Annotated in this window: 195 protein-coding genes, 5 pseudogenes and 1 riboswitch (1 of these 201 cut by a window edge); of the genes and pseudogenes, 165 read left to right on the top strand and 35 right to left on the bottom strand. The window is 36.0% G+C overall.

Translation table 11 applies throughout. From position 1 onward, the window contains the following. From BN358_RS20780 to BN358_RS20760, 5 genes are all read left to right on the top strand, one after another. Positions 1-1002 carry the 3' portion of an amidohydrolase family protein gene (locus BN358_RS20780; protein ID WP_019230467.1) on the top strand. Its footprint begins 366 nt before the window's first position, so only the last 1002 of its 1368 coding nucleotides appear in the window; its start codon lies beyond the left edge, outside the window; its stop codon occupies positions 1000-1002. A gap of 192 nt (positions 1003-1194) precedes the next feature. Further along, the gene (locus tag BN358_RS20775; RefSeq protein WP_019230466.1) at positions 1195-2595 is read left to right on the top strand and encodes a YfcC family protein; all 1401 of its coding nucleotides are present in this window, start codon (positions 1195-1197) and stop codon (positions 2593-2595) included. Between the two features lie 173 nt (positions 2596-2768). Continuing rightward, positions 2769-3530 (top strand): MerR family transcriptional regulator, encoded by a 762-nt coding sequence (locus BN358_RS20770; protein WP_019230465.1) that lies wholly within the window; start codon positions 2769-2771, stop codon positions 3528-3530. 55 nt (positions 3531-3585) lie between these two features. After that, positions 3586-4314 carry an ABC transporter ATP-binding protein gene (locus tag BN358_RS20765; protein WP_019230464.1) on the top strand — a complete coding sequence of 243 codons (729 nt, stop codon included), beginning with the start codon at positions 3586-3588 and terminating at the stop codon, positions 4312-4314. Then, complete coding sequence (locus BN358_RS20760) at positions 4301-5044, top strand: ABC transporter permease (protein ID WP_019230463.1); 744 nt, start codon at positions 4301-4303, stop codon at positions 5042-5044. Before BN358_RS20765 ends, BN358_RS20760 begins: the two co-directional genes overlap by 14 nt. 103 nt (positions 5045-5147) lie before the next feature. On the opposite strand, the gene BN358_RS20755 is transcribed toward BN358_RS20760, so the two are convergent. Then, the gene (locus tag BN358_RS20755) at positions 5148-6314 is read right to left on the bottom strand and encodes a M20 family metallopeptidase (protein ID WP_019230462.1); all 1167 of its coding nucleotides are present in this window, start codon (positions 6312-6314) and stop codon (positions 5148-5150) included. A gap of 220 nt (positions 6315-6534) precedes the next feature. Here BN358_RS20755 and murB point away from each other — a divergent pair, with 220 nt between their 5' ends. The 16 genes and pseudogenes from murB to rbsK all read left to right on the top strand — a co-directional run bounded on the left by murB (position 6535) and on the right by rbsK (position 22888). Further along, positions 6535-7467, top strand: a complete 933-nt coding sequence (gene murB, locus BN358_RS20750) for a UDP-N-acetylmuramate dehydrogenase (protein ID WP_019230461.1) — start codon at positions 6535-6537, stop codon at positions 7465-7467. Between the two features lie 105 nt (positions 7468-7572). Beyond that, positions 7573-8310: a PHP domain-containing protein gene (locus BN358_RS20745; protein ID WP_019230460.1), complete on the top strand. Its 738-nt coding sequence runs from the start codon at positions 7573-7575 to the stop codon at positions 8308-8310. Positions 8311-8324: 14 nt separating this feature from the next. Continuing rightward, positions 8325-9179 carry an RNase adapter RapZ gene (gene rapZ, locus BN358_RS20740; RefSeq protein WP_019230459.1) on the top strand — a complete coding sequence of 285 codons (855 nt, stop codon included), beginning with the start codon at positions 8325-8327 and terminating at the stop codon, positions 9177-9179. A gap of 12 nt (positions 9180-9191) precedes the next feature. Beyond that, on the top strand, positions 9192-10160 hold the full coding sequence (yvcK, locus tag BN358_RS20735; protein WP_019230458.1) for a uridine diphosphate-N-acetylglucosamine-binding protein YvcK: 969 nt from the start codon (positions 9192-9194) through the stop codon (positions 10158-10160). 16 nt (positions 10161-10176) lie between these two features. After that, the gene (locus BN358_RS28435) at positions 10177-10923 is read left to right on the top strand and encodes a SpoIIE family protein phosphatase (protein ID WP_019230457.1); all 747 of its coding nucleotides are present in this window, start codon (positions 10177-10179) and stop codon (positions 10921-10923) included. Between the two features lie 43 nt (positions 10924-10966). Next, positions 10967-11266 (top strand): PP2C family protein-serine/threonine phosphatase, encoded by a 300-nt coding sequence (locus BN358_RS28430; protein ID WP_255346924.1) that lies wholly within the window; start codon positions 10967-10969, stop codon positions 11264-11266. Between the two features lie 122 nt (positions 11267-11388). Beyond that, positions 11389-12672 carry a glucose-6-phosphate isomerase gene (locus BN358_RS20725; RefSeq protein WP_019230456.1) on the top strand — a complete coding sequence of 428 codons (1284 nt, stop codon included), beginning with the start codon at positions 11389-11391 and terminating at the stop codon, positions 12670-12672. 57 nt (positions 12673-12729) lie between these two features. After that, positions 12730-13563: pseudogene (locus BN358_RS20720) on the top strand (S1 RNA-binding domain-containing protein); the annotation flags it as partial. Positions 13564-13932: 369 nt separating this feature from the next. Then, a complete protein-coding gene (gene deoD / locus BN358_RS20715; RefSeq protein ID WP_019230454.1) occupies positions 13933-14634 on the top strand; it encodes a purine-nucleoside phosphorylase in 702 nt (233 codons plus the stop codon). Between the two features lie 24 nt (positions 14635-14658). After that, positions 14659-16059, top strand: a complete 1401-nt coding sequence (locus tag BN358_RS20710) for an ADP-ribosylglycohydrolase family protein (RefSeq protein ID WP_019230453.1) — start codon at positions 14659-14661, stop codon at positions 16057-16059. Position 16060: 1 nt separating this feature from the next. Next, positions 16061-17206 carry a BMP family ABC transporter substrate-binding protein gene (locus BN358_RS20705; protein ID WP_019230452.1) on the top strand — a complete coding sequence of 382 codons (1146 nt, stop codon included), beginning with the start codon at positions 16061-16063 and terminating at the stop codon, positions 17204-17206. A 199-nt stretch (positions 17207-17405) separates the two neighbouring features. Beyond that, a complete protein-coding gene (locus tag BN358_RS20700) occupies positions 17406-18959 on the top strand; it encodes an ABC transporter ATP-binding protein (RefSeq protein WP_019230451.1) in 1554 nt (517 codons plus the stop codon). Beyond that, positions 18949-20019, top strand: coding sequence for an ABC transporter permease (locus BN358_RS20695; RefSeq protein ID WP_019230450.1), 1071 nt, complete (start codon positions 18949-18951; stop codon positions 20017-20019). Before BN358_RS20700 ends, BN358_RS20695 begins: the two co-directional genes overlap by 11 nt. A gap of 1 nt (position 20020) precedes the next feature. Next, a complete protein-coding gene (locus BN358_RS20690) occupies positions 20021-20941 on the top strand; it encodes an ABC transporter permease (protein ID WP_019230449.1) in 921 nt (306 codons plus the stop codon). Positions 20942-21039: 98 nt separating this feature from the next. Next, positions 21040-21984 (top strand): nucleoside hydrolase, encoded by a 945-nt coding sequence (locus tag BN358_RS20685; protein WP_019230448.1) that lies wholly within the window; start codon positions 21040-21042, stop codon positions 21982-21984. Between the two features lie 16 nt (positions 21985-22000). Then, the gene (gene rbsK, locus BN358_RS20680) at positions 22001-22888 is read left to right on the top strand and encodes a ribokinase (RefSeq protein ID WP_040584099.1); all 888 of its coding nucleotides are present in this window, start codon (positions 22001-22003) and stop codon (positions 22886-22888) included. Between the two features lie 41 nt (positions 22889-22929). On the opposite strand, the gene BN358_RS20675 is transcribed toward rbsK, so the two are convergent. Both BN358_RS20675 and BN358_RS20670 read right to left on the bottom strand, forming a co-directional pair. Next, positions 22930-23133 carry a cold-shock protein gene (locus tag BN358_RS20675; protein ID WP_019230446.1) on the bottom strand — a complete coding sequence of 68 codons (204 nt, stop codon included), beginning with the start codon at positions 23131-23133 and terminating at the stop codon, positions 22930-22932. A 143-nt stretch (positions 23134-23276) separates the two neighbouring features. Continuing rightward, complete coding sequence (locus BN358_RS20670; protein WP_019230445.1) at positions 23277-23477, bottom strand: cold-shock protein; 201 nt, start codon at positions 23475-23477, stop codon at positions 23277-23279. A 300-nt stretch (positions 23478-23777) separates the two neighbouring features. Here BN358_RS20670 and BN358_RS20665 point away from each other — a divergent pair, with 300 nt between their 5' ends. The 6 genes from BN358_RS20665 to BN358_RS20640 all read left to right on the top strand — a co-directional run bounded on the left by BN358_RS20665 (position 23778) and on the right by BN358_RS20640 (position 30122). After that, the gene (locus BN358_RS20665; protein WP_019230444.1) at positions 23778-24773 is read left to right on the top strand and encodes an LCP family protein; all 996 of its coding nucleotides are present in this window, start codon (positions 23778-23780) and stop codon (positions 24771-24773) included. Positions 24774-24802: 29 nt separating this feature from the next. After that, entirely contained in the window at positions 24803-25804 is a 1002-nt protein-coding gene (locus BN358_RS20660; protein WP_019230443.1) for an LCP family protein, read from the top strand. Positions 25805-25874: 70 nt separating this feature from the next. Continuing rightward, positions 25875-26840: an LD-carboxypeptidase gene (locus BN358_RS20655; protein ID WP_019230442.1), complete on the top strand. Its 966-nt coding sequence runs from the start codon at positions 25875-25877 to the stop codon at positions 26838-26840. A gap of 100 nt (positions 26841-26940) precedes the next feature. Continuing rightward, the gene (gene alr, locus BN358_RS20650; RefSeq protein WP_019230441.1) at positions 26941-28095 is read left to right on the top strand and encodes an alanine racemase; all 1155 of its coding nucleotides are present in this window, start codon (positions 26941-26943) and stop codon (positions 28093-28095) included. Positions 28096-28097: 2 nt separating this feature from the next. After that, positions 28098-29279: a M20 family metallopeptidase gene (locus BN358_RS20645; RefSeq protein WP_019230440.1), complete on the top strand. Its 1182-nt coding sequence runs from the start codon at positions 28098-28100 to the stop codon at positions 29277-29279. 48 nt (positions 29280-29327) lie between these two features. Further along, positions 29328-30122: a M55 family metallopeptidase gene (locus tag BN358_RS20640; protein ID WP_019230439.1), complete on the top strand. Its 795-nt coding sequence runs from the start codon at positions 29328-29330 to the stop codon at positions 30120-30122. A gap of 95 nt (positions 30123-30217) precedes the next feature. Here the strand turns inward: BN358_RS20640 and BN358_RS20635 are convergent, their stop codons facing one another. From BN358_RS20635 to BN358_RS20625, 3 genes are all read right to left on the bottom strand, one after another. Continuing rightward, positions 30218-30940, bottom strand: a complete 723-nt coding sequence (locus BN358_RS20635; protein WP_019230438.1) for a response regulator — start codon at positions 30938-30940, stop codon at positions 30218-30220. A gap of 12 nt (positions 30941-30952) precedes the next feature. Beyond that, a complete protein-coding gene (locus tag BN358_RS20630; protein WP_019230437.1) occupies positions 30953-32587 on the bottom strand; it encodes a sensor histidine kinase in 1635 nt (544 codons plus the stop codon). A gap of 98 nt (positions 32588-32685) precedes the next feature. Next, a complete protein-coding gene (locus BN358_RS20625) occupies positions 32686-34500 on the bottom strand; it encodes a flavocytochrome c (RefSeq protein WP_019230436.1) in 1815 nt (604 codons plus the stop codon). Positions 34501-34755: 255 nt separating this feature from the next. On the opposite strand from BN358_RS20625, the gene rlmD reads away from it, so the two are divergent. The 4 genes from rlmD (at position 34756) to BN358_RS20610 (ending at position 38436) form a co-directional block, all read left to right on the top strand. Next, positions 34756-36120, top strand: a complete 1365-nt coding sequence (gene rlmD, locus BN358_RS20620; protein WP_019230435.1) for a 23S rRNA (uracil(1939)-C(5))-methyltransferase RlmD — start codon at positions 34756-34758, stop codon at positions 36118-36120. 183 nt (positions 36121-36303) lie between these two features. After that, positions 36304-36861 (top strand): alpha/beta fold hydrolase, encoded by a 558-nt coding sequence (locus tag BN358_RS22635; protein ID WP_306461337.1) that lies wholly within the window; start codon positions 36304-36306, stop codon positions 36859-36861. After that, positions 36858-37316, top strand: a complete 459-nt coding sequence (locus tag BN358_RS22630; protein ID WP_051011050.1) for an alpha/beta fold hydrolase — start codon at positions 36858-36860, stop codon at positions 37314-37316. Before BN358_RS22635 ends, BN358_RS22630 begins: the two co-directional genes overlap by 4 nt. 538 nt (positions 37317-37854) lie before the next feature. Further along, on the top strand, positions 37855-38436 hold the full coding sequence (locus tag BN358_RS20610) for a DUF4489 domain-containing protein (protein WP_019230434.1): 582 nt from the start codon (positions 37855-37857) through the stop codon (positions 38434-38436). 286 nt (positions 38437-38722) lie between these two features. Here the strand turns inward: BN358_RS20610 and BN358_RS20605 are convergent, their stop codons facing one another. Continuing rightward, entirely contained in the window at positions 38723-39208 is a 486-nt protein-coding gene (locus tag BN358_RS20605; protein WP_232233407.1) for a transposase, read from the bottom strand. Positions 39209-39331: 123 nt separating this feature from the next. Here BN358_RS20605 and BN358_RS20600 point away from each other — a divergent pair, with 123 nt between their 5' ends. The 7 genes from BN358_RS20600 (at position 39332) to BN358_RS20575 (ending at position 45251) form a co-directional block, all read left to right on the top strand. After that, positions 39332-39556, top strand: coding sequence for a PF20097 family protein (locus BN358_RS20600; RefSeq protein WP_019230432.1), 225 nt, complete (start codon positions 39332-39334; stop codon positions 39554-39556). Between the two features lie 297 nt (positions 39557-39853). Next, a complete protein-coding gene (locus tag BN358_RS25790; RefSeq protein ID WP_157593573.1) occupies positions 39854-40078 on the top strand; it encodes a hypothetical protein in 225 nt (74 codons plus the stop codon). Positions 40079-40202: 124 nt separating this feature from the next. Then, positions 40203-41105, top strand: a complete 903-nt coding sequence (locus BN358_RS20595; protein ID WP_019230431.1) for a ketopantoate reductase family protein — start codon at positions 40203-40205, stop codon at positions 41103-41105. 345 nt (positions 41106-41450) lie between these two features. Then, on the top strand, positions 41451-42047 hold the full coding sequence (locus tag BN358_RS20590; protein ID WP_019230430.1) for a hypothetical protein: 597 nt from the start codon (positions 41451-41453) through the stop codon (positions 42045-42047). Between the two features lie 338 nt (positions 42048-42385). Next, positions 42386-43303, top strand: coding sequence for a homocysteine S-methyltransferase family protein (locus tag BN358_RS20585; RefSeq protein ID WP_019230429.1), 918 nt, complete (start codon positions 42386-42388; stop codon positions 43301-43303). Positions 43304-43366: 63 nt separating this feature from the next. After that, a complete protein-coding gene (mgtE, locus tag BN358_RS20580) occupies positions 43367-44710 on the top strand; it encodes a magnesium transporter (protein ID WP_019230428.1) in 1344 nt (447 codons plus the stop codon). Positions 44711-44840: 130 nt separating this feature from the next. Beyond that, positions 44841-45251: an iron chaperone gene (locus BN358_RS20575; RefSeq protein ID WP_019230427.1), complete on the top strand. Its 411-nt coding sequence runs from the start codon at positions 44841-44843 to the stop codon at positions 45249-45251. Positions 45252-45352: 101 nt separating this feature from the next. Here BN358_RS20575 and BN358_RS20570 read toward each other — a convergent pair whose 3' ends face one another. Next, positions 45353-46024 (bottom strand): bifunctional 2-polyprenyl-6-hydroxyphenol methylase/3-demethylubiquinol 3-O-methyltransferase UbiG, encoded by a 672-nt coding sequence (locus tag BN358_RS20570; RefSeq protein ID WP_019230426.1) that lies wholly within the window; start codon positions 46022-46024, stop codon positions 45353-45355. Positions 46025-46340: 316 nt separating this feature from the next. Here BN358_RS20570 and BN358_RS20565 point away from each other — a divergent pair, with 316 nt between their 5' ends. Then, complete coding sequence (locus BN358_RS20565) at positions 46341-46883, top strand: GNAT family N-acetyltransferase (protein WP_019230425.1); 543 nt, start codon at positions 46341-46343, stop codon at positions 46881-46883. Between the two features lie 18 nt (positions 46884-46901). Here BN358_RS20565 and BN358_RS20560 read toward each other — a convergent pair whose 3' ends face one another. Further along, complete coding sequence (locus BN358_RS20560) at positions 46902-47528, bottom strand: YitT family protein (protein WP_019230424.1); 627 nt, start codon at positions 47526-47528, stop codon at positions 46902-46904. Between the two features lie 95 nt (positions 47529-47623). On the opposite strand from BN358_RS20560, the gene BN358_RS20555 reads away from it, so the two are divergent. The 28 genes and pseudogenes from BN358_RS20555 to amrS all read left to right on the top strand — a co-directional run bounded on the left by BN358_RS20555 (position 47624) and on the right by amrS (position 81714). Then, positions 47624-48238, top strand: a complete 615-nt coding sequence (locus tag BN358_RS20555) for a cyclic nucleotide-binding domain-containing protein (protein WP_019230423.1) — start codon at positions 47624-47626, stop codon at positions 48236-48238. Between the two features lie 110 nt (positions 48239-48348). Then, the gene (locus BN358_RS20550; protein ID WP_019230422.1) at positions 48349-48990 is read left to right on the top strand and encodes a lactate utilization protein; all 642 of its coding nucleotides are present in this window, start codon (positions 48349-48351) and stop codon (positions 48988-48990) included. 56 nt (positions 48991-49046) lie between these two features. Next, positions 49047-49592: a CDP-alcohol phosphatidyltransferase family protein gene (locus tag BN358_RS20545; protein WP_019230421.1), complete on the top strand. Its 546-nt coding sequence runs from the start codon at positions 49047-49049 to the stop codon at positions 49590-49592. A gap of 48 nt (positions 49593-49640) precedes the next feature. Next, the gene (locus BN358_RS20540) at positions 49641-50063 is read left to right on the top strand and encodes a GNAT family N-acetyltransferase (RefSeq protein ID WP_019230420.1); all 423 of its coding nucleotides are present in this window, start codon (positions 49641-49643) and stop codon (positions 50061-50063) included. Positions 50064-50273: 210 nt separating this feature from the next. After that, on the top strand, positions 50274-50600 hold the full coding sequence (locus BN358_RS20535; RefSeq protein WP_019230419.1) for a PadR family transcriptional regulator: 327 nt from the start codon (positions 50274-50276) through the stop codon (positions 50598-50600). A 3-nt stretch (positions 50601-50603) separates the two neighbouring features. After that, on the top strand, positions 50604-51263 hold the full coding sequence (locus BN358_RS20530) for a DUF2812 domain-containing protein (protein ID WP_019230418.1): 660 nt from the start codon (positions 50604-50606) through the stop codon (positions 51261-51263). A 355-nt stretch (positions 51264-51618) separates the two neighbouring features. Beyond that, the gene (locus tag BN358_RS20525; protein WP_019230417.1) at positions 51619-53778 is read left to right on the top strand and encodes an S-layer homology domain-containing protein; all 2160 of its coding nucleotides are present in this window, start codon (positions 51619-51621) and stop codon (positions 53776-53778) included. A gap of 147 nt (positions 53779-53925) precedes the next feature. Continuing rightward, positions 53926-54834, top strand: a complete 909-nt coding sequence (locus tag BN358_RS20520; RefSeq protein WP_019230416.1) for a LysR family transcriptional regulator — start codon at positions 53926-53928, stop codon at positions 54832-54834. A gap of 389 nt (positions 54835-55223) precedes the next feature. Continuing rightward, complete coding sequence (locus BN358_RS20515; RefSeq protein WP_019230414.1) at positions 55224-56267, top strand: methionine ABC transporter ATP-binding protein; 1044 nt, start codon at positions 55224-55226, stop codon at positions 56265-56267. Then, a complete protein-coding gene (locus tag BN358_RS20510) occupies positions 56251-56931 on the top strand; it encodes a methionine ABC transporter permease (protein ID WP_019230413.1) in 681 nt (226 codons plus the stop codon). Before BN358_RS20515 ends, BN358_RS20510 begins: the two co-directional genes overlap by 17 nt. 15 nt (positions 56932-56946) lie before the next feature. Continuing rightward, positions 56947-57906: an L-lactate dehydrogenase gene (locus BN358_RS20505; protein ID WP_019230412.1), complete on the top strand. Its 960-nt coding sequence runs from the start codon at positions 56947-56949 to the stop codon at positions 57904-57906. Positions 57907-58228: 322 nt separating this feature from the next. Next, positions 58229-59059: a MetQ/NlpA family ABC transporter substrate-binding protein gene (locus tag BN358_RS20500; protein ID WP_019230411.1), complete on the top strand. Its 831-nt coding sequence runs from the start codon at positions 58229-58231 to the stop codon at positions 59057-59059. A gap of 17 nt (positions 59060-59076) precedes the next feature. Then, a complete protein-coding gene (locus BN358_RS20495) occupies positions 59077-60243 on the top strand; it encodes a pyridoxal phosphate-dependent aminotransferase (protein ID WP_019230410.1) in 1167 nt (388 codons plus the stop codon). A gap of 269 nt (positions 60244-60512) precedes the next feature. After that, a pseudogene (gene murI, locus BN358_RS20490) lies at positions 60513-61284 on the top strand (glutamate racemase). A gap of 133 nt (positions 61285-61417) precedes the next feature. After that, positions 61418-61714 (top strand): CC/Se motif family (seleno)protein, encoded by a 297-nt coding sequence (locus BN358_RS20485; RefSeq protein WP_019230409.1) that lies wholly within the window; start codon positions 61418-61420, stop codon positions 61712-61714. A 279-nt stretch (positions 61715-61993) separates the two neighbouring features. After that, positions 61994-62398, top strand: a complete 405-nt coding sequence (locus BN358_RS20480) for a response regulator (protein ID WP_019230408.1) — start codon at positions 61994-61996, stop codon at positions 62396-62398. A 422-nt stretch (positions 62399-62820) separates the two neighbouring features. Further along, on the top strand, positions 62821-67422 hold the full coding sequence (gene gltB / locus BN358_RS20475) for a glutamate synthase large subunit (RefSeq protein WP_019230407.1): 4602 nt from the start codon (positions 62821-62823) through the stop codon (positions 67420-67422). After that, entirely contained in the window at positions 67419-68918 is a 1500-nt protein-coding gene (locus tag BN358_RS20470; RefSeq protein WP_019230406.1) for a glutamate synthase subunit beta, read from the top strand. The genes gltB and BN358_RS20470 overlap by 4 nt, the downstream gene beginning before the upstream one ends. 149 nt (positions 68919-69067) lie before the next feature. Next, a complete protein-coding gene (locus BN358_RS20465; protein ID WP_019230405.1) occupies positions 69068-70276 on the top strand; it encodes an NAD(P)-dependent oxidoreductase in 1209 nt (402 codons plus the stop codon). 41 nt (positions 70277-70317) lie between these two features. Beyond that, positions 70318-72072 (top strand): adenine deaminase, encoded by a 1755-nt coding sequence (ade, locus tag BN358_RS20460; RefSeq protein WP_019230404.1) that lies wholly within the window; start codon positions 70318-70320, stop codon positions 72070-72072. A gap of 305 nt (positions 72073-72377) precedes the next feature. Continuing rightward, positions 72378-73394 carry a sensor histidine kinase KdpD gene (locus tag BN358_RS20455; RefSeq protein ID WP_019230403.1) on the top strand — a complete coding sequence of 339 codons (1017 nt, stop codon included), beginning with the start codon at positions 72378-72380 and terminating at the stop codon, positions 73392-73394. An 86-nt stretch (positions 73395-73480) separates the two neighbouring features. Further along, a complete protein-coding gene (locus BN358_RS20450) occupies positions 73481-74056 on the top strand; it encodes a xanthine phosphoribosyltransferase (protein WP_019230402.1) in 576 nt (191 codons plus the stop codon). Positions 74057-74063: 7 nt separating this feature from the next. Beyond that, on the top strand, positions 74064-74528 hold the full coding sequence (locus BN358_RS20445) for a methylated-DNA--[protein]-cysteine S-methyltransferase (protein WP_019230401.1): 465 nt from the start codon (positions 74064-74066) through the stop codon (positions 74526-74528). A 172-nt stretch (positions 74529-74700) separates the two neighbouring features. Continuing rightward, on the top strand, positions 74701-77196 hold the full coding sequence (locus tag BN358_RS20440) for an ABC transporter substrate binding protein (RefSeq protein ID WP_019230400.1): 2496 nt from the start codon (positions 74701-74703) through the stop codon (positions 77194-77196). Then, positions 77142-77927, top strand: coding sequence for a zinc dependent phospholipase C family protein (locus tag BN358_RS20435; protein WP_019230399.1), 786 nt, complete (start codon positions 77142-77144; stop codon positions 77925-77927). The genes BN358_RS20440 and BN358_RS20435 overlap by 55 nt, the downstream gene beginning before the upstream one ends. A gap of 215 nt (positions 77928-78142) precedes the next feature. Then, a complete protein-coding gene (locus BN358_RS20430; protein WP_019230398.1) occupies positions 78143-79399 on the top strand; it encodes an MFS transporter in 1257 nt (418 codons plus the stop codon). 105 nt (positions 79400-79504) lie between these two features. Further along, on the top strand, positions 79505-80890 hold the full coding sequence (gene amrA, locus BN358_RS20425) for an AmmeMemoRadiSam system protein A (RefSeq protein WP_019230397.1): 1386 nt from the start codon (positions 79505-79507) through the stop codon (positions 80888-80890). Then, entirely contained in the window at positions 80887-81714 is an 828-nt protein-coding gene (amrS, locus tag BN358_RS20420) for an AmmeMemoRadiSam system radical SAM enzyme (protein ID WP_019230396.1), read from the top strand. The genes amrA and amrS overlap by 4 nt, the downstream gene beginning before the upstream one ends. A 120-nt stretch (positions 81715-81834) precedes the next feature. On the opposite strand, the gene glnA is transcribed toward amrS, so the two are convergent. Then, on the bottom strand, positions 81835-83262 hold the full coding sequence (gene glnA, locus BN358_RS20415) for a type I glutamate--ammonia ligase (RefSeq protein WP_019230395.1): 1428 nt from the start codon (positions 83260-83262) through the stop codon (positions 81835-81837). Positions 83263-83459: 197 nt separating this feature from the next. On the opposite strand from glnA, the gene BN358_RS20410 reads away from it, so the two are divergent. Together BN358_RS20410 and BN358_RS20405 are read left to right on the top strand one after the other, a co-directional pair. Then, positions 83460-84269 (top strand): DUF368 domain-containing protein, encoded by an 810-nt coding sequence (locus BN358_RS20410; RefSeq protein WP_019230394.1) that lies wholly within the window; start codon positions 83460-83462, stop codon positions 84267-84269. A gap of 416 nt (positions 84270-84685) precedes the next feature. Next, positions 84686-86173, top strand: coding sequence for a carbon starvation protein A (locus tag BN358_RS20405; RefSeq protein ID WP_019230393.1), 1488 nt, complete (start codon positions 84686-84688; stop codon positions 86171-86173). A 160-nt stretch (positions 86174-86333) separates the two neighbouring features. On the opposite strand, the gene BN358_RS20400 is transcribed toward BN358_RS20405, so the two are convergent. Next, a complete protein-coding gene (locus BN358_RS20400; RefSeq protein WP_019230392.1) occupies positions 86334-87266 on the bottom strand; it encodes a TRC40/GET3/ArsA family transport-energizing ATPase in 933 nt (310 codons plus the stop codon). Between the two features lie 8 nt (positions 87267-87274). Further along, on the bottom strand, positions 87275-87568 hold the full coding sequence (locus BN358_RS20395) for a hypothetical protein (protein ID WP_019230391.1): 294 nt from the start codon (positions 87566-87568) through the stop codon (positions 87275-87277). A 404-nt stretch (positions 87569-87972) separates the two neighbouring features. Here BN358_RS20395 and BN358_RS20390 point away from each other — a divergent pair, with 404 nt between their 5' ends. From BN358_RS20390 to BN358_RS20345, 10 genes are all read left to right on the top strand, one after another. Then, entirely contained in the window at positions 87973-88476 is a 504-nt protein-coding gene (locus BN358_RS20390) for a hypothetical protein (protein ID WP_019230390.1), read from the top strand. Positions 88477-88533: 57 nt separating this feature from the next. Further along, on the top strand, positions 88534-90147 hold the full coding sequence (locus BN358_RS20385; protein ID WP_019230389.1) for a carbon starvation protein A: 1614 nt from the start codon (positions 88534-88536) through the stop codon (positions 90145-90147). Positions 90148-90589: 442 nt separating this feature from the next. Continuing rightward, entirely contained in the window at positions 90590-92077 is a 1488-nt protein-coding gene (locus BN358_RS20380) for a carbon starvation protein A (protein WP_019230388.1), read from the top strand. 308 nt (positions 92078-92385) lie between these two features. Beyond that, positions 92386-93918 (top strand): cardiolipin synthase, encoded by a 1533-nt coding sequence (gene cls, locus BN358_RS20375; protein ID WP_019230387.1) that lies wholly within the window; start codon positions 92386-92388, stop codon positions 93916-93918. Between the two features lie 24 nt (positions 93919-93942). Next, positions 93943-94512 (top strand): chromate transporter, encoded by a 570-nt coding sequence (locus tag BN358_RS20370; RefSeq protein ID WP_019230386.1) that lies wholly within the window; start codon positions 93943-93945, stop codon positions 94510-94512. Further along, positions 94509-95078 (top strand): chromate transporter, encoded by a 570-nt coding sequence (locus BN358_RS20365; protein WP_019230385.1) that lies wholly within the window; start codon positions 94509-94511, stop codon positions 95076-95078. The genes BN358_RS20370 and BN358_RS20365 overlap by 4 nt, the downstream gene beginning before the upstream one ends. A gap of 40 nt (positions 95079-95118) precedes the next feature. Next, complete coding sequence (locus BN358_RS20360) at positions 95119-98613, top strand: DNA polymerase III subunit alpha (RefSeq protein WP_019230384.1); 3495 nt, start codon at positions 95119-95121, stop codon at positions 98611-98613. Positions 98614-98770: 157 nt separating this feature from the next. Further along, the gene (gene pfkA, locus BN358_RS20355; RefSeq protein ID WP_019230383.1) at positions 98771-99730 is read left to right on the top strand and encodes a 6-phosphofructokinase; all 960 of its coding nucleotides are present in this window, start codon (positions 98771-98773) and stop codon (positions 99728-99730) included. Positions 99731-99775: 45 nt separating this feature from the next. Then, positions 99776-101542, top strand: coding sequence for a pyruvate kinase (gene pyk, locus BN358_RS20350; RefSeq protein ID WP_019230382.1), 1767 nt, complete (start codon positions 99776-99778; stop codon positions 101540-101542). Between the two features lie 62 nt (positions 101543-101604). Then, the gene (locus BN358_RS20345) at positions 101605-102723 is read left to right on the top strand and encodes an AI-2E family transporter (RefSeq protein ID WP_019230381.1); all 1119 of its coding nucleotides are present in this window, start codon (positions 101605-101607) and stop codon (positions 102721-102723) included. Here BN358_RS20345 and BN358_RS20340 read toward each other — a convergent pair. Then, positions 102709-103677 carry a hypothetical protein gene (locus BN358_RS20340; protein WP_019230380.1) on the bottom strand — a complete coding sequence of 323 codons (969 nt, stop codon included), beginning with the start codon at positions 103675-103677 and terminating at the stop codon, positions 102709-102711. The two genes, BN358_RS20345 and BN358_RS20340, sit on opposite strands and share 15 nt — an antisense overlap. A gap of 170 nt (positions 103678-103847) precedes the next feature. Between BN358_RS20340 and BN358_RS20335 the strand changes: the two genes are divergently transcribed. Further along, entirely contained in the window at positions 103848-104369 is a 522-nt protein-coding gene (locus tag BN358_RS20335; protein ID WP_019230379.1) for a peptidylprolyl isomerase, read from the top strand. A 56-nt stretch (positions 104370-104425) separates the two neighbouring features. Next, positions 104426-104786, top strand: a pseudogene (locus BN358_RS20330) (four helix bundle protein). A gap of 58 nt (positions 104787-104844) precedes the next feature. Here BN358_RS20330 and BN358_RS20325 read toward each other — a convergent pair. The 3 genes from BN358_RS20325 to BN358_RS20315 all read right to left on the bottom strand — a co-directional run bounded on the left by BN358_RS20325 (position 104845) and on the right by BN358_RS20315 (position 109785). Further along, the gene (locus BN358_RS20325; protein ID WP_019230378.1) at positions 104845-107883 is read right to left on the bottom strand and encodes an AAA family ATPase; all 3039 of its coding nucleotides are present in this window, start codon (positions 107881-107883) and stop codon (positions 104845-104847) included. Beyond that, positions 107880-109004, bottom strand: coding sequence for an exonuclease SbcCD subunit D (locus BN358_RS20320; protein ID WP_019230377.1), 1125 nt, complete (start codon positions 109002-109004; stop codon positions 107880-107882). The genes BN358_RS20325 and BN358_RS20320 overlap by 4 nt, the downstream gene beginning before the upstream one ends. Positions 109005-109149: 145 nt before the next feature. Beyond that, positions 109150-109785: a lactate utilization protein gene (locus BN358_RS20315; protein WP_019230376.1), complete on the bottom strand. Its 636-nt coding sequence runs from the start codon at positions 109783-109785 to the stop codon at positions 109150-109152. A 250-nt stretch (positions 109786-110035) separates the two neighbouring features. On the opposite strand from BN358_RS20315, the gene pepT reads away from it, so the two are divergent. Continuing rightward, positions 110036-111256 carry a peptidase T gene (pepT, locus tag BN358_RS20310; RefSeq protein WP_019230375.1) on the top strand — a complete coding sequence of 407 codons (1221 nt, stop codon included), beginning with the start codon at positions 110036-110038 and terminating at the stop codon, positions 111254-111256. 25 nt (positions 111257-111281) lie between these two features. On the opposite strand, the gene BN358_RS20305 is transcribed toward pepT, so the two are convergent. Further along, complete coding sequence (locus tag BN358_RS20305) at positions 111282-112910, bottom strand: S-layer homology domain-containing protein (RefSeq protein ID WP_019230374.1); 1629 nt, start codon at positions 112908-112910, stop codon at positions 111282-111284. A gap of 9 nt (positions 112911-112919) precedes the next feature. Beyond that, positions 112920-114800 carry a DNA methyltransferase gene (locus tag BN358_RS20300; RefSeq protein ID WP_019230373.1) on the bottom strand — a complete coding sequence of 627 codons (1881 nt, stop codon included), beginning with the start codon at positions 114798-114800 and terminating at the stop codon, positions 112920-112922. Between the two features lie 103 nt (positions 114801-114903). On the opposite strand from BN358_RS20300, the gene BN358_RS20295 reads away from it, so the two are divergent. The 4 genes and pseudogenes from BN358_RS20295 to hisS all read left to right on the top strand — a co-directional run bounded on the left by BN358_RS20295 (position 114904) and on the right by hisS (position 118162). Continuing rightward, complete coding sequence (locus tag BN358_RS20295; protein WP_019230372.1) at positions 114904-115131, top strand: DUF1659 domain-containing protein; 228 nt, start codon at positions 114904-114906, stop codon at positions 115129-115131. A gap of 43 nt (positions 115132-115174) precedes the next feature. Next, a complete protein-coding gene (locus tag BN358_RS20290; protein ID WP_019230371.1) occupies positions 115175-115387 on the top strand; it encodes a DUF2922 domain-containing protein in 213 nt (70 codons plus the stop codon). 85 nt (positions 115388-115472) lie between these two features. Continuing rightward, positions 115473-116826, top strand: a pseudogene (gene dsdA / locus BN358_RS20285) (D-serine ammonia-lyase). A 76-nt stretch (positions 116827-116902) separates the two neighbouring features. Further along, positions 116903-118162 (top strand): histidine--tRNA ligase, encoded by a 1260-nt coding sequence (hisS, locus tag BN358_RS20280; protein ID WP_019230370.1) that lies wholly within the window; start codon positions 116903-116905, stop codon positions 118160-118162. A gap of 143 nt (positions 118163-118305) precedes the next feature. On the opposite strand, the gene BN358_RS20275 is transcribed toward hisS, so the two are convergent. Then, entirely contained in the window at positions 118306-118764 is a 459-nt protein-coding gene (locus BN358_RS20275) for a nucleoside recognition domain-containing protein (protein WP_019230369.1), read from the bottom strand. 4 nt (positions 118765-118768) lie between these two features. Then, positions 118769-119191, bottom strand: a complete 423-nt coding sequence (locus tag BN358_RS20270; protein WP_019230368.1) for a nucleoside recognition domain-containing protein — start codon at positions 119189-119191, stop codon at positions 118769-118771. A gap of 242 nt (positions 119192-119433) precedes the next feature. Between BN358_RS20270 and BN358_RS20265 the strand changes: the two genes are divergently transcribed. The 6 genes from BN358_RS20265 (at position 119434) to murA (ending at position 126474) form a co-directional block, all read left to right on the top strand. Continuing rightward, on the top strand, positions 119434-120918 hold the full coding sequence (locus BN358_RS20265; RefSeq protein WP_019230367.1) for a glycoside hydrolase family 26 protein: 1485 nt from the start codon (positions 119434-119436) through the stop codon (positions 120916-120918). 104 nt (positions 120919-121022) lie between these two features. Beyond that, complete coding sequence (locus BN358_RS20260; RefSeq protein ID WP_019230366.1) at positions 121023-121385, top strand: DUF3221 domain-containing protein; 363 nt, start codon at positions 121023-121025, stop codon at positions 121383-121385. A 58-nt stretch (positions 121386-121443) separates the two neighbouring features. After that, positions 121444-121959, top strand: a complete 516-nt coding sequence (locus BN358_RS20255; RefSeq protein ID WP_019230365.1) for a transposase — start codon at positions 121444-121446, stop codon at positions 121957-121959. Between the two features lie 214 nt (positions 121960-122173). After that, entirely contained in the window at positions 122174-122866 is a 693-nt protein-coding gene (locus BN358_RS20250) for a response regulator transcription factor (protein WP_019230364.1), read from the top strand. Beyond that, on the top strand, positions 122838-124937 hold the full coding sequence (locus tag BN358_RS20245) for a sensor histidine kinase KdpD (protein WP_019230363.1): 2100 nt from the start codon (positions 122838-122840) through the stop codon (positions 124935-124937). Before BN358_RS20250 ends, BN358_RS20245 begins: the two co-directional genes overlap by 29 nt. Before the next feature lie 283 nt (positions 124938-125220). Continuing rightward, positions 125221-126474 carry a UDP-N-acetylglucosamine 1-carboxyvinyltransferase gene (murA, locus tag BN358_RS20240; protein ID WP_019230362.1) on the top strand — a complete coding sequence of 418 codons (1254 nt, stop codon included), beginning with the start codon at positions 125221-125223 and terminating at the stop codon, positions 126472-126474. 60 nt (positions 126475-126534) lie between these two features. Here the strand turns inward: murA and BN358_RS20235 are convergent, their stop codons facing one another. Continuing rightward, positions 126535-127146, bottom strand: coding sequence for a LysE/ArgO family amino acid transporter (locus BN358_RS20235; protein WP_019230361.1), 612 nt, complete (start codon positions 127144-127146; stop codon positions 126535-126537). Positions 127147-127291: 145 nt separating this feature from the next. On the opposite strand from BN358_RS20235, the gene BN358_RS20230 reads away from it, so the two are divergent. The 4 genes from BN358_RS20230 (at position 127292) to BN358_RS20215 (ending at position 130965) form a co-directional block, all read left to right on the top strand. Next, the gene (locus BN358_RS20230) at positions 127292-128017 is read left to right on the top strand and encodes a pseudouridine synthase (RefSeq protein ID WP_019230360.1); all 726 of its coding nucleotides are present in this window, start codon (positions 127292-127294) and stop codon (positions 128015-128017) included. Positions 128018-128215: 198 nt separating this feature from the next. Next, the gene (locus BN358_RS20225) at positions 128216-129010 is read left to right on the top strand and encodes a sugar phosphate isomerase/epimerase (protein ID WP_019230359.1); all 795 of its coding nucleotides are present in this window, start codon (positions 128216-128218) and stop codon (positions 129008-129010) included. 123 nt (positions 129011-129133) lie between these two features. After that, complete coding sequence (locus tag BN358_RS20220; RefSeq protein ID WP_019230358.1) at positions 129134-130303, top strand: iron-containing alcohol dehydrogenase; 1170 nt, start codon at positions 129134-129136, stop codon at positions 130301-130303. Positions 130304-130380: 77 nt separating this feature from the next. Next, entirely contained in the window at positions 130381-130965 is a 585-nt protein-coding gene (locus BN358_RS20215) for a GDSL-type esterase/lipase family protein (RefSeq protein WP_019230357.1), read from the top strand. Positions 130966-131163: 198 nt separating this feature from the next. Here the strand turns inward: BN358_RS20215 and BN358_RS20210 are convergent, their stop codons facing one another. The 3 genes from BN358_RS20210 to BN358_RS20200 all read right to left on the bottom strand — a co-directional run bounded on the left by BN358_RS20210 (position 131164) and on the right by BN358_RS20200 (position 134902). Beyond that, positions 131164-132441, bottom strand: a complete 1278-nt coding sequence (locus BN358_RS20210; RefSeq protein ID WP_019230356.1) for a homoserine dehydrogenase — start codon at positions 132439-132441, stop codon at positions 131164-131166. 341 nt (positions 132442-132782) lie between these two features. After that, positions 132783-133943, bottom strand: coding sequence for a YibE/F family protein (locus tag BN358_RS20205; protein ID WP_019230355.1), 1161 nt, complete (start codon positions 133941-133943; stop codon positions 132783-132785). A gap of 395 nt (positions 133944-134338) precedes the next feature. Continuing rightward, complete coding sequence (locus tag BN358_RS20200; RefSeq protein WP_019230354.1) at positions 134339-134902, bottom strand: pyridoxamine 5'-phosphate oxidase family protein; 564 nt, start codon at positions 134900-134902, stop codon at positions 134339-134341. Positions 134903-135267: 365 nt separating this feature from the next. Here BN358_RS20200 and BN358_RS20195 point away from each other — a divergent pair, with 365 nt between their 5' ends. Further along, positions 135268-136920 (top strand): EAL domain-containing protein, encoded by a 1653-nt coding sequence (locus BN358_RS20195; RefSeq protein ID WP_019230353.1) that lies wholly within the window; start codon positions 135268-135270, stop codon positions 136918-136920. A 232-nt stretch (positions 136921-137152) separates the two neighbouring features. On the opposite strand, the gene BN358_RS20190 is transcribed toward BN358_RS20195, so the two are convergent. Next, positions 137153-137431 carry a hypothetical protein gene (locus BN358_RS20190; RefSeq protein ID WP_019230352.1) on the bottom strand — a complete coding sequence of 93 codons (279 nt, stop codon included), beginning with the start codon at positions 137429-137431 and terminating at the stop codon, positions 137153-137155. Between the two features lie 182 nt (positions 137432-137613). Between BN358_RS20190 and BN358_RS20185 the strand changes: the two genes are divergently transcribed. The 30 genes and pseudogenes from BN358_RS20185 (at position 137614) to BN358_RS20040 (ending at position 169161) form a co-directional block, all read left to right on the top strand. After that, the gene (locus tag BN358_RS20185; protein ID WP_019230351.1) at positions 137614-138159 is read left to right on the top strand and encodes a pectate lyase-like adhesive domain-containing protein; all 546 of its coding nucleotides are present in this window, start codon (positions 137614-137616) and stop codon (positions 138157-138159) included. A gap of 3 nt (positions 138160-138162) precedes the next feature. After that, positions 138163-139140 (top strand): pectate lyase-like adhesive domain-containing protein, encoded by a 978-nt coding sequence (locus BN358_RS20180; RefSeq protein ID WP_306461336.1) that lies wholly within the window; start codon positions 138163-138165, stop codon positions 139138-139140. A gap of 415 nt (positions 139141-139555) precedes the next feature. Next, complete coding sequence (locus BN358_RS20175) at positions 139556-139855, top strand: hypothetical protein (protein ID WP_040584044.1); 300 nt, start codon at positions 139556-139558, stop codon at positions 139853-139855. Next, entirely contained in the window at positions 139852-141393 is a 1542-nt protein-coding gene (locus BN358_RS20170) for an O-antigen ligase (protein ID WP_040584042.1), read from the top strand. The genes BN358_RS20175 and BN358_RS20170 overlap by 4 nt, the downstream gene beginning before the upstream one ends. A 12-nt stretch (positions 141394-141405) precedes the next feature. Next, positions 141406-143298 carry a nucleoside-diphosphate sugar epimerase/dehydratase gene (locus BN358_RS20165; RefSeq protein ID WP_019230348.1) on the top strand — a complete coding sequence of 631 codons (1893 nt, stop codon included), beginning with the start codon at positions 141406-141408 and terminating at the stop codon, positions 143296-143298. Positions 143299-143440: 142 nt separating this feature from the next. Then, a pseudogene (locus tag BN358_RS20160) lies at positions 143441-144557 on the top strand (DegT/DnrJ/EryC1/StrS family aminotransferase). A gap of 10 nt (positions 144558-144567) precedes the next feature. Further along, positions 144568-145233, top strand: a complete 666-nt coding sequence (locus BN358_RS20155; RefSeq protein WP_019230347.1) for a sugar transferase — start codon at positions 144568-144570, stop codon at positions 145231-145233. Then, positions 145220-145714, top strand: a complete 495-nt coding sequence (locus tag BN358_RS20150; RefSeq protein WP_019230346.1) for a GNAT family N-acetyltransferase — start codon at positions 145220-145222, stop codon at positions 145712-145714. Before BN358_RS20155 ends, BN358_RS20150 begins: the two co-directional genes overlap by 14 nt. Beyond that, positions 145704-146654 carry a DegT/DnrJ/EryC1/StrS aminotransferase family protein gene (locus BN358_RS20145; RefSeq protein ID WP_019230345.1) on the top strand — a complete coding sequence of 317 codons (951 nt, stop codon included), beginning with the start codon at positions 145704-145706 and terminating at the stop codon, positions 146652-146654. Before BN358_RS20150 ends, BN358_RS20145 begins: the two co-directional genes overlap by 11 nt. A 32-nt stretch (positions 146655-146686) precedes the next feature. Beyond that, positions 146687-147724: a GNAT family N-acetyltransferase gene (locus BN358_RS20140; protein ID WP_019230344.1), complete on the top strand. Its 1038-nt coding sequence runs from the start codon at positions 146687-146689 to the stop codon at positions 147722-147724. A gap of 43 nt (positions 147725-147767) precedes the next feature. Further along, the gene (locus tag BN358_RS20135; RefSeq protein ID WP_019230343.1) at positions 147768-148991 is read left to right on the top strand and encodes a glycosyltransferase family 4 protein; all 1224 of its coding nucleotides are present in this window, start codon (positions 147768-147770) and stop codon (positions 148989-148991) included. Between the two features lie 4 nt (positions 148992-148995). After that, complete coding sequence (locus tag BN358_RS20130; RefSeq protein ID WP_019230342.1) at positions 148996-150015, top strand: polysaccharide biosynthesis protein; 1020 nt, start codon at positions 148996-148998, stop codon at positions 150013-150015. Continuing rightward, complete coding sequence (locus tag BN358_RS20125) at positions 150015-151124, top strand: capsular polysaccharide biosynthesis protein CapF (protein WP_019230341.1); 1110 nt, start codon at positions 150015-150017, stop codon at positions 151122-151124. The genes BN358_RS20130 and BN358_RS20125 overlap by 1 nt, the downstream gene beginning before the upstream one ends. A 3-nt stretch (positions 151125-151127) precedes the next feature. Further along, positions 151128-152252, top strand: coding sequence for a non-hydrolyzing UDP-N-acetylglucosamine 2-epimerase (gene wecB, locus BN358_RS20120; RefSeq protein WP_019230340.1), 1125 nt, complete (start codon positions 151128-151130; stop codon positions 152250-152252). 22 nt (positions 152253-152274) lie between these two features. After that, entirely contained in the window at positions 152275-153540 is a 1266-nt protein-coding gene (locus BN358_RS20115; RefSeq protein ID WP_019230339.1) for an O-antigen ligase family protein, read from the top strand. Positions 153541-153542: 2 nt separating this feature from the next. Continuing rightward, a complete protein-coding gene (locus BN358_RS20110; protein ID WP_019230338.1) occupies positions 153543-154673 on the top strand; it encodes a glycosyltransferase in 1131 nt (376 codons plus the stop codon). A 4-nt stretch (positions 154674-154677) separates the two neighbouring features. Continuing rightward, on the top strand, positions 154678-155622 hold the full coding sequence (locus BN358_RS20105) for a hypothetical protein (RefSeq protein WP_019230337.1): 945 nt from the start codon (positions 154678-154680) through the stop codon (positions 155620-155622). Between the two features lie 12 nt (positions 155623-155634). Next, on the top strand, positions 155635-156705 hold the full coding sequence (locus BN358_RS22625) for a polysaccharide pyruvyl transferase family protein (protein ID WP_019230336.1): 1071 nt from the start codon (positions 155635-155637) through the stop codon (positions 156703-156705). 14 nt (positions 156706-156719) lie between these two features. Continuing rightward, positions 156720-157679, top strand: coding sequence for a glycosyltransferase family 8 protein (locus BN358_RS20095; protein WP_019230335.1), 960 nt, complete (start codon positions 156720-156722; stop codon positions 157677-157679). A 24-nt stretch (positions 157680-157703) separates the two neighbouring features. Further along, entirely contained in the window at positions 157704-159149 is a 1446-nt protein-coding gene (locus tag BN358_RS20090; protein ID WP_019230334.1) for a flippase, read from the top strand. A 132-nt stretch (positions 159150-159281) separates the two neighbouring features. Next, entirely contained in the window at positions 159282-160448 is a 1167-nt protein-coding gene (locus tag BN358_RS20085) for a nucleotide sugar dehydrogenase (RefSeq protein ID WP_019230333.1), read from the top strand. Between the two features lie 211 nt (positions 160449-160659). Beyond that, positions 160660-161715 (top strand): Wzz/FepE/Etk N-terminal domain-containing protein, encoded by a 1056-nt coding sequence (locus tag BN358_RS20080; protein ID WP_019230332.1) that lies wholly within the window; start codon positions 160660-160662, stop codon positions 161713-161715. A gap of 88 nt (positions 161716-161803) precedes the next feature. Next, a complete protein-coding gene (locus BN358_RS20075; RefSeq protein WP_019230331.1) occupies positions 161804-163084 on the top strand; it encodes a hypothetical protein in 1281 nt (426 codons plus the stop codon). A 251-nt stretch (positions 163085-163335) separates the two neighbouring features. Continuing rightward, positions 163336-164838, top strand: a complete 1503-nt coding sequence (locus BN358_RS20070; RefSeq protein WP_019230330.1) for a WG repeat-containing protein — start codon at positions 163336-163338, stop codon at positions 164836-164838. A gap of 210 nt (positions 164839-165048) precedes the next feature. Further along, positions 165049-166017 carry a UDP-glucose 4-epimerase GalE gene (galE, locus tag BN358_RS20065; RefSeq protein WP_019230329.1) on the top strand — a complete coding sequence of 323 codons (969 nt, stop codon included), beginning with the start codon at positions 165049-165051 and terminating at the stop codon, positions 166015-166017. 372 nt (positions 166018-166389) lie between these two features. Beyond that, positions 166390-167289, top strand: coding sequence for a DMT family transporter (locus BN358_RS20060; RefSeq protein WP_019230328.1), 900 nt, complete (start codon positions 166390-166392; stop codon positions 167287-167289). 60 nt (positions 167290-167349) lie between these two features. Further along, complete coding sequence (locus BN358_RS20055) at positions 167350-167814, top strand: RidA family protein (RefSeq protein ID WP_019230327.1); 465 nt, start codon at positions 167350-167352, stop codon at positions 167812-167814. A gap of 2 nt (positions 167815-167816) precedes the next feature. Beyond that, a complete protein-coding gene (locus BN358_RS20050; protein WP_019230326.1) occupies positions 167817-168566 on the top strand; it encodes a creatininase family protein in 750 nt (249 codons plus the stop codon). Positions 168567-168644: 78 nt separating this feature from the next. Beyond that, positions 168645-168869, top strand: a complete 225-nt coding sequence (locus BN358_RS20045; protein ID WP_019230325.1) for a hypothetical protein — start codon at positions 168645-168647, stop codon at positions 168867-168869. Beyond that, positions 168850-169161: a YbjQ family protein gene (locus tag BN358_RS20040; protein ID WP_019230324.1), complete on the top strand. Its 312-nt coding sequence runs from the start codon at positions 168850-168852 to the stop codon at positions 169159-169161. The genes BN358_RS20045 and BN358_RS20040 overlap by 20 nt, the downstream gene beginning before the upstream one ends. A 634-nt stretch (positions 169162-169795) precedes the next feature. Here the strand turns inward: BN358_RS20040 and nhaC are convergent. Further along, on the bottom strand, positions 169796-171205 hold the full coding sequence (gene nhaC, locus BN358_RS20035; protein ID WP_019230323.1) for a Na+/H+ antiporter NhaC: 1410 nt from the start codon (positions 171203-171205) through the stop codon (positions 169796-169798). A 174-nt stretch (positions 171206-171379) separates the two neighbouring features. Here nhaC and BN358_RS20030 point away from each other — a divergent pair, with 174 nt between their 5' ends. From BN358_RS20030 to BN358_RS19990, 9 genes are all read left to right on the top strand, one after another. Next, the gene (locus BN358_RS20030) at positions 171380-171970 is read left to right on the top strand and encodes an L-2-amino-thiazoline-4-carboxylic acid hydrolase (RefSeq protein WP_019230322.1); all 591 of its coding nucleotides are present in this window, start codon (positions 171380-171382) and stop codon (positions 171968-171970) included. 166 nt (positions 171971-172136) lie between these two features. After that, positions 172137-172874, top strand: a complete 738-nt coding sequence (locus tag BN358_RS20025; protein ID WP_019230321.1) for a GntR family transcriptional regulator — start codon at positions 172137-172139, stop codon at positions 172872-172874. Positions 172875-172985: 111 nt separating this feature from the next. Beyond that, positions 172986-174083, top strand: a complete 1098-nt coding sequence (locus tag BN358_RS20020; protein WP_019230320.1) for an ABC transporter ATP-binding protein — start codon at positions 172986-172988, stop codon at positions 174081-174083. 10 nt (positions 174084-174093) lie between these two features. Further along, entirely contained in the window at positions 174094-174966 is an 873-nt protein-coding gene (locus BN358_RS20015) for an ABC transporter permease (protein ID WP_019230319.1), read from the top strand. Next, positions 174966-175793 carry an ABC transporter permease gene (locus BN358_RS20010; protein WP_019230318.1) on the top strand — a complete coding sequence of 276 codons (828 nt, stop codon included), beginning with the start codon at positions 174966-174968 and terminating at the stop codon, positions 175791-175793. Before BN358_RS20015 ends, BN358_RS20010 begins: the two co-directional genes overlap by 1 nt. Then, positions 175790-176854, top strand: coding sequence for a spermidine/putrescine ABC transporter substrate-binding protein (locus tag BN358_RS20005; protein WP_019230317.1), 1065 nt, complete (start codon positions 175790-175792; stop codon positions 176852-176854). Before BN358_RS20010 ends, BN358_RS20005 begins: the two co-directional genes overlap by 4 nt. A gap of 25 nt (positions 176855-176879) precedes the next feature. Continuing rightward, entirely contained in the window at positions 176880-177875 is a 996-nt protein-coding gene (locus BN358_RS20000) for an SIS domain-containing protein (RefSeq protein ID WP_019230316.1), read from the top strand. Between the two features lie 132 nt (positions 177876-178007). Continuing rightward, a complete protein-coding gene (frlD, locus tag BN358_RS19995; protein WP_019230315.1) occupies positions 178008-178805 on the top strand; it encodes a fructoselysine 6-kinase in 798 nt (265 codons plus the stop codon). A gap of 495 nt (positions 178806-179300) precedes the next feature. Beyond that, on the top strand, positions 179301-186992 hold the full coding sequence (locus BN358_RS19990; protein ID WP_019230314.1) for an S-layer homology domain-containing protein: 7692 nt from the start codon (positions 179301-179303) through the stop codon (positions 186990-186992). 82 nt (positions 186993-187074) lie between these two features. Here the strand turns inward: BN358_RS19990 and BN358_RS19985 are convergent, their stop codons facing one another. Continuing rightward, positions 187075-188085 (bottom strand): hypothetical protein, encoded by a 1011-nt coding sequence (locus BN358_RS19985; protein ID WP_019230313.1) that lies wholly within the window; start codon positions 188083-188085, stop codon positions 187075-187077. A gap of 275 nt (positions 188086-188360) precedes the next feature. On the opposite strand from BN358_RS19985, the gene BN358_RS19980 reads away from it, so the two are divergent. The 13 genes from BN358_RS19980 (at position 188361) to BN358_RS19920 (ending at position 204650) form a co-directional block, all read left to right on the top strand. Beyond that, positions 188361-190394, top strand: a complete 2034-nt coding sequence (locus BN358_RS19980; RefSeq protein ID WP_019230312.1) for a TRAP transporter permease — start codon at positions 188361-188363, stop codon at positions 190392-190394. Next, complete coding sequence (locus BN358_RS19975; protein WP_019230311.1) at positions 190391-191365, top strand: TAXI family TRAP transporter solute-binding subunit; 975 nt, start codon at positions 190391-190393, stop codon at positions 191363-191365. The genes BN358_RS19980 and BN358_RS19975 overlap by 4 nt, the downstream gene beginning before the upstream one ends. 26 nt (positions 191366-191391) lie before the next feature. After that, complete coding sequence (locus BN358_RS19970) at positions 191392-192552, top strand: DUF362 domain-containing protein (RefSeq protein ID WP_019230310.1); 1161 nt, start codon at positions 191392-191394, stop codon at positions 192550-192552. 278 nt (positions 192553-192830) lie between these two features. Next, positions 192831-193868 carry a tRNA 2-selenouridine(34) synthase MnmH gene (mnmH, locus tag BN358_RS19965; protein ID WP_019230309.1) on the top strand — a complete coding sequence of 346 codons (1038 nt, stop codon included), beginning with the start codon at positions 192831-192833 and terminating at the stop codon, positions 193866-193868. 219 nt (positions 193869-194087) lie between these two features. Next, positions 194088-196007 (top strand): flavocytochrome c, encoded by a 1920-nt coding sequence (locus BN358_RS19960; protein ID WP_040584053.1) that lies wholly within the window; start codon positions 194088-194090, stop codon positions 196005-196007. Positions 196008-196202: 195 nt separating this feature from the next. Beyond that, entirely contained in the window at positions 196203-196646 is a 444-nt protein-coding gene (locus BN358_RS19955; RefSeq protein WP_019230307.1) for an Hsp20 family protein, read from the top strand. A 145-nt stretch (positions 196647-196791) separates the two neighbouring features. Next, on the top strand, positions 196792-197157 hold the full coding sequence (locus BN358_RS19950) for a thioredoxin family protein (protein WP_019230306.1): 366 nt from the start codon (positions 196792-196794) through the stop codon (positions 197155-197157). 332 nt (positions 197158-197489) lie between these two features. Beyond that, a complete protein-coding gene (locus tag BN358_RS19945; RefSeq protein ID WP_019230305.1) occupies positions 197490-198884 on the top strand; it encodes an MATE family efflux transporter in 1395 nt (464 codons plus the stop codon). Between the two features lie 174 nt (positions 198885-199058). Further along, positions 199059-200594, top strand: a complete 1536-nt coding sequence (locus tag BN358_RS19940) for a sigma-54-dependent Fis family transcriptional regulator (RefSeq protein ID WP_019230304.1) — start codon at positions 199059-199061, stop codon at positions 200592-200594. Positions 200595-200900: 306 nt separating this feature from the next. After that, a complete protein-coding gene (locus tag BN358_RS19935) occupies positions 200901-201719 on the top strand; it encodes a 3-keto-5-aminohexanoate cleavage protein (RefSeq protein ID WP_019230303.1) in 819 nt (272 codons plus the stop codon). A gap of 60 nt (positions 201720-201779) precedes the next feature. Continuing rightward, entirely contained in the window at positions 201780-202724 is a 945-nt protein-coding gene (locus tag BN358_RS19930; protein ID WP_019230302.1) for a 3-hydroxyacyl-CoA dehydrogenase family protein, read from the top strand. 13 nt (positions 202725-202737) lie between these two features. Continuing rightward, positions 202738-204111: a short-chain fatty acid transporter gene (locus BN358_RS19925; RefSeq protein WP_019230301.1), complete on the top strand. Its 1374-nt coding sequence runs from the start codon at positions 202738-202740 to the stop codon at positions 204109-204111. 119 nt (positions 204112-204230) lie between these two features. Next, a complete protein-coding gene (locus BN358_RS19920; protein ID WP_019230300.1) occupies positions 204231-204650 on the top strand; it encodes a methylglyoxal synthase in 420 nt (139 codons plus the stop codon). Between the two features lie 234 nt (positions 204651-204884). Here BN358_RS19920 and BN358_RS19915 read toward each other — a convergent pair whose 3' ends face one another. Next, on the bottom strand, positions 204885-205337 hold the full coding sequence (locus tag BN358_RS19915) for a universal stress protein (RefSeq protein ID WP_019230299.1): 453 nt from the start codon (positions 205335-205337) through the stop codon (positions 204885-204887). Positions 205338-205597: 260 nt separating this feature from the next. On the opposite strand from BN358_RS19915, the gene BN358_RS19910 reads away from it, so the two are divergent. The 5 genes from BN358_RS19910 (at position 205598) to BN358_RS19890 (ending at position 211956) form a co-directional block, all read left to right on the top strand. Next, complete coding sequence (locus tag BN358_RS19910) at positions 205598-206791, top strand: ammonia-forming cytochrome c nitrite reductase subunit c552 (protein ID WP_019230298.1); 1194 nt, start codon at positions 205598-205600, stop codon at positions 206789-206791. 178 nt (positions 206792-206969) lie between these two features. Then, entirely contained in the window at positions 206970-208259 is a 1290-nt protein-coding gene (locus BN358_RS19905; RefSeq protein WP_019230297.1) for a cytochrome c biogenesis protein ResB, read from the top strand. A 57-nt stretch (positions 208260-208316) separates the two neighbouring features. After that, positions 208317-209075 carry a c-type cytochrome biogenesis protein CcsB gene (ccsB, locus tag BN358_RS19900; protein WP_051011049.1) on the top strand — a complete coding sequence of 253 codons (759 nt, stop codon included), beginning with the start codon at positions 208317-208319 and terminating at the stop codon, positions 209073-209075. An 825-nt stretch (positions 209076-209900) separates the two neighbouring features. Then, positions 209901-211160, top strand: a complete 1260-nt coding sequence (locus BN358_RS19895; RefSeq protein WP_019230295.1) for an MFS transporter — start codon at positions 209901-209903, stop codon at positions 211158-211160. A 49-nt stretch (positions 211161-211209) separates the two neighbouring features. Further along, positions 211210-211956, top strand: coding sequence for an acyl-[acyl-carrier-protein] thioesterase (locus BN358_RS19890; RefSeq protein ID WP_019230294.1), 747 nt, complete (start codon positions 211210-211212; stop codon positions 211954-211956). 143 nt (positions 211957-212099) lie between these two features. Here the strand turns inward: BN358_RS19890 and BN358_RS19885 are convergent, their stop codons facing one another. Next, on the bottom strand, positions 212100-212360 hold the full coding sequence (locus BN358_RS19885) for a hypothetical protein (protein WP_019230293.1): 261 nt from the start codon (positions 212358-212360) through the stop codon (positions 212100-212102). 9 nt (positions 212361-212369) lie between these two features. After that, the gene (locus BN358_RS19880) at positions 212370-212549 is read right to left on the bottom strand and encodes an SHOCT domain-containing protein (RefSeq protein ID WP_019230292.1); all 180 of its coding nucleotides are present in this window, start codon (positions 212547-212549) and stop codon (positions 212370-212372) included. Positions 212550-212713: 164 nt separating this feature from the next. Here BN358_RS19880 and BN358_RS19875 point away from each other — a divergent pair, with 164 nt between their 5' ends. Both BN358_RS19875 and BN358_RS19870 read left to right on the top strand, forming a co-directional pair. Beyond that, positions 212714-213682, top strand: coding sequence for a D-glycerate dehydrogenase (locus tag BN358_RS19875; protein ID WP_019230291.1), 969 nt, complete (start codon positions 212714-212716; stop codon positions 213680-213682). 69 nt (positions 213683-213751) lie between these two features. Continuing rightward, the gene (locus BN358_RS19870; RefSeq protein ID WP_157593572.1) at positions 213752-214444 is read left to right on the top strand and encodes a hypothetical protein; all 693 of its coding nucleotides are present in this window, start codon (positions 213752-213754) and stop codon (positions 214442-214444) included. A 95-nt stretch (positions 214445-214539) separates the two neighbouring features. Here the strand turns inward: BN358_RS19870 and BN358_RS19865 are convergent, their stop codons facing one another. After that, positions 214540-214746, bottom strand: a complete 207-nt coding sequence (locus BN358_RS19865; protein WP_019230289.1) for a hypothetical protein — start codon at positions 214744-214746, stop codon at positions 214540-214542. 182 nt (positions 214747-214928) lie between these two features. Here BN358_RS19865 and BN358_RS19860 point away from each other — a divergent pair, with 182 nt between their 5' ends. Then, positions 214929-215657: a zinc dependent phospholipase C family protein gene (locus tag BN358_RS19860; protein WP_019230288.1), complete on the top strand. Its 729-nt coding sequence runs from the start codon at positions 214929-214931 to the stop codon at positions 215655-215657. On the opposite strand, the gene BN358_RS19855 is transcribed toward BN358_RS19860, so the two are convergent. Beyond that, on the bottom strand, positions 215658-217148 hold the full coding sequence (locus tag BN358_RS19855; protein WP_019230287.1) for a CdaR family transcriptional regulator: 1491 nt from the start codon (positions 217146-217148) through the stop codon (positions 215658-215660). Positions 217149-217350: 202 nt separating this feature from the next. Between BN358_RS19855 and BN358_RS19850 the strand changes: the two genes are divergently transcribed. From BN358_RS19850 to BN358_RS19830, 5 genes are all read left to right on the top strand, one after another. Further along, positions 217351-218505, top strand: a complete 1155-nt coding sequence (locus tag BN358_RS19850; protein WP_019230286.1) for an iron-containing alcohol dehydrogenase — start codon at positions 217351-217353, stop codon at positions 218503-218505. A 13-nt stretch (positions 218506-218518) separates the two neighbouring features. After that, entirely contained in the window at positions 218519-220222 is a 1704-nt protein-coding gene (locus BN358_RS19845) for an aldehyde ferredoxin oxidoreductase C-terminal domain-containing protein (protein WP_019230285.1), read from the top strand. Beyond that, positions 220222-220422, top strand: coding sequence for a hypothetical protein (locus BN358_RS19840; RefSeq protein ID WP_019230284.1), 201 nt, complete (start codon positions 220222-220224; stop codon positions 220420-220422). Before BN358_RS19845 ends, BN358_RS19840 begins: the two co-directional genes overlap by 1 nt. A gap of 118 nt (positions 220423-220540) precedes the next feature. Next, a complete protein-coding gene (locus BN358_RS19835) occupies positions 220541-220951 on the top strand; it encodes a rhodanese-like domain-containing protein (RefSeq protein WP_019230283.1) in 411 nt (136 codons plus the stop codon). Between the two features lie 64 nt (positions 220952-221015). Beyond that, entirely contained in the window at positions 221016-221783 is a 768-nt protein-coding gene (locus BN358_RS19830) for a glucose 1-dehydrogenase (protein WP_019230282.1), read from the top strand. A gap of 138 nt (positions 221784-221921) precedes the next feature. On the opposite strand, the gene BN358_RS19825 is transcribed toward BN358_RS19830, so the two are convergent. Together BN358_RS19825 and BN358_RS19820 are read right to left on the bottom strand one after the other, a co-directional pair. After that, the gene (locus BN358_RS19825; protein ID WP_198018526.1) at positions 221922-224411 is read right to left on the bottom strand and encodes a DEAD/DEAH box helicase; all 2490 of its coding nucleotides are present in this window, start codon (positions 224409-224411) and stop codon (positions 221922-221924) included. Positions 224412-224421: 10 nt separating this feature from the next. After that, positions 224422-225216: an SWIM zinc finger domain-containing protein gene (locus tag BN358_RS19820; RefSeq protein WP_019230280.1), complete on the bottom strand. Its 795-nt coding sequence runs from the start codon at positions 225214-225216 to the stop codon at positions 224422-224424. Between the two features lie 266 nt (positions 225217-225482). On the opposite strand from BN358_RS19820, the gene BN358_RS19815 reads away from it, so the two are divergent. Beyond that, positions 225483-226589: an Ldh family oxidoreductase gene (locus BN358_RS19815; protein ID WP_019230279.1), complete on the top strand. Its 1107-nt coding sequence runs from the start codon at positions 225483-225485 to the stop codon at positions 226587-226589. 135 nt (positions 226590-226724) lie between these two features. Beyond that, positions 226725-226807, top strand: a riboswitch (cyclic di-GMP riboswitch). A 91-nt stretch (positions 226808-226898) separates the two neighbouring features. Next, positions 226899-228221, top strand: a complete 1323-nt coding sequence (locus BN358_RS19810) for a hypothetical protein (RefSeq protein ID WP_019230278.1) — start codon at positions 226899-226901, stop codon at positions 228219-228221. 214 nt (positions 228222-228435) lie between these two features. Here BN358_RS19810 and BN358_RS19805 read toward each other — a convergent pair whose 3' ends face one another. Beyond that, a complete protein-coding gene (locus BN358_RS19805) occupies positions 228436-228759 on the bottom strand; it encodes a hypothetical protein (protein ID WP_019230277.1) in 324 nt (107 codons plus the stop codon). A 226-nt stretch (positions 228760-228985) separates the two neighbouring features. Between BN358_RS19805 and BN358_RS19800 the strand changes: the two genes are divergently transcribed. Beyond that, a partial coding sequence (locus BN358_RS19800; RefSeq protein ID WP_019230276.1) for a flavocytochrome c occupies positions 228986-230686 on the top strand: 1701 nt, incomplete at its 3' end.

Raw genomic sequence — 230686 nt, 5'->3', positions numbered from 1 at the left:
AATTTTTTAAGAAGCCAGGTTGGAAGCACGGACATATACAAAAAATCATCAAAAGAGCAAATCGAAAAAATGCAGATTATGGTTAAAAGTGCTGTTGATTTCGGTGCAGTTGGAGTATCATACGGCCTTGAATACTGCCCTGGCATAGACACTGAAGAAGCAATCCTCATTACAAAGGAAATTCAGGGAAGGGACGACTTGCTTCTTGCTGCCCACTATAGAAAGGACGCAATTTATGCTCTGGATGCAATAAAAGAAATGGCTCAAATCGGAAAAGAAAGCCGCATACCATTTCAGATTTCCCACTTGTCAAGCTGCAGCGCATACGGCAACATGACTGAGGCTCTAAAACTCATTGATGATATTGCAAACAGCGGTATTGACCTGCAGGTTGATGCATATCCTTATGCTGCATTCAGCACTTATATAGGCTCAGCAGTATTTGACGACGGCTGCCTTGAAATATGGAATAAGGATTATGATTCAATAATGCTTACTGAAGAACCATTCAAAGGAATGTTCTGTGACAAGGAATTGTTTGAAAAAGCACGAAAAGAATATCCGAACATGCTTGCCGTTGCATACGTAATGAATGAAAATGAAATTGTACAGGCTCTCAATCACCCTCTTGTAATGATTGCAAGCGACGGAATTTACAGAAATCATTCAGGGCATCCAAGAGGTGCCGGAACATTCCCAAGAGTCATAGGGCACTATGTGAGAGATGAAAAGAAAATGGAATTTTATGATGCCATTTACAAGATGACATACATGCCTGCAAAGCGCTTGAAGTTTAAAAACAAGGGACTTATAAAGGAAGGCTATGATGCAGATATCACAATTTTTGACTACAGCACCATCTTGGACAAGGCTACATTTCAGGACCCTCAAGTAAGACCTGAAGGCATAGAATATGTAATTGTAAACGGAAAAATAGCAGTAGAAGAAGGCAGGACAATCAATAACACATCAGGTAAATTTTTTAAGAGAGGCGAAGCATAATTAGAATTATAACGCATAAAAATTAAAATGAAAATAAATGTGAAAAACCGCTTGCATCTATGAAAATTATGTGTTAATATGGTTTAAATTTTATGTCGAAAATTAATAAATAACCCAGTGATGATTATATTTATTAATTTGACATTAAATAATTTTAATTCTATATTATATTTTAATTAATAAGGAGGAGCTATGGAAGAAAAGAAAAAAAAGGGCAAGGTACCCCATACCTACGTAATATTGTTTGCAATGATAATTATAATCGCAATTTTGACTTATGTAATTCCAGCCGGACAGTATCAGAAAATTGAATCATCAACAGGAAGAATGATCGTTGATCCGGCATCTTATCAGCAAATTGAATCTGCTCCTGCAAAACTTTTTGATGTGCTTAAGGCATTTCCTAAAGGGCTTGCAGCTGCACAAAGTATTGTATTCTTCATATTTATAGTTGGAGGATCATTTAATGTTATTAATCAGACAGGTGCAATAGAGGCTGGAATCAGCAAAGTTGCACTTAGCCTCAAGGGTAAAGAGAAACTTCTCATACCGATTATTGTACTCATCTTTTCACTGGGTGGTGCTACAATAGGTATGGCAGAAGAAGCCATAGTATTTGTTCCAATAGGCATAGCATTGTCTAGAGCTCTTGGATATGATGCAATAGTAGGTATGTCAATTGTGGCATTGGGAGCTGCTGCAGGATTTACAGCAGGATTCATGAATCCTTTCACTGTAGGAGTTGCACAGAGCATTGCCGAGCTGCCTATGTTTTCAGGTATTGCATTGAGACTTGTTGTATGGGTTTGTACATTGGTACTTGTAATTGTTTATATTTCCAAATATGCAAACAAAGTTAAGGCAGATCCTACAAAGAGCCTTGTTTATGAGCTTGAGCTTGAAGAAAAAGATCATGCAATTGACTTAAACAATGTAAAACAAATGACATCAAGACACACAGGTGTACTATTGGTATTTTTAATAGGAATGGGTATTTTGATTTTCGGAGTGTTCAAGTTCGGATGGTATATAACAGAAATTGCTGCAATATTCCTTGCAATAGGTATTGTAGGCGGTTTAGTTGGCGGTATGAATCTTGATGATATTGCTAAGGATTTTATTACGGGAGCTAAAGATATGACAACCGGAGCATTGGTTGTTGGTCTTGCAAGAGGAATTCTTGTAATAATGGAAGGAAGTATGATAATTGATACAATAGTATTCGGCATGGCATCTGTTGTTTCTTCTCTTCCAAAGTCAGTAAGTGCTGTTGGAATGCTTTTGGTTCAGTCATTCCTGAACTTCTTTATTCCTTCAGGTTCAGGTCAGGCAGCAACTACTATGCCTATAATGGCGCCTCTTTCTGAAGTAATAGGACTCACAAGACAGACTGCTGTTCTTGCATATCAGTTTGGTGATGGAATTTCAAACTCAATAATTCCTACTTCAGGTGTATTGTTGGCAAACTTATCAGTTGCAAAGATTAAGTATGAAGTTTGGGTTAAATATGTAGCTCCGTTAATGGGTCTGTGGACTCTCATGGCAGCAGCATTCATGGTAATTTCGGTTCTTATTAATTACGGACCGTTTTAAAATAAAAATTTTTAAAACAAGCGTTGTTCAATGGACATACGCTTGTTTTTATTTTCCGGTAAATGTATTCTAATGCTTGAACTTTTTATTTCTTTTAGTTACAATTAAAACCATCCACTATAACACCAGACTTTCATATGGTGATATTGTAGTGAATAACGGTGGTGATATATATGAATACTTATAAAACATCAGAAGTTGCACATATAATCGGAATACATCCGAACACAGTGCGACTTTATGAAAAACTTGAACTTATTCCAAAACCAGAACGAATGGCAAATGGCTATCGTGTTTTTACAGATTTTCATGTGGAGCAGATTAAATTTGTCAGAACAGCATTAAAGGTTGAAGTTTTGCAAAATGGTCTTAGGAAACAAGCAATAGATATTATTAAAATCTCAGCTTCCGGGAATTTTAATAAGGCTATTCATATGACTGAAAGTTATTTGCTGCAAATAAGAAATGAACAAAGAAATGCCGAAGAAGCCATAGAAATTACGGAAAAACTGCTATCAGGCAGCAATGAAGCAACAGAAACTGCTGTATTGACCAGAAAAGAAACAGCTGATTATTTACATATTTCTATGGATGCTTTAAGAAATTGGGAAATGAATGGTCTTTTGACCATAAAACGAAGGCAGAATGGTTACCGCGTTTATGGGGATGAAGATATAAGAAGGCTTAAAATAATTCGTTCTTTGCGTTGTGCCAATTACTCCCTTTCGGCTATATTGCGAATGTTGAACACATTATCAAAAAATCCTTCAGCAGATATACGGCAAGCCATTGACACGCCAAAAGAAAACGAAGATATTATTTCCGTATGTGATAAGCTGATTACATCTTTACGTTTAGCTGAACAAAATGCAGAGGCAATGCTTACGCATCTTGAGAATATGAAAAAACAAATTATATTAAACCCTACACTTTAACACCAGACTTCCTGCTGGTGTTATTCTTTTATAAAGAATAACAGGAGGATATTGAATGGAAACAACCATTGAAGTAAAAAAACTATGTAAGTCCTACGACACCATTAAAGCAGTAGAGAATATAAATTTCTCAATTTGCCGCAAAGAAGTGTTTGGATTGTTGGGCGCAAACGGTGCCGGTAAAAGCACGACTATTGAGTGCATTTTAGGAACAAAAAAGCAAGATAGTGGAACGGTATCAATTTTGGGAATGAATCCGCAAAAAGAACGGAAAAAACTGTTTGAAAATGTTGGTGTTCAATTTCAGGAAGGGTACTATCAGGACAAAATCAAGGTATCTGAACTCTGTGAAGTTACAGCATCCCTTTACAAGGAACCTTCGGATTATGTGGCTCTGCTAAAACAATTCGGCCTTCAAGAAAAGTCAAAAAGCATGGTCAGTGACCTCTCGGGAGGTCAGAAGCAACGGCTGTTTATTGTGCTTGCTCTGATTCCAAACCCTGAAGTTGTTTTTTTAGACGAGCTTACCACAGGTTTGGATGTCAAGGCACGGCGGGATGTTTGGAAAAGCCTTTCTGAGCTAAAAGCAAAGGGGCTTACTGTTTTGTTGACTTCACACTTTATGGATGAGGTAGAAGCCCTTTGCGATAAAATTATGATATTAAAAAAGGGGAAAGCAGTCTTTTATGGTACAGTGAGAGAAGCAGTTGAGGCAAGTCCTTATGATAAATTTGAAGATGCGTATCTTTGGTATACAGAGGAGGAAGAAAATGAAAGCATTTAAAATATTGCTTAAAACTGAAAGCAGATTGTCACTTCGCGGCATGGATATGTTTATTTTTGCCATATGTATGCCGGTCATCGTTGTTGTTATTATAGGCGCAGTTTTCCGAAACAGATCTGCTTTTGACGGAGCTGGGTATACATTCTTGGAACAGTCCTTTGGTGCAGTATCAACAATTGCAATTTGTGCAGGAGGTGTAATGGGACTGCCGCTTGTAGTATCGGATTATCGAGATAAAAAAATATTAAAGAGGTTCAAGGTAACGCCAATCAGTCCGGCACTTATACTGGCAGTACAGGTATGTATTTACACAGTGTATTCTATTGCTTCACTTATTCTTGTTTATGTTACAGCATCTGTATTTTTCGGCTATGAATTAAGTGGGTCGTGGATAGAATTCCTAGGCGGCTACTTTCTTGTAATGCTTTCCATGTTCAGCATTGGGCTTTTGGTTGGAGGAATATCACCTAACACGAAAATAGCAAGCGTTATAGCAAGTCTGTTATACTTTCCCATGCTTATTTTCTCAGGAGCTACTCTTCCTTATGAGGTTATGCCCCTTGTGCTTCAAAATATAGCTGATATACTTCCGTTGACACAAGGAATTAAACTTCTGAAAGCTGCTTCTCTTGGATTACCAATGGACAGTGTTATTGTTCCTGTCATTGTGATGATTGTAATTGCAACAATATGCACAATCATTTCCCTTAGGTTTTTTAAGTGGGAATAACATAACTTGACAGACGATGCTTTATCCTAAAAAGCCTTCAATTGCAAAATACAATAGAAGGCTTTTTAAACTTTGTTACGGCCAATTTAGTTTGTCTATATACTTATTTTTCAACGTTGTCAAATTCAAACTTTATTTTTTCATACAAATCTTTATTTTCTATTACTTCAGCAGCAGTGAGCACCAAAGCAGCAATTGTGTTTTTCATCTGCTCTTTGGCATAATCTGTTAACGTGGCACTTGCCATTTCTCTGGTGTGAGCAACAATTGATTTATCATTTGTTATGTCAAAGTATGGATGTATTGCAGGGCACACCTGGCTTACCTGTCCGGCGTCAATACTGCCTGTGCTTTTCGAAGGTTCCTGCATTTTAATTCCTGCTACTTCATAAATTTTATTGTTGAATACATCAGACAATGATTGATTTGTGACCATGTTGTCGTAATTGAATTCGAATTTGGTCATTTTAAGTTCGCATCCTGTTGCAAGGGCAGCACCTCTTGCACAGTTTTTAACCTTTTCAAGAAGTTCCATATTGTATGTCTTTGATGTGGAACGAACATAAAACTGAGATTTTGAATAATCAGGAACAATATTAGCTGCCTTTCCGCCGTCAAGGATTACACCGTGAATTCTTGAATCACTTTTTACATGCTCTCTCAATGCATTGATGCTGTTAAATGTTTGTATTGCTGCATCAAGTGCGTTTACTCCTTTATCCGGAGCAGCTGCTGCATGAGCAGTCTTTCCGAAAAATTCAAACTGAATTGGTTCAAGAGCAAGAGAAGAACCGCTTTTAGTATATTCATTTCCCGGATGGGCCATCATTGCAATATCCACGTTGTCGAATTCATGATTTTCAACATAGGCAACCTTTGCTCCGCTTGTTTCTTCAGCAGGAGTTCCAAACACCACAACTGTTCCTCCGATTTCATCTATGATGTGTTTAAGAACAATGCCCGCTCCTGTGCTTACTGTTCCAAGAATGTTGTGTCCACAGCCATGTCCTATGCCAGGAAGGGCATCATATTCAGACATGTATGCAACTGTTATTCCATCCTTGTTGCTTTTGTATTCTGCTTTAAATCCTGTTTCAATGCCTGAAAAGTTTTCTTCAACTTTAAAGCCGTACTTGCGCAAAATATCGCAGTGGAGTCTGCATGAGTTGAATTCCTCATATCCCAATTCAGGATTGTTGTATATTTCCAGACTAAGTTCATCCAGCTCCGGAGCAAGTTTATTGATTATATCCATAACTTTGTTTTTCATTTTTAAACTCCCACAATTAAATTTTATTTAGTCAATTACTATTAGAACAATATTATATTTATTCACCATCAATATTATCATTATTAATAAACGTTGTCAATTTTAATTGTAAAAAACACAGGCTTTAAAAGCTTCTCTCAGAAGAATAATAAAAATATATCTTTTAAAAATATGAAAGAAATGTTAAAATGTAACTAGTAAGATTAGAAAGGGTGAAGTAATGGAATATCAGTCAAAAATTTATGAACTTTACAAGGATATGACTTCAAATATCAAAGGAAGAGTCCTTAAGGATGAGCCATTAAAAAATCACACTTATTTTAAAATAGGAGGCCCTGCAGGCATACTTGCAGAACCTGAAAATACAGAAGATTTAAAAACAGTTTTAAAGCTGATAAAAAAACATGATGTAGATTGTTTTATAATAGGAAATGGAACAAATTTGTTGGTTTCAGACGATGGTTACAATGGAGTAATTGTAAAAATAGGTGAAAATTTCGACTATTTTTCAAAGGTTGAAAACAAAGTGACAGTGGGTGCAGGAACTTTATTGTCAGTACTAGCTAAATATCTTGCAAGGGAAAGCCTTGCAGGCTTTGAATTTGCCAGCGGAATTCCGGGATATATTGGCGGAGCCGTATACATGAATGCAGGAGCTTACGGCGGTGAAATGAAAGATGTTGTGAAAAAAGTTCGCTGCATAGATCTTGATGGAAATATGCATGAATTCACAAATGAGGAAATGGAGTTTTCATACAGACACACAAAGCTAACGGATTCAGACCTCATAGTTCTTGAAGCAGAGCTTGAACTTACATACGGCAACAAAGATGAAATTATGGAAATTATCAGGGATTTAAATGAAAAGAGAATCACAAAACAGCCTCTTAACCTCCCTAGTGCCGGAAGCACTTTCAAAAGACCTGCAAACGGATATGCTTCAAAGCTTATTGAAGATGCCGGACTTAAAGGGCTGAGATACAAAGGTGCAATGGTATCCGACAAGCACAGCGGCTTTGTTGTGAACTACGATAATGCAACGTGTGAAGATGTTCTCGGACTCATGAGAATAGTTATTAGCACTGTCAATGATAAATTCGGCATAATTTTAGAACCTGAGATAAAAATAGTAGGAACTACATTAAATAATTAAGAATGAAGAATTAAGAATTAAATGAAAGAAAAAGTGCTGTGCACTTTTTCAACCATAATTTTTAATTCTTAACTATTAATTCTTAATTAATACAACGGAGGGTTTATGAAATTAAGAGCTGATTATCATATGCATTCAACATATTCAAGGCGCAATCACGGCAAATCTACAATTGAGGAAATTGCTGAGGAGGCTGTGAAAAAAGGTCTTGAAGAAATTGCCATAACAGATCACGGCCCTAAACACTACATGTTTGGAGTTCAGGAGCACAGGATGGCAGAAGCCAAATCAATAGTTGAAAAAATGCGTTTAAAATATCCGCAGCTTAAAATACTTTACGGAGTCGAGGCAAATGTGCTTGACTATGAAGGGCATACGGACATAAGCAGCGAGGTATTAAAACAATGCGACATTATTCTTTGCGGGTTTCATTTAGGAGCATTGTTCACTACGCCGAGCGATTTCTGGAATTTCATCGTAATGAACAAGTTGGGGAAAAACAACAAATCCTTAAGAGAAAAAATGATACAAAAAAATACGGAAGCATTCATCAAGGCCATGGACAAATATAAAATTGACATTTTAACCCATCCCGGTGACAAAATCCCGCTGGATATTGATAAAATTGCAGCCATGGCTGAAAAAAAAGGAGTAATTCTTGAAATAAACAACAGCCACGGACATTTGAACGCAGAAGAAATAAAAATTGCTTCAAAGTACAACGTTAAGTTTGCAATAAATTCAGATGCCCATGTTAAAGAAAGAGTGGGAAGCTTTGAGGAAGCACTGAATGAAGCAAAAAAAGCAAATCTCGATTTGAAAAGAATCATAAATCTGGTGTAGAAAAAGGTAATGATATGGAGTTTGTAATAATAACGGGAATGTCAGGCGCCGGAAAGAGCCAGGCAATTAAAATATTAGAAGACATAAACTATTACTGTATGGATAACTTGCCTCCGGCACTGCTTCCAAATTTTGCAGAGCTTTGTTCAAGTTCTTCAAAGGACGTAAACAAGGTTGCTGTGGTTGCAGACATAAGGGGAGGCATATTTTTCAAGGATCTGTTCAACAGCCTTGATGAATTGAAAAACAAGGGCATTAAGTACCACATATTGTTCCTGGATGCTTCAGACGAAGAGCTTGTGAAAAGATATAAGGAACAAAGACGTCCTCATCCATTAAGTTCAACAGGAACAATAGTGGATGGAATTCATGAAGAAAGACTTAGCCTTGAAGAGGTTAAAAAAAGATCAGATTACATCATTGACACAACCAGCATGAAAATGGGACGGCTTAAAGAAGAACTTTTAAGTATTTTCGTGCAGGGCAATATTTCATACAACATAAATATTACGGTTATGTCCTTTGGCTACAAGTATGGACTGCCGCAAGATTCGGATTTGGTTTTTGATGTGAGATTCCTGCCTAATCCGTTTTACATAGAGGAGCTTAAATCTTTTACGGGAAACGACAAGAATGTTCAGGATTATGTCATGGGATTTGATACTACATCAACATTTATCGAAAAATTAAAAGACATGCTCTTTTTTCTTTTGCCTCACTACATCAAGGAAGGGAAATCCAATCTTGTTATTTCCATAGGATGTACCGGTGGCAAGCACCGCTCTGTTACAATTTCAAATCACATTGCTTCAATACTCAGCAATGAAAACTACAGAGTGCTTTTAAATCACAGGGATGTTGAAAAATAAAGAGGGGTATTTATGAAGATAGTGGTATTCGGAGGCGGAACAGGCCTTTCCATATTGCTCAGAGGACTTAAAAAATATACTAAAGACATATCTGCAATTGTAACGGTGGCTGACAACGGAGGAGGCTCCGGAGTGCTCCGTGAAGACCTTGGAATGCTGCCGCCCGGTGACATGAGAAACTGTATCATAGCACTTTCCGATATAGAGCCCATAATGGTGAGCCTCATGCAGCACAGGTTCAACGATGGGTATTTAAAAGGACAGAGTTTTGGTAATCTTTTAATTGCAGCAATGTATGAAATTTTTGGAGATTACGAGCATGCTCTTAAAGAAATAGGAAGCATATTCAGACTTTCAGGAAAAGTTCTTCCCATGACGCTGCAGGATGCCCAGCTTAAGGCACACCTTGACAATGGAGAATGTATACTGGGAGAAAAGGATATACCTGATTATGTGAGCAAATCAAGCTGCAAAATTGACAGGGTTTCTCTTGTTCCTGAAATATGCACACCTTTGGAAGAAACTCTCAAGGACATAAAGGAAGCAGACATTGTGCTTCTTGGACCGGGAAGCCTTTATACAAGTGTCATACCAAACATTTTGGTCAGCAATATTACTGAAGCCATAATTGATTCAAAGGCTAAGGTTTTTTACATATGCAATCTCATGACTCAGCCCGGAGAAACAGACAATTACAACGTATATGACCATGTGAATGCAATAATCAAACACAGCAGCAGGTATCTTATTGACTACGTGATTGCAAATGATGAACTTATTTCAGATAATCAGATACAAAATTACAAGTTCAAGGGAGCAAAGCAGGTTCTTGTGGATGAAGACCAGATTAAAAAACTTGAAGAAATGAACATAAAGGTAATAAGCAGCGACTTTACGGAAATAAAGAAAAATTATATAAGGCATAACTCGGAAAAAATCGGACAATTGTTGTTTAATTTCGTTGCGGAAAAAAATAAATAATCAAGGATGTGATCCTATGGCAGAAAATAAAAAAATAAATGAAAATCAACTTGTTATAGTTGACGGTATGATAGACTGGGTCAGAGTAGTTGACAAAAACAACAGGGTCATGTATGCCAACAAGAAAATGAAGGAAGATTTAGGCGAGGAAATTGTAGGGAAAAGATGCTACGATGTTTTCTGCCAGAAGAACAAGTGTGATTACTGTATATCAAGCATTACAATGGAACACGGTTCAATAATGAAAAAGCAGTCGACTATTGGTGACAATACATACATGGTTATTTCTTCTCCGCTTATAGATGAAGATGGAGAAATAATGGGATCAGTAGAAGTTTTCAGAGACATAACCACAGAAATTAAGCTCACAAAAAAAATAAGCGAAAAAAATAAAAAAATGAGCGATGACATAAATTTTGCCAAAAACATGCAGATTCGAATGCTCCCGCCCAAGGGAATGTACAACGGAGTGAATATTGATTATTTGTACGAATCTTCAGAAGGTTTAAGCGGCGATTTTTTTGATGTGTTTAAAATAGACGATGACAATACGGGAATATACATATGCGATGTTGTTGGTCACGGTGTTTCTGCCTCTCTGCTCACTGTCTTTGTCAGGCAGTCATTAAGAACCATAGCCAAGGGACACACCCTTATAAACAGTATAATGAAGGAACTGCACAAAACATTTCTTTCATTGAATCTGGATTATGACAAATATTTTTCTGTGTTTTTCGGAATATACAATAAAAAAACAATGTGAATTTCAATATGTTAACGCAGGACACAATTCAGAACCCATTTTATTGGGGAAGGATGGAAGTGTTGCAAAACTCATGGCCAAGGGTTATCCAATTGCAAATATATTTGACAACGTGCAATATGATGTGAATACTATAAAATTTCATGTGGGAGACAGGATTTTCTTTTACACAGACGGTATTACTGAAGCAGCAAATGAAGATGGACTGCAGTATGGAGCTGAAAGAATAATAAACATAATAAAGAACGACAAAAATATTCTGGAAAACTTAAAATCATCTCTGGATGATTACTGCAAGGATCACAAGGACGACTACGCTGTATTGATGGCAGAAATTATATAAAACAATTAAAAATTAAGAATGAAGAGTGAAGAATTAAACGAATGAATTGCGCTAAGGCGCAATTCCAACTATCAATTCTTAATTCTTAACTCTTAATTATTCATTAAATAATGGGGGTTGGAATGGAAGATATTGTACTTGATTTAAATGGAAGCTTTATTGCTTTGGACGAGATGAATAGTATAAAGACGGAAATAATGAATGCCCAGGAAACACTGCTTGACAAAAAAGGCATAAGCAGCGAAATGACAGGCTGGATTGACTTCATGGATACAATGGACAAAAAAGAATATGAAGAGATTAAGAAATGCGGAAAGTTTATAAATGAAAACTGCGATGCTTTTATAATTCTTGGAATAGGAGGGTCTTATCTGGGAGCAAAGGCGGCTATTGAAGCTGTGAGAGGTGATTTTCACAATGAACTTAAAAGTCCTCAAGTTTATTATGCAGGACAAAACCTTAGCGGAGCATATTTAAAAAAGTTAATAGAAGTAATAAAAAATAAGGAAGTTTGCGTAATTGTAATTTCAAAATCAGGAACAACCCTTGAAACAGCCTTGTCGTTCAGAATAATAAGAAATCTCATGGAAGAAAAATACAAGGATGAAGCAAAAAACCGAATTTTTGCAGTGACAGACAAAAATAAGGGCGCATTGAAAACAATGGCTGATCTTAACGGATATAAAACATTTGTGATTCCAGACGACATAGGAGGAAGGTATTCAGTCATTACGCCGGTAGGGCTTCTTCCAATGGCTGCAGCAGGAATAAACACGGACGAATTTATAAGAGGCCTTAAATCCGGAAGAGATGAATACACAAAAAGAGATTTTCATGATAATATATGCTGCCTTTATGCAGCTGCAAGAAATATACTCAATAGAAGAGGAAAAGAAATTGAAATTCTTGTAAATTATGAACCATGCTGCATATCCATAGCAGAATGGTGGAAGCAGTTGTTTGGAGAAAGTGAAGGAAAAGAAGGAAAGGGAATATTTCCGGCAAGCCTTAATTTCACTACTGATCTGCACTCCATGGGACAGTTTGTTCAGGATGGCAGAAAAATAATTTTTGAAACAACGATTTTTGTTGAAAATGCAGGAGATGACATGGAAGTTCCCATTGACGGGGATGATTTTGACAAGTTAAACTACATAGCAGGCAAAAAATTAAGTTACATAAACCAAAAGGCATTTGAAGGAACATTCATGGCACACTCTGAAGGTGATGTTCCGGGAATTATAATAAGAATTCCTGCCATGAACGAGTTTTACCTGGGAAAGCTTTTTTACTTTTTCATGATGACCTGCGGTATAAGTGGGTATACTAACGGTATAGACCCGTTTACACAGCCCGGAGTTGAAGCATACAAGAAAAACATGTTCAGACTCCTTGGTCGTCAGTAACAGTAAATATGCTACATAACCAGCATGCAACACAAAAAACGAAAACAAGGAGAACATATGATAAAATTAGGAGAAATGCAAGAGCTAGTAATAGCTAAGAAAGTTGAATTCGGAGTATACCTGGTAAGCCCCGACGACGTTAGAGGAGAGGACAAAATTCTGCTGCCGCAAAAACAGGTGCCGGAAGATGCACAATCAGGAGACAAAATAGCCGTATTTGTGTACAGGGATTCAAGCGACAGAAAAATAGCAACTACAAAGAGACCAAAAATAGTGATGGGTGAAATTGCATATTTGAAGGTTGCAGAAATGTCAAGAATAGGAGCATTCATGAACTGGGGTCTTGAAAAGGACTTGTTCCTTCCTTTCAAGGAACAGGTTGGAGACATAAAGCTTAACGGTGAATACTTAGTAGGGCTTTATATTGACAAGTCAGACAGACTTTGTGCAACTATGAACCTGTTCAAGGTTTTGAGAACCGATTCTCCATACAAAGTAAACGACATGGTTAAAGGAACAGTGTTCAGCCTCAAGAGAGGACTTGGTGCAATGGTTGCTGTTGACGGAAAATATCTTGGACTCATTCATGAAGGTGAAATATTAAAACCCATGAGACCGGGGGATGAAGTAGAGTTAAGAGTGAGCAATGTTAAGGAAGACGGCAAACTTGATTTAAGCCTAAAGGATGCCCCAAGACTTCAAATTGATAAGGACGGCGAAAAGGTATTAAGCGTATTGATGAAAAACAAAGGCCAGTTAAAACTAAATGACGAAAGCAGTCCAGAAGCAATTTACGAAGCACTGAACATGAGCAAGGGTTCATTTAAAAAAGCAATAGGAAGGCTCATGAAAAAGGGGATAATAGATATCACCAGGGAAGGCATACGCCTTGCAGAAAAAAAATCCGGATATGAAAACAAAAATCAGGGGCCAAAGTCAGACTACAAAAATGTCGACAGAAATAATAAAAGAACCAGCAGGAGCAATGACAGCAGAAACTCCGGCTATAAAACAAGTGACAACAGAAACATGAACAAAGACGGAGAAAGAAAAAGTCACAGTAATTTCAAAAACAATGAAGTGAGACAATCATACAACGACAAAAATAAAGAAAGAAACAGCACAATAAACAAAAGAAAATAAGCTCAGTATTGACAAAAATACTTTAAAGAAGTACTATTTATAGTGCATATGCATAGGAAGCAAGCATATTTATAATTTATTCCAATGAAAAAATACATACGCAAAAGGAGAAATAATATGTCTACACCTCACAATAATGCTGTCCAAGGTCAAATAGCTGAAACAGTGCTTTTACCTGGGGACCCTTTAAGAGCAAAATTTATCGCTGAAAATTTTTTAAGCGATGTTGAACAGTTTAATGCAGTAAGAAACATGTTTGGATATACAGGAACCTACAACGGAAAGAAAGTGTCAGTAATGGGCACAGGAATGGGTTGCCCATCCATAGGTATTTATTCTTATGAATTGATACACATGTATGGTGTTAAAAATTTAATAAGAATCGGTTCATGCGGAGCATATGACCCTAATTTGGAGCTGTTTGACATAGTTATTGCAATTGGAGCAAGCACTGATTCAAATTACGCTTCTCAGTACAATTTGCCGGGAACATATTCAGCTACTGCATCATGGGATTTGCTTTCAAAAGCAAAACAAGTTGCTGATGAAAACAACATAAAGGCAACTGTAGGAAACATAGTTACTTCAGACATATTCTACCATGATGAACCTGAATCATGGAAAAGATGGGCTAAAATGGGTTGCATTGCAGCAGAAATGGAAACATATGCATTGTACTGCAACGCAAACAGAGCTGGAGTGAATGCACTTACCATACTTACAGTATCAGACTCAATAGCAAGAGAATCAGAAACTACAGCTGAACAAAGAGAAAAAGGATTCAAGGACATGATGAAAATTGCCTTGGAACTGGCATAACAAACGTATCAGAAAGGAAGTTGTATGAAGAAAGCTTGGGAATTAGCGTACGATATATATTCCAACGCAAAGCCTTCGGTATTAAGTTCTGAAGAGCAGGGCTGGGGCGCATTGAAGGAAGTTTCAAATTTCTATGACAATTTGTTGAGCCTTGACTGGTCAAGCAATGTTCCGGGTTCCGGAGCTCCAGAAAAAATCATGGTTGCATCCATACAAGCGTTGGAAAACAGAGGTTATAAAGTTGACAGAGCTTATGGGCTCCTGGAAGAAGGAATGAAAGCTCATGCTGATGGCGACAAAGTACGACTGCAGAAAATTTCAGCAGAAATAAAAAATGAATTCATGAATGCCAAGAAAGACGAAGCGTCTCCTTATTGGCAATATAAATTTTACAACACATTCGAAGAGTATGAAAAATCTGTAGAATTTAAAGGTGAAGTTGATGTTGACATAAATAGTGAAACGTTTAAAGACAGCATCAGGGCAGCATGGATGTCCCAGCTCATAGGGGCTGCCATGGGAACTATGGTTGAAGGATACACATCTGAAAACCTTTATAAAGCTTTCGGGGACGTAAAGGACTACATAAGAGAACCAAACACTTACAATGACGATATAACATTTGAATTAGCATTTCTTGATGCTTTCAAAGAAAAGGGATATGCTGTAACCAGCAAGGATATTGCCCTTTCTTGGATTGGGCTCATACCATGCGGATGGTCAGCTGAAGAAATTGCTTTAAGAAACATAAGAGCAGGATTTATGCCTCCGGAAAGCGCAAGCTTCAATAATCCATTCAATGAATGGATTGGTGCTCAAATGAGAGGAGCTATTTGCGGAATGGTTGCACCTGGAAATCCAAGGCTTGCTGCAAAACTTGCCTGGACAGACGGAGAAGTATCCCACATAAACAACGGAATACTTGGTGAAGTATTCAATGCAGTGATGACATCATTATCTTTTGTAATGAGTGATGTAAAGGAAATAGTGCATACTGCAATTTCATCCATACCGGAAGACAGCGAATATTATTCTGTTGTAAAATTTGCTTACGATAGCTGCCTGAAACACAGCGACTGGCATGATGCTCTTAAGGACTGCCAGGAAAAATATATAAAATATAACTGGATTCACGCTTATCCAAATGCGTGCTGTGAAATAATCGCGCTCATGTACGGCGACGGCGATTTCGACAAAACACTTAACATAGTAACAATGTGTGGAATCGATGCAGACTGCAATGCAGGCATGATTATGCCTGTTTTGGGAATTCAAAAGGGAATGCGTATCATTCCAAAACGACTAATCGTTCCGGCATTTGACAAACTTGTGACCTATATGCGCAGTTACGAAGAAATCATGCTTGATGATTTAGTCAATGATACTTTAAATTATATTACAAAAGCAAAAAGTAGGAGGAACTAAAATGAAAAAAGCACTATCTTTGTTACTTGTAGTCATGATGATTTTCTCTTTGGCCGCATGTGCAAAACAAGAAACACCTGCACCAGCACCTTCAGGTGAAACACCGGCTGCAGAAACACCAGCAAAGCCATACAAAGCTGCTTTGTTGTTAAACGGAACTTTAGGAGATAAATCATTCTTTGATTCAGCTAATGAAGGACTTCAGAAATTGAAGGATGAAGTAGGCGCAGACGTTTTTGATTTTAAAGTTGAACAAATGGGAGCAACTGCTGCTGATGAGCCAAAATGGACACCAACATTGCTTGACTACTGCGAAAGCGGAGAATATGATGTAATAATCATAGGAACATGGCAAATGATTGAAGGTTTGGCTGATGCAGCTGAACAATTCCCTGATCAGAAATTCATGTTCTTCGATGAAACATTTGATTTCACTTCAGGAGATTACAAAAACATTTATAACGTTCTTTACAAACAAAACGAAGTTTCTTTCTTGGTTGGAGCTGCTGCAGCTATGATGACAACTGATGAAAGCCTTCCAATGGTAAATCCTGCAGATAAAACAATCGGATTCCTCGGCGGAATGGAAAACCCAATAATCAACGACTTCCTTCTTGGTTATATTCAAGGAGCAAAGTATGTTGAGCCAGATGTAAAAGTTGCTATAGCATATGTAGGTAACTTCTACGATTCAGCTGTTGGTAAAGACCTTGCATTGGTTCAATACCAAAACGGCGCTGACGTAGGATACAACGTTGCCGGAGCAGCAGGATTAGGACAAATCGATGCAGCTGCTGATGCTAAAAAATATGCATTCGGCGTTGACTCAGACCAGGCTGCATTGTTGCCTGAAAAAGCAGAATTCATACCTACATCAGCTCTTAAAAATGTAGGAAACTCTCTGTACAGAGCAATTAAGCTTGACATGGAAGGAAAACTTACATACGGCGTTGCAGAATCTTTAGGTTTTGCTGAAGGCGGAGTTAACCTTGTAAAAGATGCTCACTATGAAGAAATGCTTTCTGAAGAAATCAGAACTAAAATCGATGAATTAGAAGCAAAAATCGTAAGCGGAGAAATAGTTGTTGATTCAGCTTTAGGAAAAACTACTGAAGAAATCGAAGCTATTAAAGCATCTGTAAAATAATTTATTTCCAGTTTAAATTAATCAGTAACAAGTAATACTGATTTAAATATTGGTAAATTAACAGTCAGGCTTAGCCTGACTGTTAATATAATTAGCTGACAAACAAATCCGGCGAGGGCCAGATTATTAATAATTAACAAATGCTGACTATAACTAGCTGTCAATTGTTAGTTATTAATTATATAAAACGGAGGTAACAATGAGCGAAAAAGTGCTGCAAATGAACAATATTATGAAAATATATCCAAATGGGGTAGTTGCAGTTGAAGACGTGACATTTGAATTGGAAAAGGGAGAAATCCATGCTTTGCTGGGAGAAAACGGAGCAGGCAAAAGCACACTTATGAAGGTCTTGTTCGGAATAGAAGCTCCGGAGCAAGGAAAAATAATTTTAAACGGCACTGAAACTACAATAAAGTCTCCTCAGGATGCTATAAAAAAAGGTATAGGAATGGTACATCAGCATTTTATGCTTGTTCCTTCGTTGACTGTTGCTGAAAATATTGTTCTTGGAACAGAACCTAAAAAAAGAGGAACGTTTATAGATATGGATAAAGCTGTTGAGCTTTCCCAGGAGATTGCCGAGAAATATAATTTTGAAGTGGATGTCAGAGAAAAGGTAGAGGAACTTCCTGTAGGAATCAAGCAAAAGGTGGAAATACTCAAGGCTCTTTACAGAGGAGCCGACATATTGATACTGGATGAGCCTACAGCTGTTCTTACTCCGCAGGAAACTGACGAGCTGTTTGTTCAGCTTAAAAAACTTAGAGAAGCAGGTCACACAATTATTTTTATTTCTCATAAACTTGATGAAATCAAGGAAATATGCGATAGGGCCACAATCATGCGAAACGGCAAGAGCAAGGGAACTTATTTTGTAAAAGACATTTCAACTAAAGAGATGTCAAGGCTCATGGTTGGAAGAGATGTTGTGCTCACATTTGACAAGAAGCCTCTGGACCTTAAAGAAACCGTGTTGAGAGTAAGAAATCTGTGTGTTTCCGGTTCAACGGGAGTAAAAAGAGTGAACAACTTATCATTTGACCTTAAGGCCGGTGAAATTTTCGGAATTGCCGGGGTAGAAGGAAATGGTCAAGGACATCTGGTTGAAGTGCTTACAGGTCTTTCTAAAAAATACATGGGAGAGATTTCTGTTTTTGGAATGGAAGCTAAAAAACATTCTATAAAAGAAATAAGAGAACTTGGCATGGCTCATATTCCCGAAGACCGTATGACACTGGGATGCGCAAAAAACATGAACATAATGGATAACATGTTTTCAAATCAATATGACAGCCCTGAATATTCAGGTAAGGTTATGCTAAAGGGCAAAAAAATCGAAAAAAGAGTCAATGAACTTATAAAGGAATATCTTGTGAAGTGCAAATCTTACAAGCAAAATGTGGGAATGCTTTCAGGAGGAAACATTCAAAAGGTTGTTGTTGCAAGAGAATTTTCTACAAATCCTAAAATTATTATAGCAAACCAACCTACACGCGGTATTGACGTTGGAGCTGCAGCATTTATAAGACAAAGAATAATTGAATTCCGTGAAGCAGGCAGTGCAATAATACTTATTTCTGCAGACCTTAATGAAATTTTGGAACTAAGCGACAGACTTGCTGTTATATATAAAGGACAATTTGCAGGCGTGTTCAATGACGTTAAAAATGTTACAGAAGGCGAACTGGGCGAATACATGCTTGGTATTAAAAAAGACGACAAATTGGAGGGAATAATATATGAACAGTAACACAAAGTTTAATGTGCTCAGGACTGTACTGTCAGTAGGTATTGCACTTTTAATATCATTCGGCATAATATTCTTGACCAGCAAGGAACCGGTCAATGCCATAGTACAGCTTTTAACAGGGCCGCTGCAGAGTCAGAGACGTTTCGGCAATGTTATTGAGGCCATGATCCCGCTCATATTCACAGGTGTAGGCGTGAGCATCATGTTTGCAGCAAATGAAATAAACCTGGCCGGTGAAGGCGCTTTTCATTTAGGAGGACTCGTTGCAACTTATGTTGCCCTCAATACAACTCTTCCTTCAGGAATAAGTCCCCTTGTATGTATTTTGGCGGCAGGATTTTTCGGAGCAATGGTTACTACAGTACCGGCGGTTTTAAAAATAAAGACTGAATCAGACGTCCTGGTATCATCTCTCATGATGAACTATTTGATATTATATTTTGCAAACTATGTGCTGAGCAATTTCTTAAGGGATCCAAATGCAGGAGCAGTTGTTTCATTTGCTGTTCCCCAAGCAACACAGCTAAACACAATATTCACTGGCACAAGAATTCACATAGGACTGTTTATTGCTCTTGCAGTGGCAGTGTTCGGATACATCTTCATGTTCAAGACAAGAATAGGTTATGAGCTTCGCCTCACCGGTGAAAACAGATCATTTGCCAGATACTCAGGTATCAATGTTATCAAAATAACACTGATTTCACAGCTTCTTGGCGGATTCATATTCGGTATAGGTGGCGGAGTTGAACTTCTTGGAATGTACAACCGCTTCACATGGACTTCACTGCTTGGTTATGGATGGGATGCCATCATCATAACAACGCTGGCTAAAAAGAATCCTCTTTATGTGCCATTTGCAGCGTTCTTCCTGGCTTACTTAAGAACAGGAGCTTCAATTATGGCCCGTTCAACAGACGTTGTTACAGAAATAGTTACAATTACTCAGGGAATAATTATTCTACTGGTTGTTGCTGAGCAATTCCTGAGCAAGTACAAACATAAAATGATAGCAAAAGAAGCTAAGGCTACATTAACTAACGAAACGGAGGGTGAATAACATGATATTTGAAGCTATTATATCTCCTGAATTTTTAAATGCAACCCTCAGAGCAACAACGCCAATATTGTTTGCAGCACTGGCATCGGCCGTGGCTTCAAAATCAGGCATTACCAACATGGCTCTTGAAGGAATTATGCTGTTTTCGGCACTTTTCGGTGTAATATTCAGTGCAGCATTTCAAAGCGCATGGATGGGACTTTTGGTTACAATGATTATAGGTGGTTTCATAGGATTTTTTCTGGCATTTTTCGTATTGAGGCTTAAGACTGATGAAATACTTGCAGCAATTGCCATAAACCTTATAGCAAACGGAGCTACAATACTAATTCTCTTGGCAGTGTCAGGAGACAGAGGAGTATCATCTTCAATACAAAGTTTGCAGATTCCAAGAATTCCCATACCTGTAATAGAAAACATTCCGTTTTTGGGAAGGGTTATTTCAAACCAGAACATTTTGACATATGTTTCTCTCATAATGGTTGTAGTGGTTCACATGTTCCTGTATAAAACTCCATTGGGATTAAGAATAAGGGCCGTTGGAGAAAATAAAGACGCTGCAGAATCTGTTGGTATAAGCTCAAAGAAAGTTAAGTACATTTCACTTATTATAAGCGGAGTTCTTGCTTCCATAGGAGGTTTCTTCCTTTCAGGCGGATACCTTACATATTTCACAACAGGAATGAGTGCCGGCAGAGGTTTTATAGCTCTTGCTGCTGCTTCAATGGGTGGAAACACTCCAATAGGAGCATTCCTTGTATCAATTTTATTCGGAGCTGCACAGGCTTTTGCAAACATACTGCAGCTTGGGTCATGGCCTTATGAACTCATACAAATGCTTCCATATTTCGCAACATTGTTGGGACTTGGAATTTACAGCTATATAAGAATGAAGAAAAGACAAAGACTCACAGGAAAGTAAATTCAATTAAGAATGAAGAGTTAAGAATTAAGAATTGTGGGAGATTTGTGCTTAGGCACAAATCTTTCAATTTAATTTTATGTACAATCGGAGGAATAATGAAAAAGAGAAACATTATAATAGACTGCGATCCGGGAATCGATGATGTGGTAGCTCTTTGCTTTGCAGCAGCAAACAATGACAAATTTAATATCCTTGGAATAACAACCGTGGCAGGAAATCAGACTATAGATAAGGTTACAGACAATGCACTTGGACTCATGTCATTTTTAAACAGCGACATAAAGGTTGCTAGGGGAGCAAAAGGACCGCTTATAAGAGAAAAGAGGCCGGCTATTAACGTCCATGGAGAAAACGGAGTTGGAGATTACCAGTTCCCCAAAACTAAAGAACTTTATTCCAACAATGCAGTAACATTTTTAAGAGATACAATAATGGCTTCAGAAGAAAAGGTGACTTTAGTTCCTGTTGGACCGCTTACAAACATAGCTCTTCTTATAAAGACTTTTCCGGAAGTTATGGACAAAATAGAAATGCTTTCAATAATGGGAGGAGCCGTTTGGGGCGGAAATACATCAGGTACTGCAGAATTCAATGTGTGGGCTGACCCTGAGGCTGCAAGAATTGTCTTTGATTCTAAACTTCCAATTGTCATGAGCGGCCTTGATGTTACTCACAGCTGCGGACTTTTCAGGGAAGATGTCAACAACTTGTTGAAAAGTGAAGGCAAAGTTACTCGCATGTGTGGAGAAATTCTAAATTTTTACTTTAAAGGCGACCATGTGAAGAAAGGAACATTCACTCCCATACATGATGCATGTGCCCTTATGTGCCTCATTTATCCTGAGCTTTACAAATCAAGACATATGCCTGTTCAAGTTGACTGCTCAGAGGGCCTGAACAGAGGAAATACAGCTTGTGATGTAAGAGAATGGATTGATTACGACGAAACATATCCTAAGGTTTTGCTGGATGTTGATCTGGAAAAATGCAGGGAGATTTTGCTGGAAAGTTTATATAATCTTGATAAAATTGTTAAATAACAAGGGAGGAATAGTAATGGGAAAAACAGTAGTTGTGGGCAGCATAAATGTGGACCTGGTATTCACTTCTGAAATAAGGCCTAAGGCAGGAGAAACTGTAATGGGCAGCACATTTTCAACCATACCTGGAGGCAAGGGTGCTAATCAGGCTGTTGCAGCTAGCAAGCTTGGGGCTTCAAGTTGCATGGTGGGCTGCATTGGAAACGATCAAAACGGTGAATTTTCAATTAATAATTTAAACCTCATGAATGTTGACACTTCCTGCATCGAAAAAACTGACAATGCCCCTACAGGAGTTGCAAACATTGTTGTTGCTGAACATGACAACAGCATAATAGTAATTGCAGGAGCTAATTATGAAATTACAAAAGAGGACATAGACAACTGCAAGGATGTTATTCTTTCTGCAGACATAGTACTTCTGCAGCTTGAAATTCCTCTGGATGTTGTTGAATATACTGCAGATATGTGCAGGAAAAACAATGTGAGAGTTTTATTAAACCCTGCTCCGGCAGTTGAGCTTCCAAAAACACTCATAGAAAATGCAACATATATAACTCCAAATGAGCATGAACTCAACATTATTTTAGGAAAACAAAACAATGTTGATGAAACCATAAAAATGTATCCCAATAAAATTATTGTTACAATGGGTTCAAAGGGAGTTAAATATTTTGACGGAAGTGAAATGAAGATTGTTCCTTCATACAATGTTGAAGTTGTAGACACCACAGGAGCTGGAGACACATTCTGCGGAGGGCTGGCTGCAGCATTGGTAAGAGGAGACAAACTTGAAGATGCTATTAAGTTTGCTAACAAGGCAGCAGCAATTTCCATAACAAAGCTTGGTGCACAAAGCGGCATGCCCACATTGGAAGAATTCAATAATTTTAAATTTAAGTAAAATAAAAAGCGCATACTAGTATGCGCTTTGACTTTTGACAATTATTTTATAACTGTTACGTTTGCAGCCTGTGGACCTCTTTGACCATCCACAACTTCAAATTGAACATCTTGGCCTTCTTCTAAAGTTTTAAATCCGTTAGAAGCAATAGCTGAAAAATGAACAAATACATCATTTCCATCTTCACAAGAAATAAATCCGAATCCCTTTGCTGAATCAAACCATTTAACTTTACCTGTTTTCATTAAATCCTCCGTGTTTTTAAATTAAATTTAATTATTAATGAAAAAGAACTACATTGTAGTTCTTATCATGTTTCATTGAAATACCAATATTAATATAAGTAATTGCTATATCTATATTAATTATTATTTCTAAAAAACAAATACTACGCTACAGTAACGTTGCTAGCTTGTGGACCTTTTTGTCCATCAACGATATCAAAGTTTACCTTTTGTCCTTCTTCTAATGTTTTGAATCCATCAGATACGATTGCAGAGAAATGTACGAATACATCTTTGCCGTCATCGCAAGAAATAAATCCAAAACCTTTCTTAGAATCAAACCATTTAACTGTGCCTGTTTTCATTAAAAAAATCCTCCGATATTAAAAAAGATACATGTATTATAACAATTTTTTTTGTAAATTGCAATACATATTTATGAAAAAAATCCGAAAAAATTCGACTGTGCAAAAGAACTAGAATTTAAACTATAGTAAAAATTATTACATGTCATGAAAATGTTTTTATATAACGAATAGAAAGTGCATATTACGCATATTTATTTATATAATTTTTGCAGAATACCAATTGAAATAAATGTAAAGCTTTGATATAATTATTTGGTATAATAAATCACAGATACCGTAAAAATATAAGGTGAACTCATGATAAGACATTTCTTAAAGATTTTTTTTGCTTCACTTGTTTTAATTGCAATAATTTTAAGTGTAACAGCTTTAGGATATATAATTATAATCGACAAGGACATGGTTATAGGTTCAATTAAGGGTGCAGAAACTGACAAAAATGAACAAGAAGTCATGTTTTATGAGTCAAGCACATTTAATTATGAAAGCGAAATAGGAAGGGCTGCAAGAAACAGCAAAAGATTCAATGTTCTTCTTGTAGGGCTTGAAAATTCAAGATCAGACACCATAATGCTTGCCAGTTATGATACAGAGAACAAGACTGCTGATTTGATTTCAATTCCAAGGGATACATACTGCCCGAGAAATGCAGATGACAGTCCTGATTTGAAAAAGATAAATGCAGTATACGGTCAGGAAGGAATAGAAGGACTTACATCAACCGTACAGGATTTATTGGGAGTACCACTGGAAAAGTATATTATAATTGATTATGAGGCTTTGGTTGCCTGTGTGGACCTATTAGGAGGCGTAGAAGTGAATGTGCCGTTTCATATGCAATATTCCGACCCATATGATGATCCGCCGTTACACATAGACATACCTGAAGGAACACAGATTTTAAACGGAGAACAAGCTTTAAAATATGTAAGGTTCAGAAAAGGATACAGCAATCAGGATTTAGGAAGAATTCAGGCTCAACAGGAATTTTTGAAATCCGCTTTAAAAAAAGCGCTAGGACTAAAACTCCCTTCTTTAATAAAGGAAGCTTATTCATATATTGAAACAAATGTAACAGTTACGGATTTAATGAGCCTTTCTGGTGATGTAATAGGATTTTCAGCAGACAAAATAAGCATGAATACATTGCCTGGAATGGAGACACCTTTAGAAGGATTGTCATTTTACATTCCGGATGAAGATGGTATAACAAGTATGGTTAAAGATATGTACAAATCTAAAAAAATTACAGATAATGGCACAACGGGGGACACAGAAACAAAGACAAATTAATATGCAATCAACTGAAAGGTGGATAATAAATGAAACAATTTATAAAGATATTTTTCTTATGGCTGGTTATATTTACAGCTGTAATTTCAACCGGAATTTATACTTACGCTAAATTTGCTTATCCCGATAGTCAAGTAGAAAATCTTCCCGGTGAAGAAAATCAAACTGCTGACGAGGATGAAAACACTGAATTTGATACACCGTTGGAAAAAGCAATACATGAAAGCAATCGCATAAACGTGTTGGTTGTTGGGCTTGAGGGAACAAGATCAGACACTATAATGCTTGCAAGCTTTGACAGAAAAACTAAGGAAGCTGATATTATTTCTATTCCCAGAGATACATATTATTTCAGAGAAGGATACTCAAAATATGCTGACACGCAAAAAATAAATGCAGTATATGGCATGGAAGAAGAAGGCATAAAAGCACTTGTAAAAGCAATTGAAGAACTTACCGGGCTTCCCATAGACAATTATGCCACAGTTGACTATGACGGAGTAAGGGCTGCCGTAGACGCCATAGGAGGCGTGGAAGTGAACGTACCGTTTCACATGAGATATACAGATCCTTACGCTAAACCTCCGCTTGACATCAACATAAAGCCGGGAAAACAAATAATATATGGAGACAATGCCATAGAATTTTTGAGGTTTAGAAAATCAAACTATGAAGGATATTATGGTTACGCTAACGGTGATTTGGGAAGAATTGAAGCTCAACAGAATTTTGTGAAATCAGCTGTTAAAAAAGCCATGAGCTTGAAAATCATAAACGTGATAAATGCCGTTTATCCGTATGTTGAAACAGACTTGACACTTACAAATCTTCTTGCTCTTGGAAAAGATGCAATAGGTTTCTCTACAGAAAATCTGGAAGCCACTACATTGCCAGGCACAGACAAAATGGCAGGCGGACTATCATTTTACTTTCCTAACGGCGAAGAAATGACAAGGCTTGTATATGACCTGTACGATGTAAATTTATCTGCATATGCCGACAAAGAAAATATAGCAGATGCTAATCAATGAAAAATTTAAGGTTCCTCGCCATAAACAGAGCGGAGAATCTTTTTATTGTTTTATTAAGGGGGAATAAAAATTGATAAAACCGATACATCTTAAAATAGGCGACAAGGTTGCTGTTGTTGCTCCTTCTTCTGCAACTGATTTGAAATCAGTTCAAAATGGAGAATTAAAAGTAAGGGCGCTTGGTCTGGAGCCTGTAATGTTTCCAACATGCTATACAAATTATGGACATCTTTCGGCACCTGATGAAGAACGGGCAAGAGACATAAACAATGCTTTCAGGAATGATGACATAAAAGGAATAATATGCTTAAGAGGCGGCTATGGAACTCCCAGAATTTTAGACATGCTTGATTATGACATGATATCAGAAAATCCTAAGGTTTTCGTGGGCTTTTCTGATATTACTGCTCTTCATGTTGCATTCAATCAAATATGCGGACTGACAACGTTCCACGGACCCATGGCAACATCAAACTATGCAAAAATACATGGCGAAAGAGTTGATTTTGAATCTTATACATATGAAAGTCTTGTAAAAAACCTGTTTTCTGATGCACCTATGGGAATACATAAAAATCCCAATGAAGAGCAATTAAAAAGTTATTGCAGAGGCTTGGGGGAGGGAATTCTCATTGGAGGAAACCTTACACTTCTTACTGCCTGCATGGGAACAAAGTATGAGGTGGATACAAGGGACAAAATATTGTTCATTGAAGAAGTAAGCGAACCAATTTACAAGATAGACCGAATGCTTACAACACTTGCTTTGGCAGGGAAGTTCAACCATTGCAGAGGAGTAATTCTCGGCACATTCACCGGGTGTGAAAGGGAGAAAAAAGCTTATGAGGGAGGATTTGACCTTCCATTGGAAAAAGTGATTGAAAACACAATTGTTCCATTCGGCAAGCCTGTCATTTACAACTTCAAAGCAGGACACAGCTTCCCGCAGCCAACATTGCCACTGGGAACATGGGTTAAAATAGACGCTGATTCTAAACAGGTTATATTTACTGAAAGCGGAGTTAAATGCAATTAAGAGTTAAGAATTAAGAGTGAAGATTTATTAGTCAAATATTATGCTGTCATCCTGACGCATGAAAGTATAATTTATCAGAAAAATTATTACAGGGGGAAATATGGAACCATTGTTAAGGGACACTTATGTTGAAATCAACCTGGATAACATTGCCTACAACATGAGAAAAATCAAGGAAATTGTAGGAAGCAATATTTCAATTGCTGCTGTTGTAAAGGCTGACGGATACGGCCACGGCGCATCTGATATTGCAGAGACGATTATGGAAAACGGCGGCGATTTTCTTGCAGTAGCCACACTCACAGAAGCGCTGCAGCTAAGAAAAAGATTTAAGGATTACAAAATATTCATCATGGGATATACTCCAGACGAATATCTTGAATATGTTGTAATAAACAACATTGTACAGACCATTTTTTCAATGAGGCAGGCAAAAATTCTCAGTGAGCTTGGAATGAAGCACAATAAAAATGCTCATGTACAAATAAAGTATGACACAGGATTTAACCGCCTTGGATACAAGGACTGCCAGGAAAGCATCAAAGAAATTGACAAAATATTTGATTTGAAGAATTTAGAAGTTGATGGAATTTTTTCACACTTTGCCCTGGCCGGAAAAAAAGAAGACGAAGAACAATATGAAAAGTTCATGAATGCTGTAGAGAAACTTGAAGCAAGTGGAAGGAAATTTAAATATAAGCACATTTGCGACAGCATTTCAGGCATTGATTATCCTCAGTACAGGCTTAACATGATAAGACCTGGAGCAATTGTTTACGGGCTTAAATCATACAAAGATGATTCGGTAAAACTTAAGCAGGTCATGACATTCAAGACAAGAATTTACCACATCAAGACACTGGAAAAAGGAGAAGGCTTAAGCTACGACTATTTGTGGAAAGCTGAAAGAAAATCTTTGGTTGGAACTCTTCCCTTTGGTTATGCAGACGGCTACCCCAGAAACCTCCGTGACAAGGGCTATGTTACAATTAACGGCAAAAAGGCACCAATAATAGGTGTAATATGCATGGACCAGTGCATGGTTGACCTGACGGACATACCGGAAGCAAAAGTTGGAGATGAAGCTGTAATATACGGAGATGGAACTTCTAACACAATGGATATCAATGAAGCATCAAGACTGGCCGGAACAAACAAAAATGAAATAGTGTGCCGCATTACAAGAAGGACACCAAGGGTATACATCAAGGACAATAAATTTTATAAGATTGTCAACTATTTGTTGCAGGAGTGATTATGGACATTCAAAACAGAATAAGTGAAATATATGAAGAAATTGTTGCTATAAGAAGAGATTTTCATAAAAATCCAGAATTGAGCCAGCACGAATTCAGGACACAGAAAAAAATTGAAGAATATTTGAACCTTTGGGGAATCGAAAACTTCAGATGTGCTGAAACAGGAGTGGTAGGGATAATAAGAGGACGTCGTGCCGGAACAACAGTTGGGCTTCGAGGGGACATTGACGCACTTCCCATCAATGAAAGAAGCAACACATCATACTGCTCCATAAATCCTGGAGCAATGCATGCCTGCGGACACGATGCGCACACATCCATACTTCTTGGAGTTGGAAAAATCATGAAGGAAATAGCAGATAATGATGAAAGCTTCTGCGGAAATGTGAAGCTGTTCTTCCAGCCGGCCGAAGAAACAATAGGCGGCGGCAAACGCATGGTTGAGGAAGGCTGCATGAATAATCCTGATGTGGACTATATGCTGGGACTTCATGTTATGCCGTACATAGATGCAGGAAAGGTAGAACTTAAGTATGGAAAACTCAATGCATCCACAGATACAATCAAAATAAAGATAAACGGAAAATCAGCCCATGGCGCTTACCCGGACAAGGGAACAGATGCCATAGTTATTGCAGGAAACATAATTACTTCGCTTCAGACAATTGTGAGCAGAAATATTTCACCGCTTAATTCCGTTGTAATATCCCTTGGAAAAATTTCCGGGGGAGTAAAAGACAATGTTATAAGTGATGAAGTTGAAATGTCAGGAACATTGAGAGCTCTTGATGATGACACAAGAAACTTTGTCAAAAAAAGAATAGAGGACATGGTTACAAACACAGCTGCTGCCTACGGGGGAACAGCATACGTCAATTTTTCCGAAGGTTACCAGGCACTCATAAACAATGATGAAGTTGTTGACGTAATTAAAGAAAATGCAGAAAAGGTTCTTGGAAAAGAAAACATCGTGTTCAAGGAATTCCCAAGCCTTGGGGCAGAAGACTTCTCTTATTTTTCAGATGTTGCTAAGGGTGCATTTTTCCACCTGGGCTGCGGCGACAGCAAAAACGGCATTGATTCTCCCATTCACACTGAGTGTTTCGACATTGACGAGAAATGCCTTAAAATAGGAATACAACTTCAAGTAGAAAACATACTGACTTTATTGAACAAGTAAATATCATCCTGAAAAAAGGATGAAAAAGATATAATGATGGAGGGAAAGATGAAAGTATTTATAAGTGTTGATATTGAAGGAATTACAGGAGTTACAGACTGGAGCGAAACTGAGCTTGGCAACCATGATTACAAGCAGTTTGCAGAGCAAATGACAAAAGAAACTGTTGCTGCATGTGAAGGTGCAATTGCCATGGGAGCTCAGGAAATTTTCATAAAAGATGCTCATGATTCTGCAAGAAACATAGATATCACCAAGCTTCCAAGATGTGCAAAATTAAGCCGCGGCTGGACCAGCAGCCCGGATTCAATGGTTGCAGGACTTGATGAAACATTTGATGCGGCTATTTTCATAGGATACCATTCCGCTGCAGGAACAGACGGAAGCCCCTTGGCTCACACCATGAATTTAGGAAACAACTACATGATGGTTAATGGAGAAAAAGCTTCAGAATTCACAATTAATTCATACCTGGCTGCCAACTATGGAGTGCCGGTGGTATTTTTAAGCGGAGACAAAGCGTTATGCGACACAGCAAAGAAGTTTAACAAGGGAATTGAAACCGTTGCTGTTAAAGAAGGCTCGGCAGGAGCAACTGTAAGCATAAATCCTGACTATGCATGTGACCTAATAAAAGAAGGTGTTAAAAACGGCCTTAAACATATAAATGAATGCAAAATTGCCATACCTGAAAAGTTTGAAGTTGAAATAAACTACAAGGAACACAAAAATGCAAGAAGAGCTTCATTTTTTCCCGGGGTTACCCAGACAGGATCACACACCGTAAAATACACAGCAAACAATGTGAATGATTTTTCAGTAACAAGGATGTTCATATTATAAGAGTTCTAAACCAAGTAAATAGTTAATTGACAAGACTCCTGTTAATAGTATAATTGTACTAAAAAATACTATTACAGGAGTCTTTATGTACCTGCTTATTTTGATGAATTGCTATAATTTTTAGGTGACATGCCTGTGATATTTTTAAACACTCTGCTGAAATAGTGTTGATTGCTGTATCCGACTGCTTCAGCTACTTCGTACATTTTTATTCCGGCACATTCGCTGATGATAATCTTTTTAGCATGTTCTATTCTTAGTTCTGTTAACAAATCCGAAAAATTCTTTCCGCTTTCTTTTTTTATTATCTTGCTGATATGCCCTTCACTTAAGCCGGATTGTTCTGACAAAATAGTAAGATTGTATTCACTGTTCTTATAATTTTCATTTAATAATGTCATAATTTTTTGAAAAATCAGAGATTTGCCGGTTTCATTTTTTTTGTTACTATTGAACAGTTCAGCAGCCTCTGCTATTACATTGTTAAATTCATCTGAGTTTACAGGCTTTAACAAATATCGATAAACTCCAAATTTTATTGCTTCCTGAGCATATTCGAATTTATTATACCCGCTTATTATAACTATAATAGTATTGGGAGAAATAATGTGAATTCGCTCCAATAGCTTTAACCCGCTGAGAAAGGGCATATTTATATCTAACAACGCAACGTCTATTTGATTTTTTTGAAACAATGATAATGCCTCTGCTCCGTTTCCTGCTTCATAAATATTATCAAAATTAACCTGTGTGCGATTTATCCTTTTAATAAAGTTTTTACGGATTATTTCTTCATCGTCTGCAACTAAAATATTCATAAACTCACCACCCTATAAATCAGTAGCTATAATCGGATGTTTTATCACTGATGTAAATTCTGTACACTGCTTATTATGTGTAAGATTTATACCATACTTTTCCCCAAAATTCATTTTAAGTCTTGTGTTAACGTTAAACAAACCGTATCCGTCTGTATTGTCTGGAATAAAGCTATTATTAAGTTTTAAATTAACCATGTTGAAACGTTCTAAGTTCACACTGTCACATGTGTTGGTTACATATATAGCAATCATACCATCAATACATTTCATATCCACTGAAATAAAGCCTTTAGATGACATTTGTTTTATTCCGTGATATATGGCATTTTCAACTATTGGCTGAAGAGTAAATTTCATGAATGGGATGTTGGTATCAATGTTGTGGCAATTTATCTTATAATCAAACATATTTCCGTATCTTAAAACCTGAATATTAATATAGCTTTTAAGGTGCTGAACTTCTTCACCCAGCGTAATTATACATCTGTCGTCACTTAAACCGATTCTAAACAATGTGGCTAAATTCGATATAGCATTTTCAACTTGTTCATCATCATTATCATAAGCCATTGCCTGAATTGTTTCAAGAGTATTATATAGGAAATGGGGTTTGATTTGAGAAAACAAAGCCTTGTTATCTGCCTCATTTTTAAGCCTTTCCTGAATTCTTATTTCTTTCATAAGCTTGGCAATGTCATCAGTCATTTGATTGTAGCTTTTGCCTAGACTGTTAAATTCGCTTATATTTTCATCAGGAATTATATGTTCAAAAACACCATTTTCTACATCAGCCATAGCGTTTTTTAACTTTGTCACAGGGATACTTATTATTTTTGCATATTTATTGACAGCAAAAGCTGATACCAAAAGCAAAATTGTGCAACAGAACAATATAAGCATAATTGTAAAAATGATTTTACTGTCAATAAAGCTTGTTGGTATTTCCATGATAAGATGCCATTCAGAGTTGCTGGTTATGTCTGACTTGATAAGTTTAATATTGTTTTCATCTTCTTTTGGTTTGCCTATTACAATTTCATTATCATTGTTGATGATATATGAATTGAAATCAACATTTCCACCCGCACGGCTTACTATATCTTTGATGTAATCTTCTGTCAGTGCAGCGCTGATATAACCTATTTTCTCTTTATTTTCATTGTAAACACTTGCAATAATAAGCACAATGTTTTTACCATCCGACATAGAAACAATATTTTTACTCACTATAGTATCAAGATTGCTTTCGTTTATTTTCTTATAGTATTCTCTGCTTTGCACATTAAAGTGAGAGCCATCTGTTACAAACTTTTCACCGTTAAGTGTAATAAAGCCCAAACTGTCGTAGTCTGCCTGAGAATTGTTTTTATACTCATTCAGTTTTTCAATTATTTCAGTTTTTCTTATATCGCTAAATTCTGTGTTTTTTAAGCTTGAGGCAAGCTGCTGCATTGATTCTATATTATAATTAAGCCATAAATCAATTTCACGAACTTTCGAGTTAAGCGAATTTTCAGTAAGATATTTAATATCCGGTTGAATTTTCATTTTAATTGTATATATTGACACAACTGATATAATAGACAGAATTAATGTAATCATAAGTACAACCGGTAATACTATTTTTTTGTAAAGTGATGTCATTTATTTTTGCCTCCTATATGAACAAAGCCCATATAAACAAGTATACAGGCTTTGTTATTTTATATCAATATCTATTTAATTGAATAAAAATGTGTATTCTATTTTGTTAAGTTTTGTGCTGCAATTCTGCCCATTACAACTATATCTGTAATTGCATTTCCACCAAGACGGTTTGTTCCGTGTATACCTCCTGTAACTTCACCAGCAGCATACAAATTTGGAATAATATTGCCTTCTGTTGAAATTACCTGTCCTTGCACGTTGATTTTAATGCCACCCATTGTGTGGTGTGTAGAAGGTGCTACTTTCTGGATATAAAACGGACCCTGAGAAATTGTTCTGAGTGTGCCTCCGCGTTTTAAGGCATCATCACTGCCGTCTGCAATATCATTATTGTATTCGTTTATTGAGTTTACAAAAGAATCTTTATCTATATTGAAAAATTCTGCAAGTTCTTCAAGGGTTTCAGCTTTATGAAGCAAGTCGGAATTTACAAATTCTTTGTATTCTTTTTCGTGAACTTTAGTCATATTACCAACCGTTTCAATTTCCTGACCCCATACAAGGTATGCAAATTTTTCCTCCTGTGAAGTTATCGCATTTGATATAATGTCACGTCTGCCCATTTCGTCAATAAATCTTTTGCCATCTCCATTGATGAGAATTGCACCATCAAATCTTGAGTTTGCAACGTAGGATATGATACCTGTCTGTGTGTTGCATGTAGGATATACCTGGATATATTCCATATCCACAAGCTGTGCACCAATGTCTTCGGCCATAATAATGCCATCACCTGTGCTTGCTGGTACACAAGTTGTTTTATAGTCTTCGTTGTAAGCGGGGTTATATTTAACACGCATTTCAATATTTGCGCCAAATCCACCTGTTGCAATTATAACTCCTTTATTTGAGTTGAATTTAATTTTGTTGCCATCATTTTCGGCATATACACCTACTACTGCGCTGTTTTCGTCAACAATAAGTTGAGTAGCTGTTGTGTTTGTATATAAATCAACCCCAAGCTCTTTGCTCTTTGTTTCAAGTTTTTTAATCATTTCTGTGCCTTTGTTGCCTACTGGAATAACAGCTCTTGGAACAGAATGACCGCCAAACTGTTGAATTCTGTCTTGCATAAATTCAACATGGATGTCGTTAACAAGCCAGTTATATGCATCAAGAGCATTGTTTGCAACAACACCTACCAATTCCTTATCATTGATATTGTCGCCACCCTTTAAAGTGTCTTCAATAAACTTTTCTACTGAGTCTTCAATTCCGTTTGCTATTTGAACATCACTGCCTGGAATATTAATACCACCACCGGATACCAAAGTATTACCGCCTGTCTGAGATGTTTTTTCTAGTACAACTACACTTGCGCCATTTTGTGCTGCTTCAACTGCTGCTGAAAGACCTGCACCGCCTGCACCAATAACAATTACATCATATGAATATTCACTTTTGTCAAGCTTTGTAACTGCGCTGATTTTTTCTCCGCTGTTAAGGAATTCTTCACTTGCTCCTGCTTTTGTCAAGGCTTCTTTAACACCATTAATGATTGCGTTTGAGCTAAAGGTTGCGCCTGCAATTACGTCTGCGTTAACACTGTTGTTTTCTAACATAAGCGCTGAGAGCTTTTCCATTGCAGAATCGCCAAGACCCGGTGTTTCCGAATGAGAAATAACAGTAATATTGCTGATTTTCCCTTCATTCACGGATACTTCTAAATTTACAGGACCGTTATGTCCTTGTTGAGAGGCTGTGTATGTGCCATTTTTAAGGCCTGCTGTTTCTACTGCGTCACTTTTACTGCCTGCAGTTTCAGATGTGCCATTTTGTCCGCAAGCAACAAGATTGAACATCATGAATGTTGCAAGAATAACTGATAGTATTTTGTTTTTTGTTTTCATTTATACTTCCTCCTGTTTTATAAGTTGTAATTGGTATATTTTTAACAACTTGGTTTGATTATATATTATACGGGTGAAAATTTATTTGCAATAAACTGACATTTTTTATAATAATCAGGTATTATTAAAAATTGTGAGTACAAAAGGATTAACTCAATACAATCTGTTAACATACCCTCTTAACAGATATATTTCGTTGACAAGGCCCCTGTAAATAGTATAATTGTACTAACAAATACTATTATAGGAGTTTTTATGTTTGAAAACGGTCAGATAAAAGAAGTTGAAATAATAGATATAAATCATACAGGGCAAGGCGTTGCCAAGGTTGATAATTTTGTTGTGTTTGTTGACAATGCAGTTACAGGGGACATTGTTGAGATAGAAATAGCAGAAAAAAAGAAAAATTATGCAGTTGGAAAATTAAAAAAAATCATTAAAGAATCAGAACAAAGAATAAGTCCGACTTGCAGCTATTACTACAACTGTGGAGGATGCCAGCTCATGCATCTGAATTATAATGCAAATCTTTTTTACAAGAAAAACAGAGTAATAAATGAATTAAGAAGGGCTTCTGTAAACATGGAAAATGTAAAAGTTTATGAAACCATGGGAATGGAAGAACCTTTCAGATACAGAAACAAGACTGCATTTTCCGTTGCAGAAAAAAACAAGGAAATAATCATAGGACCATATGAGCAGGGAACATACAACACAGTGAATATATCAGGCTGTATGCTTCAGACCACCGAAGCTGACAGAGCAGTGGAGCTTTTCAAAAATCTTATGATAAAGCACAATATAAAAGCCTATGACAAAAGAACAGGAAATGGAACAATTAAAAATGTAGTTGTAAGAAGCAACAGGAAAAATGAGCTCATGTTTATAATAGTCACTTCTTCTGAAAGTTTCCCGGCTAAGCAAACACTTGTTGAGGAACTTACAACCGCTATAAAAGAAATAAAGACTGTTGTTCAAAATATAAATTCCAAAAACACAAACCTTGTCATGGGACATAAAAACATAACATTGTACGGTGAAGGAACAGTAACAGACACCATAGGAAATCTTACATTCACAATTTCTCCGGAAACATTTTTTCAAATAAATCCGCAGCAAACCGAGAAACTTTATGAAAAGGCAATCCAGTATGCAGATTTAAAAAAAGATCAGGTGTGCTTTGACATATACTGCGGCATAGGAACAATATCTCTTATGGCTGCAAAAAAGGCCAAAAAAGTTTACGGTGTTGAAATAGTAGAACAGTCAATAATAAATGCAAAAGAAAACGCCTCATTAAACAACATTAAAAACGCAGAGTTTTTTGCAGGAAAGGCAGAAGTTGTTCTGCCTAAGCTCTACAAAAAAAACATAAAAGCTGATGTTGTAATTGTTGACCCCCCAAGAAAGGGATGCGAAAAGGAAGTAATAGACACAATAATAAGCATGAGGTCTGAAAAGGTTGTGTATGTTTCATGCAATCCTTCAACCCTTGCAAGAGACATAAAGATGCTTGAAGAAGGCGGCTATAGATTGTTAGAAGTTCAGCCCGTAGACCAGTTCCCATGGACACATCACGTTGAAGTCGTAACACTACTTGTGAAGGAGTGTTACGACTGAAGAAGTAGATGTAGTCTCATGTCAGGAATGTCCAAGAACACGAGCAAGGCGAAGTGTGATTGGTAACATTCTACGACTGAGAGTATAATTCTGATGACGTATTGTGGTTCAGAGGTGGAATAATTGATTAGTAGATAGTTTATATAATGCATATAAGTGATAATATAAGAATTATAAGGGGGAATCAAAATAATTAAAAGTATATTTAAGGGAACTACTCCCAATGTTTTAGAACAAGGTAATGAAAGTATTTCTATTTTAGAAGAAGTAATTATTGGTGGAATAAATCAGTATATTTGTATACGGGGAAAGAATATTAATAATCCTATTTTACTGTTTTTACATGGAGGACCAGGTGATGCGATGTTACCAGTAATGACAGGCATAAATAAAGATTTAGAAGATGATTTTATTGTAGTTAATTGGGAACAAAGAGGAGCGGGAAAATCATACTATCCTTTTAAAGAATCAGATGAAATCGGTATTGATACTTTTATATCAGATACTTATGAGTTAACAAAGTTACTATTAAAAAGATTTGATAAAGAGAAAATATATATTATGGGAAATTCTTGGGGAAGTGTCATAGCAATACAGACTGTACAACAATCCCCGAAACTTTACTATGCTTATATTGGAATTGGTCAGGTAGTTAATATGAAAGAGAATGAACAGATTTCATATGATTATACTTTAGAGCAAGCAGTTTTAAGAAATGATAAAAATGCAGAAAAAAATTGAAAGATATGGGGACAGACTATTATAATAGACCTGACTGGTTTAAATGTTTATTGTTACAACGTAAATACTTAGTTAAATATGGAGGCGCAATTTATGGGGAGAGTAGTTACCGTTGTTTAGAAAAGCATTTTCTTTCTTCACCGGAATATTCCTTAATTGATATTATAAATAGAATTCGTGGAAGTAAACAATCTTTAAAATTGCTTTGGCTAAAACTTTTAGAAGTTAATTTATTTGAAACAGCAACACAATTTGAGATCCCCATTTATTTTATAGAAGGAAGATATGACTACAATGCTCCTTCTTTAATTGCAAGTAAATATTATGAAAGTATTAAAGCGCCAACAAAAGAACTCATATGGTTTGAGAATTCAGCACATTTTCCACAATGGGAAGAACCAAAAAAGTTTCATAGTGTACTAAAAGAAAAAATAATTAAAGAAACGTATGCTTAATATAAGTCGTTTCGGTAGAGTAAATTTCAGTGGATGCAAAAGATATAATTAGAGATCCATATGTCCCAGAATTTTTAGGTTTAGAACAGACACCAAACTTATATGAAAAAGATATAGAGCAGGGTTTGATTAATCATATGCAATCGTAAGAATAATGATAAGTTTAATTAAATTTGTAAAAGTCGACAGTAAAAACCTGAAAAGATTGTGTTCACAAATTGTTTTTCAGAAATATACCCTTCCACCAAGGGGGTACTAGCTATATATGACATCATTATTGTCACCTCAACCCACGTTGAGACAGTAGTGTTGATAGAGAGAAAATAGGTTGAAATCAAGGGGGTTCATAGATTTAAATGAAAATAGAAGTGTGTTTTTATTCCCTCGGATGATGAATTGCTTCCTTAAGTACATTTTGTTAAATATTATCTTAGCTATAAATGTTATTTTTTACTATTTTTTTAGAACTTAATTGGATAAGCTTCATATTATAAAGCGAGAAGATAGTTTTCTCATAAATAAATATAGGAGTGATATTATGGAAGATAGAAAAGAAGGCATTAATATTCGTGTTAATGGCCGAGATAAATATAGATATGAAGATTCATATATGAATTCAAAGTGTCATAAGCCTAAATCTATAATTTTAGAATGTGGATTGAAACCGCAGGATGCAATATTTGAAATAGATGATGGCGAAGTTGAAGATGATCAAACTTTTGTTTTGGATCGTGTAATTGTTGATGCTACTTGCTTAGTTAAGCCTATTGTAAAAATTGAATTTTCAAGTATTGTTTTCTTTGAAGCTGAAGCTGAAGATGGAGATGAACATGAAGTTAAAGTTGATTTGCTATTTAAGTTGGTAAGAACTTGCAATGGGGAAAAAGAGTTTATTCAAAACTGGAGATATTTAAAAGGGTATGAAATAGAGAATAATATTGAAGAGTTAGAAGTAGAAATCAGCGAGCCTTTTACGGTGACATTCTGTGACAAGCCATGCTCAAGTTGCTGTGAATACAAAATGATAGTGGAAGGCAAAGATTTTGAAGGAGACTTTGAGGCATTGAGAGTAGTTAAGCCTGATTTAAGCGCTCTTGCCCAAGGTCAGTGTGATGATTAATTATCAAATAAAATCTTATTTTTCCAAGTTGACTCAATAACTAATTAAATTGAAATAGTACTGGGTGCTCACCAAAAGATGGAACATTGCAGCCTTTCACTGCAATGTTCCACTTTTTAGATAAATATAATTAGAAATGTAAACTAAGTATTTCAAAAAGTCCAGCTAAGAATTGTCAATAACAAATTTTAAAAATATTAGATATTTCAGCTGAACTAAAATAGTGTAATATTAATAAGCCTTTTGAAAAGTTGTCAAAAAGCAGAAATTTGAATATGGAATTACATTATACAGCGACGTCGCATTTCGCTTCCAGGTAATTAATTTGATGTTCTTCTGGAGTGATGATTTTAAACTCCTTTTCATCACGCAAAATGGCAAATACGATATTGCATACTTTATGCATGACGGCTCCTAGAGTCACCATTTTAGGCTTGCTTTTGCATTTTAGAAGATAATAATCACGAAGTACGGGATTATTGGCAGAGCCATCTTTGTTCTTGCTAATACTGATTAAGGTCATGGTATGAATTACCATCCTTGCAATTCGTGAGCCTCGTTTTGACATACTGACTTTAGTACCATTAAATTTACCGGATTGTTTAACTTCAGGATCCAGACCAAAGTAAGCAAAAAGCTGTTTTGGTGAACGGAATGCAGAAAAATCTCCAATTTCGCCCATAAGGCTTACTGCAGAAAGAAATCCTGCACCTTTAAAGGATTCAATGAGATGTATTTGTTTCACAAACTCGGTATCTTCGTTGGTATTCACAAGTTCATGCATATCAGTAAGTATGGTTAAAACCTCTCCTTCTTTCGTTACTAAATAATATATAGAAATGTTTTAACTGCATAGTCAATTGGCTATGACATTATTATACTAGGGGGGATATATATGAGGTGTCCGTATTGTAATAATGAAATAGAGCAAGGTTTATTACAAGGAATGCGGAGAGTAGCTTGGATAAAAAGACAGCATAAAGTTTCCTTGCTTCCAAAACAAGGAGAAGTTTTGCTAGAAAACAATACATTTAGCGACTTTCTACTTCAAGCACACATTTGTAAAAGCTGCAAAAAGATAGTGGTTGATTATTCGGATAAAGAAATTCAAGAAGGATAATTTGCCTTTTTATTATACTTGTGCGATAATAAGAAAAAGAGAAACAAATCTGGAGTTTATCTGTTATCAGTGATTGCTTCGCCTTTCCGCCTGCATGGCAATGCGTCCTGTAATATGTGCAGCAAAGACAGACCGATAAAAAATAAATAAAGCTCTTGTGCGCTTTACTTGCTGATCGCAAAAACAAATGACATGATCCGCATCACCTTGGACGGCATTCTGAAATAAGTCGGGAAACACAGCAAGAAAAAAGCGAAAGCATTCGCCGCTGCTTTTGCAATTTTACATGGGTTTCCATTGGCAAACCGTCTTGCGCATTTTGTGCTTTTTGCTGCATTTGACGGGATCTACACCGAGCGCAACACCAATGCCAGCGCCTATCTTGGAGTATCCTATCGCCACTTGACTCAAATGCTTGGCGAATTTACACAATACGGCTATTTAAAAAGAACGCAAGGTGGCTATTGCATCACAAATGAACAGGCGCTGAATCTGCTCGCCGATGAATTGAATGTGGAATAAACGGATTCATCATCAACGCCAAAATCAGAAAGTCGGTGAATCAAATTCGACAGGGATATCAAGTCAATACCACCAACTTAGCTGAGGAAGTTCAATAGGAGACTATTATATTCGTTAGCTATATGTGGAGGTGTTTAAAATTTCAAGTAAAATTTTAATAGTAGGGTCAGGAGTCATTGGGAGTATTTATTCATTAAAATTTTCTAATGCTGGATTCAATGTAACTATTCTTACAAGAGGAAGCAGATTGGAGCAGCTAGAAAAGAATGGCTTGCTTTATGAAGATAATGGTAATATTTCAAAGGCAAATGTAACCGTCATCTCAAAACTTAGTGATGATGATTTATATGATTTCATTTTTGTTACCGTACGTTTTGAACAAATAATTCAAGCTCTAAATGATATAAAATTAAATCAAAGCAAAACAATTATTACAATGGTAAATAGTCCAAAAGGGTATGATGAGTGGGAAAGAATTGTAGGCAAAGGCAGGCTGATTGCCGCCTTTCCAGGTGCAGGAGGACGTATAGAAAATGGGGTGCTTCACTATCGATTAACACCATACATCATACAGCCTACAACTTTTGGAGAGTTAAATGGAATTAGCACACACCGAGTGCATAAACTTGCCCAAATATTTAAAACGTCAAAAGTCCCTTATAATATTTGTAGAGACATGGATGCATGGCAGAAAAGCCATCTTGCAATGGTTATCCCAATGGCAAATGCAATCTACAATGATGGTGGCACTGCATATACGACGTCGAAAAACAAATTGGCAATAGAAAAAATGTGTTTGGATATAAAAGACTACTATCGTTCCTTGAAAAAGATAAAGATACCAATTACTCCTATTAAGCTAAATGCGTTTTTATTGTGTCCCATATGGCTATTAAAAATAATAATGAAAGCTCTTTATAGTAGCAAGTTTGCAGAAACTCTGATTAGTAATCATGCCAATAATGCAAAACAGGAAATGCTGCTATTGGATTTAGAATTTCAGAAAGTAGTAGATAAAAAAGTGTAAGTTGCGGATCATTGGATTTTCGCATAAAGACATTTGATTACCGCATATGATGGGAATTACATGAAGGTTTGTATACCTGATAATTAATAGTGCCAATGTACTTAAATGATACAGCTGAAATGCAATAAGTAATCGTCTACATAGAAGAAACTTAATAAAATTAGTACGGAAGAGTATTTTTCAGAAATATACCCTTCCGCCAAGGGGGTACCAGATACTTATGGCATCATTATTGTACTCTCAGGGCATGTTGAGACGGTTGTATTGATGTCTCGAATAGCTGGCACTGATTAGAAAAGTACAATTCGAAAAGGAAATAAAGTTTTAAGTTGTTGGAGGTAATTTGTGAAAAAGGAAAGGATACTTGCAATATTTTTATTGGCTGTGTTATGTTTAACATCCTGTAGCCAAAATAATACAACATCTGAATCAGTTCAACAGCGAGAACCAGAAAAAGAAACCGAGATGCCCGAAGAAATTGCTTCTGATACTGAAAAGCAAGAGGAAGATACAACTGAGAATCTGGCAATAAAATGGGATGAAATTACTGAGGATGGTGTTAATGAAGATCTTTTATACGAAAATATGGACAAAAATACCTTAGAATATGTTGCTAAAGAATTGCAGACTCTCGTTGAAGAAGAAGCTGAGGCCGAAAAAGAAAATCCGGACATAGTATTAACAGAAGGCTGGGTGCGAGTATTTGAATCTGAACATTACGCAAATGTATTAAAACTTGGCAATAAAGCAATGAAGCCGTTATATTGGATTATTTATAAAAGTACCAATGCAGGTCAGTATGAATATATCTGTGCATATGCATTATATGAAATATCGGGATATGATTTTACTGATGAAAATGGATGTCTTACATGGTCTGATTCCAAAGAATTTCTCAACGTATTTAATGAGCAGATTATACTGAAAGAGTATAACAAATAACAGTAGACTTAATAGAATATGAAAAGCAAAATTGAGTGATTTGCTTATAAAAAATAGTATATTATATTATTCATCTCATATCAAAATGAATCATACAATTTAAATAGACAGAATTAAATAATACCATCCAATGTCATTGGATGGTATTTTATATTTCTCTGCAGTAAAGCAGGTAAAGTTGATTAATGAAAAATATGGATTGAAAACACAAAATGTGTGGAATATAATAAAGATAGTCATGCTAATTTTATGTCTTGACTAGGCGGCAAGGCAAATGAAATTGCTCAAACTATTTAGAGTGAAGGTACACAAGGATAAACAAATTAAAGGAGAAAATAATGAGTTTTATTGATTGTGTGAATAATAGAAACAGTATTTTGATGGAAGGTGCACTAGGGGAAAGATTAAAAAGAGAATATAGACTGGTTTTTGATGAAGATGTGATCATGGCTGGTTTGGTATATTCAGATAACGGAAGAAGAGCTCTAAAGGAACTTTGGAGTGAATACGCCAAAATTGCAGGAATCTATCATTTGCCATTTTTAGCAACTACACCAACAAGAAGGACTAATCAAGAGAGAGTCGAAAGGTCTAAGTTTGATTCCACCCTTATTAATGAAAATGTAAAATTTTTGCGTGAAGTACAAGAATTGCAGGATGTCGAAATGTATATGGGAGGTCTTGTAGGCTGTAAGGGGGATGCTTTTACCGGAGAAGATTCATTGGATTTAGAATCATCTAAGGATTTTCATGAGTGGGAGGTCAGACTTTTCGCTGAGGCAGGAGTTGATTTCTTATATGCAGCACTATTTCCAAATGTTGAAGAAACCGCTGGCATGGCATTGGCAATAGAAAAATACAAGATACCTTACATAATCAGTTTTACAATAAAAAAGGATGGTTGCCTCATTGATGGAACCAGGATTTCTGATGCGATAAAGTATATTGATTCATTAACAGCGAACAGACCTGTATGCTATATGACAAACTGTGTTCATCCCAGAATAGTATATGAAGCTTTATTGCAACCATTTAATAACAATGAAATGGTTCATAATAGATTTAAAGGTATTCAGGTCAATACTTCGGCGCTATCATATGCTGAATTAGATAATTCCAAGGACTTAAGAGTGGCCGAGCCCACTGAAATTGCAGTAGATACGGTGAAACTTCGGGAAATCAGTCCATTTCAGATTTTTGGCGGCTGTTGCGGAACAGATAGCAGGCATATGAGTGAGATCGCAAAGAGAATATAATAAAATTGAAAATGATATTCAATGTTAAATGTTTAAGTGGATTTACGAAAGAGGTTTTTAAATATGTTGGAGGAAAGACAAGAAGAATTAATAAATAGTGTATTAGAAGATGATAAAGAAAAAATACATGAAATAATTGATAATATGTATCCAATAGATATAGCTATTATCATAGAAGAATTTGATGATGATAGTTTAATTAAATTTAATGAACATATTGATAATGAACTAATGGCTGAGATTATAGAACAGGCTAGTGAAGAATTACAGGTTAGAATTATAAAGCTGTTTGAATTCGAGTCTATAGTACATTTATTTTCTTATATGTCCAATGATGATATAGCTGATATTTTGGGTAATCTCCCTATTAAAATGAGAAAAGATTTATTGAAGATGATGAAGACGGGAGACACCAGGCAATTGCAAGAGCTGCTAGGCTATGATGAAGATAGTGCTGGTGGTATTATGACAACAGAATATATTGCCTTAAGAGGAGACTTATTAATTGGAGAATCCTTAAAAAAGATTAAAGAAATTGGGCCTAAAACAGAAGTAATTGAAACCATATTTGTGTTGAATAATAACATGGAACTAATAGGTACAGCGGATTTAAGGGATATATTAGTTGCACCTGAAGATGAAAAACTGATAAACATTATGAATGATAACATAATCACTGTCTATCCAGAAGAGGACCAGGAGAAAGTATCATTGCTTGTTTCAAAATACGATTTAAAGGCTATTCCAGTAATAAATCATAAAAATTCTCTGCTTGGCATTATAACTGTAGATGATATTATTGATGTTATAGTGGAAGAGCAAACAGAAGATATATTAATGATGGGGGGCGTAAGCAAGGAAGAGAGAGTAGATAGTTCTCTTGGAACTTCTATTAAAAGGAGGCTGCCCTGGTTATTTATAAATCTTGGAACTGCATTCTTAGCTGCATTTACTGTAGGTTTATTTGAAGATGTTATTGCACAAGTTGTTGCTTTGGCTGCTGCCATGCCTATTGTAGCAGGAATGGGAGGAAATGCAGGAACCCAAACATTATCAGTGGTTATAAGAAGTATTGCTCTTGGAGAAGTTAGTTTAAAACAGAATTGGAAACTGGTGTTTAAAGAAGTTGGGCTTGGTATAATTAATGGAGCAGCTACAGGTGTTGTTACGGGAATAATACTTTATATGAAATATAACAATCCTTATCTTGGACTCATTATCTTCGCTGCAATGATTGGAAATTTAGTAATAGCAGGTTTCTTTGGATTTATAATCCCTTTGTTATTGAAGGTGTTTGGTGTGGATCCTGCTTTAGCTTCAGCAATATTTTTAACAACAGCAACTGATGTTTTTGGATTTTTCTTATTTTTGGGGTTAGCGAAAATGTTTTTGCCATTTTTATTGTAAAGATTAATAGCTATGGAGCCACAATTTCAAACTACACAAAACAACATTTAAAATATATGAAGAAATGGACATGGAGAACCGTCACTATTGTCCAGTTATTTTATACAATAAAAAAGGAGCGTAAAAAACAATGTGGAAATGCCCGAAATGCGGACGATCATTCAAGAATCATAATCAAGACCACTTCTGCGGAGAGTCGCCTAAAACAATTGACGAATATATTGCTGCACAGACTGAAAGTGTTCAGCCACTGTTGAATCAAGTGCGAGATACAATCCGTGATGTACTGCCTGATGCAGAGGAACGTATATCATGGAGAATGCCAACATTTTGGCAAAAACATAATATCATTCATTTTGCTGCATTTAAAATGCACTTGGGGCTGTACCCAGGTGATAAGGCAATGGAACATTTTGCAGACAGATTAACAGAGTACAAGACAAGCAAGGGTGCATTGCAGCTGCCTTACAACAATCCTCTTCCGTTGGAGCTAATTGCAGAGATTGCCAAATGGTGTTATGAAACAGGAAATCACCACTAACCTTAGGTAAACTTAGGGGACGGTTCTCACCGGTCACTTATTACAATGTGACTGTGGTCATGTAGAACCGTCGCCTGTGACTTTACCACTTACATTACAATTTAATTAGGTTTATGGACGATTAGAAACATGCTAGAATCATCCACCTCTTGTACTTCATAGGGGTATCCCAACTCTTCGCCAATTTTTTCAAAATCCTCTGATGAGTGGAACGTAGCTTTAAAACCACCATTGCAGACAATCACACCGTCTTTGGTTTTCGTGTAGTCAATTTCACCTAAAAGCCCTTTGGAGGCCTGTTCCTCAAACCATTTCAGACGAGTATTCCAAAATTTAGTGCTGTAACTGCTGAAATAAGCTGTTCCACCTGGTGCTACATTATCAAGAATTTTGTGAATGACAGCGGAATCAGCACGCATGGCAGACAATCCGTTTTGCAGGCACAAAATAACATCAAAGGGCTCAGAAAAATGTATCTGTTGAACATCCATCTCAACTATGATGGCGTTGGGGCAGTCCTTGAGATAATCCTTGCTTAACTCAACGCTTTCAGACGAGATATCTATCCCTACAATAGATCTGCAGCAGGGAGATAATTCCTTAATAATTCGGCCGTATCCGGCTCCAAGCTCCAGAACACTTTGTGTGATTGATAGATTTTTCTTGACAAAATCTATCTCTGCTTTTAAATATTGCCTGACACGTGGAATTTGAGTTTCATACACCTGAAAAAGCATTTGGGAATTTAATTTTTCTGCATAGTAATTGTCCATAATTCGTATCCTTTCTCCTCATAATAAATTAGAAGCAGATTATTCTTTGTAAAATAAACTGTATGTCAAAGATAAACTTGGTATGCTATTTTAATTGTCTATATCAATATAATTATATAAATATTTTACAAATATTACAATATTTGTTTAGACATGGTGGACAGAAAAGGTTTTGCGCATTGAGAGACTGTGCATGCTATATTTTTATGTATGATTTACTGGAAATTTGTTATATAATTGAGAGTGTTTCCCAATGACTATCTAACCAAAGGAGACGAACCGTCCCCTTTGACTATTTAAATTTAACGAGGTAAATATGGCTGTAAATGTTAAAAAGGTGCGAAGGTACAATAGTGATTATAAAATGATTAAAGAATTGTACTCTCACGCCTTTCCTGATATAGAGAGATTACCCCTTGTGTTGCTGAGATTAATGGCTTTAAAACCTAATATCGAATTTTATTCAGTTTATGATGATGAAGATTTTTGTGGCCTCTTGTACATTGTGAATTATAAAGCCATGTCACTGGTTTATTATTTTGCAGTCAGAAGCGACATAAGATCTATGGGCTATGGAACTAAAGTATTGGAATGGCTTAAGACTGAAAAGAACTCCATTTCAATAATCATGGAAACTGTCCATGAAGAATGTGATAATGCAGGGCAGCGTCAACAAAGAAAAAAATTCTATCTGAAAAATGGATTTAAAGATACCGGCTATTATATGAAGGATTACAGCGGAACATTTGATATTTTGAGCACAGAGTCAGTCATTAATCCAAAAGAGTTCAAGAAGCTCATTAAACAATTTACTTTTTGGATGAGTGACCTAAAAGTTGGGAAATTTTTATCCGCTTAAAAGTCGGGCATACCATTGTTATAAACGGTTTTTGAGGAAATCATATGTCAATCCCATCAAACGGGAAAGTAAGAGAAAACTAATAACTGTTCCTTCTCTTATAAACAAGGTATTCCCGGACATAAATGTGATAATTAATGTGCTGAACAGAAATAATATATCAAATCCCATACGAACGGACATTAAATTCTTTTTTAGTCTTTTGCATAATACTACGCATAGACTCTCCAGTGGAAACTTTATGATTTCAATAGCCATAATTGCGCCTAAACTAACAGAAGCCAGACACAATCCCAACAGGAAAGCTAATGCCTTTAATAAATATGATTCAATAACAAAGCCATGAAATACATAATAAACAAAAAAGTTAATTATATAGCCATTGGCCATAGTTGCTAATATCTGAATAACATCTCTGGAGTCAAAGCTGGTTTTCCGAATGAGAAAATAAGTTACAAAAAACAGAATATTTAAAATATTAAGCATTGTTCCTACTTCAAGATGAAATAATTCTGCCATAGTCAATGCAAAGGCATTTAACATGCTTTGACCAATTCCTGCTTTTATCTGGAGAGAAATGCCCAAACCAAGCAATAAAAATGCTAATATGGAGTATACAGTGTATTTCATATATTTTGTTTTCATAATTTTACCTCTTCATATATTATTTTTAATTTATGATTATGTTATAATAAAACAAGACTATTTAATATGAGAAATATCACATATGGGGTGAAAAAATGAATCAATTTATAAATCAAATACCACCAGCAATAATTGAGAAGGGGTCTAGAAAGATATTTGTTAAACATAGCAATATTTTTAATATAAACAGCAATATAACAAGGTGCTATCTGATTCAATCCGGTATGGTGAAAATTTATATTGACCATGAAAATGGGCGCCGATCAATCCTTGATTTTGTTGGACATAATGATTGGCTGGGAGAACTTTCATTGTTTTGTGAAGAAGCGGATATTAAAGAAAACAAAGTGCTTCATGAGGTTCAATGCTTGGAATTTGATATAGCTGAATTACGACAACTGTGCAAAGAGAATGCAGAAGTTTCATTTTATTTTGCTTCATATATTTCCAGTAAGCTATTGGCCAGAAGTTACCGCATGAGCGAATATCTGAATTATTCTCTGGAAAAAAGACTGGCCTCATTCATAATTAAGCATCAAAATAACGGTACATATAACATTCCTCACACAGATGTTTCTGAGTACATGAATGTCAGTTACCGACACGTCTTACATGTAATAAAACATTTCTGTGAATTAGGTATACTGACAAAAGGAAAAGCATATGTAATTTCAGATTTTGATAAGTTAACTCAAATACAAAACAAGTGAATGCTCCCATGAAATTATGTCTTTCTGCCTTTTGAGCGTTATTTCTTTTGTAGAACAGTTAAAGAATTAAAGCATATTATCATATTAAATTAAAAATTGATGAGGTACATATGGAAAAGAACATTTCTTGGTTTATTCATAAACAAGTTGAAAAATTAATAAACAATTTAGAAAAACACAATATGAAAGGAATCTTTGTAAGGGATGAAGAAGAATTAATCAAGGTATTAACAGATTTAATTCTAGAAGGTTCTGTTGTTGGAGTAGGTGATAGTGTTACTCTTCAGGAAACAGGTGTTTTGGATTTTCTGCGTTTAGGAAATTATAATTTTCTGGATAAGTACAGAGAAGGAATAACAAGCGAAGAGAAGAAGCAAATCTATATCCAAAACTTCTCTGCTGATACTTTTATGTGCAGCACGAATGCCATTACAGAGGATGGAGTTCTTTACAATATAGATGGCAACGGAAGCAGAGTAGCTCCAATGTTATATGGACCTAAACAAGTAATAATTGTTGCAGGAATTAATAAGTTGGTTCGTAATATTGAGGAGGCTGAAAATAGAGTCAGAAATTATGTTGCTCCTATAGATGCAAGAAGATTAGGCAAAGATACTCCATGTACTAAACTTGGGTATTGTATGGATTGTAAAAGTCCAAATAGAATTTGCAATGATTTTGTAACCATAACCGGGCAATTTATCAAAGACAGAATAAAAGTAATCATTGTGGATAAATCACTTGGATATTGAAAATAGAGGAATATTTATGACTCATGAGCTGTGTATGAAATATTAATAATAAAGGGATGATATGTATTAAATATTTAGCTAATGGAATAACAATAAGCAGAATTATATCTTCAGCTTTTATGCTTTTTACAGTACCATTGTCGCTTGAATTTTACTTTCTATATACTTTTAGCGGTATTACAGACATGGTTGATGGAACAATTGCCAGAAAAATGCATACAGAAAGTAAAACTGGAGCTGTTCTGGACAGCGTTGCAGACTTAACTTTTCTATTGGTTGCATTTATTAAATTATTTCCAACCTTAAGTCATGCATTTCCACCGTGGATTATAAGTGCTGTCATTTTAATAGCAGTTGTAAGGCTTAGCGCATATGCAGTTGGTGCATTGAAGTTTCATAAATTCATTGCATTGCACACAATTGCTAATAAAATTACCGGATTTGTTCTTTTCTGTGTTCCATTTATTTTTTTAAGGATTGATATTAATATCGTAAGTATAATCCTATGTATTATAGCAGGTATATCAGCTGTTGAAGAATTGCTCATCAATATTAAGATGGTGCAGTATAACCCTGATGTCAGAAGTATTTTTGAAATATAAACAAGAGCGGGTCTTAAGTAAAAACTATTAAATTTCAAGGAGAATACCATGAATTTAAAAATTATAAATAGTACAGAAAATATTAATTGGGAAATGGTAAGTTTTATTTTGGCAAAAGCAGGATTAAGCAGCTCAGAACCTGAAATTTGCAAAAGGGCTTTCCAAGGAAGTCAAGTAACTGTATTTGCATTTGATGATGAAAATATGATTGGAATAGCTAGGGCAATATCAGATGGCGTGAAGCAAGCTGCAATATATGATGTTGCCATACTTCCGGAGTACCAGGGAAAAGGAATCGGGAAGATTATGATGGAAAGCATTATGAATAAATTGCCCGGATGTAATTTTATATTGTATGCTAATGTTGGGAAAGAAGCTTTTTACGAAAAATTAGGTTTCAGACGTCTTAAGACAGGGATGGCCAAATTCGTTAAGAAAGAAATAATGGCAAGCAGAGGATTTACAGAATAATATTTAGGATAAAAGTGTAATGCAATGTTATAAATATAACGAACCATCAGAAAATTAAACGATCTATTAGTTTCGAATATTAAATAAAAGGTCAAAATTGGTCTTTTATTTTTTTGCTACTTGACACGTACTACGTTACGCGATATAATAAATTATACTACGTGTTACGTAATAAAATGATTTGATAAAGGGAACTCAAGGAGGAATATATTGAAGGATAAAATACAAGAAACTCCGCTTACGGAAACAGCACTGCTTATATTGTTAGCCATGTACAAACCAAATCATGGTTATGGAGTAATGCAATTTGTAGAAGAGAAAACAAAAGGCAGAGTTGTTTTTGGACCTGGAACTTTATATGGAGCAATCAACAATCTTGAAAAGAAAAAGTGGATTACTCTTCATGCTGTCATTGAAGGGGAAAGAAAAAAAGAGTATGTTATTACTGATTTAGGAAAAGAACAGGTAAAGTCAGAGCTTTTGAGAATGCAAGAAGTTTATATGATAGGTATGGAAATAACAAAACTGGGGGAATGATGTATGATTAAAAAGTTTAGGATTTTTTTAAATCCAATCGAAGGACAGGAAAAATGGCTGAATGAAAAAGCAGCAGAAGGGCTTAGATTATTAAAGGTTGGAAGATTTTTTTATGAATTTGAACAATGCAAAAACAATCAATACCAATATGCTGTCGATTATATAGGAAATAATTCAAACGCTCAGAGAAAGAAATATGAAAGTTTTCTGGAAGAAGTAGGAATAAATTATTTTGAAAAGCCACTGAATATTGGACAGTTTTCCTTTGGCAAAGTGAAGTATCGCCCATATGCAAACAAGGGAGGAAAGCTGGCTACCTCATGGGGAATGATAAACAGAGAACTTCTCATTTTAGAAAAAGAATGTAACGGAAAGCCCTTTAACATTTATAGCAATGCCGAAGATAAAATTCAGGCACTAAAGGAAAGAAGAAAGCCTCACATTTATCTGTTCATATTGTTTCTTCTCATGGGAGGATACTTCACCTTTGCTAAAAGATATATGCTTGATGCTGCTTACATGAACAGTCAGAGCAATAGTTTTTCAAATAGTGCTGTATTATCAATATTGCTTGGAGTTATGGGAATAATCACTATAGTAAGAATGGTTCAGTTATCTCTATCCATAAAAACACTAAAAGAAATAGGAAATATACAAGAGTAGAATTTGTTGCAGAAAAATGCGCTGGTCAAATTTTTTTGCTTTGGTCATCAGGGACAGTTCTTACTGGCTTATTATCACATAGTTAAAATGCATTTAATGTACCCCTCATATTATTTGAGGGGAATTTTTATTTGGCATAAAAATGATAATTTAGAAGTTGAAATAACGGTAAAAAGTTGTATACTTAAAGTAGTTGTAATCATATGCAAGTTTTAATGCTTGGGTTAACGATTTCCGAAAGAGGGCGATATGATAAATTATTGGGATTAGAAATTAGAAATCAGGGGGAGTTATTTAACTATGTTTTATTTTATTGTATTAAAAGCTTTAAAAACCTTAGAAAAGGAGTTTTATTATGACCAGAAAAATAAATGTAAAAAGTACTGTTAATAAATTATATTTAAAAAAGATAGTGGCAATTGTTCTTTCAATTCTTATGTCTGTCACAGCGCTGCCCTTTAATTCTACATTGGCATTTGCCGCTGATAGTACAAATGGTGCAGGAGAGAAAAGTATTGTTATTGATTACTCAAATATTATTACTTATGCTCAGACAGTAACCGGATCATCAATTACGTACAATGGTACGGAAGATACAAAAGTTGCATTTTATTCCTCAGACTTTGTTTCCGAATGTCAAAAAACTGTGGCAGGAACATTTAAGTCCATAAAAATTCCATCACTTCCTAATTCTTCATATGGCAAGCTTTACATTGGATATGTATCTTCATCAAGTTATAGCTCAACAGTAACTGCCGGTACAGAATATGATGCAACTAACATTGGAAAAATGTCTTTTGTACCATATTCAGGATTTTACGGGACAGTTGACATTCCATTCTACGGATATAATACAAATGGAGATATTTTTGAAGGAACAATCAAGATTGTTATTGCAGAGAGAAAAGTAGATGCTGACACCATAAAATATACAACCTATGAAGAAATGCCGGCGGATTTTAAAGCAGATGATTTTGATGATGAGTGCGTTGATACAACAGGAGATAATATAAATTATGTAAAATTTACATTACCGTCTTCAAGCAGCGGCAGACTATATGTTGGATACGTATCTTCTAATTCATATGGTTCTAAAGTTGCTGAAGGAACGAAGTATTATGAAAATGATCTTGATAATATTACATTTGTTCCATATCAGGACTATCACGGCAAAGTGATTATTTCATACATAGGATACAGCGATGATGGAGAATCATATACCGGAGAAGTTGAAATAACTGTCAATCAATATGATTGGGATGCGGATCCCATACTTTATAGTACAGGTTCCTTTACGCCCTTAAGTTTCGACTCTGACGATTTCGCAGACGCCTGTGATGATGCCAACAATGAAGGCCTTGACTACGTAAAGTTTACTCTTCCTTCATCAACATATGGAATATTGTATTATGACTATACATCATCAACAAAATATGATTCAAAAGTTTCAGCCAGTACCAAGTATTATGAAAATGATCTGGATGATGTAGTCTTTGTGCCGAAATCTAATTATAAAGGAACATTTATCATTAGTTATACAGGATATGATGATGACGGAGACTCTTTTACCGGAGTAGTTAAAATAACAGTTAAAGAAGAAAGTACTGTTGCTGATACAATCAATGTTTCAACAAAAGAAGACACAGTCCTTTATTTTGATGATGATGATTTTAACGATGTATGCGAAGATGCTACCAATGAAGAACTTGATTACATAAAATTTACATTGCCTTCTTCAAGCTACGGAAGACTTTACTATAACTATTCATCACCAAGCAGTTACGGCTCTCTTGTTTCAGAAGGTACAAAATATTATTATGATGATTCACCATCATTATCAAAGGTAGCATTTGTACCTTACAAAGACTATAACGGTACAGTAACTGTAAAATATACAGGATGGAACACAGATGGAGTTAACTTTACCGGAACAGTCAAAATAACAGTCACAGCCGTTGCAGATTCAGCTGCTTCATCTTACTTCAATGATGTTACATCGAGCTACAGCTGGGCATCAGCTTCAATTGATTATTTGTTTGAGAAAGGTGTAGTAACCGGTACAGGAGGCAACAATTACAGCCCTGCTCAAAACATGATACGCGGAGATTTTATGCTGATGCTTTACAGAGCGTTAGATTTAAGTGCTTCTTCAAAAAGCAATTTTTCCGATGTACCGGCTGGCAGCTATTATTATACTGCCATAGCTACAGCCAAAGCTCTTGGCATTGCCAAGGGTTATGATGATCTTTTCATGCCTAATGCACCAATTACAAGAGAAGATGCCATGGTTCTTGTTGCAAGGGCGTTGAAAGCTGATGGAAAGACATTAACTACAGGAAGTATCAGTGATTTGAACAATTTTAAGGATAAAGGTTCTGTATCTGATTATGCAGTTTCTTCAGTAGCAACTCTGGTTAAGGCAGGCATCGTTACAGGCAGCAACTCATATCTTAATCCTAAATCATATGTAACCCGCGCAGAAATGGCAGTTATACTTTATCGTGTATTGAAGTAAGAAATTATTGCAGCAATACATGCAAAAATAGTTGAAAATATTTTAATATTAATATAAAATAAAAAGTTATATAACATATGTTTCCTCAAGCTAATAGTTTGAGGAATTTTTTTAAAATTATCTATAGCATAAATGATAGGAGGAATTATGACGTTACAACAACTAAGATATGCCATTGCAATAGCAGACTGCAATTCTATGAATAAGGCAGCTCAATCATTATTTATATCGCAGCCAAGTCTATCAGCTTCTATCAGAGACTTAGAAAATGAAATTGGTATTACTATATATAAAAGAACTAACAGGGGAATAACAATTACACCGGAAGGTGATGAGTTTCTGGGGTATGCCAGACAGGTAGCAGAACAGTATGAACTTATTAATCAAAGATATGTTGATAAAAAAAGCGTAAAAAAGAAATTCAGTGTATCAACACAGCATTATTCATTTGCAGTAAAAGCATTCGTGGAAATGGTAAAGCAATTCGGTATGGATGAATACGAATTTGCAGTTCATGAAACCAAGACCTATGAAGTTATTGAAAATGTAAAGAACTTTAAAAGCGAATTAGGTATTTTGTACTTGAATGATTTCAATAGGAAGGTAATAACAAAAATATTGAAAGAAAACAATCTGGTGTTTAAAGAATTATTTCAGTGCAAGACCTATGTTTATTTATGGAAGGGGAATCCTTTAGCCGAAAAGGATTTGATTACCATGGAGGACTTAGAAGAGTATCCTTGCCTTTCCTTTGACCAGGGAATGAACAATTCATTTTATTTTGCAGAAGAAGTGCTCAGTGCGAACGTGTATAAAAAGATTATAAAGGCAAATGACAGAGCTACACTGCTAAATCTTATGGTGGGATTGAATGCATATACATTGTGTTCCGGAATTATATGCGAGGAACTGAATGGAAATGATTATAAGGCCATACCATTGGATTCAGATGAAGTCATGAGTATTGGCTATATTGCCAGGAAAAATACAACCATGAGCCAGTTAGGACACAAATATGTGGATGAGCTGATTAAATTTAAAGAAAATGTGCTATAGTTTTTACCTATAACGAGTTGTCGGTTTTATGTATTAACACTAATTCTGCAGATTATGTATAATACAAAACATGGACGACGTAGTTACAAAAAAATAAAACAGAAAATAAGGAGAGCAAAATGCATACTGAAAAATCAATGTTGAAAGTAAATATGTTTATGATTAGCTATACCATGCGAATGCAGATGCATATGAAAATGGATGTATTTAGTGCGCCTTATGTTACCTGATTATAATTTTCTTTTAGAAAATATAGATAAAGCAGGTACTTACGGTACCTGCTTTTTGTATGCCCTACTGAATGAATTCCAAATTTGTAAGAGCGATAGTGAGCAAACAAATTTGTGAACGAGACTGCGAATTAAAATACCGGAAATGGAGGAAAAATATTGATTATATTTGAAAATGTCAGCAAGAGTTTTGAATCATATGGAAAAACAGTTGAAGCAGTAAAAAATGTTAACCTGCAAATGGAAGAAGGAAAAATACATGGAATTATTGGATTTTCAGGAGCAGGAAAATCAACATTGGTTAGGATGATTAATCTTCTTGAAAGACCAACAGAAGGTAAAGTTATTTTAGGAGATACGGAAATCACCTTACTCTCAGAGAAAAGTCTCAGAGAGGAACGAAAAAAAATTGGCATGATTTTTCAACAGTTTAATTTATTTTCATCCCGAAATGTTTATGAAAATGTTGCTTATCCGTTAAAACACAGCAAGATGAAAAAGAAAGAAATTCAGGATAAGGTAAATTATTTGCTGGAATTAGTTGATCTTCAAGATAAATCTCTTGCTTATCCATCACAGTTAAGCGGAGGTCAGAAACAGAGGGTGGCAATTGCAAGGGCCTTAGCCTACGATCCTAAAATTTTATTAAGCGATGAATCTACAAGCGCACTAGATCCCCAGACCACAAAATCAATTTTAAAGCTATTAAAGCAATTGAATGAAAAACTGGGGATTACCATAGTAGTTATTACACATGAAATGCAGGTAGTAAAAGAAATATGTGACAATGTAGTTGTAATGGAAAACGGTGAAGTGGTGGAGCAAGGAGATGTCTTTAATGTATTTGCTAATCCCGTAAAGCAAATTACAAAAGATTTTGTGGACAGCACATCAAATTTATCAAAGATACACGAATTAATCAAAGATAAGGTGTCTATTACAAAACTCAAGGAAGGTGAATGCATATTAAAGTTTACTTATCTGGAACGAAATGCTTCAGAAGCATTGGTGTCACAAATCTCCAGAAAGTTTAACCTGGATGTGAACATTATCTTTGGAAATATTGAACTGATCGGAGAGCATCCCATCGGCGGTCTCGTATCAATTGTCAGTGGCGAGGCGAAAAATATTACAGAAGCAATTGAATATCTGCGAAATAAGAATGTAGGGGTGGAGGTGATTTTAGATGCAAGGGTTTCTTAGCAGTCTTTTTCCAAATGTATTGTCGAAACTGCCGGATTTTTATGAAAGCATTTATGATACTTTAATTATGGTTGGATGGTCCGGTTCTATTTCATTTATTCTTGGGTTAGTTTTAGGAATTGTTCTGACTGTTACAAAAAAGGGAGGAATTCTTCAAAACCAAGCATTTTTTCAGATACTTGATAAAATAATTAATTTTTTTAGATCAATACCATTTATCATCTTGCTGGCAAGTCTGATTCCATTGACAAGATTAATTTCAGGAACTGCAATTGGCGTGGATGGAGCAATAGTTCCTCTGGTATTCGGTACGGTTCCATTCTTTTCAAGACAAATAGAATCTGCTTTGGCCGAATTGGACTCAGGATTGATTGAAGCAGCACAGTCCATGGGTTCCGGACCTTTAGAAATTATATTCAGGGTTTATCTAAAGGAATGTATTCCTGGTATTGCAAGAGGAACAACAATTACAGCCATAAGTCTCATTGGACTTACTGCTATGGCAGGTGCCGTTGGTGCAGGTGGCCTGGGGGATTTTGCAATACGTTTTGGATATCAGAGAAATCAGATTGACGTCACATATGCTTCGGTTATTGTGCTGGTTGGAATGGTAAGTATCATTCAAATTATAGGAAATACCATAGTAAAGAAAAATAGTCACTAATAAGGAGAGATCAAAATGGTATTAAAACCAAGAAAAGTAGTAATTATAGGAGCAGGGCACGTGGGTTCCCATGCAGGCTATGCACTGGCTTCTCAGGGGCTTGCAGAACAAATTGTATACATTGATGTTGAAGAGGATAAAGCAAAAGCACAGGCACTTGATATTTTTGATTCAACAGTCTATTTGCCCCACCATGTAAATGTAAAAGCAGGAAATTATTCAGATGCAGCGGACGCAGACTTAATGGTTATTGCAGCAGGGCCTCTGCCTGATATCAGCAAATTCCAGACAAGAATGGATACTCTTGCTGAAACAGTAGCAATCATGAAAAATGTTGTGGAAAACATAAAAAATTCCGGTTTTAAAGGCATTATTATAAGTATTTCAAATCCTGCGGATGTAGTAGCACATTATATACAAAATCAATTAAATTATCCGCCATCAAGACTGATTTCCACCAGCACAACTCTGGATTCTGCAAGGCTTCGAAGGGCTTTGTCTGAAGCAACAGGCATAGATCAGAAATCAATTTATGCCTACGCACTTGGTGAGCACGGTGAAAGTCAAATGGTTCCATGGTCGGTTGTAACTATTGCCGGTAAGCCAATTTTAGAGTTAATAAAAGAAAAACCTGAGAAGTATGGCACGCTTGACTTAAAGGCAATTGCTGCAGAAGGAAAAGCAGGCGGATGGCATGTTCTTAAGGGTAAAGGATCTACTGAGTTTGGAATAGGGGCATCCATTGCAGAAGTAACAAGAGCAATTTTTGCTGATGAGAAAAGAGTTCTTCCTGTATCTGTTCTTTTAAATGGTGAGTATGGACAGCATGACGTGTATGCTTCTGTACCCGCTGTGCTTGGAATTAACGGAGTGGAAGAGATAATTGAACTTCATATGACAACTGAAGAAAAAGAAGAATTTGATAAATCATGTAAAACAATGAAAGAAAATTACGAAATAGCATTAACATTATAACAGCTTTAATATATGCAATGTTAAATTGCTCAATATGATGAAAAAGTATATGTCTAGATGTTGTCATTCTGAGGGGCAGCCGAAGAATCTCATGTTTCCACAAAGATGAGATCCCGCAGTTTCGCATACAAATTTATTTATTCGCTAATGCTCGTATAAATTTGGTGCTCATTGCGAATGACCTACCGCTATTTTTCAGAAAGACACCTGAAAAATAGGGTTAGGGCATCTTTCACTACCGTTCAGGGTGACAGTATCAGGGTTTGTTAATATTCTGAAGGATTCAAATAATTTAAAACATTACAAATAAAGGAGAACAACAATGAATAAGAAAATATTATCAATTTTATTAGCATTAACAATTACTGCAACATTTACTGCATGCGGGAAATCAAATGCAGATGTGAAAGAGGATACATCAACAACTACTGTAAAAGTAGGAGTTGTAGGAGAATCAAATGAAATGTGGACACCGGTCATTGAAGAGATGGCAAAAGAAGGAATTAATGTTGAGTTGATCAGCTTTACAGACTATGCTACACCAAACAGGGCTTTATCAGATGGTGAGACGGATCTGAATGCATTTCAGCATTATGCATATTTAAATAAAGAAATTGAAAATAATGGATATGAAATTACAGCCATAGGTGATACTTTTATTTCAGCCATGAACATTTATTCTGACAAAGTGTCCAGTGTAAGCGAAATTGCTGAAGGAGCAAAAATAGCTGTTCCAAATGATGCAACAAACGAAGGACGTGCACTTAAAATATTAGAGGCAGCAAAGCTCATTGAAATAGATGCAAACGCTGGTGACAGCCCTGAACTAGGGGACATCACTCAAAATCCATTGAATATTGAATTTGTAGAAGTTGATGCAGCAAATGTATACGCACTTCTTCCAGATGTTACAGCAGCAGTGATAAATTGCAACTATGCCTTGGATAACGGTTTAAATCCCGGAGAAGATTCTATATTCCAGGATAATGTAAGCTATTATTCAGGAAACAGTTATGTGAACCTGATTGCAGCAAGAACAGAAGATGCCAATAATGAAACATATTTAAAAATAGTAGAAGCTTACCAGTCAGATGCAGTAAAAGCGATTTATGCAGACACATTTAAAGGTGCATACATCCCGGCTTGGAAATAACATTAAGGAGAACAGAAGTGAAAGAATTAAGTAAACGTACCTCAGTTTTCACTGATTCAGTCATACGCAGGATGACCAGAATTTCAAATGAATATAATGCAGTGAATTTATCACAGGGCTACCCGGATTTCGAACCACCTGTAGAAATTACAAACAGACTTGCTCAAGTGGCAGCTGAAGGACCTCATCAGTATGCAACCACATGGGGTGCTCAAAATTTTCGTGAAGCTCTTGCAAGAAAACAAGAACATTTTTCAGGAATGAAAGTAGATCCCAACAAAGAAATTGTAGTTACTTGCGGAAGTACAGAAGCCATGATGGCGGCCATGATGGCTGTGACCAATCCTGGAGATAAAGTAATAATCTTCTCTCCATTTTATGAAAATTATGGGGCAGATACAATTCTTTCAGGTGCAGAACCAATCTATGTGCCGTTAAATCCGCCAAACTTTAATTTTGATGCTGATTTGTTGGAGGAGGCGTTTAAGCAGAACGCCAAGGCACTAATTTTATGCAACCCTTCAAATCCTTGCGGAAAGGTGTTTACAAGGGATGAACTTAAGGTAATTGCAGATTTGGCAATTAAATATGATACTTATGTGATTTCCGACGAGGTGTATGAACATATAATTTATGCACCACATAAACATACCTATATTGCTTCTCTTCCGGGAATGAGGGAAAGAACAATTTCATGCAGTTCCTTGTCTAAGACGTATTCCATAACCGGATGGCGTCTGGGATATGTAATAGCTGATGAAAGAATCATCGACAGAGTAAAAAAAGTGCATGACTTTTTAACTGTTGGTGCTGCAGCACCTCTTATGGAAGCAGCAGTTGTCGGCTTGAATTTTAAAGATGATTATTACCTTGAACTGCAAAGACACTACACTCATATGAAAAATTTATTTATAAATGGATTAAATCAAATAGGGCTTAAATATACAGATCCTCAGGGAGCTTATTATGTATTGGTGGATATAAGTGAATTCCATTATAACAGTGATTTAGAGTTTTGTGAGTGGCTGGCAAGGGAAGTTGGAGTGGGAGCAGTTCCGGGATCAAGTTTCTTTCAGGAAAATGTGAATCAGTATATTAGATTTCATTATGCAAAAAAGGATGAAACATTGAACATGGCACTTGAGAAATTATCTCACATATATTCAAAGGCAAGAGTGTTGTAATACTATTAATTTAATGAAGCTCATTTAGAAAATGGCTGACAAAGCAAAACTTTGTTGGCCGTTTTTATTTTTGTCAATGATAACTATAATGAATATAATATTATAAACTATTGATTTTGACAAAATGTTGAAGAAGTGGTATATTTGGTACCGAAAAATATAATTTAAACATATGCATTTCATGGTTTTATGATATAATTTAAAAGAAATTAATTTCTAAGTTAATAAATAAAAAATATCGCAATATATGTAAGACAACAGGAGGAAAAATGAAAATAGGTGTTTTTGATTCAGGAATAGGAGGAATTACCGTACTGCATGATGCAGTGAAAATGCTTCCTAATGAAGATTATATATATTATGCTGACACCATGAATGTTCCTTACGGAACAAAGCCAAAAGAAGAAGTGAAAAAATACATTTTTTATGCCATAGATTTTATAGTAAGTCAGGGAGTGAAGGCAATAGTAGTTGCTTGCAACACTGCAACAAGTGTCGCAATAGAAGAATTAAGAAACAGATACAGCATTCCCATAATAGGAATGGAACCTGCCGTGAAGCCTGCAGTTGAAAAAAATAAAAAATGCAGACAAGAGAATCTTGGTTACTGCAACAGAACTGACACTTAAGCAGGATAAGCTTCAAAATCTTATTGCAAAGCTTGACAATGAACACATAGTTGATCTTTTGTCACTGCAGGAACTGGTGCGCTTTGCAGAGAAATTTGATTTTTCTGAAGAAACAGTCCTTCCTTACCTTAAGGAGCGATTTTCAAATTTTGATTTGAGCAATTATGGAACTGTTGTATTGGGCTGCACTCATTTTACGTTCTTCAAGGACATGATCAAGAAACTTCTTCCTGAGGATGTGGATATAATTGATGGAAACATGGGAACCGTGAACAACTTAAGAAGAATTCTTGAGGAAATGAATTTGCTAGATGGCGGAAACGGTAACATTGATTTCTACAATTCAGGCGTAAGAGTTGAAGAACAGGAAAAACTAAGACAGTACAAAGATTTGCTGAAACAGCTTGACTAGCATTGTTTATTACAGCCGCACACGGCTGTTTTTTAAACTGTACTTGCAATGCCCAGTGTAAAAAGTTATTCCATATGGCCGCTTTCGTGATATAATATATCATATAGAGTATGAAGTGGCAAAGGAGAACGACATGATTGTAATAACAGAAAAAGCAATAAATTTCCTGAATAAAAAAGGCAGGCATGAAGTAATAATCGAATATCCGGAGTATAGAGCCAGCTGTGAGTGTGCGTTTGTTCAGGTTCCTGAAATTTTCGCGAAAAAACCGAAGACTGAAGAAAACTACTGCAAGTCAGTTGTTGACGATATTGAGGTTTTTATTTCAAAACAGGTTACTCTCCCTGCAGAAAATGATGTAACAATTGATCTTGATTCATTTCTGGGTATAAAAAGCCTGACAGTATCCGGATTTAAATCTGAAGACTAAACAAAACAAAAGCTCCGGCATTGCCGGAGTTTTAATGTTATCAGGAACTAAGGAAGAACTTACTTTGATGACAATTTTTTTATTTATGTTCCAGAAATCGACAAATTACTCAAACTAAAACTGATAAAATAAAATGAATTATGTTTTAGTAAATGTATAAACAAATCCAGGTGATCAATTAATATCAGATTAGAGAAGCGAATTTGAAATAGTGATAAGATATATTTGAAATAGTAATAAATCAACTTGGACTAAAAAAATACATCAAAGGAGATAATTATGGATAATGAATATAAAAATAAAAGTCTTAAAGTGCTTATCATTGATGATAACAAGGATTTAACAGAAATAATGTGCGACCTGATTGGTTTTTTAGGACATAAAACCATTTGCTCACAGGACGGAAAAGTTGGTATTGCAATGGCTAAGGAACACCATCCGGATGTTATCATATGCGATATAGGTCTTCCGGTTATGGATGGATATGAGGTGGCACAGCAAATGAGAAAAGACGATGAAATAAAGGAAACATTTTTAATAGCTTTATCAGGATATGCAGGACCCGAAGACAGGAAAAGATCCAGAGAAGCGGGATTTGACAGACATCTGGCAAAACCTGCCGACATATCAGCAATAGAAAGGGTCATTGCAGAAGCAGCTATGAGAATTAAACAAACAATATAAGCTTATAACAAAACAAGGAATATTTCATTATGAATATCCTTGTTTTTTATTTTGCTGTAAATTAGAAATTATATTTATATTAATAGTGATAAATCTTTTGTTTTTAAAGATAAAAAGTTATAATTAATGAAATTAACAAATTTGCACAAAAAACACTATTTAGAAAATTTATAAGATAACAATAAAAAATCAGTATAATGAAAAATGATTTCACGCCAATAATGTTACAAATAATTAATAAAATACAAATTTATTTCTTTAATGTTGAAAAATAATTTAAAATATTATCAATAAAAATAGAATTGATAAAAAATATCAAAAATATATTACATAATTTTAAAATAATGCTTGTATGATTATAAAAAATCTAATATAATAGTAAAAAATTTATATTAAAGATTAAAATGACAGGGGAGAGCATTATGAAGAATTATGGAGTACCTAATAAACAAGGTCTTTATGACCCGGCATTTGAACACGATGCATGCGGAATGGGTTTTGTTGTTAATATAAATGGCGAAAAATCTTACGACATCGTAGATGATGCTTTAACAGTTCTTGAAAATATGAGTCACAGAGGAGCAAGCGGTTCTGATGAATCAGGAGACGGCGCAGGTATAACTGTGCAGATACCCCATGATTTTTTCAAACGTGAATGCGAGGTCTTGGACCTTGAGCTTCCTGAAGAAGGAAGTTATGGTGTAGGCATGATATTTGCCCACAAGTATGACAAATTCAGAAATATACAAATGAAAACATTTACGGATATTGCTGAAGAAGAAGGTCAGCATGTCTTAGGATGGAGGGATGTTCCCGTAGATGGAACTATTATAGGTGAGAAGGCTAAAGCTTCTATGCCTAGAATTATTCAGGTGTTTATCAAGAAAAATAATTCTATTGCAGATTCCATGGCTTTTGAAAGAAAGCTATATGTAATAAGAAAAAGAGCAGAAAAGACAATTGGTCCCATGAGTGAGCAAAACGGAGGAATATTTTATTTTGCAAGCCTTTCATCAAAGACTATTGTATACAAGGGAATGCTTACATCTGAACAGCTCAGGAATTTCTATCTTGACTTGTCAGACCTGGAGTTTAAGTCTTGTCTTGCAATGATACATTCAAGATTCAGCACAAACACATTTCCAAGCTGGGAAAGAGCACATCCTAACAGATATCTTGTTCACAACGGTGAAATAAACACAATCAGAGGAAATGTCAACTGGATGAATGCAAGGCAAAAAAGAATGACATCTCCTTATTTTGAAAACATTCACAAGGTTTTCCCTATTATAGATGAAACAGGAAGCGACTCCTCCATGTTTGACAACTGTCTGGAGTTTTTATATCTCACAGGAAGATCACTGCAGGAATCAATCATGATGATGATACCGGAGCCATGGGAAAAGAACAAGACCATGTCCAAGGAAAAGAGAGAATTTTACAAGTTCAACAACTTCCTCATGGAAGCCTGGGACGGTCCTGCAGCCATGGCTTTCACAGATGGCGACATAATAGGTGGTATTCTTGACAGAAACGGACTCAGGCCTTCAAGATATTATGTAACAAAGGATGACAGGGTTATACTTGCATCTGAAGTTGGAGTTATTGACATGGATAATGACAACGTAAAATCAAAGGGAAGACTTGAACCTGGAAAAATGCTTTTGATTGACACAAGGGCAAAGAGAATTATAACAGACGATGAGCTGAAAAAATATGTTTCTACTCTTCATCCATATGCTGAATGGAACAAGAAACATATTATAAATCTCAGCGACCTGCCGGTTGCATTGGAAAAGGATGTAAAGATGAAAGACCTGCTGCAGCAGAAAGCTTTTGGATATACATATGAAGATATAGCTAAAGGCATACAACCTACAGCCATAGAAGGCGAAGAACCTGTTGGTTCCATGGGTATTGATTCACCGCTGGCAGTTCTGTCAGAAAAGCCTCAGATGCTTTACTTGTACTTCAAGCAGCTTTTTGCTCAGGTTACAAATCCTCCTATAGATGCCATAAGGGAGGAAATCATCACATCAACAAGCGTAAGCCTGGGTGACAGCGGAAACCTCATAAATCCTGACGGAGACAATTCTGCAAGCTTGTTTTTGGAAAACCCCATACTTACAAATGAACAGCTTAATACCATAAAGCACCTGAACAACGATCACCTGAGAGTTGCTACGGTTTCCATACTTTACAAGGTGTCTGAAGGACCTGCTGCCATGGAAAAAGCACTGGAACGCATTTTTGCAGAAGCAGATACGGCTATTACAAGAGGAGCAAATATAATTCTGCTGTCAGACAGAGGAGTTAACAAGGACTTTGCTGCAGTTCCGGCACTCTTAGCTTCATCCGGCCTTCATCAGTACCTTACAAGAATGGAAAAAAGAACAAATATTGGCATAGTTCTTGAATCCGGAGAACCTAGAGAAGTTCATCATTTCTGCACTCTCATAGGCTACGGTGTAACTGCCATAAATCCTTACCTTGCTTTTGAAACAATAAAGGATTTAGCTGACAGCAAGTCCCTTAACGGAATTACATTTGAAGAAGGTAAGAAAAATTATATCAAGGCAATGGTTAAGGGTATACTCAAGGTTATTTCAAAAATGGGTATTTCAACAATCAGAAGCTACCACGGAGCGCAGATATTTGAAGCAGTTGGAATCAAGAAGGAAGTTGTGGACAAGTACTTCACAAAGACACCTTCAAGAATAGAAGGATTAGGCCTTGAAGATATAGCTCTTGAAAATCAAATGAGACATGAAAGTGCATATGATGAAAACTCTCCATACACGGACACTCTTGAAGTCGGAGGATATTTCCAGTGCCTGGACGACGGAGAAGTTCACATGTACAATCCTGAAACCATATACATGCTTCAGAAAGCCTGCAGGGAAGGCAATTACAATCTTTACAAGAAATATTCGGAAAAAATAAATGAAGAAAAAGTATATACATTGAGAAACCTTCTTGATTTCAATTACAACCACAAGGAAGCAATACCGGTAGAGGAAGTAGAATCTGTTGAATCCATAGTAAAGAAATTCAAAACAGGTGCAATGTCCTACGGCTCACTGAGCAAGGAAGCCCATGAAACACTGGCCATAGCAATGAACAGGCTGGGAGGAAAGAGCAACACCGGTGAAGGCGGTGAGGATCCTGAAAGATTTAAAATACTTGAAAACGGCGATTCCAAAAACAGTGCTGTAAAACAGGTTGCATCAGGACGTTTTGGAGTAACAAGCAACTATCTTGTAAATGCAAGAGAAATTCAAATTAAAATGGCTCAGGGAGCAAAACCCGGAGAAGGAGGCCAGCTTCCGGGACTCAAGGTTTATCCGGAAATAGCAAAGGTAAGACATTCAACACCGGGAGTTACGCTTATTTCACCTCCTCCTCACCACGATATTTATTCAATTGAAGATATTGGTGAACTCATTCATGACCTTAAAAATGCAAACCGTTATGCAAGAATAAATGTAAAGCTGGTATCTGAATCAGGAGTAGGAACAGTTGCAGCCGGTCTTGCAAAGGGTAAGGCTGATGTAATCCTCATAAGCGGTTATGACGGAGGAACAGGTGCTGCACCAAGAACTAGCATCAGAAATACAGGACTTCCATGGGAGTTAGGTCTTGCTGAAGCTCACCAGACACTTGTTCTTAACAATTTAAGAGACAGGGTTGCTCTTGAAACAGACGGAAAGCTTTTATCAGGAAGAGACATAGCAATTGCAGCAATGCTCGGAGCTGAAGAATTTGGTTTTGCCACAACTCCACTTGTAGTACTGGGCTGCGTTATGATGAGAGTGTGCAACTTAAACACATGTCCAATAGGAATTGCAACTCAGGATGAAAATTTAAGGAAAAACTTCGCCGGAAAACCGGAACACATAGAAAACTTCATGAGGTTCATGGCAAGAGAACTGAGAGAAATAATGGCTCAGCTTGGTTTCAGAACATTGAAGGAAATGGTTGGAAGGACCGATAAGCTTAAACAAAGAGAAAACATAACAAACTGGAAAGCCAAAAAAATAGATATGACACAAATATTGTACCAGCCTTTCTCGGGGGCTGATGTGGGTAGGTACAACATTCAACCGCAAAATCATATGCTTGATAAATCTATGGATATGAAAAAGCTTTTGAAAATGGTTAAACCTGCTCTTGAAAACCAGAAGCCTATCCGGGCCAAACTCAAAATAAGCAACACAGACAGGGTTGTTGGAACAATTATAGGAAGCGAAATATCAAAGCAATACAAAGAAGCAGGACTTGCAGACGATACTATACATTTGTCATTTGTTGGAACTGCAGGACAAAGTTTCGGAGCGTTTATTCCAAAAGGAATGACGCTGGAGCTTGAGGGAGATTCAAACGACTATATAGGCAAGGGACTTTCAGGAGGAAAAATAATAGTATATCCTCCAAAGAATTCAGATTTCGTACCTGAAAATAATATTATCATAGGAAATGCTGCATTCTATGGAGCAACTTCAGGGGAGGCTTACATCTGTGGAAAAGCAGGAGAAAGATTCCTCATAAGAAACAGCGGAATGAAGGCTGTTATTGAAGGTGTGGGAGACCATGGCTGCGAATACATGACAGGCGGAAAAGTAATCATACTTGGAAAGACAGGCAGGAATTTTGCAGCAGGTATGTCCGGAGGAACGGTATATGTCCTTGATTTTGAAGAAGATTGCCTCAACAGTTCAATAAGCAATGTTGAAACAATAACAAGCCAGAAGGAAATGGACGAAATAAAAGAGATGATACAAAAGCACGTTGACTACACAGGCAGCACTCAGGGCAAAAGGATTATTCATGACTGGGAAAGTTATTCTCACAGATTCACAAAAATAATTCCTGCTGAATACAAGCATATGATGGAAAGCATAGAAAAAGCATACAGCCTTGGACTTACCGGACATGAAGCTTTAAGCTATGCATACAGAGAAAGGTACTCAACTGCCGAAAATAAAGAAATAAAAAGTAAAACTGTTGAAAACATTGCTAAATGATGGAGGCATACTATGGGAAAAGCACGGGTTTTTTAGAATATAAAAGAGTTGAACATAAAAAGCGAAATCCAAAAGAAAGAATAAAGGACTGGAATGAAATAAAGCTTCCTATGGAAGCAGAAGAACTTCAGCTGCAGGGAGCCAGATGCATGAACTGCGGAACTCCATTCTGCCAGGGAGGCATCATATTAAACGGAATGGTGGCAGGATGCCCCATGCACAACTTGATACCTGAATGGAATGACCTTGTTTACAAGGGACAGTGGGAGCTCGCCTACAAAAGGCTTGTAAGGACAAATCCATTTCCGGAATTCACAGGGAGGGTTTGCCCCTCACCCTGTGAGGGTTCCTGCACCGAAGGCCACATTGCAGATCCTGTTGCAATTCATGACATTGAATTTGAAATAATTGAAAAGGCATACAAGGAAGGCTGGGTAAAACCAAGAAAGACAAAGGAAACGGGAAAGAAGGTTGTTGTTGTTGGCTCAGGGCCGTCGGGTCTGTCAGCAGCATATTATTTAAATGCCGTGGGCCACGATGTAACCGTGTATGAAAGAGAAGACAAGCCTGGCGGACTTTTGATGTACGGAATCCCAAACATGAAGCTTGATAAGAAAGTTGTAGAAAGACGAATAGAGCTCATGAAAAAATCAGGCATAAAGTTTGTTTTCAATGTTGAAGTTGGAACAGACATTACAACAAATGAACTTTTAGACAGAAATGATGCAGTTGTTTTGTGCGGCGGAGCCAAGAAGGCAAGAGGTCTTGAAGTTGAAGGAAAAGATTTAAAGGGCGTTTGCGGGGCCATTGAGTTTCTTACTAACAGCACAAAGAATGTTTTGAAGATCAACAAAGAACACAACGAAGTTTTAAGTGCCAAAGGAAAAAATGTCATTGTAGTGGGAGGAGGCGACACAGGAACAGACTGTGTAGGCTCATCAATCAGGCAAGGCTGCAGCAGCGTGTTCCAGTTTGAAATAATGCCTGAACCACCAAAGGAAAGGGATGACAATACAAATCCATGGCCGGAATGGCCTAAAAAGCTTAAGGTTGATTACGGTCAGGAAGAAGCCATAAGCCTTTACAAAAAAGATCCGAGAAGCTACAACATTTCTACGAAAAAAATCGTAGGAAATGAAAAGGGCGAAGTAAAGGAAATCCATACAGTGGAAGTAATCTGGACAAAGGATGAGACAGGAAGAGTTATTCCAAAGGAAATTCCAGGCTCAGAAAAAGTGTGGAAGGCAGACATTGTGATAATAGCCATGGGCTTTTTAGGACCGGAAGACACTGTAATAGATGAGCTTAAGCTTGAAAGAGACAACAGGAGCAATGTTAAGGCTGAATACGGAATTTTTAAGACAAATGTGGAAAAACTGTTTGCAGCAGGTGATATGAGAAGAGGACAAAGCCTTGTTGTATGGGCTATTCAGGAAGGAAAACTTGCTGCAAGAGAAGTTGATAAATATTTAATGGGAAAAAGCTTAATAAAGTAGTAGAGGTATTTGCTAGTATGAGTAGGAAAACAATGGGGGAATCATCTCCCCATTGTTTTGTTTTTAACCATGTTTTTGTTTGACTTCAACGAAAACATGGTATATAGTAAACAAAATTATTTCATTACAGATTAATGACGGAGGAATTTATGATAAACAATATTTGGGAAGAAAACAAGAGATGCCTGCAGTGCAAAAATCCTGCTTGCAAAAAAGGATGCCCTGTTTCAACTCCTATGAATGAAGTCATAGGTCTTTTAAAAGAAAACAAAATAAAGGAAGCAGGCAAGCTTTTGTTTGAAAACAATCCTTTGTCTGTTATAACAGGACTCATATGTCCCCACGAGGAATTTTGCATGGGACACTGTGTTTTGAATTTTAAGGGAAGCCCAATTCAAACAGGCTCGATTGAACATTATACATCGGATTATTATTTGAATTCAGTGGATTTTAAACCGGAAATAAACCCTGAAAAAAAGGTTGGCATAATAGGTTCAGGGCCTGCAGGCCTTACCATGGCTATTCTTCTTGCCAGAAAGGGATATGACATAACAATATTTGAATCCCACGAGCAAATTGGAGGTGTGTTAAGATACGGCATACCTGAATTCCGCCTTCCAAAATCAATTTTGGACAAATATCATGACATACTCATAAAAATGGGAGTAAAAATAAGGCCCAACACTTTGGTGGGAACCGTAATAACCCTTGATGACATGTTCAGGGACGGCTACAAGGCAGTGTTTGTTTCAACAGGCACATGGAAGCCTAGAAAACTCAATATTCCCGGAGAAAGCCTGGGTCATGTGTACTATGCCATTGATTACCTTAGAAGCCCAAGCACCCACTATCTTGGAAAAAAAGTGTGTGTAATCGGCGGGGGCAATGTTGCCCTGGACTGCGCAAGAACAGCCATAAGAAAAGGCGCCAAGGAAGTAACTGTTTATTACAGAAAAGGGGAAGCTGACATGCCTTCAAGCAAGGTTGAAATTAATTATGCAAGACTTGACGGCGTTAACTTTGAATTTTACCGCTCTCCTTTGGAGATCAATGATAAATCCATCAAGTTTCAAAATACTGACAACAATGATGAGGAAATAAGCTATGATGCAGATTCTGTTATTATTTCCATAAGCCAGGGACCAAGGTCTTTGATTGCTGATTCAACCAGGGGTCTTAAGCTAGACAGACTGGGACTGGTTGTAATAGATGAAACGGGAAGAACTACTAAGGAAGGTGTCTTTGCCTCCGGAGATGTGGTTACAGGAGCAAAGACTGTTGTGGAGGCAGTTGCATCAACTAAAGTAGCTGCAAAATGTCTCGATGAGTATGTAACACAAAAGTACAATTTGAAATAATATAAGAAAAATGCCGTTTGAGTAAAGCATAGGAGGTGTCTATGGAAAAAATCATAAGAGCTGCCAGAGGCCTTGAAAAAGCAGATCTGGTTCTTAAAAACGGAGAAATAGTTAATTTGTTTACTATGAAATTGGAAAAGGCTGACATTGCCATATGTGAAGGGAAAATTTGCGGAATCGGAACGTACGAAGGTTTTGAAGAAGTGGATATTAGCGGAAAAATTGTAGCTCCCGGATTCATGGACGGCCACATTCACGTAGAAAGCTCCCTTATGCTGCCGGCAGAATTTTCAAAGGCTGTTACAGTTCATGGCACTACAGCAGTCATGACTGACCCTCATGAAATTGCAAATGTGTGCGGAACTTCAGGCATTGATTTCATGATGGAAGAATCTCTAGGACTTCCTCTTGATGTATATTTTCTAATTCCATCATGCGTTCCGTCTTCTCCTTTTGACGAAGGGGGAGCTGTTCTTGAAGCTTCTGATTTAAGTTCATATTATTCAAATGAAAATGTGCTTGGACTTGCTGAACTTATGAATTACCCCGGAACAATTTCAGCTGACGAAAAAATAATTGCTAAAATTAATGATGCATATGGTAAAACAATAGACGGTCATGCTCCCGGACTTAGCGGTAAAAATCTTTGTGCATACATTGCAGCAGGAGTCATGTCTGATCATGAATGCACAAGTATGGATGAAGCCTTGGAACGCATCAAGCTAGGTATGACAGTGATGATCAGGGAAGGTACAGCTGCTAAAAATTTAAGCTCTCTCATTAAGCTGTTTGAAAAACCTTACTGCGATTGCTGCATTCTGGCAACAGACGACAAACATCCTGAAAGTCTCATAAACGAAGGTCACATTGATCACATAATAAGAAAAGCTGTAAAGCTTGGAGCAGATCCAATAATTGCTGTTAAAATGGCCACATACAATACTGCTAAGTATTTCGGACTAAAAAGAAAGGGAGCAGTTGCACCGGGATATGATGCCGATTTGGTTGTTTTGTCCGATTTAAGCAATGTTATTGTAGATATGGTGTATAAAAACGGAAATTTGATTGCTGAAAAAGGAAAAGAAGTTATAAGTGCAAATGATAAATACAACCGGCATTTTAAGGACGATAAAATAGCTTTAGATAAAAAATATCAAAAATATTATAAAATTTTTAATTCATTCAACATGAGGATGTTAAAAAAAGAGGATTTTTTTATAAAGGAACCAGACAATATTCATAAAATCAGGACAATTTCCTTAGTACCTGGTGAAATAGCAACAAAAATAGAAATGATGGAATATGATTGGGAAAATAATGGCATTTCAGTTGAAAATGATGTGCTGAAACTGGCGGTAATTGAAAGACATAAAAATACCGGGCACATTGGTCTTGGATATATACACGGTTACGGACTTAAAAGAGGAGCCATAGCATCTTCTGTATCTCATGATGCACACAATTTGATTGTAGTAGGTACCAATGAACAGGATATGTGTGCTGCAGCAAATATGGTCAGAAATATGCAGGGAGGCTTTGCTGTTGTAGACGGAAACTTTTCAGAAATTCTTTCGCTGCCTGCTGCCGGTATCATGAGCAGATTAAGTGCTGCAGAACTTTCAGAACACATGACTAAAATAAGGCGTGATGCTTTGAGATTTGGATCAGCAGAAGGAATAGATCCTTTCATGACTTTAGCTTTTGTCAGTCTGCCAGTAATACCTGAAGTAAGGCTTACAAGTTTAGGACTGGTTCATGTTGACAGCCAGTCGCTGATTTCGCCTTTTGAACAGTAAAATATAAATATCAATAGTAGGGGAGGACTGCTGTCCTCCCGAAAATAACAAAATTGCTGAATTAATAACACGGGCTGGCAGCAAAGCCACTACAGTATAAATAATCTGGTTTTGTCAATAGTCAGAATGGAGATGTCCATTCTTATTTTTTTATTCGTAGAAATATTTCGACAACATACAACCTATTTCAGTGAAAGTGACACAAGTTTTAGATAATTGATGAATATTTTTAAGTTTTTTGTTTTAACACTTCAATAAATGGTATATAAGAAACAATCAAAAGATTAATTGAAGGGGGATGCAATATGGGGAATAATAAAAAAGGTGTTATCATACCATTTACAGGAAAATCAAACAACGAATCTATGAAAATTAACACCAGTATGACCGTAGCTTCGGGACAAGGATCATTCGAAGAAAGTGCCGCCCGCGATAAATTAAATGTTGAACGTGATTTGTACAATGAAGAAAAAATCATGTACAGTGGATTTTCAGCTAAAGGATTTGATGACAGCAAAAATATATTTTTAAATATTTACAGTGAGCTTAAAGTCCCTATGGACATTATATATGGGGCTTCACAGCTGGTTGAACAGCATCTGAAAAACAATTATGAAAATTCTTACGATGATAAAACAACAAAAAGTATGAATTCCATAAAGCAAAACTTTTTCAGACTCACAAAAATGATTAATAATTTATTGGATTTATCAGTAATATCGGCAGAACAGTACGATTTGAACTGCTGCAACGCAAATATTGTTGCCATAACTGAAAATGTTGTTGTAAATGTAGTAAAAGCTGTTGAAGCAATCAGGGACAAACAGCTTGAAATATTATTTGATACTGACTCAGAAGAAAAAATGATATTGTTTGATCCTGAAAAAATGGAAAGAGTTATTCTGAACATTCTTTCAAATGCCGTGAGGAGCTCAACTACCGGAGGGAAAATTTTTGTGGACTTGAGGACTTTTGAATCAAGAGTTGAAATATCAGTTGATTATGAAGAGTTGAAAACTGACAGCATTAACCATAAAAACGTAATGGATATTCCGGGAAAGAGAAACCAGCAGTTTGGAGACTATGATAAAGAAGAATCAATAGAACTGATTTTGTCCAGATGTATAACTAAATTACACGGAGGAAATCTATCGGTTGAACATTCACAAGGAGACAGAATCAAATTTGTGCTTTCTCTGCCCTGCAAGAAAAATGACTCTATTTACTACCTTTACAGCAAGGAATGTCCTATTGCTGCTGACAACCTTCTTACAATGATAAATATTGAATTTTCTGATTTGATTAATACAGGATGGAATTAATATGTTAGTACTATAGAATTTACACGTTGATTTTTGTCGCTTTATAGTATATTATATATAAAAATATAATATGGATAGGAATTGACATGGATAAGCTAAAGCAAATGATAATTGAAAGAGGAGAGATCAGGGAAGGAAATATTTTAAAGGTTGACAGTTTTCTAAACCATCAGCTTGATGCTGATTTTCTATACGAAATGGGAGAAGAGCTCCACAGACTTTTTAAGGATCAGGGGATTACAAAAATTCTTACCATCGAAGTGAGCGGCATAGCAATTGCCATTATGGCTGCGCTAGTTTTTAAAGTACCAGTTGTTTTTGCAAAAAAAACTGAAAGCTTGAATCTTGATAAGGATGTCTATGTTGGACAGGTGCATTCATACACTAAAAACAAAGATTACAAAATAATGATAAGCAAAAAATATTTAAATGAAAATGACAAACTTCTTATAATAGATGATTTCCTGGCTGAAGGTAGTGCCATGAGAGGTCTGTTAGATATGGCAGGTCAATGTAATGCTGAAGTTAAGGGAATTGGTATCGCCATAGAAAAAGGCTTTCAGAAAGGCGGAGAAATTTTAAGGAGTGAAGGCTATAATTTAAAAAGTCTTGCAATTATAGATGACATGAAGGATGGCAAAATAACTTTCAGGGATGAGTAGGTGAAACATGAAAAATGTATTTGTTTTCCAAACTAAAATAGGTCTTGTGGCCATTGAAGACAACGGAACGGAAATAACTGATGTAAATGTAATCTCAGAAAACCAGAGTATTGAAGTGAATGAAACAAATCTTTTGAAAAATGCAGCGCTTCAGTTGAACGAATATTTTGAAGGAAAAAGAAATTCCTTTGATTTGCCGCTGAACCCCAAGGGAACAGAATTCCAGAAGAAAGTATGGGCAGCGCTTTGCGACATTCCTTACGGAGAGACAAGGTCTTACAAGCAAATTGCTGAATATATTGGAAACCCAAAGGCATGCAGGGCTGTGGGCATGGCAAACAATAAAAATCCAATCATGATCTTCATACCATGTCATAGGGTGGTTGGTTCCGACGGAAGCTTAACGGGATATGCCGGTGGACTGGACATGAAGGAAAAACTTCTGTCGCTGGAAAAAGGAAAAGCTATTTAAAAAACAAATAATTGCGAATGATGTAAAACCCGGAAAAATTCCGGGTTTTCTGTTTTGAGTGACACTCCCGTGTCACTCAAAGTTTAACTAAATAATTATTGCTTTAATTTTAATATGTTGATAATATATAGTAAATTATAAAAATGCATAATTAAACTTTAGTGAGGTTCCGGTGAAAAATAATATTATGTTAAGAGGCATGTGGGGGAAAGTTCTTATATTAATAATTATGTTTTTTTCTCTAAATATTAGTGATGCTCTTGCAGAAAATGAAGTCAGGAATGTATTGTTTATAAGTTCTTACAATGAAAATTTTATTACGGTGCCCTATCAGATAGAAGGCATTAAATCAGTCCTGCTTAAAAATAATGTCCAGCTTGATGTTGAGTACATGGACAGTAAACGCTTCTACGACGAAGAGAGCAGGAGGATTTTTCATGACTTGCTAAAATACAAAATGAGTAAGCTTGCTGCTTACGATGCAATTATTGTAGGAGATGACAATGCTTTACAGTTTGCTATGGATTTTCAGGAGGATTTGTTCAATGGAATTCCTGTAGTATTCCTGGGCATCAATGATTTTAAAAGAGCTGGACTTGCCAATAAAAATAAATATATGACAGGAATCATCGAAGAGACATCATTGAAGGAAAATATTGAAATTGCATATAAATTCAACTCTAAAGCAACAAGGGTGGTTGCAATAGTGGACAATACATTAACAGGAATCGGAGATATGGAACAGTTTTATTCCATAAAAGACGAGTTTAAAGAATTGTCATTTGAGCACATAAATACTTCTGAATATACATTCGAGGAACTGGAAAATGTGCTGGAGAATGTTGGAGATGACACAATTTTATTGTATTTAAGCATGTTTGAGGACAAAACAGGTAAGAATATAACAATTGATGAGGCTGTTGAAATTTTAAAAGAACATACAAAAGTTCCGGTTTACCGTGCTTCAATAGGAGGAGTCGGTAATGGATTATTGGGCGGCAAGATGGTTTCTTATTTTGATTCCGGCGAAATAGCAGCTCAGATGGTTATGAAAATATTAAACGGGTCTTCTGTAGAATCAGTTGAAATGGTCACTGACAGCCCGAACAGGTACATTTTTGATTACAATATAATAAAAAAGTACAGCATAGATGAAAAATTAATACCCGAAGAATCGGTGCTTATTAACAATAAAGTTGATATTTTTGAACAATACAGGGAGTATATAATCATTACATTGCTTATTATTGTTTTTCTGGTTGTTTTGTTGATGGTTTTGGCATATGATGCAATAAAACAAAGAAAAATTGAAAAGGAACTTATGGAAAGCCATGAGAAACTTGACAAAATTGCTCACTATGATTTCTTGACAAACCTTCCAAACAGGATTAAATTTAAGGAGTGCCTGAAAGAAGAAATTGATAAAGGCATTTCCGGGGCTGTAATCATGATTGGGTTGGATAATTTTAAAAAAATAAACAATACCCTGGGACATGAATACGGAAATATGATTTTGAAGAAAATAACGGACAGGTTGTCAAAGATAGCCGATGAAAAACATTTTGTTGCCCGTCACGGAGGCGATGAGTTTTTAATACTCGTGCGAAGTGAAAGCAAGCAAGAACTGTTCAGATGCATCAACTTGTTAAAAAATTTGTTTCATGAAGGCTTTGTAGTTGATAACAGGGAAAACCATATGAAGGCAAGCATAGGAGTTGCGTTGTTTCCGGATGATGGTACAGAAGCAGAAAAAATAATTGCAAATGCAGATACTGCAATGTACAAGGCTAAGCGGTCAGGAAAAAGCAACTGTTTGTTTTATACAATTCAGATGAAAGAAGAACTGTTAGCAAGAAACAACATAGAAACTGTATTGAGAGAAGCCTTGAAAAATGATGGCTTTAAACTTGTGTATCAGCCATACATGAGCTCCCAGACAGGGGAAGCAGCAGGCTATGAAGCACTTATAAGGCTCAAGAACCATAACATTCCGCCCAGTGTTTTCATACCCGTGGCTGAAGAGTGTGGTTTAATTATCAACATAGGAAGATATGTTACTTATGAAGCAGTGAGCCAGCTTAGAAAATGGAAGCAGCAGGGCTATGAGCTAAAACCCATTTCCTTGAATTTTTCATGCAAGCAGCTTAAGGACACTCAATATGTGGAATGCCTGAAAAAGATACTTAAGGACAATGAAATTCAGCCTGAATATATAGAAATAGAAATAACAGAAAGCATTTTGCTTGAAAAAGCTGAAAGTACCATGGATTTTTTATACAATTTAAAAAATATGGGAATAAAAATAGCGCTGGATGATTTCGGCACAGGCTTTTCATCTTTGAATTATCTAACGTACATACCAATGAACAAGGTAAAGCTAGATAAATCCCTGATAGACAAGTTCTTTGAACTGAATAATCTAAGTGCAGTGGAAAATATTATTTCTCTTGCTCACAGTCTTAATTTTCAGATAACAGCAGAAGGTATAGAAGAACTCAAGCAGTATGAAAGCCTCAGAAACATAGATTGTGATTATTTCCAGGGATATTATTTCAGCAAACCATTGGAAGTAATTGAAATAGAAAAATATATTTTAATAAGCAGGAGTGAAAAATGCCTACTACGTATGCTCATTATAAATTTGGCATGGAAGTGCTTAAAAAATTGAACGATAACATAAGAGAAATTATTAATGATAACATAGAGCTTTACAGCATAGGACTCCATGGACCTGACATATTGTTTTATTTTAAACCGCTGAAGTCCAATGACATAAGTGCCATGGGACATGCAATTCACAAAGAACAGGCTAAAGTTTTTTTTGAAAAGGCCAGGAATACAATAAATTTGAGCAACTATTATGACGCTTCTCTTTCATATACAGCAGGTTTCATATGCCACTTTATGCTCGATAGCCAGTGCCATCCGTATATCAGGCAAAATGAAAATAAGTTTTCACACAGTGAAATAGAGGTTGAACTTGACAGGTCGCTTATGATTGAAAGTAATTTAGAATCTTTATCCTTCAAGCCCACTTCACATATTAACCCCAGCTGTCAAAACTCCATGGTTATTTCTTCATTTTTTACGGGTGTTACAGCAGAAAATATTGAAAAAGCATTGAAATCCATGAAGTTTTATTTAAATCTTCTTGTTGCACCGGGAAAATTAAAGCGGTCTTTGATTTCAGGAGCACTGAAGGCTACAGGAAATTACGACAGCATGATAGACTTGATGATGAAGTATGAACGAGATGATAACATTAAAGAAATCAATGAAAGACTGCTGTACTTGCTCAGTGAAGCAATAGAACCAACAGCAAGATTGATTGAAGAATATTGTTTCAACATAAAAAACAGCGATGATATTAATCAGCGCTTTAACAGAAACTTTGATTAAAAAACAAGACCCTCGGGGGTCTTGTTTTTTTAGGGGACATAAATTGTAAAAGATTAACAATCTAGATCAATACAATGTTACAAAAAAGTTGTGAAGATTTTATGAAGATTGTAAATTTTGTTGTGGATACTATGGATAACTTTTATATTTCTTGTAATTATGGCGGAATTAATATAAAATTATATATAATTAAATACCGATTTTAAGAGGTGGTTATGATAAAATCTAGAAGCAATTTATCAAGTATTGAAAAGTATTGGATTTTGTACGACGTTGGAAATTCCGCTTTCATAATGCTTGTATCAACAATTATACCCATTTATTTTAAAAATATTGCTGCATCTAATGGTGTATCCCAGGCAAACTCAACAGCGTACTGGGGATATGCGATTTCAATTTCTACATTGATTGTGGCAATTTTAGCGCCTACTCTTGGTACTCTGGCTGATACAAAGGGATACAAGAAACCATTGTTCACATTGTTCCTAATGATGGGAGTGCTAGGGTGTGCCGCCCTTTCCATCCCCATGATGTGGATTATATTTCTTGTTGTTTTCATAATTGCCAAAGTCGGTGTGTCTGCAAGTTTAGTTTTTTATGATGCCATGCTTTCTGACGTTACAACCGATGAAAGAATGGATATGCTGTCCTCTCTTGGTTATGCCTGGGGTTATATTGGTTCATGTATTCCGTTTGTAATAAGCCTAGTACTCATATTGTCAGCCGAAAAGTTCAATATAACTTCAGCAGAAGCAACGGGAATTGCTTTTCTAATTAACGCAGCGTGGTGGTTTTTAGTGACAGTTCCTCTTCTTAAAAACTACAAGCAAGTTCATTATGTAGAAGTTGAAAAACACGCACTTGCTAATGCATTCGAAAGACTTGGAAATACATTTAAGGATATAAAGCATCAAAAAGAAATTTTCACGTTTCTTCTGGCATTCTTTTTCTATATTGATGGAGTGTATACCATAATTGAAATGGCAACATCATACGGAAAGGATGTTGGTATAAGCGACAACAATCTTTTGCTTGCACTTCTCTTAACACAGGTGGTTGCTTTTCCCTTTGCTATATTGTTCGGTAAACTTTCAAAGAAGTACAAGACAAAAGATTTAATAGGATTTTGCATTGGAGGATATTTTTTCATAGCTTTGTTTGCTCTGCAGCTGGACAAGGCCTGGGAATTCTGGTTCCTTGCTGTATGTGTGGCTATGTTTCAAGGAGCAATTCAAGCACTGTCACGTTCATATTATGCAAAAATAATTCCAAAGGAAAAATCCAGCGAATATTTCGGATTTTTTGACATTTTCGGAAAAGGAGCATCATTTACAGGTACAATGCTCATGGGAATTACAACACAAATAAGCGGCAGCTCTAAAACAGGAGTTGCGTTTATAAGCCTCATGTTTGTTGTGGGATATCTCATATTTAAAAAAGCAGTAACAATGCAGAAAATTGAAAGTGTTTAGAGAAAAACATGAAGAGCGGATCGTCCGCTCTTTTTTTGGTCTTAGTTGTTTAAAACACAGAAAATAGGTATAATAATATAAAAAACTCTAACAAGGAGTGATAAAATGCCAATAAAAGAAGCATTCATTTTGCCGCATCCGCCTCTTATAATACCTGCAATCGGTGGAGGACAGGAAATTAAAATCAAAAAGACAGTTGATGCTTATGAAAAAATTGCCCACAGAATTGCAGAAATAAAACCTGATACTATTGTATTGACAACTCCACATTCCATCATGTATTCAGACTACATCCATATTTCACCGGGAAGAGGAGCAAGCGGCAGTTTCAAGGAATTTGGTCATGGACAGATTAATATGCATGTTGAATATGATACTGGTTTTGTGCAGCAATTATCCCTGTTGGCTGAAAAAAACAATATTCCGGCAGGAACACTGGGAGAAAAAAACAAAAATCTCGATCATGGGGCAATGGTTCCATTGTATTTTGTAAATAAATATTTCAATGATTACAAGCTTGTGCGTATTTCCATATCAGGACTTACATACATTGACCACTACCGATTCGGAAAATTAATAAGCAAGGTTTCAGATGAAATCAGTAAGAATGTCGTGTTCATAGCAAGCGGAGACCTTTCTCACATGCTTAAGGATGAAGGGCCTTATGGATATAGGGAAGAAGGTCCCGTATTTGACCGTGAAGTTACAAAGGCCATGAAAAACAGTGATTTTTTAAAATTTATGAAATTTGATGAAGAGTTCTGTGAATCTGCTGCAGAATGTGGGCTAAGATCATTTATAACCATGGCAGGTTCACTTGACGGCAAAGATTTAAAATCCGAGCTTTTGTCATATGAAGGACCTTTTGGCGTTGGATATGCTGTTGCAGCTTATGAGGTAATAGGCAATGACAGTAACAGACATTTTGATGAAGTTTATAAAAAAGAAGAGCAGTCAAAAATTGAAAACCTCAAAAAAGAAGAAGACAGCTATGTTAATCTTGCAAGGAAGACACTTGAAAGCTATGTTTCTAATCACAAAAAAATTAAAAAAACAAATGACCTGGATACCGAACTTTTAAAAAATAAAGCTGGAGTATTTGTTTCGTTGAAACTTGACGGACAATTGAGAGGCTGTATCGGAACAATTGCTCCCACAACAAATTGTATTGCCGATGAAATCATTCAAAATGCCATAAGTGCCGGCACAGAAGATCCAAGGTTTTATGCTGTAAGCGAAGAAGAACTTCCGCGGATTATTTACAGCGTGGATGTTCTTGGAGAACCTGAATCAATCCAGTCAATGGAAGAACTTGACCCTGAGCGTTACGGAGTTATTGTAACAAAAGGAACGAGAAGAGGGCTTCTCCTGCCTAATCTTGAAGGGATAAATACACCTTTGGAGCAGGTTGGTATTGCACTTAAAAAAGCAGGAATATCAGAACATGAAAGTTATTCCATGGAACGGTTTGAGGTGGTGAGGCACAAATGAAAATCACGTGCAGAATATGTCCACACCTCTGCAGTCTTGATGAACATCAAGTAGGGCTCTGCAAAGCCAGAAGCAACCAGGAAGAAAAAATTATACCCATAAATTACGGACAGCTCACTAGCATTGCACTGGACCCCATAGAAAAAAAGCCTCTGATGCGCTTTTATCCCAGAAGTAAAATATTGTCTGTTGGAAGCTTTGGCTGTAACCTTAAGTGTCAGTTTTGCCAGAATCATGAAATTTCCATGGCCTCAAAAGAAAAAGCAAATGCACGCTATGTGCCTCCGGAAGATCTGGTCATGGCTGCAGTAGATTTGGTTTCCAGGAAAAACATAGGAATAGCATACACATACAACGAACCACTTGTGGGATATGAATATGTGAGAGACTGTGCTAAGCTTGCAAGAGAAAAGGGCCTTAAAAATGTAGTTGTAACAAATGGATGTTTTCTAAAGGAACCCATGAGTGAAATTATGCCACTAATTGATGCTTTCAACATAGATTTAAAAGGCTTCACAAGTGAATTTTACAAAAAAATAGGCGGAGACCTTGAAACTGTGAAAGACTTTATAACCTTTGCAGCAGAATCAAGTCATGTAGAAGTTACAACTCTCATCATACCAGATGAAAATGACAAGGAAGAAGAAATTGAAAACTTGTCAAAATTCATTGCTGGTATAGATGTAAACATGCCTCTTCACATTTCAAGATTTTTTCCTTGCTATAAAATGCAGGACAAAAATTCGACAGAAGTAGAAAAAGTTTATAAGCTTGCTGACATTGCCAGAAAAAAACTAAACTACGTCTACGAAGGAAACTGCTGACAAACACCTTGACTCCGGGGACGTACCCTGAAATCAACTTATTTAAAAAAATGCTCTGTTAAGAATAAACTTAATAGAGCATTTTTAATAAATGACTGAAAGGTGCGTCCCCGGATTTTGTTATAAGTCGTAGTACATTCCGAATTCTGCAGGGTTTGGAACTAATGAAACAGCTTTTGCTTCGTTTCTTTTTTGTTCAACCCAGATTTCAAGAAGCCGTTTTGGAAAAACATTTCCTGCAAGCAAAAATTCATAATCATTCTCCAAGGCTGTAATAGCTTCATTCAAACTTGAAGGAAGAGATTTGATTTTTTGTTTTTCCTCTTCAGGGAGGTTGTACAAATTTACGTCATATGGTCCGTATCCGCTTTCAACAGGATCTATTTTATTTAATATGCCGTCAATTCCTGCCATAAGCATTGCAGAATATGCCAGATAAGGATTTGCTGTACCATCTCCGGCTCTGTATTCAAAACGTTTCTTTTCAGGCTTCACTGCATATCCGGGAATTCTTATGACTGCGCTTCTGTTGGAACTTGCAAAGCATATGTTCACAGGTGCTTCATATCCAGGAACCAGTCTTTTGTAGCTGTTTGTTGAAGGATTAGCCAAGGCGCTTATTGAAGGAGCGTGTTTTAAAATTCCCCCTATAAAGTACATGGCAGTGCTGCTTAAATCAGAGTAGTTTCCCTTTTCGTAAAAAACAGGTTGGTTGTTCTTAAACAAATGCATATGTACGTGAAGACCGTTGCCTGCTTCGCCGTACAAGGGTTTAGGCATGAAGGTGGCGGATTTGCCGGCTTTATATGCTGCATTTCTTACAATATATTTTACAAGCATTGTCTTGTCTGCCATTTCTCTCAAATTTCCAAATTCAACTTCAATTTCAACCTGTCCCGGTCCTGCAACTTCATGGTGATGATACTTTACCTTTACTCCCCGTTCTTCAAGAAGCATGCAAATTTCACTTCTTAAATTGTAAAGATCGTCAAAAGGAATGTCAATGTGATATCCTCCTTTGTGAGGAACATTGAATCCTAAGTTATCATCATCCTTGCCGCTGTTCCAGTCTGCCAGTTTGGCATCAATTCTGAAACCTGTTTTATGAGGGGTTGTTTCATAACTAACGTGGTCGAAAACAAAAAATTCAAATTCAGGACCAATACGTATTTCATCAGCAATACCTGTTGAGCGCAGATAATCTTCAGCTGATTTTGCAATTACTCGCGGATCCTGGTCAAAAGTCGTGTGTGGATTGCCAATGACATATACATCTCCTATCATATTGATGGTAGGCACAGAGCAAAAGGGGTCAGTGAAAGCAGATGTTAAATCAGGAATAAAAACCATGTCGCTTTTTTCAAGTGGAGCAAAGCCATAGTTAGAAGCGTCAAAGCCTATTCCGCTTGCAAGTGTTTCTTCCGTAAACCTTTCTGCAGGTATGGTGAGATGACGCCAGCGTCCGGATAAATCAATCATTTTGAAATCAATCATCTCCACACCGTGTTCCTGGATGTAATGTCTAAGTTCTTCACAATTTTTAAACATATTTACCTCCGTTAAAATTAGCAACTTATGCATCATTGTTATAATTATACCAATAAGTCCCGAGGAAGTCAAAGAATTATGAAAATGTTTTCTACGTTGGAATCTGTTTTGTTTTGACCATTAAATCATTTTAGGTTGATATAAGTGGGAATCTTTTGTATAATCAAATGGTGGCAATATTAATCGAGGTGTTGAGAATGAATTTTATTATTGGTTTTTTAAAAGGTCTGGCAATGGGCGCAGGCGCCATAGCTCCTGGTGTAAGTGGCGGAGCCCTGGCCGTAATTTTTGGATTGTATGACAAGCTTGCAAATTTCATTGCTCATTTGAACAAAAATTTCAAGGAAAATTTGCTGTTCTTTTTGCCTGTTGGAATAGGCGGGGTTGCAGGCATATTGGTTTTTAGCAGAGTAATTGAATATCTGTTCAATTTTTATGAAATAGAAGTGAGGTATGCTTTTGTAGGACTCATGCTTGGTACATTGCCCTCTGTGGTGAAGCAAGCCAACAGAAGGGGTTTTAAAAATAAATATCTTGTTCTTTTCCTTATATCCTTGTTCCTCACAATTTTACTTACTTATCTTGAAAACAATGCAGTTAATATTATAAGAAATGTGCAGACAACGCCTTTATATTTGATTATTTACGGAGCAATAATAGGATTTGGTACTATTATTCCAGGAATCAGCGCATCAATAATCCTTATGTACATAGGAGCATATGAAGCAGTTATAGGAGCAATTTCAAATATAAACATATTCATGCTTTTCTACCTGGGTATAGGATTCGGCCTGAGCATTTTATTGTTTGCAAAACTGATTTCAATGTTATTTCAAAAAGCATACGGCTATACATATTACACAATATTAGGACTTGTTATAGGATCTATTTTTTCTATTTTCCCGGGATTTAATTTAACTCTTGATTATGCTTTAAATTTTTTTATTTTGATTACTTGCTTTTATCTTACATATTCTTTAAGCAGGTATATGGGAACAGACAGATAAATGTCTGGAAAAAATTAATTGATTTACAAATTTATGATTATAATTACAAATAAAATTTATAATTATAAAATACAATTAAAATGCAACACTAAAACAGCTGGTACATGGGCGCTGAACGCTTTCAAACAGCTGTTTTTATTTTTAAACACTAAATTAAACGTTTAAGTACAAGGTTTTCCTGGAAAAAAATAGTATTGACAGACTTTAATCAGAATAGTATAATACGTTTTGTCAGCTGAATACTGTACAGTAAATAGAAACAAATTAAAATTATTGTTTGTGAAAAGATTATGAAATTGCAAATGATTTTAATAAATCAAATGCATAAAGGTTGCATTTTTAACAATAAATTTTATGCTGAAAAATACATAATCCTTACGAGGATTATATTCTAATAATACTAAAAGGAGAAACATATGACGACATTTATAATCGGATTGGCAATTTTGCTTGTCGGAGGATTAGTTTACGGTAAATATTGTGAAAAGGTCTTCGGACCGGATGACAGAAAAACACCAGCTGTTGCGAAGGCTGACGGCGTTGACTTTGTTGCCATGAAATCTTGGAAAAACAGTTTGGTAAACTTGCTGAACATTGCAGGCACAGGCCCTATACTTGGACCAATACAGGGAATTTTATTTGGACCGATTGCATTTCTTACTATTCCAATAGGATGTGTTTTAGCAGGATCAATGCATGACTACTTTGTAGGAATGATATCCATGAGAGAAGGCGGAGCACAGCTTCCTAAAATGATTGATAAATATCTCGGAAAGAAAATTCGAGGAGTATACAACGTATTTATTTGGATATTGATGATACTGGTTGGAGTTGTATTTGTTTACACACCGGGAGATTTGATAGTTAAAGAACTTATCGGACAAGAATCGGTTGCTACAAATCCTACCATGTGGATGGTTTACGGCGGAATATTCCTTTATTACCTGGTAGCGACATTATTCCCTATAGATGCAATAATCGGAAGAGTATATCCGTTGTTTGGAGCAATACTAATAATTTCAGCAGTTGGTGTTCTCTTTGGAATACTTGCTGACGGAGGAGCAAACTTAACAAACTTATCTTTCACAGGAACTATGTTTTCACAGCACCCAGGCAAATTTCCTTTCGTACCGGTATTCTTCATAACAGTTGCATGCGGTATAATGTCAGGTTTCCATGGAACACAGACAACTTTGATTTCACGTACAATCAAGACTGAAAAAGAAGGAAAAATGACATTCTTCAACATGATGCTTGCTGAAGGCTTCATAGCAATGGTATGGGCTGCAGGAGCAATGGTATTGTTCAACAGAGGAACAGAAGTATCAACTAACGCAACTTTGATGATAGGTGTTATTTCAAGAGAATTCCTGGGATCAATCGGAGCATTGTTTGCAATACTGGGTGTTATAGTTCTTCCTATAACATCAGGTGATACAGCATTCAGAGGTTTGAGACTTATGATTGCTGAACAGTTTAACATTGACCAGTCAAAAAAAGGAAAAAGAATAGCTGTAACGCTGGCAATATTTGTTCCTGCAATAATAATATTGGTTTACGCAAAAATGAATCCATCAGGATTTAACATTCTCTGGAGGTATTTCGCGTGGACAAACCAGACAGTTGCAATATTTGCATTGGCCCTGGTTACAATATACCTGAAACTTAACAAAAAGAACTACTGGATTTCATTAATACCAGGAATGTTCTACACATTCATAATAACAAGCTATATTCTTCATGCGCCAATTGGTTTTGGTCTTGAATCAAGATTAGGAATGAATCCTGAAAGCTACGCTATTTCGTATGTGGTGGCAGGAGTGCTTTCATTGCTTTACGGATGGTACACTCTGAAGCTTTCGGAAAAAAGAAAAGATATCATAGCAAGCACTGTATTAGATTAAGAATAAAAGGGACTGTTGCATTAAGCATATTCATGTCATCCTGAGCGATAGCGAAGGATCTCATCTTTTGGAATTATGAGATTCTTCGGGCTAAAGACTCAAAATGAAACAATGATAATTACTGATGCAACAGTCCTTTTATAGTGTATAGTGGCGACTATTAAAAATCTTTGAACTTTGCAGCAATTTCTCTTATGTTGTCTGATTTCATATCTTCTACAAGCATAGGAAGTTTAAATATTTTTTTATCTTTGAATTTTTCCGTAATTATTTCCAGGTATTTTAACTCCTGCTCTTTTTTACTCTTCCAGAAATTATCCTGTATGCTGTCCGGCAGTATTTTGTTTACTATTATTCCATCAACTGAAATATTGTATTTTTCTAATATATTTATTGCTTTAACGGTTTCGTCTATAGGAAGCTTTTCTGCGTTTATTACGAAAATAAATGACAAAAGTTTTTCATCCATCATTATTTTCTTTGCAAGATTGATTTTATCAAGTCTTCTTTTTAATATTTTAATGACTTCATCCTTTTCTGCTTCTGACTTGTCAGCATAACCGTTGTGGTTTGCCATGGACATCAATGAAACCGACTTTTGCCTTTTGCTGATTAATGTTTCAAGCCAAGCGCCCAATAGTTCCGGAAGTGTCAAAAGTCTCACAGTATGTCCTGTTGGAGCAGTGTCAAATATTATTCGGTCGTACTCCCTTACCTGTTCTGTAATAATATCTATCATTTTATCAAATAAGGCAGCTTCTTCTGTTCCCGGAGAAACAGCAGCAGCATCAATCTGTTTGTTGATTTCCTTTACAATTACAGTGCTGACAATATTCTTTAGACTTTTTCTAACACTGTCCATGTAAAGTTTGCTTTCTTTTTCGCCGTTTATCTCTATGGCATCAAGATTAGGCATAATGTTTGTAATTGTATCTCCAATATTTTTTTCAAAAATGTCCGAAGTGGAGTGGGCTGGGTCTGTTGATACCAGCAATGTTTTTAGTCCTGCCTGTGCCGAATAAACTGCGTAGGAAGCACTGCAGGTTGTTTTACCCACACCGCCTTTTCCTCCGAAAAATATAATTTTGTTCATAATCCCTCCTATGCATCAAAACCGTAGTCTGACCACTTTTCTTCCCACACATAAAGCCTGTTTATCATCCTCTGCTGCCAGCCGTCAAGGTCTTCTGCAATGAGAGGGAGGAGTTCCAGAGAGTAATATGTTGTGGGTATAGGAATTCCCAAAATGTCTCCAAAGCACAAAAGGATGAACTCATCCATTTCGTTGTGTGCTTCCTTAAAAAGCATTGATCTGGATTTCCTGTTGAAGTCTGTTGCAGCTCCAAAAAATAACCTTACGTTTTCCAATATGTCTTTCAATTTATCCTTGTCCAATAAATCAACCTCCTAAGAAACGATTTCCTGACGGTTCTCTTATTTTTAATTTATTTTATTTTAATTGCATAATAAAGTCAATGATTTTTCTTGCCTGAATTTCATGAACAGAACAAAGCGAAAAAAACAGCAAAATTTGTCGAAGGTAATCTATTTTTATAAATTTTATGTTTGCGTTCTCAAGACATATAAAAAAATATATGTGTTCTAAAGTAACAAATTACACACAAGTGTATTAACAAAAGATGTAAAAATACCGGCAAGATTATCTTTAAGTAGACTTAATTATTGAAAACGTTTTAAATTTTTAATTGACTAATGTCATCAACGGTGATAAAATGCAATTGTGAGGATATTAATGCATAAGAATTGCAATGATATTACTAAATGAAAAAGAGGCTGAAATGGATTTTGCTCAATATATTGAAATGGTAGAAAATAAACTGAGAAGCAGTTTTGATGTTTCAAAAAATCATATTATTAATGATGTACAGTATGATTTATACGCTGAATTTCGCTTAAGAAACGAAAAATACGTTGCAGTAAAAAATGCTGTTATATATGCCTTTGAAAACAACGAATATTGTTTAATTAAACACTTAGAAAATCTCAATAAAACTGATTATATAAACTTGACAGAATCAATGATTCAATCTGTGGAATCAATTGTTAAACCCTCCAATGAACACATGTCCAGCATCATAACAGCAGTAATAGTTGCTGATAATATTCCTTATGATGATTTAGAATTTATTATAGAAGCAGTAAGAAGGTTTAAGTTTGGAAAAAGTTTTGCATTTGGATTCAAGGGATGGGCTGACATACGTTTAATGTTGGTCTCACTTGATGAAGGTCTAATAGCAACAAATAAAAAGGGAAAGGAGGTTAGTAAGGTTTATAGCTTTTAGTTCCAAATGTTAGATGTTTTGCAATCGTTTCTATTTTATTTTATAGGAGGTTTATTTATGAATGCATTATGGTTAGTTCTTTTAAGTATTATTTGTTTTGTTGTTGCTTACATTACTTATGGTGCCTGGCTTGCAAAGCAATGGGGCATCGATCCTTCCAGAAAGACTCCTGCAAATGAAATTAATGATGGTATAGATTATGTACCGTCTAAACCGGCTGTACTGATGGGTCACCACTTTGCATCAATAGCTGGAGCAGGTCCTATTAACGGACCTATTCAGGCGGCAATTTTTGGATGGGTTCCTGTATTGCTGTGGATTATTATCGGAAGTATATTTGTAGGTGGAGTACATGACTTTGGCGCATTGTTTGCATCTGTACGTCATAAAGGAAAATCAATCGGAGAAGTAATAAAAGTAAATATGGGAAGAAAAGGCATGATGCTGTTTTCAATATTTGCCTGGTTAACATTATTGCTTGTTGTTGCAGCATTCACTAATATCGTAGCAGCTACTTTTGCTGCGGTTCCAGCAGCAGCTTCATCTTCACTGATGTTCATTTTATTGGCTGTGGCATTTGGCTGGGCAGTGTACAGAAAAGGGTTATCATTGAAGGTAGGAACAATTATCGGCGTTATCCTACTGTTCACATGCGTTTGGCTGGGATATATATTCCCACTTGCTTTAAGCGTAAATACATGGATTGTAATAATGATGGTTTATATATTTGTAGCTTCTACAGCTCCTGTATGGATTTTGCTGCAGCCTAGAGATTACTTGAATTCATTCCTATTGTATGCAATGATAGCCGGAGCAGTAATAGGTTTAGTAGTTTTCAGACCTGAAGTTCAACTTCCGGCTATAACAGGTTTTAATGTAGGTGGACAATATCTATTCCCTATGCTGTTTGTAATAGTTGCCTGCGGTGCTATATCTGGTTTCCACTCACTGGTTGGTTCAGGAACTACATCCAAGCAGATTGATAATGAAAAAGATGCCAGAATAATCGGTTATGGTGCAATGCTTATTGAAGGTGTATTGGCAGTAATAGCATTAATAACAGCAGCATATGTATCACAGGGAGATTTGACAGAGTTGTTAAAAGGTGGGCCTGTAAATGTATTCTCCAATGGAATCGGAACATTTATGGCTACATTTGGAGTTCCGTTTGCTGTAGGTAAGGCATTTGTTGCTTTGGCAGTATCTGCGTTTGCATTGACAAGCCTTGACACAGCAACAAGACTTGGAAGATTCATATTCCAGGAATTCTTTGATAATCCTGAGAAAGAAAAACAGTCAATTTTTACTAATATGTACGTATCTACAGCTATAACTGTTTTGATAGGCGGTTATCTGGCTACAGGTGGATATAAATCTATTTGGCCTATATTCGGTTCAGCAAATCAGCTGTTGGCAGCATTAGCTTTATTGGCAATAGCAGTATGGCTGAAAAACACTGGAAAGAACTATCACATGCTAGTAATACCAATGGTTTTCATGCTTGTTGTAACATTGAGTGCATTGTTGTTGCTCATTAGATCTAATTTCCTTGCAGGAAATTACCTGCTGGTAATATTCCCTGTATTGCTTTTCGTTCTTGCAGTTATTCTGGCTAAGGAAGGTTATGGAATTATCTACAAGAAGGATGGAATTGAAAAGGCTACTAAGTGAAATTAATCCCATTGAAAATCCTGCGTAAAGCGCAGGATTTTTTATTTTAAGTATTAAAAAATTGAATAATATTAAATAAGAAAAAAACTTAATATATATATCGTTTGCTTCAATAATTTTCAAAGTGCATGAAACTTGTCGAAAATTGTAACGAAATAGCAAAACATGCTTTCTTAATTATTACTTTTAGAATAATATTCTGAACAATTATGTCCTCAAAAAATTATTGACTATATTTATCAATGGTGTTACAATTCAATATGTTTGAAAAGTTAAAGCTTAAAAAGAAGTAAAACGTTTCATAAGAACTTAATTTTATATTTTAGTTTATTTTATGATCGTTACCATTAAATACTATAATGAAAAGTTTATATTTCTTTTAGCTTTACAGGAAGTATAATTCCAGAAAACATAATTTTATTATTTAGGGAGGACAATTAATATGGCAACGTTTTTAATCGGAATTATTATTTTGGTTGTTGGCGGTTTTGTTTACGGTAAATACTGTGAAAATGTTTTTGGACCTGATGACAGAGAAACACCAGCAATAGCAAAAGCAGACGGAGTAGACTTCGTCGTAATGAAAAAATGGAAAAATGCACTAATTGAATTACTCAACATCGCAGGTACTGGACCTATATTCGGTGCAATACAAGGTATTCTATTTGGACCTATAGCATTTATTACAATCCCAGTTGGTTGTGTACTTGCAGGATCTATGCATGACTACTTCTCAGGTATGATCTCTATGCGTAACGGTGGAGCTCAAATGCCTAAACTTATTAAAAAGTATTTAGGAAACAATGTTATAAAAGCTTACAACTTCTTCTTATGGATATTGATGTTCCTGGTAGGTGTTGTGTTCGTTTATACACCTGGAGACTTAATTGTAACTCAAGTTTTGGGACAAGAAGCAGCAGTTGCTAACCCAACAGTATGGATTGTATACGGATGTATATTCCTTTACTATCTGATAGCTACATTGTTCCCAATTGATGCGATAATCGGAAGAATTTACCCAATATTCGGCGGATTCCTGATTCTTTCAGCAGTAGGTATTTTTGTAGGAGTTCTTATGGATGGTGGAGCTAACCTTACTAACTTATCATTCTCTTCAAACCCATTTGCACAGCATGCAACAGGACTTCCATTTATACCAACATTCTTCATTACAGTAGCATGCGGTATAATGTCAGGATTCCATGCAACTCAGGCTACTTTGATTTCAAGAACAGTTAAATCAGAAAAAGAAGGTAAAGCTACATTCTTTAACATGATGATTGTTGAAGGATTCATAGCTATGTGCTGGGCAGCTGGTGCTATGGTTATATTCGGTAGAGGAACAGAATTAACTACAGCTCCTACATTGATGGTTGGTCTTGTATCAAGAGGCTTCTTGGGACCAATAGGCGGTATGATTGCAGTTATAGGAGTTATTGTACTTCCAATAACTTCAGGAGATACAGCATTCAGATCATTGAGACTTATGGTTTCTGAACAGTTCAACATTAACCAGAAAGTAGCAAGAAACAGAATAATAACTACAGCATGCTTGTTCGTTCCTGCAGTAGTTGTTCTATTCTATGCAAAATCATCACCTACTGGATTTAATATTCTGTGGAGATACTTCTCATTCACTAACCAGTTCGTAGCTACATTTGCTTTGGCAACAATTGCAGTATATCTGTACATCAACGGCAAAAACTTCCTGGTTGCTTTAATTCCTGGAATGTTCTACTTCTTCGTAACATTGAGCTTCATTTTCCATGCTCCTATCGGTTTGAAACTTGACGAAAGACTTGGACTGGATCCAAAAAGCTATACAGCTTCATTCATTCTTGCAGCAGTATGCTGTTTAGCATATGCATGGTTTGTTAAGAAACATGGCGAAAAAGAAAAAGATCATATTTTACAGGATGTAATTTCTTAAATTTAATCAACAGAAGGATCACCAAATGCGGTGGTCCTTTTTTTTATATACTAGGAAAGTTCTCTTTCCTAGTATATAAAACAGGGATTGCAAAGGGCGGGACGCCCTTGCCGTCAAGGGGGGTGCGGAGTCTAAAACGCGTATGCGTTTTTACGCAGAAGGGGGACATAGGTCCCCCTAGCGGAGTTGCGGAGCAACTTTTATGCCCTAACCCTGTTTACAAAACATATAATTTTTGATACAATTTACTTGAATTTGCTGAGTTATTCTAATGAAATATGGTAAAATACATTTTAAAGGGTGTCATTATGAACAGAGTAATACGATTGTTGTTTAACAGGGTTACGTTGGTAACATTGGCAATTTTGTTTCAGTTGCTCACATTTGCATTAATTATATGGAAGTTCAGCAGTTACTTCGTTTTATTCGATGCTGTTTTTATGATAGTCAGTGTACTTGTTGTTATTTATATATTAAACAGAAGAAGCGACCCGGCTTACAAAATTGCCTGGATTATACCAATCATGCTTTTCCCCATATTTGGAGGAATATTTTATCTCATGGTTGGTGGTAGAGGTTTGTCTTTGCGCAAGAAAAACAACATGCAGGGTATAACAAACCAGCTGAGAAGTTCTCTGAGACAGGATTCAGAAACACTTGAACTTTTGAAAAAAGAAAGCATAAGCGCCTACAATCAGGCAAAATATATAGACAATTACTCGCTGTGTCCTGTTTACAATGATACTGAAACGGAGTTTTATCCATCAGGAGAATTGTTTTACGAACATCTTCTTGAAGAATTAAAGAAGGCTGAAAAATACATTTTTCTTGAATTCTTCATAATAGAAGAAGGAATAATGTGGAATTCGATTTTGGACATACTTGCAGAAAAAGCAAAAAAGGGTGTTGATGTGAGAGTTATTTACGATGATGTGGGTTGTGTTTTCACTCTTCCTTCAGACTATGACAAAAAACTCCAATCAATGGGAATTAAATGCTGTGTATTCAATCCTTTCCTTCCGGTTCTAACATTCAGCCTCAACAACAGGGACCACAGAAAGATTGCTGTCATAGACGGAAAATCAGCCTTTACGGGAGGAGCGAACCTTGCAGATGAATATATCAATGAACGTGAGAAGTACGGACATTGGAGAGACTGTGCCATCAAATTAAAGGGCGAAGCAGTCATGAGCCTGACAGCCATGTTTTTGTCCATGTGGAATTTCCTTGCTAAAACAACAGAAGATTTCAGCAGGTTTAAACCTGAAATTCTTCCTACGGACTCACAGTGCCAAGGCTTTGTTCAGCCTTTTGACGACAGCCCCCTTGATGATGAAAATGTAAGCGAAGCAGTGTACATGAATTTAATAAATCAGGCAAAAAAGTATGTATATATAGAAACTCCGTATCTTATAGCAGACAATAAAATGATGGTGGCTCTTTCAATGGCTGCAAAAAGGGGAGTTGACGTTAGAATTCTTACGCCTCACATACCGGACAAGTGGTATGCCTTTGCAGTCACTCAGTCCAATTACGAAGAACTCATTGAAGCAGGAGTTTCAATCTATGAATACACACCGGGGTTCAACCACGGAAAAACTTTTGTGGTTGATGATGAATATGCAGTGGTCGGGACAATAAATCTTGATTATAGAAGTCTTTACCTTCATTTTGAATGCGGTGTTTGGATGTACGGCACAAAGTGTATAGAGCAGGTGAAACAAAGCACATTGAATGCTTATGATCTTAGCAAGAAAGTAACAATTGAAGAACTTAAAAAGATTTCAAAAATCAGAAGGATTGGAAGAACTGTTCTTAAAATTCTTTCACCTCTGATGTAAAAAATACATAAGGAATGGACAGATATGAAAAAAGACATGAAATTTTATTGGAAGCTATTTTCTTCCACTTTTTCATTAAGCGCGTTCACAATAGGCGGAGGATACGTCATTGTGCCGTTGATGAGGAAGAAGTTTGTTGAAGAGTTGAATTGGATCGAAGAAGAGGAAATGCTAAACCTGGTTGCAATTTCTCAGTCTGCTCCGGGGCCAATTGCAGTCAATACATCCATAATGGTTGGCTACAGGCTCGCAGGGGTTCTTGGTTCATTTGTATCAATACTTGGAACAGTGCTGCCGCCTTTAATAACAATAACGGTTGTTGCTCAGTTTTATGCGGCATTTAAGGAAAACAAAATAGTTAATGCATTGCTTTTGGGTATGAGAGCCGGTGTTGCAGCCGTAATTATAGATGTTATAATAAAGATGGCAAAGGATATTGTAAAGAGCAAGAATAAGGTGTCAATAATGATTATGACAGTAACATTTCTAGCTGCTGTTGTATTTGACATAAATGCTGCACTAATAATAATCTTAAGCGGAGCTTTTGGTGCATTTTATTATCAGATGCTTAAGAAGGGCGGTGATCAGCAATGATATATTTACAAATATTCTGGAGCTTTTTTCAAATAGGATTGTTCAGCATTGGTGGAGGATATGCAGCACTGCCGCTTATTGAACATCAGGTGCTCGAAATTCACAAATGGCTAACGTTAGGAGAATTTGCAGACCTTCTTACAATTTCTCAGATGACCCCCGGACCCATAGCTCTTAATGCATCAACATTTGTTGGTACAAAGGTTGCAGGATTATTAGGAGCAGTCATTGCCACTGTTGGATGTGTTACACCATCCTGCATAATAGTAATTACACTTGCTTATTTTTATTTTAAATATAAAAACTTATCCACCATTCAAGGAATTTTAAAGGGATTAAGACCTGCAGTTGTATCTTTGATTGCTTCTGCCGGTTTGTCCATACTTCTTCTTGCAGTATTTAAAACTGAAGGAGTTACATTAACAACAATGAAACTAAGTGATATTAATTTTATTTCAATTGCCATGGTTGCGGCGGGAGTTGTTGTTCTTCGAAAGTTCAAGATGGATCCCATTAAAGTCATGATTGCAGCAGGAATAGTGGGTATATTCATTTACGGTATATAACTGTCATTGTCTTTCTATAAAGCAATGCGAAGGAGAGTATATGTCAGAAAACAAATTTACACATTTGCACGTCCATACTGAGTTCAGCCTGTTGGACGGCGCATGCAGAATTGAAGAACTTGTTAAGAGAGCAGCAGAGCTTGGCATGGATTCCCTGGCCATTACAGATCACGGATCCATGTACGGTGTTGTGGAGTTTTTCAAACAAGCAAAAAAAGCAGGCATAAAGCCCATACTTGGTTTTGAATCATATGTATCACCCAGAAAGATGACTGACAAGGATCCCCAAAAGGATAAAAATCAGTACCATCTTGTTTTGCTCGCTGAAAATTATACGGGTTATAAAAACATCATAAAGCTTTGTTCTGAAGGCTTTGTGGACGGATACTATTACAAGCCGAGAATCGACCATGAAACTTTAAGGCGTCACAGCCAGGGCGTTATTGCCCTAAGCGCATGTTTGGCGGGAGAAGTTCAGACAAAATTGCTTGAAAATAATTACGAAGATGCTGTGAAGGCAGCTCTTTTGTATAAAGATATATTTGGAGAAAATAATTTTTATCTTGAAATGCAGGACCACGGCATGCAGGAGCAGCAGGCTGTAAACAAGAACCTTCTAAAAATAGCCAATGAAACAGGAATAAAACTTGTTGCCACAAATGACGTGCACTATATAAACAAAGAAGATTCATACTTTCACGATGTTCTTCTCTGCATTCAAATGCAGAAATCAGTAATGGATGAAGACCGCATGAAATTTCCGTCAGATGAATTTTATCTTAAATCATACGAAGAAATGGCACAGATTTTTCCTGAGGATATTTTAAAAAATACTCACGATATAGCCAGAAGATGCAATGTGGAACTTGATTTTGACACGGTACACCTGCCGGAGTTCAATATTCCCGAAGGTTATGAGAAGTCAGAATATTTCAGAGAAATATGTCAGAAAGGCCTGCAGGAAAGATACAAAATTGTGACAGATGACATTCAGAAGCGTCTTGATTATGAAATAGGGATTATAGAACAGATGGGATACGTTGATTACTTTCTCATAGTGTGGGATTTCATCAAGTATGCCAAGGACAACAAAATAATGGTAGGACCAGGCAGAGGCTCTGCAGCAGGAAGTCTGGTTGCCTATTCCATGAAAATAACAAACATCGACCCTCTTAAATACAGCCTTATATTTGAAAGATTCTTGAATCCTGACAGAATAAGTATGCCGGATATAGACGTTGACTTTTGCTATGAAAGACGAGAAGAAGTTATAGAATATGTTAAAAACAAGTATGGCAGCAGCAGGGTGGCCCAGATAATTACATTCGGAACAATGGCCGCAAGAGGAGCAATCAGAGACGTTGGAAGGGCCCTGAACCTATCTTACGGAGAGGTTGACTTCATAGCCAAGAAGATACCAATGGAACTTGGAATGACCATTTCTAAGGCTCTGGAGGTAAACAAGGAATTAAAGGACCTGTACGATGGGGAGACAAAGGTTAATAAGCTCCTGAATGTTGCTCTTAAGGTGGAAGGATTACCAAGGCATGCTTCAACTCATGCAGCAGGAGTTCTCATATCAAGAGAAGATGTTACAGAATATGTTCCTCTGTCAAGAAACAAGGATATAATAACAACTCAGTTTAACATGATAGAACTTGAGGAACTGGGTTTACTTAAGATGGATTTTTTAGGACTCAGGACACTTACTGTCATAAGAGATGCCATAGATTTAATAGAATCAAATCATCACCTGAAGATTGATTTTGCTAACTGCAGCTATGATGACAAAAATGTTTACAAGTTGTTTTCAAATGCGGATACCCTGGGGATATTCCAGTTTGAAAGTTCAGGCATGAGGGCTTTTTTAAGCGAGCTTAAGCCCACGGAATTTGAAAATATAGCAGCTGCGAACGCCTTGTACAGGCCGGGACCTATGGGACAGATTCCCGTATATATAAAAAACAAGATTAATCCGGACAGTGTAAAGTATCTTCACCCAAAACTTGAGCCAATACTTAACGTAACATATGGTTGCATGGTTTACCAGGAACAGGTTATGCAGATAGTAAGGGACATCGGCGGATTTACTATGGGGCGCTCAGATCTTTTGCGAAGAGCCATGGGTAAGAAAAAAATGAGCGTCATGCTTGAAGAACGCCAAAACTTCATATATGGCAAGAAAGCCGAAAACAATGAGCCTGCAATATTAGGAGCAGTAAACAACGGTGTGGATGAAAAATCTGCCAACGACATTTACGACCTTATGGTTGAATTTGCAAAGTATGCTTTCCCAAAAGCCCATTCGGTTGCATATGCAGCTCTTGCATATGAAACAGCATGGCTGAAGTACTATTATCCTGTGGAATTCATGGCAGCTTTAATTTCAAGCATCATGGGAAGTTCAGGCACTGTTTCACTGTACATCAGGGAATGCAAGAGGTTAGGAATAGAAATACTGCCGCCGGATGTCAATGAAAGCCTTGATAAATTTACTGTGAAAAATGGAAAAATCCGTTTCGGACTGGCTGCTGTAAAAAATGTTGGAACAAATGTAATAGCCGATATTGTAAAGGCTAGAGAAACTAAGGGCAAGTTTACAAGCTTTGCTGATTTCTGCACTAAGGTTGACCAGAATGTACTCAATAAAAGGCAGATAGAATCTCTCATAAAGTGCGGCGCGTTTGATTTTCTCGGAGTTTACAGATCACAGCTCATGGCCGTATATGAAAAAACAATTGATTCAATTGTAAATCAGAAAAAAAGAAACATTGAAGGTCAGTTTTCAATGTTTGACGACAATTCATCCTCTGAAATAGACATGTCATTAAATGATGAAATGCCAAATCTTCCGGAATACAATGAAAAAATGCTCTTAGCCATGGAAAAGGAAATGGTTGGAGTTTATTTAAGCGGTCATCCTCTTTCTGAATATGAGGATGAGCTTGACAAAAAAGCTACCACAAACTCCAGCGAAATTGCTGATATAAAGGATCAAGAGGAAGAAAATAAAATCTTAAGAGATGGAAGCCGTGTTGTAATGGGCGGAATAATAATTAAAAAACAAAATAAAATAACAAAGAACAACAATATGATGGCTTTTGTAACACTGGAGGATTTGTACGGAACTTTTGAAGGAATTGTATTTCCAAAGGTTTATGAAAACTGCAAGGATGTTTTGTACGAAGACAGCATAGTCCTCATTGAAGGAACAATAAATGCAGCAGAGGATGATGCACCAAAACTAATATGCAACAAAATTTCTGAGCTTAAAAAAAGTACAACAAATGTTTCTAAACATAAGGAAAATAAATTATACATCAAAGTTAAAGATAAGAATCACTATATGAAAATAAAAAATGAATTATTTACAAATATTAGTAAATACAACGGCAATGATTGTGTTATAATCTACAGTGAACTGGAAAAGGCAAATATGGTTCTCCCAAAAAATTGCTGGATAGATGCAAACAACAAGAATTTAATAAATGATCTGAAGGCATTGCTGGGAGAAACTAACATAGTTCTAAAATAGTAGGGGAGGATCTCGTGTCCTCCCGCGCAGGCGGGCACAAGACCCGCCCCTACAATTGGTAAAAAATAGAAATAACTTTGTCATCAAACTAAATTATATTTAAGAAATAATTCTTAATTCTTAACTCTTAATTCTTAATTACAAACAGGAGGCTTTTATGAAAAAAATCGGAGTACTTACCAGCGGAGGAGATGCGCCTGGAATGAATGCTGCCATAAGGGCAGTAGTAAGATACGGAATTTTCAATAACATAAATGTTGTAGGTATTAAAAACGGATTCAGAGGCCTGGTTGAAGGTGATTCTATGGAGATGAGCCTTTCATCGGTTGCTGACATTATTCATAGAGGAGGAACGGTTCTTGGAAGTGCCAGAAGCAAAGATTTTCAAGAAAAAGAGGGCTTTGAGAGGGCTCTTAAAAATGTGAAATATTTAGGCCTTGACGGAATTGTGACAATAGGAGGAGACGGAACGTTCAAGGGTGCCATGGAGCTTGCAAAGGCTGGAGTACCAACAATTGGGATACCTGGTACAATAGATAATGACCTGGCATATACTCAGTATACTCTTGGTTTTTTCACGGCTCTAACTACTGTGCTTGAATCAGTTGAAAAAATCAGAGACACTTCCTCATCTCACGGGAGAACAAATGTAATTCAGGTTATGGGCAGAAACTGCGGAGACATAGCTTTGTATGCAGGTTTGGCCGGCGGAGCAGAAATGGTTATAATTCCTGAAGTTGATTATAATATTGATGAAGTGTGCGATAAAATTATGCAGGGCAGGGCAAGAGGAAAGAAGCATAGCATAATAATACTGGCAGAAGGTGCCGGAGATGCAAAGGACATAAGTGAATTAATAGAAAAAAAGACAGGTGTGGGTACAAGATATTCTGTTCTCGGATACACTCAAAGAGGAGGCACACCTTCAGCATTTGACAGGCTCATGGGAAGCCAGATGGGTGCCATGGCTGTGGAGCTTCTTACAAGTTCTGTTTCTAACAGGGTGCTTGGAATAAAAGGAAATGAAATATTCCATATGGATATTGAAGAAGCTCTTTCAATGGAAAAGAAATTTGATGATAAGTCATACGAGCTGACAAAAATACTTTCCATATAATATCGGAATGATTTAACAACAATTAGAATAAAAAGGAGTGATAATATGCAGAAATTAAGAAAAACAAAAATTGTATGTACCATAGGACCATCATCCCAGGATGAAAAGTCCTTTAAAGAACTTGTTTTAAATGGATTGAATGTGGCAAGACTCAATTTTTCTCACGGAACCCATGAAGAACACAAGGCAAAAATAGATGTAATAAAAAAAGTGCGTGAAGATCTTGGAACCTGTACTGCAATAATGCTGGACACAAAGGGACCTGAAATAAGAACAAGAGATTTTGAAAACGGCGTTGCTGAACTTGTAAAGGATCAGGAATTCATCCTTACCACAAGGGATACTTTGGGAAATAAAAATATTGCAAGCGTTACATACGATAAGTTTGCCCAGGATGTAAAACCAGGCGATACAGTGCTTATAGATGACGGGCTCATAAGCCTTGAAGTTGTTGAGTCATTAAACGATACTGACTTAAAATGCATTGTAAAAAACGGAGGAACCGTAAAAAACAAAAAAGGAATTAATGTTCCAAACGTTCAGATAAATTTGCCTGCTCTTACTGAAAGAGACATAGACGACATACAGTTTGGTATCGAAAATGGAATTGATTACATAGCAGCATCATTTATTAGAAAGGCAGATGATGTAATAGCCATAAGAAGAATTCTGGAAGACAACTTTGCAGACCACATAATGATTATCTCTAAAATTGAAAACAGGCAGGGTGTGGAGAACATTGATGAAATAATAGAAGTATCAGACGGTATAATGGTAGCAAGGGGAGATTTGGGAGTTGAAATACCTGCAGAGGAGGTTCCTCTGGTTCAGAAAACTCTAATCAAAAAGTGCAACGATGCAGGTAAACCGGTTATTACTGCAACACAAATGCTGGATTCTATGATGCGTAACCCTCGTCCTACAAGAGCTGAGGTTTCAGACGTGGCAACAGCAATATTTGAAGGTTCAGATGCCATAATGCTGTCAGGAGAAACAGCATCAGGAAGCTATCCTACAGAAGCTGTGAAGACAATGTCAAGAATAGCAACAATGATAGAAAACTCGCTGGATTATGATGAAATATTGAAAAATAAAAACATAGCGTTCCAAAACAGCATAACTGATTCCATAAGCTATGCAACATGCAAGACATGTCTGGATCTAAAGGCTTCTGCAATAATTTCAGCAACATCATCAGGTTACACAGCAGCAGCAGTATCCAGGTACAGACCAAAGGCTCCAATTATAGCAGCCACTCAATCTGAGCAGGTAATGAGAAGGATGTCTCTTTACTGGGGAGTATACCCTATTAAAATCGAAAAGCTTAATTCCACTGATGAAATAGTTGAAAAGTCTGTGGATAGAGCACTGGAAATGGGCTACATTGAAAACGGAGACCTGACAATCATAACAGCAGGTGTACCTGTTGGAGTTTCAGGAAGCACAAACCTTTTAAAAGTTCATATAGTAAGCGAAATTCTATACAAGAGAGTGGGAGTTGGAAAAGAAACTATTATTGCAAAGGCAAGAGTAGCTAAGAATGCTTTAGAACTAAGAGATAAGTTTGAAGACGGAGATATTATCGTCATGACTGCAACTGATAAAGATGTGATTGAATATATGTCAAGAGCTTCGGCAATAATAGTTGAAGAAGGCGGCCTTACATCACATGCATTCATTGCAGGACTGAATCTTGGAATTGAAGTAATAGTAGGAGCAGAAGACTGTACAAAAGTTATAAAAGATGGAGAACTTCTTACTGTCAACGGAAGACAGGGCGTTGTTTACAGAGGCCAAGCCAAAATAATGTAAAAGGAGATAGTACCATCGAAAAATATAAAAGCATAGTAAAATTATCACTGCCCATAATGTTTATGGCTCTGATAATTTTGCTGATTGTTTTTAATCCAGGCGCTTTCAGCTGGATTATAGATTCATTCAAACCAATTATTTATGCCCTTATAATTGCGTATCTTCTTGATTCAGTTGTAGAATTTTTCATGAAGAAGCTCAAGGTAAGAAGGGCACAGGGAATTTTTCTTGCCTGCATAATTTTAATAGGTCTTATAAGTACTCTTGTATACAAGGTTGTACCCCAGATAGTTGAAAATATTAACAACATAGTAAATTTTATAATGGATGGAAATGTGGATGTTGTTCAGATAGTTACAGATTTGAAAGACAGAATCAATCACCCATATGTTGTATACGTTACGGATTATATCCTTGAAGCAAGCGAATCAGTGAAGGAACTCATGAATGATTTGCTTCTCAGAGTATCAAACATGCTTATGAGGCTGGTAACCAACATAGGTTCAAGTGCATTTACTGTTGTAACAAGCTTCATCATAAATATATACATGCTTTCTGAAAAAGAAGACATTCTTGCAAGAGGAAGAAGATTCATATATGCTTATTTTAATCAGCACAAAGCAAGAAAGACTCTTGAAGCTTTCAGCCGTGGAAATAAAATTTTTAAAAGCTTTTTAAACGGCAAATTGCTTGATTCAGCAATTGTTGGAGTTATATGCGTAGTAGTGTTTTACATATTCAAAGTGCCATATGCTCCGCTCATGGGAACGATTATAGGGGTATTCAACATCATTCCTTATTTTGGCCCCATAATAGGATCGGTTCCTGTTGTAATTGTTTCATTTTTCGTGGATCCCCCAAAGGCTGTCTATGCTCTTATTATAATAATAGTTATACAGCAGCTTGACGCAAACATTCTTGATCCTAAAATAGTTGGAAACAATGTGGGTGTAAGCCCTTTCTGGATAATCACATCAGTTACTTTGGGAGGAAATTTGTTCGGCATTCCTGGAATGATTTTGGGAGTTCCTGTTGTGGTTTTAATTAAGACCATCATAGAGGAAGCAGTGGACATGAGACTTATAGAAAAAGGAATATGTGACATAGAAAAAGAAAAAATGAGAGATAATAAAAATAAAAACCTGCCAAAGCAGGTTTTTTATTTGTTAATCATCAAGTGAAGTTGATCTTGGCCTGCAGCCACCGCCTGCTCCGCCTACAGAGTTCTCGTCGATTTGACGTGGGAACAATCTTGGGAATGTCGGGCAAATAGAAGCCTGCTCTGGTGATAATTGTACAAATCCTGTTGAAAGTACACATAACTGAACAGGAACAACTATTTTCTTTTCGCAGGAAACGCAAAGAGAGATAATCAAGTTGATTGACAATTCACCAGTTCTTGGGTCAAGAGTAAAGTCTCTTTGAATGCTGTTAGTTGCAAGTCTTACTATGCATGACAAGTTGCAGAATTCAGTAAATCTTGGCAGGAATGCTGTGTCTTGCACTGAAGGTACGCAAATTTCAAAGAAGTTAGTCAATACTAAAGGATTACATTTTGGTGCTATTTCAACAACTGCTGTGAGTGTTATTATGCTTTCATTGTCTGAATTGCAAGGTGAAACAACTAAATCAATTTCTACTTCAACACAGCCTGTTATTTCAATGTTCTGAGTTCCGAATACTGGAGTTCCCAGTTCTTCTTCATCACAGAATTGAGTGTCAGCGAATACTAATTTTTCGCTTAATGTTCCGTCTGGTCCTATTACTTTATAGTCGCAGCCATCTTCTTTCTTAACAAACTGTCCGCCTGATAATTGAGTGTTTGGATTGATTTTCAAATTGCAGTCGTCATTGATGTTGTCAGGATTGAAGAATTTTCTGCATCTGATATCAGCAATTCTGATTATATTTGTTCCGCATCCTAGGTTTGGTTCGAAAACTGTATCCGGAGCTGTTTTTAATCCTTGCAGATTAAAAAGCACTGCATCGTAAACTTTTTGTACATATATTGGTTCAGTTACCACATTTCTCAATGTACCATCCCAATCACAACCTGATTGACCTGTACAGCATCTATCTGCAATACCGCCAATGCCTGCAACGGAATTATTGTTATTATTGTTTGAGCATTTCATGCTTATATTACCTCCTCATATTTTACTGTTGCTTTACTTCAATATATTCTAAATGGCTACAGTTGTTACAACCATCCAAACTTAAAAATATTTCTGACGGATTGTTTTTTATTGAATTTTTTTTGATGTTAGTGTAAAGTATAATAAATAATATCAATAATGGAGGAAATATGAAATTACCAATAGTTACATTTGAATTTGAAAACGGCGATGTGATAAAAGCTGAATTATACCCTGAAATAGCTCCAATCACTGTTAACAATTTTATTTCACTGATCAACAAAAATTTTTATGACGGAAAAATATTTCACAGGGTTATAGAAGGATTCATGATTCAAGGAGGATGCCCTAACGGAAACGGAATGGGAGGACCTGGATATACCATAAAGGGTGAATTTACAGGCAACGGATTTAAAAATGACCTTAAGCATGATGCAGGAGTGCTTTCAATGGCAAGATCCATGAGCCCTAATTCAGCAGGCTCACAATTTTTCGTAATGCATAAAAAGTCTCCTCATCTTGACGGTCAATATGCTGCATTTGGAAAAGTGATTGAAGGAATGGATGTAGTAAACAAAATTGCAGCAACAAAGACTGACCGCATGGACAGACCTGTTCAGGAAGTTAAGCTTAAACAAGTGACAGTTGACACATTCGGAGAAATATATCCAGAACCTGAGAAATTCAATTAAGAATTAAGAGTTAAGAATTATAAGTTAATAACTGGAAGGTGAGAGGATGATAAGTTTTGTCAAATAATATAATACTTGATAAAAGTTTTAAATTTGACATAAGAATTGTCGCACTCTACAAACATTTATGTTTAAATAAAAAAGAATACATAATGTCTAAACAGTTGTTAAAAAGCGGTACCAGTATTGGCGCCAACGTATATGAAGCTGAAAACTCCCAATCAAAAAAGGATTTTTGGGCAAAAGTATATAGCATTTAAAGAATCAGCAGAAACAGAATATTGGATTAAATTGCTTCATGAGACTGATTATTTAAATGATGATGAATATGAAAGCATTTTTAATGATTGTACTGAAATTAAAAGAATTCTTAGTTCAATAATTAAAACCACTAAAGAAAATTACAATATCAATTAAAAAGAAAGACGTGTCATTTTGACACGTCTTTCAACATTCAATTCTTAATTCTTAACTCTTAATTATTAATTAGCAGTGTGGAGCCGTTTCTGTCTTTTTGAACTGTGATTGAAGATTCTATTGTTTCCTTTAGAAGCTGCACATGGGATATGATTCCAACAAGTCTCTTAGATCCCTTTACAGATCCCAATATGTTCATGGCATCTGCTATTGATGAGGAATCCAGGCTTCCAAACCCTTCATCAATAAACATGGTGTCTATTTTTATTCCGCCTGATTGTGCTTGTACAATTGAAGACAGTCCCAGAGACAAAGCAAGAGAAACAAGGAACTTCTCTCCTCCTGACAAACCAGCAACACCTCTTTTTTCTCCGGAGTAACCGTCAAAAACTTCCAGCTCAAGCCCTGCTTTTCTTGTTCGTCCGCTTCCTTCAAGAGTTCTGCAAAGCTGGTATCGACCGCCGTGGACATTTTTCAAAAGTCGGTTTGCTTCAACAGTAACGCTGGTGAGCATAACTCCCAGGACGTAACGCCTGAGGCTTATGCCTTTGTCGCCGCGAAGAGTAGTTCCAAAGCTGTAGTAGGAATCATATTTGCGTATGAGTTCCTGCAGTAGTTTTTGCTCTTCACAAACACGCTTGATTAAAGTTTCAAGTCTGTTTTTTCGTTCATTCAGAAGAGCAGATTGTTTTTCAAGCTGTGTAATTTTGGTCTCCAGTTCACTGACAATATTTTTCATATTTTCTATTTGAGGCTTTGATTTATTTGCTGTAAGTTTCTCAAGCCTTTCAAGATTTTTGGCAACTGATTTTTTTTCGATGATGTAATCCTGGATTTTTTTGTCCCATTCATCCAATGTATCTTGATCAGTAAGGAAGGATTTAAATTCCTGTGTGTCAGCAAAGCCGTTTTGTTTCAGCAAATCCAGATATTCTTCCTTTGCTGTGTTGTAATCCTTTGTTCTTATTTCGAAATCTTCCTTAAGAAACAAGAGAGATGCATTTGATGAACTCAATTTTTTGTCGGCAAGAAGGCTTTTGTCTGTCAGTGCTGAAAGCTCATCAGTATATCTTGTTATTTCATTTTTTAAATTGTTTATTTTGTTCATCAGGACATTTTCATCATCTATGCCGTCAATTTTTCTTATGCTTAAGGAATTGTAATTAGCATATGTTTCTTCCTTTAACTTGCTTTGAGAAGACAACTGATTAGCAAGCTCAGAAATTTTGGTTTCAAGTTTAGCAATTTCTGATGATATGGAGGCAATTGCATCTAACAAATCATTTAATTTTCCTGCTTCTGTTTCTGCAGTTTTTAACTCTGACAATGTGTCTTCCTTTATAAAACCATCCAGGCTTTTACCTATTTCTGCAATTTCATTTTCAAGACTTTGGTATTTTTCTAATTTTGAAGATTTATTAGCTTCCTGACGAGCAATAATGTTGTTTAGTTCAGCTGTTTCCTCGCTTAATTTATCCAATGAAGTTCGCATGTTTTTAATAAGTGCAGAATCTACATCTTCAGTTGATTTTGATGGCTTTTGAGGATGATGGATGCTTCCACAAACAGGGCAGGGTTTGCCGTCTTCAAGTTTTTCACTTATGATGTATGCTGTTTGTTCAATGTACCTGCTGTATGTCTCATCATATATTTTCATTTTAGCAGCAACGGTTTTTTTGTTCTTTTCCAGGTCCTTATTAAGCATATTTATTGAATTTTCTGCTTTCTTTAATTCAAGCCCTGTAATGTTAAGCTCCAGTGTCTTTTTATCAAGAAGTATGAATTTTTCTGCCCTTTCCCTGAGTTCCGGAAGCTTCATGGTGTAATTATTGAAAATAAAATCCTTTTTGTCGGAATATTTCTTCAGCTTGTCCTTTGTAAGAGCAAGTTTTTCCTGATTCAAAGTATCTTCAGCTTTAAGCAGGTCATACTTCTTGCTTTCATTTTCAGATGATATTCTGGCACTGGAAATCTGTCTGTATACCTGTATGAGTCCTTCGGCAATGATTTTATTTTCCTTTAGCTTCTCAATTTCGCTTTCTCTTTTCTTAAGCTCATCGAGTGAGTTTTGTAAATTTTCCTTTGCAAGTATGCATTCAGCGTTGGTTTTCTTTTCTGTCTCCAACCTTTGTCTTACTTCATTGAACTGGCCATACAGATTCATTGCATTTGAGTACTTTTGCTCAATGCTTTGGGATTTCCTTCCTTTATCAAGTTTTGCTGACAGAATGCTGATTTTGTTTTCCTGTTCCTTGATAGTTTTAAGTTCATTTTCAGTCCTTGTTTTTTCCTCAAATAAATTGAAAAGGTCTATGTTTATTTCAAGCTTTGTTTTTTCTGCAGCAAGGAGTTGTGCAGCTTCTTTTTTCTCGCCGGAAGTAAGTTCTATGTTTTTATTTAGTTCAGATATATGATTGTCCAAATCTTCAATTGTTCCGGCATTTTCAGACTTCAGAATCATATTGATATTTTCTCTTTTCACAGTTAAATCACGGCTAATGTTTCTGGCTTCATTGCAGATCCATTCTGCTGCTTCCTGCCATTTTTCTGCATTGAACAATGTAACAAGTATTTCTTCTTTTTCTTCAGACTTTGCAACAAGGAGCTTTTCAAACTTACCTTGAGGAAGCATTATGACCTGTATAAACTGTTCATGATTAAGGCCTATTATCTCACATGATTTTTGTTCAATATCTCTTATTTTAGGATTTTCAAAAAAAGGAACAAATACTCCGCTTTTGTCAAGAAACATAGCATTTTGTGTTAAGGTATATTCCTTTGTGCCGTTTCGTTTAGTCCTTATATTTATACTTCTTGTAAATTTGTATGTTTTCTCATTAACTTTGAAAATGAATTCAACTTCTGTGGGGATTTTCTCCTTACAAAGCTGGCAGCGCATTGCTGTAATGTCTCCACGTTGTCCGCCGCTTGATTTTCCGTAAAGGGCATAAGTCATTGCATCAAGTATGGTTGTTTTCCCTGAACCGGTTATGCCGTGAATGAGAAAAACGCCTGAATTTTCAAATTTGTCGAAATCTATCTCCTGTTTTTTAACATATGGGCCGAAGGCCTGAAATGACAATTTTAAAGGTATCATTGCAAAACCTCCTGGCTGTTTACTGACTCCATGGCTTTCTGGAACAATTTCAATTGTTCTTCTGTCACTTCACATCCTGTTGTTTCTTTGTAGAATTTCTCCAGTATGTTGTTGGGAGAAAGGGTGTAAAGTTCTTCAACAGTGAGCTGATTTTCTTCTGTTTCATTCATTTTTCCTGTGATGTTCAATAGATTTGCATAGTATGTTCTGAAAAGCTCAACTGCTTCCATGCCTGCGTACATGTCAGTGATTTCAATTTTGATAAAATCGTCTCTTTTCATATCATGGTTAGCAAATTCAAGAACTTCATCAAAAGTTCCCCTTATGATTCTTGTTTCTCTGAGAGGTACTATTTCAAGCTCTTCATATTTTATGCCATCTTCAATTTCAAGCATTGTAATAGTCTTTAAATGACTTGCTTCACTGAATGAATACTTGATGGGGGAGCCGCTGTATCTTATGTTATAGCCCCTGTCCTGGGCCTTGTGAAGGTGTCCCATTGCAACATAATCAAATCCGTCAAATATTCCGGAAGGAACAACAGACGATCCTCCTACCATGGCTGTTCTGTCACTTTCTGATAACACAGAGCCGCTTACAAAGCAGTGGCACATGAGGATGTTGCTGTTACCTTTCTTGAAGTTTTGTTTTATATTTTTAAGCACTACTTCCATGGCATCTGCATAGCTTGATATTTTTTCTTCAGGATACAATGCTTTTACTTCATCAACATTGAAGTAGGGAATGGGATAAATGCTTGAGTTTCCAATTTCAACAGCATTAATTTCAGCTGTAAGTTTCCCATATATATAAAGCCCTGCTTTTTTTAATAATTCGTTGCATGAAGCAAGGCGTGCTGCTCCGTCGTGGTTTCCGGCTGCAATTACTACCGGTACTCCTATTTCATTGCACAGTCTCGTTACAGCATAATTGTACAATGTTATAGCTTCAGCACTGGAAACAGAGTGGTCAAAAACATCGCCTGCAATTATAACCGCATCTACTTTTTGATCTTTTGCAACATTAATGAGGTAGTCGATGAAGTATCTTTGTTCATCAATTAATGAGACATTGTGAAGACTTATTCCAAGATGCCAGTCAGATGTATGGATTATTTTCATTTTTTCTCCTTTATAACAATTGCAGTATATTTTGCCATGAATTTTAAATTCAGTATGTAGGGGAGGACTACTGTCCTCCCGTGTTATATTAAATCAAAAACACAATCAGGCACTAACCCACCCCAACGCATCGATAAATTGAAAATTAGAATCCTAAATTTTCTCCAACCAAAATAACCTTTATTTTGTTGTTTGGTCTGCAGTACCTAGTAACAAGAATTTGTCCGCAAAGTGTGTCAGGCATTGTGCATTCTGAACATTTTCCTGTAATGCGGCACGGTGTGTTTGAATTTGTTCTGAAGGTGTTTGGAATAGTTGCTTCAGTTCTTGCTCTTTTCATTGCTGTATCTATGTCTGTTGCAACTTTGTTCATTCCTGCAATGACAATCACGCTGTCAGGACCGTAGCAGAAAGCAGCCAGTCTGTTTCCGTTTCCATCAATGTTTAAGAGTTCTCCGTTCATTGTAATGGCATTTGTGCTTGTTAAAAACACATCTGCAGTGAGGGCCTGTTTCATGAGTCGCACTCTTTCTTCAGGGGATTTTGCCTTGTCCCTGTCTATTACTGCAATTTGCTTTTCTTCAAGCAGCTTTTTGATTCCAAGTTCATCAACAGTGTATGAACCTCCCCATGAAACCACATCATCTTGATTTATCATTGACATTGCTTTTTCTATAGCTTCTTCCCTTGTGTCAACATAATAACCTTCCATGCCTCTTTTTTGAAGATTTTTTATAATTGTGTCACTTTTTACTTTATATGATTCTTTTAGAAAATCCATATTGTTCCTCCTTAGATATAGTCATTTTATTATATAATAAAATGACTGCAACTTCAATTGTAAATTTAGTTTGGCATTGACGAATTAACTAAGACCGTCATGAAATAATGATATAACTATAGTCAGATATGAATTACAGATATATGCAAAATTAGAATATTTACCAATCAATAATTGCTAAGGAACTTTGGGGGTGCTATAATAATTAGAGCAACTGAAATTTTCATAGAAGGAATGGAAGGGATATAAAATGAAAGTACACGAAAGATTTTTAAATTATGTAAAATTTGACACTCAATCAGTTCCGGACGTTGAAATAATTCCAAGCAGCGAGAAACAAAAAAATCTTGGACAGTACCTGGTGGAGGAAATGAAATCTCTGGGAATAAAAGATGCGTTCATGGATGAACACTGCTATGTTTACGGCACGCTTGAAAAAAACACAGACAAAAACACACCTGTTATTGGATTTATCGCACATATGGACACATCTCCTGACATGCCCGGCAATGACATTAAGGCACGCATTATAGAAAATTATGATGGCAGTGACATTGTTCTAAATGTAGAAAAAGACATAACAATGAAGACTGAAATGTTTGGACATTTATTAAATTATGTGGGAAATGACCTTATAGTTACAGACGGCACAACGCTTCTGGGAGCAGACAACAAGGCAGGAATTGCTGAAATATTGTCCATGGCAGAATATTTTGTGAATAATCCTGATGTTGAGCACGGAACTATAAAAGTTGCCTTTACACCTGACGAGGAAGTTGGAAGCGGGGCAGACATGTTCGATGTAAAAGGATTCGGAGCAGATTTTGCATACACAGTTGACGGTGGAGAGCTTGGGGAAATTGAATACGAAAATTTCAATGCAGCCAGCGCTAAGGTAACAATTAACGGAGTAAACATCCATCCCGGATCTGCAAAAAACAAAATGAAAAATTCAATATTGATAGGAATGGAATTTCAAAATATGCTTCCTGTCCATGAAAGACCGGACAGCACAGAAAATTACGAAGGCTTCAGCCATTTAAACGACATGAGCGGGGATGTGGAAAAAACACATCTTAACTACATAATCAGGGATCACAGCAATGAAAAATTTGAAGTTAAAAAAGATAGATTTTTAAAGACTGCTGATTTTTTAAACAGCAAGTACGGCGAAGGAACAGTTATTGTGGAGCTTAAGGATTCATACTACAACATGAAGGAAAAAATTCTACCCCACATGCACATAATAGAAACTGCAAAACAGGCGCTCTTAAACATTGGAATAGAGCCTGAAATAGTGCCCATAAGAGGAGGCACAGACGGTGCAAGACTTTCATACATGGGACTTCCGTGTCCTAACCTTTGCACAGGAGGCCACAATTACCACGGAAGATACGAATACATACCTGTTCAGTCAATGGAAAAGGTAGTTGAAATGCTAAAGGAAATAGTGAGATTATACACAAAATAAAAGGGCGGTTATCCGCCCTTTTTTGTTATTCTTTTACTTTTTTTAATATTCCTGTGTATGTGTCGTCCGTTGTAGATTTAGTTGTTTTGTAAAGGTCAAATGTCTTGATTATTTCATAATCATTTATTCCTTCTACAAAAGCTCGTTCTTTTTCACCTATGAAGTTCAGCACATACAGCCTGTTCAGCGAATATTTGCTGAAAATGCTCTGATAATCAGCAAGATTTGCTGTTGAAGGCTTGACGTTTTTTTCAATAAGCAACAGGTTTACCAGTTCAACAATTTTTGAATTGTAAGTGACAGGTGCAACCGGATTCAATGAATATCTGTAATATGTTGTGTCTTTGTAAAGTGAAAAACTGTACTTTCCAAAGCTGTAGTTCCTGAAGTCTAATGACGCTGCCCCTGCTGTAAGTCCCCAGTTAATGTCCAAAAGAGAAGGAATGTCATTTGCTTTTTTCAAGTCGTCATAAACCAGGGTTTGAAGCATTGCTTTGTTGTTGTTTTTAATGTAGTAAGCATATCTGTAAAATAAAATATTAGCTTTGGCATTATTGTTGGTGGTAATGCTGTCCCATTTTTCCAATGCCCCCATGTACAAGGATTCTTTTACGTCGTACTTGCTTACTGCTGCAAAAACCTGCATAAGCTCCGAGTCCTTGAAATCATTCCTTGCAATGATGTTCATTAAAATTTCATTGGCAAACTGGGTTTTTTCGGATTCATTGTAGCTTCCGAAAGTAATCATGTAAAAATTAGTTCCTGTCACATTGTAGTAACCGGTTGAACGAAGTGTTGCCATAGTTTCCACCGCATTCAAATCATAAAGGTGTGAATCTTCCGGAAAAATGTATCCGCCAAATGATACATATTCCAATGTGTCCTTAGCTTTAATGAATTTTTTGTCATTTGTGTCTGTAGTATTTAAGTTATAAGTGCCAAAATAAGAATACATGTCTTCGCCTTTAATAGGCATAAATTCCAGTTTGGTCAGGTACTTGCTTGAATCGCTAGTTTTGATGTCCAGATAGACTCTTTTTATAAGAGCAGCTGCTTCTGCCCTTGTAATGTTTGTGCTTCCGCGGAATGTATTGTCTTCATATCCAACAACTATTCCTGCATTGTTGAGCCTTTTGATTTCATTGTAAAATCTGTTGCTCTTAGATACATCTTTAAATGCAAGTGTATTGTCATAAATAGATTCCTTACAAAAAGCTGCAATCAGCGCTGCCGATTCTTCTCTTGTTATTGCTTTGTCTGGATTAAAATTAGTACCTGGAAAAATATCTTTGAAAGAAAAACTTCCGTTTCCCTTCAGGTGTTCATACATTGATATTACAAATGTATGAGACCAGTGTTTGCTGGACATATCGCTGTAGTTCATGTCGCTGGTGTAAACTTCGTTCATTTGATTTTGCCTGTAAGCTGTTCTCGCCAGTATAGTAATAAATTCGGCCCGGGTTATGTTGTTTTCCGGCTTAAAGGTAAAGTCTCCGTAGCCTTTAAAAACTTTTAAGGTGTTGGAAGCAAAATCAATTTCGCTTTCCGCCCAGTGTTTATATGTATCATAATACACTGTCTTGGCAAAGGCGGGTTGAACTGAGAATACAGTAAAAATAATAAGTAATAATAATAGCTTGTTTAATCTTCTCAATATACGTCATCACCTTTTTTGTACATATTTGTTTATAATATTATTTACCTCCTCTTCGCTTATATTAAACACCTTTTTTAGGAATATTTCAATACTAATTTTTCCTAAATCAGATATATTTTGTTGAATGTTTTCCTGAGGAAGATAAATTTTTACGTTATTCAATTTGTTTGGATAATATTCATAAATTGCATTTCCGACCTTTTTTGCCTGACATTTGAAATAAAATTCAAAAATGCTTGAATTAAGGTAAGAAACAAGGTAATCAGGATTAAGCACCTCTTGGAATCCATTTGCAAAATAAACATCTGCACTGCAAAAAAATGCATTTTTATCATAATAGAAATAATTACCTTTGGCTTTGTACGGGAAAATAATCTTTGGATTCTCAAAGTCAGATTCTATTCTTTCCCACTGGAGGTCAAACCATCTTCTGTAACCCCTTTGACATTCCCGTCTGTTTTCAAGTTTTTCCCTGTAAGAAGATAAATATTTTATTGCATTTGGACAATGTTCTTCATCTTTTATATTGTTGGAATATATCAGGTACAGATTATTATATTTTAATACAGAATCCCTTATGTTGCTGTTTTTAATCCATTTTTTAAGTAAATAACTCTCAATGTTGTATTTTTCGATTGTTTCTTCATCAACTATAAAAGCTTTGTCTAAACCTGTTATAATTCCCTGTTTTATAGTGCATACATCCTTGATGTATGTGTTGGATATTTCTTCAATTCTTTCAAATAGATTTATTTCTTCATCCCTTAAAATAATCCAGCCTGAGCTTTTCAGCTTGTCCTGATTAAAATTAAATATATCATGGGCATTTTTATCGCCATTATATTTGACGTATGAAATGTCTTTTTTGTTCCCGGTATTATTTGACAAAATGATTACTGCAGGACTTATCATGGCGTCCTTAAAAACCGTGTTTCCGCTGTAATCAGCCAGTGAAAGTATTTGAAAATTTTGTTTTAAAAATTTTCTCAGCTTGTCTGCATACATTGCTTCCATAAAGTACCTGGAAGTGATGAAAGTCATTATTCCGTCTTCCATTAGAATATCAGCGCTTTTTTTGAAGAAGCAATATGAAATGTCGGATTTGTCATAAAACACATCGGGGTATTTCTCATAAAGAGCTTTTTTGTACGCTGCAGTTGAGTTTTTATGACCAACATACGGTGGATTTCCAGCTATTATGTCAAACTTACCTATATCAAATGAATCTGTGAGATAATCAATATTAAAAATTTTAAATTCCACATCATCTAGACCGCTTGCAAAGAGCATACCTGTCTTAGCTAGGAATATGGCAAAATCATCAATATCTATTCCATAGATCATATTTTCCAGAATATATCTGTCATCAACACCGTCAATATTCAGTGATTTTATTTGTTTGAACATTTCAGTGAGAAAATATCCGCCTCCGCAGGAAGGATCAAGAAATCTGCTGTGCTTGTCAATTTTTATAAAACTCAAAGACTTTTCCAGCATTTGTACTATTATTTCAAAAGGTGTGTAAACCTGTCCCAGTGATTTTTTTTCCTTTGAAGTAAGCAGTTCCTCATAAAGATTACCCGGGGTGAAGTCATTTGCTTCAAGGAATCTCCGAATTGATTTTAAAAGATTGTACAGATTTTGTTCTGCTTTTTTATTATTCAAGTCCAGGAATTTATAGTCTGTAAATATTTTCGCCTCATGTCTTGAAAAAAATAGGGTTGACTTGTAATCTTCATAATCGCAGTCTAAAATTTCAAATCCCTCTTGCTTGCAATTGTAAATTATTTTTGACATAAAAAAAATTACATATTTAACACCGCATATATAATCACAATCCATGTCTTTAATTATCTGAGCTATTTCCCGCAGGAATGACTTGTCCATAAGTACCTCTTGATTTAACATCTTTAGCTTATATTATCATGTTGTCAGGATTTAATCAACAAAATTGCCTCTGATATGCTATATAGTGTCAGGAGGTGATAGGATGGCAGTAATAGCTAATCAAGCAGACTCAAAACTAAAACTTGTGTTTAACGCAGGACTTGACGAGGAAAATAAAGACATCATTAAAAACAAGACATTTGCCAATGTTAAGCCGGCAGTGACAAACGATAATCTTTACAATCTTGCAGTTTCAATGTCAGATCTTCAGTCGTACACGCTTTCAAAGATAGTGAGATATGAAGAATATCAGCTTTCAAATGAAATTTAAGGATAAATAAGGAAAAACAGCAAATAATGAAAGGGGTGATAGGATGGCAAAAAGATTAGTGATGACTTTTGTTACTGCTCAGGGAACAAATACGTCCCTGTCTCTTGATGAACCTAAGGAAGGTTTGACAGAAGCAGAAGTAAGGACAGTTATGCAATCAATCATAACACAAAATGTGTTCAACACAACAAAAGGCGACCTGGCAGAAATAAAATCAGCCGAAATTATAACTACAACTGAAGAAATTTTAATATAACAATTTACTGAAATATGCTATAATTAACCAATAGTGCCATAGAAAAATGTCTGCCTGGCGAATCGCGATTCGCCGGGTGGATAAAATGCAGGAGGATTCCATGTTAAGCAAAAATGAACTCATAAAAAACAATGAAGTATTAAAACAGGTTTCAGAACTTAAGGAAGTTTTGTGGCTTAATCCAAATCTAGCGCCATACCAGGAAGCATCAAAAATAATCAAAATGGATTTGTCAGCAATAGATGATGCCGAAAGACGCCTGGAGAAATTTGCACCCCTCATAGAAATACTTTTCCCGGAAACAAAATCATCCCATGGCATTATTGAGTCGCCGTTAAAAGAAATTCCAAATATGAAGGAACAGCTTAATTCGTTTTATTCATCAGAAATATCGGGAAATCTGCTTTTGAAAATGGACAGCCATCTTGCTATTGCTGGCAGTGTAAAGGCAAGGGGAGGAATTTATGAAGTACTTAAATATGCTGAAACTCTTGCTCTGGAAAACAACATGATTTCTGAAAACGATAATTATGCTATTCTTGCAGAAAAAAAGTACAGAGACTTTTTCAACCAGTACAAAATTCAGGTAGGCTCTACGGGAAACTTAGGATTGAGCATTGGCATAACTTCAGCAGCCCTTGGATTTAAGGTTGCTGTACATATGTCAGCTGACGCAAAACAGTGGAAAAAGGATTTGCTGAGGTCAAAGGGAGCAGAGGTTGTGGAATATGACAGCGACTTTTCAAAAGCAGTTGAAGAAGGGCGAAGACAGTCGGACCAGGATCCCATGAGCTACTTTGTTGATGATGAAAATTCAATGAATTTGTTCTTAGGATACAGCGTTGCAGCAAGAAGACTAAAAAAACAGCTGGATGAAATCAATGTAAAAGTAGATGATGAACATCCACTGTTTGTGTACCTGCCATGCGGAGTAGGAGGAGCACCGGGAGGAATAACATACGGACTTAAGTCAGTGTATGGGGACAATGTTCACTGTTTTTTTGTGGAACCCACACATTCACCATGTATGCTGACTGGAATGGCCACTGGGCTTCACAATGACGTATGTGTACAGGACATAGGTATTGATGGAAAAACCCATGCAGACGGCCTGGCAGTTGGAAGACCTTCAAAGCTGGTTGGAAAGATGATGGATTATGTTCTTGGAGGTATTTTTACCATCGATGATTACAAGCTGTATGACAACATGAGGCTTCTGCACGATTCAGAAAAAATTGACATTGAACCATCTGCCTGTGCAGCATTTGAAGGAGCTGTAAAATTGGAAAAATCGGACGAAGGCAAGGAGTACAATAAAAAAACACAGACTGGAAAACAAAATGAAAAATTCTTCTCACATTGCATGGGCAACAGGAGGAAGTCTTGTTCCAGAAGAAATAAACAAACAGTTTTTAGAGACTCATCTTTTAAAATCTTAATTATAAAAAAACATTGTAAATACCAGATATATTTGATAACATAGAAAATAATTGTTAACGGAAAACGGAGGTTTATATGAAAGTAAATTTAAACCCTGCTAAAGGCATGAGAGACATTACGCCGCAGGAAAAAGAAATAAGAGATTACGTAGAAGGCGTAATAGTAAATACATACAAGCAAAGCGGATTTGAGCTTATTGAAACACCTGTTGTTGAAAACATAGAAAATCTAATAGGCAGCAAGGGCGGAGAAAATTTAAAATTAATATTCAAGATTTTAAAAAGAGGTGAAAAGCTGGACTTTGCAAAAGAAGGACTAACAGAAGAAGATTTGGCTGATTTAGGTTTAAGATATGACCTAACAGTTCCATTAAGCCGTTTTTACTGCAATAACAGAGCAAATCTTCCTTCAGTATTCAAGGCTATGCAGGTTGGAAATGTGTTCAGGGCTGAAAGGGCACAAAAGGGAAGATACAGAAGCTTCAAGCAGTGTGACATAGACATCATAGGTGACGGAACAAAATCAGCTGAACTGGAGCTTATTGCTACAACAGCAAAGGCACTGAATGCCCTCAATGTTACGGACTTTGTTGTAAGATTCAATGACAGGAGAGTGTTGAAGGCAGTCATATTAAAATGCGGATTTACTGAAGAAGAATTTGACGGAGTATGTATAGTAGTTGACAAACTAGACAAGGTTGGTTTATCGGGAGTTGAAAAAGAACTGAATGAGAAAAAAGACTACTCTTTGGGCGCTTCTGCTAATTTAATCAAAGCTCTTGAAAGCATCAATGAAAAAGGAACTAGTTGCCTTGTGGAATACGGAGTTTCTGAAGAAGTTGTAAAAGACGTTGAGGATATATTAAACCAGTCTAGAGAATTTGCAGATGGGAAATATGATGTCGAATTTGACTTTACTCTCATAAGGGGAATGGGATATTACACAGGTTCCATATTTGAAATTGCCTACAAAAATCTCGGGTACTCCATTGCCGGAGGAGGAAGATACGATGAAATGGTAGGAAATTTCATAGGAGAAAAGATACCTGCCATTGGATTCTCAATAGGATTTGAAAGACTTGTAAACCAGCTGATGGATGAAAAGTTCAAGGTTCCAAACCTTGAAAAACTTGTTCTTCTTTATGAAACAGGGGACAAATACATAGATGTTCTTAAAAAAGCAGATGATTTGAGAGCTCAGGGTTATACTGTTGCAGTTTATGAAAAGGCAAAGAAACTTGGAAAACAGCTTAATCAGTTCACAGAATACGGATATAACAAGTTTGCCGTTTACAGCGGCGAAGAAACAGAAGTAAAAGATTTGTCTTCAAACTAAAAAATAATAATTAAAAAAGGGGCGTGCATTGAGCATAATGTCATCCTGAGCGTCAGCGAAGGATCTCATCCTTCAAATGATGAGATTCTTCGGGCTAAAGCCCTCAGAATGACACGATATAATCACCAATGCAATAGCCTCTTTTATTGCTTATTTGTATTGTCTGAGGTTGTTTCTTTTTTTATTATCCTTGAAAAAATAAAAGTTATCATAGTTGCAGACAGGAACCTGGCTATTAAAAGAGCAACAGGATTTGCTCCAGCTGCTGCAAATATTATTGAATCTTCAAATATGGCGTGGCATAGAGATAAAAACATGCATATGAGGAATATGCTTCTTTTGTCAATGTCATAATCCTTTGTGCTTTGAATTATAGCTCCTGCTCCAATGGTGAGTCCGAAAATTATTCCAAACAGCATGGAAATTCCTGATTGTTCGCTTAAGGTGAAGAAATTTGAAACAGGTTTGAACGCATTTGAAATTTTGTCAATGAGTTTTGTATCCTTGAAAATTTCTATTACAATCATTATAGGAATGAGAATTCTTGCTATGCTCCATAAAAAAGCGATCAAGCTTGAGAGTAAATTTAAAATTATAGCCATAATATCACCCGAATATAAAATTATATAAAAAACCCATAACAAATGAAAACAAAAGCCTCAATGTTATGCTTGCCATTGTGCTTACTCCAAGTTTTCTAATTACGGCCCCTTCTGTTATGAGGCTGTGCGCAATTGAAACCATTATTGCCAGAGTTGTTATCTGTACTCCTGTGAGCTTAATAACTGCCATTGCTCCAAGTGCAGCATATCCTCCGGAAAAATATCCGAGAATCAACACAAGGGATGCTTCGCCCGGAAGTCCGAAAACAGACATGATTGGAGTGCAGAAACCAGCAATGATGTTTAAAATTCCGGAAATAGACAACAGCTGTACGCCGATGTACACAGGGACAAGAATTTTGGAAAGTTCAAAAAAAGTCGTGATGCCTTTATAAAGGCCTCTTTTAAAAGTGTCTGTGGTAACCATATATCCTCCTTGAATCATAAACAAAATTATAGCATAACAAGCTTTTGCAAACAACATAATTTATAAATACTTACATAAGCTTAAATCATTTGAAACAAATGCAATTGACACTGACCTCTCTGTTTGATAAAATTGAACTGTTACAGGTAATTTATATGGAACGGTTGAAAAATGCCGGATGATAAAATAATGAATAGAGGTACATATGAGACAGAAAAAATTAACTTGCATTAATAATACTAATGATTTTTACACTTTCAATTAACACAGCATACGCAGATGAGCAAGACGCGAGCACAAATTTAACCACATATTCTTCAGCTTACAACAAATATTCAAATCATCCCTACGGATATGAAATGACACTTCTTAACAGCCTTAAACTAAACGAAGACATAGCAACTGTGAAGAGCAGGTTTGAATCTGAAGGATTGGTTGTAGAAGTTTTGTATGACAATTTTACAAATACTCTTAATTCAAGCAGCATTTATTTGAATTATGGAAACAGGGGCATATTAGGAAATCCTGATTTTAAAATAACTGGTGAATACAACCACAATTTTAATGGTGAGTGGGGACACATTGTTCTCTATGAAAGAAAAAAACTTTCTAATGTTGAAAATGACCGAAACTTCTATGCCAATATTACTTTTGCCAGGAGTTCAAAAGAAGTTATAACAGTATTTATGAAGTCATCCCAGCCTTTATACATTGATTACATAATGCCTGATTTCAAACTTACCAAAAAATCTGGCACCATGAAGGAAGACAAGGTTTTTGAGCCTGTTGAAAAGAATTTTGATGAACAGACAAAGAAATTTTATGATGAATATTTATTGAACAATGAAAAGGTTGATTTTGGCATATTTGAGCCAACATTTCCTCTTTATTCATACAGGCTTGCACAAATAGAGCAAAGTCTGGACTACAACTTCCCTGTTGTCCTTTTGTATAACTCTTTTTCACTTCCTTACAAAAAAGATTATATGAACAAGGCGAAGGAACTTGGTAAGGTCGTGGAATATACCCTTTACACAACTGACATCATCAATGGCAAAGAAGAAGACATAACGCTGGAAATTCTTGATGGCAAATATGATGATTACTTGATACATCTTGCCCAAAGCTTCAATGAATATGATTTTCCTGTTCTTTTCAGATTGAACAATGAAATGAACGGAGAATGGGTATTGTATTCATCTCACAAAGTTGGAAAGGACACAGATTTGTTCATTGCCAGCTGGAGATACATATATGATTTGTTTAAGGAACAGGGAGTTGACAATTTAATTTTTGTATGGAATCCAAACGAGAAGTCATTTCCGGATTTTTCATACAATGATTATCTATGCTATTACCCGGGAAATGAATACGTTGATGTTGTAGGGCTTACAGCATACAACACAGGAAATTACTACAGGGGTGAAATATGGAGAAGTTTTTCACAGGCCTATGATCATTTTTATTATGATTATGCAAAAAGGTTCAAGCATCCTATGATGATTACAGAATTCAGCTGTGCTTCAGCTGGAGGAAACAAAAGCCTGTGGCATCAGGACATGTTCAATACAATAAACAGATATGACAGGATAAAAATTGCAGTATTGTGGAACGGTCAGGATTACGACAACTCAAAACCAGAAAAAACAGTCTCAAGAAACTACAGAATTGATCTTGAACAAGAAGTAATAAATACAATCAGAAGCGGACTTCAGAATTACAAATAACACCAATTTTAAATTTCAGTGCAGGCCATGTGCCTGCCTTTTTTAAGGAATGAACTTTTTATAAAAATATACGTCTAAAAAACTAAACAATAAAGGAGGCTTTTATGAGCAAAAAATCAATCTTATGGATAATAGTGTTAATTTTAGGTGCAGCAGTTGTGCTTGCAATAATAAACGGAGTTATAAAAAATGATACAGGCATTGATTACGGCGACAAAGTAAAAACATTCAATGCAGTTGTGCTTGAAAACAAGAAAACAACACTTCTGGTTGAACCTTTAGAAGATGAAGATGAGCTTAAATCAAGCGATAAAATTACAGTATCTGTGGTAAAAGACGGTGCAGTGTTTGAAGATTTGTCCTTTTTTAAAGAGGGAAGTACTGTAAAAATCACGTACGACGGAACAATCATGGAGAGCTACCCTGCACAAATAAAAGCAATGAAGGTAGAAGCCGCAAACAAGTAAAAATATCAACACGTAGGGCCGGACTACTGTCCGCCCGCACAAACCTAGGAGGTATAAAATGAGTGAAAAGCCTATACGCAAAAAAATAAGGCTGACTGACTATAATTACTCTCGTAATGGGTTTTACTTCATAACTATATGTTCAAGCGAACATAAACCAATATTAGGACATATAGAAGAAGGAAAGATGATTTTAAACGAATATGCTGAAAAAGTTGATTCACTTTTAATGGAAATGGCTGATAAAAAACAAAATATTATTTTGGACAAGTATGTATTCATGCCAAATCATATTCACATGATTCTTGTTATTGAAAATCAATGCAATGATGTGGTTGACGAATCAGGGATAATTGAATTCATACAGGAATTTAAGTCAAAGACAGCAAACATTTATATTAAAGGCGTCAAAGAAGGATTGTATGAGCCGTTTAACGAAAGGCTGTGGCAAAGGTCCTATTACGACAATGTAATTAGAAATAAGGATACATATGATTTGATTTGGAGCTACATAGACAACAATCCATTGAAATGGACAATGGATAAATACTACTATGACAACAGCGATTCATAAAATTCTGCGGGAGGATAGTAATCCTCTCCTACATATGGGGAAAATAAAATTCTAAACATACATAACATTTGGATACTCAACACGTAGGGGCGGACTACTGTCAGCCCGGATTTAGCATGGAATAACCATTGTCCATGACGCCTTGTATTTTATTGTTGTAGTTTTTTAAAATAACATGCTATAATAGTGGTAATTATCATAGGAGGACTTTGAAATGAACATTTTGGTTTGCGATGATGATATAGAAATAGTAGAAGCAATTGAAGTATATTTAAAAAACGAGGGATACAACATTTTAAAATGCTACTCAGGACTGGAAGCAATTGATACTGTTGAAAAAAATGATGTGCATCTTGTTATAATGGACATAATGATGCCCGGAATGGACGGTATCAAAGCAACAACAAAAATTAGGGAAATAAAAAATATTCCTGTCATAATGGTTACTGCAAAATCAGAAGAAAGCGACATTGTGCTTGGTCTCAACATGGGAGCTGACGATTATATAACAAAGCCCTTTAATCCTTTAGAACTTACTGCAAGAGTCAAGTCTCAGCTAAGACGTTACACGACTCTTGGGGGAGCAACCGAAAAAGATAAAAAGGATTATTACAAGACAGGAAATTTGTTGATAGATGATGAAAGAAAAGAAGTAACTGTTGATGGAGAGCAAGTTAAGCTTACTCCTGTTGAATATAAAATACTTTTGTTCCTGACAAAAAACAAAGGACGAGTGTTTTCAATTGATGATATTTATGAAAGTGTGTGGAATGAGCCTTCATTCAATCCGGAAAACACTGTGGCTGTTCATATCAGAAGAATAAGAGAAAAAGTGGAGATAGATCCTAAAAATCCAAGATACCTGAAGGTGGTGTGGGGTGTTGGTTACAAAGTGGAAGACATATAAACGAAAAAAAATTACAAAAATTGCAGCCTTTATATTATTGATTATATGTCTTTTAATAGGGGTTTCTTCTGCACTTGACATAACCCTCAACGTACAGGATTATGAAAGCATTACGGTAAAAAGCTACATGAAAAGCAACACTCTGAGCAACGAGCTACGTTATGCAGCAAACCGTCTTGAGCATCTCATAAGGGTTTACAAAAGCGAAAAATACATCCGTGATGGAAAGACTGTAAAATATATTGATATAGAAGACAGCTGGCAGCTGACAAATTTATACAACAACTATCTTGCAGAAAAGGGATACGAAGACAATGCTGATTCAGAGGAGCTTTTCTGGAGTGAAAAAGATAAGGAAATACAAGATATAAAAGAATCAATTAAAAAGTCAGACCTTGTGAACTACCAGAACATAATAGAAGACCTGAACAATCCTGAAGGACTGATTTACTATGCAACTGACGGTTATTATGAGTGTACAAATACAGGAAATGACAGCAGGAACCATTACTCACTTCAAAATGCCTATGTACTCATAGATGGCAGAGGAATGAAGGTTGAACCTAACAACGGATACAGCAGCTACTCATCCTCACTTGTGGATACGTATGAATCAATTGAGGATGGAACAAACAGCATGGTAATATATGCAGCAATAACAGATGAAGGGCTTAGCCTCAGAGTTGATAAATGGCTTGAAGACAGACACACATTGATAGTGAACATTATTATAATTTCAATGTGTCTCATAGTTCTCATCACATGTCTTGCATATCTTTTGGCTGAAACAGGGAAAGTCACTGATGATGAAGCAATCCATATGGCAAAATTTGATAGGTTATTTCCGGATTTAAGCCTTCTTGTAATAGCTGGAATCATAGCAATTATTAATCTGGAATTTTATAATGTTTTTAATATTAGGTACACAAGTGAAAAATTAATGAAACTTGCCATGCTTTCTTCATCAGCATCACTGTTTTCGTTATTTTTAATATTCTTTTTATCCATTGCAAGACATTACAAAAACAGAACATTGGTAAAAAAATCTCTTGCTTATGTGATTATAACCAGGTTATCAGCAGCGGCAGTAAAAATTGCAGCAGGCGGACCTCTGATGTTCAAGTCCATTGCAGCACTCATATCCCTCATGGCTGTATCGGTGTATTTTTCGGACAATCCGGTACTGCTCATTATTATGGGATTTGTAGCTGTTTATTATGTATCCAGAAAAGTCAGGACATTTGAAGCAATACTTAAGGGATTGAGGACAGCAAAACAAGGAGATTATGAATTTAAAATACAGGTTGACGGAAGCGGAGAATTTAAACAACTTTCAGAGGATATAAACACAATAACAAGTGGGTTTAACATAGCAGTTCAAAATGAAGTTAAAAGCGAAAGGCTGAAGAGCGAGCTCATTACAAATGTGTCCCATGACATAAAAACACCTCTTACTTCAATAATTTCATATGTTGATTTGCTTAAAAGAGAAGGGCTTCAGTCTCCTAATGCTCCTAAGTATCTGGATGTTCTCGACAGAAAATCAAGCAGGCTTAAAACATTGACGGAAGACTTGTTTGAAGCTGCAAAGGCTACAAGCGGAAGCATTGAAGCTCATTTTGAAAGAGTGAATGTGAATGCTCTTGTTTCACAGATATTAGGTGAGCTTGATGAAAAAATAATGGACTCAAAATTGACATTCAAAGTTACATCGACTGATGAAAGACTGTTTGCAAAGGCTGACGGAAGATTACTCAGCAGGGTAATGGAAAACCTGCTTTCTAATATTTTCAAATATGCACTGAAGGAATCAAGGGTATATATTGATTTGAGCCAGACGGAAAAAGAAGTGTTCATATGCTTTAAGAATGTTTCTGCATTTGAGCTCAACATTCCTGCTGATGAGCTCATGCTCAGGTTTAAAAGAGGTGATGAGTCAAGAAGCTCTGAAGGAAGCGGACTTGGTCTTGCAATTGCAAAGAGCCTCATGGAAATACAAAACGGAATTCTTGACATAAGCATTGACGGAGATTTGTTCAAGGCTGAAATAAGGCTTGAAAAATTCTATTAAATATTTTATATTTCATGAATAAAAAAATCTATTGAGCTAATAATAGAATTATAAAAAAGAAGAAGCGTCTTAATTTTAAATATAACGTCCCCCTTTATTTTAATCATACGCTTTTTCTTTTTTATTTTTTGGAAATTTTTCAGAAATAAATTTACTTTAAGTCAAATTTGTAATTGAAATGTTATATAAAAAGTGTTATTATATTCGAGTCTTTATAAAAACTTAAAAAAATAAACGAAAAACGATGATTTACATAACATATATTTGTTATTTGAGGAGAAACATGGAAAAAATTACAGTAAAGAAAAGCCTTGGACTTAAAGGAAACATCAGAGTCGACGGATCAAAGAATTCTATCCTTCCAATTCTGGCAGCAACACTTTTGTCAGATGAAGAATGTATTATACATGATATACCAAATCTTCAGGATGTGCGCGTAATGTGCAAGCTGCTTGAAGCTTTGGGAGCAAAAATTGAAAAAATCGGAAAAGGGTCATTGAAAATTAAGGCTGAAGCAATAGCAACTTGTGAAGCTCCATATGAGCTCATTAGCAAAATGAGAGCATCGTTTTTAGTAATGGGACCGCTTCTCACAAGATGTAAAAGCGCAAAGGTTTATATGCCGGGAGGCTGTGCAATCGGTTCAAGACCAATAGATTTGCACTTAAAGGGATTTAAATTCCTCGGTGCAGACATAAAATCAGAAAACGGATATGTGAACGCTGTTTCTGAAAAACTGATTGGAACGGATATATATCTTGATTTTCCAAGCGTAGGGGCAACTGAAAACATAATAATGGCCGCAGCTCTTGCTGATGGGGAGACTGTTCTTGAAAATGCAGCTGAAGAACCTGAAATTGTAGATCTTGCAAATTTCATAAACAGTATGGGCGGCAATATTATCGGAGCAGGAACAAAGACAATAAGAATCAAGGGAGTGAAGAAACTCCACAAAACAGAACATACAGTAATACCTGACAGAATAGAAGCAGGAACATACATGGTCGCTGCAGCAGCTACAGGAGGGGATGTTACAATAGAAAATGTTGTTTCAAGCCACTTGCAGCCGGTCATAGCAAAGCTCAGAGAAGCAGGAGCAAAAGTTGAGGAAATTGACGATAAAATAAGAGTGACATCTGACGGAATAGTAAAACCTGTGGACATAAAAACTCTTCCATATCCGGGATTTCCAACGGATATGCAGGCTCAGTTCATGTCGCTGTTGTCCATAGCCGAAGGAACAAGCATTATTCATGAAACCATATTTGAAAACAGATTCATGCATGCCAATGAACTGGCCCGCATGGGAGTGAATGTTAAAATAGAAGGAAGCAGCGCAGTACTGAAGGGAAACAGCAAATTAAGCGGTGCCAAAGTAAAGGCAACTGATTTAAGAGCAGGTGCAGCACTTATAATAGCAGGACTTATAGCAGATGGAGAAACTGAAATAACAGAGGTTTACCATATTAAAAGAGGATATGCCAACATAATAGAAAAGCTTCAGGAAATTGGAGCAAACATAGCTTACGAAAAATAAATAAATAGTGGCGGGTATAATGATGATTATGTACCCGCCACTTTAATTTTGCAAAAACTATTATAATGTTTCGAAAAACTTAATTCCAAGTTTTATGCCGTAATAAATGATGACTATTCCGCAAGCAATGTTAATTATCTTAAGGGATTTTTCATTGAAGGCTTTCTTGAACACGCTTACTATTGTTCCAAGAGACATAAACCATACAAAGGATGCCAGTGAAGAACCTATTATGAAAAACTTGGACATTTCAGCTGAAAGTGAAGCCCTGAATCCACCGAACAACAAAGTTCCGTCAATTATAGCCTGAGGGTTTGCCCATGTAACAAGAAAACATGAAAGAGCAACCTGAAGCATAGTCTTCTTTGTATCAATGGAATTGTTGAGCTTAGGCGTAGAGCGTATGAGCCCGATTCCAATCCATATGACAGCAAGTGAACCAGCACCCAGGAAAATCAGCTTCACAACAGGTGCCGACTCTATAAGAGCACCCATTCCGAAAAAACAAGCCAATGCCAGTGAAATATCAAAGAAAATTGTTATCAGTGCCACCATGTAAAGCCGCATCTTTGACTGAGTCATGGCTGTGTTGATAACATACATATTTTGCATACCAATAGGAGCAACATATGCAAATCCAACCGTAAATCCTTTCAAAATTGTTTGAATCATAAATTAACCTCTCTTAAATTATTTTGCCTAATTGAATCATAGCAAGTAAACAAGCCTTTGTCAATCCACCCGAATTTGTGGATTTTGCATTGACACATATTCATCACATGTTATAATTAATCAAAGAAAATAAGAAGAGGTACTCATGAAACTTCGAATAGACAAGATGCTTTCCAACATAGGAGTTGGATCAAGAAAAGAAATAAAACAATTTGCTAAGAATGGCCTCATAAAAATAAATGATGTGGTTGTTAAGGACAGTTCCAAAATAATAGACACTGATATTGATGTGGTAAAATACAATGGTGAAACAATGAAATATGTCCAGCACATATATCTTATAATGAACAAACCTCAGGGAGTTGTTTCAGCCACAGAAGACAATTACGACAAGACGGTAATAGATTTGCTGTATGATGAGGACAGTTTTTACGAGCCGTTTCCTGTTGGCAGGTTAGATAAGGATACGGAAGGTCTTCTTTTAATAACTAATGATGGGCAGCTTGCTCATGATTTATTGTCACCGAAAAAGCACGTGGATAAAACATATTATGTGGAAGCAGCTGAAGAAGTAACTGAAGAAGATGTTAAAACATTTGAAAAGGGAATTCTTCTAACTGAAGAAAATTACACGACGCTTCCTGCAAAGCTTGAAATAATTGAATCTGGTTACCCTTCCAAATGCTATGTTACAATAAGAGAAGGTAAGTTTCACCAGGTCAAGAGAATGTTCATTGCCATAAACAATGAAGTAACTTATTTGAAAAGGGTGTCCATGGGGCCAATAAAGCTTGATGAAAAATTAAAGCTTGGAGAATACCGCCACCTGACGGAAGAAGAATTGGAAATTCTTAAGAATCATACAAAGTAAACATGGAGTAGTCTCCATGCAAATGGACGTCACTGAAAAGTCTTTCCTGTCATTTTGAGGCGTAGCTGAAGAATCTCATATTTTCAACAAAATGAGATCCCGCAGTTTCTCTCAGGATGATAGCTTCTTAGGAGGCAGTGTACTACTGCAGATTTTATAATAATAAAAGAAATACTATATTTATTTTAGGAGCATAACATGAAACTGGGAATGCCTGCATTGGTTGAATACACATCCATAAATGAACTGGTTGAATTGTGTCTTAAGCTTAAGCTTGACTTTATTGAGCTAAACATGAATCTTCCGTACAATTTTATAGAAAATATTAATCCATCAAAGTTAAAAAAAATAACACAGGACAAGGGTATTGAATTTACTATGCACATGCCTGATGATGCTGACATAGGAACATTTTACGAAAGTGTTAGAGAAGGCTATGTGAAGCTTTTTTCAGACACCATTGACTGGGCTGAACGAGCAGGAATCAAACTTTTAAACATGCACATAATTGAAGGAGCAAAAATGACTCTCCCTGACAGGAAGGTCTACATATATGACCAATACTCTGAAGAGTTCACAAACAATTTCATTAAATCAATCAAGACTCTTTCACAAAAGGCTGAAGAAAAAAATGTGATTTTATCAATAGAAAACAGCAGTAACTTCGGTAAATTGTTCATACAAAAAACATTGGATGAATCAATCACTCACCCGAACATAAAACTTACATGGGACACAGGGCACGATGCTGTAAGCTCATTTACTGACAGGAAGTATTTGATGGAAAATGAAAAAAGTATTGCCCACATGCATATACATGATTGTTTACATAAAAAGGACCACCAGGTCCTCTTTGAAGGAGAACTTGACATTATGGAACTCATGAATTTTGCAGAACAAAAAGACATAATGGCTCTGGTAGAAGTGAAGACTGCAGAAGCACTGGAAAAATCAATTTTTGCATTAAGAGAAAAAATGAAACAAAATTATTGAACTACAACAGCGGGCGGGCACAAGACCTACGCTAAGGAATAAATATTAAGATCTGATTATGTTTATAGTTGAATTAATAAACAAAAAGATATATTATTATATAAAAATCTTGGAGGGAATAATATGAACAATTTTACATCACCATTTAGCTTCACATTACCTACAAAAATTGTGTACGGACCGGGATGTCTAAATGCATTAAGCGACGAAATGAAAACCTTCGGAGGAAAAAGACCCATCATAGTGACCGACAAGGGTGTTAGAAATGCAGGTATTTTAGATAAAGTTACATCAATTTTGGACAAGGATGACATAAAATACATAGTTTATGACGGAGTGGAAGCAAATCCAAAGGACGTCAATGCAGAAGAAGGAGCAAGAATTGCAAGAGAATTTAGTTCTGATTCCATTATAGCGGTTGGTGGAGGAAGCCCTATTGACTGTGCAAAATCCGTCGGTGTTCTTCTTGCACACAATGCTGACAAAATAAAGAAGTACGAAGGCAAGACTGCTGCTACAGAGCCTCTTCCTCTTTTAATAACAATTCCAACAACATCCGGTACAGGAAGTGAGCTTACATTTTCTTCTGTAATCACTGATACTGCAAACAATTACAAAATGACTGTAAAAAGCCAGTACACTGCAGCCAAGGTTGCCATATGCGATCCTGAACTCACTTTGTCACTTCCTTCTCATATAACAGCTTCAACAGGCATGGATGCACTTACACATGCCATAGAAGCATACACTGCAACATGTGCGGAACCCATAAGCGATGCTGTGGCATTATATGCTGTGGAACTGATTTACAACAATCTTCTGACTGCAGTCAATGAAGGCAGCAATTTAGAAGCAAGAAGCGCCATGCTTTTAGGCAGCATGCTTGCAGGCATAGCTTTCAGTCATTCTGACGTGGCTTCTGTTCACTGTGTGGCTGAATCATTGGGAGGAGTATATGATTTGCCTCACGGCGTATGCAATGCAATATTCCTGCCATACGTTATGGATTACAACATGAGCTTTTGTTTGGAACGATATGCAAGAATTGCCAAAGCAATGGGCATTGAGTACAGCACAGTTGAAGATGGAGCAAAAAAGGCAGTAAACGCAGTAAAAAAACTTGCTGTTGATGTTAAGCTTCCTTTGTTTTCAAGCCTCAGTGTTAATCAAAGTGACTTTGAAATGCTTGCTGAAATGTCAGTAAAAAATATTTCAACTGAAAGCAATCCACGCCCAATGAGCAAGGAAGATTATATGGCGGTCATAGAAAATGCATTTGCAGGAAACTTATAATAAGGCCTTTACACCGCTTAAATGATGTGATATTGTTTAAAAACAAGAAAATTTTGTCAGCGGTGAAAGGGATAGATATGAAAATAGTTTGTTTGGGCGACAGCCTTACATATGGATTTGGAGTAAGAAGATCAAAAATATGGACCAAAATTGCTCAGGATAAGCTGAATATTGAAATAGTCAATGAAGGAATAAACGGAGACACAAGCGGAGGAATGCTCAGCCGTTATCATGAATCTGTTTATATGAAAAGGCCTGAAGCAGTCCTTATTATGGGTGGTGTGAATGATTTTATTGCAGGCGCTGATTTGGGCGTAGTAAAGGCAAACATCATGTCCATGGCTCATCAGTCCATTGCAAAATACATAGACCCCATAATTGGAATTCCAACAAAGATAGATTTAAAGAATGTAAGACAGGACTGGAGCGAATTCACGGATTTTGAAATGGTAGCAAAAGAACTTTACGAATACCGCCAGTGGATATTTAAGTTCTGTAAAACATTCAACATCAAGTATATTGACTTTTATGAGGAATTTGAAAAAGCTACAGAATTGAAACCGGGAGATTACTACACAGACGGACTTCATTTCAATGAGCAGGGAAATGAAATATTGGCAGAAATTTTCTGCAGCGCAATAAACAGTTTTAAAAAGAAATAATGGTGTAATATAAATTGTACGGACGGATATTGTAGACGTTACTGAAAAAGTCTATTCCTGTCATCCTGAGCGATAGCGAAGGATCTCATCTTTGTTGAAAACATGAGATTCTTCGAGCAAGCTCTCAGAATGACAGTGAATAAATGTATAGTTTTCCAGTGACCTCATCGTGTATCCGCCCGTTGTTTTTAATTCAAATTATTTGAAATTTTCAACCACTATGATGCTTGCAATCTGAGTAACATTATTGTAGTCTTTTATTTCCTCAAGGGCTGCGTTGATATTTTTTCTGTCTACTTCATGAGTTATGAATACCAGTGGTGCAGTTTCATCTCCGTTTTTTTGTCTTTGAACTACGGATGCCAGACTTATGTCATTTTTTCCGAATATGCTTGCAATGTTTGCAAGAACTCCCGGCTTGTCTATTACCTCAAAACGGATGTAGTATTGCTTGTGGGCTTTGTTGGCGATTAAATATTTATTTTCTTTCTTCAAATCATCTTTAGCCTTTCCGCCTGTTTTCACAATGTGCATAACATCTCCCAGAACAGCGCTTCCTGTTGGCAGCGAGCCTGCTCCCTTGCCGTAAAGCATAAGTCCTCCAACAGCATTTCCCTTCAGGAATACTGCATTGTACTCGTTTTTTACAGTTGAAAGAGGATGGCTTGCCGGAACAAAGGCGGGATGAACTCTCAGCTCTATTTCATCACCTTTCCTTGAGGCAGAAGCCAGAAGTTTTATGTTGTAGCCAAGTTCCTTAGCATAACTTATGTCTTCTTTTGATATTTTTGTTATTCCTTCCTTTGGAATATCTCTTACGTTTATTCTTTGTCCAAATGCAATTGTAGACAAGATGGAAAGCTTGTATGCAGCGTCATCACCTTCAACGTCCGAAGAAGGGTCTGCCTCTGCAAACCCAAGAGCTTGTGCATCTTTTACTGCTTGTTCGTATTCAAGGTTGTTTTCAGCCATCTGTGTGAGTATGTAGTTTGTGGTTCCGTTGATGATGCCTGTTATGTCGGTAATTTCATTTGCACAAAGATTGTCTGTCATTGTGTTTATAATTGGGATACCCCCTGCAACACTTGCTTCATACATGAGCGATACTCCATTTTTATAAGCAAGCTCTTCAAGCTCTTCACCATGTGTTGCAATAAGCGCCTTGTTGGCAGTTACAACATGTTTCTTATTGTTAAGTGCTGCCTTTATGTACTCGTAAGCAGGACTGATTCCGCCAATGAGCTCCACAATGATTTGAGTATCCTTGTGGTTTATTACATCATCCGCATCTGTTGTGTAAACTTCCTGCGACAAATTAACGTCGCGTTTTTTGTCAAGGCTTTTTACCAGTACTTTGTTTATAACTAATTCTTTATTTAAACTTCCGGTTATTTTAGAATTGTTAATACCAATTATATTAATAAGTCCTGATGCTACCGTGCCCATTCCTAAAATTCCTAATCCTACTTTTTCCATAGTTACCTCCGCAAATTGTTCTCGATATGTGTACACGTGTTCTTTAAATAAATACCTGACTAATATAACACAACTTTTTAATAAGTTCAATAGATTATTTCAATATTTTTCCGAACAAAAAAATACCGGAAATTCCGGTATTAAAACTTTTGCATTTTGGTGAACTAGAATTCCCAGGTTGTAGGGGAGGACCTCGTGTCCTCCCGCTATATAAATTCATTGAAATAATAACAGCGGGCGTATACAAGATACGCCCCTACAGATTGATAATATAACATTTAGCGGTGAATTCAGATTCCCGGTTTAATGATGAATTTATATTTGTGAACCTGAAATCACGATCATTTCTTTAAATTATACACATATGCTGCAAATACAGACGTTATTGGTATTGCAAACAAAATTCCCATGCTGCCTATGATGGCCTGTATTATTTCAAACACAATCATTTCCAGGTTGAACAGCAAAAGTGTGTCGTTGTAGTTTGCAACAAGCAGGAGCACTACAGCCAGAGAACTTCCTATATACGCCAGAATCAATGTATTTGTCATTGTTCCTATGGCATCCTGCCCAATGTTTAGTCCAGACTTAAGCATTGTTTTGAAACTTTTTTCAACCATGTTTTCTGAAAGCTCATTTAATGCAGAAGCAATTGACATGGAAACGTCCATTACTGCTCCAAGGGAACCGATAACTATGCTGCTCCACAACACCGCAATGAGGTCAATTGGCTTTTCTGTTTCAAGCATAAGTAAAAACATGGTGTCGTCGTCTGTTATTCCGGTGAGATTTAAAATCTTGCTTATGAAGTATGCAAGGATCCCTGCAATCATAAGTCCACCAAGGTTTCCAACAATGGCGCACAATGTTTTTTTGTCTGCTCCATTTATTAGCAACAAGCTCATGAAAATTATGAAAATGCTCACAATTATTGATGACAAATAAATGTTGTTACCTTTAAGAATTGATGGAACAAACACCATGAATATTGATAAACATGTGAGCACCAGTGAAATTATGGTGTTAAGTCCTTTTTTGCGCCCAAACAAAATTATTAGAAGGAAGAAGCTTATTAAAAGCATCAAGAGAACACCGCTTCTGTCATATTCAACAAATGTCCATTCTTTGCCATCGCCGTCCCTTGCAATAAGGGAAGACATGAGAATCTTGTCCCCTTGTTCTACCACCTTGGCATCAACAGCTACCATGTCGTCCATGTACTGTCTTGCATTTGTAACGGTTCCTTTTTGGTCACCGTTTGTTATTTTTGCAGTAAAACTTATTGTTTTGCTTGAAAATGTTTCATAGCCGCTGTCAATGGTTTCTTCTGAAACATCATCAACAGAAATAATTTCAGCCTTGTAGGATTTATCGTATTGCTGACTGGCAAAGCTAACTTTGTTCATGTTGTAGCCAGCTAGTATAAATGCTACTGAAAGCAGTATTGTCAAAATGTACACCAATTTGTTCTTATTTGGATTGTTAAAATTTTTCAGTTCCATAACATACCTCTTCAAATTTAATCTCATTAAGTATATCACAATACAGAGATTATTCAAATTAAAATCCAAAAATATAGATAGCACCCAATTTTCTTTTCAATTCGAAAATCGGGTGCTATCTATTTGGGTTTTCTAATTCGAATCCTGTTGGAATCACCTCATTCGTCACCATCAAGATCAAATTAACTTATCTTACATCTGTTTTCATTTTCTGATACTATGACTGCAAATTGAGCTTTCATTATAGCTCTTATTCTTCAACTTTATGCAGCGATCTGTTGGAATTACTTTTCAGATTATTGTAAGTAAGTACAATTTGTTGTATCAATAATATACCCAGCTGAAAATACTTTAAACACTGTTTTAATAAATTATATGCACAATAATAAAAGGGGTTACTGTTGTTCCATTCGGCCCCATTTCATTTCAGTTCCGCTTTTATCATATTTTTTTCTTTTTCCTGTAACATGTTCAATATCAATTCTCAAAAGATATGTAACATTGTAACTCACATCAATTGCCGCATCAAAGTACTCCATGTCACCGGGAGTGTATTTTTCACTTATGAGCCTAAGTCCCATAATTTTCTCATTTTTATCTTCAACTATGCTCACATTTCCAAACACAACTGCAGATTCAAACTCAGTGGTGAATCTTGTCTCCAGAGTTTTCTTGATTTCCTGATTTGAATCTGTGTTTTCATTAAGTTCAACAGGAACATGCACGTCTCCTACAAATGACATACATACTTTTGGATTTCTTTTTATATTTTCAATTTTAGTTCCAAGTTTTGCAGAATGAAAGTAAATTTTATCATCTCTTCTTACAGGAGAAACAGGAATACAGTATGGACTTCCGTCTTCATTTATTGTGGCCAAAGTTCCAAACTGTGATTTATCAATTACAGCGTATGCAAAGTCCTTGTCCATTTCACGGTCTTTTCTTCTCATTGGATTCATTAAATACACCTCTTTTCATATTTAATCCACTTTTGCTTTTTTGTTCTCAAAAATTCTCAGAATCATCTTAAGTGGTGATTATATTGTATTATTAAAATATAAACTTTGCAATAAAAATCAGAAAAGATTAATGGTAAACAGTATGCCACAATTACGCTTTATGTTTGTATAATTAAATTTTCGTTTTATTATTATACTCTTGCTAAAAATGCTGTAATAATATAAAATATTTGTATTGCTGTTTGAAAACATAAGTAGTCTATGTAAATACAGTTCATTCAACAATGATTTATTTAATTTTTTCACCCTGTTTTTTCCATGGCATACCCGAATAATATAAAACGCGATAAAATATAGGAGAAATTATGAATAAAAAACTGCAAACGTTGGTTGCTGACTTGGGCAAGGACACATACAATTATCCGCTGAGCATTGTTTTTATTATATTTTCCATTTTCTTAACAACTTTGATTGCATACATGACAGGAGGCAGCAATTCGTCCCTTCACCTTTTATATATACCGCTATTTTTTTCTGTCTTGGTTTTCGGAATCAAGGGAGGAATCATCACAGCTGTTGTTGCAGGTCTGGCAGTAGGGCCTTATTTGCCGATTAATTCTGCAAACAATATTATGCAGTCGCCTGCCATGTGGTTGTTCAGGATTGGTATATTCATTGTCATAGTTGTATTTGTGGGATCACTCATTGAACTGATTAAAAAAACAGAAGAACTCGAAAAAAGAAAAGCTTATGAGGACTTGAGGACCGGATATTACAACTTCAACAAGTTTAAACTTGATTTATGTACTATGGCATCAAGCGGAAAATATCAGCAAATATCGGTAATCATGTTTGAATTTCAGAATATTGATATGATCAAGCGTTACGTTGACATAGAAACAAGTCAGAAATCTTTTGTTGAATTGTTGAAGAAAACTGAAAAGTATTTTGAAGACGGTACAATTTATGCAGCAACAAGCAAAAAAATAACTGTCATACTTCCTGAATGGGATGCATGGGAAGCAGCAAAGTCAGCCAAGGATTTCATTGCCACAACGAAAAGCCCTGTATACATAGATAGCTTTCCCATATCAATAGTGGTGAAGGGAGCTGTAATAAATTATCCCAAACATGAAACCGATGGTGACAGGCTGATTGTAAAGCTTGACAAGGCTATTGAGCAATGTTTGAGGTGCCATAGCGAAGTTGTCATTTATGATGATATTATAGAAATAGAACAGGAAAAGTATTACAGCGGACTTGTTTCATTGTACCACTCTCTTCAAAATGACATGTTCACATTATCATATCAGCCGAAAATAGATGTGAAAAACAATTCAGTTATTGGAGTTGAAGCGCTTTTGAGGTGGAAAGACAAGGATAAGAAAAGCATGTCAATTTCAGAACTAATAAGAAGGGCTGAGGATGCAGGTTTTATAAATCAAATAACAAGATGGGTTATAAAAAACACAGCCATGCAGATGAAAAGATGGGATGAAAAGGGCATTATCATGCCTGTATCAATAAATCTTTCCGCAAAGGAATTATCCGATGATACATTTGTTGAGTATGTAAGGGAATGTTTAGATGAATACTGTGTAAATCCTAATAATCTGGAATTTGAACTTACTGAAAGAATAATCATACTTGATGAAAAAAACGCCCTTGAACAATTTAGAAAACTGAAAAAAATGGGAATCAAGATGTCACTTGATGATTACGGATCTGGTTTCAACTCGGCTAAATACCTTATGGAATACGGCGAAATATTTGATTATTTAAAGATAGAAAAAAAACTCATAGACAAAATTTCAAATGAGAAAAACTTTGCAATAATAAAATGCATGATAAATGCAACTCACTTGTTTGGCATGAAGATTGTAGCCGAAGGAGTGGAATCTCTCTCTCAGGTTGAGTTATTAAAATCTGCAGACTGCGACTATATACAGGGATTTTACTACAGCAAGCCCTTATTTGCAGAAGACCTTGAAAAATTCCTGAAAAAACATAATCTGTAGGAGAGGACCTCGTGTCCTCCCGCATTAATATTTAAACAAAAACGAAACAATTGCTCACCAAACTGTATGCTCGGACCTTGTGTCCTTTCACATTCATATTTCAACAAACGGTATATTTTGCTCGCCAAGACGTAGGGGCGGACCTTGTGTCCGCCCGAAAGTCAAACTCCAATATTTTATATAATTCCAACCAAAAAGAGACACCCAAAGGTGTCTCAAAACATACATTTAATTAATCTAATGCTTCTCTTAACAATGCAAGCAAGCATTCATAAACACATTCGCATCTATTTCTGGTTCCGCCGCCAGGGTTTACTGATCCAGGTCTATCGTGGCAAGGATGCCAGCAGTCATGGTGGTCTTCTACAGCTTCAGCTAACAATTCAAACAAGCATTCATAAACACATTCGCAATCGCATCTTCTTAGTCCAGTTTCGCCGCCTACATTACCATTGTTGCATTTTCTTCTGCCAGTATTACCAGCTACGTTACCATTATTTGGTCTACCCATTGATAAAAACACCTTTATATATAAATTTTGAGCCAAGCTCATTCATATCATATTCTCTCATACGAAATGTGTGACAAAAAATGTCGAAATAAATCACAAAATGGTTAAAACATTCTGAAATTCGAGCGTATTAAGGCGTTTAAATATTATTTAAAGTAATATAATGTTAATGGAAATAAAAAATGTTATTTATTAATAATATCAGTTTGACTTCAGCAGATGTTGCTAATTTGGCTGACTTTAAAGCAGCAGTTTCGAACACTACAATAAATACAATCAATCTGACAGGCGACATAACTACAGCAGAAGAGTTGGTGGTTAGCCGTGCTGTTACAATAAACGGCAATGGACATGCAATAACATTTACAGGTAATGATGAAGATTGGCAAGGAAATTATGTGCTTCAGATTTATAACACCACTGGAGTAGCAATCAGTAATATTAAACTGAGCGGAGCTGACGGAGGATTGCTGGTTAATGCTTCAGCAGTTACACTGACAGGAACAATAAATGTATCAGACAACGAATTTGGAGGAATTGAAGTTAGCAAGGGTACTGCAGAAGGGTTGCCAGATCCATCACTTACAGCTACAGGAGTTTCATTTACCAATACATCAGAAAAATACGGACAGCCTACAATATGGGAAGATAAAATAACCAGAACCGTAACAGTTGCTGAAGGAATTTTTACTTTAAACTATACTTTTAAATCAGATCAAGTACAATAATACCTGGTACCAGATCACGCTGTTGACCCAAATGCCAACATAGCAGAGGTATCTACATTGGCTGATTTAAGGGCAGCACTTGCAAACACTGCTAAGACTATTATAAACATCAATGCAAACATAGGGGAAATAGATGCAAGAATAGTGGCTGACAGACCAATTACAATCAACGGCAACAATTATACATTAAGTTTCACAGATGCTATCAATGATTCAGTATATGGAACAAGACATGGTATTCTGGTAAGTGCAAACAACGTAACAATCAACAATTTGAAAGTTCAAATGACACCAAAAGCTATATGGCAAGGAACATATGGTATCCAGGCTATAAGTTCAATAGGTGTTGTTCTCAGTAATATCACTGTAACCGGAGCTGACGGAGGCATACTGGTTAACGGAGCTGAAGTTAAATTAATAAGAACAACAACATTAAGCGGAAATGAATTTGGTGGAATTGAAGTGTCAAAAGGAAGTGGTATAACAGCAACGCCAAAATTGACTGTAACAGGAACACTGGTAAATGCTGATGAAGCAATTGCACTTCCAACAATCTGGGAAGATGGAGTATCAGGCAATGTTACTTCAACCGGAACTGACTTGACTCAAATAGGAATCTATGGACAGCAACAATATTATTTGAGAGCAGAAAATGCAATTCCTGTAACATTAGAAGGATTAAGCGGTTCAATAAATGCGACAGTAGATCAAGTACAAAGTGTTTCAATAAAAGCTTCTTTAAAAGCCGGAGTAGATTCGGTTGAAAATACAGCTCTGGTTATTGAAGTTAGCAAGACTGATATTGTAGCAGAAAATGTTGTTATTACAAGTTCAGTTAATGCAACAGTAACACCAGATGACACAGTAACCGGCAAACTGGTATTCAACATGGGAGAAATATCATTTGATGACGCAACAAACTTAAATATAACATTTAATACTGCAGGTACATACAGTTTCAATGTTTATTTAGAACAATAAGATTAACCCCCTAGTTTATGAACATGAAAGCACCTCACATACTTGGAGGCCACTGAAAAACTATGAATTATTCACTGTCATTCTGAGAGCTTGCTCGGAGGAAATTATATTTTCAACAAAGATGAGATCCTTCATTATCGTCCAGTATGACATAAATATACTTTTTCTGTGACGTCCATACTTGTGGGGTGTTTTCTATAAATAAGATTATTTGAAAATAATCGCTTACATTACTATATGTGTTGAAATATTTATAAATATTAATAAGAATGTTTGCATTAGTGTTAAAGGCATCAAGAATAAATCAATATATTGAAAAAGGCATATTTTTGTTTGCTTTTGAAGCATACCGTGTTATAATATATAAGCATAAAATAATTGCGACAAATTATTACATTAATATGGGGGATCAAAATTGAAAGTCAAAAGAGAACAAGCAAAACAAGAACCTATTAAAATAGATTACGAAAACAAAAGATTATCAACTATTTATTTCATGCCACTTTTGTTGATTGCAGGCTTTGTACCTCTTATAGTATACGCTAAGTACATTGATTTGACAGGAACAACACAGTCTCTTTATTGGACAGGCCAGCAGCAGTACCTGGATTTTTTCAGCTACTGGAAATCCCGCTGGGTAGTTGCACTTACATTAATAGGACTTATTTTTTACATAATATTATATAAACAAAAAAATTACCTTTCAAGAATTTGAAACAATACTACATACCACTTGGAATATATGCATTATTTGTAATCATATCAACTATATTTGCCATAGATACACAAACAGCACTGTGGGGATTTGTGGACATGTATCAAGGCATGTTTGTACTGTTAAGCTACGTCATAATCACATTCCTGACAATCAACTTTGTAAACAGTGAAAGGGATGTGAATTTATTTGTTAATGCATTTTTGTTCCTGATGATTGTGGAAGGAATAATAGGAGTAGGTCAATATTTCGGATTTGACTTCTTCCAATCAACAATAGGCAAGAGTCTGATTGTGCCGGGAAAGATTCAGGTTGATGGACTTTCGTTTACATTTGGACCAAAGACCATTTACGGAACTCTGTTCAACACAAACTTTGTCGGAAGCTTTGCAACACTGATGTTGCCTATGGCGGTTGCAATACTTTTAGGAACAAATAACAGTAAGCAAAGAATAACAGCAGCAATTGCAGTTGTAATAATGCTGTTTGTATGGATAGGTTGTAACTCGAGGGCAGGATATCTGGGAGTTGCTGTATCAGCCGTGTTTGGGCTGTTGCTTTTCAGGAAGGCTTTAATGAAGTACTGGATGGCGTCGGCAGGAATGGTTATAATTTTTGCTTTGGTTTTAGTTGGACTTAACAACTATACCGAAGGCGGGATTTCAAAAAGAATAAAAACGTTCAATGTGAAAGAGCAAATTAACACGATTAAAGCTAAATCTAACGACGAAAAAACATTTAGATTTGAAGATATAATATTGGGACAAAATTCATTTGCGATACAAACAAATTATGAAACATTGAACTTCAAAATTGATGGAAATAAATTGTATTTTATGGATGAAAATAACAATGAATTGGAAATAACAACAAAAGGAAAAGAAATAACTATCAATGATAAAAAATATGCTGGATATAAGATTACAATTGCAGATAAATATCCCGGTGTCACTGTAACTAGGGTGGGCAGAAACTTCAGCTTTTATTTTACTGACACCGGTGTTAAACTGATTAGTTCAGGAGGTAGGTTAACTGCACCTATGATAGCTGATACTTTTGAACCGCTTAATGGACTGGAAAAACTTGCATCAAGCAGAGGATACATTTGGGGTAGAACAATTCCTTTGCTTAAAAATTATGTTATTTTTGGCTCGGGTCCAGACAATTACCCAATCGCATTTCCTCAGGATGACATACTGGCTAAATCAAATGCACTTTCTGATTCAACCACAGTAGTTGACAAACCACACAATATGTATTTGCAGATTGCGACAAATTCGGGGATTGTTACTCTGATATCATTAATTGCAATAGTGGGAATATATATTATAAACAGCCTGAAATTATATTTCAAAACAAATTATGATTCTATTGAAAAATATTTGGGATCTTCATGCTTGATTTGCGTAATTGGATATCTGGCAGCAGGTATGTTTAATGACAATGTAGTAAGTGTTGCACCAATATTTTGGATAATTCTAGGACTGGGAATAAGTATAAATCTAAGGGTGAGAAATAAAATTTTGGAAGAAAAGTAATTGGGGGCAAAGATGTCCGATATGTATAACAAAATTTTTAAGTTATTAAATAAATACAGAAAATATATATTGATGCTTATAGACACATTTATTGCGGTTGTATCATTTTTATCACCGCACATTATCAGCGGTATACATCCGACTAAAATAGAATGGTTTCTAAACACTTGGTATATATATACTATAATTTACATTGGAACATTTATTTTAATGGGTGTATACAAGAATATATGGAGATATGCAGGAATCCAGGATATATATAAATGCATGCAGTCTTCTGTAATTGCAAACCTAATTTTTTTGATATTGACAAAAGCAATGAATATTTTTGTAAGATACTATGTATATATTGTAGCATTTTTTGTAACTAGCTTCTGTACCATGGCCATCAGGGTGGTATACAGGGCTGTGTTGATTGTAGGAGATAAAAGCTCAAAAAAATTAAGTCATTATACGAATATTATGATAGTTGGGGCAGGACAGGCTACAGTTGCTATGTTAAATGAAATAAACAGGAATAATCCTAACAACTATCTGGTAAGGTGCATCGTGGATGATGATAAAACGAAAATAGGCAGAAGCATAAATTCTGTACCAGTGGTATCATCAACAGAAAAAATACTATTTATGGTGAATAAATATGATATAGAAGAAATAATAATTTCCATACCATCCCTAGACAAAGAAAACAAAAGACGCATACTTGACATTTGTGCAGACACAAAATGCAAACTCAAAATATTGCCCGAAGTATACAGCTTATTGACCAATGCCAATAATCTTTTGGAGAATATAAGAGACGTCCAGGTAGAAGATTTGCTTGGAAGAGAACCAATCACACTTGATTGTACATTAACCAAAGAGTACATCCAAGGAAAAACAGTATTGGTAACAGGTGGAGGAGGTTCTATAGGTTCAGAGCTTTGTAGGCAAGTATCATCATATAACCCGAACAAACTAATCATTTTTGATATATATGAAAACAACGCCTACAGTATTCAGCAGGAGTTAATCAGATTATATAGCAATAAACTAGATTTAGAAGTTGAAATAGCTTCCATAAGAGACAAAAATAAAGTTGATAAAATATTTGCTTCACAAAACATTGATATAGTGTTTCATGCTGCAGCACACAAGCATGTGCCTCTCATGGAAAAAAACCCGGAGGAAGCTATCAAGAACAATGTTATAGGAACTTACAACCTAGTACAAGCAGCTCATGAAAATAAAGTTGAAAAGTTTGTTCTTATTTCAACTGACAAAGCAGTTAATCCCACAAATGTAATGGGAGCTACTAAAAGAATTGCAGAGATGATTATTCAGTCGTATAATAAGCGCAGCGAAACAGATTTCGTAGCAGTGCGTTTTGGAAATGTACTAGGCAGTAACGGATCAGTAATACCGTTGTTTAAAGAACAGATAAAAGAAGGCGGCCCGGTAACTGTCACACATGAAGACATAACACGTTACTTCATGACTATACCGGAGGCAGTTCAGTTAGTCCTCAGAGCTTCATCTATGGCCGAAGGCGGAGAAATCTTTGTTCTCGACATGGGAGAGCCTGTCAAAATAAAGGACTTGGCATACAATTTAATTAAACTATCCGGTTTAGAACCGGAAATAGATATAAAAATAGAATACACAGGATTGAGGCCAGGTGAAAAGCTTTACGAAGAGTTGCTGATAAGTAATGACAAAAATCAAATAGAAACAAATATGGATAAAATATTTATAGAAAGGCCCAGCGAATTTGATGAAAATGAATTGTTTGAATTAATAAAAGAATTGGAACAGGCAGCTAATGATATGGATATTGAAAGAATTATATTTTTAATAGAACGATTAGTCTCAACATATAAAAGGACATTAAATAGTTCATATACAAAAAGTATAGAATATGCATGAGTTTTAAGTAATATATATGCTTATAATATTATATGTAATTTAAATTCAGATTAGCTTGGAAAATATAAATATGAAGATGCTCATTATAGAATACATAAACTTATGCAAGGAAGGATGAATAATTATGACAGAAAATAAAGCTATCAAGGACAAGATTTGGCTTGCTTCACCGCACATGAGCGATGAAGGATACGAAATGAAATATATTCAAGAAGCTTTTGATTCAAACTGGGTTGCTCCTCTTGGACCAAACGTGAATGAATTCGAAAAAGAATTGGCTTCAAAAGTCGGAGCAAAACATGCTGCGGCTTTAACCTCTGGCACAGGAGCCATTCATCTAGCTCTTAAAGCTGCTGGTGTTGGCGAAGGGGATATCGTGTTCTGTCCTACCCTTACTTTTTCCGCTACAGCCAATCCGATTATCTATCAGAACGCTACTCCGGTTTTTATTTGACAGTGATTATGAAACATGGAATATGAATCCAAAAGCATTAGAGGCAGCATTCGAAAAGTACGGTGATAAGGTGAAGGCTGTTTTAGTTGTGCATTTATATGGATTGTCAGCAGATATGGATAAGATCATGGAGATTTGTAGTAGGTACAATGTGACAGTCATTGAAGATGCTGCAGAGTCTTTAGGTGCTTATTATAAAGGAAAACACACTGGTACTTTCGGTGAGTTTGGAGCCTTTTCATTTAATGGAAACAAGATTATCACGACTTCTGGTGGCGGCATGCTTGTTTCTAATGATGAAGAGAAGATCAAGAAGGTCCGCTTCTGGTCAACTCAGTCGAGAGATGCAGCAAGGCACTACCAACATAGCGAATTAGGGTTTAATTACCGTATGAGCAATGTTGTTGCTGGAATTGGTAGAGGACAATTAAAAGTACTAGACCAGAGAGTTGCTAAGAAGAAATACATCTTTGAGTTTTATAAGAAGGAGTTAGGCCAGCTAGAAAGTGTGAACTTCATGCCTATCAACGACTGGAATGAGCCGAACTACTGGCTGAGTGTGATGACATTAAAGGGTTCAGTTAGACCGTTAGATGTTATGGAAGTATTAGAGAAAGAAAACATTGAGTCAAGACCCGTGTGGAAGCCAATGCACATGCAACCATTCTTCACTGAATATGATTATGTAGGTGACGATGTTAGTGAGAAGCTGTTTGAGAATGGTGTATGCTTGCCATCTGATACGAAGATGACTGATGAGGATCTTGAGTTAATTTGTGAGATAATAAAATCATTATGGAAATAGAGTGGTTGAAATGAATGTGACTGAAGCAAAATCTCATAAAGGCATATACATAAGATTTTTCAAAAGACCAATGGACTTCATTTTGTCTTTGATGGCAATTATCGTTTTAAGTCCGGTACTAATAATTGTAGCTATTCTTGTTAGGTTTAAGCTGGGTAGTCCGGTGCTGTTTAAGCAGAAAAGACCAGGGCTTAATGAGAAGATATTCACCATGTATAAGTTTAGAACAATGACAGACGAAAAAGACGAGAATGGTGAGCTGCTACCAGACTCAGTTAGGCTTACTAAGTTTGGTAGGACGTTAAGGTCTACAAGTCTAGATGAACTTCCTGAGCTATTCAACATCTTAAAGGGTGATATGAGTATTGTTGGGCCGAGGCCTTTATTGATAAGATACTTGCCATATTATTTTGATCATGAGAGGCTAAGAAGTAGTGTTAGACCTGGAATAACTGGATTAGCTCAAGTTAATGGTAGAAATACTCTAACATGGGACGAAAGATTTGCTACTGATGTTGAATACATAAAGAAATTGACATTTCTAAATGATGTAAATATTATTGTTAGAACTGTTTTAGTCGTTTTTCAGAAGAAGGATATTCTTGTTGGAGATGAACATGTTCTCTTAGATTTAAATGTTGAAAGAAGTGGGGTCGTGCCAAATGGGGAGAAGTAAGGAAGATATTATTATTAAGTCTGTAAGCGAAATTGGTCTAAATGAAAATTCTAAAGAGATTATTGAGCTGTTAAACGAGAATTACTTAATCAATTTTCCTAATCATCATGACCTTTCGAATTATGCAATTTCTAACTTTAAGGATATGAAAAAGTTTATAAATAATGGTTCTGCACTTGTTGTTGGAGCTTACTCAGGAGGAAAAACTATAGGCTTTTTATGGGCCTATAGAAGATTAATTTTGGGAGAAGAAAGACTTCATATTAGTCATATTGTTGTAGATGCTGCGTTTAGAGGCTATGGAATTGGTACCAGAATGATCGATTTTATAGAACAATATGCATTAAAGAAAGATATTAAAGTCATTGAACTTATGACTACTAGCAAGAATGAAAGAACTATTGAATTTTATAACAAGCATGGATTTAGTGTAACTAGAGTGCAATTTGAAAAGAATTTGGGTGACAAAGATGATAATTAATAAAACAGCAAGCAAAAAAGAGAATTATAGACTTTGTGATTATTATTATGATAGTGCGCGTGAAGGAATGTATGATTTACTTTTAAATATGACAAATGATGGTTTGATAAAAACAGTCTTTGTACCTGGTTATGTAGGATGGTCTCCTAAAGAAGGTAGTGGAATATTTGATCCAATTAATAAAATTGAAAATGTATCTGTTGTATATTATCGAATGGACAATAACTTGAATATTGATCTTAATAGTCTTTATGAGAAATTAGATAGCCTAAATAATGATAAATTTGCATTATTGGTTGTGAACTATTTTGGCTTTGTTGATCCTAATATTGAAGAAATATATTCAAGAATTAAAGAGAAAAATGGATGGATTATTGAAGATAATGCTCATAGTTTTTTCACTAGTTTGTATTCGAATTATTCGTGTGCAGATGCCACGTTCTTCTCTTTACATAAGATGTTTCCATTTAATAAAGGAGGAAGCATGAAAGTGATTAATGATAGTTTGAAGAAATATACGTTTGAAGGAAAAAATGTTAATAAAATAGTTGATAATCCATGGTTGTATGATATTTCGAAGATTGCATTTATAAGAAAAAGTAACTACGATAAAATTGATAAACTAGTTAGATTGGATAAATATAGTTCTTTTTTTGAACCCTTAAAAGATAAGTTAGATGACGGAATAATTCCGCAGACATATCCGATAAAAATACAAGTTGGCAATAGAGATAAAATATATGAATTAATGAATCAATCTGGATATGGCGTTGTAAGTTTGTACCATACATTAATCGAACCACTTAGAAATTCAGAGCATAGTGATGCTTTGAGATTATCTAAACAGATTTTAAATCTTCCAGTTCATCAGGATGTCAATTCAAATGACTACGAGAACATGGTAGAACAACTTGCAAAGTATTGTTTAGAAACAGTGTAATCGTGCAATATGAAAGGAGAAATTGATATTATATGATTTCTACAATCACAATTGAGGAACCAGATAAATGGGATGCTATTGTAAAAAGTTTTGAAAATTATGATGTGAACTATTTGAGCCAATATTCAAGGGCATTTGCGGAAAATGGAGAAGGTAATCCGTTTTTAATCTACTATGAAAATGATACAACAAAAGCCATGAATGTTGTCATGAAAAGAGATATCGAGGAAAGTGAGCATTTTAAGGATAAAATACAACCAGAAAAATGGTTTGATTTATCTACACCATATGGTTATGGTGGCTTTTGGATAGAAGGTGAAGATTTCAAAACATTAGATGAGGAATATGAGCAATATTGCAAAAATAATGGTTTTGTTTCTGAGTTTGTAAGATTTCATTTGTTTGGCGAATATAGATCCATCTTTAATGGAACTGTTGAAAGTTATACGAATAATGTTGTTCGATCGCTTGATTTAGATATTGATGATATGCTTATGGATTTTGAGCATAAAGTTCGTAAAAATCTAAAAAAGGCAAATAAAGCTGGCTTGAAAATAGAGATTGATGAATCTGGTGAAAGAATTGAAGAATTTTTGGATATCTATTACGGAACAATGGATAGAAACGATGCAAAATCAAATTTTTTCTTTCCAGAGTCATTCTTTAAGACAATCAATGAAATGATAAACAATTTTGTATATGTACATGTTATTCATGAGGAAAAAATCATTTCCACTGAATTAGTCTTATTTGGTAGCGAGAATTGCTATTCGTTTCTAGGAGGAACAAAAAGTGATTATTTCTATTTAAGACCTAATGATTTCTTAAAGTTTGAAATTATTAAATGGGCAAAAAATAAGGGCTTAAAAAAATTTATTCTTGGCGGTGGATATGGTGAAGATGATGGAATATTTAGATACAAAAAAAGTTTTTCGCCAAATGGAATTCACAAATTTTATATAGGTAAGAGGATTTTTGATAAAGAGAAGTATAGAGAGTTAATCAAGATTCGAAATAGCAATCAGAATTTTGATAAAGATACCAATTATTTTCCGCAATATCGAGTATAGGTAATTATGGTAGAAGCTTAATAAGATAAAAGGTGGTTTAATTATGAATATTGTATTTCTTTCTATAGGGGGGCTCAATGATTTAAGTGAGAACACAGTTTATACTGATTTACTGAGGCGATTTAGAGATGAAGGTCATTCGGTGCATGTGGTCTGTCAAAGAGAAAAGCGTTTAGGATTAGATACAGAAATAAATATTGAACATGGAATTAATGTTTTGAGAGTTAAGACAGGTAACATCACCAAGACAAACCTATTTGAGAAGGGTATTTCGACAATATTAATTGGTTGGCAATTTAAAAACGCAATTAATAAATACTTTGGAGATATCAAGTTTGAATTAGTACTTTATTCAACTCCACCAATAACGATAGCTAATACTGTATCTTTTATTAAGAAGCGTGATAATGCAACATCATATTTAATGTTAAAGGATATTTTTCCACAAAATGCCATCGATATTGGGATCTTAAATAATACTGGATGGAAATCTTTGATATATAAATACTTTAGAAAAAAAGAAAAACAGCTATATTTAATGAGTGATTATATAGGCTGTATGTCAGAAGCAAATATAGAATTCGTTCTTAAGCACAATCCTTATATAGATAAGGATAATGTTGAAATTTGTCCCAATACAATCAATCCGTTAGTAAAGAAACATGTAGATAAAAATCTAACAAGAGCACGTTTTAATTTGCCTAAAGATAAAATTATCTTTGTTTATGGTGGAAATTTCGGAAAACCACAGAATGTAGATTATATTATCGAAGTACTAAAAGCAAATGAATTAAATAATTTGATTCATTTTGTGATGGTAGGTTCAGGTACGGATTTCTATAAAATAAAAGAGTATAAAAAGCAAACATCAGATGATTATATTACAGTATTAAACAGTTTAAATAAAGTTGAATATGATGATTTATTAGATGCTTGCGATGTAGGGTTAATATTTCTTGATTATAGATTTACAATACCAAATTTTCCATCAAGATTGTTAGATTACATGAATCATGAGATTCCAGTGCTAGCTGCAACAGATACAAATACTGATGTTGGTGAAGTGATAACAGGCGGTAAATTTGGTTGGTGGTGTGAGAGTAAAGGAACCAAAATTTATAAAGAGATAAGTGAAATGATAATAAGAGAAAAAGATTCCCTTAAAAAAATAGGGATGAATGGAAAACAATATTTAGAACAAAATTATCGAACTGAAAAAGCTTATAACACAATACTGAGTCACTTCAACAAAGAAGAAAAGAGGTAGTTAAATGTTTAAAGACAAGACCTTATTAATTACAGGTGGAACAGGATCTTTTGGAAATGCGGTTATGAAAAGATTCCTTGATACAGATATCAAAGAAATCCGTATTTTTTCTCGTGATGAGAAGAAACAAGATGATATGAGAAAGCTTTATAAGAACGATAAATTGAAGTTTTACATAGGAGATGTTAGGGATATTTCTAGTGTTAAGAACGCAATGCATGGAGTAGATTATATCTTTCACGCGGCTGCTCTTAAGCAGGTACCTTCTTGCGAATTTTTCCCACTTGAAGCAGTTAAGACCAATGTGATTGGCACAGATAACGTTCTTACTGGTTCAATTGAAATGGGAGTGAAGAAAGTTATCTGCCTATCTACTGATAAAGCTGCATATCCGATTAATGCTATGGGAATCTCCAAAGCTATGATGGAAAAAGTTTTTGTAGCAAAAGCAAAGACTGTTAATCCTGAAAGAACACTTATCTGTGGTACAAGATATGGCAATGTGATGGCTTCTAGAGGTTCAGTAATTCCGTTGTTTATTGATCAGATTAAGAGCGGACAACCTCTCACTGTAACAGACCCAAATATGACAAGATTTCTAATGAGTCTTGAAGAAGCTGTAGAACTTGTTGTATTTGCATTCCAGAACGCTGAAGCTGGGGACATCATGGTTCAGAAGTCACCAGCATCAACTGTCGGAGACTTAGCACAGGCAGTAAAAGAGCTATTTAATGCAAACAATGAAATTAGAGTAATCGGGACTCGTCACGGAGAGAAGTTGTATGAAACGCTTCTCACAAAAGAAGAGCATGTTGTAGCTAAAGATATGGGTGGTTTTTATAGAGTGCCATCAGACAAGAGAGATCTAAACTATGATAAGTACTTTGTTGAAGGAGACCAAAAGCTCTCATCCGAAGATGAGTATAACTCACATAATACCGACAGGCTTAATGTTGAGCAGATTAAAGTGAAGCTACTACAGCTTGATTATGTAAGAGAACAATTGGAAAGTTGGGATAGATAATGAAGATTTTAGTCACTGGGGCAAAAGGTTTTATAGGAAAGAATTTAATAGCGGAATTGAGAAATAGAAAGTATGATGATATTTTTGAGTACGACAGATATACAAACCCTACTTTACTTGATGATTACTGCAAAGTAGCTGACTTTGTATTTCATCTTGCAGGGGTAAATCGTCCAAAAGAACAATCTGAGTTTATGAAGGGTAACTTTGGTTTCACCTCGGATCTATTAAATTCTCTTAAGAAGCATAATAATACCTGCCCGGTGATGATTTCATCGTCTATTCAAGCAGAGTTAAATAATCCTTATGGTGAAAGTAAGAAAGCAGGGGAAGATATTCTGTTTGATTATGGTGAAGAAACCGGAGCTAAAGTTCTGATTTATAGATTCCCTAACATCTTTGGTAAATGGTGCAGACCGAATTATAACAGTGCAGTTGCTACATTTTGTCATAACATTGCTCATGACCTTCCTATTCAAGTGAATGATCCAAGCGTAGTGATGAACCTTGTTTATATAGATGATGTTGTAGATGAATTGATTAATGCGTTAGAAAGAAAAGAAAATATAGTAGATTTATTCTGTGAAGTTCCTGTGGTATATACTATAACACTTGGTGAGATAGCAGACTTGATTTGTTCTTTCAAGAAAAGCAGAGAAGATAGGTTAGTACCTAATATGTCAGATGCTTTTACTAAAAAACTATATAGCACATATTTGAGCTATTTACCTGAAGATAAATTTAGCTATGAACTTAAAATGAATGTAGATCAGAGAGGGTCTTTTACTGAGTTCATAAAAACGCCTGATCGTGGTCAGGTTTCTATAAATATATCAAAACCCGGAATTACGAAAGGAAATCACTGGCATCACACAAAAAATGAGAAGTTCTTAGTAGTCAGAGGCCAAGGTGTCATTCGGTTTAGAAAAATAGATTCAGATGAAGTGTTAGAGTATTTCGTAAGTGGTGAAAAGATGGAAGTTGTAGATATACCTACTGGCTATACACATAACATAGAAAATCTGGGCGAAACAGATATGGTAACAATAATGTGGGCGAATGAGCCATTTGACCTTAAAAAACCTGATACTTATTATTTGGAGGTATAACTGATGAAGAAATTAAAAGTCATGACAGTCGTTGGCACTAGACCAGAAATAATCAGACTGTCAGCTGTTATTAATAAATTAGATGAGTCTGAAGCAATTGACCATATTCTTGTTCATACAGGACAGAACTATGACTATGAGTTAAATGAAGTTTTCTTCAATGATTTTAACTTAAAGAAACCAGATTATTTTTTGAATGCTGCAATGGGAACTGCTGTTGAGACAATTGGTAACATTCTAGTTAAGATTGATCCAATCCTTGAAGAAGTAAAGCCTGATGCATTTCTAGTACTTGGAGATACAAATAGCTGTTTATGTGCGATTGCAGCAAAGAGAAGACATATTCCAATTTTCCATATGGAAGCTGGAAATAGATGTTTTGACCAGAGAGTTCCTGAAGAAACAAATAGAAAGATTGTAGATCATACAGCAGATATTAATCTAACCTATAGTGATATTGCTAGAGAGTATCTTTTAAGAGAAGGACTTCCAGCAGATAGAGTAATTAAAACAGGCAGCCCAATGTTCGAAGTTCTTAATTCAAGAAAAGAAGATATTGATAAATCAGATGTAATTGAAAGGTTAGGACTTGAAGTTGAGAAGTATTTTGTTGTATCCGCTCATAGGGAAGAAAATATTAGTTCTGAACAGAACTTTATGGATTTAGTAGATAGCTTAAACTCGATAGCTGAAAAATATCAAATTCCAGTGATTGTAAGCACACACCCAAGAACTAGAAAAATGATTGAAGCAAAGGGTATTACCTTTACTCCTTTGGTTAAGACAATGAAGCCACTTGGTTTTAACGACTATGTGAAACTTCAGAAGTATTCAAAGGCTGTTTTAAGTGATAGCGGAACAATCAGTGAAGAGTCATCGATTCTAGGATTTAAAGCGATAAATATAAGGCAAGCTCATGAAAGACCTGAAGCCATGGAAGAGGCAGCAGTGATGATGGTAGGGTTAAAAAAAGAAAGAATACTTCAGGGGTTAGAAATATTAGAGACTCAAGAGAAAGATACGATGAGATTAGTAGCAGATTATAGCATGCCAAATGTGTCAGATAAAGTGTTGAGGATAATATTATCATATACAGATTATGTGAATAGAGTTGTTTGGGGTGAATAGAACATTAACTATGGAGATACCTATGATTAAGAAAAGTACTGAAAGTTGTAATTTGTTTAGAAAGGTTTTTCAATTAAATTCATTATTAGCTCTGATAAATTTTTTCTTGACTCCTAATCCATACTCAGCATTTCATTCAGGGAGAGCTGGAGCGGGTTATAGTATAGTAAGTTTTAACTTTTTTGTAAGTCCTGCTTATCTAATATTTTCTTCAGTAGCTTTAGTCTGGTTGATTTATTCAAGAAGAATCTATATTAATGCAAAGATAATTGTATTATTATCAACTTTATTGTTATCAGGGTTGGCTTCCAATGTGATATTTCAAAGACCTATAACTTATGCATATGATTTTATGATGATACTGCTAACATATATATTAAGTGTACATGAGAGATATATTGATAATGACAATATCAATTGGATTAAAATTGGACGAAATATTACTATTTTGTTGATCTTTGGAATAGCGATAGCGTTGGTATTTCCTAATAGATATGGATACTTGCCCTTTGAATTTTCAAGAACTAGCAGAGGAGAAATCACGTTGTGGAAATATATGGCACTCCAGACTATATTTCCTTCTTTAGCACTCATAATTTATGAAAAATATAATAATAAAAAATATTTAATCATATCAGTTGTTATGTCTATAATAATTTTATCGACAGCTTCAAGAATTCCTTTGGTAGTTTCTTTACTGCCATTTTTATATTATTTAGTAATTAGAAAAAAGAGGTTTTCAAGAATTGCATTCATTTCGCTTATCATAATTAGTATGATAATTTTTTGGAGAGACGTTTTAGAATTTTTTACTTTTGGGAATGAGTTAGGTGGTGTGGAAAATATTGACGCCATCCTAAATGGTAGATTCCCTCTTTGGTCATATTACTTTGAGAAATTTAAAGATAACATGATATGGGGTAATGGAGTCTTTTTATTGGAGAGGTACCATGATTATTACGGTAATGCATTTTCGGAAGTTGGTTATCTTAAATGGTTTGCTGAATATGGCTTAATATTTGGAATCGTCATGACAACCTTTATAATTAGAGCTAGCATTACGGCATTAATAAATATTAATAATAATAAAAACCATAAATATTGGGATACATTTTTATCGCTTATATTTTTATCTATGCTCCCAGTTGTTATACAATCTCATAGTAGAATACTAAATATTACAGACTTTATTTTTTGGTTTTCGATGTTTTATTTAAACTCTATTACAAGAGAATTAATTTCAACAAAGAAAATCAACTATTCGTTAAATAAAAGAGGGGAAGTATAAAAATGAAGAAATTGTTTATTTTCATACCCGTTTATCTTCCCGGGGTAAAAGGTGGTGGCCCAATTAGAAGTATAGAAGGTTTAGCATATCACCTAAAAAATTATTTTGATATTTATATTTTTACATCAGATAAAGATCTCGGAGACAAAGAACCATATGAAGGAATAGATTTAGATAAATGGATTACCTTTGATGGTTACAATATATATTATAGCAGTGGCCATAACTCTTTATCAAAACTAGTAAAAAATATCAACAATATTAATCCGGATTTTGTTTATATTAACGGATTTTTTAATTATGAGTATTCTATAAAGATCATGATTTTAAGAAAACTTGGACTAATCAAAACGGATTTTGTATTAGCACCAAGAGGTGAGTTTTCAAAAGGTGCTTTATATTTAAAAAGAATAAAGAAGAGTATGTATATTAATTTAGCTAAAGTTATAGGTTTGTATAACAGTATAAAGTGGCAAGCTTCATCTGAACATGAATCAGAGGATATAAGGTCACAGTTCCCAAATGCTACAATAAAAGTGGCACTGAACTTATCAAAGATAAATAAAAATACTCTTGAACATAAGTTAAAAGAAAACAATATTTTGAAACTTGTATTTTTGTCTAGAATATCGCCAAAAAAGAATTTAAAATTCGCGCTGGAAACCCTCGTTCAAATGAAAACTCCAATCGAATTTGATATTTTTGGGCCTATAGAAAATGAAGATTATTGGAGTGGTTGTAAAGCGATTATTAATAGAATGCCTTCTAACATCACAATCCGATATAAAGGGATCATAAATAATGAAAATGTTTTGAAGGTGTTGTCGAATTACGATTTCTTTTTCTTTCCTACCCTTGGAGAAAACTATGGTCATGTTATTAAAGAAAGTCTTAGTGCAGGAACTCCAGTGATAATAAGTGATCAAACACCATGGAAAGATTTAGTTCATAAAAATATAGGATATGACATTAGTGGATTTGATATTGAGACATATTCAAGAATTTTATATAAAGCAGCAAACATAAGCACTGAAGAACATAAAAAAATGATAGATCAATCAAAAATTTATGCAGAATATATGATGAACGATAAAGCGAATTTGAAAAATAATATAGATCTCTTTGATAGGTGATTAAATGTTAGAGAAGAAGTATAGTAAGATGATAAAAGTTAATAATTTTATTGATGATATAAGAATTTCACGACTACCAAAAGTTAAAGGAGTGGTTCATAGAATTTTTTCTATGATAGCAAATATGGAGTATGTCAAATTTTTAAGTAACAATCAATTAGATACCAGCTACTATAATAGGGAGAAAGAACTTAATATAGACAAAAAAATAATTGTGTCATTAACAACATTTCCTAAGAGGATTGATACAGTTTGGATTACTCTTGAAAGTTTATTAAGACAATCCATTAAACCTGATAAAATGATTTTATGGTTGGCAAAATCTGAATTTGCAGATGGACTAAACTCATTACCAGCGAGCTTAATGAATCTTATTGATAGAGGTTTAGAAATAAGATTTTGTGAAAATTTAAAACCACATAAAAAATACTACTATTCAATGAAGGAATTTCCGGATGATATAGTAATTACAGTGGATGATGATGTATTATATCCTCCGGATTTAATAAAAGATCTAATTTTACTACATTTAAAATTTCCCAAATGTATATGCTGCACAAGAGGTCATTTAATAACGATTGACAACCAAAATAATATTCAATTATATAGTAAGTGGATCAAAAATCCCTCTGTTGAAGAGATTCCATCAAAATTTATATGTCCAACTGGTGTTGGAGGGGTATTATATCCACCTAAATCATTGCATCCTGAAGTATTTAATAAGGATAATATTATTAGATTATCTTTAAATGCTGATGATTTATGGCTAAAAGTAATGTCCTTAATGAAGGGAACAGAAATTGTAAAATCACACAAATATGACTACGAATTTTTTTCAATCTCTAAAACACATTATAGTGCATTGAGTAAAACTAATGTTGTCCAAAATCATAATGACGTTCAACTGAATGCGATATTGGAAGAATATAATATTAAACTTTACGATTGAAAGGGGTTACATATGAAAGTTATTACATTAACAACTCATAGTGCACATAACCATGGTGCAATTTTACAAGCGTATGCACTTCAAAAGTTCTTGAAGTTGAATAGTTGTGAAGCAAAAATTCTAGACTATCGACCAGAGTATTTGATAAAACCCATAATTAATTTTGATAAAAACTCTAATTTTACCAAACAACTAATCATCAATATTATTGCTTTTAGAAGTAGATTATCAAGAAAACAAAAATTTGAGAGTTTCACTAATAAATATCTTGATCTAGAACAAGCAGAGTATGACATCAATGGTGAGTTAGTTGAAATAGACGCAGACGCCTATATTGTAGGTAGCGACCAAATATGGAATCAAGATATAACTAGAGGTATTGACGCAAATTTTTTTCTTCGATTTGTAAAAAAAAGCAAAAAAATCTCATATGCTGCAAGTTTCGGTAAAGACTCAATTTCTGAAGAATTCAAATGTATATCTGATTTTTTAGAGTCATTTGATCATTTGAGTGTTAGAGAAGAATCAGGGAAAAAGATACTAAATGAATTAGGTTATCATAATGTACATGTAACTTTAGATCCTGTATTTTTACTAGATATAAATGAGTATAATGGCATTTTAGCTGCTCCAAAATTTGAGAATTATATACTAATATACACATTAGAGAATAACGAGGAAGTAAATACATTAGCAAAAAAAATTGCTAAAGATAAAAGAATGAATATAGTCTCTATTGGAAGCTATCGGAATCAATATAATAGTGACATTCATATTCGAGATACCGGCCCAGAAGAGTTTTTGGGTCTTATTAGAAATTCTAGTTATGTTATTACTAACTCGTTTCATGCAATTGCATTCTCTATTATTTTTAATAAACAATTTTCTTATGTTCGACTTAGAAACAACAGGGGTACTAGGATTGAGAACTTGTTAAGACTTATTAGCTTAGAAGGAAAAATAGAACTTGATAGATTTTCAGAAGTAAATCAAATAGTAGATTATGACATGGTAAATCATAAAATAGATATATGTAAGCGAGAAGCTCAAGAGTATTTAATGGGAAGTATATTTAATAAGTAAATTGGGGGATGAAAATGGACTTTGTATTAGCGAGTGATAATAATTATTCTCAGCATTTAGCTGTGGCAATCTATTCAGTTTTTAAGCTTCATACTGAAATAGAGAAGGTAACGATTCATGTATTATCTAATCAAATAAGCGAATCAAATCTGCTTCTATTGGATACGATTTGTAAGAAGTTCAAAAATGGTGAACTTAGAATCTATGAAATGAATAATATACAGGATTTAATAGGTATAAATGTAAACACTGATCATTTAAGCATTGCAGCATATGCAAGATTATTCATACCCAAACTAATACCAAATGAAGTGAAAAAAGCACTATATCTAGATGTTGATGTATTAGTGAATAGAAGTTTGTATGATCTATTTACATTAGATTTAGGGGATAATTATATTGGTGCTGTAAGATCGATTTTTGATATAAATGAAAAGAGTTCTGATAAAGAAACAAATTTTTATATTAATTCAGGTGTGATAGTATTTGATTTGGATAAATGTAGAAAAGATAAGGTGTTTGAGAAATTTATTTCTTGCATAAATGGAAATGAAGGAAAACTTAAATTTCATGATCAAACTGTAATTAATGAGACACTGAATGGTTCAATAAAGGAGTTAGAACTTAAATACAATGTAATGACGCCAGTGATTATGTTAGATTATAATAAATTTTTAAAATTTTACAAAATTAAACAATACTATAATGAAAAGCAATACCAGGAAGCTAAAAATAATCCTGCAATTATTCATTTAACAAAATGGATAGTAGGTAGACCATGGGAAAAGGGATCTATACATCCATATAAAAGCCTCTATTTAGATTATCTAGGTAAAATTGAGACGAAAAACAAACAATTAATTGATGGAGTATCTAGACGACACTATGAAAATCAATTTTTTATAGCAAAAAATTTCCCGCCAATTGTATTAAAGATATGGAATAGACTCGTAATGCTTTTTTATAATAATTAAATATTTTGACAGGAATGATAATAAATGAGAAAAAATATATTTCTTATGGCGGCTTACCAAATAATTGCATTAGTATTACCATTGATAACACTTCCGTATGTTTCAAGAGTGTTAGGGCCAGAAGGGGTTGGGATATACGCTTATAGTAACTCGATAGTCAATTATTTTATGGTTTTTTCATTATTAGGAATACAACTTTATGGAAAAAGAGAAATAGCAAAAGTAAATAATAACAAAATAGAGAGAAGTAGAGTCTTTATAGAAATATATTGTATACAATTCGTTATGTCTACTATTATGAGTATTATTTATTTGATCTTTGTTTTTTTAACTCATTTTGAACTAAGAAGTATTTTTATCTTGCAGTTTGCTATGATGTTATCGGTTTTTTTGGATATAAGTTGGCTATATTTTGGATTAGAGAAATTTAAAATTACTGTTTTAAGAAATTTAGGCGTTAAATTGATATCAATTATTCTTATTTTTTCAATAGTTAAAACACATGATGATTTAGGTTGGTATGTTCTAATAATGTCAGCTTCTACATTTATCAGTCAAGGTTTTCTATGGCTAAATCTGAAGAAATATATTAGTTTTGTAAAAGTAGACTATAAATCTATAATAATAAGGTTTTTACCAATCACTAGTCTATTTATACCTGTTTTAGCAATTCAACTTTTCACAGTAATTGACAAAACAATGTTGGGCAGCTTGTCAAGTTTGGCAGAAGTTGGATTCTATGAGAATGCTAATAGGATTACAAGAGTACCAATTTCTGTTATTACGTCTGCAGGAGTTGTTATGCTTCCAAGAATGACACATCTTTACGAGACAGGGGATTATAAGTCTGCTTCAAAGTACATTGAGAAATCGGTTCTTTTAACTATGTTTATTGCAATAGCGTGTACTTCTGGGCTTATTGCAATATCTGATAAAATAGTACCCTTAGTTTTAGGAAGAGAGTTTCTTGCTTCTTCAAGTATTATTAAGATTCTTTCACCGATTTTAATTTTTATAGCATGGGGGAATGTTTTTAGAACTCAATATATATTACCAAGAGGATTGGACAGACTTTATACTAAGTCTGTTGTATTTGCCGCAATATTAAATGTATTTCTAAATCTGATTCTAATACCTCTCTATCAAGGTGTCGGGGCTGCAATTGCTTCTTTGTTTTCGGAAGGACTAATTTGTATTTATCAATCTATAATAATAGGAAAAGATTTTATGATGTCACGTTATTTTAGAGAGAGCTTAAAATATATTATAAGCGGTTTATTAATGATGTTTATAGTCACAAATCTCTCGGATATATTCCAAAATCAAATACCTAATATTATTTATCAGGTATTAGTAGGAGTTATAAGCTATTTTACTATTGCACTCTTTTTAGAACGTATTAGTGGTAAACCTCTTGTTTATAATGAACTTAAAACGCTTGCTACTAAGATAAGAAATAAATTCATTTAATAGTTAAATATATTTGATCCAAAATATATACAACACATAATATTTAATAAGTAGTATTAAATAAACTCATGACCATTAATTCAAATATTGAAAGAGGACATTAAATATGAATAAAGAAGAAGGTGATTATTTTTGAAAATAACTATCGCTGGAATAGGTTATGTTGGCCTGTCCAATGCCATACTTTTAGCACAACATAATGAGGTTATCGCTTTAGATATCATTAAAGAAAAAGTCGATATGATTAACAATAAAAAATCTCCAATTATAGATCCTGAGATTGAAGAGTATCTAGCTATGAAAGAGCTCAACTTGAGGGCAACAACGGATAGTTACGAAGCATATAAAGAAGCTGACTATGTCATCATTTCTACTCCTACAAACTACGATCCAGAAAAGAACTACTTCAATACTAGAACGGTTGAGGCGGTCATTGCGAATGTACTTTCGATAAATCCTGATGTTGTAATGGTTATTAAATCTACAGTACCAGTTGGATATACAGAAAAGGTAAGAGAAATGTTAGACACTGAGAATATTATCTTCTCGCCAGAGTTCTTACGAGAAGGAAAAGCACTTTATGATAACCTCTATCCATCAAGAATTGTGGTAGGAGAGCAATCTGAAAGAGCAAAAGTGTTTGCTGAACTTTTAGCTCAAGGAGCTATCAAGAAAGATATTCCAATTCTTTATACTGGTGCAACAGAAGCTGAAGCAATAAAATTATTCGCCAATACTTATCTTGCACTTCGTGTAGCGTACTTCAACGAACTTGATTCATATGCAGAAGTAAGAGGACTTAACACTAAGCAGATTATAGAAGGTGTTGGTCTAGATCCACGGATAGGGAGCCATTATAATAATCCTTCATTTGGTTACGGTGGATACTGTTTACCTAAAGATACAAAGCAGCTTTTAGCTAATTATGCAGATGTACCTCAGAACATTATGTCTGCCATAGTAGATGCAAACAGAACAAGAAAAGACCATATCTCTGATATGATTTTAAAGAGAAGTCCTAAAATTGTTGGAATCTATAGACTTACCATGAAGGTGGACTCTGACAACTTCAGACAATCTGCAATCCAGGGAGTCATGAAGCGTATTAAGGCTAAAGGTATCGAGGTTATTGTATATGAACCAGCACTTCATGAAGAAGAGTTCTACAATTCAAGAGTGATTAAAGACTTTGATGAATTTAAGAAAATCTCAGATATTATCGTAGCTAATAGACTATCAAATGAAATCAAAGATGTGGTAGATAAGGTCTACACAAGAGATTTATTTAGTAGAGATTAATCGCACCACTGTACCCAGCAACAGAACATTAACAACAAAATAACCAAGACGGGCATTTAAGTTTGGAATTATCATTGGTGAGGTTTGAATAAGTGGAGAAGAATTTACTTGTAAATTTATATTGATATAAACTAAAATTAAACATTGAAACTGTGATTACTCACTGTTATAATTAGTAGATGGTTTTAAATACATAATCGGAGAGTTAATAATGAACGAAAATCAAAATAACATACAATATTACGAAGACGAAATAGACTTAAAAGAACTTGTTATGGCCTTGTGGAAAAGGAAAAAGATGATAATAAGTCTTACTTTGGTTGTTGCAATATTTGCAGGATTGTTTAGCAAGTTTGTACTTTCACCTGTTTATGACACAAAACTAAACATAGTCATAAGCATGCCTGAAGCCTATACTACAAGGTATGGTGAATATAAACTTCCTATTACAACCAATGATCAGTACATAAAATTGATTACAAGTAATTATGTGTTGCTCAATACCATAAGGGATATGAAATATAATACAGATGAATTATCTATAGAGAAACTTAAAGAAAGAATAGCAATAGGAAGTACTGACACAAAGACAAATGTTGTACAAAACAGTTTTGAAGTGACTGTTTCTGCTGATAATCCTGAAGAGTCTTTAAAACTTGCACAAACATTATATGACAATTATGTTGAGTTTATGGATGTTATGACTAAGGAAAGGGCCATAAGCTATTTTATTAATGATTTTAGTATGGATATTAAGTCTCAGGAAAATCAACTGGATAGTGTTAAGGAAATATTAAAGAAAAATGAAGAATTGTTAGCTGCAACTCCTCAAATAATTGCTAAGGGTAATGCTAACCTGGAAATCCAGACACAGTTGACAACAAACAGTGATTATGTTGTTCCTGTTGATACGGTTAATCCAAACTATATTAAGATTGAAAATGATATAATTGGAAATAAGCAGACAATCAATAATATCGAAAATTCAATAAGGTTAAATAACAGGTATTTGGAAGAGTTAAACAATGAGAAAGATGCTTTAAATAAATATTTTGAAAACGGACAAGCAGAAAAGTTTGAATCCAGTGTAATAGGTGTTGTAGAAACCAGTGTGTATCTTCCTTCACCTCCTGTAGCACCAACTCAAAAAACAAGCCCAAGCAATGCTTTAAATACAATTATCGGAGCTGTTATAGGTGGAATGTTTGGAGTTATGGTTGCTTTGTTTAAGGAATATTGGTTTAAGGAAGAAGAAGCTAAGCACTAAGAAGTTTTAGAAAATATAAACAAAAAATAAACATGATTAATTCATGTTTATTTTAATATATACAGAATGCCAATGTTAGGAGCATAGTATGAAAAGGTTCATTGGAGAAATTCAAAAGCGTTTGATGATATTTGGACTTAGCAACAACTATATTTATAGTATATTGGGAGTAGTGGTCGGTATATTCTCAATGTATATAAACATTATTCCTGAAAACCTGCATGGTAATGCAAATACAATAGAAATATTAGTTATTGCATTCTCTATATTTTCGATTGCATATAAGTTTTATGTAGAAACACAGGAATTGGATGAACGAAATAATGAATTTTTTGAAATTGAAGTTAATAATTACAAGTCTAATGTACGTGATAAAATCATATTGCCATATGTTTACAGGGAGAATGGGTATAGCATTCAAGAGTTTAATAATGAAAGATTTGTAATGAGTGATGAAGTCAACAACTTAATTTATTCGGGCAAGTTTTCGTTGAATCTTGATTATTCAGGCAAGTTTATTTTATCAAAAGAAGTTAAAAGTATAGCTCCTTATGCACTAAATAAAGCATTTAAAGCAAAAAGTACAATATACAACAGCCAATTAATAGGATTAGCTGATGAAATATACCTTAACCATGATAATAAGATTAGGGTACAAAAGACAGATTACTTTCAAGGATTATGCACAAATGAAATGGTTTATACCAAGCTTAAAAGCGTTATAAACATTTATGATTCATTTGTTTTCAAAGGTGAAGATTTATTGTTAGATGAAAACGGAGAATTAATACAATTATGCGAAAGTCTGTGTTCAAACTATTTGGGCGGATCAACATTGGCAGTAACCAATGATAATTACATAATAATTAACAGTCAGTCAGCTAAGTCTGATGCAAACAGAGGCAGGCTGGCACCTTCCGGCTCTGGCTCAACAGACTTCAGGGATTTAAAAAAATTAATTAGAAAAAAGAAGGAATCAGATCAAACATTTCAGGAACTGGTGAAGATTACAATGGAAAGAGAACTCAGAGAAGAATGTGGGCTCCTTTTTAAAAATGTAAAAATGAAGTCAAAGGTGATTGGTTTTGCAAGACTTCTGGAAAGAGGCGGCAAACCGGATTTTTTTGGAATTACTTACATTAATATTAGACATGATAAAATCAAAAAATCGTTGAAGGAATATTTGGAGATTGGTGATTATAGAATAGTGACAATTCCCTTTAACAGCTATAGAGAAATACCTGATATATTGTTTGATTTAATCGATCAAGATAAAAATAAGATTTCGATACAAATACATATTATTGCTGTAATACTAAAATATTTTTATGATAATGGTTATGATTTGTTTAGTGATTTAGAATTTTAGTCAAAGTTTGTACGAGCCAACAGATGAACAAATTTGCAGATTACGAAGTGATAATGATTCAAGAGTAAATTCTGCTATTCAAAGTATTATTAAAATAGAAAACTTATTAGTCCAGGATGGAAAAACTTATATGGCAACATAATAACAAAAGATGTAAGTGCAAGCTTGCAGGACAAACGTTATCATCAAGCACTCTAGCTAAATGCTGAGTGCATAAATAAAAAATACAATGCAAAAAAGGGGGATTAACCATGAGTAAAAAAGATAGCAAACATGTAGTTCTATTGTTATTTGTTATTATCATTTTATTTTTAAATTGTTGTGAGGGGGAAAGTTTAGACAGTGCAAAGGATGACGTATATGTAGATGATTTACTCATTTCAAGGAATGACGGAAAGGTTATGCTTCTAAGCATAAATGATGAAGTGCTTAACGAATTTGACAATATAACTCCTATTTTAGCTAACGGATTGATACCTGTTAAAATAAAAGGATCTTGGGGTTATGCTAACAAACAAGGAGAAGTTGTTATAAATCCGGAGTATACAGATGTATCACCATTTTCAGGAAAAACAGCAGCGGTTAATGTAAAAGGAAAAATTGGTTTTATTGATCTAAAAGGCAATCTCATTGTAGAGCCGCAATATCAAGGAGTAGCAGGTTATAGTGAAGGTTTATGGACTGTAGGTAAAAATGGATTAGTGGGATTTGTTGATGAAAGCGGAAACGAGGTTATAAAGTGTCAATTCACAATATCAAATGATGCATTACCGCAAACATACAAATTTACAGAGGGTTTAGCTGCTGTGTATATTGATGATGGATATGCTTTAATAGATAAAAAAGGAAATATTGTTTCTGAAGATATTGTGGATTCTTTTGTTGCAGGAAGAAAACTATCTAATGATGGCATGATTAAATTTATTAAAGACGGCAAGTATGGGTTTATTAATGTAAGTGATGGTAAAACAGCCGTAAATGCATTGTATGATTATGCTGAGGATTTTTCAAACGGTCTAAGCTGTGTTGCATCAGAAGGCAAATGGGGATGTATCAATAAGGAAGGCAATTATGTAATTGAACCTGCCTTTGATTACATTGGCGGATTCTCAGAAGGAATGGCCTGTGTAATGATTGATGAAAAATATGGATTTATTGATGAAAGCGGAAAAATTATTATTGAGCCTATATACGAAGATGTTGATGATGGTTTTTCTGATGGATTAGCTTGTGTTAAGTCAGATGGTAAATATGGAGTAATTGATAAAGAAGGGAAATTTGTTATACAGCCAATATATGAAAGTGAAATAACATTTTCAGATGGAATGGGAATATTTTATGAAAATGATAAGGTCGGATTTATTGATGCACAAGGAAATATTATAATAAAACCTGAACTTGATCCAAACTATGTCAGAACTTTTTCTAACGGGTATGCTTATGTTAAATTAGAAGATGTTTGGCGCAGAATAAATAAAAAAGGTGAAATTGTAACAACATATGGTGATGAAAGTGTGGACATGGAGGTAAATAAAAGCTATTCTTCATTTATGACAACAATGAAAGATTTATTTGATGATGATTTGGATTTAGTATTTGGTTATGACGGATATGCAATTTTTTATGATTCTGACACCGGGTATAACGGTGGAATTATAAACAGGGATGGTGAAATCATAATAGAACCTAAATACAGTGTACTCGAACGAATAATTGACAATGAGGCATTGGATAAAATGTTAAAATTAGAATAATACATAGGTGACGGTTCTCGGTTGGCAATTATAAATAGTGCCTATTCCCTTTAACAGCTATAGAGAAATGCCTGATATATTGTTTGACTTAATCAATCAAGATACTTGTTAACCGTAAATTTAATATCATAGATTTGTTTGTGAAAATAATTTCATCGGAAGGTTCTTTAATGAACAAATGACTATTAGATAAATAATAGGGGGAAATATATGATGCTTATTACAGGTGGGGCGGGATACATAGGTTCGCATACAGTAAAATATTTTCTAGACCAAAATGAAGAAGTAATAGTTGTAGATAATTTACAAAGCGGTCATGAAAAGTCAGTTCAGGTTAAAAAATTTTATAAAATAGATATTAGAGATAAGGAAGCAGTAGATAAGGTCTTCAAAACTAATGATGTTGAAGCTGTAATACATTTTGCTGCAAGTTCGTTGGTGGGAGAAAGTATGGAGAAGCCATATGAATACTATCATAACAATGTATTCGGGATGATGTGCCTCCTTGATGTGATGAAAAAGAACAATGTAAATAAGATTGTATTTTCATCTTCAGCTGCTACTTATGGGGAATCTAAGCAAATACCTATTTTAGAGCATTATGAAACAAATCCTACAAATACTTATGGGGAAACCAAGCTTACCATGGAAAAAATGATGAAGTGGTTTGATAATGCTTATGGAATTAGATATGTATCATTGAGATATTTCAATGCAGCGGGAGCACATGAAAGTGGAATTATAGGAGAAGATCATAATCCAGAAACACACTTAATTCCGCTGGTTTTGCAGGTTCCACTGGGCAAACGTGATAAGATTTTTATTTATGGAGATGATTATCCCACAACAGATGGTACATGCATAAGAGATTACATTCATGTTATGGATTTAGCATCAGCTCACTTCCTTGCACTCGAGTACTTAAGAAAAGGAAACAAAAGCGATGTATTTAATCTTGGTAATGGTAATGGCTATTCTGTAAAAGAAGTTATTGATATGTCAAGAAAAGTTTCAGGACATCTAATTCCTGCCGAGATAAAGGAAAGAAGAGCCGGAGATCCGGCTATATTAATAGCCTCATACGATAAGGCTAAGAAAGTCTTGGGTTGGCGACCTAAATATGATTCCTTGGAAAAAATCATTATAGATGCATGGAATTGGCATAAAAATAATAATTAAATCTAAAATGTATTGTTTGAATAAATTCCACACTTTTATTTAATTGAAACAGGATATTGATGAATACATGAATTTTTATTAATTGAAATAGCTAGAAATGAAAAAGGCAAACTTAAGACGTGTCAATGCAAACGTAATCGGCACAATTCTCAACAAGGTGCCTGTTGCAAAGCACCACAAGTATTATTATAGCTATTATTAGCATTCGGGGGAGAATTAAATGATTGATATGCACAGCCATATTTTGTGGAAATAAAGAAACTATGAACTATGAGAACCGTTCCAATTTATTATATAAATGTTGTATACAGTTTATTATGGTGATATAATTTAGCATTAGAAAATAAGCCATAATGGCTAACGGAGGGCATGATGATTCAATCTCATTTAGGAGAAATTTATTCACTTTTTACAGCAATATTTTGGACTATAACTGCTATATGCTTTGAAATAGCTGGCAAGAAAATTGGTTCTTTGTCTGTAAATTACATAAGATTAATTATGGGGTTTATATTAATAAGTTTGTTCACAACATTTTCAAGAGGAATGATGCTGCCGGTGGATGCAACATTAAAGTCATGGCTGTATCTTAGTATTTCAGGACTCATTGGGTTTGTAATAGGAGACTTGTTTTTGTTTCAGGCTTATTTAGAAATTGGAGCAAGGACATCTATGCTTATTATGGCACTTGCACCTCCAATCACAGCATTGCTGGGGTTTGTAACAATGAGAGAATTGATATCTGTGTCCGATTTTGTCGGTATGTTTGTAACAATTTTTGGCATTGCGGTTGTTGTATTGGTTAAAAATCCGGAAGGCAATAATTTTAAATTTTCTCGTTCTATTAAGGGAATAGTCTACGCTTTAATCGGCGCGTTCGGTCAAGCGTTTGGATTAATATTCAGCAAAATAGGTATGGGAGATTATGACCCTTTTGCTGCAACACAAATTAGGATTATAGCCGGTATAGTAGGCTTTACTGTTGTAATTTTATTTATGAAGAAGTGGGACAAGTTAAAGGAAGATGTTAAGAATATGGATGCAACAAAGTATTTGTTCTGTGGTTCGTTGTTTGGTCCTTTCTTAGGGGTATCATTCAGTCTTCTGGCTATTCAATATACCACAACCGGAGTTTCTTCCACCATTACTTCAATAATACCGGTTCTTATTATTCCTCTGTCTATATTTGTATTAAAAGAAAAAGTATCTCCTAAAGAGATATTAGGTGCTGTCATATCTGTTATAGGGGTTACAATATTGTTTGTAATTTAAAAGGTTTCTAGTACTTGTACAAGGATTAACTTAATATATTATAAATGAAAGGGTGATTTTATGGCAATTATTGAACAAAATCTTTATGAACTTGGAATTGAGCTTCCGCCATTAAACAAACCGGTGGCTAATTATGTGGGAGTTCGAAAAACCGGAAATTTGCTTTATCTTTCTGGTACCGGACCTGTTGTAGAAGGAAAAATTCTGTATCATGGAAAGCTTGGTAAGGAACTTAACAAGGAAGATGGTTATTTGGCTGCAAGAATTTCTGCCATAAATATGCTTAGCATATTAAAAAATGAGCTGGGTGACTTGGACAAGGTTGAGAAGATAATAAGTCTGCAGGGTTTTGTGGCATGCAGTGACGAATTTTATGACCAGCCCTATGTAATCAATGGTGCATCTGATTTATTTGTTGAAGTGTTTGGTGAGGCTGGCAAACATACACGAGCAGCACTGGGAACTAATGTTCTTCCTTTTAATACTCCGGTTGAAATTTTAATGGTTGTTCAAATAAAGGAGTAGTTATGATAAAAAGAGATTATCAGTTAAAATACATGTCCTGGCCCCAGATTAAAAATAAAATTGACAGCGGATGTGATACTGTAATAATTGTTTTAGCATCCACGGAACAGCATGGTCTGCATTTGGCGGAATGCACTGATGAAATAATAGGTCTAGGATTTGCATGCGGTCTGGCTGAAAGACTAAAAAATGCCTTGGTAGCACCACCGATAATACCGGGATTATCAGAACATCATCTGGCTTTGCCTGGAAGCCTTTCATTGAAGAAAGATGTTTTCAGAGGAATAGCTAGAGATTATGTTGATTGTTACATAAGACATGGTTTTAAAAAGTTCATTTTTATATCCTCTCATGGAGGAAATATGCAGGAAACAAAGACAATTGTTGAAGAATTGCAAGCTGCACATCCTGATAAGCTTTTAAGAAATACACTTTCGTTAGAGTTTCTGATGAAGCTTTTTTCGTCATTTGAAAAGCAATACAATATGCCTGTTGGAAGCTGCGGCGGCCATGCATGTGCATTCGAGACTTCAGTGATGCTTTATCTGGAGCCGGAGCTGGTAAACATGGAAGAAGCCAAGGCAGGTTTTGTAGGAACACCCGACAAAGAATTTTTGGATAATATGTTTAAGTATGGAATAGTAGGAGTATCAGAAATTGGTGTCATTGGTGATCCAACTGTGGCAAATGCAGAACTGGGAGAAAAGTTTTTCAATGCAGTATTGGATGAGATGGAAAAGTGCTTAATATAATTAATAACTTCTTATGGATTCAATTGAACGCGTATTGTTTCTTTTCAAAAATGGGGTATAATAAGATGAGGTGATAAAATGCACACAAAAAAGATGATTGCACCCATTGTGATAACCATAGTTGTTGTATTGTACTTTATTGGATTTGTATTTTTATTTGCATTTGATGACAGCATGCCTTTGCTAATTAAAATATTGGGTCTTGCTATCCCTTTGCTGTTAGCGGGTGCTTGTGTATACGTTCTTGTTGAGCGAATTAAAGAAATAAGGAGTGGTGAGGAAGATGATATTAGTAAATACTGATTACATTACAGGAAAAGAGTTTGAAATGCTGGGCCTTGTTAAAGGAAGTACCATCCAGTCAAAAAACATCGGCCGTGATATTACCCAAGGTTTAAAGACTCTGATTGGGGGCGAACTAGTTGCATATAATGAAATGATGAATGATGCAAGAGCTATTGCAACAAAGCGTATGGTTGCTGAAGCAGAAGAGCTGCATGCAGACGCCGTTATCAATATCAGATATGCTTCTTCAGCAGTTATGCAGGGTGCAGCCGAAGTAATAGTTTATGGCACGGCGGTTAAATTTAAGTGAGAAACTTAAAATGATTTGGAACGCATATGCTGAATACGTTGGTTAAATTCACACTAAAACCAGGGGTAGAAATTTATGTGCGCGCAGCATCCGGATGCTCATTATAATGCAACTGATGATGGTGTGCATGCGAGATAGAAGTTTTTGGAATAAATGAAATAAAAAACAAGTAAATTGGACTAGACGTAGGGGACTGTTCTTCCCGACCAACTAAGAAAAGCTGGTCAGAAAGAACAGTCCCCACTGGCAGAAACGGAAACCAAGGAGCTTCAAGAGAATTTTATGCCCTACAGAATATGTGGGCCAACCTAAAACAATTTATGTGGACATAACTTTTGGCTATGCTTTGCACGCCTCGGACTATACTATGGTATTTAGGCTGGATGATTACTTATCGCTATCCAAACACCAGGCAGGAAAATTCTGTGTTGAAGTGATAGAATTTACAACTGGAAGTCAATCTTTATGAAAAAAATCTAATAATTGATTTTAAATCATATTATCAGATTTTTTTATACCTTATTATAATGCACTTACGTATCAGTAGCTGTTGGAATGGCATGGCATTTTTGAATTGACCTAAATATGTATAAATTCAGAAGATAGGTTAAATTTTATCGATAATTTCTTATTACTAATTATTTTTTGAAATAAATAAACCTGTATAACCAAATGTTATAGCAAATATTACACTCATATAACACATAATAGCCCACGGTAAATATTCTAATGTTGATACGCCCAAGGTTGTTGCCATATATGTTCCGGCTATAGACCATGGAACTAATGGAACAACGCAAGTACCGGAGTCTTCTAATGTTCTGGATAAATTTTTAGGATGCAATCCTTTTTCTTTATATAATTCTCTAAACATCTCACCAGGGATTAATATAGCCAAATAAGAACTACCAGTTACGATGGCCATTAAAATACATGATAACGATGTAGATAGTATTAAGTCACCTGTTGATTTTACATATTTCATAATATTCTCAAGAATGACTTCCATAGAACCAGATTTACTAACAATACCAGCAAAAGCGAAAGTTGTTAGTATTAATAGAACAGTTCCCATCATACCTACCATACCGCCACGATTTAATAAAGTAGTAATTTCTTTAATGACATTTGCACTATCGAATCCAGTAGAATTAACCATAGAAACATTAAAACCATTTAAAATAGCTGTAAATACATTCTTTACTGAAAAGTTCTGTATTAGAATACCCAATAATGCAGCTACTGTAGAAGATAAAAGCATTATTGGAATTGTAGGTTTCTTCTTGTACGCACCATATAAAATTATTACAGGTGGTAACAGTAATAGTATATTCCAATTAAACATGATATCTAAAGTTGTGAGCATAATTAGGACCTTTTCAGGACTAGATATTGATGAATTTGAAGTATTAAGTCCGATTATTAAATATACTATAAGACCTAAAATTGTCCCTGCACCAGTTGTGTATAACATATGCTTTATATGTTCATATAGTTCACTACCGGCAGCCACAGGAGCAAGGATTGTTGTATCCGAAAATGGAGATAATTTATCACCGAAGACAGAGCCGGCTACAACTGCACCGGCAACAGGAGCTAGAGGTACATTAAGCGCAATAGCAATCCCCATTACAGCTACTCCAGCTGTACCGGCAGATCCAAATGAAGTTCCCGTAAAAGTAGATATAAGCGCTGTTACTAGAAAAGCCGTAGCTAATAAATATTTAGGATTAATAACTTGAATACCATAATAAATCATCATTGGAATAGTTCCGGAAACCATCCAAGAACCAATGAGTGCTCCAACACATATCATAACAAAAATTGAAGTTAAGGAACTATTAACTTTTTCACTAATACCATCCATCATGTCATTCCAAGTCAGTCCTAACCTCTTGCCAACCATAGCTGCGATAAAAGCTGCAATAAGTAGCAGTACTTGTATTGGTAACTTCATTTTACCATAACCAATTCCAAGAATAAGGAGCATTGAAAAAATAGGTATGATTGCTTCTTTAAAAGTAGGTTTTCTTTTTATATTCACACAAAACCCTCCCAATTTATATTTTAATTATATATATGAAAGTTTATTACAAAAAATGATTTAGTAATAATAATTAAAACACTAAATAAGATGGTATTAGTGGTATATATTATATAAATTAGCGGTAAGCATTATAATATATGCAATAAATAAATTACAAAGCGAGGTATAAATATGAAAGAAGAAAATAATGAAGTTAAATATTTTGTTGATAGTTTAAAACTAGAAGAAGATGTAAAACTAGAAGAATTTCATGAAGCTGTAAAAAGTGCCTACATGGATAGAACAACTCAAATTTTTTTTATTTGGAAAAAATTAAAAGAATTATATCCGGATATTGATGCAAATAAAGTTATAAGAGAAGGTTCTTGGGACTTCGGTTTATTTCAAGGAAATCAAATTGCAAAAAAATATGGTGCTGAAAATATAGGGCCAAAGGAAGCTATTATAGGTCAAACATCAAAAGGTGGCTGGCTAGTATTTCAACAAGAAATTACGGAATTTACTGACGACAAAGCAATTAAAGTCTTTCATAATTGTCCCCATGTTGAAGCACTGGAAAGATTAGGAGTTTCCAAAGAATTACAAAAAGAGTTTTGCAGAGATATGTTAGGTCATTGTGACTATGCGATTTGTTATCCTTTTCCAAATGTTGAAATAAGTTTTCCAACCACAGTTGCAGATGGTGAAGGTAATGGATGTGCTATGACAATAACGAGAATTAAAAATAAGGAAGAGCAAGGGTGCAGAAGATCATCTTTTTAGATGGGCTAATAACGTCCCGATTGACATGCATCGACCAAATAAAAGGCGGTTTTTCAACATTTTTGATGGCTGCCTTTAAAAATTTCCTTGCAAGTGTTATACTGTTGTGCTACTATTAATATAGTGGTATATACAAGTATACCACGCTATGAAAGGATAAAACCATATGAAAAACAATTCATATATTCCTCCGGTATATATTCAAATCAAGGATATTCTCATTGAAAAAATAAATTCCGGAGAGCTTAAGAGCGGTTGTCAGCTTCCATCTGAAAGAGATATAAGTAATACATACAACATAAGCAGAATGACTGCAAGGAATGCTTTAACTCAGCTTGTGGATTTGGGGTACGCTTACAGAGTAAAAGGCAAGGGTACTTTTGTGAGGCTTCCAAATTTTGAAAGAGACTTTGTTAAGCTCAGTGGTTTTTCGCAAATGCTTAGGTCCAAGGGTATCAAGCCAAGCAATAAGGTAGTGAAATCCGGCATAATTGAAGCAGATAAAAAAGTTGCTTCGCTGCTTGAAACTACAATCGGCACAAAGGTTTATGAAATAGTGCGTATAAGGTATGGAGACGATATACCTCTTGCCATGGAATATTCTTATTTGCCAGTGAGTCTTTTTGATAACCTACTTCAGTATGACTTTGAAAACAATTCCTTGTACAAGGTTATTGAAGAAGTGTACAACCATAAATTTAAATATTCCAAGCAGTGGATAAAAATAACTACTTTATATAAAAATGAAGCCAGAATGTTGGATGTTATTGAACATACACCTGCATTCTTGTTAGAATCGATTTCTTACGATATGGATGAAAGAGTAGTAGAAGCCACAAGGTCATTGAACATAGGAGACAGGACCACGTTTTACACAGAATTGTGGCCTAATGTTACAGTTTAAGTATAAATGCGGGATTTTTCAGTCTCCTTTACGGCAAGTGAGCTGCAGATAAATAAAAAGTACAAGTTTTAAAACAATAAAAAAGTTTAACGTTAAATTAAGAGGTGAAATATGTCTGATTCTGTTGTAACTTCAGTATTGCCTGATTCTATTGTGTCATTAATAGATGTTGAAAAAAGTTTCGGAAAAAACAAGGTTGTAAAAAACATGAATATTGAAATACAAGAAGGAGAATTCCTTACTCTTCTTGGACCTTCAGGATGTGGGAAAACCACAACACTTCGAATGATTGCTGGTTTTGAAGAAGCTTCTTGTGGAACTATCAAGGTTCAGGGAGTAAGTGTTGAAGATAAGGAACCTTTTGAAAGAGATGTAAATACAGTCTTTCAGAACTATGCACTTTTTCCGCACATGACGGTATTTGATAACATAGCTTATGGACTTAAAATCAGAAAAAGACCAAAAGATGAAATCACAAAAAGAGTTAATGAAATGCTGGATCTTGTCCAGCTAAAGGGATATGAAAACAGGAAGCCTGATGCGCTTTCGGGAGGTCAGAAACAAAGAGTTGCAATTGCAAGGGCTCTTATAAATAATCCTAAGGTATTACTCCTTGATGAACCCCTTGGAGCTCTTGACCTTAAGCTTAGAAAGCAGATGCAGGTGGAACTGAAAAGACTGCAGAAGAAACTTGGAATAACATTTGTATATGTAACTCATGACCAGGAAGAAGCTCTCACAATGAGTGACAGAATAGCAGTTATGAATGAAGGTATTATAGAACAGCTTGCTACACCCATAGAAATTTACAACAGGCCAATCACTAAATTTGTGGCAGGTTTCATTGGTGAATCCAATATTTTTGATGGAGAGGTAACAGGCTTAGTGGATGGAATACTAGATGTTAAAACTTCAGCCGGTACCATGAAAGTTAAAGGAGAAGGATTTCATGTGGGTGAAAGCCTCCATGTGTCCATTAGACCAGAGTATGTAAAGGTAAGTCCAGATCCTGTGGATGGTTTTAATCTAAATGGTACTATTAAAGATTTCACATACATGGGAACTGTTGTAAAAACATCTGTTGATTTGAAAGATAACACTGAAATAAAGTATTCCCGATTTGAGAAAGATGAAGATTTCCAAGAAGGAGATTCTATAAATATATACTGGAATCCGGAAAGAGCTGTTGCCATTAAGGCTTCGAAGTAGCGGAGGGCATATGAATAACAAAAATATTTTAAAGCGAAAAATGACTCTGCCTGCCTTAGCCATGGCAGGACCGGTTTCACTATGGATGATTTTATTTGTAACACTGCCTATGCTGTATATTATCTACATAAGCTTTATGTCAAGGGGAGTGTTTGGTGATGTTGTTTATGAATTTTCATTGGAAAGTTATGAGACATTGCTGGATGCCACATATTTTAAGGTAATAGTAAAATCCATAAAGGCGGCATTAATTACTACTGGGCTTTGTCTTCTCATAGGATATCCATTTGCATATTATATTGCAAAAAAACCAAAAGAAGTGGCTTCAAGGCTCATAATGCTCATAATGATTCCATTTTGGACAAACTCTCTCATGAGGCTCAACAGCTGGCTTTTATTGTTTCAGACAAGCGGACCTGTAAATAAGGTTCTTCTTAGCACAGGTTTCATAGATACACCAATGAGCTTTGTATATACTGATGGTCTTGTATTGGTTGGTATGATAACGACCATGCTTCCATTTGCTGTGCTTCCCATGTACAGCTCAATTGAAAAATTAAGCAATTCGCTTTTGGAAGCATCGGCGGATCTTGGTGCTTCAAGGCGTACCACATTTTTTAATATAACGCTACCGCTTACATTTCCGGGAATATTCTCATCAATAATACTGGTATTCATACCTTCTCTGGGAATATATACCGTAACTGACATGCTTGGGGGAGGAAAAGTATTATATATAGGAAATATTATAAAAAACCAGTTTGGGGCAATAAGAAACTGGCCTCTTGGAGCTGCTCTTTCAGTACTACTGATTGTTATAACAGGACTGCTCATTTTTATCTATACCAGATTTGCAAATATTGAAGACATGGAGGTGGTATAATGAGTATTTCAAAAAAACAAAAGAGAAAAAAATTTGAAGATACAATAGGAGCAATTTATTCAATTGCAATATATACCATACTTTATATTCCGGTAGTTGTGATGATGATATTTTCATTTAACAACCAGAGATACAACTATTACTGGAATGGCTTCACAACCCAGTGGTATTCAAAATTATTCACTAACTCTGCTGTAATCGGAAGTCTTTGGTATTCAATAGTAATTGCAGTATTGGCAACCGTAATTTCTGTTGCCATAGGCACAATTGGAGCATTGGGATTAAAAAAATATGAATTCAGAGGAAAGAAATTCATAAACAATATGCTGTACATACCTATAATAGTTCCTGAAATTGTTATGGCTGTTGCACTTCTTATTATATTTATGAAAATAGGACTTGCTCTAGGAATGGGAACCATATTAATAGGTCACTGCACATTCTGTATTCCTTATGCGGTAGTTACTATCAAAGGCCGTATAAGCGGTGATGGTTACAGCCTGGAGGAAGCATCCATGGATCTTGGAGCCAACAGAATTCAGACATTTTTAAATGTTACTCTTCCCAGCATTATGCCGGGAGTAATGAGTGCAGCTTTTCTGTCATTTACTCTTTCAATAGATGATGTTGTCATGAGTAATATGCTTGCAGGAGCAAAAAATTCAACATTGCCGGTTTTGATTCTCTCAATGAACAAGTCAGGGGTTACTCCTGATGTTAATGCACTCACCACAATCATGATTCTAGTCATTGTATTAGCAATGATTTTGAATAATTTAATTAAATATGCGTTGAAAAAACGCAACAAGGCGGAGGCAACAATATGAAAAAAATTATTTCCATTCTATTGACCATGGTTTTAATCATGGGGCTTTTTACAGGCTGTGGAGGAACTAAGACGGGTTCAACTGTAGAAAGCGGCAAGGCAGCTCCAAGCACAGAGCTGAATATTTATATGTGGCAGCAATACATATCAGACGATTTAATAGCAAAATTTGAAAAAGAAAACAATGCAAAAGTAAATTTGTCCTACATGAGTGACAATGCAGATGCTATTACAAAGCTAACGGCAGGCGGAGGACAAGAGTATGACCTTATAATGACATGTGATGCTTATATGGAATCACTTGTAGAAGGCGGATATGTTGAGAAGATAAACTTTGAAAACATACCTAATGCTTCAAACATCAATGAAGCATACTGGACTGCAAAAGAATACTGCGTACCATATCTTATGAACTATATTTATGTAGTTTATAACAAGGATACAAGCCCTGTTGAAATCAAAAGCTACAATGACCTTATAAACCCAGCATTGAAGGGACAAATAGCTACAATAGACGGAGCCAGAAACCTGTTTCCTATAGCACTTGTTGCCCTTGGATATGATCCTAACTCAACAGATGAAAAAGAAATAGCAGAAGCATATGAATGGCTTGTAAAATATAATGAAAATGTTGTAGCATACGGAAATGCTGAACAAAACCTAACAAACGGAACTGCATCTGTGGCATTTACGTATGATGGAAATGCTTCATGGGCTATGTCAGAGCTTGGAGATAAAAATAATCTTGTAATAGCTGATTTTGAAAAAGATCCGGTACAGCTTGGTTTTGACCTTTATGTAGTGCCAAAGGGAGCTAAGCATGTGGACCTTGCAGAAAAATTCTTAAACTACATCACAGATCCTAAAGTTATGGCTGCAAACCTGATAGAATATCCATATTCATGTCCAAATGATGCTGCAGTTGAAGCAGCTTCAGATGCGTACAAAAATGACCCTGCAAGAGATTTTGACTATAAACAAAATGTATTTTTCCAGGAAGATGTTGGGGAAGCAATTACAATATACAATGACTATTATCAAAAATTAAAAGTTGGGGAATAAATTAAAAGCTTAGGAGAACAAAGTAATGTTAAAATTTGACGAACAAAAACAGCTGGACAGCGTAAATGGTGCATTGGCTATTAGAGGTGAAATAGAATCTATTGTGGATGGAATATGTCAAAAAGGATATAAAAACATCTGTTGGCTTGGTATAGGCGGTACATATGCATCCTGCCTGCAGGCTGAAGTGCATATGAAGGAACAATCAGCAATAAACTTCTTTGTTGAAAACGCAGCAGAATACATAAAAACCGGAAACAAAAAGGTAGGAGAAGGCACAGTAGTAGTTATATCTTCTGTTACAGGAAGCACATCAGAAATGGTTGACGGAGTAAAAAAGGCTCAGGATGCCGGTGCCAAAGTAATTGGCTTTGTTGATTATCCAGATACTAAACTTGCCAAAATGGTAGATTATCTTATTTCATATCCTAAAAATGAGCAGCTCAAATTTTTCATGGTAGCTGACAGATTCATGTACAATGCAGGAGAATTTGATGAGTACCATGAGCTTTATGCTGAGCTTGATGGACATCTTGCCCGCGGTCTTGTAGAAGTTGAAAAAGCAGCCGATGAACTTGGCGAGAGCATAGCAAGAAAGCATATGAATGACAGCATACATTATTTTGTTGGAGCAGGAAATCAGTATGGAGCAACATACTCCTATGCAATGTGCTTCTGGGAAGAGCAGCACTGGATTAGAACAAAATCCATTCACAGTGCAGAATTTTTCCATGGAATGTTTGAAATCATTGACAGAGACACTGCTGTCACAGTATTCATAGGAGAAGATTCCCAAAGAGCACTCAGTGAAAGGGTTGCAAAATTTTTACCCAGAGTATGTGCGAACTATAATATAATTGATACAAAGAATTATGAAATGAAGGGGATAAGTGAAAAATTCAGAGGACATCTTTCTCATCTATTAATGAGAGCAATAACCACAAGAATAGATGTTCATATAGAAAAACTTAACTGTCATCCTATGGAAATAAGAAGGTACTACAGACAGCTTGATTATTAATAGCTGATTCTGCTAAATTAAAGATGCAGGCTGTTTCTAAATTTTGAAGCAGTCTGTTTTTTACAATGAACCTCTCTTTATGCAAGAAGAGCAATAGAAGATTTAAAAAAATTACAGAGAGTTGAGGAAATTATGGATAAAGAAATAAAAATAGCTGCAGTTGGGGACAACTGCATGGACGTTTATGACAGCACAGGCGAGGCTTTTCCCGGCGGAAATCCTGTTAATGTTGCTGTTTATGTGAAAAGGATGGGTGGAAACTCATCATACACAGGTGTTGTAGGAACTGATGAAAATGGCAAAATTATGATTGAAGCCATAAAAGCAAAAGGTGTAGACACATCACATATTAGAATATTAAATGGCAAGACTGCAGTAACACATGTTGAACTAAAAGATGGCGACAGAATATTAGGGGAGTATGAAGAAGGTGTTATGGCAGATTTCAAGCTAAGAGAAGAAGATATAGAATTTTTGTGCAGCCATGATCTTGTTGTAACCGGAATATGGGGAATGATTGAGTCAGAGCTTCATAAAATCAAGGGAAGAGGTGTACCTGTAGCCTTTGATTTTGCAGATAAAATCGACCATGAAATTACACACAAGGCTTTACCATTTGTTGATTACGCATTTTTTTCCTGTGACAGCAAGAGTAACGAAGAGTTGCATGAATTTATGAAGTTTGTTAAATCTAAAGGTCCCCGTGTTGTAGTTGTTACAAGAGGAGAAAGAGGCAGCATTGCTTATGATGGCAATGAATTCACTGAGTTTGGAATAGTAAAATGTGAAGTAGTAGACAGCATGGGAGCTGGGGACAGTTACATAGCGGGATTTCTTTTAGGTCTCCTGGAAGGAAAAACAATTTTAGAGTGCATGAAAAAAGGTGCCCAAAGCAGTGCTGAAACCATAGGCTACTACGGCGCTTGGTAGTGAAGGACAAGGGATGACAAGGACGGGGTTGTTGTCATCTCAAAGACTGCACTTCTACAGGATATGGTCGAAGGATTTCTCATTTCCTGTTATCGTATTATTGGCTGAAAATATACAACAATATTTTTTGAGATGGATTGACTTGGCATTCATTTCGTATTAAAATAGAAAGAAAATATTGCCATTTAATTCCATTATTTTGAGTTGAATTGTATGGAGCTTTCGACAGATAGTCAGACATTGGAAAATAAATTCCGTGTCTTTTTTTATACCTGAAATCATAACATTCATAGCAGTCACAATAATTACATACTTTAATAATGCAGATCATTGTTGAAAACCTTCGTAAGGTACATGCTTCATGCTTCTTTACTGTAAGAAAACGTTAACAAAATAATATGCACTTACAGGCAGATTTCATGCACAAGTTTAAGAGTTAATTTTCATATAGCATTATATTTTTAGTCAAATATATTTTCAAGAAGGAGGAGAATTATGACAAAAAATGCTAAAAGACGGATCAGCCTGATGCTGTGTGCATTAATGATTATAACGCTGATACCCATATCCTCTGTACCCGCAGCAGCGGAGGAAGTAACAGGTACTGCAGAAATGAACGCACTTAATGCATTGGGAATTGATACGGAGGAAGCACCGGAGGGCTTTGACCCTACCAGCACATCAAATCCCTATGGCAGGGACCATGTAACTGTCAACATGGTCAGCGAGGTTCTTTTAACCGGCTCAACAAAGGAAACGTTGGCAGCCACAACAACATCATCAACAATAACTGGTATTCCTAACAATGAAGATGATGATGCCACAATAACAACAACCACAGAAAGCACAATGACAACTTATTACATTAACTCTACATTGTACGGTGACGGTTATAAGACAAAGGGTGGAAATGTTGCAGGCATATTTGCAACCAACAAAAAAGAACTGATAAAAACCTCTATGGGTACTGAAGATGTGCAGAACATTACTATAGAAACAACGCATACAAGTCCTTCTGCAATAACAACCACAACATCATCTTCAATTACAGTATTGGAGCCGGTGGATCTTTCAGTTGTTGCAGCTTCATCTACAGCAAGAGGAAACTTCAATGGAAACGAAGATGGACAAGAGGCTCAGGTTGCTATGGTAAGTACAAACAAGCTTGCTCCTGACGGTGGACTGTATCTGTCATTTGGAGAGTACAGCGACAGTTTGGATTCAACATATGGATACTTCGGAGCACCAAAGGTAATACTCAGTCCTTCCCAGTACATAGGAAATGGAGGAGGAGACGGCCCTAAACCTATAAGTGAAGATTTTGCAAACAACCCATACTTAATGCAAAATTATCTGAAAGTGTCTGCAGGGGATTACGACAATGACGGAACAGATGAAGTTGCTGTTTTTGTACCGTCCAAAGGAAATTCTCGCATAGAAATCTACAAGCTTAAAACAAAGAGCCTAAGCTCCGACAGTCTTGAGTATTTCGGAAATCCTTTAAATTGGGAAGCTATTTGGACATATTCTCTCAGTGAGGTAGATTATGTGTCAAACATGGTATCCTTAACATCAGAAGACTTCAATGAGGATGGTGTTGATGACCTTGCAATAGCATGGGGATATTATTACGGTCCTAATGCCAAGAAAGGCGGAACTGCAGCTGTTCTTTTCGGTTCTGAAAGTTCAATGCTTCAGCATAGTACTACATTCCCGCTGAGATACGGAGATACTGATATAGTTCGTGCAGCCTTTACATATGGTGATGTAATAGGTGACGGCAGTGGCCAGTTGATTCTTGGAGGGCAGCTTAATTCTGACATAGAAATAAATAATCTGAACTCCAGATTTATTGCAGTCTATAATTGGGATGGCACATCTTTCAAGCAGACTATGGCCAACAACTACGATCTTTATGAAAAATCTACTTCAGGAGGTACAACCACATATAAATATGCTAATCTTGGTATAAGCGGCAGCTACAAGTTTTTGTCAAAGCCTTATTGTGTATCTAATATGGCAGTTATATCAAGAGGGCTGAGTGAACCGGCAATGTTGTATTTTGACAGCCTTCAGTTTACTTACGGTGATGACGGCCTTTCGCTTACAGGGGTTCTTGATCGAAAAACAGGTGCTTCAACGGATTTTGCTGAATATGGCGCTCAGTCAGGAGACATGATTGGTTTAGGATATGACACATTGTTCAACATGCAGTGTGAACTTCCTCAGATTAAGGCTATAGAACCTTCGAATTTTTTAGACTGGATACGCTACATATTATATGGAACTGTACACACTGTAGATGTGCCAGCCGCAACTTATTTCAATGCTATTGACTACAACAAAAGTTCAACTTTTACAAGCCGTCTAAATGTTGATCACTCCACATCACTGTGTCTTCCAAACACAGATTTAGACACATCAGTTCTTAAATATACAGGTGTCCACTATTTCAGGTATACAGATCCAAAGGTTTTGGCAGTTCTTGCTTCACCGCCATACTTCAAAGATCTTTTGGGAAGGGATGACTTATCAGGAAGCTATGGAGAGTCAGAAACATCTTATTCCAGCAGTGAAGGTGGATCAGATGGTGTCATAGGCCATGCTTCAATAAATGCCGGAGTATATGCCAGCATGGAACAGGATATTTCAGTATTTGGAGTTAAAATTGGATCGGTTGAGGCTGAGCTCGCTTTTCATGCTGAATTTACATGGGAAACAAAATATGCAACTGAGCTTAACCAGACTATTGAGTTCCAGACAACACCGGGAGAAGACACAGTAGCACTTTATTCCATACCAATGGAAATATATGAATATGAAGCAACTATGCTTGACAGTGAAACAGGCGAATTTGTAACTCAGGTAATGTCCGTCAATGTACCTCACATAGCAGCAGTTACTGTTATGCCAGTGGAAAAATACAATATGATTGCAGAGAACTTTAATATATTACAACCTGTTGACAAAACCATACTCAGCCATACACTTGGAGAACCTTCCAGTTATCCATCCAGCGCTGATGGCTACAATGATGCTGTAGTATATGACGGAGACTGGTCAGCTGTGGGATACACTTCTACCGAAGGTGGAACCAGTATTAAACAGGAAATTGAAATGACCTCTGAATGGGAAAACAGTTTTGAATTGTCAGTGGGCATGGATTACAAATCCGGTGCAGGACTGGGCGGTGTAGTAACCGGCTTCACCGTTGGCGGTGAAATAGGAGCAGGCTATGTCATGGTTTCTACAGAAGGAAGCACTTTCTCAGGATCATTGCAGAGCATGCCTTCGGAAGCCGAAGAATTTGGATACTACCATGTATGGAAGGTGTTCTACTACAAATATTCCAACGGAGAAGTGGAGTTTCCTGTAGTGTCATACCTTGTAACAGATGTTTCTGCCCCTTCACCTTTGCCAGAAGATTTCGAGCAGGATATTGAAAAAACAACTGATACACAAATAGCCTTAAGATGGAGCTACGATAAGGTTGTTTCAGGATTCCAGATTTACCGTTACTATGAATTCCCTGAAGGTTCGGGAAGCTATGAGCTCCCATTCGTAAGCATGAAGGACGGAGAGTATGACAGCAACACAGGCAAATGGTACTTTGAATTCATTGATTCGGGGCTGTCACCTTATTCAGATTACAGTTATCAGATACAGACTGTTCGTTCCTACGTTCCTGTTAGAAGCATCAAGAGCGAAGTGGAGACATTCAGAACAAAATCAGATGTGGGATATCCAGAGCTTTCTCTTTACAGCACAACCGATCCTGGATTCAATACTGCAGAAAATGAACGATCACTTAATATTTTCCCGGATTCTACAAATACAGTATACACCATAGTTGCCAACAGAGCTGATTATCCTGAGGGAGTCAACTATCAGTGGCAGAAGGTTGTAAACGGCAAATGGACAGATATTCTGGGCAAAAATTCAAGCTACATAACATTCTCAGGCTCAGGGGAATCAGATGAAGGTACCTACAGATGCAGAACCAATGTGATTTACTATGATTCTTCGAGAGGTGATAGATACTATATTTCCTCATATACAGAAAGCTTTAATGCTTTGTACAGCAAGAGAGAGCCCATAGTTTCCGATGTTGGAGGATTTACAGCAGGTGTGGATGCATCAAATATTCCTGTAATATCACTGACACTGGAATCAGCAAATATGAACCACCGTGCAGCTCCTACCGGAAATGTTGTATTTAATATTAACGGAGCAAATTATGCAAAGAGCTACACTGTCGAGCTTAAAACTAGTGAAACCAGATATTCTACAGCTGTTCTTGACGGAAGTATTAAAAATTCAGCAGGTTTATCCGTAGCAACAGCTCTTCCTGAAGGTGTATATGAAGTAACGGCCGATTACAGCGGAAGCAGGGTTTTTAAAACTCTTTCAGTAAAAGATGAAAAGGCAATACCAATGCTTGCAGGACAAGAAGGATACAGATTAGGTCTGACTAAGTCAGGTAAGGCAGAAACAACATTTATGTATGGTGATATAATTAATGGAGAATTGATACATTATACTAGAGTTGACGGAGCTACAAAGGGTAATGTGGTCTCTGATGGTATAAGCTTTAAAATAATGAAAAATGGAGAGAACGGAACATGGACAGATTTATGTGGTAACACAACAGGTTTATTTGACTCTCCGGCTGTAGGAAGCTACAGGATGCTTGCAATAGAAATTTTAAGCGGTGATATTCTGGCAACAAGAGAATTTACCGTAATGCAAAAACCAGTTGCAATTAAACTTTTTGGTGAAAAAACATCTGCTACAGGAGAAGTGGAACAGCATTTACCGGTACTTTCACTGGCTGAAGGTTCTTCACTTGCCTTTAGTGAAACATTGGCTGACTTGGGTTTGTACATTAGGTATACCAACACAGCAGGCAATGAAGTTACCATGGGCAATACAAGCTACAGCGTTACTTCAATTATTAACGGCAAAACAGTAACTCAGACTATTGCAATGAAAACTCCGCCTGGAAGCTACAAAGCAACGGGAGCTCCGGTTTCAAACCAGACAGATTTAGAAAAATCAACCTGTGCTAATTACAATATAACATTTGTGACTGACACATACATAATTACAGGCACAAAATATGAAGTTAAGCTTACTTCAATACCGGTGGAAGGACGAACAGCAGGAACACTAGAAATAATTTCTCCGCAGGTAGTATCATCAACTTATGGAGCAGGTACATCGCTGACAATTCTCGCAAGACCTTACAGCGGGTATGCAGTAAAACAATGGACAGCAAGAGTAATTTCAGAAGCAGGAAATACAGTGAAAACTCAAACAGGTGGCAATACATTCTCATATACAATGAAGGATGAGCCAATTGAAATTATAGTTGAGTATATGATTCCGGATAACACCCTCACAGTAAATGCGAGCCCTCCTGAAGGCGGAACAGTTACATGGAATGACAAATACTTTACAAATGGTGCAAAGGTATCAAAGAATGCCAACATAATATTTACAGCTGTGCCTACTGCAAATCTCTATCACTTTGTAAAATGGCAGAAGGTTTACGGCGGACTTACAACAGACATATTCGATCAAACTTACAGTTTTACCATGGGAGACTACCCTACAATGTTGTATGCCATCTTTGAACGAGACAGCTATAAATTGACATTGGGAGATAATCTGACAGCATATTACATGTATGACCATGACGAAAAAAGTAATACCCCGATGGAAAAGAAATATGTCAATAGCGGTGCTTTAGTGGTTGGAGATACACAGGTGACTGTTGAGCCAAAGGTTGGGTACCAGGTTAAGTCAAATGCCACATGGAAAAAAGATTATGTTGATACATTATCTACAGGCAGCAGCTATTCATTTATTATGCTGAAGGATACAAGAATTGATGTGGAAACAGAAAATCTGTCCTACAATGTTGGGTTCAAACTCACAGAACCTGCATTTGCAAATAATAAGGTATCAATAACAGTTAATGGAGCGAAAACACTTCCGGATAAACTGACTGGCATCGAGGGAGGCTCAAAACTTGTATTTTCAGCAGAGCCGGCCTACAAGTACATCTTCAAGGAATGGAGAGTTACTCTTTGGCCATCAACGCCGGAAGAAAAAACTACTGTTTATATTAACCCTGTGTTGAACATTGATGCATTGGGAGCAAATGTAAATGTTGAAGCTGTTTTCATTGACAATACAAAATATGTGATAAATGCAGAAGTTAATTCTGGCGGTACACACGGAAAACTATGCTACGTCCTTAACAACGGTTCTGAAAAGGATGTTTTGAACAATACAGTTGAAGTATATAAAGGTGATAGTTTGAAAATTATTGCTAAACCGGATGATACTTACATGGTTGATAAGTGGTATATAGACGGAGTTGTCTTGAACACACCTGAAAAAGAATACCTGATTGAAAACATAGACAAAGTTCATGAAATTAAGGTTGATTTTAAGTCCAAAGCATATTACAAGGTTGATTACGGGGTTAATGATCCTGCCATGGGACAGATAATCACTGCAACTTCAGACGGAATCAGCTTTGTTTCAGGAAATTCAGATTTGGGAGGAGGAAGTAAATTAATGTTCACAGCCAAGCCAGCTGACGGGTACAAAGTTGAAAGCTGGACTGTGAACAACAAAATTATTCAAAACAAATACGGTGGAAATCTTATTGAAAATGTACTGAGCTTTGCTCTGGGTGAAAATTCTTCCATAGTTGTAAATTTTGTTCCTATCACATATCATACAGTCACAAAGATAAGCCCTAATGCAGTAATAACAGAAAATTATAACTTCAAGACACCAGAGGGAAATCCATGGGATAAGGCAACGGGAACATTTATAGTTAATCCCGACAGCGGTTATCGCATAACTGGATTAAATGCAGCTGGCAGCACTGTGTCAGAGTTGATTCAGCCAGGGGATAAAAACGGAAGCTGGAACATGGTGATTGGTTCAATTACAAGTGATACAACAATCACAGCAGAAACAAAGAAAATTTATCAAATTACAGCTTTTGCAAACTACGGCACTATAAATTGCGTAAACAATGCAGTAGAGGGCGAAGTAATCACATTATCAGCAGCTCCGTCCAGCGGTTATAATTTCTCTGAATGGTCTGTTAGCTACATGTCAGGCACTGAGACAAAGAAAATTGATGTAACTGCCAATAAGTTTGTGATGGTTGCTGCAGACGTATCTGTATCAGCGGTCTTCGAAAAATCTTCTGACGGCTTCATGGGAGGTGGCGGAGGAGGTGCAGTGCTTCTGCCAAATGAAATACTCATTGAAGATTTACAGTTTGCAGGAGGAAAAGTGCTGGTGACTCTCACAGATGAAAAAAATATTATCTCTGAAGAAACAAACATAAAATTAATTGAGCTTAACAAAACACTCAGCATAGTAATTGAAGGTAATGGATTCAGGATAATAATTCCTAAAGGAGCTTTAACAGACGGCGATGATGTTAATGATATAGTGCCTGATGAAATGGCTATATCCGGATATGGATGGGTTGTTTCATATATTGACAGATTCGGCAGCAAAAAAGTTGTGCCATGGTCCATATTCAGCAACGGATTGTTTGCTTTCATAGCACCGGCAGGAGGCAAGTATGAGGTGATAAATAATATTCAGAGCTTTGGTGACATTTCAGGGCACTGGGGAGAAGAACAAATCAACTTCATTACATCTCATAATCTGTTCATGGGTACTGGAGAAAATAATTTCTCGCCGGATATGAAAATGAACCGTGCGATGCTTGTTACAGTACTTCACAGACTGGACGGACTGCAAAATAAAAGAGATGTAGTTTTCACTGATATCTCAGAAGAACAATGGTATTCAGATGCAGTTTCATGGGCAGCTTCCAATAATATAGTCAGCGGATACAGCGAAGGCATATTCGGTCCCCATGACAGCATAACTAGAGAACAACTGGCAACAATACTTTACAGATACGCGATATACTTAGGATTAGATACAAGCAGCAAAGGAAGCATAACAGATTTCAATGATCAAGATAAAATTTCCGGGTATGCTCTAGATCCTATGTCCTGGGCTGTGGAAAAGGGTTTGATTACAGGATTGCCAGGCAAACTTCTAAATCCTGGAGGAAATGCAACACGTGCAGAAGTTTCGGCAATACTCATGAGATTCATCGACATGGTATTGAAATAAGCAACTAAAAAAGGGCTGTCTCAAAGTGAGGCAGCCCCTTGTCACTTGCTAAATGTGGTATATGCTAGACATACCAAAAGTATTATGCCGCAGTAACCCTCACAGGATACAAATATTTTACCAGGTTGGAGAATCCGAACTGGCTTGCCAGAAGTGCAGCAACAGTTGTTACTGCAACAACAATTCTGCCATTGACAGGATTTTTTTGAATATCAGTGATGCGGGCTACAAATCCATATAGGGCACCAACTGAGGTTGTATAAACTTCTGCTGTAAGAACCAATGCGTATATTATTTGAGCAAAATATGAAATCTTGCCTGCCACATAAATCATGGGAACTTCGAGCCCTGCGATTTCACTGGCACTTCCTGACAAAGCAAAATAAATCATTACAGATCCCATACCAAGCCCTAAGCCGCCTAATATTGAGCCGTTTCGGATGGCTTTTTTATTTTGAGCTGATGCTCCAAGAGGGCCTAACACTGCAACTGAAAGAATAGTATTATAGGAAACGTACAACACGGCAGCCAAAAACCAATTGTTCATTAATCCGTATTCTCCTGTATTTATTGCTGCATGAGCAATGTCAGGAGAAGTGTTCATTATTGAAAAAACACTGGTGCCTATAACAGCTGCCAATAAAAACGGAACAACAAAACTTATAGAGTTTATAACACCGTTTATTCCTGTCAATACTGTTAATGCTGTAAGAACTGCCATTAATATATTGCCCATGACTCCTGGTAAATTTAGCTGCTGGGTAAATAATGCACCGGTTCCTGCTATCATTGCAGAAAATGATCCGAACAAGAATATGGTTATTATGTAATCAATTACTTTTCCAATTTGGTTCCCGCTTAAATATAAAATTATCTCAACATGAGAACGGGCGTTGAGCTTTTTACCTAAGTCCATAATAATATAACCATATACTATAAACATTACTGTTGAAATAAATAGTCCAACCAATCCCATTGCGCCGAATTTTGAAAAAAATTGAAGCAGTTCCTGACCGGTAGCAAATCCTGCTCCAACAACAGTCCCTATATATGTAGCTGCAACTTTTAAAGTTGATACACCTTTTTTATTCATCTCATCACATCCTAAACTTCATATAGTTAATTGTATAGTTAATTTAATGTTTTATTACTTAATCAGTAGGAGACGCATGAAACATACCTTGTCTTCAATAAAGCAACATAAGGTATAATATATGCATTTTATAAATACAAAATAGCAAAAGGTAAATTATACCATTTATATAAGTGCTTGATTTCACTGACTTTTATGTTATAATGTCATAAATGCCAATTAGCGGTTATAATTATTAAAATACAAATGCATGAATAAAACACGGAGGTGGTTACTTGAAAAAGGATGAAAACAAAAAAACGGAAGACAACTGCATAGATTCTCTTGATGAATTAGTTCATGAGGAAAAAGAACAACTGGATATGGAAGCGAAGCAGCTGGTGGAGAAAGTAGATACCGAAAGCAGAGTAAGGGACTATCATGGACCATGGAAAAATATTATCACTGTACTTTCAGTACTGTGGGTTGTATTCCAGCTATATTACACAACCATTGGTACCATTGAGGCCATAACCTTTAGGGCAATCCATGCAGCCATTTTGCTGGTGTTTTGCTTTTTACTTTACCCATCAGCCATGAAAGAAAATAGAAAGAGAAGCAAACCATCCATATTTGATTTTATATTGATAGGTCTTACATTTTTTGTGTTTACATATTTTGTTCTAAATTACAACAGAATAGCTTTGACCGGTGGATTTGTATCTGATTTTGAAAATATTATTGGTTTAATTGCAATCATTTTGGTTTTTTTTGCAGCAAAAAGAGCAACAGGAGGACTTGTTTGGCTTTCGGCAATATTTCTGGCATATAACTTTATTGGAAGAATGGTACCTGGAACCTTAGGGCACGGAGGATTTTCATTGCCCAGAATCATAGGACATATGTTTTGGGGCAGTCAGGGTATATTCGGCAGCGGAATAGGAGTTTCAGCAACATACATATTTGTATTTATTGTTTTTGGAGCATTCTTAAACTTAAGCGGGTTCAGCCGTCTGGCAAACAATATTTCACTTGCCATGGTTGGAAGATCTGCAGGAGGACCTGCAAAAGTATCTGTGGTAGTTTCCGGCCTAATGGGGATGATAAATGGCTCGGCTGTTGCCAATGTTGCAACCACTGGAATAATAACAATACCTATGATGAAGGATACAGGCTATAAGGCTGAGTTTGCGGGAGCAGTCGAAGCTGCAGCTTCAACAGGAGGACAGTTCCTTCCTCCTGTTATGGGAGCAGTTGCTTTCCTTATGGCTGAGTTCACAGGAGAATCATACTCAGTTGTTGCCATGGCAGCAGCTGTACCGGCTGTGCTGTACTACTTTGGAATGCTTATGGCAGTTCATTTTGAAGCAAAGAAACTTGGGCTTAAGGGCATAGACAAGGAAAATATCCCTAATGCACTAAAGGTTCTGAAAAATGACGGACACCTCATTGCACCGCTGGTATCGCTTCTAGCGTTTATGGGTATGGGATATACACCTTTATTCGCCTGTGTTGTATCAATATTTGTTACAGTAGGGGCAAGCTACTTGAGAAAGCATACCAGAATGGGCCTCAAGACTATAATTAAGGCTTGCGAAGACGGTGTCAGAGGGGTTATAAGCGTAGGTGTAAGCTGTGTTATCATAGGACTCATTGTAGGTACTGTATCACTTACGGGACTTGGACTTAAATTTGGTTATATAATGCTCAGGGTTGTAGGACCGGGGGAACTTCTGAAGGCAGGGGTTATGGTTGCAATCATGAGTATAATACTAGGTATGGGTGTTCCGGGCATAGCTGCTTATGTAATAGTTACAGCTGTTGCTGTACCTGTCATGATTCAGGTTGGTTCACTGCCTATTCCGGCACATTTATTTTGTCTTATGTATGCATCTTTGTCAAATATAACACCTCCTGTGGCTATGTCTGTTTATGTGGCTTCAGGTATTGCAAAATCAGATTTTACCAAAACAGGAATTTTAGCTTGTATGGTGGGACTGTCCGGATTCCTTCTGCCTTTCTTTTTCTTGCTCAACCCCATTCTTCTATTGGGGGTAGCACCTGAAGGTACAGGAACATTCCAGATTGCAATTGCCATAATAGGAGCAGCAGTTGGGATAATATTCCTGTCTGCAGGAACTCAGGGCTGGTACTTAAGAAAAAGCGGTTATATTGAAAGAATTATTTTTATAGCAGTAGGGCTCTTGATGATTCATCCAGGCAGCGGTACAGATATTGTTGGTGCTGCCATGGTTGTTCTGATTACTCTTTATCAGCTATATACGAATAAAAATGACAAAAAAATTATATTTCAAGGAGAAGAGAAATGAAAAAATCAGTTGCATTAATTTTAACACTGGCTATGGTTCTTAGCCTTCTTGTGGGCTGCAGCAGCTCATCAGGTAAAGAAGAAAATGTCTACCTTAAATTTCCTACGGCGTCTACATCCGGGGCAATTTATCCCATAGGTGCAGCAATTGCTAACCTGTGGAGTGAAAAAATAGAAGGTTTAACTGTTTCAGCGGAAGCATCAAACGGCGGTGTACAGAATCTTGGACTTGTGGCAACAGGTGAAGCTCAGATAGGTGTTGCTGTAACCAGCATACTCAGCGATCAAAAAAACGGAAAAGGTGTATTTGAAGGCAAACAATACGAAGGAATGAGAATTCTTACAGCCCTTTATTCAAACTACAATCAGGTTGTTGTATCTGGAGATTCAGGTATTGAAACATTAAAAGATATTAAAGGAAAGGTTTTTGCACCAGGCGCACCTGGAAGTACACCAGAAGTTGAGACTAAAATCCATCTTTCAGCAGCAGGAGTTAATTATCCTGATGATTTTAATGCTCAGTTTGTAAGTTTTACTGAAGCTATTGACCTTATAAGAAACAAGCAGCTTGACGGCGCTTGGATTCAATCCGGTATCCCCACATCTGCAGTAACTGAAATTTGTGCGACTGCAGGAGGTAAACTCATATCACTGGATGAAGATGTTATAGAAAAGCTCACAAACGAATATCCATGGTACAACAGAGATATCATACCTGCTGGAACTTATGAGGGACAGACTGAGGATGTTGTGACAACAAGCATAGTTATTACAATATTTGTGGATGAGAGCGTGCCTGAAGATAAAGTATATGAAATGACAAAGGTGTTGTGGGAAAATATAGAATCCTTGAAAGGCACGCATAATGCAATCAAGAATATTAAGATTGAGGATGCTGTTAAAAACCTGGCTGACATTCCGTTACACGATGGAGCGGCAAGATATTACAAAGAAGCAGGCGTTTTAAAATAAATTTTATTCAGCAAGGGTGTGATGACATGAAGCAGCTGGTTTCTATAAAACACGGCTATGAACCGGCACAGATGGCATATGATGCCATTAAGAGAGTATTTGTTGACGATGCTAAGGGTAAAAAAATTCTTCTCAAGCCTAATGCAGGAAGAAAGGGGAAGGCCAATACAGCACTGTGCACATCTCCTGAAGTTATCAGGGGAGTTATACGCTTCTTTAAGGATCAGGATGCAGGTGAAATACTTGTTGGAGACGGTGCGCTCTGGGGTGTAGATGTCCATGAGGCTATGGAGATGGCTGGAATCACCAATGTTTGTATTGAGGAGAATGTTGACTTTGTAAACCTGGATGATTATCCTCCTGTTACCAAGGAAATTGAGAACGGGATAATGGTTGACAAACTGCGCTTCAGCTCATTGCCATTTCAAATGGATTATGTTGTATCAATACCCGTAATCAAAACTCATATGTATACCGGTGCGACCCTGGGAATCAAAAACATGAAAGGCTGCCTTTATCGTATGGAAAAAACAATTCTGCACAGGATTGATAAGCCCAATCCACAGCCAGAGAAGGGAAAGTGTCTTGATATAGGAATTGGTGACATGTCAACAGTGCTTCTTCCGGATTACGTGGTATTGGATGGTACTACTTGCATGGAGGGCTTTGGACCGGCAGTAGGAAACACAATAAATCTGGATCTGGTTGTCGCAAGCAAGGACCCTACAGCTGCAGACTACGTAGGAATGTCTCTGATGGGAATGGAACCTGCTTCAGTTTCTCATGTGAATATTGTTCAGGAAAGATGCGGCACGTCATCATATGAGGAAATTCTGGCAGAGCCTGAAGATTACCTTAAGTATTCAAAGAAGTTTCAAACTGCTGATATGACAAGACTTTCAAATCTCTATCCATATATTGATGTCATTGAGAAGGGTACATGCAGTGCCTGCAGTGCAACAATTATGGCTTTTATTAAAAATCATGGCAGCAAATTTGATGATAACAACAGACTTGTTTTAGCTACAGGGAAAGACCTGGAGGCTGAAGATCTTCTTAAGGAGTGTCTGGTGCTTGTTGGTAACTGTGCCGGTCAATCAGGAAACGGAATGCCATTTTGCAAGGGATGTCCGCCTGTTGGTTCAGGAATACTGAAGTTTATAGAAGAACAAAAAAATAATGATTAGGTTCTTTAACAGGGACAGGAGACTTTTCTATTTATGTTAATGACATATAGTCATCCTGAACGATAGTGAAGGATCTCATCTTTATTAAAAAAATGAGATTCTTCGAGCAAGCTCTCAGAATGACAGTGAACAAATGTATCGTTTTTCTGACAGAGGACGTTTCCTCTGTCTTTTTTATTTGTAGTTGATAATATATAAAAATATGTTATAATTAAAAACGCAAATTAAACTATCAAGAGAATTTTTTTTCGGAAAGTAGAAATGAAAGGAATACATACTTGAATACATTGAAATACACTGAAGCAAAAGAGAAATTTTTTTTCATAGATGTAAGGAGTCCTTCGGAATATGAGGATGATACAATAACAGGTGCCATAAATATACCCCTGATGAGTGACGAGGAACGAAAGCTTATAGGTACCACTTATGTCCAGGTTGGTAAGACAGAGGCCAAAAGGCTTGGAGTAAATCTCATTTCTCCAAAAATGCCTGAAATGTTTGAACAGGTAATAGACTTAAAATATAAGCACGGGCAGCTGGCAGCATTTTGTGCAAGGGGAGGATACAGAAGCACTTACTTTGCATCTGTGTTCAGTTCAATTGGCATACCCGTTTTCCAGTTAGAAGGCGGATATAAAAGTTATCGCAGCGAAGTTATTGAGGCACTTCCAAAACTCAACGACAATGTCAATTATATTATGCTTAATGGAAATACTGGTGTCGGTAAAACAAATATACTGCAAAGTCTAAGAAATCTCGGATGTTCAGTTTTGGACCTGGAGGGTGCTGCAAATCACAGGGGTTCCATGCTTGGAAGCATTGGTATAGGCAAATGCAATTCTCAAAAAAAATTTGAAACAAAGATTTATGACCAATTGATTAAAGCCGATGATAATTTCGTGTTTGTTGAAGCTGAGAGCCAAAAAATAGGAAGCGTATCAATACCAAAATTCATTTCTGATAAAATGAGAAATGGAATTCAGATTTTCATTGAAGCTGATATACAAGACAGGATAGAAAACCTGAAAAAAGATTATACCATAAGTGATGACTGGATTTCAGAATCAATAAGAGCCATGGACATGCTAAATAAATATATTTCCAAAGACAGACTGGAAACATTGAAGAATGAAATTTCTATGGGAAATTTTGATATTGTTGCAAGGGAACTCATGGAAAAATACTACGACCCAATGTACAATTTTAAGTCTGACAAAATTAACTATGCTGCCAAATTTAAAACAAGCACAGACAGTGACGCAACAGCCATGGAAATACTAAAATGGTACGAAAAGGACATAAAAACAAAACAATAGTCAAGGAAATTATGTATTTTATGAATATATAGACTAATAGTAGAAAAAATATGCGGAGAACAATTTGTCCGCATATTTTTTTTATAGTTGTAAATACTATACGAAGAAAAAAAGCAATTTAGAAAAATAATGCTTGATAATTATCAAACTATGTTTTATAATGAATTCGTTCACAGAACGTGTTCACTGAAAACAATTGGAGGAGTATTCATGAAAAAAATGAAGAGAGTATTAAGCATCATCCTGGTTGTTGCTATGGTATTTAGCATCGTTGGATGTGCGAAGACACAAACACCAGAAGAGCCAAAGGTTGAAGCAATATTCAAACCTGGAACTTATGAAGGAGAAGCTGATGGCTTCCATGGAAAAATTATAGCTAAAGTTACTGTTACTGAAACAGACATAACTGATATTACTGTAGAACATTCTGAAACTGCAGGTCTTGGGGACAAAGCAGTTGAAAAAATTGTTCTTGGAGTAAAAGAAACTGACTCACTTAACGTGCCAATGGTATCTGGTGCAACATATTCAAGCACTGGTATCCTGGCAGCAATTACAGCTGCATTGGAAAAAGCAGGTGCTGATATTGAAGCTTTGAAAAATAAAGAAGTTGAAGGCGCTAAAGCTGCAGAAGATGTTGAAAAAACAGCTGATGTTATAATAGTAGGTGCCGGCGGAGCAGGTCTTGCAGCAGCAGTAACAGCTCACCAGAACGGTGCTTCTGTAATAATTATTGAAAAGATGCCTCAGGTTGGAGGAAATACAATTATTTCCGGTTCAGCATTCAATTCAGCTGACCCTGACAGACAGGCAACTTTGGAAATGACTGATCTTGAAAAGAAGACTGTTGAAGGAATCATTGCTGCAGAGCAAACTGATCCAATAGTAAAAGAGTGGCAGGCAACATTGAAGACAGAATATGAAGCATATCTTTCTTCAGGAAAAACAACATTGTTTGACTCACCTACACTCCACAAACTTCAGACATACAACGGCGGAGATAAACAGGGTAAGCCTGAACTTATAAGCACATTTACTGACAACACACTTCCAGCTATAGAGTGGCTAGAAAGTCTGGGAATGGAATTCAAGGATTCTGTGTTTACAGTTCTTGGAGCACTTTGGAACAGATCACATAAACCTGTAAAACCGCTTGGAACAGGATATATTGAAACATACATGAATTACATTGAAGCTAACAAAAACGACATCGAAGTTATGGTTGATACAACTGCAAAAAGCTTCATAGTTGATAATGGCGCTGTTACTGGCGTTAATGCAGAATTCGGCGGAGCAAAAGTTACACTTCATGCAAACAAAGGTGTAATTCTTGCAGCAGGCGGTTTCGGTGCTAACGTAGATATGCGTGAAGAGTACAATACATTGTGGCCTTCACTGAAAGATGTTAAGACTACTAACCAATCAGGAGCTACTGGAGACGGTACTGTAATGGCAGAGGAAATTGGAGCATCATTGGTTGGAATGGAATATATTCAGCTTCTTCCAATGGGAGATCCTGTAACAGGAAGTCTTAGCGGAAACATTGAGCAAGGAGTTCAAAACCGTATATTTGTTAACAAAGAGGGAAACAGATTTGTTGACGAAGGAGCAAGAAGAGACGTTATGACTCAGGGTCTTATGGAACAAACTGATGCTTATATGTGGGTTATAGTTGACCAGCATTCATACCCAACTGGAGACACTAAGAACAACTTCAACGAAACAATTGACGATTTAGTTGCAGCTGGAAGAGCATTTAAGGGAAACACTCTTGAAGAACTTGCAGCACAAATCGGTGTTGACCCAGCAAACCTGGTAAACGCAGTTGATACATTCAACAAAGCAGTAGACGGAACAGTATCTGATGAATTCGGAAGAACATTGTTTGCTGATAAAATTGATACAGCTCCATTCTATGCAGGCGCTCGTGTACCAACAGTTCACCATACAATGGGCGGAGTTGAAATCACACCATCTGCACAGGTTTTAGATAAAGACGGCAACATCATAAAAGGACTTTACGCTGCAGGAGAAGTTACTGGAGGAATCCACGGAACTAACAGACTTGGCGGAAATGCATTGGCTGACATAGCTGTATTCGGAAGAATTGCAGGCGAAAGCGCAGCTTTAGCAAAATAATATCACTTGATACCCCCGGTTGCGGAGCACATGCTACGTGGCCGGGGTTTCTTATTATTGAAAAATTTAATGGTTTTTTGATTAAAATTTGTATTTTGGGGTATATAATATTATAGAAAAGCTGAATATTTGTTCAGTTTTTTTGCACGAAAAATCTTGGCTGATTATAATTTTTTTAAAAAGGAGATGTTAAATATGTCAGGATTAGTACCATTCAACAAAAGAAGAGATTTGCTGAATACAAACTTTGGAGATTTCAGCAATATGGTGGATGACTTTTTCAGTGAAGGCTTCCCATTTGGAAGAAATCTCGAAAAAGATACATTTAAGCTTGATGTTCAGGAAAAGGAAAATGAATATCTCGTTGAAGTAGAACTTCCAGGTGTTAAAAAAGAGGAAATAAACCTGGAATTAAACCAGGGAAGGCTTACAATTACTGTTAAAAAAGAAGAAAAGGTCGAAGAGGAAAAGAAAAATTACATCCACAGAGAAAGACGTTCAAGCTCAATGAGCAGAAGCGTATATTTGTCGGACACAAAGCCAGAGGGTGTAAAAGCAGCCCTCAATGATGGTGTCTTGACCGTTACAGTACCTAAAGAGGCTAAACAAAATATGTCAAACAAAATAAATATTGATTAATTGAAATGCGCTGAGATACCAGCGCATTTTTGTTTGTGTTTAAGAACATATTAGTGACTTTGTTACTGTTATATTTATTTGAACTGATATAATAAGCACATAAGAATTCAGCTGACATGATCAGCCATTATATAAGGAGACTATTATGCTTAATACAAATTTGAAACATTTGCAAACTGCCAGTGAACTGGAGAAAACTATAAAAGAAAATGAAAATGTAATGGTATGCTGCGGAAGAATGGGACCAATGTGCATTCCTGTTTATGGGGCTATGGAAAGAATTGAAGGAGATTATCCTGATGTGGCTTTTTATGACATGGAATTTGATAACCCTGAATCAAAAATAATCAGAAGCCTTCCGGAATGTAAGAATTTCAGAGGACTTCCATTCACTGTATATTACAAAAATGGCGAAGTTGTTGCTGCAACACCAAGCATTCAGACAAAAGATCAGATTACTGAAATTATAGAAAGAGAATTTATCGCAAAAGAAGAAAAAAAGAATGCTTAATTGAAAAATGATTTGAATGACATGGAAACGGGGTGTTGGCAAAAGGTGACAACAACCCCGTCCCCTTGTCACTAAATATATTTTTATGAAAACATTGACCTGCAATTGACTTATGCTGGAAATTCTAATATAATAAATTTGTTATTGAAGAGTAAATCTCTTATGGATATGGATTCAGCGTAAGGTTGCATTGCCGTAATCCGTTCTGAACGTTAAGTTTTGGGTGGATTTTTTTATGCCTTTAAATACATAGACATTAAATTGCTTCCGACGTATGACAGTTACAGACTATAACGGTATGCATATAATAATGTTATATTGAAAGGATAATTATGAAGGACTTATTAAAAAAAGAATATATTTTTACAAACAGAAATTTAATGCAGCTATTGTTTCCGCTTATAATTGAACAGTTTTTGGCTGTTGCCGTGGGAATGGCCGACTCAATCATGGTTGCAAGCGTAGGTGAAAGCGCAGTGTCTGCCGTGTCACTGGTAGATTCAGTAAACATTCTTCTTATCAATATCTTTGCAGCTTTAGCCACAGGAGGTGCTGTAGTTGCCGGACAATATCTTGGACAGAAAAACAGCGATAAATCCTGTGAGGCAGGAGAACAGCTGCTCGTATTTGTAACATTCATTTCACTCATTATAATGACAGTCATGTATGCAGGAAGAAATTTCATTCTTAATGTTGTTTTTGGTTCCATTGCTCCTGATGTTGCCTCTTATGCCAACACATACATGCTCATTGTTTTTGCAAGTATTCCATTTATAGCTCTCTACAACAGCGGCGCTGCATTGTTCAGAGCAATGGGAAATTCTAAAATTACAATGGTAACATCTATTATTATGAATGCAATTAACGTCATAGGAAATGCAGTCATGATTTACGGATTCCACAGGGAAGTTGAAGGCGTTGCCATACCAACTCTTGTTTCAAGAGCTGTGGCTGCAATATTGATTGTAGCTCTTCTTAGAAACGAAGAATTGGTTATTCATGTAAGCAGGAAATTCAAATATAAATATGATAAGAAAATGGTTCATGACATACTCCATATTGGTATTCCAAACGGTGTTGAAAACAGCATGTTCCAGCTTGGAAAAATATTGCTTTTGAGTGTTGTTGCGGGATTTGGAACAGCTTCAATCACAGCAAATGCCGTTGGGAACTCCGTGTCAAGTTTTGGAATACTTCCCGGAGCAGCAATCGGTCTTGGACTTATAACTGTTGTCAGCCAGTGCGTGGGAGCAGGAGATTATGAGCAAGTAAGGTATTACACTAAAAAGTTATTGACCTATGCTTATATTTCATTAATTGTATTAAATTTAAGCATTATACTGGCAACACCAGCCATATTGAAACTGTTTAACTTATCTGAAGAAACAGCTGCCATGGCAAAACAGGTAATTGTTTTTCACAGTGTGAATGCGTGTCTCATTTGGGCTTTGTCATTTACGCTGCCTAATACTCTAAGAGCCGCAAGTGATGCCCGTTACACTATGGTTGTGGGAGTTGGTTCCATGTGGACAACAAGAATAGGATTTGGAATATTTTTAGCCAAGTTTATGAACATGGGAATGTTTGGGGTATGGGTTGCCATGATTCTTGACTGGGTGGTAAGAAGTGCGTTCTTCTTGGCCCGCTACAGGGGAAACAAGTGGGAATCAAAGAAGGAAACACCAGAAGGGCATGCTGCTGATGAAGCAGCTTATGATACAATATAAATATAAGCAATCCTGAAGTATCAGGATTGTTTTTTTTGTGATTATTAATAAAGAGCATATGTTTTGAAATATTGACATATTTTGAAATTTCCATTAAACTTATGTGCATGGGACCGTTTACAGGTTTATGACAAATTACAAATACCGGGATTTTCCGTAAGCTGAAGGGGACATATGGGAAAAGAAGTTAATGTGAAATTAATAAAGCAGGAAATTGATGAAATTTATGAAATAATCGAAAAATTGAATATAAAAAGCGAAACAATGGATGCATTGCGACAGAAATTTGATAAAGTTGAAGAAACATATGATGATTTCATGGACAACTATTTAGACTTCATAGAAATAAGCGACCATTTATATGATGGAATTTACATATCAGACGGAACAGGAAGGACAATTTTTGTCAATGATGCCTATTCCCGATTTACGGGAATAACGAAGGATGAGGTTATAGGGAGAAATGTGCTTGACATTTCCCGTGAAGGCAAATTGTACAAGGGTGCTGTAACAATGGAGGTAATAAAGAGAAAAGAAATGGTCAACTCTCTTGGTAAAAGCCTTGTTAACGGCAAGGATCTTCTTGTTACAGGCTCTCCAATATTTGATGAACATGGGGAAGTCAAGCTTGTTGTAATAAACAACAGAGACATAAGCGACCTCAAGGAACTGGAGCTTAAAAATGCAGAGCTTCAAAATGACAAGCAAAGAGCAAATCAGGAAATAGAATTCTTAAGAAAGCAGCAAACTTCTAAAATAAAAATAGTTCATGAAGGCGAAAGCATGAAGGCGGTCATGGATATGGTGAACATGATAGCCCCTACAGATGTTACCGTACTCATAACTGGAGAATCAGGCACCGGCAAGGAAGTAATAGTGGATGAAATTTATTCAAGGAGCTTGAGAAAAAACAAGCCCCTTATAAAAGTAAATTGTGCAGCCATACCTGGAGAACTTCTGGAGTCAGAGCTTTTTGGATATGAGGGAGGAGCATTTACCGGTGCCAGAAAAACAGGTAAAATGGGAATGTTTGAACTGGCAAACGAAGGAACCATACTTCTTGATGAAATAGGCGAAATGAGCATGAAGCTACAGTCAAAGCTTTTGAGAGTTCTTCAGGGCAGAGAAATTGTAAGAATCGGTGGCAACAGCCCAATCAAGCTTGATATAAGGGTGATTGCTTCAACAAACAGGGATTTACATGAAGAAATAAAAGCAGGAAAGTTCAGGGAAGATTTGTTCTACAGACTTAATGTAGTTCCCATAAAACTTAAGCCTCTTAGAGAAAGAAAAGAGGAAATACAAAGCCTTTCCAATGAATTTTTAAGCAAGTACAACAAAAAATACAACAAATCCACTGAACTTGAAGAAGATGCCATGAAGCTTCTGGAAATGTACAAATGGCCTGGAAACATAAGAGAATTGGAAAATTTAATTGAGAGACTGGTTGTCATAAACAAGGACGGTTTAATCAGGTCTGACAGTCTGGCATCGCTGCTGGATATCGAGAAAAATGATGTCAAGCAATATATAACTAAAAACAAAGACGGAAAAACAAATCTTAAGGAAGCAGTCCGCAGTCTGGAACGAGAAATAATAGAAGATGTGATCAAGGAATGCGGATCTGTAAACAAGGCTGCAGCATTTCTTGGCCTTAGTCAGCCGGCTCTGTGGAAAAAGTGCAAAGTATTGAACATAAATGTTAATTAAATAATTAATGAAATTATTAAAAGAATAAGTTTGTCAGAGGAGGCTATAACAAAAGTTATTGATGATATAACTTTTGTTATAGTTTTATTTTAATGGAAAACGTTGCAAAGGCAGCGTGAATTTTAGATATTTGAATTTTATGAAAATAATTTAAATTATATTATAACTTTAGTTATAAGTTTGCGATATAAAAAGACTGTGTGAAGTAATGTTCTTAATTGTTGTAATTTCAATGATTAATAAGAATGTTAAAATGTTGGCACGACTCTTGCTTTATATATAGTCAAACAAATCAAGGAGGAATTAATGAAGACTATTATTACGGTTGCTCCAACAGGAGCCTGGCCAACAAAGGAAAACAACCCTAACTTGCCAATGACACCAAAAGAAATTGCCGAAGATGTTTATGAATGCTACAAAGCAGGGGCTGCTGTTGCACATCTTCACATGAGAGATGATGCAGGCAAAGGAACAATGAGTAAGGAAAAATTCCAGGAAACAGTGAAACTCATAAGAGAAAAATGCGACATAGTATTAAATCTCACAACATCAGGGGACTTAAACGCAACTGATGAAACAAGACAAGCTCATTTAAAGGCAATAAAGCCTGAACTTGCTTCTTATGACTGCGGTTCTATGAACTGGATGAACAACAGCCTGTTCATAAACCATCCTAAGTTCCTGGAGGAACTTGGAATGACAATGCAGGAAAACGGCGTAAAACCTGAAATAGAAATTTTTGATGCAGGCATGATCTACAATTCACTTTACTACCTTAAGCAAGGAGTATTAAAAGCACCGCTTCATTATCAGTTTGTGCTTGGAGCAGCAGGAGGAACAGCTGCTACAGTTGAAAACCTTGTGTATCTTAAAAATTTGATTCCTGAAGGATCAACATGGTCAGCTCTTGGCATAGGAAAAGGACATGTGCCCATAATGCTTGCTGCCATAGCAATGGGCGGACATGTTCGTGTAGGAATGGAAGACAACGTTCTGTTTGCTCCAAAAGTGCTTGCAGATTCTAATGCTCAGTTTGTAACAAGAGCAGCAAACATCATCAGAGAATCAGGCAATGAAGTTGCAACACCGGACGAAGCAAGAGAAATACTGGGACTTAAGAAGTAATATAATAAGTTTAGGGAAAATAAAGGGTAGCAATAATTGAGCAAAAAGAGAGGCATATAAATGATAAAAAAAATAGCTGTACTTGGTGCAGGAACCATGGGGCATGGCATTGCTGAAACATTCGCCATGTTCGGATACCCTGTCAATTTATTTGAAACAAGTGAAAAAATGAGAAATTCGGTAAAAGACATAATAAGAGCTGAACTGGATTTTGCAGCTGAAAACGGACTCATTGAAAAATCTGAAGTTAATGGAATCCTCGACAATATTACATTGTATGATGATTTGAAGTCAGCTGTTGAAGATGTTGATTATGTCATAGAAGCAACACCGGAAATCATAGAGCTTAAACAGAGCCTTTTCAAGGAAATTGACGGATACTGCAAAAAAGAAACAATTTTTGCAAGCAATACATCAAGTCTTGCTTTAAATGAAATGATGAAGACAGTATCAGAAGACAGAAAAGAAAAAATGATGGTTTGCCACTGGTACAATCCGGCTCATCTCATGCCGATTGCAGAGCTTTCATTCTTTGGAAACATGAAGGAAGAAACGTTCAAAGAGGTTGAAAAACTGTACAACAATGTAGGCAAACAAACGGTAAAAGTTTTAAAAGATGTTCCGGGTCTCGTGGCAAACAGAATACAGCAGGGCGTTGCCCGTGAAGTGTTCTCACTTATTGAGATGGGTGTCGCCCTGCCTGAAGACATTGACAAGGCGCTGAAGTTCGGACCGGCTTTTAGGTATGCTACTACAGGACAGCTGGAAGTTGCAGATATGGGCGGACTTGATATCTGGTGCACAGTGGGAGACAATCTTTTGTCTGTTATGGACAACAGAAAAGAAGCAAATCCTATATTGAGGCAGAAGGTTTCAGAAGGGAAACTGGGCCTTAAATCCGGCGAAGGATTTTTCGAGTATCCTGCTGACAAAATCAGCGACATAAAGAATGATTTTAATAAGAAATTGATAATTCAATTAAAAACATCAAAAAATTATATTTGATAAGGAGAAAAACATGTCAAAAGAAAGTTCTCAAACATTAGATAGAGGATCGTTTTTGTGGAGATTCAGCAAGAAATTTAATTTTGCAGCAGAAAATATCATACCTGACCCGTTGGTTTTTTGTCTTATATTAACAATACTGGTATTTGCAGCAGGAGTTATATTTACTGATTACGGCGTAATGGGAATGCTTACTTCATGGTATAACGGAATTTGGTCACAGATTGCATTTGCATTCCAGATGTCATTTATGGTTGTAACATGTGCAGTTACAGCAAGATCGAGACAAGTTAAAAGTGGACTTAAAAAATTTGCAAAATTAGTCAGCACTCCAACAGCAGCAGTTATATTGCTGATGGCATTCGGATACGCATCAAGTTTTCTGAACTGGGCTTTTTGTACAATAGTTACCCCAATATTGGCAATGCAGCTTACCAAAAATGTTAAAGGGCTGCATTTTCCAATGCTTATAGCAGCAGGATATTCAACAATGTGTCTGGGCCAGTGCCTTGGACCAAGCGCATCAGTATACGCTTTGCTTGCAGGAAAGGACCACTTCCTGGTGGACAAAATAGGAGTTCTCACTCAAAGCGTTACTACATACAATCCAATGAACGTAATAGTTTGGATTATACTTGCAGTAGGAACAATAATCCTTACATTAAAAACAATGCCGCCAAAAAGTGAAGTCGTGGAATATCAGGCCGCAGATGATGACGATGAAGTTGAAATTGAAGAACCAAAAAATACATTTGCTGACAAGATGAACGGAAGCAGAGTAATAATGACACTGATAGGTATAGCTGGACTTGTAAATATAGTTTTCACATTCATGAAAAATGGATTCCTTGGTTCATTAAGTCTTAACTTTGTAATATTCATATTCCTTACTGCAAACTTTTTGCTTTACAACACACCATCAAAATTCATAAATGCATACAGAGATAACTTAAGTCTTGCAACAGACGTTATGATTCAGTTCCCATTCTATGGAGGAATTTCTGGAATGATGGCTGATTCAGGTCTTGGACAGATAATAGTTGGCGGTCTATGCCAGCTGGCAACAGCTTATACATTGCCTGTATTTTCTTACTTATCTGCCTCAGTAGTAAATCTGTTCATACCATCTCAGGGTGGACAATGGATTGTTCAGGGACCAATAATCATGGATGCAGCTTTGAGACTTAATGCAAATGTTCCTCATGTTGTCAATGCCTTCGTATATGGTGATGAAGCAACAAACCTGCTTCAGCCTTTATATGTAATTCCAGCATTGTCAGTTGTTGGAATGAAACTGAAGGACGTTTGGGGTTACATGGCATTTATATGGCTGTTCTGGTGCATAGCAACAGTCTTAGGACTGCTCGTAGTACCTATGTTTGTTTAATACATTGTAATTCTCCCGCAAAAAAGCATCCGCATAATCGGATGCTTTTTATGTTTATCCTTGACTAAGACATAATAATTATATAGAATGACAGTGATGAAAACAATAAGGGAGTAAACATGAGGAAATTAAATGATATAAAAAAACAAAAGCACATAGCACTTATAGCTCATGACAACAAGAAGGTACAGCTTATTAACTGGATAAAGGAAAACAAGGATTTTCTTTCAACACATTTTCTCTGCGGCACGGGAACAACTGCACGTATGATTATAGAAGAAACATCTCTGCCTGTAAGAGCATTTGAGAGCGGCCCTTATGGAGGAGATCAGCAGATAGGTGCTGCCATAGTTGACGGAAAGATAGATTTTATGATTTTCTTCTGGGATCCTCTTTCTTCTCAGCCCCATGATCCAGATGTAAAAGCACTCTTAAGAATTGCTGTATTGTACGACATACCGGTTGCAATGAATGTTTCATCAGCAGACTTCCTATTGAAATCAAGTTATATGACGGAAGATTATATGAGAGAAAAATAAAATAAGAGATGACAAACCCCGGATGACAAGAACCCCGTCCCCTTGTCATGCGTCCCTTTGTCAAGTAAAAGGGGCTGTTACATTAGTGTTTATTCTCGTCATTCTGAGGGCTTTAGCCGAAGAATCTCATAACTTCAAAATATGAGATCCTTCGCTAGCTCAGGATGACATGAATGCTAATGTAAAAGTCCCTTTTTTATTTTAATAATGCTGCATTGCAACATTAAGACATAGCTACTGATCATCCTCGTTAATTACCAATACAGGACATGGGGCATCTGCTATGACTCTTTGAGTTATGGAGCCCACAAAGAATCTTCTTACTTTTGAATAACCTCTTCTGCTCATTATGATCAAATCTGTTTTATTTTCATCGGCATATTTTATTATTTCTTCATATGGAACGCCTGCAAGAACCTTTTTTTCAACTTTGACGCCTTCTGTATTGACAATTCCCTCAAATACATCAAGCATCTTTGTTTGGTTTTCCAAAAGCATTGCTGAAATCTGAGCGTGGTTTACAGGAAGGGTAACAACACCGTCTCCCATGTAGGCGAATTTTCCTCTCACATCTGCCACGCTTAAAAACACAATATCGCCTCCATACTTTCTTGCAATATGGACTGCCTTTATTGCAGCTTTTTCAGAAGCTGCGGACCCATCAACCGGAACAAGTATTTTATTCATAATTCCTCCTTTATGATAATTAATCATTTAATAATATAAAGAATTTATATTTATATGATTAATATACCACAAATAAAAAAATCTAAGCACAATTTTGCAATTGTTTTATATGCAACTAAATATAACAGGTTATTAAAGGTATTTTAATAAACGTCACATAATTCTATTTAAATTGACAATATTATTATAATTTGCTAATATTAACTTGCATAAATAATTCTTTACTTACATAATCTAACAAGGCATTATGGAGGTAATATATGAAAAAATTTGGTAGGACAATTTTAGTAGTTGCATTTGCTGTTGCAGTGTTGTCCTTGTCTGCATGCACATCAAAGGATAACCCTGCTGAGCCGGAAGGTATAGTACCTCCACAGGCTTGGGCAGAAAAATATCCGTCAATTGTCGCATCCTTCGAAAAAAATGCTGAAATGACAGCAACAAAATACGGCGGAAGCGAACCTTATTCTTATCTGGAAAAATACCAGTTTTTAAGTCTCTTTTATGAGGGATACGGATTTTCAAAACAATATGACAGAGCCAGAGGGCACGTCTACACATTAGAGGATGTTCTCGAAACTGACAGGCCTAAAAAGGGAGCAAGCTGCTTTGCATGCAAGACACCTGATTTTGTTGCACAGCTTAACAGCCAAGGTGTAGAATTCAACTCAATGGACTTTGAGGAAGCATCAAAGTATATGACAAACAGCATAACGTGCTATGACTGCCATATGGAGGAGCCGGGTGTAATAAACCTCACTCTCACACATTTGACTGACAAGCTGGAAAATGTTGACAGAGAGTATAAGGATACAACGCTTGTCTGTGCACAGTGCCATGTTGAATATTATCAGGACCCTGAAACCATAGCAATTACGCTGCCTTGGAACAACGGACTTGATGCCGACAGCATGATTGCATATTACGATGAACGTGGGTATTCCGACTGGGTTCATCCCCAGACAGGTACACCTCTTTTGAAAGCGCAGCATCCGGAATTTGAAACATACCAGACAGGTATACACGGAAATCTTTCGTGCGTGGATTGTCACATGGAAGAAACAGAAGAAAACGGAGAAACTGTAAAATCTCATCAGTGGACCAGCCCTCTTCTCACAAGCATGGAAGATACATGCATAAAGTGTCACGCTGGTGAATCAAAGGAAAGTCTGACTGCCAAGGTTGAAGCTATTCAAAAGCCTGTTTATGATAAAACTCTGGCTGTTGCAGACAATATCACAAAGCTTATAGAAGAACTTAGTAAAGTGGTTAAGGAAGGAACAAAGTCAGAGGAAGAACTTGATGCTGTAAGAAAGCTTCACAGGGAAGCACAGTTTAAATGGGATTTTGTGTTTGTTGAAAACGGCGAGGGGTTCCACAATCAGGAGCTTGCACACAAGCTTCTTGATGAAGCAAACCAGCTGGCCCTGGAAGGATTAGAACTGTTGAAGTAAATATAAGGGAGCTATTGATAAACCCTGACGCTGTCATCCTGAACGATAGTGAAGGATCTTATCTTTTTTGAAAACAGGAGATTCTTCAGGCTGCGCCCTCAGAATGACAACGTCGAAAATTACCTTGTTATCAACATTGGAGCTATTATTATAGCTCCTTTAATATAAGGAGATTAACTTGAGAAAAATCAATAAAATTTTAAGTATAATCAAGTCAATGAAATTGGGAGTAATTTTGCTGGTAATGCTTGGGGTTACATCTGTTGCAGGAACAATGATACCACAAAACGAAAGCGTACAGTTTTATGCGCAAAATTACGGCTCAAAATTTAATAATCTGTTGCAGCTTCTTGAACTTGACAATGTGTATTACTCATGGTGGTATGCATTTATTGTAACACTCTTGATAATTAATCTAACAACGTGCATAATAACAAGACTTCCAAGCGTTGTCAGGCATATGAAGTCTGTTCCTGATGGAAGAGGTGCACTTATAGAAAAAAATCTTTTGTTTGAAGTTGAGGCTGAAGGTGTTATAGAAAATCTTTCTGCCCATATGGGATTTAAAAAACTTAAAGAAATCGATGAAAATATATATGCTTCAAGGAAAAACAACATTGGATACATGGGCTCCTGGATGCTTCATCTTGGAATATTGCTGATTATAGTTTTCTTTGCTCTTGGAAACAGATTTGCATATGAGACAAATCTATACGGAGTGCCGGGAACAATGGGTCAGCTTGAAAACACAGATTTGTTCATGAAAATAAATTCATTTGATGTAAAGTTCAGAGATGACTTTACAGCAGAACAGTACATTACAAACATAGACATTATAAATAACAAACAAGAGGTGTTAAAAAGCGGAGATGTTTCTGTAAATTCACCTCTTCGTTACAACCACTACAGTTTTTATCAAAACAGCATGGGATATGCTGTGAACCTAAAGGTATATGAAGGAGAGGAAAAAATTCATGATGATGTTTTCTACCAGTCGGAAGTCTATGTAAGTGACGGCAAAAAGTTTGCAGTGCAGTTTATGAACTTTTATCCGGACATGGAGATGACGGGAGAAGGGCCCAAAACTATAACACCTTATTTTAACAATCCATACATGCTTTATGCTGTTTTTTATGAAGGATACATGGCAGACATGAATGTTGTTCCCTGCAACAGCAGCATAATTTACCGAGAGTTCAGTTTCACAGTTGAAAGACCTCAGGAATTTACTCTTATAAACATAAGGAAGGACCTGTTTACGCCATTTGCATTTTTAGGTGCATTGATATTAATAGCTGGAATAATGGTAACATTTTACCTTGTTCCCGTAACTCTGTATGCAGTAAAAACTAAGGAGACAGCTCTTTTTTACATATGTTCCAAAAAAAACAACGAAATGATAAAGATAAAGCTTTTGCTTAAATATGATGATTTCAAAAGGGGGGAACAATCAAATGGACTTGAATAGATATTCTTCAATAGAAAATATTTTTTTACTATAACAACAATAACTTATGTCATATCAATGATTCTGTATTTTATATTCTTTGTCTCGAAAAAGGACGTACTTGGGCGATGGGCAAGCGTGCTTCTTCTCATTGGCTTTGCTTTTCACACTGCATCATTTATTACAAGGGGAGTAGGGGCTGGAAGAGTTCCTCTTACAAATCAATACGAATTTGCTGTCAGTTTTGCATGGGGAATTTCACTGTGTTTCATAGTTGTAGAAAGAAGGTACAGCTTCAAGGCACTTGGAGCATTTGTTCTGCCTGTGGTGTTCATAATCATGGGCTATGCTGCAATGCAGAGCAAGGACATCAGACCGCTGATGCCGGCCCTTCAAAGTTCATGGCTTACAATCCATGTTTCTACTGCAGTAATAAGCTACGGTTCCTTTGGCGTTTCATTTGCTCTTTCCTGTATGTACATGTTGAAAAGTTATTTTAAGGGAGATTTTTACGAAAAACAGATACCAAGTCTTCAGAAGCTTGATTTCTTGACATACAGGGTTATAACATTCGGTTACTTATTTTTGACACTTGTTATAATAACCGGGGCCATATGGGCTGAAAGGGCATGGAGCAGGTACTGGGCATGGGATCCCAAAGAAACATGGTCACTGATAACATGGATTATTTATTCAGCATATCTACATGTTAGGCTCATGAAGGGATGGAAAGGAAAAAATGCTGCATTGTTTGCCATTGTGGGATTCATATGCGTAATTTTTACTTACATAGGAGTTAACACGCTTCTGCCGTCGGTACACAGTTATGTGAGATAATAATAAATAGCACCCAATCTAATGTTTCTACAATTGAGTGCTACTTATTTTATGTTTTCGGTTTCTTTTATGGTGGACTCACGCCTTTCCTGGTCTACTAACCCAACTTTTGCTTCATGATCTTCACTGATTCAACAAATATTTTTTATCCTTGATAAATTGACCTTTTATTATCTTACCATTCTAAATCTCTTTATAATACTTTTGAGATTTAACTTCTAAGCACTCATCCAAGTGCTTCATTTTTTAGATTTTCATATTCAATTGTAATTTTAAATCCTGCAATTTTATGTTGCCGGTTTAAAATTTGAAAATCAATTTCTTCAAGGTAATATTTACTGTTTCAGTTTAATCTGAGAAACTAGTTGTATTGTATATATACCACAGATTTATTTCTTTAAACATATATTAAAAGATTTTTTATAAAATATTATATAATTTAGGTTGATGACAAAGTGTATTTGTCGTTGTCATTCTGAGAGCTTGCTGGAAGAATCTCAAATAAACAGCACCCGTAATTTTCATTGTCTATATGAAAACGGGTGCTGTTTATTTTTGTCTTTTGTCATGTAATTTCCTTTCTTATGTCTATATAATAACACTTACTTCCAAATAATCAGTTTAATATCTTTTTCTTATGAATCGGAATTCTTAAACATCTTCTTTTATTTGGCTGCTAGTGGTAGTATATATATACCCGTAATATATTTCTTTAAACATATATTTTTTATTTTTTTGAAATATATTTTATGGATGAAAGACATATATTGACTTTAAATCAAAAGAGTACCATAATTGTATTTGGAATCGTAAAAGTCAGGGGGGATGAAAATTTTGCAACATTTTAGGGATTATTTTAATGATTACAGGGGTTTACCAAGGTCAATTTATTTCATATTTTTGTCAAGAATCATAAATTCTGTGGGAGCGTTTGTGGGTCCGCTTATAACATTGCTCTTAACTGATAAAATAGGCCTTTCAACCGCTGAGGCCGGTATATTTGTCACTATGTCAACTGCAGTGTTCGTACCTGCGTCTATGATAGGGGGATATTTATCAGACCGTTTTAACAGGAAAAACACATTGTGCCTGTTAACTCTTTTTCAGGCTTTAAGCTATCTTGCTTGTGGATTTCTTCAAATGTCAATGACAATTCCTTACCTGCTTTTGGCGGCCTCGTTTTTTTCCAGCGCAGCGCAGCCTGCAAGCAGTGCAATGGCGGCTGACTTGTCAGTGAAAAGCAACAGACAGGGTGCATTTTCGCTTCTTTATCTTGGAACAAACATTGGCTTTGCAGTAGGACCTTTGATTGCAGGATTTTTATACAAAAGTTATCTTCCGCTTTTGTTTATAGGGGATGCTGTAACTACAATAGTATCGGTCATAGTCATATTTCTTAATGTTCCGGAAACAAGACCGGAGTATGATATTGAGGAAGAAGTCAAATCAGAAGACTTAGAGCGTGCAGAGGAAGGTTCATCATTGCAGGTTCTTTTTAGAAGACCTCAAATATTGGTTTTCGGAATAATTTCAATGTTCTTATCATTTTCCTATTCACAGGTTCATTTCTCCCTTCCTCTTTACGCCAACGAGCTGTTTGGAGCAAATGACGGAGCCAGGGTTTTTGGCATGCTCATGAGCACAAATGGAGCGGTTGTTGTATTGATGACCATATTCATTATAGGCAAAACTAAAATGTTCGAGGCTTCAACAAATGTAGCTATGTCCGCTGTGTTCTGGGCTGTGGGACTCGGAATGCTTTATTATGTGTCATCGTTGGGAATGATGGTATTGTCCACTGTTCTCTGGACAATAGGAGAAATATTGAACGTTACAAATGTGGGTGTATATATTGCCAACAATTCTCCAAAATCCCACAGGGCAAGGTTCAACTCATTGTACTGGATAATTTCAGGAACAGGCCAGGCTATGGGCCCTACAATTATGGGAAAATATCTTCTCCATAACCCCATAAAAAATGTGTGGGCACTGACATTTTTCATAGCACTTGTATGCAGTGCAGCCATGTTTTTTTTCAGCATCAATGAAAAATCAAGAATCGGTAATTCAGTTGAAAAGCAATGATGTTTATATATCTCAGTTGTAAATTTATTTAAAGAACAGGAGCAGAAAATTGGAATCAGTTTACAAAAAAAGTATAACAGTGCAGTCAAGGGATTCAGACTTCAGCCAGAGGGTAAAATTAAGCGCATTATTTTCTTATTTTCAGGAAATGGCAACAGAACATGGACAAATCTTGGGAGTTGGAAGAAGCAGCATTCAAAAGCATGGAGTTATATGGGTGCTCATACGCTCAAGAGTTGAAGTTGAAAGATACCCCAAAATGAAAGAAGAAATATTTATAGAAACATGGCCTGAACAGCCAGGAAAAATTGAGTTTGAAAGAAATTTCATCGTACGGGATGTGGAAGGAATTATTATAGCACGTGCATTGACATCATGGGTCATCATTGACGTAGAAAACAGGAGATTGAGAAGAAGTAGTACGCTTGATGCGAAATTTCCTTATTTGGGAAGAGAAAAAGCAATAAACTGTGAACTTGGAAAAATCCAATCAAACAATCAGCTTAAATTATCATACAAAAAAGCTGTAAGATACAGTGATATTGACATAAACGAACATCTGAACAACTCAAAGTATGTGGATTACATAATGGATTGCTTCAGTCTGGATGAACACAAGGACTATCAAGTTCAATCTATTGAGGTTGATTATGTCCATGAAGCATTGCCGGGTGAAACAATTGAATTGTACACTGACATGTCAGATGCCGGACAAAACATCATTTACATAGAAGGCATAAATGAAAAAACCAACATGACAGTGTTCAAATCGCAAATAGAAATAAAAAAACTATAACAACATAAATTGAAAAACTTTACATTTTAGTTGTTGTTGTTGTTGTTGTTGTTGAATGGACAACACGTAGGGGAGGATCTCGTGTCCTCCCGTGTTAGAGTACAAACCATCTACATTTTGAATTTTGTCATGGAATTTAACTTTTAATCGCTTAATATTTTTTTCTTCCTCAGATATTCCTCTTCTGTCAGCTTACCCTTTGCAAATTCAATTTTTAATTCTTCAATAGAAGCATTGTAGGTATTTTTCATTGATGTATGTCTTGATTTTTTCATTATGAATATAACTGCAACTAATGTTACTATCAAAATAACACCCATAATTAATGGCATGAACCATCCGCCGTAAAATCCGCTGCCTAATCCAAAGCAGCTTCCAAATCCTCTGAATCCTCTATAAAACATAGCGCACCTCTATTCCTGCAAGATTTTTTTCATTCTTTCAAAATCATCATCATTTATTTCACCCTTAACATATCTTTGTTTCAATACTTCCATGGAACTGTCCTGTTTTCTTGTATTTATGCTGAGTGTTTCATTATTTTTGTACATGTGATAAACTAACAACACTATAATTATCCAGATAAACATCATAATAATTACCTCCTTTTAAAATAAGTATAAACTTAAAATGTGTCGAAATTATGGCGGAACAATGTTATTTTTTGGAAAAATGAAGCAATCACTTTTGTTGTAAACAGATGCATTAAATGTTATAATTGGTTAATTACAATGAAAAATAACTAACAGGAGGCAACATGAATAAGCCTAAAGTATTAATAGCAAAAAAAATACCTTCATATGTTGAAGAATATATTGGAAAATACTGTGATTATGAAAACTATTGTCCTGAAGAAAATCAGGAAAAATTTCTTTTAGAAAAGCTATGTGACAAGGAAGGATTTCTTCAGTCAGGCATTAAAATTGACGATGAATTGCTAAAATCTGCTCCAAATCTCAAGGTTGTAAGCAATATTTCAGTGGGCTACAACAATTTTGACACAGATGCTATGAAAAAGAGAAACGTCATAGGAACTCATACACCAGGAGTATTAAACGACACAGTGGCGGATTTGATTTTTGCATTGATCCTATCTGCAGCAAGGAAGGTTCCACAGCTTGACAGGTACGTGAAGGGTGGAAACTGGGATGTAATAGATCACCCCTCAGTATTCGGCAAGGACGTCCACCACACAACACTTGGCATTATAGGAATGGGAAGAATAGGCCAAGATGTTGCCAAAAGAGCAAAGTACGGCTTTGATATGGAAGTTTTGTACTACAACAGAACCAGGAAATACGATGCAGAAAAAAATCTTGGAGTAAAATACGCTGAATTTGATTATGTGCTGGCAAACAGCGACTATATACTTGTAATGGTTCCTTTAAATGATGAAACATATCATTTGATTGATGAACCACAGTTCAATCTCATGAAAAAAGATGCAATTTTTATAAATGCTTCAAGAGGAGCAACAGTTAATGAAAAAGCTCTCATAAAAGCACTGACAAAAGGCAGTATTTTGGCAGCAGGGCTTGACGTCTATGAGCAGGAGCCATTAGACAAACATAATCCTCTTCTTGAGCTATCAAACGTAGTATTGCTTCCACACGTTGGCTCTGCAACAGAAAAAACAAGATGTGACATGGCCATGCTAGCAGCAGAAAACATGGTGAAGGCACTTGTTGGAGAGGTTCCTCCAAACATTGTTCCGGAACTTAAATAATATTGGTACTGAAAAATATAAAAGGAGGAGATTAATATAGGATATAAAAATAACATCATATTGATTGTCTTGCTTACAATACTGTCTGCAGCAATTTATTATGTTCAGTATCTCATATTTCATCAAACAGAAAACACTATATTTTACTTGCTGCAGGACCTGGCCTTTGTGCCCATACAGGTTGTGATGGTGACATTGATTATTAACAGGTTTTTAAATGTAATGGAAACCCGCAAGAAAATAAAAAAGATTAATGTAATAATAAGCACATTTTTTGTAGAAGCAGGCATATCTGTCATTTCAACAATTTCTCAGTTCAACCGCAACAATGATGAATTTTGCAGACATATAAAAGCTAACGAATTGAACAAGAAAAATGATTACAAACTTAAAAAATCAGTTAAGGAATTCAAATTTGATATTTATGCGGATCCTGCAAAACTTAATGAACTATATTCAATACTCAGAAAGTATAAGGATTATACATTGAACATGTTGGCAAATCCTAATTTGCTGGAGCACGATTCATTCACAGACATGCTGTGGGCCGTGTTTCATGTGGCAGATGAGCTTCAGACAAGAGGAGACTTTGATAGCCTAGACAAAAATGACATTGACCATCTTTCCAATGATATTTTGCGTGCATATAAAGCAATTGTTGTGGAATGGATTAATTATATGAGCTACCTTCATGACGAGTATCCGTTTTTATATGCGCTGGCAATAAAGAAAAACCCATTTGTTGCTGCTCATAATGAATAAACATAAAAATAAGAGGCATTCTTGTTGAAGAATGCCTTTGATGTATGAGTCTGCTGATTTTCTGCGGGTGGGTATTGCAGACACTGCAATAAAACTTAATATTTAATGAAAGTCTTATATAAAATCAAAGCAAATGTGGCCAGGTACAATATCCATACAAACACAATTTTTGACAGAAAAAAATCTGAAAAGTATGCTCCTAAGAGAATTCCCAAGCAAATTAGGGACACTTTCAAAATGCCGAAATCCCATACGGAATATTCTTTAGCGGAATTCAAAGCTCTTTTAATTAATTTTTTCATTTTATGACCTCCTCACCAGCATGATTAAATTTTCAAAACATCCTTAATCATATTTTAGTTTATGAATAAAATTAAGTCAAACAATTACTTAATTTTACAACATGTTTTTCATATTAAAAATCATGGATAATACATAAAAACATGAACAAAATATTCATAAATACAAAATAGAAGGTAACTAAATGAGTGCAATTGAAAGATCATATTCATATATTTACAAAAAATTAACCAGGGCAGTGAATCCTTTCAAGAAGAAAATAATTAAGACAGAGTGCATAGTGCACAAGTTCATTAACAACCAGTCACTTTTCATTTTGAAAAATGACGGGTATACTGAGGTCTACAACATCATGTCCAGCTATATTGAAGATATAAATGATGGTGCGGTTTGGGCAGATCAGGATTTTAAAAGCAGCAATCATTTTTACAATCCAAATACAAAAAAAGGGATGTACGGCAGCAGCAACGCTAAAAGAGAGTGCATTGCATATTACAAGAGGGCACTTATGGAGTATTTTTCTGGTGATATAAAAACATCCATGTTTTATCTGGGAGCCGCATGTCATTTGATACAGGATTTGACCATTCCCCAGCATGCAAATGTAGAGCTTTTGAACAGCCACAGAAGGTATGAAAACTGGGTTATAAAAATGCACAATGTTCATAAGAAGTTCAAAGTGTATGATTCTGGCATATATCTTGATTCAATTACTGCTTATGTTGAGCTGAACAGCAAAAATGCTGTTGCAACATACAACATGTACACGGATATTACAAACGAACATCTCAGGTTTTTCAAAATAACATCAAACATACTTGTTATGGCACAAAAAACCACAGCAGGGCTCATGTGCAACTTTTTTTATGACATTAAGAGGATAAAGGCATTGAAGGAAGTAAGGAAAAAATAATTACTTTCCTTTTTTGAGATTAATTAAACTTTCTATTCTGAAGGAATCCATCAGGCACTGTACAACATTGTGATTGTCTAGGTCAAGCCCTGTGAGTTCCTCTATTTTTTTTATTCTGTAATTAAGTGTGTTTCTGTGTATGAAAAGCTGTTCTGCAGCAAGAGTTGCATTTTTACTGCACTCCAGGTATTTTTTTAGTGTTTCGTGAAGTCCGATATCATAATTGTAAATTATTTTTAATGCCGGGTGACAATAGTTTTCAAGCATTGTTTCTCCCGAACAATTAAGCAGCATGTCATAACAGGAAAAATCAGTGTAGTCGTGAACATGGATGCCAGTGTTGAAATAACGGGACTGCTTTATGCAGGTGACAGCCTGGTAAAAATGTCTGCTGAACTGGTTGATGTCTTCAAATTTCCATGAAATACCCACATTTATATTTTCCTCTGAGGCCAGAACTTTCAACCTTTCTTTTTGTTCGTATGAAACATCATGCACCAGGACACCTATGTAACTTTTGTACAACACTGAAAACCCATCCGGAAACAACCGCTCAAAGTCAGTTCGCAAAGTAAATTTCAGGTAACGGTTTTTGTTGTTGAATGAAAACTGGGCAACAATAACCTGCATTGTTTTTGGAAAACTTACCTTTGACATGTTCAGCATTTCAGATTTGTTTATTTCTCTTTCATCAAGCATGTTGTAAAGTATTGAGCTGTGAAGAGAATTGTACATTCCCTTTGATGAGTCGTAGCTGAAGGATTCAAACAATATTTCTCCAACAAGAGGAAGAACTTTGTAATGAAGAGTCTTTATTTTTGTATGATGTTCAATCATTATTAATGAACCTGTTATGTGTCCTTCTGAAATGATGCGTGCAACCAGCTTAGGCTGTTTGTCTCCGGGCAGAACAATAAGCTGGGAGTCTCTTCCTTGTTTGTCCCATTCCTTCATTTGCTTGTTAATCCTTACTTTTTGCATGAATTCGTATGAAAGAAAACCTCTCTCTACATTTTCAGCCCACAAAGGGTCCATTATTTCATATTTTGTTGCATGAGCCAGAACTTTTTTTGCTCCATCAGTCAGTATAATGGCGTTTCCCAGTAAGTCTGCTGCCATGTTCATTAAATGTGTGAGGTTTTTTTTGGCAAGGACTGCCTGAGTGAGTTCAAACAGTGCTGCTTCAAAGCGAAGTTCTTCAAAGATTAAATCTCTTGCAAAGTTATAAACAGCTGTTACATCATTTTTGCTGATGTGAGAAATGCTGCTTCCTTCCGGCAGCACGAGATTTTCGTCGCAGCTTATGAGCATTATGGGTGTTTTGGGTTTTATTTTTAATCTTTTTAATGTTCCCACGTACAGAATTTTTTCATCCCACTGTGTGTCTTTTTCTATGAGCTTTACATCAGATATTTTTGCATTATAAAAGTTAATTGAATTTTCTATAGTGAATTGCTCCTGTATAAGCTTTATCATTTCAATATAGCGCATAACACACCTCATGAATACGTATTCTTCTCATATTATACCTCATATTGAGATTAATTGCACATTAAATTGATTAAAGCATTCTATATTTTGTGCATTGTGCACAACTTAACCATGGATTTTTTGAACAGTGTATACATTTAAAGGTAAATGAAAAATTGTTATAATTAATTAACACTGATAATGTAAAAGGAAAGGAGTAAGTATGATTACATCTTATGAAATTTTTGTTCCAATCCTAATGGGAAGCGGGGCAGCTTTGCGAACAGGTCTTAAAGTTAAGCAAATGGGACTTAAAAAAGTACTGCTTGTTTATGACAAGGGATTAAAGGATGTGGGAATTGCTGACACCATAGCTGAAAGTCTTAAAAATGCCGGTATTGAAATCGTTGTCTACGACAAAGTGCTGCCGGATCCTCCTGATACAATGGTTGAAGAAGGAGCTGTAATGGCACGCAGTGAAAAGATTGACGGAATAGTGGCTGTAGGCGGAGGAAGCTCCATGGATACGGCAAAGGGAATAAATGTACTGATGAACAACGAACCTCCTATAATGCAATATTTCGGCGTTCAGAAGAATTTGAAACCGGGAGTTCCAATGGTGTTCATACCAACTACTAGCGGAACAGGAAGCGAAGTAACAAACATGTGTGTAATTTCATGCACATCAAGGGGAAACAAAGACAGCGTCGTAAGTCCGGTATGTGTTGCAACGCTTGCCATAGTAGATCCGGATCTCACTATGGGCCTTCCTCCAAAGATGACCGCAACAACGGGTGTTGATGCTCTTGCTCATGCGGTTGAATCCATTACGGGGGCACAGGCAAATCCTCTTTCTGATGCTCTTGCAAGAGATGCCATAAGAACTATCGCAAAGTATCTTCCGGTTGCTTGTCATGATGGTTCAAACATTGAGGCCAGAGAACAGATGATTCTTGCATCTACATTTGCCGGAATGGCATTCACAAACGGTCTTGTCCATCTGGGACATTCCATTGGCCACACACTTGGAGCAAAATTCCACATTCCTCACGGAATAGGCTGTGCCATAGCACTGCCGGAAGTTATTGAATACACATCAAGGACTGAATATAAAAAAGTCAGAATGATATGCGAATGTCTGGGTGCTGATGTTAAAGAAGATGCATCTCCTGAAGAAATTGGTGCAGAGGCAAAAAAAGCGCTGCGCGCATTGATAAAGACTGTTGGGATTCCAAATCTCAAAGAACTTGGAATATCACTTGAGGATGTTTTGAAAGTTGCTCCTTTAGTGACACAAGATACAGGATTTGCATTGGTGCCGTACAGAATAACTGCTGCAAGAGTTGCTGAAATGCTTAAGTCAGCTTACGATGCATAATAAGGAGGGTAATATGTGGTCAAAATTAGTAGTGGACATGAAAAATTTGTCTGTAAGTAAAGTTCCTTTTGATAAAGAATTTGACGGGCTTGGGGGAAGGTCGCTCATTGCCCAGTACATGATAAAAAATGTTCCTCCCACCTGCAATCCTCTGGGAAGGGAAAATCAACTCATAGTATGCACGTCCATTTTTGCTGGAACAAAAGTTACAACTGCTCATCGATTGTCAATAGGAGGAAAAAGCCCATTGACAGGAGGAATCAAGGAAAGCAATTCCGGAGGCTTTGCTGCATATCAGCTGGCAGGACAGGGAATTAAAATGATTGCTGTAAAAGATTTGCCGGAACAGGAAGGACTGTGGATGCTTTACGTTGACCAAAATGGAAATGCTTCGCTGGAAGATGCTTCTGTCTACAGAAACTTAAACAATTATGACTTTGTAGATAAAATCCGCGAAAAGTACGGCGACAAAATAGCAACCATATCCATCGGAAATGCCGGTGAAAGACTTTATAAAAGTGCCTCTTTGCAGATTTCTGAATTCAGCTCCGGCCATCCAAGCCGTGCTGCTGCAAGAGGAGGACTGGGAGCCCTCATGGGAAGCAAAAGGCTTAAGGCTATTGTAATCGATAATCCCCTCGAAAGATACAAGGTTGAATATGCAGATGAAGAAAAATTTGAAGAACTTACAAGAGAGTTCAATAGGCTTGTGGCTTCTGGGGCTCAAAAGGATCCTTTCCACAACATAGGAACAATTTCAACCATTGAAGCAACAGCAAACAACGGTATTTTACCTGTTGATAACTTCTCCGGAAAGTTTTTTTCTGACTACAGTGAAGTGGGAGCCGCCAAATTTATGACAAATCTTGCATCCAGGGGAGGAAAAAATAAAATTTCATGCCAGCCGGGATGTGTTGTTCAATGCTCAAACTGCTACAACGACAAGGATGGAAAATACCTCACATCTGGTTTTGAATATGAAACAATTGCAATAATGGGGCCTAACTGTCACATAAGCGACTTAGATGCCATTGCCCAAATGGACAGAATTTGTGATAACCTGGGGGTTGACACAATTGAAATGGGAAATGCCATTGCCATGTGTATGGAAACCGGAAAAATAAAGTGGGGCGATGCAGAAGCTGCATTGTCTCTTCTAAAGGAAGCTGAAGAAGGAACGGAGTTTGGAAAAATCATGGGAGACGGATGTGAAGCAGTTGGAGTTCATCTTGGATGCAAGAGAATACCTGTTGTAAAACATCAGTCAATGCCTGGATATGACCCCAGAAACACAAAGGGTACAGGAATAACGTATGCAACATGCCCGCAGGGTGCTGACCATACAGCAGGACTTACAATGGGCAGGGCCTTTGATGATGCAGGAAGAGCTGCTCAGGCATATGCTTCAAACAAGCTTCAAGTTGCTATTTGTTTTTCAGACAGCATGATGTGTTTGTTTGCATTTTCTCACGCAGCAGCAAATCTGCCTCTCTTAGCAGGATTAGTTTCAGCTCTTTATGGAGGAGAGCCTGATTTTACAAGGATTGCTTCTCTTGGTGTAAAAACTCTTCTCACTGAAAGGGCATACAACAAGATGGCAGGAATGACTAAGGAAGATGACAGACTGCCTGAATTTTTCTACAATGAAAGAAGCGTTGCAACCGGCTCCAAATTTGATATAGACGATTATGAGCTGGAAGTATTGTTTGATTTCTGATGATTACAGTTAACAATAGAGAAATTGAATTCCACCAGGGCATGACTCTAGCAGAGGCCATTAAAGAATCTGGCGAAATTCTGGACACAATGACAATAGTGTTTATGGATAACAATGTGTTTCAACATGATAAGCTTCATGAGAAAATACTGGAGGGCTTTGAAAATATTAGACTGTTGAAAATAGTTTCCGGAGGGTAAATAACAGAGGCTTGCTATATGCAAGCCTCTGTTATTTTTTAAATTGTATAAAATTTGATTAAAAGAAAACTTGCTGGGTAACTATAATATATGAATTGCAAATGAGAGGCGGAATTAAATGAAAAAAATAATGATTGCAGCTGCAGTCTTAGTGATTTTAGCATTAGTATTGACAGGCTGCTCCAACACATCATCAGAGGAAGAAAGTGTGAATGAAAAAATACAATATGTAAAAATCAGTCCAAAAGATGCAAAAGAAATTATGGATAATGAAGAATCAATTGTTTTGGATGTAAGAACAAAAGATGAATATGACCAAGGACACATAGAGGGTGCAGTTTTATTGCCGGTAGATGAAATATCATCAAAGGCTGAAGAAGTTTTAAAGGATAAAAAGGCAAAAATACTTGTGTACTGCAGAAGCGGAAACAGAAGTGCCACAGCGGCAAAGGCTCTGATAAAAATGGGCTATGAGAATGTGCTTGATTTTGGAGGAATCATTGACTGGCCTTATGAAATTGTAAAATGATGTATTCAAAAAATGTTAAAACACGAAAAGGTATTTAAAATAACTCAGATTAAATGGAGGTACTATGAAACTTAAAGGAAAAACAGCAGTTGTAACAGGAGCAAGCTCAGGAATGGGAAGACAAATTGCATATTATTTCGCACAGGAAGGTGCAAATGTGCTGGCAGTTGCAAGAAGAATTGAAAAACTCAACGATCTTGTGGAAGAAACAAAACAGTTTGAAGGCAAGGTAGTTGCTTTTTCAGCGGATCTTGCTAAGCTTGAAAATGTAGAAGGAATGATTGATGAAGCAATAAAGGTATTCGGAAAACTTGATATTCTTGTAAACAATGCAGGCATCATGGATGACATGAGCGGTGTTGGAGATGCTAGTGAGGAAATGTTTGACAAGGTATATAATTTAAATGTTAAATCAATGTTTTTTGCAATGAGAAAAGCAGTTAAATATTTTGAGGAAGTTGGCGGCGGTGTTATAATAAACATTGCATCAATCGGAGGATTAAAAGGCGGTATTGCAGGAGCAACATACACTGCAAGTAAGCATGCTGTTGTAGGCCTTACAAAAAACACAGCATACATGTACGAACTTAAAAACATCAGATGCAATGCAATTTGTCCGGGAGCAGTGAAAACAGAAATTGCTTCAAGTGAATTCATGCAGAAAATCAATATGGAGGGAGCAAAACGTACAGGAATAGGCCTTGCTTTAAATCCGCGGGCAGGTGAACCTGAGGAAATTGCCAAGGTTGCAGTATTTTTGGCAAGTGATGATGCTTCATTTGTAAATGGCCAGTGCATAGCAGTGGACGGCGGCTGGACATCATATATGTAATAAAAAAAGTGATAATATATTCCTCAATAGTGTAGGGGAGGACCTCGTGTCCTCCCGCAGGCGGGCAGTAACCCGCACCTACGTTTGGAAATTTAAAATTATCAGTAAAAAAGGACAAATTTATTGTCCTTTTTGTATTTACACCTGGAACAAGCTGTCGATTTCTTCTTTTGAAAGTGAATTTATTAATATTTCACCTTTTTTAATTACGGAATCAGCCAGATCATTTTTATTTTGCTGAAGTTTTTCTATTTTTTCTTCTATGGTGTCCTTGGCTATGAGTTTAAAAACCTGGACCTTGTTATTCTGGCCTATGCGGTGTGTTCTGTCAGTAGCTTGATTTTGAGCGCTGATGTTCCACCATGGGTCGAAGTGAATAACAACATCGGCTCCTGTTAGGTTCAGTCCTGTACCGCCTGCCTTTAAGCTTATGAGGAATACAGGAGTTTTATCATGGTTGAACTTGTTTGCCATTTCAAGCCTATCCATGCTCTTTGTGGCTCCCGTAAGCATGTAGTAATCTATGAAATTTACCCTCAGGTGCTTCTCTATAATTGAAAGCATTGTTGTAAATTGCGAGAAAATTAAAATTTTGTGTCCGTTTTCCATGCTGTTTTTTATAATTTCCATGCATAGGTCAAGCTTTGTGCTGCCTCCTTTATAATTTTCATAATAAAGAGATGGGTCGCAGCATAGCTGCCTCAGCCTTGTTAGCATTGAAAGAATTTTAATCTGGCTTCTTTCAAAACCATTTTCTTCAATTTCATTTTTAAACTGCAAGTTAAGCTTAATGAGTTCAGCTTCATAAAGTTTGCGTTGAGTTGACTCCATGTGGGCATAAACCAATGTTTCAATTTTGTCCGGAAGCTCCTTTAACACATCTTTTTTGAGCCTTCGCAGAATGAAGGGCTGAATTTGCCTGTGGAGCCTGTTTAATACTTCCTGATCCATGTCCTTTACAATGGGAACCTCATATTTATCCTTAAATTTCTTGTAGCTCAATAAGAATCCGGGCATTATGAAATCAAATATTGACCATAAATCAGCCAGTGAATTTTCAATAGGTGTTCCAGTGAGAGCAAATCGAACATCGCTTTTTAAAAGCTTCACTGCTTTGGCATTTTGAGTGGTGGAATTTTTAATGTACTGTGCTTCATCCAATATGCAGTAATTAAATTCAACATCTGAATATGATTCAATGTCTCTTTTTATTAAATCATAAGATGTAAATATTAAATCGTAATTGCTGATGCTCTTAATGAGTTCAAGTCTTTGTTCAGCATTTCCTGCAATTATAAGAGTACTTATTTCAGGAGAAAATTTTTCTGTCTCGCTTTTCCAGTTGTACACCAGAGATGTGGGGCATATTACAATGGATGGTTTTTTTGCATGATCTTTTTCTGAAAGAAGAAGACTTATTACCTGCAGTGTTTTTCCCAGTCCCATATCATCAGCAAGAATTCCTCCAAGAGAATATCTGGACAATGATTTTAACCACTTGAAGCCTGTCAGCTGGTATTTTCTCATTATGGGCTTCAGATTGTCAGGAAGTTCAAAGTCAGCATCGTCTGATTCATTGATGCTGTGAATCATTTCCTTGAAGCTCTGTGTTTTTTCAGCGGTGACCCAAGAATTGTTTTTTAGGAGACTGTCCAGGTACAGCGAACGATACTTTGGAATTTCAATGTGCCCTGTTTCAAGCTCATGGTTTGTGATATTTAAATCCTCAACAAGTTTTTCTACGGTGCTGAAATACTCATTTTCTAGGTTAAGGAATGATCCGTCTTTGAAGCGAAAATATTTTTTCCTTTTCTTATAAGAAGAAAGTATGTCTTTTAGCTCTGAAGGATCAAATTCAAGCTTTTCTATGTCAAGCTCTATGAGATTGCTCACTAATTTTACACCCATGGACATGCTTTTCGGATACCTGATGTTGATTTTTTTAAAGTCATCGCTTATATTAACTTCACATAGTGCAGTCAGGTTATTTACTCCAAAAGTTATGAATTCATAAATTTTATCTTCATCAGTCATGGTGTATTTTGCTGTTGTTTTGTCAAATCCTGCATTTTCTATGGCTACAAGGATTTTTGTTTCTTCAAGCAAATTTCTTACAATGGTGTTGTCCTTGGGAGATTTTCTGAATGGATTAACATCAACATCTCCGTAATTGAAGACAACGCCTGCGTATATGAAACCCTGATTATTGCAGTCCAGATAAATGCTTGCAGTAAGGGGCATAATGTTCAGCTTTTCTGTTGATTCTATATCTGTTTTCACATTTGCATGTTTTGAAATCTGAGGCAGCACCGCCGAACAAAATTTTCCCATGCGGTCCTTGTCAAGAACTATTGTTTTTAAAGGCTGCATCATTATTTTGTTTACTGCCGGGAGAACTTCAGCCGCAAACTCTCTTGAGCATCTGTAGATTTTGTCTTCAACTATTACATATGTGAAGTCCTTGGAATTTGTTATAAAAGATATGTACAGGTTTGTTGTAAGATTGTACTGACCAGTCAAGGGATCTTCGGATATGTAAAAAACAGCCTCGGGGTCTTTGTTTACAAATGTTATTTCCTTGAACTCGTACTTGTAGCCGTGACATTCAACAGTGTTATTTTCGAACAAGTCAAAAAAACTAGTCAAATGAATAAGGAAATATTTTAAAGGCACGACCGCTTGTAGTATAGGCACTGTATGCACTTACAGTCTTGGCTACAACCTGTGTGTATGTATCTGCTTCATCCCTCAGGAACAGTGCCAGGGGAATAGACTCTTTTTCAAAACCGCTCAGTTCATGGTTGAACTCCAGGTTTTTCCCGTAAGAAACAAGTGTTGAATGTTTTATACAGCTTGCCAGTTCATAGGCATCTTTCACAACGTACTGTCTCTTATCTCCAATTGTGAATTCTATTCCTATTTCATCTTTGCCTGTTATGTTGATTATTGGCGTAAGACTTACCGTTCCTTCTTTTTGTTCAATTTTCACGCTTTCTTTTATTTTGTTCTCGTAAACTTTTATCAAATCTTCAAGAGGGTAGTTTCGAACCGGTGACTGATTTTGATTTTCCTTGAATACAACATTTCTTGAAGAAACTGTCTTCAAATCGTAGCTGTAGTAAATTTTCATCATGGCTGCTGCAATGTGTTTGCACGCACCGTGATTTTCCTTGAATGCAACACAATTACAGGCAAAATCAGCAATGTCTCCTTCGTTATCAATTGAAACAGAAGTTTCATAGGAAGAAGTTCCGGTGCCTCTTACCCTTGTGGAATACTTCAGGTAAAATCCCACTGTTTCCTGGTTGTATACTCTTTCGGAACTGAATTTTCCAACGTGGTTTTCCCTGTAGTAGGCTGCTCCTTTTTTGAATGATGATTCATTTGCAGAGCAGTTTTTTATATCATCTAGGTTGAAATTGATTTTTTCCATTTAATCTCCGGTTTTTTATTATTATTCTGCATTTTGTCCGTTTATTTATTATATCACACAGATTAAATAAGACAACGCAGAAAAAATATTTGTTCTTTCTTAACCATAAAAACTTTTTTGCGGGTCATATTTTTGGGTATATATAAGTATATCTTAATTAAACCGGATGCCCGGAATTAAACTATGCAAATATCAGAATTTTTCTGCGCGGTTTTTTGATGTAAATATGACATAAGACATTTTAAATAATAATTAGAGGAGGCAGTATGGGGAACATAACATATGTTTCATGGGAACTCATAGGAAACTTTATGGAAAGAGCTTTTGAAGCTGTAGGTGTGCCTGCAGATGAAGCAAAAATATGCGCCGATGTGCTGATGGAAAGCGACAGGAGAGGAATTGAAAGTCATGGCTGCAACCGCTTCAAGACAATATATATAGACAGAATAAAAGAAGGAATTCAAAGCCCTGTAACCTTATTTGAAGTTATAAAGGAAACTGCAACTACATCTGTTGTTGACGGTCATGATGGAATGGGAATGATAGTTGGATATAAATCAATGAACATGGCAATTGAAAAAGCAAAAAAGTACGGAATGGGAATGGTTGCTGCAAGAAATTCAACCCATTATGGCATAGCAGGGTATTATGCCATGATGGCAGCAAAACAAAACATGATAGGAATAACTGGAACCAATGCGCGGCCATCTATTGCTCCCACATTCGGAGTTGAAAACATGCTTGGAACAAATCCCATAACATTTGCCATGCCCACCGATGAGGATTTCCCTTTTGTTCTTGACTGTGCCACAAGCATTACACAAAGAGGAAAAATAGAATATTATGCCAGGAACGGTATGGAAACGCCAAAAGGTGCCGTAATAGACCAGGACGGTCTTCCCATGACAAACAGCATGCAGATTTTATCGGACCTCACAAGCGGGAAAGCAGCACTTGCTCCACTTGGCGGTATAGGAGAAGACACTGGAGGGCACAAGGGATACGGATATGCCACGGTTGTAGAAATACTTTCAGCTGCCCTGCAGGCAGGAAGTTTTTTAAGGATGTTGAATGGCACAAATGAAGACGGTGGGAAAATTCCATATCATCTTGGTCATTTTTTCATAGCCATAGACACGGAAGCATTCCTGGGAGCAGAGGAGTTTAAACATACGGCAGGTGAAATATTAAGAGAACTTCGCGGTTCAAAAAAAGCCAAAAACCAAGACAGAATATACACTGCAGGTGAAAAGGAATATTTAAGCTGGCTTGAAAGAAAAGGCAAGGGAGTGCCCCTGGGAATATCTGTGCAGAAAGACCTGGTTAAAGTAAGAGATGAACTCAATATCAATATAACATTTCCCTTTGAATGATAAAAAGTGTATGTGTTTCTTGTGAAGGATTTAGTTCTTGCAAAGCATACAGCTATTTTAAAAAATATCAAAAATTTTCCCAAAAAATCAATAATAATTGTTGCATTTTTGACAGTAATGAAGTATTATATTTCCATACGATAATAGCAAACTTGTCGAAAGGCAAGGACGCAAAGCCATGGGTCTAAAGTGAGTACTATGATTGCCAGGTTGCCGAAGAGAGATGGATAGACATATTCAGCTGTATGCTTGGGCATACAGCTTTTGTTTTTCTTAAAGGAAATCGTTTTTGATAAGGAGGAATGATTTATGTCAACAGTTGACACTTTAACCGGAAACGGTATGGATGACTTGAAGGAACTGCAGCAGAGATTGAACTATGAATCAATCAAACATCAATTCAGACCTAAACTGATCGGGGGCTTAAACGAAGATGATGTTTCTCAATATATTGAATACATTGAGGACAAGTTTCACAAGCTTGAGCAGGAAAACAAAAAATATATGGATTTGAATTATAATCTGAAAAAACAACTTGAAGTTCAAATTGAAGAAAATATGAGCCTACAGGAAAATATGGATGATTCAAAGCAAAGGATTAATATTTTCATAGCAGAAAATAAAAATAAAGATGCTTTGATCAAGACAATGAATGATAACTTCAGTTTGGAAAAAGAAGCATTACAAAACGAAATTCTTAAAATAAAAGAAGGACGTGAAGAGCTGGAAAACATGCTTTCAGAAGCAAGAATCACAATTTCGGAATCAGAGGAATACAAAGCTAGACTTGAAGAAAACAACAGTCAGTTGAAATCAAGAATGAACATTATTGAAAAAGAAAACGAAAAAATTGAAATCCTTATGGAAGACATAAGCATTTTGACAGATGAAAAAGCAAGTCTTGAAAAAATGCTGTCGGAAATGAGCATTAAAACAAATCAAGTTAATGAATATGAAGTAAGGCAGAAGGAACTTGAAAGTAAGCTTAATGACTTAGAACCTGAACTTATACAATCAAGAGAATATGCAGCAGAACTTGAAGAAAACAGCAATGTAATGGCTGCAAAGCTGACTGAACTGGAAAATAAAACAAAATCAATGGAAGATTCCAATGCACAAATAGATAAATTATGCCAGGAGCTTAAAAATCAGCTTGAAGCAGAAAAATCCAAAAACGAAAAACAGATGATGTATCTTGAAATGTCCAAACAGAAAATCACAAGTTTGGAAGCAACTGTAAAAGAAAGTATGACTGAGCTTGAAGAACAAAGAAAGATATCCGAGAGGGCAGAACAGGAGCTGCAGCTTGAAAAGGCAAAGGCTTCAAGCAGTAAAATAAACGGATTCAAAGAAGAACTTGAAAGTATCTATAAAAAGATAGAAGTTCTTGAAAATGAAGCAGCACAGCACGTGAAAAACATCAACGAACTGCAACAGCAGCTTTCTTTAGAGCAAATCCGTGCAAACAAGGCTGAAAACAATCTTACGGCCTATTCTAAATTGGTTTCTGATTTCAAGGACAAATTTGAAAAGGAACAAAACATGCTGGAAGCACAGTACAGGAACTTTCTGAACAACCGCAGTCAGCTTCATTCAGAAATAAGCGACTTGGTTGAAATCAATATAATTTAATAGTAAGTCGGATTGAATACAAGGGGAATCCCATATAACTGAAATTGTTTGACAATCGGGATAGAGTTAAATATCCGATAACTGTTATGAAATTGCCGCCAAATATGGCGGTTTTTTTATAATTAGGCATTTGGCGTTGAATCCGGATATCAATACGAGGGGAGAGTCTTGTGCTCTCCCGCAGATGCAAATAAATGATATCGAAATTTATGTATCAATAATCCTTGCTTTCCCATTCTGCAATGTATTTAGAGAGTTCATCTTCCATAATTGGCACGCGGTTGCCCTGAGCTCCGCAGTTGAGGCATTTGTCATTTTTAAAACCCTGTTTTGTGCATTTATCCACCACAGTCTGATCGCATCCGTAGTTGCCGCATTCAGTGCATCTGAATACAGGATTTTTGCACGGGTGTCCTGATTTAATTCCGTCGCAACTTGCCACATGAACTTTTTCTTCTTCAGTCATTTCAATATGACGTTTCTGGTTTAATTTGCCGCCTCTAAACCAAAACTTATTGTTAGGGGATACTTCTGGCATAAAAATCACTCCTCACGTATTTATTTAAATAAGATATACCCATAAAACTTTTACATAATCAAAATGAGTCATATTTTGTCAATTAATTTTAAATTCGCAAAATTTGACAAACATAATTTAATTAATTTTATTATATTTAAATTAACTAAAACAAGTGTACCCTTGACAACAGTCGTCCTTATGTTATAATCAGGACGTTAAAAAAATATCATATCAAGGAGTACATATGAAATTGAAAAAATTATTATCACTGCTTTTGGCAGTAATGCTGGTATTTTCTCTGGCAGGATGTCAAAAAAATGAAGCTGAACAACCGGCTCAAGAAGAACCAAAACAGGAACTTGTAAGCACAGTTGCTCAAGGCGAAGGCACAGGAAAATATGGTGTTTTTAAAGTGGATGTTACTTTGGAAAATTCCGAAATAAAGGATATAAAAGTTACAGAAAGCTCTGAATCAGGATTCACTGAACCTGTTATAGCTCAGCTTACTAAGGAAATGATCGACACTAACTCTGTTGATGTAGATGCTGTTACTGGAGCGACTTTAACAAGCTTTGCTTTTATTAACAGCGTTAAGGATGCAGTTGAAAAATCTGGCGCAGTATTGACTGCTAAAGAAGTTCAAACTGAAGAAGAAAAAGTTGAAGATATTACTACAGACATTGTAATTGTAGGTGCCGGCGGAGCTGGTCTTTCTGCTGCAATTGAAGCTACAAATGCTGGAGCAAAAGTAATTGTTGTAGAAAAGAATGCCTTCATGGGTGGAAACACTAACTATGCAACAGGCGGTATGAATGCTGCTGGAACAAAATATCAGGAAGCTAAAGGAATACAGGACAGTCCTGCACTTTACTATGCTGATACAATGAAGGGTGGAAAAGACCTGAATAATCCTGAACTTTTAAAAGTTTTGACTGAAAATTCAGCTGAAACACTTTACTGGCTTGAAAGCCTCGGAGCTGATCTGTCAGAAGTTGGAAGATCAGGCGGACAAAGCGTTGACAGAATTCATAAAGGACCTGGAGGAATGCCTGTTGGAACTCACTTGATGGATGTATTTGGAACTCAGGTAGAAACTCTTGGCATTGAAGTAAAATTAAACACAAAGGCTGTTGAAATATTGTCTGAAGGAAATGTTGTAAAAGGAATAAAAGTTGAAAACAAAGACGGAAATTCATACAACATAAATGCAAAAGCTGTAATTCTTGCATCAGGCGGTTTCGGAGCAAATCCTGAATTGGTTGTGAAATTCAAGCCAGAACTTGAAGGTTTCGGAACAACTAATGCACCGGGAGCAAAAGGAGATGCTTTGGCAATGGTTGAAAAACTTGATGTATCATTGACAGACATCGAGCAGATTCAAACTCACCCTACTGTAGTTCCTAGAATCAATGAAATGATTACAGAAGGTATAAGAGGAGACGGAGCTATACTTGTAAACCATGATGCTAAAAGATTCATAGACGAACTTAAAACAAGAGACGTTGTATCAAAAGCTATACTTGAGCAGGAAGGAAAAACAGCATTCCTTGTTCTTGACAAACAAGTTTATGAAAAAGCTTCAACATATGAAAAATACAAAAACCAGGGACTTTTGAAAGAAGCACAGACTCTTTCAGAACTTGCAGGAATCATGAAAGTTGACGCAACTGCATTGGAAGCAACAGTAAGAGAATACAATGAAGCTGTAAAAGCTAAATCAGATGTAGAATTTGGAAGAACTTCACTGGATGTTGAAATTATATCAGCACCTTATTATGCAGTAGAAATTTCTCCTGCAATCCACCACACAATGGGCGGAGTTACAATCAACACAAGCACTCAGGTTATGAACAATTCAGGAGCTATAGTTGAAGGATTGTTTGCAGCTGGAGAAGTAACAGGCGGCGTTCACGGCGGAAACAGAATAGGCGGAAACGCAGTAACT

Source organism: Sedimentibacter sp. B4 (genome assembly GCF_000309315.1).
Taxonomy (GTDB): Bacteria; Bacillota; Clostridia; order Tissierellales; family Sedimentibacteraceae; genus Sedimentibacter; species Sedimentibacter saalensis.
This window is presented reverse-complemented; position numbering and strand designations above follow the sequence as displayed.

Coding starts and splice junctions, on each gene's coding strand:
- BN358_RS20075 (WP_019230331.1), top strand. CDS start 161,804: ATGAAAAGGTTCATTGGAGAAATTCAAAAGCGTTTGATGATATTTGGA.
- BN358_RS20695 (WP_019230450.1), top strand. CDS start 18,949: ATGAACAGTAACACAAAGTTTAATGTGCTCAGGACTGTACTGTCAGTA.
- BN358_RS20050 (WP_019230326.1), top strand. CDS start 167,817: ATGATAAAAAGAGATTATCAGTTAAAATACATGTCCTGGCCCCAGATT.
- BN358_RS20530 (WP_019230418.1), top strand. CDS start 50,604: ATGATTAAAAAGTTTAGGATTTTTTTAAATCCAATCGAAGGACAGGAA.
- BN358_RS20665 (WP_019230444.1), top strand. CDS start 23,778: ATGATAAGACATTTCTTAAAGATTTTTTTTGCTTCACTTGTTTTAATT.
- gltB (WP_019230407.1), top strand. CDS start 62,821: ATGAAGAATTATGGAGTACCTAATAAACAAGGTCTTTATGACCCGGCA.
- BN358_RS20525 (WP_019230417.1), top strand. CDS start 51,619: ATGACCAGAAAAATAAATGTAAAAAGTACTGTTAATAAATTATATTTA.
- mgtE (WP_019230428.1), top strand. CDS start 43,367: ATGTTGGAGGAAAGACAAGAAGAATTAATAAATAGTGTATTAGAAGAT.
- BN358_RS20205 (WP_019230355.1), bottom strand. CDS start 133,943: ATGGAACTGAAAAATTTTAACAATCCAAATAAGAACAAATTGGTGTAC.
- BN358_RS20365 (WP_019230385.1), top strand. CDS start 94,509: ATGATATATTTACAAATATTCTGGAGCTTTTTTCAAATAGGATTGTTC.
- BN358_RS20295 (WP_019230372.1), top strand. CDS start 114,904: ATGGCAGTAATAGCTAATCAAGCAGACTCAAAACTAAAACTTGTGTTT.
- BN358_RS20320 (WP_019230377.1), bottom strand. CDS start 109,004: ATGAAAATAATCCATACATCTGACTGGCATCTTGGAATAAGTCTTCAC.
- BN358_RS19805 (WP_019230277.1), bottom strand. CDS start 228,759: ATGCCAGAAGTATCCCCTAACAATAAGTTTTGGTTTAGAGGCGGCAAA.
- alr (WP_019230441.1), top strand. CDS start 26,941: ATGGAACCATTGTTAAGGGACACTTATGTTGAAATCAACCTGGATAAC.
- hisS (WP_019230370.1), top strand. CDS start 116,903: ATGAAAGTAAATTTAAACCCTGCTAAAGGCATGAGAGACATTACGCCG.
- BN358_RS20560 (WP_019230424.1), bottom strand. CDS start 47,528: ATGAAAACAAAATATATGAAATACACTGTATACTCCATATTAGCATTT.
- BN358_RS20545 (WP_019230421.1), top strand. CDS start 49,047: ATGATATGTATTAAATATTTAGCTAATGGAATAACAATAAGCAGAATT.
- BN358_RS20635 (WP_019230438.1), bottom strand. CDS start 30,940: ATGAATATTTTAGTTGCAGACGATGAAGAAATAATCCGTAAAAACTTT.
- BN358_RS20265 (WP_019230367.1), top strand. CDS start 119,434: ATGATTTTTACACTTTCAATTAACACAGCATACGCAGATGAGCAAGAC.
- BN358_RS20610 (WP_019230434.1), top strand. CDS start 37,855: ATGGAAGATAGAAAAGAAGGCATTAATATTCGTGTTAATGGCCGAGAT.
- BN358_RS19840 (WP_019230284.1), top strand. CDS start 220,222: ATGATTACAGTTAACAATAGAGAAATTGAATTCCACCAGGGCATGACT.
- BN358_RS19950 (WP_019230306.1), top strand. CDS start 196,792: ATGCTTAATACAAATTTGAAACATTTGCAAACTGCCAGTGAACTGGAG.
- BN358_RS20520 (WP_019230416.1), top strand. CDS start 53,926: ATGACGTTACAACAACTAAGATATGCCATTGCAATAGCAGACTGCAAT.
- BN358_RS20190 (WP_019230352.1), bottom strand. CDS start 137,431: ATGGGTAGACCAAATAATGGTAACGTAGCTGGTAATACTGGCAGAAGA.
- BN358_RS19920 (WP_019230300.1), top strand. CDS start 204,231: ATGAGGAAATTAAATGATATAAAAAAACAAAAGCACATAGCACTTATA.
- BN358_RS20140 (WP_019230344.1), top strand. CDS start 146,687: ATGATTTCTACAATCACAATTGAGGAACCAGATAAATGGGATGCTATT.
- glnA (WP_019230395.1), bottom strand. CDS start 83,262: ATGTTTAAAAATTGTGAAGAACTTAGACATTACATCCAGGAACACGGT.
- BN358_RS20555 (WP_019230423.1), top strand. CDS start 47,624: ATGAATCAATTTATAAATCAAATACCACCAGCAATAATTGAGAAGGGG.
- BN358_RS20390 (WP_019230390.1), top strand. CDS start 87,973: ATGGATTTTGCTCAATATATTGAAATGGTAGAAAATAAACTGAGAAGC.
- BN358_RS20200 (WP_019230354.1), bottom strand. CDS start 134,902: ATGAATCCAATGAGAAGAAAAGACCGTGAAATGGACAAGGACTTTGCA.
- BN358_RS20230 (WP_019230360.1), top strand. CDS start 127,292: ATGAAACTTCGAATAGACAAGATGCTTTCCAACATAGGAGTTGGATCA.
- pfkA (WP_019230383.1), top strand. CDS start 98,771: ATGAAAAAAATCGGAGTACTTACCAGCGGAGGAGATGCGCCTGGAATG.
- BN358_RS20125 (WP_019230341.1), top strand. CDS start 150,015: ATGAAGATTTTAGTCACTGGGGCAAAAGGTTTTATAGGAAAGAATTTA.
- BN358_RS19865 (WP_019230289.1), bottom strand. CDS start 214,746: ATGAAAAAATTAATTAAAAGAGCTTTGAATTCCGCTAAAGAATATTCC.
- BN358_RS20770 (WP_019230465.1), top strand. CDS start 2,769: ATGAATACTTATAAAACATCAGAAGTTGCACATATAATCGGAATACAT.
- BN358_RS28435 (WP_019230457.1), top strand. CDS start 10,177: ATGGCAGAAAATAAAAAAATAAATGAAAATCAACTTGTTATAGTTGAC.
- BN358_RS19910 (WP_019230298.1), top strand. CDS start 205,598: ATGAAAAAATTTGGTAGGACAATTTTAGTAGTTGCATTTGCTGTTGCA.
- BN358_RS20150 (WP_019230346.1), top strand. CDS start 145,220: ATGGGGAGAAGTAAGGAAGATATTATTATTAAGTCTGTAAGCGAAATT.
- BN358_RS20335 (WP_019230379.1), top strand. CDS start 103,848: ATGAAATTACCAATAGTTACATTTGAATTTGAAAACGGCGATGTGATA.
- amrS (WP_019230396.1), top strand. CDS start 80,887: ATGAAAATCACGTGCAGAATATGTCCACACCTCTGCAGTCTTGATGAA.
- BN358_RS20480 (WP_019230408.1), top strand. CDS start 61,994: ATGGATAATGAATATAAAAATAAAAGTCTTAAAGTGCTTATCATTGAT.
- BN358_RS19810 (WP_019230278.1), top strand. CDS start 226,899: ATGTCAACAGTTGACACTTTAACCGGAAACGGTATGGATGACTTGAAG.
- ccsB (WP_051011049.1), top strand. CDS start 208,317: ATGATTCTGTATTTTATATTCTTTGTCTCGAAAAAGGACGTACTTGGG.
- BN358_RS20410 (WP_019230394.1), top strand. CDS start 83,460: ATGAATTTTATTATTGGTTTTTTAAAAGGTCTGGCAATGGGCGCAGGC.
- BN358_RS20505 (WP_019230412.1), top strand. CDS start 56,947: ATGGTATTAAAACCAAGAAAAGTAGTAATTATAGGAGCAGGGCACGTG.
- BN358_RS19915 (WP_019230299.1), bottom strand. CDS start 205,337: ATGAATAAAATACTTGTTCCGGTTGATGGGTCCGCAGCTTCTGAAAAA.
- BN358_RS20445 (WP_019230401.1), top strand. CDS start 74,064: ATGAAAAATGTATTTGTTTTCCAAACTAAAATAGGTCTTGTGGCCATT.
- BN358_RS19935 (WP_019230303.1), top strand. CDS start 200,901: ATGAAGACTATTATTACGGTTGCTCCAACAGGAGCCTGGCCAACAAAG.
- BN358_RS20010 (WP_019230318.1), top strand. CDS start 174,966: ATGAGTATTTCAAAAAAACAAAAGAGAAAAAAATTTGAAGATACAATA.
- BN358_RS20485 (WP_019230409.1), top strand. CDS start 61,418: ATGATTGTAATAACAGAAAAAGCAATAAATTTCCTGAATAAAAAAGGC.
- BN358_RS20290 (WP_019230371.1), top strand. CDS start 115,175: ATGGCAAAAAGATTAGTGATGACTTTTGTTACTGCTCAGGGAACAAAT.
- BN358_RS20000 (WP_019230316.1), top strand. CDS start 176,880: ATGTTAAAATTTGACGAACAAAAACAGCTGGACAGCGTAAATGGTGCA.
- BN358_RS20690 (WP_019230449.1), top strand. CDS start 20,021: ATGATATTTGAAGCTATTATATCTCCTGAATTTTTAAATGCAACCCTC.
- BN358_RS20775 (WP_019230466.1), top strand. CDS start 1,195: ATGGAAGAAAAGAAAAAAAAGGGCAAGGTACCCCATACCTACGTAATA.
- BN358_RS20055 (WP_019230327.1), top strand. CDS start 167,350: ATGGCAATTATTGAACAAAATCTTTATGAACTTGGAATTGAGCTTCCG.
- BN358_RS20025 (WP_019230321.1), top strand. CDS start 172,137: ATGAAAAACAATTCATATATTCCTCCGGTATATATTCAAATCAAGGAT.
- BN358_RS20020 (WP_019230320.1), top strand. CDS start 172,986: ATGTCTGATTCTGTTGTAACTTCAGTATTGCCTGATTCTATTGTGTCA.
- BN358_RS20435 (WP_019230399.1), top strand. CDS start 77,142: ATGCCTACTACGTATGCTCATTATAAATTTGGCATGGAAGTGCTTAAA.
- BN358_RS20575 (WP_019230427.1), top strand. CDS start 44,841: ATGTGGAAATGCCCGAAATGCGGACGATCATTCAAGAATCATAATCAA.
- BN358_RS20455 (WP_019230403.1), top strand. CDS start 72,378: ATGGGGAATAATAAAAAAGGTGTTATCATACCATTTACAGGAAAATCA.
- pyk (WP_019230382.1), top strand. CDS start 99,776: ATGCAGAAATTAAGAAAAACAAAAATTGTATGTACCATAGGACCATCA.
- BN358_RS20600 (WP_019230432.1), top strand. CDS start 39,332: ATGAGGTGTCCGTATTGTAATAATGAAATAGAGCAAGGTTTATTACAA.
- BN358_RS19970 (WP_019230310.1), top strand. CDS start 191,392: ATGAAGCAGCTGGTTTCTATAAAACACGGCTATGAACCGGCACAGATG.
- BN358_RS20510 (WP_019230413.1), top strand. CDS start 56,251: ATGCAAGGGTTTCTTAGCAGTCTTTTTCCAAATGTATTGTCGAAACTG.
- BN358_RS20005 (WP_019230317.1), top strand. CDS start 175,790: ATGAAAAAAATTATTTCCATTCTATTGACCATGGTTTTAATCATGGGG.
- BN358_RS19940 (WP_019230304.1), top strand. CDS start 199,059: ATGGGAAAAGAAGTTAATGTGAAATTAATAAAGCAGGAAATTGATGAA.
- BN358_RS20755 (WP_019230462.1), bottom strand. CDS start 6,314: ATGAAAAACAAAGTTATGGATATAATCAATAAACTTGCTCCGGAGCTG.
- BN358_RS19835 (WP_019230283.1), top strand. CDS start 220,541: ATGAAAAAAATAATGATTGCAGCTGCAGTCTTAGTGATTTTAGCATTA.
- BN358_RS20030 (WP_019230322.1), top strand. CDS start 171,380: ATGAAAGAAGAAAATAATGAAGTTAAATATTTTGTTGATAGTTTAAAA.
- BN358_RS20670 (WP_019230445.1), bottom strand. CDS start 23,477: ATGAAAACAGGCACAGTTAAATGGTTTGATTCTAAGAAAGGTTTTGGA.
- BN358_RS20500 (WP_019230411.1), top strand. CDS start 58,229: ATGAATAAGAAAATATTATCAATTTTATTAGCATTAACAATTACTGCA.
- BN358_RS19930 (WP_019230302.1), top strand. CDS start 201,780: ATGATAAAAAAAATAGCTGTACTTGGTGCAGGAACCATGGGGCATGGC.
- murB (WP_019230461.1), top strand. CDS start 6,535: ATGGAATATCAGTCAAAAATTTATGAACTTTACAAGGATATGACTTCA.
- frlD (WP_019230315.1), top strand. CDS start 178,008: ATGGATAAAGAAATAAAAATAGCTGCAGTTGGGGACAACTGCATGGAC.
- BN358_RS20340 (WP_019230380.1), bottom strand. CDS start 103,677: ATGAAATGCTCAAACAATAATAACAATAATTCCGTTGCAGGCATTGGC.
- BN358_RS20315 (WP_019230376.1), bottom strand. CDS start 109,785: ATGGATTTTCTAAAAGAATCATATAAAGTAAAAAGTGACACAATTATA.
- BN358_RS20080 (WP_019230332.1), top strand. CDS start 160,660: ATGAACGAAAATCAAAATAACATACAATATTACGAAGACGAAATAGAC.
- BN358_RS19985 (WP_019230313.1), bottom strand. CDS start 188,085: ATGAATAAAAAAGGTGTATCAACTTTAAAAGTTGCAGCTACATATATA.
- BN358_RS20220 (WP_019230358.1), top strand. CDS start 129,134: ATGAACAATTTTACATCACCATTTAGCTTCACATTACCTACAAAAATT.
- BN358_RS20045 (WP_019230325.1), top strand. CDS start 168,645: ATGCACACAAAAAAGATGATTGCACCCATTGTGATAACCATAGTTGTT.
- BN358_RS22625 (WP_019230336.1), top strand. CDS start 155,635: ATGAAAGTTATTACATTAACAACTCATAGTGCACATAACCATGGTGCA.
- BN358_RS20625 (WP_019230436.1), bottom strand. CDS start 34,500: ATGAAAACAAAAAACAAAATACTATCAGTTATTCTTGCAACATTCATG.
- BN358_RS20745 (WP_019230460.1), top strand. CDS start 7,573: ATGAAATTAAGAGCTGATTATCATATGCATTCAACATATTCAAGGCGC.
- BN358_RS20370 (WP_019230386.1), top strand. CDS start 93,943: ATGAAAAAAGACATGAAATTTTATTGGAAGCTATTTTCTTCCACTTTT.
- BN358_RS20465 (WP_019230405.1), top strand. CDS start 69,068: ATGATAAACAATATTTGGGAAGAAAACAAGAGATGCCTGCAGTGCAAA.
- BN358_RS20450 (WP_019230402.1), top strand. CDS start 73,481: ATGGATAAGCTAAAGCAAATGATAATTGAAAGAGGAGAGATCAGGGAA.
- BN358_RS20710 (WP_019230453.1), top strand. CDS start 14,659: ATGAAGAAAGCTTGGGAATTAGCGTACGATATATATTCCAACGCAAAG.
- BN358_RS20760 (WP_019230463.1), top strand. CDS start 4,301: ATGAAAGCATTTAAAATATTGCTTAAAACTGAAAGCAGATTGTCACTT.
- BN358_RS20070 (WP_019230330.1), top strand. CDS start 163,336: ATGAGTAAAAAAGATAGCAAACATGTAGTTCTATTGTTATTTGTTATT.
- BN358_RS20360 (WP_019230384.1), top strand. CDS start 95,119: ATGTCAGAAAACAAATTTACACATTTGCACGTCCATACTGAGTTCAGC.
- BN358_RS20215 (WP_019230357.1), top strand. CDS start 130,381: ATGAAAATAGTTTGTTTGGGCGACAGCCTTACATATGGATTTGGAGTA.
- amrA (WP_019230397.1), top strand. CDS start 79,505: ATGCCAATAAAAGAAGCATTCATTTTGCCGCATCCGCCTCTTATAATA.
- BN358_RS20095 (WP_019230335.1), top strand. CDS start 156,720: ATGGACTTTGTATTAGCGAGTGATAATAATTATTCTCAGCATTTAGCT.
- deoD (WP_019230454.1), top strand. CDS start 13,933: ATGTCTACACCTCACAATAATGCTGTCCAAGGTCAAATAGCTGAAACA.
- BN358_RS20470 (WP_019230406.1), top strand. CDS start 67,419: ATGATGGAGGCATACTATGGGAAAAGCACGGGTTTTTTAGAATATAAA.
- BN358_RS20155 (WP_019230347.1), top strand. CDS start 144,568: ATGAATGTGACTGAAGCAAAATCTCATAAAGGCATATACATAAGATTT.
- BN358_RS20105 (WP_019230337.1), top strand. CDS start 154,678: ATGTTAGAGAAGAAGTATAGTAAGATGATAAAAGTTAATAATTTTATT.
- BN358_RS20400 (WP_019230392.1), bottom strand. CDS start 87,266: ATGAACAAAATTATATTTTTCGGAGGAAAAGGCGGTGTGGGTAAAACA.
- BN358_RS19860 (WP_019230288.1), top strand. CDS start 214,929: ATGAGTGCAATTGAAAGATCATATTCATATATTTACAAAAAATTAACC.
- BN358_RS20645 (WP_019230440.1), top strand. CDS start 28,098: ATGGACATTCAAAACAGAATAAGTGAAATATATGAAGAAATTGTTGCT.
- BN358_RS20195 (WP_019230353.1), top strand. CDS start 135,268: ATGAATAAAAAACTGCAAACGTTGGTTGCTGACTTGGGCAAGGACACA.
- BN358_RS20250 (WP_019230364.1), top strand. CDS start 122,174: ATGAACATTTTGGTTTGCGATGATGATATAGAAATAGTAGAAGCAATT.
- BN358_RS20565 (WP_019230425.1), top strand. CDS start 46,341: ATGGCTGTAAATGTTAAAAAGGTGCGAAGGTACAATAGTGATTATAAA.
- BN358_RS19925 (WP_019230301.1), top strand. CDS start 202,738: ATGTCAAAAGAAAGTTCTCAAACATTAGATAGAGGATCGTTTTTGTGG.
- rbsK (WP_040584099.1), top strand. CDS start 22,001: ATGGGAAAAACAGTAGTTGTGGGCAGCATAAATGTGGACCTGGTATTC.
- BN358_RS20430 (WP_019230398.1), top strand. CDS start 78,143: ATGATAAAATCTAGAAGCAATTTATCAAGTATTGAAAAGTATTGGATT.
- BN358_RS20165 (WP_019230348.1), top strand. CDS start 141,406: ATGTCCGATATGTATAACAAAATTTTTAAGTTATTAAATAAATACAGA.
- BN358_RS20275 (WP_019230369.1), bottom strand. CDS start 118,764: ATGGCTATAATTTTAAATTTACTCTCAAGCTTGATCGCTTTTTTATGG.
- BN358_RS20135 (WP_019230343.1), top strand. CDS start 147,768: ATGAATATTGTATTTCTTTCTATAGGGGGGCTCAATGATTTAAGTGAG.
- BN358_RS20675 (WP_019230446.1), bottom strand. CDS start 23,133: ATGAAAACAGGTAAAGTTAAATGGTTTGATTCAGCAAAGGGATTCGGA.
- BN358_RS19815 (WP_019230279.1), top strand. CDS start 225,483: ATGGGGAACATAACATATGTTTCATGGGAACTCATAGGAAACTTTATG.
- BN358_RS20040 (WP_019230324.1), top strand. CDS start 168,850: ATGATATTAGTAAATACTGATTACATTACAGGAAAAGAGTTTGAAATG.
- BN358_RS20660 (WP_019230443.1), top strand. CDS start 24,803: ATGAAACAATTTATAAAGATATTTTTCTTATGGCTGGTTATATTTACA.
- rapZ (WP_019230459.1), top strand. CDS start 8,325: ATGGAGTTTGTAATAATAACGGGAATGTCAGGCGCCGGAAAGAGCCAG.
- BN358_RS20300 (WP_019230373.1), bottom strand. CDS start 114,800: ATGGACAAGTCATTCCTGCGGGAAATAGCTCAGATAATTAAAGACATG.
- BN358_RS20090 (WP_019230334.1), top strand. CDS start 157,704: ATGAGAAAAAATATATTTCTTATGGCGGCTTACCAAATAATTGCATTA.
- BN358_RS20260 (WP_019230366.1), top strand. CDS start 121,023: ATGAGCAAAAAATCAATCTTATGGATAATAGTGTTAATTTTAGGTGCA.
- BN358_RS19895 (WP_019230295.1), top strand. CDS start 209,901: ATGAAAATTTTGCAACATTTTAGGGATTATTTTAATGATTACAGGGGT.
- BN358_RS20570 (WP_019230426.1), bottom strand. CDS start 46,024: ATGGACAATTACTATGCAGAAAAATTAAATTCCCAAATGCTTTTTCAG.
- BN358_RS20700 (WP_019230451.1), top strand. CDS start 17,406: ATGAGCGAAAAAGTGCTGCAAATGAACAATATTATGAAAATATATCCA.
- BN358_RS19975 (WP_019230311.1), top strand. CDS start 190,391: ATGAAAAAATCAGTTGCATTAATTTTAACACTGGCTATGGTTCTTAGC.
- ade (WP_019230404.1), top strand. CDS start 70,318: ATGGAAAAAATCATAAGAGCTGCCAGAGGCCTTGAAAAAGCAGATCTG.
- BN358_RS20705 (WP_019230452.1), top strand. CDS start 16,061: ATGAAAAAAGCACTATCTTTGTTACTTGTAGTCATGATGATTTTCTCT.
- yvcK (WP_019230458.1), top strand. CDS start 9,192: ATGAAGATAGTGGTATTCGGAGGCGGAACAGGCCTTTCCATATTGCTC.
- wecB (WP_019230340.1), top strand. CDS start 151,128: ATGAAGAAATTAAAAGTCATGACAGTCGTTGGCACTAGACCAGAAATA.
- BN358_RS20130 (WP_019230342.1), top strand. CDS start 148,996: ATGTTTAAAGACAAGACCTTATTAATTACAGGTGGAACAGGATCTTTT.
- BN358_RS19875 (WP_019230291.1), top strand. CDS start 212,714: ATGAATAAGCCTAAAGTATTAATAGCAAAAAAAATACCTTCATATGTT.
- BN358_RS20145 (WP_019230345.1), top strand. CDS start 145,704: ATGATAATTAATAAAACAGCAAGCAAAAAAGAGAATTATAGACTTTGT.
- BN358_RS19990 (WP_019230314.1), top strand. CDS start 179,301: ATGACAAAAAATGCTAAAAGACGGATCAGCCTGATGCTGTGTGCATTA.
- BN358_RS20585 (WP_019230429.1), top strand. CDS start 42,386: ATGAGTTTTATTGATTGTGTGAATAATAGAAACAGTATTTTGATGGAA.
- murA (WP_019230362.1), top strand. CDS start 125,221: ATGGAAAAAATTACAGTAAAGAAAAGCCTTGGACTTAAAGGAAACATC.
- BN358_RS20725 (WP_019230456.1), top strand. CDS start 11,389: ATGGAAGATATTGTACTTGATTTAAATGGAAGCTTTATTGCTTTGGAC.
- BN358_RS20550 (WP_019230422.1), top strand. CDS start 48,349: ATGGAAAAGAACATTTCTTGGTTTATTCATAAACAAGTTGAAAAATTA.
- BN358_RS20210 (WP_019230356.1), bottom strand. CDS start 132,441: ATGGAAAAAGTAGGATTAGGAATTTTAGGAATGGGCACGGTAGCATCA.
- cls (WP_019230387.1), top strand. CDS start 92,386: ATGAACAGAGTAATACGATTGTTGTTTAACAGGGTTACGTTGGTAACA.
- BN358_RS20235 (WP_019230361.1), bottom strand. CDS start 127,146: ATGATTCAAACAATTTTGAAAGGATTTACGGTTGGATTTGCATATGTT.
- BN358_RS19855 (WP_019230287.1), bottom strand. CDS start 217,148: ATGCGCTATATTGAAATGATAAAGCTTATACAGGAGCAATTCACTATA.
- BN358_RS20185 (WP_019230351.1), top strand. CDS start 137,614: ATGTTATTTATTAATAATATCAGTTTGACTTCAGCAGATGTTGCTAAT.
- BN358_RS19850 (WP_019230286.1), top strand. CDS start 217,351: ATGATTACATCTTATGAAATTTTTGTTCCAATCCTAATGGGAAGCGGG.
- BN358_RS20060 (WP_019230328.1), top strand. CDS start 166,390: ATGATTCAATCTCATTTAGGAGAAATTTATTCACTTTTTACAGCAATA.
- BN358_RS19880 (WP_019230292.1), bottom strand. CDS start 212,549: ATGATGTTTATCTGGATAATTATAGTGTTGTTAGTTTATCACATGTAC.
- BN358_RS20345 (WP_019230381.1), top strand. CDS start 101,605: ATGGCTCTGATAATTTTGCTGATTGTTTTTAATCCAGGCGCTTTCAGC.
- pepT (WP_019230375.1), top strand. CDS start 110,036: ATGAAAGTACACGAAAGATTTTTAAATTATGTAAAATTTGACACTCAA.
- BN358_RS20115 (WP_019230339.1), top strand. CDS start 152,275: ATGATTAAGAAAAGTACTGAAAGTTGTAATTTGTTTAGAAAGGTTTTT.
- BN358_RS19955 (WP_019230307.1), top strand. CDS start 196,203: ATGTCAGGATTAGTACCATTCAACAAAAGAAGAGATTTGCTGAATACA.
- rlmD (WP_019230435.1), top strand. CDS start 34,756: ATGTTTGAAAACGGTCAGATAAAAGAAGTTGAAATAATAGATATAAAT.
- BN358_RS19885 (WP_019230293.1), bottom strand. CDS start 212,360: ATGTTTTATAGAGGATTCAGAGGATTTGGAAGCTGCTTTGGATTAGGC.
- BN358_RS19820 (WP_019230280.1), bottom strand. CDS start 225,216: ATGGAAAAAATCAATTTCAACCTAGATGATATAAAAAACTGCTCTGCA.
- BN358_RS20255 (WP_019230365.1), top strand. CDS start 121,444: ATGAGTGAAAAGCCTATACGCAAAAAAATAAGGCTGACTGACTATAAT.
- BN358_RS20270 (WP_019230368.1), bottom strand. CDS start 119,191: ATGGTTACCACAGACACTTTTAAAAGAGGCCTTTATAAAGGCATCACG.
- BN358_RS20685 (WP_019230448.1), top strand. CDS start 21,040: ATGAAAAAGAGAAACATTATAATAGACTGCGATCCGGGAATCGATGAT.
- BN358_RS20765 (WP_019230464.1), top strand. CDS start 3,586: ATGGAAACAACCATTGAAGTAAAAAAACTATGTAAGTCCTACGACACC.
- BN358_RS19945 (WP_019230305.1), top strand. CDS start 197,490: ATGAAGGACTTATTAAAAAAAGAATATATTTTTACAAACAGAAATTTA.
- BN358_RS20630 (WP_019230437.1), bottom strand. CDS start 32,587: ATGACATCACTTTACAAAAAAATAGTATTACCGGTTGTACTTATGATT.
- BN358_RS20225 (WP_019230359.1), top strand. CDS start 128,216: ATGAAACTGGGAATGCCTGCATTGGTTGAATACACATCCATAAATGAA.
- BN358_RS20015 (WP_019230319.1), top strand. CDS start 174,094: ATGAATAACAAAAATATTTTAAAGCGAAAAATGACTCTGCCTGCCTTA.
- BN358_RS20380 (WP_019230388.1), top strand. CDS start 90,590: ATGGCAACGTTTTTAATCGGAATTATTATTTTGGTTGTTGGCGGTTTT.
- BN358_RS19845 (WP_019230285.1), top strand. CDS start 218,519: ATGTGGTCAAAATTAGTAGTGGACATGAAAAATTTGTCTGTAAGTAAA.
- BN358_RS20385 (WP_019230389.1), top strand. CDS start 88,534: ATGAATGCATTATGGTTAGTTCTTTTAAGTATTATTTGTTTTGTTGTT.
- BN358_RS19960 (WP_040584053.1), top strand. CDS start 194,088: ATGAAGAGAGTATTAAGCATCATCCTGGTTGTTGCTATGGTATTTAGC.
- galE (WP_019230329.1), top strand. CDS start 165,049: ATGATGCTTATTACAGGTGGGGCGGGATACATAGGTTCGCATACAGTA.
- BN358_RS20110 (WP_019230338.1), top strand. CDS start 153,543: ATGAAGAAATTGTTTATTTTCATACCCGTTTATCTTCCCGGGGTAAAA.
- BN358_RS20640 (WP_019230439.1), top strand. CDS start 29,328: ATGAAAGTATTTATAAGTGTTGATATTGAAGGAATTACAGGAGTTACA.
- BN358_RS20540 (WP_019230420.1), top strand. CDS start 49,641: ATGAATTTAAAAATTATAAATAGTACAGAAAATATTAATTGGGAAATG.
- BN358_RS19830 (WP_019230282.1), top strand. CDS start 221,016: ATGAAACTTAAAGGAAAAACAGCAGTTGTAACAGGAGCAAGCTCAGGA.
- BN358_RS20405 (WP_019230393.1), top strand. CDS start 84,686: ATGACGACATTTATAATCGGATTGGCAATTTTGCTTGTCGGAGGATTA.
- BN358_RS20325 (WP_019230378.1), bottom strand. CDS start 107,883: ATGATACCTTTAAAATTGTCATTTCAGGCCTTCGGCCCATATGTTAAA.